This window comes from Streptomyces sp. NPDC050560 (genome assembly GCF_044457285.1).
In the GTDB taxonomy this organism is placed as follows: domain Bacteria; phylum Actinomycetota; class Actinomycetes; order Streptomycetales; family Streptomycetaceae; genus Streptomyces.
The window spans coordinates 1-226,704 of record NZ_JBITGT010000001.1 but is presented as its reverse complement, the minus strand read 5'-3'; the positions used below and the strand labels follow the sequence as shown (position 1 = coordinate 226,704).

The following is a 226,704-nucleotide window of genomic DNA, read 5'->3' as shown; positions in this document are numbered from 1 at the left end:
GCGGCGCGGACGGCCCGGACGGCGGGGACGGCCCGGACGGCTCGGACGGCGGGGACGGCGCCGCCTCCTGCCACCCCACGTGGGGCGGCGAGGACGGCCTCACCACCAACGCCGTGGCCCGCGCGGTCCGCGGCTTCCGGGACGCGGGCGGCGACGTACGGGTCTCCTTCGGCGGCCAGAGCGGCACCGAACTCGCCATCCCCTGCCGCACCACCGCCGCCCTCACCGACGCCTACACCCGGGTACTCGACGCGCTCCACACCCGGCGCGCCGACTTCGACGTCGAGCAGGGCGCCCTCACCGACACCGCCTCCGTCACCCGCAGGAACGAGGCGCTCGCCGCCCTCCAGAAGCAGCGGCCGGGACTTGAGGTGTCCTACACCCTGCCGGTGATGCCCGAGGGGCTGACCGCCCCCGGCGCCGCCCTGCTGCGGGACGCCGCGCGGCACGGCGTCAAGGTCGCCCGGGTCAACATCATGGCGATGGACTACGGGCCCGACTACCGCGGCGACATGGGCCGTTACGCCGAGCGTGCCGCCACCGCCGCGCACGGCCAGATCGCCGCCGCGCTCGGCCTCGACGCCACCGCCGCCTGGCACACCCTCGCCGTCACCCCCATGATCGGCGCCAACGACGTCAGCGGCGAGGTCTTCACCCCCGCCGACGCCACCCACCTCGCCGGCTTCGCGGCGGACCGTGGCATCGGCGAACTCTCCCTGTGGTCGGCGGCCAGGGACCGCCCCTGCCCCGACGGCACGAGCGGCCACGCCCACCCGGACTGCTCCTCCGTGGACCAGCGGCCGGGAGACTTCCAACGGGCCCTCGGCGCGGCCCACTGAGCCACGCCGAGGACGTCCCACACGACGCCCCGCCCCCTGGGGTCTTTCGTTTGGATCATGGCGGGCTCGCGGGCCCCGGCACCGCACTCCCCCAGCCTTCGGCCGGGAGGTACCCCCACGCCGCGTTGTCGTCACTCGCCGACTCCCCCACGCTCGGCTTCGCTCCCGCGGGGGCACCCCCATCGCGTCGACTCCCTCCTCCGCCTTGCGATGTACGGCACCGGACCCCGCTCCCTGATCCACCCTGACCCAAACGAAAGACCCTGGGCGCCCCGGGAGAGGAGGTCAGCCCGCCCGGCCGAGCACGGGCGGCTCGGCGGGGAGCTGCCCGGTGCGGGCGATGCCCGCGTACCAGTGGGCGCTCGCCTTCGGGGTGCGCGCCTGGGTCGCGTAGTCCACGTAGACCGCGCCGAAACGCTTCGAATAGCCCCACGCCCACTCGAAGTTGTCCATCAGCGACCACAGGAAGTAGCCACCGACGTCCGCCCCGTCGCTGACGGCGCGGTGCACCGCCGCGAGATGCGCGTGCAGGTAGGCGATCCGCTCCGGGTCGAGCACCTGCCCGTCGGTCTCCGGCTTGTCGTCGTACGCCGCGCCGTTCTCGGTGACGAAGAGCTGGAGGTCGGGCCGGAGCCTGCTGTACGTGGTGATCAGGTCGTACAGGCCCGTGGGGTCGATCGTCCAGCCCATCACGGTGCGCTCGCCCGGCGGCTGGTGGAACGCGATGTCGTCCGCCGCGGGCCACGGCGAGTGCTCGCCGCCGCCGTGCGCGTCGGCCCGGGGGCCCTTCGGGCCCCCGCCCGCCGCCGACACCACCACGGGCGTGTAGTAGTTGAGGCCCAGCCAGTCGATCGGCTGGTTGATGGCCTTCAGGTCGCCGTCCCTGACGAAGGACCAGTCGGTGAGCGCGGCCGTGTCGCTCAGCAGCGTCTCGGGGTAGGCGCCCTGGAGCAGCGGCCCATGGAAGACGCCGTTGGCCAGGTGGTCGATCCTGCGGCGCGCGTCCAGGTCGGCGGGCGAGTCCGTCAGGGCCCTGATCACCTGGGAGTTGAGGCTCACCGCGAGCTGCGCGCGGGACGGCAGCACCTGCCGCAGCGCCGAAGTGCCCAGCCCGTGCGCCAGGTTGAGGTGGTGCGCGGCCCGCAGCGCCGCCGCGGGGTCGGTACGGCCCGGCGCGTGCACCCCGGAGGAGTAGCCGAGGAACGCCGCGCACCAGGGCTCGTTGACGGTGGCCCAGCGCACCACGCGGTCCCCGAGTGCGCGGCCCACCATGTCCGCGTACTCGGCGAACCGGTACGCGGTCTCCCGCTCGGGCCAGCCGCCCGCGTCCTCCAGCTCCTGGGGCAGGTCCCAGTGGTAGAGGGTGACCACGGGCTCGATGCCGTGGGTGAGCAGCTCGTCGACGAGGCGCCGGTAGAAGTCGAGGCCGCGCTGCACCGCGGGCCCGCGCCCGGTGGGCTGCACCCGGGACCAGGACACCGAGAAGCGGTACGCCGCGAGGTCGAGCCCGGCCATCATCGCCACGTCGTCCCGGTAGCGGTGGTAGTGGTCCACGGCGACGTCGCCGTTCTCGTCGAACGCGACCTTGCCCGGGGTGTGGCTGAAGGTGTCCCAGATGGAGGGAGTGCGGCCGTCTTCCCGCACCGCTCCCTCGATCTGGTACGAGGAGGTGGCCGCGCCCCAGAGGAAGCCGGGCGGGAAGGTTACGGATTCTGGCATGGAAGCGCTCCCATGATGTGGAGGTAGAGGCGAGGACGGATGGGTGGGGTGCCGAGGGCGCCGGGCTGCCCCGGCGCACGTGCCCGGGGCAGCCCGCCGCGGGCCGCCGCCGGGGATCGGCCGGGGCGGCCGACGGGGGGACAGCGGCCCGCGGACACGGCAGGTGCCGCACGGGAGGGTGCGGACCTCCTCGTCCGCGGGCCTGGACGCGACGGCCGGGTCAGCCCTTCACGGCGCCCTGCATGATGCCGCCGACGATCTGCTTGCCGAAGAGGGCGAAAGCGACCAGCAACGGAAGTGTGCCCAGGAGGGCGCCCGCCATAATCACCGACTGGTCGGGGATGTAACCGGTGCCGAGCTGGTTCAGGGCCACCTGGACCGTCGGGTTCTCCTGGTTCAGCGCGATGATCGGCCACAGGAAGTCGTTCCACGCCATCACGAACGTCAGCAGCCCGAGCACGGCCATCGCGGGGCGCGCGGCGGGGAACACCACGTGCCAGACGGTCCTGATGCTGCTCGCGCCGTCCACCCTGGCGGCCTCGATCAGCTCCGTCGGCAGCGCCTGCACCAGGTACTGCCGCATGAAGAACACGCCGAACGCGGTGACGAACGTCGGCAGGATGACCGCCTGGAGCTGGTTGGACCAGTGCAGGTCGGCCATCCACAGGTACAGCGGCACGATGCCGAGCTGTGGCGGCACCATCATCGTGCCGACCGTGACCAGCATCAGCAGCCTGCTGCCCCGGAAGCGCAGCTTGGCGAACGCGTACCCGGCGATCGTGGAGAAGAGCACCGTGCCGACGGTGATGCTGCCCGCGACGATGATCGAGTTGAGCATCGCCTTGCCGAGACCGCCCTGGTTCCACGCGGTCTCCATGTTCTTGAAGAGGTTGCCGCCGAACCACAGTGGTGGCGGCGTCTGGGACAGCCGCTGGTTGGTGCGCGAGGACGCGACGAACGTCCACACCAGCGGCAGCAGCGACACCACCGTGAAGACCGTGAGCACCGTGTAGGTGAGCGGGCCCGCGTGCAACTGCTTGCCGGCCTTCGGCGCGAAGCTGCGCCCCTTCGCGGGCGGTACGGGCGCCGGGGGCCGCCCGACGGTGGTGACGGCCGCCGAACCCTCGGGCGGGGCCGTGGCCCCGGATGTGTGCGGCATCAGCTCTTCCTCAGACGTCGGACGACCAGCATGTTGACGGCGCCAATCAGCAGGAGGATCAGGAACATCGACCAGGCGATGGCGGACGCCTTGCCCAGGTTGCCGACGATCCACCCCTGGTCGTACATGTACAGGCCCAGCGTCTGGAACTGGTGGGAGGCGCCGCCCTTGGAGCCCGAGGCGCCGCCGAACAGCAGCGGCTCACCGAAGAGCTGGGTCGCGCCGATGGTGGAGACCACCACCGTGAACAGGATCGTCGGCCGCAGCATCGGGATCGTCACATGCCGGAACTGCTCCCAGCGCGAGGCCCCGTCGAGCGCGGCGGACTCGTACAGGTCGGCGGGGACTGCCTGCATCGCCGCCAGGTAGATCAGCGCGTTGTACCCCGTCCAGCGCCAGATGACGATCGAGGACACGGCGAACTTCGAACCCCAGCCCGACTCGCGCCAGTTGACGGGATCGACGCCGATGAAGTGCAGCAGCCAGTTGATCATGCCGCCGTCCCACTGGTACAGCAGCGTGAAGACCAGGGTCGCCGCCGCCACCGAGGTGGCGTAGGGCGCCAGCATGGTCACCCGCCAGAACAGCGAGGCCCGCAGCTTGTAGTTGAGCAGGTGCGCCACGCCGAGCGCCATCAGCAGTTGCGGCACGGTGGAGATGACGCCGATGAGGAGCGTGTTCTTCAGCGCGGTATAGAAGAAGTCGCTCTGGAAGAGGTTGGTGTAGTTGTCGAGCCCGGTCCACTGCTGGTGGTCGAGGTCGGACAACTGCACCGTGTGCAGCGACGACCAGGCCGTGTAGATCAGCGGAAAGAGCCCGAAGGCCCCGAAGAACAGGAAGAACGGGGCGATGAACGTGTACGGGCTCGACTTCTGGTCCCAGCGGGAGAGCCGGGTGCGCCAGCCGCCCGGCTTCCGGCGCCCGGACGCGGCCGGGGCCGCGCCCCCCTCGGGAGAGGGCGGCGCGGCGGCGGTGTGCTCGGTGGTGTCGGATGACATCGTCACTCGCCCAACACGTCCTTGATCTCCTTGGTGGCGGCCTCCCAGCCCTGTGCCGGGGACTTGCCCTGCTGCTCCACCTGGAGAACGCCGATGTCCGTGATGGCCGACCCGATCTGCTGGTCCTTGAGACCGAAGTCGGCGACCGGGGTGTTCTTCGCCGCGTCACTGAAGATCTGTGCGAGCGGCGCGTCGCTGAAGTACGTGGCCGTGTCCGGGCTCACCTTGAGGTTCGTGTACGCCGCGGGCGTCGACGGGAAGCTGGCCTGCTTGGCGAAGACCTTCGCCTGCTGCTCGGGCGCGGTCAGCCAGACGGCGAGCTTGGTCGCCTCGTCCTTGTTCTTGCCCTGGGTGGGGACGCCGAGGAACGAGCCGCCCCAGTTGGCCGCGGTGGGGGCCGCCGCGACGTCCCACTGGCCCTTGCCGGAGCCGCCGCCGTTCTCCAGGATCTGGCCGAGCATCCAGGGCGGGCAGGAGACCGTGGCGAACTTGCTGTTCGCGATGGCCTGGTTCCACGGGGTGTCGAACTGCTTCAGCTTCGCCGACATGTTGCTGGTGGCGACGTCCATCGCCGCGTTCCAGGCGGCCTTGCGGCCCTTGCTCTCCTCGTAGACGGGCTTGTCGCCGTCGTAGTAGCGCTCCTTGGAGCCCGACATCACGGCGTTGTACACACCCTGGGCGCTGTCCACGAACTTGGTGCCGCTCGGCGCCTTCTTCATGTACTGCTTGCCGAGGTCGACGTACTTGCCCCAGTCGCCCTTCCAGAGCTTCGCCAACTCGTCGCGGTCCGTGGGCAGTCCGGCCTTCTTGAAGAGGTCCTTGCGGTAACACAGGCCCATCGGGCCGATGTCGGTGCCCAGCCCGATCGTCTTGCCGTCGTCGGTCGTGGCCTGCTTCCACTTCCAGTCAAGCCAGCCGGACTCGTCCACGCCCTTGGCCTTGCCCAGGTCCTCGAACTTGTCGGCCTGGGTCCTCACGACCTCGCTGACATTGGCGATCTCGATGGCCTGGATGTCGTCGGCGCCGCTTCCCGCCTGCAGCCTGGTGAGCATCTTGGGGTAGTACACGTCGCTGCGCTCCGTCACATTCTCCTTGATGGAGATGTCGGGGTGCAGTTTCATGTACTCGTCGTAGAGTCCGGCCTGCTTGTAGCCGAAAACGCCGTAGGTGCCGACCGTGAGGGTGATCTTGCCATGGGCGTTGCCACCGCCCGAAGCGTCCGTCGAACCGCTGTCCGAGTCCTCGGAGCATCCGGCGAGCAGTCCCGTCGCGAGCGCGGCGACGGCCGCGAAAGCCACCAGACGGCGGGACCCGCGGGTTCTCGTGCGCATTGCGTCCTCCTGTTGCCCCTGACGTGCCGCCCCCGGCCAACTGCGCTGTTGAGCCTGTCGGTGACACCGTGCGGCGGCTCGGGCGGTGAACGTGCGGGATGTGTAAGTGCCAGGTAGTGTGGGAGCGCTCCCACATGTGATGAGTTGAAGACTCGCGGGTCTGGTCGGGGGTGTCAAGGGACCGGACATTCAGATATGTCTTCAGTTATCGGGCCGTTAGATACGGGGCGGGCGCGGGATGGCCGAATAGGGGCTTGTGGGAGTGTGGGGCGGAGGCGGGCGCGCCACCGCGCGCCGTGTCCCGGCCGGTACGCGGGCGTACGGGCGGTGCGGCACCGCGCGCCCCGGGCGCCGGCGGCGGGACGTGCGGGCGGCCGAACGGGGTGCGCCGGGGGAGTGGGCGGTGACCCGCGGGGGCGGGGCACGGGGCGCCGGGCAGGAACGTGGCGTGAACCAGGCTGTTAGATTCCTGGCCGGTAGTGGTGTGACGGGAGGCAGGCGATGGCGGGCCACGGAACGCGGGGCCGGAGCGGCGGACGGCCGACTCTGGAGGAGGTCGCCGCGCGCGCGGGCGTGGGCCGCGGCACGGTGTCGCGGGTGATCAACGGCTCGCCGCGGGTCAGCGAGGCCACCAGGGCGGCGGTCGAGGCGGCCGTCGCGGAACTGGGCTACGTCCCCAACACGGCGGCCCGCGCGCTGGCCGCCAACCGCACGGACGCCATCGCGCTCGTGGTGCCGGAGCCCGAGACCAGGTTCTTCGCCGAGCCGTACTTCTCCGGCATGCTGCGCGGCGTCGGCGCGGAGATCACCGACACCGAGATGCAGCTCCTGCTGACCTTCGCGGGCAGTGCGAGGGAGCGGCAGCGGCTCGCCCAGTACCTCGCCGCGCACCGCGTCGACGGGGTGCTGCTGGTCTCCGTCCACGCCGGTGACCCGCTGCCCGACCTCCTCGCCCAGCTTGAGATACCCACGGTGATCAGCGGGCCCAGGTCGGCGGACGAGACGCTGCCGTCCGTGGACTCCGACAACTTCGCCGGGGCGCGCAGTGCCGTCACCCATCTGCTGGAGCGCGGCCGCCGCACCATCGCGCACATCGCGGGCAGGTCCGACGTGTACGGCGCCCAGCAGCGCGTCGGCGGCTACCGCGCGGCGCTGGAGGAACACGGCATCGAGGAGGACGGCCGTCTCGTCCTGTCCGGCGACTTCACCGAGGAGGGCGGACGGCGCGCGATGGCGGACCTGCTGGCGGCCGAGCCCGGCATCGACGCGGTGTTCGCGGCGTCGGACGTGATGGCCGCGGGCGCCCGGCAGACGCTGCGCGCGCAGGGCCGCGGGATTCCCGACGACGTGGCCCTGATCGGCTTCGACGACTCGGCCATCGCCCACCACATGGACCCGCCGCTCACCAGCGTGCGGCAGCCCATCGAGGAGATGGGCCGCGCCATGATCGACGTACTGCTCGCGGAGATCGAGGACCGCAGGCCCGCGGGCGCCCCGGGCCACGCCCGCCCGCGCCGACGCACCGGGGCGCCCCGGCGCGTCGTCCTCGACACGGAGCTGGTGGTGCGGGCGTCGGCGTAGCCATGGGAGGGGCCGGTCGGCCCGTCGCCCTTCCCGGTTGTCCGACCTCCCGGCTCCCGGGCCCTCGCCCGGGGCGCCGGACCGCCCCGACCGGACGGGCCTTCGAGGACACGGCCTAACGCTTCACCGGCCCGCCGACGCCTTTCGCGGTCTCCTCGGCCAGCCGCTGGAACTGCCCGAGGTCGTAGTTGGCGAGTGTCGAGTCGAGGTTGGTCAGGGCCCCCAAGTGCTCGACAAAGCCGTGGGGTTCGTACTCGATCTGGAGCGCCACCCGGCTCGTGGTGTCGCTGAGCCGGTGGAAGGTGACCACTCCCGCGTGCTGCACGCCCTGCGTCGTGTGCCACGCGATCCTGTCCTCGGGGACGACCTCGGTGAGTTCGGAGACGAACATCTTCTCGGCGCCCACCACCGACAGCTTCCACGCGAAGAGGCTCTCGTCGATCGGGTCGACGCGCTCGACGTGGTGGAGGAAGTACGGCCAGCGCGTCACGTCGCTCCACAGGCTCCAGCTCACCGAGACGGGTGCCTCGACATCCACGGCTTCCATCAAAGACGACGACACGGCTGCAACCTTCCGTCGGGGCCGCGGCTCCGGGCCGCGGCCAACCAGCATCGGCCGTCGGCTACCCTCGCCGCCGCGCTCCACGCCGGACCGCCGCCACCGGCGCCCCTGGCTCCGCCCGCTTCCTGCGCCGCCCGGGCCGCCGGGCGGATCGCGTGGTCCCGCGCTGAACCGTGCCGCGCCGCCACCCGTTGTGGTGACGTACCGGTCGCGAGGGGGAGCGACACCGAGAGCGGCGTGGAACGCCGGAGCGTGACGGAGCTGGGTCACCCGCGTCGGCACCCGCGAGGAAGCGGGCGCGCCGCCTGCGGGCGAACCGGAAGAAGGACGCGGGATGACCAGTGCAGTAGCCGACACGGGCCCTTTGTCCTGGCAGCAGGAGACGCTGGTGCGCAGTGTGCCGACATGCGGCAGGGAGAGCATGTGGACCGCGTTCCGGCTCCCGGCGGAGGTGTCCGACGACGAGATGCTCCGCAGGCTCGAACGGCTCGTGCTCCGGGAGGCGAGCCTCCGTATCGTCTCGGCGGACCTGACCGGGGTCGGCTACGCCGGGATATCCCCGCTCCCGGTCCGCCGTGTCCGGTGCGCCGCCGCGGACGAGGTCCCCGCCTATGTGGCCGCGCACAAGAGCGTCCCGTTCGACTCCGGTGAGCCGCAGTGGCAGTTGACGGTCATCGAGCACCCCGACGGGACGGGGCGGCCCGCCCGCACCGTGCTCGCCGTGTTCGACTTCCTCCTCGTCGACATGTTCAGCCTGGCGCTGCTGCGCAAGGAGCTGTGCACCGGCGTGGCGCCCTCGCGGGACCGCGGGGCCGGCATGTACCGGGAGTGGGTGGTGCGACAGCGCGCCGAGTTCGACGTCGACGCCCGGGACGCGCTCGCGGCGGCCCGCACCTTCTGGGACGGCCATCTGGGCGGGGCCTCCCCGAGCAGGCGCACACCGTTGCCGGGGGTCGCCGACGCCCCGCCGGGCCAGGCCGGTGGCACGGTCTGGCTCAGCCTGCCGGTACCGGTCTCCGCTGCGGAGCTGCGGGCGGCCGCCCGGCGGGCCAGGGCCACCCCGTACGCCCTGACCGTCGCCTCGGTCGTCAGCACCGTCGCCGCCGGCTCCGTCGACGACATCACGCTCCGCCTGATCAGCAGCGGCCGCACACCGCGCTCGGCGGCGACCTTCGGCCGGCTGGCGACCTCCACCCCGATACGGCTGCGCAGCCCGGGGATGGGCGAGTTCGGGGTCGCCATGGGAGCGGTGCGAACCGCCTGGCAGCGGGTGCTGCCGTACCAGCACACCCCGTGGGAGTACCTGCGCACCGCCTGTGCCGCACGCGGTGTCACGGAGTGGGAGGCGGCGGGGCAGCGGCAACTTGTCGTCAACTTCTTCCCCGACCCGGTGGGCGGCATCGACGCCGCCGACTTCGCCGACAAGAGGGCCGATCTGCGCATGACGCACGTGGAACTGCTCGTCGTACCGCTGGAGTCGGGCGGGTTCATGTTCCGGATGCTGTGTGACGCGGGGGACCTGGACGTGGAGAGCGTACGGCGCTTTCTGCGCGCGTTGTCCGATGGATTCATGGCCCACGTCCGGGCCGTCTGAGCGGGCCTTCGGGCATCGGAAGACCAGTGGGGGTAGCGATGCGGGCACCCGCCGTCCTCGGCACGGTGGTCGTCGGCGCCGGTCTGGCCGGCCTCGCGGTGGCGGCCGAGATGGACCGGGCCGGATGCGGCGACGGCACCGTCGTGCTGGAGGCAGGCCCGGACGACGGCGCCGCCCACAACCGGTGGGCGTACGACGAGACGGCCGCCGTACGGCGCTGGCTCCATCCGGAAGAGGACGCGTACGCGTGGCGGCCGTGGACCGCGCGCGGCAGCGGCTTCTCCGACGCGGCCGCGCTGCGCAGCCGTGTCGGTGGGCGCTCGCTGTACTGGCACGGCGTCCTCCTGCCCATCGAGCCCTGGGCGCTCGCCGATCCGAGCTGGCCCAGGGAGGTCGTCCACGATCTGGTGGACTCGTGGGACGGCGGGGCGTGCCTGTACGACCGGGTCACCGCGGAGCTGGCGGACTGGGCGGGGACCGAGAGCACGGGCGTCAGCGCGGCGCCGGTGCTGCGCATCGGGAGCCTGTCGTTCCGTGAGGTGCTGAAGGCGGTCCGCCGGCACCCCGGCGATCCGGGACGGTGGCGCGCCTACACCCCGCTTGAGCGCTGGGTGGGCGACACGTGCGCGCCACCGGCCGCCCGCATCCGTCCCGGCTCCCGGGTCGTCGGTGTCCTGCTCGACGGGGACGAGGTGGCCGGGGTGCGCGTGCGGTGTGACGGGGTGGACAGCGACGTGCGGTGCCGGCAGGTCGTGCTCGCGGCCGGTGCCGTGGAGAACGCGCGGCTGGCCATCCAGACACTGTCGGAGGCCGGCCGACGGACCGCTGCGGAGCTGCCCGGCCCGGTGGACAAGATCGACCAGGGGTTCACCGTTGCCTGCGCGGCGGACCAACTGCCCGGCGAGGTGGCGGAGATGGCGAAGCGGGGGGCGCTGCTCGTCTCCCCCTGCGCCGAGGGGCTGCGCTCGAACCTCTTCCTGGATCTGCGGCGGAACATGGCGGGCGGCGTCGTCATCATGGCCTCCACGATGGGGGAGCAGCGGCTCGCGGAAGCCGGGCGGGTGCGGTGTCGTCCGGGGCGCTCGTGGCCGTGGCCCGTGGAGGTGAGCGCCCGCCCGGGCCGTGCGGACCGTGCGCTGGCGCGGGAGCAGCGGGCGGTGCTCGAACGGACCTGGCGGGAACTCCGCGGGTACCTGAGACTGCCGGGGCCCGCCCGGGTCTTCGAATCCCGGCGCGTGGGGCCGCGAACCGGGGACGGTCTGACGGCGCTCGACCATGCCACGGGCGCGGCGGGGCCGGCCCCGTTCGCGCTGCCTCACGGGTCGCAGCACCACGACGCCGGTACCACCCCGTTCGGCACCCTGCTCGACGCCGATCAGCAGTTTCACGGGGTCCGCGGTCTCTACGCCGCCGGGCCGTCCACCTTCCCGCGCACCGGAGCCGCGAATCCGTCGCTGACGACACTCGCCCTCGCCAGGAGACTGGCCGCGCGCCTCGCCCCCGGCACCGCGCGCAACGCGCCGGCCGGGCCCTGAACCCTCCCTCTTCCCCAAGGAGTTCGCATGTCCGGCGTTGCCGAGTCCAGACCACGCAGGCCGTGGACTCGTGCCAGGACCGCACCCCGGGAGCCGGCGGACGACTCGTCGCCCGCGCTCGACATCGTCGACCTGGTCCGCGAGTTCACGCACCGCAGGGCGGCACCGGTACGCGCGCTCGACGGGCTGTCGCTGCGGGTGCCGCGGGGAGAAGTGCACGGGCTCCTCGGTCCGAACGGCGCGGGCAAGACGACGCTGGTGAAGATCCTGTCCACGGTGCTGCTGCCGACCGCAGGACACGCGCGGGTCTGTGGGCACGACGTCGTCACCGGCGCCCGCGCCGTCCGCACCGTGATCGGTGTGGTCTTCGGCGGTGACCGTGGCCTCTATACGCGGCTGACGGGGCGTCAGAACCTGGAGTTCTGGGCGGCGGTGCAGCATGTGCCGGCGAAGGGGCTGCGGGAGCGGTGCGCGAGCCTGCTGGACCGGCTCGGCCTGTCGGGCGCCGCCGACCGGCGGGTGGAGACCTACTCCCGGGGGATGCGGCAACGCCTGCACCTGGCGCGCGGACTGGTCGCCGACGCGCCCGTGCTGTTCCTCGACGAGCCGACGATGGGCATGGACCCCGTCGCGGCCCGCGAGTTCCGCACGCTCGTCGGTGAGATCCGCAGCGGGGGACGCACCATCGTGCTCGCCACGCACAACATGGCGGAGGCGGCGACACTGTGCGACCGGGTCAGCTTCGTCCGGGACGGAAGGGTGCTCGACACCGGACCGCCGCACGCGCTGGCGGACCTCGCGTCGAGTGCGCAGGGAGTGGAGGTCGAGAACCCGGACCCCGCCGCGCTCCGCACGGTCGAGTCCCTGCCCGGCGTGGTCTCCGTGCGGCATGAGGCCGACGTCGCGCGCATCCGGGTGCGCGGCCCTGAGTACCTGCCGGACGTCCTGCGGGCTCTCGCGGACCACGGCCTGACGTCGATACGGACCATGCAGCCCACACTTGAGGACGTCTACCTGGGCCTCATCGGCGACCGCGGCCTTGAGGTGTGAGCCCATGCGAACCGTCGTCACCGGGTTCCGTCTGCAACTCGTCTTCTACCGGCACCACCCCGACCTCCTCGTGCCGCTCCTCACATCGCCGCTCTACAGCGTCGTGTTCACCATGATCATGCGGCACAACGACCGCGCGGACCTGGTGGGACCTGCCGCGCTGGCCCCCTTCTATATGACGCTGTGGTGGTTCGCGCTGTTCAGCGGCGGCTGGATCATCCAGACCGACCGCTGGGAGGACACCCTCCAGTACCTGGTGTCCGCACCGGCCGACTTCAGCGCCGTGGTGTTCGGGAGGGCCGCGGGAACCGTGGTGCCCGGTGTCGTGGCGTTCGCCGAGACCTGGTTGTTCGCCCGCTACGCGCTGCACGCGCCGGTGACCGTCCGGCACTGGCCGCTGCTGGTCGCCTCGTTCGCCGTCACCCTGTTCGCCATGGCGGCCACCGCCGCCCTGCTGGCCGCCCTGTTCGTACTGGCCCGCAACGCCGTCACCTTCTCCAACTCGGCGAGTTTCCCGTTCTACTTGCTCGGCGGCATCCTCGTCCCCGTCGTCTACCTGCCGACATGGCTGCGTCCCGTGTCGAACGGGGTCTTCCTCTTCTGGTCGGCCGACCTCCTGCGGGGTGTCGTCGGCGTCGGACGGCTGACACACCCGCTCCTCGGCCTGGGCATGACCGCGGGACTCGGGGTGCTCGCGCTGGTCGCCGCGCGGCTGTCCCTCCGCCTCGTCCTGCGCCGCCTGCGCCACACGGGGGAGTTGAGCCTGCGATGACCACCGTGCATGTGATCCGCCGCGCGCTGCGCATCGGCGCCGCCGAGTACCGCACCATCTACACATGGCGCACCTGGCTGTCCGCCTGGTTCGTCCGCGTGCTCACCCAGGTGGCGTTCTTCGCCCTCGTCGGCCGGATGCTCCACTCCCCGGAGCAGACGCGTTTCCTGCTGGTGGGCAACGCGGTCATGCTCGCCGCGATGGGCGGCATCTTCGCGGTCAACATGGTGAGTTCGGAGCGGAGCATCGGCACACTGCCGCTGTTCGCCGCCAGCCCCACCCACCCCGCGGTCGTGCTCTCGGCCCGCGGCGCCTACATGATCGCGGACGGCACCGTGTCCTCCGTCGGCGCGCTGCTGGTGAGCGCCTGGCTGTTCCGGGTTCCGCTGGCGTGGACGCAGCTTCCCACGGTCACCGTGCTCGTCGTGCTCGTGGCCTGGTCCGCGTACTGCTTCGGGACGTTCGTGGGGGGACTGCTTCTCGGCTTCCGCTCCGTGCAGACCATCGCCACGAACGTCTGCCTGGTCGGGCTGATGACGCTGTGCGGTGCGAACGTTCCGCTCTCCGCCTACCCGGGGCCGCTGCGATGGGTCTCGGCGGTGCTCCCGACGACGCACGGGATACTCGGCGTCCGCCTGGCGCTCTCCGGTGACCTGGCGGCGGCGTCCGCGCAGGGGGCGTGGGAACTGCTGGTCGGAGCCGGCTGGCTGGCGGTGTGCCTGCTCTCCTTCACCAGGCTCGTCCGGCGCGGGCGTCGTCTCGGCACCCTGGACTTCGCGACATGAGGACTCACATGAACCGAACGGCCGAGCCGTCCACCCTCCTGCTGAGCGGTGTCTCCTCGGACTCGCACACCTGGAACCTCGTCTACCTCGAACTCCTGCTGCGCGAGCACGGACACCGGGTGCGGAACCTGGGGGCGTGCGTGCCCGTCGGCCTCGTCGTGGACACCGCCCGCCGCGAACGCCCCGGCACGCTGGTGGTCAGCTCCGTCAACGGCCACGGTGCCGACGACGGGGAGCGGCTGATCCGCGCGCTGCGGGCGGTGCCGCTCCTCGCGGCACTGCCGGCGGTCATCGGCGGGAAACTCGGCACCACGGGCCATGTCGGAGCCGCCGAGCGCCGCCGCAGGCTGCGCCGAGCCGGCTTCGACGACGTCTTCGAGGGGCCCGACGCCCTGCCGCGCCTGCTCGACCACCTGCGCCCCGCCGACCCGGCACCCCCGCGGCGGGCGACGGCGGGCGGAGGGACAGCGCGCCGTGACTGAGGCACGGTCCGTCCCGCACCACGACTTCGGCGGCATGGTCGGACGGGCCCGCGCCCGCGGCCGGATCGTCGTACAGCCCAGGATGGGTTTCGCGCGCCCCGCCGAGATGCGCGCGGGCCTGCTCGCCACCGCCTCGGCCCCCGTGCCCGCCGCGGGGACGATCACGCTGGACAGCTACACCCGCCTCGGGGACTACCGGGCGGTACGCGAGGTGACGGGGCGCGGCGGGGCGCTGAACGGGTTCCCCCTCGTCACCCAGGACCCGGCCGTGACCCGCGCCATGGTCGCCGACCTGGTCAGGGAGGACTTCCAGATCCAGGTGCGCCACGGCTCACCGGCGCCCGCGGACATCGTCCGCTCGATGACACGCGCCGGCCTCTACGCGACCGAGGGCGGCCCGGTGTCGTACTGCCTTCCGTACGGCCGGATGCCGCTGGCGGAGTCCGTCGAGCACTGGCGACGCGGCTGCGAACTGCTCGCCGGCCACCGCGGCAGCGACGTCGAACCCCATCTGGAGACCTTCGGCGGCTGTCTGATGGGCCAGTTGTGCCCACCGGCCCTGCTCGTCGCCGTCAGCGTGCTGGAGGCCATGTTCTTCCGTGACCACGGAATCCGCAGCGTCTCGCTGAGCTACGCCCAGCAGATCAGCCACGCGCAGGACGTCGAGGCCCTCACCGCCCTGCGGGTGCTCGCCCGGGACCATCTGCCGGGCGTCGACTGGCACACCGTCCTCTACACGTACATGGGCGTCTTCCCCACCACCGCCGCGGGCGCGCTGCTGCTCAGCAGGGACGCGGCCCGGCTCGCCGCGCGCGCCGGGGCCGACCGGCTGATCGTGAAGACAAGCGTCGAGGCGCACCGCATTCCGACCGTCGAGGAGAACATCGAAGCGCTGCGGCACGCCGCCGACGAGACGGCCGCGCACGCCGACGGCGGCACGCCGCCCGGCCCCCCGGACGACAACCCGACACTGGCGGAGGCCAGGGACCTGATAGCGGCGACGCTCGAACTCGCCGACGACACGGGACTCGCGCTGCTGCGCGCGGTACGCCGCGGCTATATCGACGTGCCGTACTGCCTGCACCCGGACAACGCGGGCAGGACCGGGTCCGCCATCGACAGCACCGGCCGACTGGTCTGGGGGGCGACCGGGGCGATGCCGCTGAAGGCGAAGCCGGGCCCGTACCAGGACATGACCTCCGCGCGGCTGCTCTCCGCACTGCACCACATGGCCGGCCGCTATGACGCCGGCGCCGCGAGCGAGGGGATTTCTGCCGTTCCTACCGCCGGAGACAGAGCATGAGCGTGCACACCGCCGCATCGGCCAGGACCGCACCGCGGCCGCTCGGGGACAGCGACTGGTGGATATGGTCCGCCGCGATGGTCCGCAGCGCCGGTTTCCCGGCACGCGCGGTCGACCGCCTGGCGGACACCGGTCTTGCGGACCTGGCCGACGACGCCGGGAGCGCCGCGTTCCCCGCGGCGTTCAAAACCGCGACCGGGCGCTTCTCCGGCGAACTCGCCGCCGTGGCCCGCTCGGCTGGCTTCCGGCTGGCCGTCGGCTGGCAGAACCACCGGTTCCTCGACACGGCCGTCGAACCCTACCTGCGGCAGGTGGCGAGCGGCCGGCCCCCCAACTCGCGGCTGCGCAAGCGCGAACGGGCGATCGCCACGTACTGGCAGCGCTACTGCCTCAAGAACGAGTCCATCGGCTTCTTCGGCCCGACGGCCTGGGCCACGCTCGATCCCGGCGCCCACGGCATCGCCGTACACCCCGGCCGCGGACTCACCGACCGGGCGAACGTCTACCTGGAGCGCTGGCCGGTCGACGCGATGGCGCGCAAGCTGAGCACCGACTTCGACCTCGGCCCCTGGCTGCGCCCCCGGCGCAGCCCCCTGCTGCGGATTCTCGACGGCGCGGTCCGCGTCCCGGGGAAGGACCCGGTCGCCGTCGACGACACGACCCTCGCCCTGCTGCGCGCCGCCGACGGCACCCTGACCGCCCATGACCTCGCCGATCGCGTACGGGGCGGGACGGGCGCGCGGACCCGGGAGAGCGTGTTCGCCCGCATGGCGGACCTGCGGGAGCGCAGGTGGCTGATCTGGAGGCTGGAGCTGCCCGCCTCGCTCGCCGCGGAGGAGGAACTGCTCGACCTGCTGGAGGGCATCGGCGACGACGGCATCAGGGAGGCGGCGACCGCCCGCGCCCGCGCACTGGTCGAGGGGCGCGAGCGGCTGCGGCGGGTCTGGGACGACGCGCCACGGCTGCGCGCCGAACTGACCGACCTGGCCGGGACCTTCACCGAGCTGACCGGTGCGCGCCCCACCCGGCACGACGGCCAGGCGTACGGCGGCCGCACCCTGGCCTACCTGGAGTGCCGACGCGACGTGTCGGTCCGTCTTGGAGCCGCCTTCACCGAGCGGCTGGCCGCGATCGTTCCGGTCCTTGACAGCGTCCGCTGGCTGACCTGGCGCGTTCAGGAGGACATCAGGCCCCGTATCGAGGCGGCCCACCGGACGGTGCGCGAGCGCACGCCGCCCGGCGACCCGGTGGACGTGGCGGCGCTCTGGCTGGCGGCGATGCGGACCGTGGGCCCCCGGCTGAGCGACGTCGTCACCCACGCCCTCGCCGAGTTCCATACGCGGTGGTCGCACATCCTTCCCCACCACAGCGACGAAACCCGCCTGACGGCGACCACGTCCGAACTGGAGATCGGCGTCAAACGATTCTTCGACGCACCGCGCAGCGGCTGGGAACAGGCGCGGACGGTCTGCCCCGACGTGATGCTCGCCGCGGACGGCCCCGACGCCCTGGAGACCGGGCGCTACCGCCTCGTCCTGGGGGAGATCCACGCGGCGATGAACTCACTCGACTACATCTCGATGGCCCCCATGCAGGAGGACCCGGAGACACTGCTCTCCAACCTCGACGCGGTCTTCCCGGGCGGGCGGCTGCTGCCGCTGCTGCCGACCGAGAGCCGCCCCCACTTCACGGTGCGCTCACACCCCGCGCTGCTGCGCCCACAGGACCAGCGGATCGCGCTCGCCCCGCACACACCGCCGCCCCGTACGGGCACCGTCGAGTGCGCCGCGGACGCCGTGGTGCGGGAGCGGGACGGCCGCCTGGCCGTCGTCATGCCGGACGGCTCCGAGTTCGACGTCGTCGACCTGTTCGCCGAGGCGCTCAAGTCGCTGCTGCTCGGCCACTTCGACCTGTTCCCCATCGCGGGGCACCGCCCGCGGATCACCGTGGAGGACGTCGTGCTGGCCCGCGAGGGCTGGCAAGTCCCGCTGTCCGAACTGGACTTCGCCGACGACCCCGACGCGGCGGCCCAGTTCGCCGCCGCCCGCCGTTGGGCGCGTGCGCGCCGACTGCCCCGCCGCGTCTTCGTGAAGTCGCCGGCCGAGACCAAACCGTTCTACGTCGACTTCGCCAGTCCGCTCTTCGTCGACGTGCTCTGCGCGGCCGCACGGCGAGCGGCACGCCACCCGGCAGAGAAGCCGACCGCGTATTTCAAGATCACGGAGATGCTGCCCACCCCGGACCACCTGTGGCTCACCGACTCCTCCGGCGAGTTCTACACCTCCGAGATCCGGCTCGCCCTGAGCGACACCAGGGGCGCGTCGGCACCAGGAACGACGCCCACCCGCTGACGGGCACCGGCCCGCACGCCGACAGCCCGGCCACCACGCCTCCCACCCCTTCCCGAACGGAGCGAACACCATGTCTCCCCGTGTCTCCGCCGACGACACCATGCGGCTCGTGGCCGAGGTCATCGGCACCGACGACGTCACGCCCGACGCCAACTTCTTCGACCTGGGCGGCGATTCGCTGACCGCCGCACACCTGTCACTGCTCCTCGAAGAACGCTTCGGCGGCGAGGTCGACGTCTTCACGGTCTACGCCGCCGAGGACCTGGCCGAGATCCACGAGGCGCTGCTGCGGTCGCTCTCCAACGACCAGGACGGGGCCACGGCGTGACCGGGCGCCCCGTGCCGCCCGCCGCGGGCGGCCCGTCGAAACTCGTCGAGCGGGTCCGCGATGTCATGGCCCTCCACCCGCACGCGCGGGCCGTGACGGACGAACAGAGGACGTTGCACTACCGCGAGTTGGACGAGCTGCGGACAGCCTGGTCGAAGCGGCTCGGCGAACGGGGTGCACCGCCGGGCTCGATCGTCGCGCTCGCCGTCCACGACCCGCTCTACCTGGCCCCCGCGTTCCTCGCGGCGCGCACGGCCGGTCTTGTGCCGCTGCTCCTCGATCCCCACCAGCCCGCGGCACGGCGCGCGGCCGTCCTCGCCGCCGCCCGCCCCGCGCTGACCATGCGAGTGGGCGAGACCCCCTCGTACGAGACCTCCGACGAGGCGCCCCTCGTCGTAGGGCCGGGCGCCGGATACCTCGGTTTCACGTCGGGCACGCAGGGCACGCCGAAGGGCATCGTCGGCAACGAACTCGGCGCGCTGCACTTCGCGGACTGGGAGATCGGCACCCTCGGCCTGCGCTCCGGTACACGGGTGGCGCTGCTCAGCCCCCCCACCTTCGAGGTCATCATCCGCGAACTCTTCGTGACGCTCTGCGCGGGTGGCGAACTGCTCGTCGCCCAGCCGGGCGTGCGCGCCGACCCCTCCCGCGTGGTGGACTGGATCGCCACGCGGGAGGCCGAGTTGGTCCATGCCGTCCCCAGCCTGTCCATACGCTGGGTGGCCGCCGCGGCCGGGCGACGCCTGCCGGGGCTGCGCTGGACCCTCTTCGCCGGTGAGCCCCTGTACGCGGAGCACGTGCTGCGCTGGCGCGGAATCGCGCCGTCCACCGACGTCATCAATCTTTACGGCCCCTCCGAGACGACGCTCGCGAAGTTCTGGTACCGCGTGCCCGACCCGCCGAAGACCGGTCTGCAACCGGTGGGCCGGCCGCTGCCCGGCGCGGGGCTGCGCGGGGCGGTGCCGGGCGGCGCGTCGTTCCCGGTCGTCGTGGAGACGCCGCACGGCTCGCTCGGATACCTGCCAGGCACGGCCGCACCCGCCGACGAGGCCGCGCTGACCCGGTCCGCCGGGATGACGGCCTTCGTCAGCAAGGACCTCGGTCTGCTCACGGACGACGGCGACCTCGTGGTCACGGGACGCTCCGACTCACAGGTGAAGCGACGCGGCGTGTTCGTGGACCTCGGCAGGATCGAGGAGGCCGCCGCGGACAGCCCCGGGGTCCGGCTGGCGTGCTGTGTGCAGGCCGACCCCGGGAACGGCGGCGCGCTCGTGCTCTTCGTGGAGTCGGCGCCGGAGCTGCCCGTGGCGCGGCTGAGCCGTCATCTGCGGCGCGAACTCGGGCCTGCCGCACCGGACGACGTGGTGGCGGTGCCCAGGATGCCGCTGTCACCGAACGGCAAGATCGACCGCCGTATCGTGGGGCGGCTGGTCAATGGACCACTCGGCGAGCCGGAGCCGGAGCCGGAGACCAGGACAGGGACGACGCGGATCAAGACGGAGACGAGCCCATGACCGGGACCGCGGCGGACCGCACCGTCGTCATAGTCGACCCCTACTCCTCGGGTGCGCTGTACGCACGGGCGTTGCGGCGGGACGGCTTCCACCCCGTGGCGGTTCTCACCTGGCCGCCGCCCGCCGACGTGTTCACCGACACGTTCCGTCCCGGCGACTTCGCGACGGTCATGACCTCCGGCGGCGACCGCGCACCGCTCGAAGAGCGGCTCGGCGGCATGGCGCCGGTCGCGGTGCTCCCCGGCTCCGAGAGCGGGGTGGGGCTCGCCGACCGGCTGGCGCGTCGGCTGACTCCCGACCTGGCGCACGTCGCCGCACTCGCCCCCGGCCGCGTCCACAAGGGACACATGGCACGGGCAGTCGCCTCGGCCGGTCTGCGAACGGCCCCCACCCTGTGCGTCCGTGACGTCCGGGAGGCGGAGGCGCCCCTGGCCGCACCCGAGTTCGCGGGTCACGATCTGGTCGTCAAACCGGCGACGAGCGTGTCCACCGACGGCGTCACCCTCGTACCCGCGGGACGGGACTGGCGACCGGCGGTGAACGCGCTGCTCGGCCGCAGGAACGCCACCGGCGTGGTGAACGAGGACGTGGTGGTGCAGCGGCGGCTGTACGGCACCGAGTACGTGGTCGACACCTTCAGCCACGGCGGCCGTCACACCGTCACCGACCTGTGCCGGTACACCAAGACGGCCGTGGGCGACAGCTTCGCCGTGTACCAGGACGTGGAGTTCCTTCCGGCCGGGGACCCGGCCTACGCGGAGACCGTGGCCTACGTCCGCGGCGCGCTGGACGCGCTCGGTTTCCGTTTCGGCCCGGCGCACAGCGAGGTGATGCTGACCGACGAAGGACCACGGCTCGTGGAGGTCAACTCCCGGGTGGCAGGAAGCGGACTGGCCGCCGCCGCGGAGCTGGCGACGGGCGACAGCGGTGTACGGCGTACCGTCCGCTACCTGCTCGGGACGCGTGATTTCCCGGACTCGACGACACTGAGCCGATCCGTCACCGTGGCGATGTTCATCGCCCGGCGGAGCGGGGTCGTCTCCAACGTCGAGACGCTGCACAGGATTCGGGAGTTGCCGACGTGCCGGAACCTGGTGGTGAAGGTGCGCAACGGCGACACGATCGCCAGCACCTCGGACCTGCTGTCGTCGCTGAGCCTGGGCTGGGCGCTTTTCGCCCACGCTGATCCCGAGCGGGTCCGACACGACCATGCGCGCGCACGCGCCTTCGCGTCGGAACTCGTGACGAAGTGACGGCCGGGAGCCCCGGCCGCACTCCGCCCGCCTGAACCTTTCTTCGGGCATGTCCCGGGCGTGGTCGCTGCCGGTGCCGTGACGGAACACGCCGGGGGCACGGCCGACGGCGATCAGCGTCCTCTTGCCGCTTTCTTGCTGGGCGGGTTGTACTGGGCGCCGCTGGATTTCCCAAGGGACCACTGCTGCTGGTGACGGGTGTCGTCGCCCCTCCCCGGTGACTGACTCGCGGCGGCCGTGGCTCGCCTCCCACCCCCGGAGGCGAACGGCCCAGACCGGGTCGCGATATCCGAGACCAGCCCATGACTCTCGACGTAGCCGGTAAGAGCTTCCTTGTATGTATCTTCTGCTTCTTCTTTTTGCGCCCGACTCTCCTCCACCTCGTGTTTCAGAATATCTCTTGCAGCGCTGACGTCACTGCCGAGTCCGCGCTCGCTGTGCTTTTTCAGGAAGCGCCGAGGGTTCGAATTGAATTCAGAAAGATCATTACCGGCCCTTATGAAGGGCTGCTCGGCCATACGCTTTTCGAGGGCGATGGGCGAGCTTTCGAAAGCTCGGCGGTGCTCTTTCGGCATGGCTTTCAGGACGCCCTCGACGCCCAGGGCGGCCACCAGCGTGTCGCCCCGAGCGGGAGCCTTCGGACGCCGGGTGTCCGGATACCGATCTTCCATTGAACCCTCCAGAGTCGGAAACACACCTCACAACGTGCCGCAGGCCCGGACGGTTCACTCGCGGCCGCAGGGCCCCGCGGGCCGCCCCGACCGGTCCCGTGGGGAAGGCCCGGCGTGCCGGGAGTCAGCCCTTTGCTTGTATGCCCACCGAGGCGGCGCCCGAGCCTGGCATGACCCCACCCATGGGCGACGATGCTCCGCGGGGGCGGATTGAACCGGCCGGGGGGACGACACGTTGTGACATGTGCTGCCGACCGCATGCAGGAGGGATTTCAAATGCCTGGGGCTCCACGTAATGGGACTGAATTTGTGAGCGAATTGGAACAAAGTCGGCGAGCGAGTGGGCGAAATTTGGCCATGACGCAAAGGAACCTTATGCAAAACATGGGGGGGTTCATCGACCGGAATGGTCTGCTGACGACAGTCGCGCGCAATTCGGGGCGTTACGACGACAGAGCGCTGCGGCGAATGGAGGAGCGGGAGCGTGCTCGGGCCGCCGGGTTTCAGTCCCCGGGCGGCCAGGGCAGCAGGCGACGGCCCATGGAGCCCGCCAGCGGAAACCAACAAGCCCCCGGCTGGCGGCACTCAAGTCAGCGCGGCTCGGGAGGCAGGTCGGCGGGACGCTGATCGCCGCACTGCCTCCGGTACCTTGCGCGGCGCGTCTTTGTGAGCCCTTTTTCCGTGATGAATGGACTTCGATGAGTTATCCCGATCAGGGTGGGGAACCCTTCGAAATTTACACCGATGAGCCTGCTCCTTCCGCCAGGACGCTGGTTAAACGGTACGGAACAGAGGCCGTCAGGGACGCCCTGCCCGGCGCGGAGAAATGGGAATTCGACCGACGTAATCCTGCATACAAAATCATTGAGGCCGGGACGGACGTGGCCGAACGCGAGCTGCGGCTGCTGACTTTTGAACACGACCTCAGGGAGTTCATGCGAAGTCCGGAACACACTTCTCATGTGAAGACAGAAACGGAGCGCGCTTACCAGCCCCGACGAGAGCGGCTGGAGACTGAGTTGGCCGAATCCAGGGCGAACAAACGTAACCTGGAGAGTGCATACCGTAAGAATCTCATCAAGCACATTGACGACCGTGGGCTGAACATGGACGTCGCCGAGCGGCTCGGAAAGTATTACAGCGGTCGCCAGGCAGATACCGCGAACGCGGCCGCGCTTGAGTCGCCAGGCAGAGGCGACGGCAACGCTCACCAGCGGTACAACGGCGGCCGTGCCCCCCTTGGCCCGTCCCAAGGCGACCGACGACAGGGGCCCCGCAGATGACCGACCGCCGCCTGCGGTGAACGCTCCCGGGTGCGTGCCCGGAGACCGATGGCGCCGTGGCCGCCAAGAGCGCGACTTGAACCGGCCGGGTGTGCGACACGTTGTGACCTATGCTCCTGACAACGGAAGGACTTCAACGAGCGGTTAGAATCAGTACCAAATTTACGAAGATCTATCGCTGGAGACCGGCCCGCAGTTGGTTGCTCGCCTGGGCGGCGCCGACAGGGGCGAGGAAAGTTTGCGCAGAGTGGGTACGGCTGACCCACGTTGTCGCGGATCGGGCGAGCCTGGCCAGAAGCACGCCGCGTGGGCGTACTGCGGCGGCTGCCTCACTGGGGCAAAAGGTATCCGGCCGGCTGGGGAAGTGTCATGGGGCGTGTCCGCGAAGCGACGCCACCGGCCAGGCGTGACTCTGCGGGCACACCCTCGGCGTGGGTGCCGCCGCCGCACCCCGATCCACGAAGAGCACGCCCCCGGCGGCTCCGCACAACGCCTCACCACTCCCTGCGAAACACCGTGGAGCTGTGGCGGACCGTCATGCCCGCGCCCGTGTAGAGGCCGAGGGCCCCGGTGGCCGAGTGGGTCCAGAGGGTGCATACGGGGCGGTCGGCGCGGTGGAAGGCGCGGAAGGTGTGGCGCAGCAGCAGTCCGGCGATGCCGCGGCGCCTGTGGTCGGCGCGCACCGCGACCTGTTCCACGTAGCCCTCGGCGGTGTCGGGCAGCGCCAACGCGACGACGGCGCCGACGAGCTCGTCCCCCGCGAAGGCGAGCGCGGACATCCCGGGCGCGAACGCCGTGCGGTCGACGGTGTGCGCGGCCCACTCCCCGAAGTCCTTGCGCCGCCCCTGCCACTCCTCGAAGGCGCCCTCGACCACCGCGTGCACGGCGCGCGCGTCCCCCGGCTCGAACATCCTGACCGTCACGCCGTCCGGCGCCCCCGGCACGTCGGGCTCGCCGTCCGGCACGAACTCCAGCCGCCAGGAGGTCTCCAGCGGCTCGTACCCCCGTGACCGCAGCAGCGCCCCCGCCGCCGTGTCGCCGTCCGGCACGCTCTGCACGATCGCCCGCGCCCCGGCCTGCCGCCCCCGCTCCGTGACCCAGTCGAGCAGCGCGGCCCCGAGGCCCCGCCCCCGGTGCTGCGGGTGCACGTCCACCTCGGAGCGCCGCTCCACCCACGCCCACCCGGCGGCGGCCCCCGCGCGGTCCCGCACGAGCACCGTGTCCCGCTCCCTGACGAGCCCGGGCCGCGCCAGGTCGGCGGCGATGTCCTCGGGGCCCGTGTACGTCAGCCCGTACGGCGCCTGGGCGGCGGCCACCAAGGCGTGGATCTCGCCGAGGTCGCCGTCGGTGACGGGCCGTGCCAGGTAGCCGGGCGGCAGGGTGGGGGCGAGGCGGCCGGTGGGCGCCGTGGGATCAGTCACCCGAGTATCCGAACATACCGACGTGGCTCACCGTGTCCCCGGTGTACAGCAGGACGTACCTGCCGGTCCAGCGCATGCCGGACTCGTCGGTCAGCGCCTCTTCGAGGTCCCCGCCGGGCAGCAGCCGCCGCGGGCGGGCGACCAGTTCCGCGTACTGGTCGGGCGTCGGCAGCTCGGTGCCGAAGTGGTGGCGTATGCGCTCCGGCCGCAGCGGGCGCAGCGTCCCGAAGTCGTCGATCTCGTACGGGTCGGGCTCCTCGGTGGTGTCGACCACCGCCTCGATGTCGAGGATCGAGTGGGTGCCCTCCTCCCAGAAGTCCTCGCTGTCCTTGGCCGCCTTCAGCTCGTCGAGCGTCGCGGGGCGCGGCAGGCTGTCGCCGGGGACGCCGTACTCGGCCCGGGTCTCCCACGGCCAGATGTACTCGCCGCTCGCCAGCACCCGCCGCTGCGCCGTGGCCAACGCCGCCTCGACACTGCCGTCGTACGGCGCCATGTACTGCCAGCCGCTCGCACCCATCGCCCGCCTCCCGTGGTGTGTGCACCGGTGCACCGCTGATCTCGTGAACCGGTGCACCGCCACCGTAGCCGCGGGCACTGACAACGGGGCCCGCGCCCCGACCCCGTTGGCCCCGCCACCGCACCGCCCCCCTTCGACGGCACCCCGTCCCGAGCGCGGCCCTCCGCTCAGGAGCCCGGCTTCGTGAACTCCGTCGTATATGTCTTCGACAGGTCGACGTCCGCGTTCTTCAGGTTGGGGTTGAACGCCTTCAGGACCCGCTCCACCGTCTTCGGGCCGTCCTCCGGCATGACCCCGTCGTCGTTGAACATCGGGAGGGTCGCCTTGATGGACTCCGCGTACAGGGCCTTGCCGCCCTGGGCGTAGTCGGCGGGCATCTTCGCGGCGATCTCCTCGGGGGAGTGGGTCGCCATCCACTTCAGGGTCTTCACGAGGGCGTGCGCCAGCTTCCGTACCGTCGGCTTGTGGCCGTTCACCCAGTCGGTGTTCATGTAGAGGCTGGACGACGGGTACGCGCCGCCGAGCGCCTTGCGGGAGCCCTCGGGGGTGCGCATGTCGACGAGGATCTTGCCGGCCTTCTGGTCGAGGAGCTGGGCGACCGTCGGGTCGGTGGTCATGCCGCCCTGGATGGAGCCCTGCTTCAGCGCCGAGATGAACGTCTGCCCGGCCCCGACCGCGACCGGTGTGAACTGGCTGACCTGCACCCCGTTCTGCACCGCCAGGTACTTGGTGAGGAAGTCGGTGGAGGAGCCGAGCCCGGTCACACCGAGCTTCTTGCCCTTGAAGTCCTTCGGCGAGTCGATGCCCGAGTCCTTCGTGGCGACCATCTCCACCTCGCCCGGCGCGTCGGCGAACTGCACCACCGACTCCACCTGCTTGCCCTTCACCTGGAGGTCGAGCGTGTGGTCGTAGAAGCCGACCGCGCCCTGCACCTCCCCGGCGACGAGCGCGGTGGTGCCCTGGACACCGGCGGGCTCGGTGAGCAGTTCGACGTCAAGGCCCTCGTCGGCGAAGTAGCCGAGGCGCTGGGTGAGCATCGCGGGCAGGTAGATGACCTTGTCGAGGCCGCCCACCATGATCTTGAGCTTGCCGGAGCCCGAGCCCCCGTGGGAGCCGGACCCGGCGTCGGAGGAGGAGCCCGACGACGAGGCGTTGTCGGCGCAGGCGGTGAGCGCGGTCAGACAGAGGGCGCCGGTGACCAGCAGTGCGGGGACGCGTGAACTGCGCATGATGTGTCCTTCTGGGAGGCCCTGAGGGGAGGAGAAGAGAGGGGCGGGTGTCTCTGGGCACCCGGGTCAGCGGGCGGTGTCGGAGTCGGCCGGCTTCCAGCGGAACAGCCGTTTCTCCAGGAAGGTGAGCAGCCCCTCGGCCAGCAGCGCGACGACCGCGAGGATCACCATGGCCGCGTACACACCGGCCGCGTTGAACGTGCCCTGGGAGGCCGACACCAGCAGCCCGAGGCCCTTGGTGGCGCCGATGTACTCGCCGACGATGGCGCCGATCAGCGCGAAGCCGAAGCTCACATGGAGGCTCGTGAAGATCCAGGAGGTGGCGGAGGGCACCACCACCTGGAACGTCACCTGCCGGTTGCCGGCGCCCAGCACCCGGGAGTTGGCCACCAGGTTGCGGTCGACCTCACGGGCGCCCTGGAACGCGTTGAAGAACACCGGGAAGAACACCAGCACCACGGCCGACGCCACCTTCGACGCGGGGCCGAGCCCGAACCAGATGAGGAAGATCGGCGCGAGCACGATCCTCGGCAGCGCGTTCAGGATCTTGATGTACGGGCCGAACACCTCCGCGAGCGCCCGCACCCGGCCGAGCGCGATCCCCAGCACCACGCCCGCCACGACCCCGATCACCCAGCCGAGCAGCGCCTCGTACAGCGTGTACCAGACCTGTTCGCCGAGGCTGCCCTGCGCGGTGCCCTCGGTGATCCAGGTGCTGATCTGGTGCCAGATCTTCGACGGCATCGAGAAGTTGAAGGGATCGATGATCTCGGCGCGGGCGAACCACTCCCACAGCCCGAGCACCGCCACCAGCACCAGCGCCCTGGCCGCGTACACGGCGATACGGTGGTTGCGGGCGGCGATCGCCCGCCGCCGCTGGCGGTCGCCCACGGGGGCGGGGGACTTGACGGTCAGCGTCTCAGGCGGCATCGGCGGCACCCCGCTCCCTGGTGATACGGACCTCCTCGCCGAGGGACGCCCAGATCTCCCGGTAGATCTCGACGAACCTCGGCTCCATCCGGACCGACTCCACCTTCCGCGGGCGCGGCAGGTCGATCTCGAAGATCTCCTTGACCGTCGCGGGCCCCGCGGTCATCACCACCACCTTGTCGGCGAGCGCGATGGACTCCTCCAGGTCGTGGGTGACGAAGACGACCGACGCCCCGGTGCCCGCCCACAGTTCGAGGAGTTCGTCCGACATCAGCGCCCTCGTCTGCACGTCGAGCGCGGAGAACGGCTCGTCCATCAGCAGCAGTTCGGGATCGTTGACGAAGGTCGCGGCCAGGGCGACCCGCTTGCGCTGGCCGCCGGAGAGCTGGTGCGGATAGCGGTCCTCGAAGGCGGTGAGGCCCACCCGGGCGATCCAGTCCCGCGCTTTCGCCCGCGCCCGCGCCTTCGGCACACCGCGGAAGCGCGGCCCCGCCATCACGTTCGACAGCACCGTCCGCCAGGGGAACACCGCGTCCTGCTGGAACACGAAACCCACCTTGTCGCTGATGCCGCGCACCGGCTCCCCGGCCACGAACACCTCGCCCGTGGTGGGCTCTTCCAGGCCGCTGACGAGCGTCAGCGTCGTCGACTTGCCGCATCCGGTGGGCCCCACCACGGCCACGAACTCGCCGCGTGCCACGATCAGGTCGAGATCGCGCACCGCGGTGTGCAGCGCCCCCGACGGCGTCCCGAAGGTCTTGCCCGCTTCCCGCAGCTCGATGGCGGGAGCCAGTTTCCCGGCTGAATTCGTCTGCTGGCTCATGGACCGGGAGGCTAGGAGCGCCCACCGCACCGCGGCAGTCTTCTGGGCGCAACCGGCGCTTGTGCGCACAAGCCGGGGTTCTGCTCGTTGTGCTCACCCGGGGCGGGGAAAATTCCACCCCGGGTCTGGGCAGCCGTTCCGCCAGCCCTTACGTTGCCCTCATCAGGCAGCAAAACGGACGTGTCTCTTCGGAGGGGGGACGGCCCCGAGGGCGAAGGGGGAGGTGGCGGGCGTGCGGATCGGGTGGCCGCGCCGGGTGTCGGCCCAGGTGCTCGCGGTGCAGCTCGCGCTGACCGCGGGGGTCACCGTACTCGCCACCGGGCTCTTCCTCGCCCCCCTCGCCTCGGAACTCGACGACCAGGCCATGCACCGCGCCCTCGTCATCGCCCAGACCGCCGCCACCGACCGGGACCTGGCCCGCGACCTCACCGGCACCCCGCCCACCGTCGGCGGCCCCGTGCAGGCACGGGCGGAGACCATCCGCAGGGCCACAGGGGCGCTGTACGTCGTCGTCATGGACACCCGCGGCATCCGCTGGTCGCACACCAACCCCAGGGAGGTCGGCAGGCACGTCTCCACCGACCCGGCCACCCCGCTCTCCGGGCGCGAGATCATGCAGATCGACACCGGCACCCTCGGCCGCTCCGCCCGCGCCAAGGTGCCCCTCTACGGCCCGGGGCACCGCCTCGTCGGCGCCGTCTCTGTCGGCATCGGATACGACAGCGTCCACGCCCGTCTGCTGGCCTCCGTACCGGGGCTGCTGCGGTACGCGGGCGCGGCGCTCGCGGCGGGCGCGCTGGCCGCGGTGCTGGTGGCGCGTGGCCTGCGGCGGCGCACCCACGGGGTGGCGTTCACCGACATCTCCGCGCTCCTCGACGAGCGCGAGGCCATGCTGCACGGCATCCGCGAGGGCGTCGTCGCCTGCGACCGGCACGGCCGCATACGGCTCGTCAACGACGAGGCGGCCCGGCTCCTCGACCTGCCCGCGGACGCGGTGGGCCGCCTCGTCACCGAGGTGCTGCCGCGTGGCCGCACCGTGGAGGTGCTGGCGGGGCGGGTGGACGGCGCCGACCTGCTCGCGGTCAGCGCCGGCCGGGTACTGGTCGTCAACCGGATGCCGACCGCGGACGAGGGCGCCGTGATCACCCTCAGGGACCGTACGGAACTCGACCGCCTCGGCCGCGAACTGGACGGCACCCAGGGCCTGTTGGACGCCCTCAGGGCCCAGGCGCACGAGCACGCCAACCGGTTGCACACCGTGCTCGGGCTCATCGAGATCGGCCGCCCGGGCGAGGCCGCCGCCCTCATCACCGAAGTCGCCCACACCGGGCATGAGTTGGCCGAGCGGCTCGCCGAGCACATCCATGAGCCGCTGCTGTCCGCGCTGCTCGCGGGCAAGGCCGCCATCGCCGCGGAGCGCGGCGCGGAACTCCGCCTCGCGCCGGGCACCAGCTTCCCCGCGGGCGCGGTCGACCCGCGCGACCTGGTGACCGTCCTCGGCAACCTCGTCGACAACGCCCTCGACGCGGTGACCGGCCATCCGCGCCGTGACCCGTTCGTGGAGGTGGAGTTGCACACCGAGGGCACCACGGCGGTCCTCAGGGTCGCCGACACCGGGCCCGGGGTGCCGCCGGGGGACCGGGAGGCGATCTTCACGGAGGGGTGGTCCACGAAGCCCGGGCGCGGTGGCGCGCAGGTGGTGGCGGTCGCCGCCGTGGGGGCGCCGGGGGGCCCGGGGGCCGCGGCCGGTCCGCCCGGCGGTGGACGCCCCGCGCACGGCCGCGGCATCGGGCTCGCCCTGGTGCGCCGGCTCGCCGAGCGCTACGGCGGCACCGCCCGGGTCGCGGCGCGCCCCGGCGGCGGCGCCCTGTTCACGGTCGTCCTGCCCGAGGCCCTGGCCCCCGGCGCCGGGGACACCCCCGCACCGCCCCCGACCACAGGCCCGCTCCCCGCCCCGGTCTCCGAGGCCACCGCTCCAGGAGGTGCCCACCCATGGTCCAGGTCCTGATCGTGGACGACGACTTCAGGGTCGCCGAGATCAACGCCGCCTATGTGTCACGGGTCGCGGGCTTCCGCGTCGCCGACCGCGCCCACACCGCGGCGCAGGCGCTCTCGGTCCTCGAACGCACCCCCGTCGACCTGGTGCTCCTCGACCACTACCTGCCCGACGAGACCGGCCTCGCACTGGTCCGCAGGATGCGCCAGCGGGGCCACCAGGCCGACGTGATCATGGTGACGGCGGCCCGGGACATCGCCACGGTGCAGGCCGCGATGCGCTACGGGGCGCTCCAGTACCTGGTCAAGCCGTTCGACTTCGCGGGCCTGCGCGCCAAGTTGGACAGCTATGCCGCGCTGCGCAGGACCCTCGACGGCGTACGGGACCTCGACGAGGCGGCGCAGGACCAGGTGGACCGCATCTACGCGGCGCTGCGCCCCGCCGCCCGCGACGCCTCGGGGCTCCCGAAGGGCTACTCGGCCCCCACCGCCGAACTGATCAGAACCACCCTGGCCGCCGCGGCCCATCCCCTCTCCGCCCACGAGGTGGCCGCCTTCACCGGCATCAGCCGCTCGACGGCCCAGCGCTACCTGAAACTCCTGGAACGCGCGGGCCACATCGCCCTGACCCTCCGCTACGGCGAGACGGGCCGCCCGGAACACCGGTACGTGCCGCGGCGGGGGAGAGGAGGCGGGGGCAGCGCGTGAGAGGCGCCCGCGGCGCCCGCGGGGAACGGGACACGACAAAGGGCCGACCCGTCTTTGCAGGTCGGCCCTTGATCATTGAGGGTGAGTGACGGGACTCGAACCCGCGGCATCCTGGACCACAACCAGGTGCTCTACCATCTGAGCTACACCCACCATGCCCGGTGGCGAATCCCCTGGAGAGATCCCTACCGGCCGAGAAAGAGTGTACAGGGTCCCGGAGGGTGCTCGCGCGGGAGTTAACCGGCGGTACCGCCGGGGGGTGCGGCGGGTGTGACGTGCCGGGCGGCGATGGCGCGCGCGGTGTCCGAGTCGGGGCCGGGCTGCGGCACGAACACGGCCTCGCGGTAGTAGCGCAGCTCCGCGATGGACTCCCTGATGTCGGCGAGCGCCCGGTGGTTGCCGTTCTTCTCCGGGCTGTTGAAGTACGCGCGCGGGTACCAGCGGCGGGCCAGCTCCTTGACGGAGGAGACGTCCACGATGCGGTAGTGGAGGTAGCCCTCAAGGTCCGGCATGTCGCGGGCGAGGAAGCCGCGGTCGGTGCCGACGGAGTTGCCGCAGAGCGGGGCCTTGCCGGGCTCCTTGACGTGCTCGCGGACATGGGCGAGCACCTGCTCCTCGGCGTCCGCGAGCGTCGTGCCCGACGGCAGCTCCGCAAGCAGCCCCGAGGCGGTGTGCATCTCGCGCACCACGTCCGGCATCGTCGTCAGGGCCTCGTCCGGCGGGCGGATCACGATGTCCACACCGTCGCCGAGTACGTTCAGCTCCGAGTCGGTGACCAGTACGGCCACCTCGATGAGCGCGTCGTTCGCCAGCGAGAGGCCGGTCATCTCGCAGTCGATCCACACCATGCGATCGTTCATGTGCCTCACCCTACGGCGCGTCGTGCCCCCTCATCCGTTCCGGGCGCTTCCGGGCCCGATCGGGCCCGACCCGGGCATGGTGTGCCGCGGCGCCGGGGCCGCCCGCGCGGGCGGCCCCGTGCCGACGGGTCAGCCGACCCTGCCGGGGGCGGGCCTGTCGGCGTCCGTGCGCTGGCCGGGCAGCCCGGCCCTCGCGAACGGCGCGTACGCCTCGCCCCTGGCGGCGTCGGCGGCCACCGAGGACAGGCCGAGCGCGGCCGAGCGCCGCGCCTGGCTCGGCACCCCGCCCTCCGGGTGCGGTGCCGCCGCCTCCTGCGGCTTCTCCGGCTGCGGCCTGCGGGCCCGGTACGCGGCCCGGTAGGCCGCGGGCGACGAGCCGAGCTGGCGCCTGAAGTGGCCGCGCAGCGCCACGGGCGAGCGGAAGCCGCAGCGGCCCGCGACCTCGTCGACCGAGTAGTCCGAGGTCTCCAGCAGCCGCTGGGCCTGGAGCACCCGCTGTGTGATGAGCCACTGGAGGGGAGCGCTCCCGGTCAGCGACCTGAACCGGCGGTCGAAGGTGCGCCTGCTCATGTACGCGCGCGCGGCCAGCGTCTCCACGTCGAACTGCTCGTGGAGGTGTTCCAGCGCCCAGGCGACGACCTCGGCCAGCGGGTCGGCGCCGATCTCCTCTGGTAAAGACCTGTCGAGGTAGCGCTCCTGGCCGCCGGTGCGGCGCGGCGGCACGACGAGCCTGCGGGCGAGCGCGCCCGCCGCCTCGTTGCCGTGGTCGCTGCGCACGATGTGCAGGCACAGGTCGATCCCGGCCGCGGTCCCCGCCGAGGTCAGTACGTCGCCGTCGTCGACGAACAGCTCGCGCGGGTCGACGTGGACCGACGGGTAGCGCTTGGCGAGCGTGGGCGCGTACATCCAGTGCGTGGTGGCCGGCCTGCCGTCCAGCAGCCCGGCCGCGGCCAGCACGAACGCGCCCGTGCACAGGCCCACGATGCGCGCGCCCTCCTCATGGGCGCGGCGCAGCGCGGTGACGGCCTCCTCGGGCGGCGGCGCGGTGATCGACCGCCAGGCGGGCACCACCACCGTCCCGGCCCGCCCGATGGCGTCCAGGCTGTGCGGGGCGGTCAGCTCCAGGCCGCCCGTGGTGCGCAGCGGGCCCTCCTCACCGGAACACACCAGCAGCCGGTACCGCGGCACCCCGGCGTCCTGCCGGTCGATGCCGAAGACGGAGAGCGGTATGGAACTCTCGAAGATGGGGCCGCCGCTGAACAGCACCACGGCGACGATTTCCCGGCGCCGTCGCCCGGAGAGCTTCCGGGCGACGGCCTCGGGAGCGGCAGTGGAGTCGTGGCTCATGTCCCTAAGCCCCCCTCGGTGGTCGCGGCGCCCCTTACCCTGTGGGTCTGTCGCTCCTGCACGTTTCCCCTCGGTCCAGCACGAGTCCCCCGCCGTAAGACAGTCATGATCGAATCTACTGTGTTCCGCGTTGCCGGCGTGACCAGATCGGCACTCGCCACTATGTCGACATGGCAACTTGGCGTAAAGCATTCGATCACGAAGCGTGGCACTCCGAGGGCCCCGTGTGAAGGGCGCCTCGGGTACCTGGCCGGACCCCGTTGGGTGCCTCGGCGGCCCCAGAACCCGCCAGCCCAGGTGGGCAGGGGGGTGGGGCGGGTTACGGCCAGGGGAAGCCTACCCACCAGAACTTGGCTGAAAAGCTACGTCAAGGGTGCGCGGAAATCGGTCAGTCCACCGGCGCACTTCCCCATGTGGCACGCGCGCCCCCGCACGCCCCCCGCTCCGTGCCCCGGCGGCGGCCCGGCTCCCCCGTGTCCGACCCTCCGGGCCGGCGCCGTACCGGAGCCCCGCGCACCGCACTCCGAGTGCTTCCGCTTGCCCCCGGAGGCTCGACTGATGTTGCTTCAACTCGCCTGAGCGAAAACGCTTTTCGACGCCGCCGCAGGTTTTTCCCTGCCGTGGAAGTCGGGTTCCGTTCCGGCCCCCGCCCCGCTTCGGCCCGGCGTCCGTCGGCGCCCTGTCCCGCTGCCGTCCCGGCACCGGGAGGGGGAGCGGCGCCGCGGCTCCCGGCACGCCCGAATGCGTCCCCGTGGTGTTCCGGATCGCGCCGTTTCGGTGGCTTCCGCGTCCGACTTGTGGAATCCGTGCGGAGGGCGACCGCCGCGTTCCGGCTTGTTCCCGCGTACCGGTGTCGGCCACGGCCCCCGCCGACCGCTCCGTTTCGGCGCCGGGGTGCCCGTACGGGCACGGAAGGCCGGAACGGACCGTCCCGCGGCCCCTCGCACCGCCCGCGGCCCGCGGGGCACCCCGGCCCCCTGTGGCGGGTTTCCCCGCGTTCACCACCGCGTCCCGGCGCCGCGCCCCCTCGCTCCCGGCCGCGCCACGGCCGCGGCGCGCGGGTCGTGCGCGCGGGCGCGCGCGAAGAAGGACGAGCGCGCTCCCGGCGCCCCGCTCCCGCCCGTGTCAACAGGCCGCACCGTGTCCTCACCGCCTCACCATTGCGTCGGGAGCGCCGCTCATGCATGCTCCGGTGAACGCGGCGCCACTCGCGCAGGTGAACGTCGCACGACGTCGGAGTGCCCCGGCCGGGACCTGGGCAGGAGAGGAGTGGCGCCGTACTCTTGGGGTACGGAATGGGTTAGCTGAATCCCGGACGACGCCCCGGCGCACGACCCTTCCGCTCCGGCGCGCTTCCCCGGGAACCGGGCTCCCCGGAGCCCTTGTTGTATCTTGCCGTTCCCAGTTCCCGACAAGTCCCCGATATCCGTGTCCCCCGCAGCGACCCCGCTGCCCGCAGACCTTGACAGCCGCACCTGACAGCCGCTCCTCCCCCAGAGGACCTCCCCTCGCCCGAGACACCGATGGCCGGTCACGAACACTTCGAACCAGCGGACCGCAAGCGGCAGGTAGCCGATCCCACGGCAGACCCCCTGGCGGCGGAAGAAACACGTCATTCCTGCGATCCAGCCTTCAAGCACGGGGTCGTCGTCGGCTTCGACGGCTCCACGTCGAGCGAGCGGGCCCTCGCGTACGCGATCGGTATGGCCGCCCGCTCCTCCTCAGGACTGATCATCGTCCATGTCGCCAACCGGCTGCCCACCACCGTCTGGGCGGGCTGCGAGCCCCCGGTTTTCGTCGACGTCCCCGACCACCGCACCGAGGTGCTCGGCCTCGAACTGGCCTGTGCGGACTATCTGAGCGACGTCCCCTGGATTCTCGTCGAGCGCGGCGGCGACATCTGTCACGAACTCGAAGAGGTCGGGCACGAGTACGAGGCCGACGCCATCGTGGTCGGCTCCACCCACGGCATCGTCGGCCGGATCTTCGGCTCGGTCGCGGGACGCCTCGCCCGCCGTGCGCAACGCCCCGTGATCGTCATCCCCTGACCCGGACACGTCCCGTACTGGTGCCCGCACCGGAACCATCTAATCTACTCACCGGTAGATGTGGATTGCGCCCTTGTGAAGGGTAGAAAACCGCTACCGGCAGTCACCGTCACGGCAGCGCCGGAGAGCGAGCCGCCGACCGGGGCGTGACGGTCACCGGCCGCGCGGCCAAGAGCCGGGGTAAGGGCGACCCCGGCGAACGAGGACGACCCCTGTGCGCGGGTGGCACGCACAGGGGTCGTTCGTGTTCCTGGCCTGGGGGGCCAGTCCCTCTCTTGTGGGTGGGCCGGGGTTCAAGATTCCTCGGGCTTTGCCCTCACTCCACTGTGACCGACTTTGCCAGGTTGCGGGGCTTGTCGATGTCGCGGCCCATGGCCAACGCCGTGTGGTAGGCGAGCAGTTGCAGCGGGATGCCCATCAGGATGGGGTCGAGTTCCGGCTCGTTGCGCGGCACCACGAGGGTGCGGTCCGCGACCGGCTGGTCGCGGTGGGCCACCGCCAGGATGCGGCCGTCGCGCGCCTTGATCTCCTGGAGCGCGGCCCTGTTCTTCTCCAGCAGGTCGTCGTCGGGCACGATCGCCACCGTCGGCAGCGTCGGGTCGATCAGCGCGAGCGGCCCGTGCTTCAGCTCCGACGCCGGGTACGCCTCGGCGTGGATGTACGAGACCTCCTTCAGCTTCAGCGACGCCTCCCGCGCCACCGGATAGCCCCGCACCCGCCCGATGAACATCATCGAACGCGCCCCGGTGTACTCCGCGGCCAGCCGCTCGATCTCCGCCTCCTGGCCCAGCACCTCCCCGATCTGCCCCGGCAGCCGCCGCAGCCCCTCGATGATCCGCCGCCCGTCCGCCACCGACAGGTCCCTGGTGCGGCCCAGGTGCAGCGCGAGCAGCGCGAACGCCACCGTGGTGTTGGTGAAGCACTTCGTCGACACCACGCACACCTCGGGCCCCGCGTGCACGTACACACCGCCGTCCGCCTCCCGCGCGATCGCCGAGCCCACGACGTTCACCACGCCGAGCACCCGGGCGCCCTTGCGCTTCAGCTCCTGCACCGCCGCCAGCACGTCGTACGTCTCACCCGACTGGGAGACCGCGACATAGAGGGTGTCCGGGTCGACGACGGGGTTGCGGTAGCGGAACTCGGACGCGGGCTCCGCGTCCGCGGGGATGCGCGCCAGCTCCTCGATCATCTGCGCCCCGATGAGGCCCGCGTGGTACGAGGTGCCGCAGCCGAGGATCTTCACCCGGCGCACCGCGCGCGCCTCCCGCGCGTCCAGGTTGAGCCCGCCCAGGTGCACGGTGGAGAACCGGTCGTCGATACGGCCGCGCAGCACCCGGTCCACCGCGTCGGGCTGCTCGTGGATCTCCTTGTGCATGAACGTGTCGTGATCGCCCATGCCGTACGACTCGGCCTCCCACTCCACGGTGGTCGGGGAGGCGGTGGTGCGGGTGCCCTCGGTGGTGTAGGTGCGGAAGTCGTCGGCCTTCAGGGTCGCCATCTCGCCGTCGTCGAGCGTGACGATCTGCCGGGTGTGCGCCACCAGCGCGGCCACGTCGGAGGCGACGAACATCTCCTTCTCGCCGATGCCGAGCACCACGGGCGAGCCGTTGCGCGCCGCCACGATCCGGTCCGGGAAGTCGGCGTGCAGCACCGCCACCCCGTACGTGCCCTCGACGAGGCGCAGCGCCTCCCTGACCCGCTCCTCCAGCGTCGGCGCCCCGGAGCGCGCGATGAGGTGGGTCAGCACCTCGGTGTCGGTCTCGGACAGGAACTCCACCCCGTCCGCGGTGAGTTTGGCGCGCAGCTCCTCGGCGTTGTCGATGATGCCGTTGTGCACCACCGCCACCTTGCCCTCCGCGTCCAGGTGCGGATGGGCGTTGACGTCGGAGGGGGCGCCGTGGGTGGCCCAGCGGGTGTGCGCGATGCCGATGGTGCCCGCGAACCGCTTGGGCACGCGCGCCTCCAGGTCCCGAACCCGCCCCTTGGCCTTGATCATCTTCAGCCCCGCCGCCCGCGGCCCGGTGACGACCACGCCCGCCGAGTCGTAGCCCCGGTACTCCAGCCGCTGGAGCCCTTCGAGCAGCAGCGGCGCCACGTCCCGGCGGCCGACGTAACCCACGATCCCGCACATACGCGTCCCTCCCACGGTGCCGCGGCGCGCGGGCCTGCCCCGCCGCGCCGCCGTACGGGCCCGTCAGCCGTAGACGATCCGCCTGAGCTGCCGCAGGGACAGCTCGGGCGGTGCCACGGCCCGGTGCCCCAGCTCCTCGGCGATACGTTCGAAGATCGCCGTGTTCACCAGGCCCCGCCCTCTCAGCTCGCGGTGCCTGCGGCGCACGAACTCCTCGGCGGACTCGTCGAAGTAGGCGAGTACGTCCTGGACCACCCGGGCCGCCTCGCCGCGGTTCAGCGGCGTGCTGCGGGTCAGATGGTCGACCAGTTCGTCGTGCACCGGATGATCCTGGCCTTGCGGTCGCCCCATACGCAACAATCCTGCCCGATTTCGGGCAGGGGCGTGTCGTTACGGGGCGCGTCCCGCCGGGCGACTCGCTCCCGCCGCCGCCCCGCTCCCGCCGCTCGGTCGGCCCGGGGGAGGGCCGCCTCACATCTTCCGCAGCACCGCCTGCTTGGCCACGCTGAACTCCTCGTCCGTCAGCACGCCCCCGCGGTGCAGCTCGCCCAGCTCCTGGAGCCTGCGCAGCAGCACGTCGTGGTCGTCGGAGGCCGGGCCGCCGAGCGTCTTGGGCGCCTTGTCCACGGCGTGCGGATGGGGCAGCCTGGCCTGCACCGCGGCGGCGGCGAGCGCCATCAGCGGGTCCTTCTTGAAGCCCCACAGCTCCACCGCGTGCGGATCGTGCTTGGGCGCCGACTTGCCGGTCTGGCCGCGCACCGTGAAGCGCAGATAGCCGTTCTCCATGGCCATCGACGGCTGCCACTCGACCGCGGTGATCTCGCCGAGCGGCAGCGTCCTCGGACCGGCCGCGGACTTGGCGTCGTTGGTCTTCCAGTTCCACTCCAGCCGTACCGTCTCCCCGTCGAAGGAGACCGAGCCGTCGCCCGCCGCCACGGTCAGCGGCACCGCGGGCCCCGGCAGCAGATACCCGTCCACGGGCCCCGACTCCGTGCCCGCGAGCCGCAGCGCGGCGCGGATCTCGTCGACCAGGTACTCGGCGACCCCGTAGCGCCCCGGCTCGACGGTGAGCTGATACGGGTCGGAGGCGTCGTGGAGCCTGCCGCCCGCGACCTGGACCAGCGGGTCGGCGCCGTCGCGCAGCCGCAGCCTGAGCCGCCCCGCCTTGCGCCCCCGCTCGATCGAGACACCGCGGATCGCTTCGAGCGGCACCGCAAGCTCGCCGAGTTCGCGGCGCAGCGGCGCCAGCGAGCGGTCGCCGCCCGGTACGAGGCGCAGCACGTCGTCGTCGAACGTCCAGGTTCCGTCGCGCTGGATGATGTCGGCCATGACGGAATTCTGTCATCGCCGCGCCCGCCGGGGCACGGGCCCCGGGCCGCCGCCGGGCTCCGGCGGGCGCGGCCCTCAGGCGATCGGGTTCTTCAGGGCGCCCACGAGCTGGAGCCCGCCCGAGGGGTCGCTGAGGTCCAGCATCTGGCGGTTGTCGCGCAGTTGCAGCCGGTTGAGGCAGGACAGCGCGAACGTCGGCGCGAACAGGTCGTAGCGCAGGAACTTCTCCTTGAACTCCGGGTGCGCCCGCTGGTAGTCGCGCGCGCAGTCGCCGACCGTGCGCCAGAACGCGTCCGCGTCCATGACGCCCTCCGTCACGAGGATCGCCGACAGGAAGCGCAGGAAGCAGTCGAAGACGTCCGTGAACAGGGAGAGCAGCCGCAGCTCCTCGGGGGTGTCGGTGACCACCCGGTCCACCCCCGGCGGCAGCTTCGCCTCGGGGTCGAGCACCGCTATCTCCTCCGCGATGTCCTTGAAGATCGCCCGCAGCACCGCGCCGCGCTCGTCGAGCACCAGGATGGTGTTCTCGCCGTGCGGCATGAACACCAGGTCGTACGCGTAGAAGCAGTGCAGCAGCGGGGTGAGGTAGGCGTCCAGGTAGCCGCGCAGCCACTCCTCGGGGGAGAGCCCGGAGCGGGCGACGAACGCTCCTGCCAGGGACGCGCCGAGCCGGTCGGTGTGCAGCAGCGCCGCCATCGTCACCACCCGCTCGCCCGGCCCGAGCCGCGGCACCGGGCTCTCCCGCCAGAGCGCGGCGAGCATCTTGCGGTACGGCGAGTAGCGGTCGGTGGCGCCCTCGAACTCCAGGTGCCTGTAGCCCACCGCGGCGCGCTCGCGCAGGATGGTCAGGCCGCTGGCGCGCAGCACGGGATCGCCTTCGACGAGCCCCGCCACCCAGTCGTTGATCTGCGGTGTCGCCGCCATGTACGCGGCCGAGAGGCCCCGCAGAAAGCCCATGTTGAGGATGGAGAGCGCGGTCTTCACATAGTGCCGCTCGGGGTGCGAGGCGTTGAAGAAGGTGCGTATGGACTGCTGGGGCCGGTAGTCGTCGTCGCCCTCGCCGAGCGGTACGAGGTAGCGCCTGGCCACCTCGGAGGCGAAGGTCACGGAGAGCCGGTGCCACCACTGCCAGGGGTGTACGGGTATCAGCAGGTAGTCGGCGGGGTCGAGGCCCTGGGCGCGCAGGGTGCCGCGGAAGCGTTCGAGCGTGGCCCCGCCCAGCTCCCCGGCGAGCAGTGACGCCTCGTCCAGGCCCTCGCCGACGCTGAGGGCCGCACGGTCGCGGTGCGCCGCGATCCAGATGAGACGGGTGGCGCGGGCCGTCTCCGGGGCGTACGCGAGGTACTCGGGGGAGGCGAAGCCGAGCCTGCCGCTGTTGGCGACGAAGCAGGGGTGGCCCTCCGTCATGGCCGACTCGACGGTCTGGAAGTCGGCCCCGGCCAGCTCGGCGGCGGTCGGCGCGGGCCCCGTCAGCTTGTAACAGAGCGCGGAGAGGGTGGAGGTGATCTCCTCCAGGTACACCGGGAGCACGGCGTCCCCGAGCCCCAGGGCGCCGCGCAGCTCGCTGAAGAAGTCCAGCGCGGACAGCGGGAGTTCGCGGCCGTCGGCGGCGCGGGCCCGGGTGAGGGAGTCCGCGTCGACGTGCCAGTGGTCGAGTTCGAGGAGCCGGGCCGCGAAGTGGTAGACGACGGTGCCGTCGTCGCTTGCCACGGTGAACCGCCCCGGGCTCTCCGGCTCGGGGCTCAGCAGCCGCTCGTGGGCGAACTCGGCGAGCGCCTTGCGCAGCAGCAGCCGGTTCGCCCGCTCCCAGTGCCCGGGGGTGAGGTGGGCGACGGACGCGTCGGGGTGGGCGGCGGCGGTGGTGACGGGGGGTGTGGGCAGCGGGGTCATACGGCGGCTCCTCGGGGGTGGCCGGGTGGGGGAGTGCGAGGGCCCGGCGGTGGGGGTGCCGGACCGGCCGAGGGGGACGGGGTGGTGCGGTCCCCGGCCGAGGGGCCGGGTGGTGCGCCCCGGCCGGGGTCAGGGGCTCTCGGGAGCGGGGCGGGTGGCGGCCGTGAACTGCTCGCGGGTGCAGAAGCTGAGCAGCGCCGTCTTCTCCGGCTTCTCGATCGGCCCCGCGGGGACGAAGCCCACGGTCTCATTCAGCCGGTGCACCGCGCCATTGCGTACATCGGGCTCGACGACGACCCGGCGCACCGCGGGGTCGGAGAACAGGAACTCCATCACGGTCCTGATGACGGCCCGGGTGAACCCGGTGAGCGGGGTGTCGGCGGGGGCCGTCAGGAAGTGCATGCCGATGTCGCCCGCTGCGGCCTCGTACAGGCCCTCAAGCTCGACGTGCGCCGGGTCGTAACGCTCCGTCAGAAACGCGGGCGCGCCGCGGTGCAGGCCGAGGAAGGCGTCGTGGTGGGGGTGGGCGGCGACGGCCGTGTACGCGCGCTCCACGTCCTGCCGTGAGGCGTTTCCCATGAGCCAGAAGGCGGACTTGGGGTGGGTCACCCAGGAGTGCACGACCTCGGCGTCCGCCGGCGGGTCGAGCGGTCTGAGCGCGAACTGCCCGAGCGCGGGGTCGGTGTGGGTGAACAGCGGCTGTGTCATTGCGGGTCGTCCTTCGGGGCCGAGAATTCCTGGAAGGCGATGGACCTCTCCACCGGGTACACCTCGCGTCCGGCGATCTCCCTGAGGATGTACGCGTTGCGGTAGGCGCCCATGCCGAGGTCGGGGCTGGTGACACTGTGGGTGTGGGTGCCCGCGTTCTGGAGGAATATCTCCCCGCCCGCGGTGTCGACGGAGTAGTCGCGGGCCACGTCGAAACGGCCGTGGCCGTCGAAGCGCAGGCGCTCGCGCACCGGGGCGAGGAAGTCGGGCACCCGGTAGCGGTACCCCGTCGCCAGGACGAGCCCCTCGGTGCGCAGTGTGACGTCCCGCCCCTGCTCCTCCTGGCGCAGCCCCAGCGTGTACGTGCCGTCCTGCGGGTCGTACGAGGCGCTGTGCAGCGCGGTGTTGGTGAGCAGCCTGGTGGGCACGGGGCCCGCGGCGCTCTTCTCGTAGAGCAGGTCGAAGATGGCGTTGATCAGTTCGCCGTCGATGCCCTTGAAGAGGCCCTTCTGCGAGGCTTCGAGGCGGTAGCGGGTGTCCTCGGGCAGCGCGTGGAAGTAGTCCGCGTACTCCGGCGAGGTCATCTCCAGCGTGAGCTTGGTGTATTCGAGCGGGAAGAAGCGCGGCGACCTGGTGACCCAGTCGAGCCGGTAGCCGCCCGCCCCGCCGTCGGGGATGCCGCCGAGAAGGTCGTAGTAGATCTCCGCGGCGGACTGGCCGCTGCCGACGAGGGTGATGGAACGCTTCTCCCGCAGCGCGTCGCGGCGCTCCAGATAGCGGGAGTTGTGCACCGCGTCCCCGCCGATGCCCTCGCAGGCAGGCGGCACATACGGCGGGGTGCCGGTGCCGAGCACCAGCCGGGGCGCGCGGTGGACCTCGCCGCCCGCGGTGCGCACGGCGTAGCGGCCGTCCTCGTACGTCACCTCGGTCACGGTGGTGCCGAAGCGCACCGAGGAGAGCCGGGCGGCGGCCCAGCGGCAGTAGTCGTTGTACTCGGTGCGCAGCGGATAGAAGTTCTCGCGTATGTAGAACGAGTACAACCGCCCTGAGTGCTTGAGGTAGTTGAGGAACGAGTACGGCGACGTGGGGTCGGCCAGCGTGACGAGGTCGGAGAGGAAGGGGGTCTGGAGGTGGGCGCCGGGCAGGAGCATCCCGGAGTGCCAGTCGAAGTCCTCCTTCGCCTCAAGGAACAGGCCCCGTATGCCGTCGAGGGGTTCCGTCAGGCAGGCGAGGCCGAGGTTGAAGGGGCCGAGTCCGATGCCGATGAAGTCCGCGGCGCCGTCCCGCCCCCCGGTGCTGCGCGGGGGCTCAGGCGGCGTGGTCACGGTGCTCCCCCAGATACCGGCCGGCGTGCTCCGCGATCAGTTCGAGCACCGCGGCGATGTCTTCGAGGGTCGTGGTGGGGTTGAGGAGGGTGAACTTGAGGTAGTCGTGCCCGTCCACGGTGGTCGCGGCGACCACCGCGTCGCCGGTGGCGGAGAGCATCCTGCGGGCGTGCCTGTTGGCCATGTCGATGGCCGCGGAGCCGGTGTCCGCGGTGGCGTTGTCGGGGATGCAGCGGAACACCAGGGTGGAGAGGCGGGGTTCGACCACCACGTCGAAGCGCGGGTCGGCCACCAGCATCCGCCATGCCCGGGAGGCCAGTTCGCAGACCTCGTCGAAGAGGTCCCCGATGGCGTCCGCGCCCATGATCCGCAGCGTCATCCAGAGCTTCAGCGCGTCGAAGCGGCGGGTGGTCTGTAGCGACTTGTCGACCTGGTTGGGGATGCGCTCCTCGGCCGCGTGCCGGGGGTTGAGGTAGTCCGCGTGGTAGGTGGCGTGCCGCAGCGTCGCCGCGTCCCGTACCAGCACCGCGCTCGAACTCACCGGCTGGAAGAACGACTTGTGGTAGTCCACGGTCACCGAGTCGGCCCGCTCGATGCCCGCGAGCAGGTGCCGGTTGGTGCGCGACACCAGCAGGCCGCAGCCGTACGCCGCGTCCACATGGAGCCAGATGCCGTAGCGCGCGCAGATGTCGGCGATCGGCTCCAGCGGGTCGATGGAGCCGAAGTCCGTGGTGCCGGCGGTCGCCACCACCGCCATCGGCAGGGTGCCCTCAAGCGCGCACTTCTTCAACTCCGCCTCCAGCGCCACCGGGTTCATCCGCCTGGCCGAGTCGCACGCCACCGTGACCACCGCGTCCCGGTCGAGCCCCAGCAGCCCGGCGGACTTGTTGACACTGAAGTGGGCGACCTCCGAGGCCAGCACCCGAAGCCGCCGCTGCGCGGGCGCGAAGGACTTGCACTCCTCGCGCGCCAGCAGCAGCGCCTGTAGATTGGACTGGGTGCCACCGCTGGTGAACACCCCGTCGGCGGCGGGTCCGTAGCCGATGCGGCCCGCGGTCCACTCGACGAGCCTGCGCTCGATGAGGGTGCCCCCCGCGGACTGGTCCCAGGTGTCGAGCGAGGAGTTCACCGCGCACAGCACGGCCTCGCCCACCACCGCCGGGATCACCACCGGGCAGTTGAGATGGGCGAGGTAGCGCGGATGGTGGAAGTAGACCGCGTCGCTGAGATAGACGTCCTCCAACTCGTCGAGCGCCGCGCTGGTGTCGCCGAGCGGGCGGTCGAGGTCGATGTGCGCGAACCGGGGCGCGAGTTCGTCGGGGGTGATGCCGGTGAAAGGCCGTTCGGTGGCGGCGAGTCTCGCGGCCACCCGCTCGATTCCCTCGGTGACGGCGCGCCGGTAACCGTCCGCCGTCGTGCCGTTGAGCAGGTGCGAGCGCATGAAGATCCTCCGGTTCTGGGGGCATGGGGAGGCGATCTTGATTAGGAGAGGCTAACCTTAATTGTTTGTACGAAAACATGGTTGTGCCACAGGCAGATTCCGGTCTCCCACCAGGGCTGCCGTTGCCGTGCGAACGCGGCGGTACACGGCGGCGACCGCCGAACGTCGCCCCGGCGATACCTGTCCGCGGCGCTCCCGCGCGGTGGCTTTCGGGCTATCTGCGGGCGGCGCGCAGTTGCTCCTCCGTCAGACCGCGGCGCCAGTAGCCGACGAAGGTGACCTGGGAGCGCTCGAAGCCCCGCTCGCCCACGAGGTGGCGGCGCAGCTCCCTGACGTTTCCCGACTCCCCGGCGAGCCAGGCGTACGGGGCCGCGGTGGGCGGCAGTTCGAGGCGGCGCAGCGCGCTCAGCGCGCAGGGCGCACCCTCCTCCCGTACCAGCCAGGTGAGATGGGCGTCGGCGGCGGTGCGCAGCGGCTGGCGGTCGCCCGCGCGGGGCACTTCGAGCAGCACGCGCGCGTGCAGCCCGGCCGGCAGCGACTCCAGGATGGCCCCGGCGGCGGGCAGCGCGGTCTCGTCGGCCCACATCACCAGCAGGTCCGAGCCCGCGGGTGGCCGAAATCGTACGGCTGTGTTGTTTGTCACCGCGGGTCCGAGGATCACCACTTTGTCGCCCGGCGCGGCGGTCGCGGCCCAGCGCGCCGCGGGGCCCGCGTCGCCGCCGCGGCCGACGCCGTGCAGCACGAAGTCGATATCGATCTCGGTGCCGCCGCCGGGCGCCGGGCGCTGCGCGCGCACCGTGTACGAGCGCATCACCGCCCGGATGTCGTCGGGCAGCTCACGCCACGCGTGCCACCAGCCGTCGCCCGCGTCCACCGGCACGACCGGCTCCCGCAGCCCCGGGGCAGGCAGGAAGAGCGACACGCTCTGGTCGCAGCCGCCGGAGGCGAACGCGTCGAGCCCCTCGCCCCCGAGTGTGACCCGGGTGTGGGAGGGCCCGAGGCGTTGGGCGCGCACCACCCCCGCGGCGAAGAACCGGAACGGGGCTGCCACGACGGCGGTGGACATACGTGCTCCTGGAGCGCTTGAACGGAGCCGCGCGCGGGCGCGCGGGAGGTGCGGAGTGGTGGGGGAGCGGTCGTCAGGGCGCGGGCGTGGGCGCGCGCCGGGGCCCGGGGTGGTGGGCGGTGACTCACCGGGGGGCGGGCGGGCGCACGACACCGTGCCGTGCCCCGGCCGCGCCGGGTGTGTGAGGGGGCGCACGGCGGTACGGGTGTGCCGTGCGGGACCTGGCGGGGCTCGTGGCCCCCCGGGTCAACTGACCTTCTTGGCCTTCTCGATGGCGTCCGCCAGATCCTCAAGGATCGGCGCGCATTTGTCGTACGAGTAGATGGGTTCGGCGACGCGCGGGATCACCTGGCCCGCGGCCACCGCGGGGAGCTTGCGCCACGTCGGCTTCGAGCCGTCGAGGACGCTCGGCTGGATGGCCGAGGAGCGGTTGTCCATCATGATCACGTCGGCCTTGTACTTGTTGACGTTCTCCCAGCTCAGGTTCTCGAACCAGCCGCCGCTGCCCTTCTTCGCGGACTCGGGCGGCTCGACGAAGTCGACCCCGAGCGCCTTGAAGTACTCCAGGTCGGCCGAGAGGTTGGTGCCGGACACATAGAAGATGTCCTGGCTGGCGGAGCCCGCCATGACCTTGATGCCGGGGTGTGCCTTGGCGACCGAGCGCAGCCGCGCCGCGGCGTCCTCGAAGCGCTTCTTGGCCTTGACGATCGGGTCGGACCCCGGGTCGGCGCCGAGGGTCTTGGCGAGGGCCAGCAAACGTTCGAGCGGCTTCGTCATCTGGCGGTCGTAGACGCTGATGCCGACGCTCGGGGCGAGCCCCAGGATCTTGTCCTTGGACTCGTCCGGCACGTACCAGAGGGTGCCCGCGTCGTCGAACATGGTGGAGATCAGCAGGTCGGGCGCGAGGCCCGCGTACTTCTCGATGTTGAACTGGCCCCACTCGTTGCCGAGCAGGGTCAGCTTGGAGATGTCGAGGCCGCCGGCCTGGACGTCGGGCTTGCCGTCCTTGGTCTTCGTGGGTCCGAAGACGCCCTTCACCTCGACGCCGTAGTCGTGCAGCGCGGCGGCCACCCCCGTGAAGGCGACGACGCTGGTCGGCGTCTTGTCGGCCTTCGCCGTCTTCCCCCGGTCGTCCTTGAAGCTCCAGGGGCCCGATTTCGCCGCCTTGGAGCCGCCGCCCTTGTCGGAGTCGCCGTCGTCGCCGCAGGCGGCGAGGGTGGCCGCGAGGCCGACGGCACCGGCGCCCGCGAGCAGGCCACGGCGGGAAAGGGGGGTGCTGGGCATGAGGGTTCGCTTCCGACGACTGACTGGGCCGCTGTTTAGCTTAGGCTACCCTAATTGCCCTCTCGCCTCCCGCACGCCCCACCCCTCCCGGGCCTCCCGGCCTCCGGCGCCCTCCCGGCCCGCCCACGCGGCCTCCCGCACGCCCCCGCTCAGGCGCCGGGCAGCCGCAGTTCCCTGGCGATCAGCATCCGCTGCACCTCGCTCGTGCCCTCGCCGATCTCCAGGATCTTCGCGTCCCGCCACATCCGGGCGACCGGGTACTCGTTCATGAAGCCGTAGCCGCCGTGCACCTGGGTGGCGTCGCGGGCGTTGTCCACGGCCACCGTCGAGGCGTACAGCTTCGCCAGCGCCGCCTCCTTCTTGAACCGCTCCCCGTGCACAAGGCGCGACGCGGCGTCCCGCCAGGCGAGCCTCGCGGTGTGCGCCTTCATCTCCATGTCCGCGATCTTGAACTGCATCGCCTGGTACGAGCCGATCTGCCGGCCGAACGCCCGCCGCTCGCGCGCGTACTTCACCGACTCGTCCACACAGCCCTGCGCGAGCCCGGTGGCGAGGGCGGCGATCGCGATCCTGCCCTCGTCGAGGATGCGCAGGAACTGCGCGTAGCCGCGCCCCTCCTCGCCGAGCAGGTTCTCCCGGGGCACCCGTACGCCGGAGAAGGACAGCTCGCGCGTGTCGGACGCGCTCCAGCCGACCTTCGAGTACGGCGGCGCCACCGTGAACCCGGGCGTGCCCGAGGGCACGATGACCGTCGAGATGCGCGGCGCGCCGTCCTCGCCCCTGCCGGTGACCGCGGCGACCGTGACCAGGCCCGTGATGTCCGTGCCCGAGTTGGTGATGAAGCACTTGGTGCCGTCCACCACCCACTCCCCGGCAGCCTCGTCGAGCCGCGCCGTGGTGCGGGCGGCGCCCGCGTCGGAGCCGCCGTCGGGCTCCGTCAGGCCGAAGGCGCCCAGGATCTCGCCCGAGCACAGCCGCGGCAGCCAGGTGCGCTTCTGCTCCTCGGTGCCGAAGAGGTGGACCGGCATCGCGCCGAGCGAGACGCCCGCCTCCAGGGTGATCGCCACCGAGGAGTCCACCCTGGCCAGCTCCTCAAGCGCGATCCCGAGCGCCAGGTAGTCGCCGCCCATGCCGCCGTACTCCTCGGGGAACGGCAGCCCGAACAGGCCCATGCGGCCCATCTCCCGCACGATCTCGTACGGGAACTCGTGCCGCTCGTAGAAGTCGCCGATCTTGGGTGCGACGACGTCGCGGGCGAACTCCGCCACGGTGCGGCGCAGTTCCTCGTGGTCGTCGGAGAGCCGGTGGTCGAGGGTCATGAGGGTGTCTCCTCCTGGGACGGGTCCGCCGCGGTCCCGGTCAGGGCGCGCACGGTGCGGGAGGGGCTCGGCCTGCCGAGGTGCGCGGCGAGCCAGGTGCTGGTGGCGACGAGCCGGGCGAGGTCGACGCCCGTCTCGATACCGAGTCCGTGCAGCATCCACACGAGGTCCTCGGTGGCGAGGTTGCCGGTGGCGCTCTTCGCGAACGGGCAGCCGCCGAGGCCGCCCGCGGAGGCGTCGACCGTGGTGACGCCGTGTTCGAGCGCGGCCAGGGTGTTCGCGAGCGCCTGGCCGTAGGTGTCGTGGAAGTGGACGGCGAGGGCGCCGGTGGCGACGCCCGCGTCGTTCAGCGCGGTCAGCAGCGCGCGCACCTGTCCCGGGGTGGCGACCCCGATGGTGTCGCCGAGGCTCAGCTCCGTGCACCCGAGGCCGATCAGCTCCCGGCACACCCGCACCACCTGCTCCCGGGGGACCGGGCCCTCCCAGGGGTCGCCGAAGCACATCGACAGATAGCCGCGCACCGGGGCCCCCTCGGCACGCGCGCGTGCCACGACGGGCGCGAACATGGCCAGGGACTCGTCGACCGTGCGGTTGAGGTTGGCGCGCGCGAAGGACTCGGTGGCGCTGGCGAACACCGCGATCCTGCGGGCGCCGAGGGCCAGCGCCCGGTCGAGCCCGCGCTCGTTCGGCACCAGTACCGGAAGCTCCACCGGCAGCTCGCGCACCAGCGGGAACAGCTCCCCCGCGTCGGCGAGCTGGGGCACCCACGTGGGGTGGACGAAGCTCGTGGCCTCGACGGTGCTCAGGCCCGCGGCCGCGAGCCGGTGGATGAACTCGGCCTTCACCGCGGTGGGCACGGTCTCCGCCTCGTTCTGGAGGCCGTCGCGCGCGCCGACCTCGTGGATGCGCACCCGCGCGGGAAGCCCCGGCGCGGGCACGGCCATCGGCAGCCCCTCGGTCATGACGCCGCCCCCTCCCGCGCCGCCTCGGCGGCCGGCTCGTCGCGGGGCGCGACGACCGCGAGCACCTCGTCCATGGCCACCGTGGTGCCGGGGGCGGCGTCCAGCTCGGTCACGGTGCCCGCGTGCGGCGCGGAGATCACGTGCTCCATCTTCATGGCCTCCACCACCAGCAGGCTCTGCCCCGCCGCCACCTCGTCGCCGACGGCGGCCTTGACCACCGTCACCGTGCCGGGCATCGGCGCCGTGAGGGTGTCCGCGCCCGGGTGGGCGGCGGTGTCGAGGGCGGCCGCCACCGGGTCGTGGTCGCGCACCTCCCACGCGTCGCCATCCCTGCCGAGCCAGTTGCCCGCGCGGTGGAAGGTGTGCCGTACGCCGTCGACGGTGACGCTCACCCGGTCCTCGGTGACGTCCGCGCCCCGGTCGGCCAGCTCGTGGGTGACGGGCGCGAGTCCCGGGACGCGCAGCGGGAAGCGCAGCGGGGCGCTGTCACCGCCGAGCCGCCAGCCGGTGGGCGCCGCGAACGGGTCGCGCCAGCCGCCGGGTCCGGGCCCTGGCTCCAGCGCGGCGGCGCGCGCCGCGGCCGCCGCCTCGTACACCTCCGCGGGCACCGGAGGGTCCGCGAGCGCGTCGAGTTCGCGCTCGACGAGGCCGGTGTCGAGGTCGCCCGCGCGCACCGCGGGCAGGTCGAGCAGGCGGCGCAGCAGCCCCGCGTTGGTGGGCACGCCCAGCGTGACGGTCCCCGCGAGCGCGGCGCGCAGCCTGCGCAGCGCGGTGGCCCGGTCGGGCCCGTGCGCGATGACCTTCGCCAGCATGGGGTCGTAGCGGCTGCCGACCTCGGTGCCCTCGTCGAGCCCCGAGTCGACCCGCACGCCCTCGCCCACGGGCTCGCGCAGCGCCAGCACCCTGCCGCCGGTGGGCAGGAAGCCGCGTGCGTCACCGCGTACCGACAGCGTCTCCGCGCACAGCCGCGCCTCGATCGCGTGCCCGTGGAAGGCGATCTCGTCCTGGGTGAACGCCAGCGGCTCCCCGGCCGCGACCCGCAGTTGCCACGCCACCAGGTCGAGCCCGGTGACCAGCTCCGTGACCGGGTGCTCCACCTGGAGGCGGGTGTTCATCTCCATGAAGCAGTACGCGCCCGGGTCGGCGCCCGGCACGATGAACTCCACGGTGCCCGCGCCGCGGTAGCCGCAGGAGCGCGCCGCGCGCACCGCGGCCTCGCCCATCGCGGCGCGGGTGGCCCCGTCGAGCAGCACGCTGGGCGCCTCCTCGACCAGCTTCTGGTGGCGGCGCTGGAGCGAGCACTCGCGCTCGCCCAGGTGCACCACGCCCCCGTGCCCGTCCGCGAGGACCTGGATCTCGATGTGCCGGGGATTCTCGATCCACCGCTCCACCAGCAGCGTGTCGTCGCCGAACGACGCGCGCGCCTCGCGTCGCGCGGCGGCGATCTCCTCGGGCAGCCGCTCCGGGGCGCGCACCAGGCGCATGCCCTTGCCGCCGCCGCCCGCCGACGGCTTCAGCAGCACCGGGAACCCGATCTCGCGCGCCGCGGCGGCCAGTTCCGCGTCGCCCGGGGTCCCGGTGGAGCCGGGCACCACGGGCACGCCCGCGGCCCGCACCGTCTCCTTGGCGCGGATCTTGTCGCCCATCAGCGCGATGGCGCTCGCCGGGGGGCCGACGAACGCGAGGCCCGCGGCCTCGCAGGCGGCGGCGAACGCCGCGTTCTCCGACAGGAAGCCGTAGCCGGGGTGGACCGCGCCCGCGCCGGTGCGGGCCGCCGCGTCCAGCAGCCGGTCGGAGCGCAGATAGCTCTCCACCGCAGGCGCGGGCCCGATGCGCACCGCGGTGTCGGCCTCGCGCACATGGCGCGCGTCGGCGTCCGCGTCGCTGAAGACGGCGGCGGAGCGGATACCGAGCGCGCGCAGCGTACGGATGATCCGTACCGCGATCTCGCCCCTGTTGGCCACGAGGACCGTGTCGAAGGGCGCCGCGGGGCTCGCCGGGCTCGTCGGGGTGTTCACCGAGGTGGCCATCGCCTGTCCCTCACATCCGGAAGACGCCGAAGCCGCCCTCGCGCGCGGGCAGCGGTGCATGGGCGCAGGCGGTCAGGGCGAGCCCGAGCACCTGCCTGGTCTCCAGGGGGTCGATCACACCGTCGTCCCACAGCCTGGCGGTGGCGTAGTACGCGTTCCCCTGGGTGTCGTACTGCGCGCGCACGGGCGCCTTGAACTCCTCCTCGGCGTCCTCCGACCACTCCTCGCCGCGCGCCTCCAACTGGTCCCGCTTGACGGTGGCCAGCACCGAGGCGGCCTGCTCGCCGCCCATCACGGAGATCTTCGCGTTCGGCCACATCCACAGGAAGCGGGGCGAGTACGCGCGCCCGCACATCGAGTAGTTGCCCGCCCCGTACGAACCGCCTATCACCACCGTCAGCTTCGGCACGCGGGTGGAGGCCACCGCCGTGACCATCTTCGCGCCGTGCTTGGCGATGCCGCCCGCCTCGTAGCTGCGGCCCACCATGAAGCCCGAGACGTTCTGGAGGAACACCAGCGGGATGCCGCGCTGGTCGCACAGCTCGATGAAGTGGGCGCCCTTCTGCGCGGACTCGGAGAACAGGATGCCGTTGTTGGCGACGATGCCCACCGGGTGGCCGTGGACCGACGCGAACCCGGTCACCAGCGTCGTACCGAACTCCGCCTTGAACTCGGCGAACCGCGAGCCGTCCACCACCCGCGCGATGACCTCGCGCACGTCGTAGGGCGTGCGGGAGTCCACCGGCACCACGTCGTACAGGCCCGCCTCGTCCGCCGCGGGCGGCTCGGCGGCCTCCAGGGGCCAGGGCGCGGGCGGCGCCGGGGGCAGGGTGGCGACGATGGTGCGCATCACGCGCAGCGCGTGCGCGTCGTCCTCCGCGAGGTGGTCGGTGACGCCCGACACACGCGCGTGCACCTCGCCGCCGCCCAGCTCCTCGGCCGTCACCACCTCGCCCGTGGCCGCCTTCACCAGCGGCGGGCCGCCGAGGAAGATCGTGCCCTGGCCGCGGACGATGACGGCCTCGTCGCTCATCGCGGGCACGTACGCGCCGCCCGCCGTGCAGGACCCGAGGACCGCGGCGATCTGCGGGATGCCGGCGGCGGACATCGTGGCTTGGTTGTAGAAGATCCGGCCGAAGTGGTCGCGGTCGGGGAAGACCTCGTCCTGCAGGGGCAGGAAGGCGCCGCCGGAGTCCACCAGGTACAGGCACGGCAGCCTGTTCTCCAGCGCGACCTCCTGGGCGCGCAGGTGCTTCTTCACCGTCATCGGGTAGTACGTGCCGCCCTTGACGGTGGCGTCGTTGGCGACGATCACGCACAGCCGGCCAGAGACCCGGCCGAGGCCGGTGATGAGGCCCGCCGCGGGGGCGTCGCCCCCGTACATGCCCTCGGCGGCCAGCGGGGCCAGCTCAAGGAAGGGGGAGCCGCGGTCGAGGAGGGTGTCCACCCGCTCCCTCGGCAGCAGCTTGCCGCGCGCCGTGTGCCGCGCGCGTGCCCGCTCGCCGCCGCCGCGCCTGGCCGCCGCGAGGCGCCCGCGCAGCTCGTCCACGAGGGCGCGGTGCGCCGCCGCGTGGTCGCCCGCCGTCTGTCCCGCGGCCCGCAGGGCCGCGGAGCCCGCGCCCGCCAGCACCGGTGCCTGCCGCATGTGCCGCTCCCCTCCTGCTCGCCCTGCCCGCTCCCGTCGCGCGCCGCCGCCCACGGGCCCGCCCGTGCGCACGCCGCGGCCGGTCCGCTCCCGGGGGAGTTAGTGGCCGTTAACGCGCTTCTCCAGGTTAACGAGCGCTAACGCCTCTGTCTACAATTGCCGGATGGCCTTGAACACCGCCGCGTCCGGCAGACGTGAGCAGATCCTCAGGGAGGCCGCGCGGCTCTTCGCCGAGCGCGGTTTCCACGGTGTCGGCGTGGACGAGATAGGGGCCGCCGTCGGTATCAGCGGCCCCGGTCTCTACCGCCACTTCGCGGGCAAGGACGCGATGCTGGCGGAGCTGCTCGTGGGTATCAGCGACGAGCTGCTGCGCGGCGGCACCCGCCGGGTCGAGGAGGCGGGCGGCGACCCGCGGGCCACCCTCGACTCGCTCATCGAGGGCCATATCGACTTCGCGCTCGACGACCGCCCCCTGATCGTGCTGCACGACCGCGAGCTGGGGCAGTTGCGCGACGCCGACCGCAAGAAGGTGCGCCGCCTCCAGCGCCAGTACGCGGAGCTGTGGGTCACGGCGGTCGTGGGCGCCTATCCGAGCCTCGGCGAGGCGGACGCGCGCGCGTGCGTGCACGCCGTCTTCGGCCTGCTGAACTCCACCCCCCACCTCGCCCGCCCGCACGCGGCCCCCGGCAGGACCCGCGCGGAGGCCCTGCTGACGAGCCTGGCCCGCGGCGCCTTCGAGGCGGCGGGCGCGGACGGCTGACGGCCTCGCGCGGGAGCCGCGGGAGCCGCGGGAGGCCGTGGCGGCGTGGGGGCGTGCGGCGGTCGCGGGGTGGCGGGTGTGCCCGCCGGGGCGCGAGGCGTGTACGCGCGCGCGTGCGGCCGAAGGGGGCGTCGTATGCCGGGCCCCCGCGTGACGGAGGTCTCTGGACGCTGGGCCTGACCCGTGGGTAACATCGGGTGAGCAAGCGCTTAGCCTGTCGCCTGGCGGTGGCCGAGACCGAGGGAGAACTTCCGTGCGCCGAACCGTTTTCAACGAGGACCACGAGGCGTTCCGGGAGATCGTCCGCGCCTTCATCGAGGCCGAGGTCGTCCCCGTCTACGACGAGTGGGCCGCCAAGGGCGAGGTCCCCCGCGACTTCTACTACCAGCTCGGCGAACTCGGCGTCTTCGGCATCGAGGTCGACGAGGAGTACGGCGGCGCCGGACAGGCGTCCTTCAAGTGGCAGGCCATCCTCTCCGAGGAGACCGCGCGCGCGGGCGTCTCCTTCGGCGGGTCGAGCGTCCACGTCGCGCTCTGCCTGCCCTACCTCAAGGCGTACGCCACCGAGGAGCAGAAGAAGCGCTGGCTGCCCGACTTCGTCACCGGCAGGACGATGTTCGCCATCGCCATGACCGAGCCCGGCACCGGCTCCGACCTCGCGGGCATGCGCACCACCGCCAAGCTCTCCGAGGACGGCACCCACTACGTGCTCAACGGCGCCAAGACCTTCATCACCGGCGGCGTCCACGCCGACCGCGTCATAGTCTGCGCCCGCACCGCCCCGCCCGCCGCGGACGACCGCCGCTTCGGCATCTCCCTGTTCGTCGTCGACACCACGTCCCCCGGCTACGCGGTGGGCCGCAAGCTCGACAAGCTCGGCCTGAAGACCTCCGACACCGCGGAGCTGTCCTTCACCGACGTCAAGGTCCCCGCCGACGACCTGCTCGGCGAGGAGAACAAGGGCTTCTCCTACCTCGGCACCAACCTCCCCCAGGAGCGCCTGGGCATCGCCGTCGGCGCCACCGCCCAGGCCAAGGCCGCCATCAGGTTCGCCCAGCAGTACGTGGCCGACCGCACCGTCTTCGGCAAGCCCGTCGCCGCCTTCCAGAACACCAAGTTCGAACTGGCCGCCTGCAAGGCCGAGGCCGACGCCGCCGAGGCCGTCTGCGACCGTGCGCTCGAAGCCCACGACGCGGGCGAGCTGAGCGCCGCCGAGGCCGCGAGCGCCAAGCTCTTCTGCACCGAGGTCGCCCACCGCGTCATCGACCGCTGCCTCCAGCTCCACGGCGGCTACGGCTACATGAACGAGTACCCCATCGCCCGCCTGTACGCCGACAACCGCGTCAACCGCATCTACGGCGGCACCAGCGAGGTCATGAAGATGATCATCGCCAAGGACATGGGCCTCTGAGGCGCCCGGCACGGGAAGACCACGCATGACAGGCACCGCGGACACCCCGTCCGCCCTCGACACCCTGCTCGGGCTCCTCGACCTGGAGCGTGTCGAGCAGGACATGTTCCGCGGCGTCTCACGGTCCGTCGCGGTGCCCCGCGTCTTCGGCGGGCAGGTCGCGGCCCAGGCCCTCGTGGCCGCGGGCCGCACCGTGCCCGGCGACCGCGGCGCGCACTCCCTGCACGCCTACTTCCTGCGCCCGGGCGACCCCGGCGCCCCCATCGTGTACACCGTCGACCGCATCCGCGACGGCCGCTCCTTCACCACCCGCCGCGTCGAGGCCGTCCAGCACGGGCAGCCGATCTTCCACCTCTCGGCGTCTTTCCAGAGCGCCGAGGACGGCCTCGACCACCAGGCGGCCATGCCGTCCGTGCCCGACCCCGACACGCTCCCCAGCACGGAGGAGATGCTGCCCCGCTACGGCAACCCCCTCCCGCCCGAGTCGGTGCTGCGCATGCGGGAGATCAGGGCCGCGATCGACATCCGCTACGTCGACCCGCCGCCGTACGCCACCGCGGGCACCCCGCGCGAGCCGCGCTCCCAGGTGTGGTTCCGCACCGACGGCAAGCTCGCCGACGACCCGCTGCTGCACGTCTGCCTCGCCACCTACGCGTCCGACATGACCCTGCTCGACTCCGTGCTGCTCGCGCACGGCCGCGGCGGCTGGAGCGTCGGGGACGTCGTCGGCGCCTCCCTGGACCACGCCATGTGGTTCCACAGGCCCTTCCGCGCCGACGAGTGGCTGCTCTACGACCAGGAGTCGCCCTCGTCCTCGTCGGGCCGCGGGCTGGCCCAGGCCCGCATCTTCACCCGGGAGGGGCGGCTCGCCGCGTCCGTGGTGCAGGAGGGCGTGGTCCGGGTGCCGCGCGAGGGCTGAGCGGCCGAACGGCGGGGCCCGCCGCCGCGCAGGACCGATTCTTCGCGACGGTTCATGAGCCGGGCATATGCCCCGACAGGGTCAGCCCGAGGCGCCCTGACCGCTCTGGTCGCCCGCCTCCGCCAGGCCCGTACGGCCGGAGGCCGCCGCTCCGTCGGAGGCCGTCGCCTCGTCAGGGTCCGTCGCCTCGTCCGCTGCCCGTGTCCCGGACTCCTCGCGGGCATGCCGTGCGGCCGCCTCGCGCGCGTTCTTGTCCGCGTCCGCCGAGATGTCGGAGGCGGCGTCGGCGTCCGCGTCGGCCGCGGAGCCCGCGCCCGCGTCGCCCTCGTCGCCCTTCGGCGGCGTCGCCACCGGGTCCCCGGGGCCCACCGGCTCCGGCCTGGGCGCCCCCGCCACGTCGAGCCCCGCCGCCGCCAGCAGGTACGCCGTCATCGGGTCGTAGAAGCGCGGGCTCGTCACATGGTCGTCGAGCGGCACCGTCACCTGCATCGTGCCCTCGGCCTCGCCCAGGAACAGCGCCGGGTCGTTGCAGTCCGCGTAGCCGATCGAGTCGAGCCCGCGCTGGCCCGCACAGCCCGCCCAGCCGTGGTCGGCGACCACCAGGTCGGGCAGCGGGCGCCCGGCGCGCTCCAGTCCTTCGAGGATCGCCGTCATGGGGTCGGGGGAGTGGGTGTGCCACAGCGTCGCGCCGCGCTCCAGCATCGCCACGTCGGCGAACTGGAACACCATGCCCTCGTCCGTGTACAGCCCCTCCGGGATCACCATCACCTCGCAGCCGGCCGCCCGCATCGCGGCCGCCGTCGCCCGGTGCACGTCCAGCAGCCCGCCCGGGTGCCCGGTCGCGAACAGCACGCGCTCGCCGCCCGCCACGGCCTTGCGCAGCCGCTCCGCCATCCGTTCGAGCGCGTCCACGGTCAGCTCGGGGTCGATGGTGTCCTGCCCGTACCGGAACTCGAAGTCGTCGTTGACGCCGCACCGCTCCGCCATCACCGCGAGCACGTCCTGCTCGTCCGACCACCGGTCGCCCAGTTCGAGGCCGAGCCAGAAATTGCGGTCGCCGTTCGCGAGCTTGCGGTAGTGGGAGAGGTTGTTCTCGCGCGGCGTGGCGACGTCGCCCGCGATGCGGGTGCGCACAAGGTGCTCGACGAGCGCGGCGCGGCTGGGTGTCCCGGGTATCGGCATGTCTCCATTGTGCAGTCGCCCGCCGCCGCCCGGCGCCGCCGTACCGAACGGTGGGACGACCGCGGGGCCGCCCCGGGGCACGGACCGGGGCGGCGAAGCCGCCGTACACGCGCGTGTGTCAGATAGTGCTGTTGCGCAGTGCGAACCACAGCTCCATACGGACGTCGGGGTCGTCGAGGTCCGCGTCGAGCAGCGCCGCGCAGCGGGCGATGCGCTGGCGGACCGTGTTGCGGTGCACCCCGAGCGCCGCGGCGGTGCGGTCCCAACTGCCGTGCCAGGCGAGCCAGCCGTGCAGGGTGCGGGTCAGCGCGGGCGCCCCCGCGAGCGGCGCCAGCAGGGCACGCGCGTGTGCCGCCGCCTCCTCGGGACCCACCAGCGCGGCAAGGCCCTCGTCCGCGCCCCGCCCCACCACCAGCGGCGCCCGCCCGGCCACCGCGCGCGCGAGCGCCCGCGCCGCCTGCCGGTCCGCCGCCGCCAGCTCCCCGGCGGCCACGGGCCCGCTCACCCCGAGCGTCCACCCCGGCACCACGGTTGGCCCCACGGCCCCGCGCCCCGGCTCCGACGGATCGGTGTCCGCGGGCACCAGCAGGCGTACGGCACCGCCCCGCGCGCCGTGCGGCCCCGCACCGCCCGCATCGACCAGCGCCGCCCCCAGCGCCGCCGCCAGGCGCTCCGTACCGCCCCCGTCTTCGCCGGGCCGCGCGTGCACGAGGCGCCAGCGCTCCGCGCCCAGCAGCGGCGCCACCTCGTCCGCCCCAGCCCCGAGCAGCATCCGCAGCAGCGCCGCGGGGACGGCGGGCGTCGGTCCGTGGCCCGCCCCGGCGCCGCCGAGCAGCGACAGCAGCACCGCGGCCGTACCGAGCACCGCGTGGTCCCCCGGCCCCCTGCGCCCGCCCGCGACGGCCAGCACGGGCCCGTCCGCGCCGCCGAGCGCGTACACCGTCACCGGCAGCTCCCCGACGGCCCCCGCCGCCGTCGAGGGCGCCGCGCCCGCGCCCCCGCGTTCGCCGCGCACCACCTCCGCCAGCGCCGCCACCGCCCGCCGCACCGGGGCCGCGGGCGCGGCGCCCGCCGACACCGCCGCGTCCCGGCCGCCGCCCGGCAGCAGCGCCGCCCAGCAGCCGAGCCGCCCCGCCAGCTCCCGCACCACCGCGGCCACCGGCTCCGCGCCTGCCGCCGCGCCCGCGAGGCCGCGCTGCGCGCCCGCGACCCGGCGCAGCTCGGCGTCCCCCGCCCGCGCCATCAGCTCGGCCACCGCGCGCGCCACCGCGCTGAACGTGGTGCGCCGCGGCACCTCCACCAGCGGCAGGCCCCGCCGCTCACAGGCCGCCACCAGCGCGGGCGGCGGCGCCTCGTGCACGGGCGCGATCCCGAAGCCGAGCGCGGCGGCGCCCGCCTCCACCACGCGCGCGACGTACTCCTCCCAGCCGGCCCCCGCCGCGGCCTGCGGCGGGGCGTGGGCGCCTGCGGTCAGCAGCAGCTCGCCGCCCAGCAGATACGGGTACGGGTCCGCCATCTCCGAGGCGTGCACCCCGAGCAGCGCCCGCCCGGCCGCCGTGGGCCCCGCCACCTGCCGCAGCCCCAGCTCCGCGCGCGCGAGCAGCGCGGTCAGCGGCACCGGCGGCACGGGAGGCACCACGGGGGCCGAGGCGTCATGCATGGTGGATATTTCCTCCATCGAAGGCCCCAGGAACAGAGGAAACGTACACTTCACCGCCGAGCACGGGCCACCTACCGTCGAGCTGCCCTGCCCGGGCGCCACGCGCCTCCCGCGCGTGTGCGAGCCCGCGCCTGACCCCCGCCCGGGCGGCTCCCCGCCCGGCGCCGCCCACGCGGAAGGAACACGCCACCGTGACCAGCAGCGACACTCCCCGCGGCCCCGTCGACTCCTCCCGGGTGCCCCGCTACGCGGGCCCCGCCACCTTCGCCAGGCTGCCCAGGCTCGACGAGGTGGCAAGCGCCGACGTCGCCGTCGTCGGCGTCCCCTTCGACTCCGGCGTCTCCTACCGCCCCGGCGCCCGCTTCGGCGGCAACGCCGTCCGCGAGGCGTCCCGCCTGCTGCGGCCCTACAACCCCGCCCAGGACGCCGCCCCGTTCGCGCTCGCCCAGGTCGCGGACGCGGGCGACATCGCGGTCAACCCGTTCGACATCCAGGAGGCCGTCGACACCGTCGAGAACGCCGCGGACGAACTCCTCGGCACCGGGGCCAGGCTGCTGACCCTCGGCGGCGACCACACCGTCGCGCTGCCGCTGCTGCGCGCCGCCGCCCGCAGGCACGGCCCGCTCGCGCTGCTGCACTTCGACGCCCACCTCGACACCTGGGACACCTACTTCGGCGCCGCGTACACCCACGGCACCCCCTTCCGCAGGGCGTTCGAGGAGGGCCTGCTCGACACCTCCGCGCTCGGCCACGTCGGCACCAGGGGCCCCCTCTACGGCAAGGCCGACCTCGACGAGGACGCCAGGATGGGCTTCGGCATCGTCACCGCGGCCGACGTGTACCGGCAGGGCGTCGACGAGGTCGTCGACCGGCTGCGGCAGCGCATCGGCGAGCGCCCCCTCTACGTCTCCGTCGACATCGACGTCCTCGACCCCGCGCACGCCCCCGGCACCGGCACCCCCGAGGCGGGCGGCCTCACCTCACGGGAACTCCTGGAGATCCTACGCGGCCTCGCGGGGCACCACGTCGTCTCGGCCGACGTGGTCGAGGTCGCGCCCGCCTACGACCACGCGGAGATCACCGCCGTGGCCGCATCCCACGTCGCGTACGACCTGGTCACCCTGATGACCAGAGACGTGGCCGCACGCACCGCCTCCGACTGAGCCGGGGCGGCCGGGCGCCCGCAGCGTGTCGCACCTCACCAAGACGCGCGTCACCACCACAGGCAAGCCCAAAACCCCCGGGCTACCGGGGGCACGGCTCGGCGGCGACCCGGGACTAGGCCCATTGTCAGACCCCCCTCGTACCTTGGGACCAGGCAATGTAACGGCGGGATGAAATCCCACGGAGACCGCGTTGGGGCCTGGCGGAAGGACCGAGGCGGGCCCCCTGGGACCCGGGGACGGAGGCGGCGAGTGACGGCGGAGACACAGGGCGGCTGGGCGCGGCGGCTCGCGGGGTACGCATGGCGTTATCCGAGGGACGTCGTGCTGGCGCTCGGCGCCTCGCTCGCGGGCATGGGCGTGATGGCCGTCGTCCCCCTCATCACCAAGGTCATCATCGACGACGTCATCGGCGGCCACAGCCGCTCCATGGCGGCCTGGGCGGGCCTGTTCATCGGCGCCGCGCTCGTCGTCTACGTGCTCGCGTTCATCCGCCGCTACTTCGGCGGCCGGCTCGCCCTCGACGTCCAGCACGACCTGCGTACGGGCATGTACGACAGCCTGACCCGCCTCGACGGCCGCCGTCAGGACGAGCTGTCGACCGGCCAGGTCGTCGGCCGCGCCACCAGCGACCTCCAGCTCATCCAGGGCCTGCTGTTCATGCTCCCGATGACGATCGGGAACGTCCTGCTGTTCCTCATCTCCCTGGTGATCATGGCGTGGCTTTCGCTGCCGCTGACCCTCGTCGCGCTCGCGGTCGCCCCCGCCGTCTGGTTCATCGCCAAGCGCAGCCGCACCCGGCTGCACCCGGCCACCTGGTACGCGCAGGCGCAGGCCGCCGCCGTCGCCGGAGTCGTCGACGGCGCCGTCACCGGGGTGCGCGTCGTCAAGGGCTTCGGCCAGGAGGAGCAGGAGACCGGCAAGCTCGCCGAGGTCGGCCGCCGCCTCTTCGCGGGCCGGCTGCGCACCGTGCGGCTGAACGCGACCTATACCCCCGCCCTCCAGGCCGTCCCCTCGCTCGGCCAGGTCGCGATGCTCGCCCTCGGCGGCTGGCTCGCGGTGCGCGGCGAGATCACCCTCGGCACCTTCGTCGCCTTCTCGACCTACCTGGCCCAGCTCGTCGGCCCGGTCCGCATGCTCGCCGTCGTCCTCACCGTCGGCCAGCAGGCCAGGGCGGGCGTCGAGCGCGTGCTCGAACTCATCGACACCGAGCCCACCCTCGCCGACGGCACCAAGGAGCTGCCCGCGGACGCGCCCGCCACCGTCGAGTTCGACGACGTCCGCTTCGGCTACGACACGGCCCCCCGCGCCCGCCCCGTGCTCGACGGGCTCTCCTTCACGATCAGCCCCGGCGAGACCCTCGCCGTCGTCGGCAGCTCGGGCTCCGGCAAGTCCACGGTCTCCCTGCTGCTGCCGCGGTTCTACGACGTCTCCCACGGCGCCGTCCTCGTCGGCGGGCACGACGTGCGGGAGCTGACGCTCGACTCCCTCAGGGCCGCCATCGGGCTCGTGCCCGAGGACAGCTTCCTGTTCTCCGAGTCCATCCGCGCCAACATCGCCTACGGCCGCCCCGACGCCACCCAGGAGGAGGTCGAGGCCGCCGCCCGCGCCGCCCAGGCCCACGGCTTCGTCACGGCCCTCCCCGACGGCTACGACACGCGCGTGGGCGAGGAGGGCCTCACGCTCTCCGGCGGCCAGCGCCAGCGCATCGCGCTCGCCCGCGCCATCCTCACCGACCCCCGCCTCCTCGTCCTCGATGACGCCACCTCCGCCGTCGACGCGCGCGTGGAGCACGAGATCCACGACGCGCTGCGCGGCGTCATGGCGGGCCGCACCACCCTGCTCATCGCGCACCGCCGCTCCACCCTCGGCCTCGCCGACCGCATCGCCGTCCTCGACGGCGGCCGCCTCGCCGACATCGGCACCCACGAGGAGCTGACCGAGCGCTCCGCCCTCTACCGCAGGCTGCTCACCGACCCCGACGAGCTGGGCGGCGTCTCGCCGGGCCACCCCCTCCCCGCCGGGCCCACCGAGGAGACGGGCCTGCGCGACGAGCTGGACGCCGAGTTCGACGCGGAGCGCGGCATCACCCCCCGCCTGTGGACCGGCGACCGCAAGCCGGAGAGCGCCGACGGCACGACGCTCTCCGCCATGCCCGCCACCCCCGAACTCGTCGCCCAGGTCGAGGCGCTGCCCCCGGCCACCGACACCCCCGCCGTCGACGAGGCGCGCGCCGTGCTGCCCGAGACGTCCTACGGGCTGCGCAGACTCCTGCGCGGCTTCGGGCGGCCGCTCGGCCTCAGCCTCCTCATGGTCGCCGCCGACGCCGGGCTCGGACTGCTGCTGCCCGTCCTCATCCGGCACGGCATCGACCAGGGCGTCAACCGCCTCGCCCTCGGCGCCGTCTGGACCTCGGCCGTGCTCGCCCTGGTCGCCGTTGTCGTGCAGTGGTCCGCGCAGATCGGCGAGACCCGGCTCACGGGGCGCACCGGCGAGCGCGTGCTCTACACGCTCAGGCTCAAGATCTTCGCCCAGCTCCAGCGCCTCGGCCTCGACTACTACGAGCGCGAGCTGTCGGGACGCATCATGACCCGGATGACCACGGACGTGGACGCGCTGTCCACGTTCCTCCAGACCGGTCTGGTCACCGCGTTCGTCTCCGTGGTCACCTTCTTCGGCATCCTGGTCGTGCTGCTGGTGATCGACGTCCAGCTCGCCCTCGTGGTCTTCGCGACCCTGCCCGTCCTCATCGTCGGCACGTACTTCTTCCGCAAGCAGAGCGTGAAGGCGTACGAGCTGGCACGCGAGCGGGTCTCGGTCGTCAACGCCGACCTCCAGGAGTCCGTTGCGGGGCTGCGCATCGTGCAGGCGTTCCGCCGCGAGCGCGCGGGCGCCGAGCGGTTCTCCGCCCGCAGCAGGGACTACCGCGCCGCGCGCATCCGCGGTCAACTGCTCATCTCGGTCTACTTCCCGTTCGTGCAGCTCCTGTCGTCCGTCGCCGCCGCCAGTGTGCTCGTCGTCGGCTCCGGGCGGATCGAGGCCGCGACGCTCACCACCGGCGCGCTCGTCGCCTATCTGCTGTACATCGACCTGTTCTTCGCGCCCGTGCAGCAGTTGTCCCAGGTCTTCGACGGGTACCAGCAGGCGTCCGTCTCCCTCGGGCGCATCCAGGAGCTGCTGCGCGAGCCCACGTCCACCAGGGCCGCCGACCGCCCGAGGAGCGTCGGGAGCCTGCGCGGGGAGCTGGCCTTCGAGGACGTCGACTTCGTCTACGCCGCCGACAGCACCGACCCCGAGGGCGCCGCCGCCGGACTGCCCGGCGCCGGGGCCGAGCGGGCGCCCGTGCCCGACGAGGCGGCGCTGCGCGAGGTGCGGCTGCGCATCCCCGCCGGGCAGACCGTCGCGTTCGTCGGCGAGACCGGCGCCGGGAAGTCGACCCTGGTGAAGCTGGTCGCCCGCTTCTACGACCCCACGGGCGGCCGGGTCACCGTCGACGGCACCGACCTGCGCGACCTCGACCTGACCGGCTACCGCCGCCGCCTCGGCGTCGTACCCCAGGAGGCGTACCTGTTCCCCGGCACCGTCCGGGACGCCATCGCCTACGGCCGCCCCGGCGCCACCGACGCCGAGGTGGAGTCCGCCGCCCGCGCGGTCGGCGCCCACGACATGATCGCCACGCTCGACGACGGCTATCTGCACCGGGTCACCGAGCGCGGGCGCAACCTCTCGGCGGGGCAGCGCCAGCTCATCGCGCTGGCCCGCGCCGAACTCGTCGACCCCGACATCCTGCTCCTCGACGAGGCCACCGCCGCCCTCGACCTCGCCACCGAGGCCCAGGTGACACAGGCGACGGAGCGCCTCGCGACGCGCCGCACCACCCTGGTGGTCGCCCACCGGCTGACCACCGCGGCCCGCGCGGACCGCATCGTCGTCATGGACCACGGCAGGGTCGCCGAGGACGGCACCCACGACCGGCTCCTCGCCGCCGGCGGGCGCTACGCCCGGTTGTGGAACACCTTCCTCGGCAACGCCGACCCCGAGGAGCCGGAGGTCGCCCCGGTGGCGGGCGCCTGAGAGCGGGCGTGCCGGTGCCCCGGGAGCGGCACGGCTCCCGGGGCCCCCGGCTCAGTACGACAGGCCGTGCCCGACGGCGTACAGCTCCTTCGCCGGGTCGTCAGCCGACGGCACCGCCACCGGCAGCCTGCCCCGGGGCCGCGCCCGGCCCGCCAGCACCCGTACCGCCGCCCGCAGCTCCACATCGGTCCAGCAGTACGAGGCCAGGCACGCGGCGCCCTGCGGCACCCACGCGGCGTCGTACGGATTGCGCAGGGCGAGCACCACCACCGGCACCCCGGTGGCCGCCAGCGCCTGAAGCAGTTCGCGCTGGCCGTCGCCCTCGGCGACGTCGTACGTGCCCACCAGCACCGCGTCGGCGCGGGCCGCCGCGTCCAGCGCCCGCGCGGACACCTCGGGCGTCACCGTCCCCGAGGGGCCCGTCGACAGCGACGTCGCCGAGAATCCGAGGCCGCCCAGCTCCTTCGCGAGCACCCCGCTCGGCGGGCCGCCGGTGCCGGAGGGCGCCGCCGGGTCGGCGCTGACCACCAGGACCCTGCGGTGCGCGCGGCGCGACAGCGGCAGCAGCCGCCTGTCGTCCGCGAGCAGCGTGGTGGTCCGCTCCGCGATCAGGTCGGCCGCCGCGCGGTGCGCGCGGGTGCCCACGACCGCGTCCACGCCCCGCCGGGTCACATACGGCTCGTCGAAGAGGCCGCGGCGGGCCTTGAGCCGCAGGATGCGCAGCAGCGAGGCGTCGAGCCGCTGCTCGGTCAGCTCGCCGCCCCGCACGGCGTCGAGGACCGCGTTCCAGGCGAGGTCCAGGTCCGGCGGGTTCAGCAACTGGTCGACGCCCGCCTTGAGCGCCAGCACCGGCACCCGGTCGTCCCCGTACTTCTCCCGTACGCCCGCCATGCCGAGGGAGTCGGTGACGACCACCCCGTCGTAGCCGAGTTCGCCCCGGAGGATGCCGGTGAGGATGGGGTGGGAGAGCGTCGCGGGGTCTCCGGAGTCGTCGAGCGCGGGGACCATGATGTGCGCCGTCATCACGGAGTCGATGCCCGCGGCGATCGCCGCGCGGAACGGCGGCGCGTCGAGGGTGTCCCACTGCTCGCGGGTGTGCTCGATCACGGGGAAGCCGTAGTGGCTGTCGGTGGCGGTGTCGCCGTGCCCGGGGAAGTGCTTGGACGCGGTGGCGATGCCCGCGCCCTGGTAGCCCTTGACCTGGGCGGCGGCCATCCGCGCGACCGCCTCGGGGTCGGCGCCGAAGGAGCGGACGCCGATCACCGGGTTGGCCGGGTTGACGTTGACGTCGGCGTCCGGCGCGTAGTCCTGCCTGATGCCCATGGCCCGCAGCTCGGCGCCGCCGATCGCGGCCGCCGTGCGCGCGTCGGCGGGGGAGCCCCCGGCGCCCAGCGCCATGGCCCCCGGCAGCAGGGTCGCGGGCGCGCCGACCCGGGCGACGGTGCCGTACTCCTGGTCGGTGGAGATCAGCAGCGGCAGCCCGCGCGGCTGGGCGAGGCCCGCGCGCTGGATGCCGTTGGAGAGGTCGGCGATCTGGTGCGGGTCGCGGGTGTTGTGGGCCCAGGAGAAGTAGATGATGCCGCCGACCCGGTACTCGGCGATCAGCTCGGCGGCGGTGCGCACACCGATCTCGGAGAGGTTGGCGTCGACGTCGGCCTGGTCGGGCTCGGTCGCGGAGTGCCCGTAGACCCGCATGACGAAGAGCTGTCCGACCTTCTCCTGAAGCGTCATACGGGAGATGAGGCGGCGCAGCCGCCGGTCGTCGGGGACCGGGCGGCCCTTCGCGGGGGAGCCGTCGGCGCGTGCGGCCGAGGCGGCGGTCACCGTCAGCGCGGCGGCGCCCGCGCCGACGGCGAGGACGCGGCGTCTGGAGGCGCCGGGGGTTCTGTACTGCACGTGCGCTCCTTCCGGAGGAACCCGGCGGTGGCGGACCGGCCGCCGGATCGGCAGGTGGGGGTGGAGAGGCGCTGGATGTGCACTGAAGAAAACTTCCAGGCGATCTCGATAACCCGAAAATTACTGCCGGTCAAGGGGCTGGACGCGCCCGGCGCGCACGGGCCCGCCACGGCGGGGCGGCCGACGGGGGCCGCCCGCCGCGCGGGCGAGGCGGTGTGTACAGGTGGGGCGGGGCGGTGTGCGCGGGGGTGGGGCGGGGCCTGTGCCGCGGTGCGCGGGATGGGGTCAGCGGGCGACCAGGGTGGCGGGGTGCCCGGCGCGGCGCAGCGACTCGGCGACGAAGTCGCCGGTGCGCAGTTCGTCGATGACGCCGCGCAGGAAGCTCAAGGACTCGGGCCGCCTGCCCTTGGCGGTGCCCACCGCCTGGCGTATCTCCATGAACCGCTCCTCGACGAGGCGCACCTCGGGGTGGTCGGCGGCGAACGCGGCGAGCGGCTGCCTGATCCCGGCGCCCGCCTCAAGGCCCTGCGCCCGGAACACGTCGACCCCCTCGTCCCCGCGCACCAGCGTGGCGTGCCGCAGGGTGCGGGAGAGGTAGAGGTCGTAGGCGGAGCCGTGCTTCACGCCGATGCGGATGCCGGGGCTGTCGACATCGGCGACGGTCCGCAGGGACGAGTCGCGCGGCACGGCGAAGACGCCCTCGATGACGACGTATGGCGCCGTGAAGGCGACCTCCTTCTCGCGGGCCGGCTCGACCGCGAGGAAGCAGATGTCGGCCGCGCCCGTGGTCAGCGCCTCGTACGACTTGCGTGCGGCGTCGAAGCAGACGAACTCGACGGGGACGCCGAGCCGGGCCGCGACCTCCCTCGCTATGTCCACGGTCACCCCGGCGGGTGCGGCGGGGGTGCCCTGTGCCATGACCGGGTTGCCCAGGTTGATGGAGGCGCGCAGCGCGCCGTGGGGGGCGAGGTCTTCGGCCACGGTGGCGGGGGCGATCGTCATGGATCGAGTTAAGCACACCACTTCACAAGTGTCGACACTTGTGCCTTGATGGACGGGGCCGGTGGGCCCCTGGCCCGTCGCCGCCCTCTCCGTGCCCCTTCTACTGGGGGCGTACGGGGGCGAGTTCCCCTGTTGCCAGGGGCGGCTCCGGGGCCGGACGGAACCGTGGGGGACCAGCGGAATCCCGCGACTCTGAAGGCCGGAGCCGGGGGCGGGCCAGGTTCGCATGAGACCGGAGCCGGGCGATCTGAAATATCCCGGAAGCACTGCCGCAACCCTCTGGACGCGAGCCCGTGGGTCATGTTTGATTCGGAGTGTCGACACTTTGCATGTGGCGGGTGTCCGGCAATTCCTCTCTGAGGAGGTAACTGTGAACCTTCCACGGCGCAAACTCGTCGTCGAGGACCTGACCCTCGGGCACTGGTCGCGTCGGTCCGAGTCCTTCTCCGTCGCCTGCGACGGCCTGGGCTTCGACGTGGCGGAGAACGAGTTCGTGGCGATCGTCGGGCCGAGCGGCTGCGGCAAGACCACGTTCCTCACCGCGCTCGCCGGCCTGGTCCCCGTCAGCTCGGGACGCCTTGAGCTGAACGGAAAGCAGATCGAGGGCCCCGCCCCCGACCGCTCCCTGGTGTTCCAGCAGGCGTCCCTCTTCCCCTGGCGCAATGTCGTCGCCAACATCGAGTTCGGCCTCAAGGCGCAGAAGCGGCTCGACGCCCACGGCAGGGCCCGCGTCGCCGAGCTGGTCGAACTGGTCGGGCTCGCGGGCAAGGAGGACACCTACCCCCGGGAGCTGTCCGGCGGCATGAGCCAGCGGGTCAACCTGGCCCGCGCCCTCGCCACCGACCCCGACCTGCTGCTGCTCGACGAGCCGTTCTCCGCGCTCGACGCGCAGACCCGCGAGCTGATGCAGGAGGAGCTGACCCGCATCTGGCAGGCCGACAGCGCCGGTTCCGGCAAGACGGCCGTCTTCGTGACACACGACGTCCCCGAGGCGGTGTTCCTCGCCGACCGGGTCGCCGTCTTCTCCAGCGGGCCCGCGCACCTCGTCGAGATGGTCGACATAGACCTGCCGCGCCCCCGGAGCCGGGAGACCAAGAAGTCCCCGGAGTTCCAGTCATTGCACGACTACATCCTCGGTCTGGTCATGAACCAGATCCAACCGGGTCGAAGGGCAATCGACCATGACAGCAACGCACCTGCCGTCGGATAGCGTCCGCACCCAGGCCCCGCGGGTCCGCGCGCCCAAGCGCGCGTTCGGGGGCCGCTACCTCCACCTCACCCTCGGCGTCGTGGGCATGGCCATCGTCCTCGGCGTCTGGCAGATCTGCGCGTCGACGGGCTTCGTCGACCCCAACTTCGCCAGCTCCCCGGCCGGCGCCTTCATGGCCCTGGTCGACTCGATCGGCAGCGGCAGCGTCTGGGGCCCGCTGGGCTCCACCCTCGCCGCCGTCGCCTGGGGCATGCTGATCTCCATCGTCGTCGGCATCCCCGGCGGCCTGCTCATCGGGCGCAACCGCGTCCTGCACGGGCTGACGGACCCGGTGATCAGCATCCTCTACTCCGTCCCCTACGTCGTCTTCCTCCCGATGCTGATCTTCTGGTTCGGCATCGACATGAAGGCCCGCATCGTCATCGTGGTCTGGAGCGCGCTCTTCCCGCTGCTGATCAACGTCATCGCCGGCGCGCGCAACCTGGAAGCCAGCCATATCCAGGTCACCCAGGTGTTCTGCGCCTCCCGGATGATGGCGCTGCGCGCGGTCGCCTTCCCCGCCACGCTGCCCTACATCCTCGCCGGGCTGCGCCAGGCCGTCGGCCGCGCCCTGATCGGCGCGATCGTCGCCGAGCTCTTCATGGGCTCGGCGGGCCTCGGCTACCAGGTCCAGCTCCAGACGTCCAACTTCGAGATGGACGACGCGATGGCGTCCATAGCCGTGATCGCCGTGGTGGCCATCGTGCTCACCCGCGGCGTGGGCTACCTGGAGCGCCGCTTCACGTTCTGGTCCGCCACGGACTGAGGGAGGAGGCCCATGCGTATCGCCAAACCCACCGTGGTCACCGCCCTCGGCGCGGCGCTCGTGCTGACCGTGTCCGGCTGCACCGCGATGGCCACCCGGTCGGCACAGCCCACCAGCATGAAGATGAGGATCGGCTACACGGCGATCGGCGCCGCCTACTCCGACCTCTACATCTGCGAGGACCAGGGCGTCTTCAAGAAGAACGGCCTCGACGTCGAGATCACGCTCCTCAACAGCTCGTCCCAGCTCGTCGCCGCCCTCGTCAGCAACAGCATCCAGGTCGGCGTCGGCGCCACCACGACGACGGCGTCAGGGGCGATGAACCTGAAGAACGTCGACCTGCGCTACATCGCCCTGCCCATCAGGAGCTACTACCTGGAGATGTGGGGCAAGAAGTCGGTCCGCGCGGGCGACGGCATCAAGGGCAAGAAGATCGGCCTCAGCTCCCCCGGCTCCCTCGGCGACGCGGCCGTCGACGCCCTCGTCAAACACAACGGCTGGAAGGACGGCGACGTCCAGAAGATCTTCCTCAAGTCCACCCCCGCCGAGGTCTCCGCGCTGGAGAACGGCGCGGTCGACGCCATCGTCACCCAGCCCCCGACCGGCACGAAGACCCGCCAGAAGGGCTTCAAGAAGGTCATGGACTTCACGGACCTGCCCGCCGCGGCCAACGCGTACACGGTCAAGTCCGACTACCTCTCCGGCAACAAGAAGGCCGTCGCCGCGTTCGAGAAGTCCGAGGTCGAGTGCCTGGCCAAGCTCCACAACGACAAGGAGGCCGCGCTGAAGAGCATCATGAAGCACAGCGGCGTCAACGACCGCGCACTCGCCGAGTACTCGTACGACTTCTTCGACAAGCTGTGGGCGAAGGACCCCACCGTCGAACCCGGCCTGGTCCACGACGCGTTCGCCGCCACCGTCGCCAAGGGCGTCGGCGAGATGCCGGAGGACACCGGGAAGTTCATCGACAACTCCTACCTGGACAAGCTGCGGCGCTCCGGCTTCATCGCCTCCCTGTACCGATGAACCACCCCCACCGCGGACCGTCCTGCGCCCACGCCGCACCACGGGCGCACACCCCCGGGACGCCGCACGAGACCACAAGGAGGCGCGTGACGTGACGTCACTCGACGACATCGACGACCTGCGCGGCTGGCTGGCCCTCGCCGACAAGCTCGGCGAGGTCAGGACCCTCACCGGGGCGCACTGGGACAAGGAGATCGGCGCCGCGTCCGAGGTCAACTACAAGCGGCAGGCCCCGCCCGCCCTGCTCTTCGACGACATCGTCGGCTACCGCACGGGCCAGCGCGTCCTCACCGCCTCCATGGGCAACGCACGCCGCCTCGGCATGACCCTGCGCCTCGGCACGGACCTCGACGACCGCGCCCTCGTCGAGGCCCTGCGCAGCAAGCCGGGGGAGTGGGCCGCGAACGCCCACCGCTTCCCGGTCCGCGAGGTCACGGAAGGCCCCGTGCGGCAGAACGTCCTGCGCGACGACGACGCGAACCTCCTCGCCTTCCCCGTCCCGAAGTGGCATGAGGGCGACGGCGGCCGCTACATCGGCACCGGCTGCGCCGTCTTCACCACCGACCCCGACACCGGCGTCCTCAACGCAGGCGCCTACCGCATGCAGGTACAGGGCGACGGCCGCGCCGCCAGCATCAACATCGAGGCGGGCAAGCACGGCGCCGCCCACGTGCGCAAGTGGTTCGCCCGCGAGGGCCGCGCCCCCGTCACCGCCTCCCTCGGCCACGACCCGCTGCTGCTCGTCGTCGCGGGCACCGAAGTCCCCTCAGGCGTCTCGGAGCTGGAGTACGCGGGCGCCGTACTCGGCCGCCCCGTCGACGTCATCCCCGGCGAACTCACCGGCCTGCCCGTCCCCGCCACCGCCGAACTCGCCGTCGAGGGCTGGCTCTACCCCGACCGCCGCGAGGACGAGGGCCCCTTCGGCGAGTGGACCGGCTACTACAGCGGCGGCACCGAGCCCGTCCTCACCCTCGACATCCAGCGGATCTACCACCGCGACGACCCCATCCAGCTCGGGGCGCCCCCCGGAAAGCCCCCGCACGACTACTCGTACATGCGCAGCGTCATGAAGTCCGCCATGATCCAGGACGCCCTCATCGCCACCGGGCTGCCCGGCGTCGAGGCCGTGTGGGCGCACGAGGCGGGCGGCGGCCGGCAGCTCCTCACCGTCGCCATCCACCAGCAGTACCCGGGCCACGCCCGGCAGGCCGGATACCTCACCTCCCAACTGCCTGCCGCCGCCTACATGAACAAGTTCGTGATCGTCGTCGACGCCGACGTCGACCCCCGCAGCCTCGACGAGGTCGTCTGGGCGATGTGCACCCGCACCGACCCCGCCGACGACATCGAGACCCTGCGCCAGACCTGGGGCAGCCGCGTCGACCCGCTCAAGGAGGCCGGGGCGCCGCCGTTCAACACCCGCGCCGTCATCGACGCCTGCCGCCCCTGGAGCCGCCTTGAGCAGTTCCCGAAGGTCGCCGAGGCCAGCAGGGAACTCCTCGACCACGTCACCCGCCGCTGGCCCGACGTGCTCGGAGGCAGCAGGTGACCTCCCGTACCGCACCCCCCACGGCCGAAGGGCACCGCTTCACGACCGGGCACGCCTCCATCGGCGAGACCGTGCGCCAGCTCGAACTGAGCCGCACCTTCGGCCGCGGCGGCGCCACCCCCAGCATCGCCGACGACATCGCCCTCGCCGTCGCCACCGAGATAATCGAGGGCCGCCTCTCGCCGGGCGACGACCTCAACTCGGTCGAACTCGCCCGCTCCTTCGACAGCAGCAGGACCCCCGTGCGCGAGGCGCTCCTGGTCCTGGAGCGCGAGGGCTTCGTCGAGATCACCGCCCGCCGCAGGCCCCGCGTGGCACGCCTGCTGCTGCGCGAGGTCAGGGAGCTGTACAACCTGCGCGCCGAGCTGTACGCGCTGGTCAGCAGGGCCGTCGTCCGCGAGGCGAGCCAGGCCGACCTGGAGACCCTGCGCGGCCACCAGCGCGGCCTCGACGCCGCCGTCGCCGACGACGACGTCGACCGCTACTTCTGGATCAACGTGCAGTTCCGCAACACCGAGGCCGCCATAGCGCGCGACGCCACCCTGCGCCGGGTCCTCGACTCCCTCGGCGCGCGCGCCCTGCAACTGCGCCACCTCAGCCTCTCCCAGCCCGGCAGGCTCGACCCGTCGGCGCAGGACCACGCCAGACTCCTGCGCGCCTACGAGGACCGCGACGCCGAACTCGCCGCCGCCCTCACCCAGTCCCTCGTACGGGCCGGGCTCGCCGCCATAGAGCGCTCCGGATGGACGGGAGAAGCCCCATGACAGGACCCGCGACCGACCGCACCACCCGCGCACCCCAGGCAAGGACAGCCATGGCCACGCCCCAGACCCCCACCGCCCCCGCGACCGCGGGCCCCCGGGCCCCCGCGACGCGCCTGAGCTTCCGGCTCAACGGCGAGGACGTCGACCTGTACGTCGCCGACCCGACCGCCCCGCTGCTCCAGGTCCTGCGCCACGACCTCGACCTCACCGGCACCAAGGCGGGCTGCGAGATCGGCTACTGCGGCGCCTGCACCGTCATCGTCGACGGCGAGGCCGTCCCCGCCTGCCTCCAGATGGCGGGCCTCGTCGACGGCCGCGACGTACGCACCGTCGAGGGGCTCGAAGGCCCCGGCGGACTCGACCCCGTCCAGGACGCCTTCGTCTCCTGCTCCGGGTTCCAGTGCGGCTTCTGCACCCCGGGGCACGTCATGGCCGTACGCGCGCTCCTCGACCACGACCCGGAGCCGGACGAGGACCGCATACGGCACACCGTCGACGGCAACTACTGCCGCTGCACCGGCTATGTGAAGATCCTCGACTCCGCGCGCGAGGCGGTCGCCAGGCAGCGTGCCGCGAACGACACCGAGGAGGACTGATGTCCACCAGCGAACTCCCCCTCACCGGCGTCGACCTCGGACACGCCGCGCTGCCCCCGCTCATCGGCAGCGCCGTCGAGCGCATCGACGCCGTCGAGAAGGTCACGGGCCGCGCCAGGTACGCCGCCGACACCCGTGTCCCGCGCATGCTGCACGGCGCCGTCGTCCGCTCCCCGCACGCCGCCGCGCGGGTGCTGAGCGTCGACACCGCGCGCGCGAAGCGGCTGCCGGGCGTCCACGCCGTCATCACCGGCGCCGACACCGCGGGCGTCAAGTGGGGCGCCTTCCGCCCCGACCTCTACCCCCTCGCCATCGACCGGGTCCGCTACGTCGGCGACGAGGTCGCCGCGGTCGCCGCCCGCGACCCCGAGACCGCGCGCCGCGCCGCCGAACTCATCCACGTCGAGTACGAGCCGCTGCCCGCCGTCCTCAGCCTCGACGAGGCCCTGGCGGACGGCGCGCCCCTCGTCCACGACGACGCCCCGGGCAACGTCGCCCACGAGTTCGGCTTCGACCGCGGCGGCGTCGACGCCTGGTTCGAGCGCAGCGACGTCGTCGTCGAGGGCACCTGGGAGAGCGCCCGCCAGTGGCACGCCGCCATCGAGACCATCGGCTGCACCGCCGAGTGGTCCCAGGACCGCGTCAGCCTCTGGGTCAACACCCAGACCCCCTTCCTCGCCCGTCAGCGCTACGCCACCGCCCTCGGGCTGCCGCTGCGCGCCGTGCGCGTCGTACAGACCGAGGTCGGCGGCGGCTTCGGCGGGAAGTCGGGCGACGACAACGCCTCCGTCATCTGCGCCCTCCTCGCCCGCAAGGCAGGACGCCCCGTCCAGCTCGTCCACACCCGCGAGGAGGAGTTCCTCGCCAGCCACCCCCGTATCCCCATGCGGTACGCCGTGCGGCTCGGCTTCACCGCCGACGGCCTCGTCACCGCCAAGGACATCCAGGTCACCGCCGACAACGGCGCGTACACCGGCAAGGCGCAGGCCGTGCTCGGCGCCGCCACCGTCCGCCATGACGCCCTCTTCCGCTACCGCGCCGTGCGCGCCCACTCCCGCCTCGTCTACACCAACCTCGAACCCACGGGCGCCTTCCGCGGCTTCGGCAACCCCTCCGCCGACTGGGCCGTCGGCCAGGCGTGGGATCTCGCGGCCGACCGCCTCGGCATCGAGGTGCCTGAGCTGTTCCTGCGCAACGCCGTCGAGGCGGGCAGCGTCTCCCCGCACAACCACAAGATCACCAGTTGTGAGCTGAAGCAGTGCATCAGCAAGGCCGCCAAGGCCATCGACTGGGACGCCAAGCGCGCCGCGCGCCTCCCGAACCGCGGCCTCGCCATGGGCGTCAGCGTCCATGTCTCGGGACGCCGCAGCTTCGGCGACTACGACGGCAGCTCCGCCATCGTCCGCCTCACCGAGGACGGCCGCGCCAGCGTCATCGTCGGCGAGGGCGAGATCGGCACCGGCGCCCGCACCACCCTCGCCCAGATCGCCGCGGCCGAACTCGGCATCCCCGTCGCCGACGTGTCCGTGCCGCGCCCCGACACCGACCTCACCACCCACGCCCTCGGCGCCCTCGCCAGCCGCGTCACCTACGTCGCGGGCAACGCCGTCAAACGCGCCGCCGAGGAGGCGTGCCGGCAACTGCTGCACGCCGCGGAGCGCCAGCTCCACCGCCCCGCCGCCCACCTGTGGGTCGAGGACGGCATCGTGCAGGGCCCGCCGGGGCCCGACGGCGGCGACCCCGTGAGCGCCCCCGTCGGCACCGTCGTACGCGCCGAGCTGTACCGGCCCGACGGGCAGCCCATCGTCGGCGTCGGCTCCTTCGACAACCCCTCCGAGTTCCCCGACCAGCAGCGCTACGGCAACGAGTCCGGCGCCTACAACTTCGTCGCCGAGGCCGCCGAGGTCGAGGTGGACCCGGCCACCGGCACCGTACGCGTCCTCGAACTGGCCGCCGCCGTCGACTGCGGCACCGTCCTCAACCCCCCGCTCGCCGAGGGCCAGGTCGAGGGCGCCATCGCCCAGGGCCTCGGCATGGCCCTCACCGAGCGCTTCGACTGGCGGGCCGGCGCCCCCACCCGGCCCAACTTCGACGCCTACAAGCTGCCCACCGCCGAGGCCATGCCGAAGCTGCACATCGAGTTCGCCGACTCCTACGAGCCCACGGGGCCCTTCGGCGCCAAGGGCGTCGGCGAGATCGCCCTCGACCCGGTGCCCTCGATCGTCGCGAGCGCCGTCGCCGACGCCGTGGGCGTACGCGTCCACGACCTCCCCATCACCGCCGAGAAGATCTTCTGGGGCATGCGCGAGAACCGGCAGCAGCAGGCCGGGCCGCACGACACCGCCCCTGCCACTCAGGAGGGCGACACCCGATGACCACGCTCGACACCGCGCCCCCGCCCACCGACCCGGCGCCCGCCCCCGTCGCCCTCCTCACCCCCGCCACCCTCGACGAGGCGCTGCGCCTGCTCGCCGCCGACGGCACCAGGCCCCTCGGCGGCGGTGTGGGACTCACCCTGCGCCGCCACGACCGCCGCCCGCCCGACGCCACCGCGTTCGTCTCGCTCGCCGCACTCCCCGGCATCAGCGGCGTCACGAGCCGCGAAGGACACCTCACCATCGGCGCGGGCACCACCCTCGACGCCCTCGCCGCCCACCCCGGGGCCGCCCGGCTCTGGCCCGTCGTCACCGAGGCCGCGGGCTCCGTCGCCACCGACCGCATCCGCCGCCTCGTCACCCTCGGCGGCAACGTCGCCGCCCGCGACGAGACCCACGACCCGCCCGTCGCCCTCACCGCCGCCGGGGCCACCGCCACCGTCCGCAGCGCGGGCGGCACCAGGAGCCTCACCATCCCCGAACTCGACCGGCTGCGCCCCGACGAACTCATCCAGGACTTCCGGCTGCCGCCGCCCCCGCCGGGCACCGGCTCCGCCTACGAGAAGTTCCTCGTCCGCGGCGTGTGGGAGTACGCCTGCGTGCACGTCGCCGCCGCCGTCACCCTCGACCCCGCGGGCCGCACCCGGTGGCTGTCCGTCGCCGTCGGTTCCGTCGAGGGCGGGCCCGCCGCGATCGACCCCGACGGCCTCCTCGGCACCCCCGCCAACGCCGCGCTCGTCGAGGCCGTCGCGGACCGCGCGGCCGCCACCACCCGCCCCTTCGACGACGTCAAGGGCTCGGCCGCCTACAAGACCCACATGATCGCCGAGTTCACCCGGCGCGCCCTGACCACCGCCGTCCAACGCGCCGGGAACCGGCCCCCGCACCGCCCAGGAGACCCCCGATGACTGGCACGCCCGCCACGCCCACCCAGGCAGAAGCGGTGACACGCGACGGCGTCACCCTCTCCTACACCCACCACCCCGCGCCCGCGGGCTCCCCCCGTATCGCCTTCGTGCACAGCCTCGCCCTCGACCGCTCCCTGTGGTCCCGGGTCACCGCGCTCCTCGAAGGCCGCGCCGAGATGGTCACCTACGACTGCCGGGGCCACGGCCGCTCCCAGAGGCCCCCCGGCCCCTACACCACAGGACAGTTCGCCGACGACCTCGCCGACCTCCTCACCCACGTCGGCTGGCCCGACGCCACCATCGTGGGCTGCTCCATGGGCGGCTGCGTCGCCCAGGCGTTCGCCGCCGCCCACGCGGGGCGCACCACCGGCGCCCTCTTCGTCGACACCACCGCCTGGTACGGGCCCACCGCCCCCGCCGACTGGGAACAGCGCGCCGCGGCCGCGCGCGCCAAGGGCCTCGACTCCCTCATCCCCTTCCAGCTCACCCGCTGGTTCGGCGACGCCTTCCGGGAGCGGGAGCCCGACCTGATGCGCCACCTCACCGAGGTCTTCACCGCGGGCGACCTCGACTCCTACGAGGCCACCTGCCGCATGCTCGGCACCGCCGACCTCCGCGCCTCCGCGCCCGCCATCCCGCACCCGGTGTCCATCCTCGTCGGCGAGGACGACAAGGCCACCCCGCCCGCCATGGCGAGGGCCCTCGCCGACCTCGTCGCCGACGGCCCCGCCACCGTCGTCCCCGGCACCCGCCACCTCACGCCCCTGGAGCGGCCCACCGCCGTCACCGACGCCCTCGCGGTGCTCCTCGACCGCGTCAGCGCCCACGCCGGAGGAGCCACCGCGTGAACACCCCCGCCACCGAACGCGTCCTCGACACCCACGCCCACCACGTCGGCGCCCACGCCATCCAGCGCATCCGCGAGGACGGCGAACGGCACGGCGTCCGCCTCGTCGCCCAGGACACCGGCGGCAAGGTCCTCACCCGTGTCGACGTCGGGGGCCGGCTGAGCGGCCTCCCCCTGCTGCCCCAGCTCAGTGACGTGCCCGCCCGGCTCGCGTGGATGGCCGCGGCGGGCGTCGACGCGCAGCTCGTCGCCCCCTGGATGGACCTCGCGGGATACGACCTCGACCCCGACGACGGCCTGTGGCTCTCCCGCGTCCAGAACGACTCGGCGGCCGAACTCCGCGCCACCGACGACCGCTTCCTGGTGGCCGCCGCCGTGCCGTTGCAGCATCCCGGGCACGCCGCGGCGGAGCTGCGCCGCGCCGTCACCGAACTCGGGCACAGCGCCGTGCAGATCGGCGCGCGCGTCGGCGAACTCGGCCTCGACGACCCCTCCCTCGCACCCTTCTGGGAGGCCGCGGAGGAACTCGGCACCCCCGTCATCGTGCACCCCGCAGAACTCGACGTGCCCGAGCGGATGCGCCGCCTCTTCCTGCACATCCTCGTCGGCAACCCCTCGGAGACCACCTTCGCCGCCGCCGCCCTCACCCTCGGCGGCGTCCTCGAACGCCACCCGGGTCTGAGGGTGCTCCTCGTCCACGGCGGCGGCTTCTTCCCGTACCAGATCGGCCGCCTCGACCGCGGCTTCACCGCCGCCCCGCCCGCCGCGCGCGCCAAGGGCGAGCTGAGCCCGCGCGAACTGGCCGGGCGGTTCTGGTTCGACACCGTCCTGCACGACGAGGCCGCCCTGCGGCACCTGCTCGACTTCGCCGGGCCCGACCGCGTCGTGCTGGGCAGCGACTACCCGTTCCCGATGCGCCTCGACCGGCCCGTCGACGCGTACGACGCGCTCGGCCCCGAGCCCGGGGCCCGCAGCGCGGTCCTCTCCGGCACCCACCTCATCGACCCCGCACCCACCGCCGACGTCAGTCCGAGAACCCCGACCAGCCCGACCGCTCCACCGCCGCGAGACCCCGCCGCACGATCGACCGGGTGAGCGCCGACGCCAACTCCGCGTCCCGGTCGGCATAGGCCCGCGTCAACCGCCGGTGGTCCTCCACCGACGTCGCGAGCCGGCCGGGCAGCGACAGGCTCAGGTGCCGCAGTTGGAGCGTCCTGACGCCCACCGAGTCCAGCACGTCCCGCACCGTCCCGTTGCCCGCGAGGCTCGCCTCCGTGTTGCGGAACTCCACATTGGCCCAGAAGTACCCGTCCAGCTCAGAAGCCGCCGCGAAATGCTCCAACCGCTCCTGCACCTCGGCCAGCTCACCGATCTCCCGGTCGGTGCAGTGCGCGACGACCCGGCGGCTCACCAGCCCGTACAGCTCCGCCCGCAGCTCGTAGATCTCCCGCACCTCCGCGAGCCCGAGCCGCCGCACCCGCGGCCGCCTGCGCGCCGCGATCTCGACCAGGCCCTCCCGCTCCAGCGTCGCCAGCGCCTCCCGCACCGGGGTGCGGCTGCTGCGGAAGCGCCGCGCGAGATCCACCGAGTTCAGGTCGTCGCCCGGCCGCAGCCGCCCCTCGATGATCGCCGCCCCCACCGACACCAGGATCGCGTCGCCCACGCTCTCGCCGCCGGGGGAGCGGCCGAGCACCCGAAGGATCTCCCGCTCGCCCGCAGTCGGCTCCCCGGTCCGCCCCGGCGACCAGGCGGCCTCCGCCGCCGCTTCCTCCACCGACACTCCCAGCGCACCGCCTCGATCGCCTCGCCCGCGCCTCGCGAAAGGCCCCTCATGGACCACCAGCCAACCACACCCAGGACACCCTGGGTGCTCGGCATCACCGGCGCCAGCGGCACCCCCTACGCCGCCGCCGTGCTGAGGGCGCTGCTCGACGCGGGGGAGTCCGTCGACCTCGTCGTCAGCAGGGCGGCCAGGCTCACCATGCTCGACGAGACCGGCCTCAGCTTCCACGAGTCGCGCTGGCGCACCGACGTCAAGGCGTTCATCGGCCGCGACCCGGGCGACACCGTGGTGTGGAAGGAGAACGACTTCTCCGCGGGCCCCGCGAGCGGCAGCTATCCCACCCGCGGGATGGCCGTCGTCCCCGCCACCACCGCCTCCGTCGCCGGAATCGCCTGCGGCATGAGCAAGGACCTCATCCAGCGCGCCGCCGACGTCACCCTCAAGGAACGCAGAAGGCTCGTCCTCGTACCGCGCGAGGCACCGCTGCGCCGCGTCACCCTCCAGCAGCTCGCCGACCTCTCCGGCGAGGGCGCCGTGGTCGTCCCCGCCTCGCCCGGCTTCTACGCGGGCGCCCGCGACGTCCAGCAGCTCGTCGACTTCGTGGCGGGCAAGGTCCTCGACATCCTCGGCGTCCCCCACACCCTCTACACCCGCTGGAGCGGCACCCTCGGAGCCGCCCGCGCCACCGGTCACGAACAGGGACACGCCACCGGTCCCGACCCGGAGGAGGCCACCCCCGATGCGTGAACTCCTGCCCAGGCTGCGGGCGCTGACCGCCGCCGCCGAGCCCTTCGCCCTCGCCACCGTCGTCACCGTGCGCGGCAGCGCGCCCCGGCTGCCCGGCGCGACGATGGCGGTGACCCGGGAGGGGCGCGTCATCGGCAGCCTCTCCGGCGGCTGTGTCGAGTCCGCCGTCTACGAGGCAGCCCAGGAGGTCCTGGACACCGGCCTGGCCCAGCTCGTCACCTACGGTGTCAGCGACGACGACGCCTTCGCCGTCGGCCTCACCTGCGGCGGCACCCTGGAGATCCTGATCAGGCCCGTCGACCCCCGCGCCCCCGCCTGGACGGCCCTCATGACCGCCCTCGACCACCACCAACCCGCCGCCCTCGCCACCTCCCTCGCGGGCCCCGCGCCCCTGGGCGCCACCCTCCTGGTCCACGGCGCCGCCACCCACGGCACCCTGGGCGCCGACGCCGCGCTCGATCGGACCGCCGCCCAGGAGACCCGGCGGGCGCTGCGCAGCGGCATCACCACCGTGCGCCGGCTCCATCACTGCGAACCGGCCGCCGACCGGCGGGAGGACACCACCCGGCTCTTCGTCCAGGTGCTGCGCCCGCCCGCGCGCATGCTCGTCTTCGGCGCCGTCGACCACGCCGCCGCCACCGCCCGCATCGGCGCCTTCCTCGGCTACCGGGTGACGGTCTGCGACGCCCGCCCCGTCTTCGCCGACGCCGCCCGCTTCCCCGACGCCGACGAGGTGGTGTGCGCCTGGCCGCACGCCTATCTGGAGAAGAACGAACCCGACATCGACGAGCGCACCGCCATCTGCGTCCTCACCCACGACCCGAAGTTCGACATCCCCCTCCTGCTGGCCGCCGTCCGCACCGGCGCCGGCTACATAGGCGTCATGGGCAGCCGCAGGACCCATCGCGACCGTGAGGCCAGGCTGCGCGAGGCCGGGGCCACCGCGGCCGACCTGGCTCGCCTCGCCTCCCCGATCGGCCTGGACCTCGGCGCGAGCACCCCCGAGGAGACGGCGGTCTCCATCGCCGCGGAGATCGTCGCCCTGCGCCACGGCGGCACCGGGCGGCGGCTGACCGAACTGACGGGCGCCATCCACCGCGACCGGCAGGAGGCGGGGGCGGCGTAGCGGGGTGTGTCGCCTGGATCACCGGTTCGTCGGACCGGATGCGGCTGTCGGACCGGCGCTGACGGACAGCCAGATGCGCTCGGGGAGGATGCGTGTCGCCTCGGCGAGGTCCATGTCATGGATGCCGGCAAGCCAGCGGCGCGCGGTCGCCACGATCGGGGCGAGCAGGAGGGACTCGATCAGGGGGAGAGGCAGGTCGGCGAGTTCGCCCGAGGCGATACGGGGCCGAACCCACTGCTCCAGGGGGGAGAGACGGGCCTCCTGAAGGTCGCGCAGCTCTCTGCCGCGGGTCATCGTGTCCCGGTCGGTGTCGGCCATGTGCAGGAACAGCGCGGCGTCCCGGTTGTCGAGGACGAAGCGCATGTACGCCCCGACGAGGGCGTGCACGGCGTCCCGGGTGTTCTCGTGCTGCTGGAGGGCCGTGGTCATCTCCGTGATCAGCACGCCCGTCCAGCGTTCCGCGAGCGCGGTCCGCAAGCCCCGGAGGCTGCCGAAGTGGTGGTAGAGGCTGCCCATGCTGACACCGCTGAGGTCCCGGACTGCCGTGACGGTGAAGCCCTTCTCGCCCTGCGCGAGGTAGACCCGCAAAGCAGCGTCCAGGAGTCGTTCGACGGTGGCTTCCCCGCGGTGCTGCTTGCCGCTCATGCCGCAAGCGTATGCGACACCCCGGATTCTAGAATATTTTTCTAGAAAACGGTTCCATGCGGGTGGTCTGATGTCCCAGACTGGGCATGCCGCCGGGGCGCATCGGGGGTTACGTCCCGGCGGCCCTGTCCGCCAGGCGTGCCCGCTGGTGCGGATGTCCTCCGGCGGAACAGAAGGAGGGGGCGGGGAGGGGCGCGGACATGTCGTCCGAAGCGGGACTGGTCGCCGCGGCAGTCGTCGCGAGCGGGACGGCCGGACTCGCCGACCGCCGCCGCGCCGGTGCTGTTGCCGGACGGGCCATTGGGCGACCCTGACGAAACCGGAAGAGAGAAAGGAACGCCATGGCCAGTAAACGCGCGGACGCGCAGGGCGACTTGATCTTCAAGATCAGTCGGCGCACGGCGAAACAGGCAGACGTGGAGCGTCTCTTTGCGAATTATGAGAACTGGAAAAAAGAATGGCATGGCGAGGTCAGGGCCTACGGCGCACTCACGGACGAACTGGCCCGTGCCTGCGGAGGCAACCGTGGCGAGTGGGGGACTCTGACGGAAGGTGAGCGGGCCGCCCTGACGTATTACTTCGGGCTCTTATGCCTGCCCACCGAGGACAGCATCGAGCGGGACGCCCATGAATTTCGGGGCCTGATCCGGGCCGACGGAACACCCTTGCGTGATTTCGCGCAGTGGTGCCGTCGATTCCTCGGATGGTCATAGGTTCAGACATGCCCGGTCCAACGGGCCAGTGATCGAGACGAAACGTCCTGAAGCGTGTTGCAGAAGGCAGTGAAGGAAGCCATTTCCCTTTTGTGCGCGGGGTGTTGAGGGCTGGGCGGCGGCGCGTACATCAGCACCGGCATCGTCGTCCCGCACCGCAAACGCCCCGGAAAGCGCCCCGGACATGCCCTGCTGCCCGGCGAGGAGGCGGAAAACGCCGAGCACCGCAGGGTACGTCCCCGTGTCGAGCACGCCTTCGCCCGCATGAAGCACTACAAGCCCCTCCGCGACTGCCGCGAGCGCGGAAACGGGCTCCACCACGCGGTCCGAGCCGTCGCCCACATGCACACCTCGCCCTCACCGCATGACCGGGCAGGCCCTGACGGTGACCCTGGCCTGCCCGGACACCACCCTCCGCGACACGCTTCAGCAGGGCGGTCTCACACGCAGGCAAAACGCAACGCGGCCCCACTCCCGTAGGCGGCGACAGGCCGCGTCCGCAGCGGGTCAGGCGGACTCGTTCAGCAGGCGTGACAGGTGTTCCCGGCCCGGGGTGAGGAGGGGAGGGAGCGGGGGTGCCGCGTCGTACCAGCGCTTTTCGTACTCCCAGCAGAGCCAGCCGTCCCAGCCCTCGCGGCTCAGGTGCTCCACCACGTCGGCGAGCGGCAGGATTCCCTCGCCCAGCGGCAGCGGTGTGGTGTCCTCGGCCGAGGCGATGTCCTTGACCTGGAGGTAGCCCAGGTGCGGGGAGAGGGCGGCGAAGCTCTCCTGGGGCTGCTCGCCGCCGAGCCAGGTGTGCATCACGTCCCACAGCGCGCCGACCTGCCGGTGCCCCACCGTGCCCAGTATGCGGATGGCGTCCGCTCCCGTGCGGTGCGAGTCATGGGTCTCCAGCAGGATGCGCACCCCGAGGTCGCCCGCCGTCTCGGCGGCCGTGCCGAGGCGCCGTGCGGCCGCCGCCTCCGCCTCCTCGGCGCTCTGCGAGGGGTCCGCGCCGGGGAAGACCCTGATGTACGGGGCGCCCAGGTCGTGGGCGAGCGCCAGCAGGGACCGGATCTCCTCCACCACCGCCTCGTCGTCGCCGGGGGCCGCGGCGCGGGCGTATCCGGCGAGGCCGAGCAGTTCGATGCCGCTGCTCTCGAAGCGCGCCCGCGCCGCCGCGCGTTCGGTGCCGTCGAGGCCCGGGTGGACGGGTTCCTCCGGGTGGGCGCGGAGTTCGACGCCGTGGTACTCGTGCTCGCTCGCGAGGCGGAGCACGTCGTCGAGGGGGAGCCCTGGTACGCCAAGGGTGGAAAAGGCCAGCTTCATGGGCCGGACCCTATCCGCCCGCTCCCGCCCGAAACACAGTGGCGCGGGGGAGCGGGGCGTCAGGAGGTCAGCGAGAGGTGCCAGTCCTGTCCTGTGAGGTCGGCCCCGAAGGAGTGGTGGGGGGCCTCGGCGGTCAGGGTGAAGCCGTGGCGCTCGTAGATGACGCGGGCCGCGGCGAGGGTGTCGTTCGTCCACAGCACCAGGTCGGTGTAGCCGACGTCGCGGGCGAAGTCGATACAGGCGGTCACCAGCCGGTCGCCGATGCTGAGCCCCCGGGCGGCCGGTTCCACGAGGAGCAGCCGCAGCCGCGCGGTGGCACGGGTCTCGCCGCCGCCGCTTTCGGCGCCCTCCCGGCCCGTGTCCTCGGCGCCCTCGTCCGCGCTCTCCCCGTGCGCCTGCGGCCGGTCCCGTACGCACATCACCGAGCCCACGGGGCGGCCGTCCAGCTCGGCTATCCAGGTGCGCTCCCGACGGGGGTCGTGGTCCCGGGCGTAGTCGGCCACGATCGTGGCCACCAGGGCCTCGTACTCGGCGTTCCAGCCGTGCTCCGACGCGTACAGCGCGCCGTTGCGCGAGATGATCCAGCCGAGGTCGCCGGGGGCCGGGGGGCGCAGGACCACGTCGGCGGGGCCGGGGGCCGCGGGCCGGGACAGGATGCCCGTGATGGTCCGCATGGCCTCGGTGAGCTGGGGCCGGTCGGGCGGTGGCACCTTGTCGACGAGGGCGCCCACCGACTCCCTCGACCGCTCGTCGAGCAGCGCCGCGGTGTCCCTGCCGCTCGGTGTGAGCGCGATGTGCTGGCGGCGCGGGTCACGGCGGGACGGGCCGCGCTCGACCAGGCCGTTCTTCTCGAACTTCGCCAGCAGCCTGCTCAGGTATCCGGCGTCGAGGGACAGCTCCGAGCGGAGGTCGGCGGCGTCGGTGCCCGCGGTGTGGGCGAGTTCGTAGAGGACACGGGCTTCCGTGAGCGTGTAGGGGACGTAGAGGTGGCGGCTGTAGTCCAGGGCGCCGATCAGATTGGTGTAGAAGCGGTTGAACGCCCGGATCTCCGGGACGGGCGGTGGCTGTGCGCCGCCGCTGTCCGCGGGCGGGGCGGTGTCGTACTGCGTGCGGTCCTGCATGAGGTCCCCCGAGCGATGGCCGTGGTGTGTCGGTGCACCAATTTTCTTTGACTGAGTCAAAGGTAAGGCATTCGGGCCCGGTGGAGACAGCCCCGAAAGGGTGAGTTTCGGGGAGGGGCGGGTGGGGGTGCTCCGATCCTGCTGCCGGGGCGCGTACCAACAGGTGCGGTTCCTGGGGCTCTCGGGGTTCACGGGGCCGGTGTGGCGACGGTGGCCGTCGCCGGACGCGGACACACGGCGACCGGCCTCGGCGGGCGGCCCCGGTGGTGGTTCCGCGGTGGTCCCGGTGGGTGGTTGACGCGGGTGGTCCGGCGGGCCGTCGACGCGGGCGGCCCCGGTGGGCGGGTGTGTGGCGGCCGTACTCCGGTGTGCGGGCGGGCGGTTCGGGTCGCCGACCGGGCGTGTCCGCGCTGCCGGGCCCGCGCTGCCGGGCGGTGCCGGGGCGTCGGGCGGCGGTGGCGCTCGTGGGACAACGGCGGGACACGTCCGGTCAACGCGCAGGTGAGGCGGGTCAAGGCTTGGCCAACTCGGCGCCGCCTGTTGTTGGCATGTTCATCCCCGTCTGGCGTCGGTCCTCATCTGCCGCCTGAAGAGTGACGCGCGGCCCCGGCCTCGTGCGACCCCGGAGCCTCCCCCACTCGGAAGACCTCAGGAAGGACACCCATGGCCGAGTTGACTCGACGCAGGCTCCTCGGATCGGCCGCCGGAGCGCTGGGCGGCGCGGCGGCGCTCTCGCTGCTGCCGCCGAGCGTGCAGAAGGCGGTGGCGGCCGGGCCCGCGGCCGACGGCTCGCTGCGGGACGTCGAGCACGTCGTTCTGCTGATGCAGGAGAACCGTTCGTTCGACCACTACTTCGGCACGCTCTCCGGTGTGCGCGGCTTCGGCGACCCCGACGCGCTGAAGCTCCCGAACGGCCGCTCCGTCTTCTACCAGCCCGACGCGGAGAACCCGGAGGGCTACACCCTCCCCTTCCGCCTCAACACCCACACCAGCAGCGCCCAGGCCATCCCCTCGACCAGCCACGCCTGGGCCGTGCAGCACGAGGCGTGGAACGACGGCGCGATGGACAGTTGGCTGCCCGCGCACCGCAAGGCCGACGGCGCCAACGGCCCGTATGTCATGGGCTACCACACCAGGGACGACATCCCGTTCCAGTTCGCCCTCGCCGAGAACTTCACCCTCTGCGACAATTACTTCTGCTCGGTCATGGGCCCCACCTGGCCCAACCGGCTCTACTGGATGACCGGTTCCATCGATCCGGGCGGCCGCCAGGGCGGCCCCGTCATCAGCAACACCGCCCCCTCGCCCTACCGCTGGACCACCTACGCCGAGCGCCTCCAGGCCGCGGGCATCAGTTGGAAGGTGTACCAGCAGGAGGACGACTACGGCTGCAACATGCTGGAGAACTTCCAGACCTTCAAGGACTCCGAGCCCGGCGACGAACTGTACGAGCGCGGGGTGCGCCCGCAGCCCGAGGGCACCTTCGAGGACGACGCGCGCAACGACCGGCTGCCCGCGGTCTCCTGGATCATCCCGACCGGGCCCCAGTCGGAGCACCCCGACTACCTGCCCGCGGCCGGAGCCGACTTCGTCGCGCAGAAGCTGGAGGCCATCGCCTCCAACCCCGAGGTGTGGGCCAAGACCGCGTTCATCCTCAATTACGACGAGAATGACGGGCTGTTCGACCATGTCGTGCCGCCGACGGCGCCCGCGGGCACCGCGGACGAGTACGTCAGCGGGCTGCCGATCGGCGGCGGTTTCCGGGTGCCCGCGATCATCGTGTCGCCCTGGACCGTCGGCGGCTGGGTGGCGAGCGAGTCGTTCGACCACACCTCGGTCTTGCAGTTCCTTGAGCAGTTCACGGGCGTGGCGGAGCCGAACGTGTCTGCCTGGCGCCGTGACACCTTCGGCGACCTGACGTCCGCGTTCCGGTTCTCCACCGCCGCGCCGCAGTCGCCCGAGCTGCCCGACGACACCGCCGAGCAGCTCGAACAGGCCCAGCACGACGTGGAGACGCTGCCGAAGCCCCCGCTCCCTTCCACCGGCCAGAAGCCCCCGGTCCAGGAGCCGGGCGACCGCCCGCACACCTGACCGGCGCCGGGCCCACGGCCCGCGCCGCACCCCCACCCCCGCCGGGCCCCGGAGCCACCCTCCGGGGCCCGTCCGGCGTCCAGCCCCTGCGGTGCGCGTGGACCCCCTCCCTCCCGCCGCGCGAGCGCGCCCTTAGGGGTGACTGACGTGGGGTAGACGAGGCTCTTGTGCCCTCCCATCGGCCGACTTCCGTCGGCCGTTCGGTTGATGCGGACGTGCACGGGGGACGGTTCAGTGTTCTGAGCTGAGCAGGAAGGAAGCTGTGATGAAGACACCACGACGCCCGGGATGGCGTCTGTCCTTGGCGGCCGTGACCGCGCTTGTCCTGTCGGCTGCCGGGTGCTCGGGCGGGAAGGACTCCCCGGACGCCGCGGACTCCGGCTCCATGGCCCCGGACACGGTCACCACGTCCACCGGGACCTACCGGGGGAGCACCACGGACCACGCGCGTGTCTTCCGCGGCATCCGGTACGCGCAGGCGCCGACCGGTGACCGCCGCTGGACCCTGCCACGCGCCGCCACGGCGCCCAAGGGGGTGCGCCAGGCCACGAAGGCGGGCCCGGGCTGCGCCCAGGCGGCAGGGTCGAAGACGTCCGGCTCCGAGGACTGCCTGTTCCTCGACGTCACCACGCCGCGCGACACCAAGAAGGGCGAGAAGCTGCCCGTCATGGTGTGGTGGCACGGCGGCGGCTACACCAGCGGGGCGGGCTCCGAGTACGACGCCCAGCGGCTGGCGGACCAGGGCCGGGTCATGGTGGTCACCGCCAACTACCGTCTTGGCGCCTTCGGCTACTACGGCCTCGACGGCCTCAAGGGCGCGGGCACCTTCGGCCTCGCCGACCAGATCGAGAGCCTGCGGTGGGCGAAGCGCAACGCGGGCGGCTTCGGCGGCGACGCGGACAACATCACCGTGTTCGGCCAGTCCGCGGGCGGGATGTCCACCTGTGCGCTGCTGACCGCGCCCGAGGCCCGCGGCCTCGTCGACAAGGCCGCCGTCATGTCCGGCTCCTGCGCGCTCGACTGGCCCACCGGCGCGCTGTTCCCCGGCACGCCGCCCCAGACCCCCTACATCGCCTTGGCCAAGAACAGGGCCGAGAGCGCGGCCGCCGCCAAGAAGCTCGGCTGCACCGGCGACGACAGGCTCGCCTGCCTGCGCAAGCTGCCCACGGAGAAGATCGTCGCTCTCGGCCAGGCGTTCTCCGACCACCTCTCCTACGCGACGCCGCTGCTGCCGGTCGACCCCGCGACCGCGCTCGCCAAGGGGGACGTCGCGAAGGTGCCGGTCATCTCGGGCGGCACCGCGAACGAGGCCCGTTCGTTCGTCGCCGGAGCCGTGGCGGCCGACCCGCACGCGGTGACCGCGAGGACGTATCCGCGCCTGCTGGCGGCGGCTTTCGGGAAGCAGGACGCCAAGCGGGTCGCGGAGACCTATCCGCTGTCCCGCTTCGACTCGGCCGCGCTCGCCTGGGCCGCCGTCGTGACGGACTCCTCATGGTCCTGCCCGACCGAGCGGGCCAACCGGGAACTGGCGCGGCACACCACCGTGTACGCCTACGAGTTCGCGGACCCCGACGCCCCCGACGTCAACCAGCTCGCGTCCGCGGGCGTCCCGCTGGGGGCCACCCACGCCACCGACATGCCCTACCTGTTCGACCTCCTGGGCAAGGACCTGCTGCGCGGTGACGCCCAGCACACCCTCTCGAAGGACATGATCGCGTACTGGAGCTCCTTCGCCCACACCGGCAAGCCGAAGTCCACGGCGGGGGAGTGGAGCCCGAAGCTGGCCGCCGGGGGACAGGCGCTCTCCCTCGCGCCCGCGAAGGTGCGGCCGGTGGACGTGGCCGCCGAGCACCACTGCGACTTCTGGCAGGACGTCAAGGGCTGACGGGCACACGCCAGGCCGCACCGCTCCCCTGAGGGCGGGGCGGTGGCGCCGCGGGGCACCACCGCCCCCGTCGGCTCAGCCCTCCTTGACGCCCACGTGCACCGTCTGCGCGGCCAGTACGTACACGTCCTCGCGCCTCGCCAGCCCGTCCGGGGACTCCGGGTCGAGGAGCCGGTCGAGCGCGGCGGCGTCCTCGGGGGCCAGGGCGGGGGCGAGGCCGTCGCGGCGGCGCTGGAACTCGTCGGTCACATACGCGCGCGTCTCGTCGTCGAGCGGCGCAGGGAGGTCGAGCAGGAACGTACGGGTCGCCGTCCGCGAGAACCCCGCCTCGCGCAGCAGCGCGGGCCAGTCCTCGCGCACCGCCAGGGCGCCGGGCAGCTCCGCGCGCATCGCGCTGAACAGCTCCTGCTCCGCCGCGTCGAGGCGGCTTTCGAGGCCGGGACGGCCCACCCCGGTGTCGCGCGGCAGACAGCGCGACGGCAGCCCGCCCTCCAGCAGCGCGAGTACGCCGCCAGGCGCCGTCCGGGCCGCGAGCGCCCTGATCGCCGCGAGCTGGTCGCCGACGTGGTGCAGGGAGCGCCCGGCCCATGTCAGGTCCACCGGGCCCAGCGTCTCCAGGCCGCCGGGCAACTGCGCCGTGAGGGTGTCCACCCGCTCCGAGAGGCCGAGCCGCGCCGCACGCTCACGCGCGCGTGTGAGCAGTTCGCCCTCCCCGTCCACCGCCACCGCGCGCGCCCCGGGGAAGTGCTCGGCCAGCAGACAGGTCACCACGCCTGGACCGCTGCCCACGTCCGCGACCAGACGCGGAGCGGGCACCGTCTCGCCGAGCCACGCCGCGATCCGCCGGTAGACGGGGGCGTATACTGCGGCGCTCCGCTCAAGCACCGGGCCCATCGCCGCCCAGTCGAGGTCCGCGTGCGCATGACCGTGCGCGTGTCCCGCGTGTGTCGCGTGCCCCGCGTGCTCGCCATCCTCCCCGTGCCGCTGCTCCGGGTGTCCCTGCCCCGGTGCCGTGCTGTCGTGCCCCGCGCGCCGCGCGCGCGGCTCGGTTCCGTGAACGTGCTGATCAGCCATGCCGCTGCCCTTCCGCTGCCCCCGTCTGCGGGGGGTGGTGACGAACGGCTCCCACCGTGCGTTCCCGGCCCCCGGGGCGCCAAGAGAGCTTGCCGTATCGGCAAGACATGCCCCCGCCACACGGCTCCTGAGGCACGACGCGCGGTGCGACCCGGCAGGCACGGCTCGGCAGGTACGGCCCCGGCGGGTCCGGTGCGGCAGGTGCGACGAGGCAGGCACGGGCCCCCGGCACCCTGGCCCGTACCGCGCGCGTTATGACCGCCGCCGTACGCCCCCGCCGTGCCCCCTCGGCCGCCCGCCGCTCAGGCCGCCGCCCCCGTGGACCCCCGTACCATCAGCTCCCCCTGGATGGTGGCGATCCCGCCCGGCGGCTCCGGGTCGCGGCCCACGGCGATACGGCCCGCGCGGGCGCCCGCCGACTGGAGCGGGAGGCGGACGGTGGTCAGCGCGGGCACCGCGTCGACGCTGAAGGGCAGGTCGTCGAAGCCGGCCACCGAGACCGCGCCGGGGATCGTGACCCCCCGGTCCCGCAGCGCCGCGCAGGCGCCGAGCGCCACGGTGTCGTTCGCGGCGACCACCGCCGTGATGCCCGGGTCCCTGCGCAGCAGTTCCAGGGTCGCGTCATAGCCGGAGCGGCGGTCGTAGGGGCCGTGCAGGACCAGCGCGGGGTCGTCGGGCACCCCGAGCGCCGCCAGCGCCGCGCGGTGGCCTTCGAGCCGGTGCCGGGTGGTCGTGCGGTCCTCGGGACCCGCGATGTAGGCCACTCTGCGGTGCCCGAGGCCGAGGAGGTGTTCCGTGAGGCGCTGTCCGCCGCCGCGGTTGTCGAAGGTCAGCGCGACCGCGCCGGTGTCGGGCATCGGGGGCCTGCCGCACAGCACCACGCGCGTGCCCGCGTCGCGCAGCCGCCGCAGCTTGCCCCCGAGGGCCGCCAAATGCTCCGGGTTCTCCAGGGCGCCGCCCGTGATGACCACGGCCGCGGCGCGCTGGCGTTGCAGCAGCGTCAGATACGTCAGCTCGCGCTCGGGCGAGCCGCCGGTGTTGCACACCACCGCCATCCGCTCGCCGCCCGCGCGCGCCCCGGGTCCGCCCAGCTCCGACTGCACCGCGCCCGCCATGATCCCGAAGAACGGGTCCGCGATGTCGTTGACGAGGATGCCGACCAGGTCGGAGGTGGCGGCGGCGAGCGCGCTCGCGGGGCCGTTCAGCACATAGTCGAGTTCGTCCACCGCGCGCAGCACGCGCTCCCTGGTCGCGGCCGCCACCGGGTAGTTGCCGTTCAGCACGCGCGAGACGGTCGCGGGCGACACCTGGGCGCGCTCCGCCACGTCCGCCAGGGTCACGGTCATCTGGTCGTCCTCCACGTCGTCGCACACACGTCGTCCCGCACACACGTCGTCCCGCACCCACGCCAGTCCCGCAGACGGCGTCTCCCACACACGCGTCGTCCCATCCGCCCCGTCCGCCGGGCGTCGTCCCCCAGGCGTCGCCGCACCACCCACCCCATCTGCCGCGCCCGGCCCCGGCGCCGTAGGACCGCGTCTCCCACCACACACAGGCCGCCATCCCACGTCCCACCACGTCCCACGCCCGGCCGCCCCGTCCGCCGCCCGTCGGGCACACGCGCGTATGCCACTCGCCGCACCGGAGAGACACGCGGGCACCGCCGCTCACCCCTCGGACCCGCCCTTGCCCCACAACCCGTGCAGAGGCTAGCTTCTCCGGGGATAGAAAGCGCTTGCTACGATACCGGCGGCGCGGCTCGGGCGCCAAGAACCCGGGCCCGGGCGGCCGTATGGAGGGAAAGCCGTGACACGCAAGACGGTGCGAATCGCCATGAACGGCGTGACCGGGCGGATGGGCTACCGCCAGCATCTGGTCCGCTCGCTGCTCGCGCTGCGCGAGCAGGGCGGCCTCGACCTCGGCGACGGCACGGTGCTGTGGCCCGAGCCCGTGCTCGTCGGCCGCAGGGAGCACGCGCTCAGGGCGCTCGCCGAGAAGCACGGTCTTGAGCACTGGAGCACGGACCTGGACGCGGTGCTCGCCGACCCCGGCCTCGACATCTACTTCGACGCCCAGGTCACGGCCGCCCGCGAGGAGGCCATCAAGAAGGCCATCGCGGCGGGCAAGCACATCTACACGGAGAAGCCCGTCGCCACCGGCCTCGCGGGCGCCCTCGACCTGGCGCGGCTCGCCAGGGAGGCCGGGATCAGGCACGGCGTCGTACAGGACAAGCTGTTCCTGCCGGGACTGCTGAAGCTCAAGCGGCTGATCGACGGCGGCTTCTTCGGCCGCATCCTGTCGGTGCGCGGCGAGTTCGGCTACTGGGTTTTCGAGGGCGACTGGCAGGAGGCACAGCGCCCGTCCTGGAACTACCGCAAGGAGGACGGCGGCGGCATCGTCGTGGACATGTTCCCGCACTGGGAGTACGTCATGCACGAGCTGTTCGGCCGGGTCAAGACCGTGCAGGCACTCGCGGCGACCCATATCCCGCGCCGCTGGGACGAGCACGGCGAGGGCTACGAGGCCACCGCCGACGACTCCGCGTACGGCATCTTCGAGCTGGAGGGCGGCGCGATCGCCCAGATCAACTCCTCCTGGGCGGTCAGGGTCAACCGGGACGAGCTGGTGGAGTTCCAGGTCGACGGCACCGAGGGCTCCGCCGTGGCCGGTCTTCGCCGCTGCCGTGTGCAGCACCGCAGCGCCACCCCCAAGCCGGTGTGGAACCCGGACCTGCCCGCCACGCACGCGTTCCGCGAGCAGTGGCAGGAGGTGCCCGACAACACCGAGTTCGACAACGGCTTCAAGGCGCAGTGGGAGCTGTTCCTGCGGCATGTGTACGCGGACGCCCCCTACCGCTGGGACCTGGTGGCGGGGGCGCGCGGCGTGCAGCTCGCCGAGCTTGGCCTGAAGTCCGCCGCCGAGGGGCGCCGTCTCGACGTCCCCGAGCTGGACGTGCAGTGATCCCCCCGCCCACCGCCGCCGCGGCCCGTGGCGGCCGCCCAGGGCCCGCGCCCTCGACCCAGGGAGCCACCCCGTGACCCTCCGACTTCCCGACGCGTCGGGCGCCCTGCGCGCGCACACCCCCCGCGAGGCGCCGCCCGCCGCCGCGTCCTGCGGCGGCCCGCTCGTCTCGCGCACCGTCTTCGCCGCCGCCCATGTCGTCGCCGACCCGTACGCCGACACCAGCCCCGAAGGCCCGGCCGCCGTCGACTGGGACGCCACGCTCGCCTTCCGCCGCCACCTGTGGGCGCAGGGCCTCGGCGTGGCGGAGGCCATGGACACCGCGCAGCGCGGCATGGGCCTCGACTGGCCGGGCGCCGCCGAGCTGATCCGCCGCTCGGCCGCCGAGGCCAGGGCCGAGGGCGCGCCGATCGCCTGCGGTGTCGGCACCGACCAACTGCCCGCGCACGGCGCCGGTCTCGACGCGGTCCGCGCGGCCTACGAGGAGCAGCTCGCCCTCGTCCAGGACAGCGGCGCACAGGCCATCCTGATGGCCTCACGGGCGCTCGCCGCCGCCGCGCGCGGCCCCGAGGACTACCAGGAGCTGTACGGCCACCTGCTGCGCCAGGCCGACCGCCCGGTGATCCTGCACTGGCTCGGCCCGATGTTCGACCCCGCGCTCGACGGCTACTGGGGCAGCGCCGACCTGGACGCCGCCACCGAGACGTTCCTGCGGGTCATCGCCGAGCACCCGGACAAGGTCGACGGGATCAAGATGTCCCTGCTCGACGCGGACCGGGAGATCGGAGTGCGGCGGCGGCTGCCCGACGGGGTGCGCTGCTACACGGGCGACGACTTCAACTACCCCAGCCTCATCGCGGGCGACGAGCAGGGCTTCAGCCATGCGCTGCTCGGCATCTTCGACCCGCTGGGGCCGCTCGCGGCGCGCGCGGTGCGGGTGTTGGACGCGGGGGGCCAGGAAGCCCCCGAAGACCGCGACGGCTTCAGGAAGGTGCTCGACCCCACCGTCGAGCTGTCCCGCCACCTGTTCGAGGCGCCCACCCGCTTCTACAAGACGGGCGTGGTGTTCCTTGCCTGGCTCGCCGGGCACCAGGACCACTTCGCGATGGTCGGGGGCCTCCAGTCGGCACGCTCGCTGCCGCACCTCGCGCGCGCGTACGAACTCGCCGACGGCCTCGGCCTGTTCCCCGACCCCCAGCTCGCGGAGGCGCGCATGGCGTCCCTGCTGTCCCTGTACGGAGTCCCCGCATGAGCGCCGCCGACCCCCGCTTCAGCATCAACCAGATGACCGTGAAGCAGTTGTCGCTCCCCGAACTCGTCGACGCGTGCACGGCGCTCGGGGTGCGCGGCGTCGGCCTGTGGCGCGAGCCCGTGCGCGCGTACGGGCTCAAGGCCGCGGCCGGCCTGGTGCGCGGTGCGGGGCTCGCGGTGACGACGCTGTGCCGCGGCGGGTTCCTCACCGCCGCGGAACCGGCGGGCCGCGCCACCGCCCTGGACGACAACCGCGCCGCCATCGACGAGGCGGCGGCGCTCGGCACCGGTGTGCTCGTGCTGGTCTCCGGTGGCCTGCCGGAGGGCAGCGGTGACCTGGTGGGCGCGCGCCTCAGGATCGTGGACGCGCTCGGCGAACTCGCCCCGTACGCGGCCGAGCGCGGTGTGCGGCTCGCGGTCGAGCCGCTGCACCCGATGTTCGCGTCCGACCGCTGTGTGGTCTCCACGCTCGCCCAGGCGCTCGACATCGCCGAGCACTTCCCCGCCGAGCAGGTCGGGGTGTGCGTGGACACGTACCACATCTGGTGGGACGACGCGGCTCCCGCACAGGTCGAGCGGGCCGGTGCGGGCGGGCGCATCTGCACCTTCCAGCTCGCGGACTGGATCACCCCGCTGCCCGCGGGCGTCCTCAACGGCCGGGGCCAGATCGGGGACGGCTGTATCGACATGCGCGCGTGGGACGCGCGCGTGGCGGCCGCCGGGTACCGGGGCCCCGTCGAGGTCGAGCTGTTCAACGACGGCCTGTGGGCGGGCGACGGGCGTGAGCTGCTGACCGAGACGGCGAGGCGGTTCACCGCACACGTGGGGTGAACCGCACGTGGGATGAACCGCCTCGCCGCCCGGCCGGGCGTACGTGCCCCCGGGACGCCGGAGCCTGGCGTCCCGGGGGCACCCGGGGGCGGACGTCCACCGTCCCCGGGTCCTGGACCGGTCAGCAGATGATGTCGATGCTGCGCCAGCCGAAGCCGGTGAGCTGCTCGGCGTTGCGGTTGCTCGCCAGCGTGAACACGGCGGAGCCCTGTGCGTTGGGGGTGTTGAACATCCGGCCGCTCTGGCCGTCCGAGTACCACTTGTAGGAGCCGTGGTAGGTGATGTTCGACACCCCGCAGGCCCTGACGACCTGCTGGCGGCCCGTGAAGTGGTCCCCCTCGTAGGCGACGAAGGTCGAGGCGAGCGCGGTGCCCGCGCCGATGCCCAGCAGGGCGGTGAGGGCGGCGGCGACGGTGGCGATCCTCTTGAGCATGCGGTGCCTCCAGAAGTGGCGTCGGGACGGGGCGCTTCCGGTCGGCGGGGCGCCAGGAGGGGGACTTCGAGCCGGGATTCGAGCCGGGACGGGACAGGGCGGCGGGGTGGCGGCCGGACGGTCGGCCGATCCGTGGAACGGGCACGGACCTGGCCTTTCGTGACGGTGTGTCCGTCGCGCCGCCGAGCGGGCCGGGTGTCATCCTGCCCACTGCCCGGGGCCCGTTGAAGCGGCCTTCTGGTCATGGTTCGCCGCGGCCCGTACGACCGGGTGCGACCGCCGGACGATCAGGAACCGTCAGGAAGCGGCCAACCCCGGTACGGGAGCGGGGAAAGCGAAGAGACGCGACGGGCGGCGCGGGCGTGCCGGGCATCTCATCGGCGCGCGGGCCCCGTCCGCGACCGCGCGTGCCCCCGATTGTCGGATCGTCCTTCGACGGCCGGATGTCGCCGGCCGGGGCCGTGCGACCGGCGGCGCGACGCCCCCGAACGGGGCGCGCGGAGGGCTGTTACCGCGGGTATCCACAGATTCGGGTGCGCCGCCCCGGATGTCGTACGGCGGCGGTAGCGTCGGGCCCATGACCAGTCTGGCGGTGGTGGAGGGGGTCCTTGAGCGGATCACCTACGCCAATGAGGAGAACGGGTACACGGTCGCCCGCGTCGACACCGGCCGCGGCGCCGGCGACCTGCTCACGGTCGTCGGCGCGCTGCTCGGCGCCCAGGTCGGCGAGTCGCTGCGGATGGAGGGCCGCTGGGGCTCCCACCCGCAGTACGGCCGCCAGTTCACGGTGGAGAACTACACGACGGTGCTGCCCGCCACCGTCCAGGGCATGCGCCGCTACCTCGGCTCCGGGCTCGTCAAGGGCATCGGCCCGGTCTTCGCCGACCGCATCACCCGCCACTTCGGCACCGACACCCTGCGCATCATCGAGGAGGAGCCGGCCCGGCTGATCGAGGTGCCGGGGCTCGGCCCGAAGCGCACCAAGAAGATCGCGGCCGCCTGGGAGGAGCAGAAGGCGATCAAGGAGGTCATGCTCTTCCTCCAGACCGTGGAGGTGTCCACCTCCATCGCCGTGCGCATCTACAAGAAGTACGGCGACGAGTCCATCGGCGTGGTCAAGGCGGAGCCGTACCGCCTCGCCGCCGACGTCTGGGGCATCGGGTTCCTGACCGCCGACCGCATCGCCCAGTCCGTGGGCATCCCGCACGACAGCCCCGAGCGCGTCAAGGCGGGCCTTCAGTACGCGCTCTCCCAGTCCACCGACCAGGGCCACTGCTTCCTGCCGGAGGAGCAACTGATCGCGGACGCGGTGAAGCTGCTCCAGGTCGACACCGGCCTCGTCATCGAGTGCCTCGACGCGCTGGCCGCCGAGGAGGAGGGGGTCGTGCGCGAGCGGGTGCCGGGACCCGAGGGCGAGCCCGTCAGCGCCGTCTACCTGGTGCCCTTCCACCGCGCCGAGCTGTCGCTCTCCGGCGCCCTGCTGCGGCTGCTGCGCACGGCGGACGAGCGCCTTCCCGCCTTCCAGGACGTCGCCTGGGACAAGGCACTCGCCTGGCTCGCCGACCGCACGGGCGCCGACCTGGCCCCGGAGCAGGAGCAGGCGGTACGGCTCGCGCTCACCAGCAGGGTGGCCGTGCTGACCGGCGGCCCCGGCTGCGGCAAGTCCTTCACGGTCCGCTCCGTCGTCGAGCTGGCCAGGGCCAAGCGCGCCAAGGTCGTCCTCGCGGCGCCGACCGGGCGCGCGGCGAAGCGGCTGGCCGAGCTGACCGGCGCGGAGGCGTCCACGGTGCACCGGCTGCTCGAACTCAAACCGGGCGGGGACGCCGCCTACGACCGCGACCGGCCCCTCGACGCCGACCTCGTGGTGGTCGACGAGTCCTCGATGCTCGACCTCCTCCTCGCCAACAAGCTGGTGAAGGCGGTGCCCGAGGGCGCCCACCTGCTCCTCGTCGGGGACGTCGACCAACTGCCGAGCGTCGGCGCGGGCGAGGTGCTGCGGGACCTGCTGAGCGAGGGCAGCCCGGTGCCCGCGGTGCGGCTCACCCGGATCTTCCGCCAGGCGCAGCAGTCGGGCGTCGTCACCAACGCCCACCGGATCAACTCGGGCGCCCCGCCGCTCACCCAGGGCCTCGCCGACTTCTTCCTGTTCGCCGAGGACGACACGGAGGCGGCCGGGCGGCTGACCGTGGATGTCGCCGCCCATCGGATTCCGGCCAAGTTCGGCCTCGACCCGCGCCGGGACGTGCAGGTCCTGGCGCCGATGCACCGGGGGCCCGCGGGCGCGGGCGCGCTCAACGGACTGCTCCAGCAGGCCATCACCCCCGGCCGCCCCGACCTTCCGGAGAAGCGCTTCGGCGGCCGGGTCTTCCGGGTCGGCGACAAGGTCACCCAGATCCGCAACAACTACGAGAAGGGCGCCAACGGCGTCTTCAACGGCACCGTCGGCGTCGTCACCGCCCTCGACCAGGACGAGCAGTGCCTGACCGTGCGCACCGACGAGGACGAGGAGATCCCCTACGACTTCGACGAGCTGGACGAGCTGTCCCACGCCTACGCCGTCACCATCCACCGCTCCCAGGGCAGCGAGTACCCGGCGGTGGTGATCCCGGTGACCACGAGCGCCTGGATGATGCTCCAGCGCAACCTCCTGTACACGGCGGTCACCAGGGCCAAGCGGCTCGTGGTGCTGGTGGGCTCACGACGGGCGCTGGGGCAGGCGGTGCGCACGGTGTCGGCGGGCCGCCGCTGCACGGCGCTCGACCACCGGATCTCGGGGACCTCCGGGATATCCGGGGGCTCCTCCGGGATATCCGGGGGCGCGATCCGGCTCTGAGGGGCCATGCGCGGCGGGTGCGGGCGGGCGGTGGTGGGCGCCGCCCGTTCCGGTTGGCCGTCCGCGCCGGGGGCAAGGACACTGGGCGTTGGCTGCGCATTTGGCTCATTGTGAGCCCTTTGCGCATGATCATGATCTTATATTTGATCGATCAAACGAGTCTCAAAGCTCACAAGGCCCTTCCGGAACCCGGGCGAAGGGGGCAGGATGAACAGGATGGCGGCACTGAGTGCCGCCAAAATGCCCAACGGCCGACCCCGAGTGCACTCTCTTGCGCCAAATGGGGGATGGTAGAAGCAGTCAGGGCAGTCAGGGCACCTCGAAGATGAGGCACTACGTCGGTGAGGAAAGACGTGAGCGACAAACGCGACAGCGCAGTAGTACTGCGGTACGGCGACGGCGAGTACACCTACCCGGTGGTCGACAGCACCGTCGGCGACTCGGGCTTCGACATCGGCAAGCTCCGTGCTCAGACCGGTCTGGTGACCCTGGACAGCGGCTATGGCAACACCGCCGCGTACCAGTCGGGCATCACCTACCTCGACGGTGAGCAGGGCATCCTGCGCTACCGCGGCTATCCCATCGAGCAGCTCGCCGAGGGCTCCACGTTCGTGGAGGTGGCGTACCTGCTGATCAACGGGGAACTGCCCACGGTGGACCAGCTCGCCGAGTTCCGCGACGAGATCACCCAGCACACCCTGCTGCACGAGGACGTCAAGCGCTTCTATGACGGCTTCCCGCGCGACGCCCACCCGATGGCGATGCTGTCGTCGGTGGTCAGCGCCCTGTCCACGTTCTACCAGGACAGCCACAACCCCTTCGACGAGCGGCAGCGCAACCTCTCCACGATCAGGCTGCTCGCCAAGCTTCCGACGATCGCCGCGTACGCCTACAAGAAGTCCGTGGGCCAGCCGGTGGTCTACCCGCGCAACGACCTCGGCTACGTCGAGAACTTCCTGCGCATGACGTTCTCGGTGCCCGCTGCCGACTACGAGCTCGACCCGGTCGTGGTCTCGGCGCTCGACAAGCTGCTGATCCTGCACGCGGACCACGAGCAGAACTGTTCGACCTCGACGGTGCGCCTGGTGGGCTCCTCGCAGGCGAACATGTTCGCGTCGATCTCGGCGGGCATCTCCGCGCTGTGGGGCCCGCTGCACGGCGGCGCCAACCAGTCGGTGCTGGAGATGCTGGAGGGCATCCAGGCCGCGGGCGGCGACGTCGACTCCTTCATCCGCAAGGTGAAGAACAAGGAAGACGGCGTGAAGCTCATGGGCTTCGGGCACCGCGTCTACAAGAACTTCGACCCCCGGGCGAAGATCATCAAGGCGGCGGCGCACGACGTCCTCTCGGCGCTCGGCAAGTCCGACGAGCTGCTGGACATCGCGCTCAAGCTGGAGGAGCACGCCCTCGCGGACAGCTACTTCGTCGAGCGCAAGCTCTACCCGAACGTGGACTTCTACACGGGTCTGATCTACCGCGCGATGGGCTTCCCCACGGAGATGTTCACCGTGCTGTTCGCGCTGGGCAGGCTCCCGGGCTGGATCGCCCAGTGGCACGAGATGATCAAGGAGCCGGGTTCGCGCATCGGGCGTCCGCGGCAGATCTACACGGGCGTCGTCGAGCGGGACTTCGTGCCCGTGGAGCAGCGCTGACCGGGGCGGCCCCGGCCGCCTTCCGATATTTCGCAGCAGAGCGCGCCGCCGGTGCAGGCCGGCGGCGCGGAGTGAGTCAAGCGGCCTTCGGCCGGGGGCGAGAGCATCGACCTTCGGCCGGGGCCGTTGTGCGTTGGCCGGGCGGCGGGTGGCGCGCAGGTCGGAGAAAGCGGAAAGCGCCCCGCTGCCGGTCCCCCCACGGGCCGACCTGCGGGGCGCTTTCCTTTGTCCCGGTGCGGATTCCCCCCACGGGATCCGGCCGGGCGTTCATGGGTGACGCCACTGGTCTCTGGGGCTGCCGGGACGCGTACGGACGGGAGGGCCGCTCAAGCTCCCCGACGCACGTGCCCCGGCCTCACAACCTCGGGAATGTCCCCCAAGACACCCCCGCCAATGCCCGAAACGCCCCCCAAGACGCTCGTGCATCGTCTACTTAGACTCGCGAGTCCCCTCCATGGTTACGCTCAGACCAGTGTGATCTGCGTCTCCTGCACGCGTCTCTCCGCGGTGCAAGACCCCCGATCTCGGGACCGGGGGTCAAGCGTAAGGATGTTGCAGTCACTCTGTGAAGAGCTGTGAAGAAGTTGCCCCCTCGTAGTGACACAACTTACGTGAAGCGACGTAGCCGCAGACTGTTGCTTACGACAAAAACCGAGGAAAAAGCCATTGCGGCCCCGGCGATCATCGGATTGAGCAGTCCGGCGGCGGCCAGCGGCAGCGCGGCCACGTTGTAGCCGAAGGCCCAGCCCAGGTTCCCCTTGATGGTGGTCAGCGTCCTGCGCGAGAGCCGGATCGCGTCCGCCGCCACCCGCAGGTCACCGCGTACCAGCGTCAGGTCGCCCGCCTCGATGGCGGCGTCGGTGCCCGTGCCCATGGCGAGCCCGAGGTCGGCGGTGGCCAGCGCGGCGGCGTCGTTGACCCCGTCGCCCACCATCGCCACCGTCCTGCCCTCCTTCCGCAGCCGCTCGACGACGGCCACCTTGTCCTCGGGGAGCACCTCCGCGATCACCTCGTCGATGCCGACGGCCCGGGCGACGGACTCGGCGACCGCCCTGTGGTCCCCGGTCAGCAGCACCGGGGTGAGCCCCAGGGCGCGCAGCTCGGCCACGGCCCGCGCGCTGGTCTCCCTGACGGTGTCGGAGACCGTGAGCACGCCCCGTGCGGCCCCGTCCCAGGCGACCAGGACCGCGGTGTGCCCCTCGGCCCGCGCCGCGTCCCGCGCGGCCTCCAGGGCGGCGGGCGGCTCGATGCCCGCCGCCGTCAGCAGCCCCTCCCTGCCGACGAGTACGGAGTGCCCCTCGACGGTGCCGCGCACCCCGAGCCCCGGCACGTTCTCGAAGTGCGAGGGGACCGGCAGCGCGCCCGCGCGCGCCTCGGCGCCCGCCGCCACCGCGCGCGCCACCGGGTGCTCCGACGCGTTCTCCAGCGCCCCGGCGAGCCGCAGCAGCAGCTTCTCGTCCACGGCGCCCCCGGCCTCTCCCGCGGCCCCTGCCGGGTACACGTCCCGCAGCGCCATCCGGCCCGTGGTCACCGTGCCGGTCTTGTCCAGGACCACCGTGTCGACACGGCGGGTGGACTCCAGCACCTCGGGGCCCTTGATGAGGATGCCGAGCTGGGCGCCGCGCCCCGTACCGACCAGCAGCGCGGTCGGGGTGGCGAGGCCGAGCGCGCACGGGCAGGCGATGATCAGCACGGCCACCGCGGCCGTGAACGCCGCCGCCGCGTCCCCGGTGGCGAGCAGCCAGCCGACGAGCGTGCCGACCGCGATGACCAGCACCACCGGCACGAACACCGCGGACACCCGGTCCGCGAGCCGCTGTACGCGCGCCTTGCCGTTCTGGGCGTCCTCGACGAGCCGGGCCATCCTGGCGAGCTGGGTGTCGGAGCCTACCCGGGTGGCCTCCACCACGAGACGCCCCCCGGCGTTGACGCTCGCGCCCGCCACCGCGTCCCCCGCGCCGACGTCCACGGGCACCGACTCGCCGGTGAGCATGGACGCGTCGACCGCGGAGGTGCCCTCCATGACGGTGCCGTCGGTGGCGATCTTCTCCCCGGGCCGTACAAGGAACCGGTCGCCGACCGCGAGCCGCCCCACCGGAATCCGTACCTCCGTGGGTCCTTCGGGGCCAGGGCGCAGCACCGTGACGTCCTTGGCGCCGAGTTCCAGCAGGGCCCGCAGGGCGGCGCCCGCGCGACGCTTGGCGCGCGCCTCCAGATAGCGGCCGAGCAGGATGAGCGTCACGACGCCCGCGGAGACCTCCAGATAGAGAGCGGAGGCGCTGTCCTCGCGGGACGCGATGAACTCGAAGGGATGCCGCATGCCCGGCATGCCCGCGTCGCCGAAGAAGAGCGCCCACAGCGACCACAGGAAGGCCGCGAGAGTGCCCACGGAGATCAGGGTGTCCATGGTGGCGGCGCCGTGGCGGGCGTTCGTGAACGCGGCGCGGTGAAACGGCAGCCCGCCCCAGACGACGACGGGGGCCGCGAGGGTGAGCGAGAGCCACTGCCAGTTGTCGAACTGGAGCGTCGGGGCCATCGACAGCAGGACGACGGGGACCGACAGCACCGCCGACCACAGCAGCCGCTCGCGCAGCGAGGCGGTCTCGGCGTCCTGCGCCTCCCGGGCGCCGGCGGACGCGCCGTCCGCGCGCCGCCCCCCGGCCTCGCGTCCCGCGTCGGCCGCCGTGTCGGCGGGGGCGGGCTCGGGCGGGGGCGGCTCGGCCGCGGTGTAGCCGGTTTTCACCACGGTGGCGATGAGATCGGCGACCGCTACCCCCTCGGGGTAGCTGACCTTCGCCTTCTCGGTGGCGAAGTTGACCGTGGCGGTGACGCCCGCCATGCGGTTCAGCTTCTTCTCGACGCGGGCCGCGCAGGAGGCGCAGGTCATGCCGCCGATGCTGAGCTGGACCTCGGACGTGCGCCCGGCGGGGACCGCCGGGGGTGCGCTGCTGGTCATCTCTGGCTCCAGTCGCGGATCGTCAACTGCCTGCGGCGGGCGGGCCGTGCGCACCCGCGCGTGCGGCCCGCCGACGGGGCCCCGGGTCAGGCCCGGCCCGCGAGCGTGAAGCCCGCCTCGTCCACGGCGGCACGTACCGCGTCGTCGTCGAGGGGGGCTGCGGAGACCACGGTGACCCGGCCGCTGGCCGCCTCCGCCTTGACGGAGGCCACCCCGGGCAGCTCCGCGATCTCGCCGGAGACCGCGCCCTCGCAGTGGCCGCAGGACATGCCGGTGACCTGGTAGACCGCGGTGACGGCGGCTGAGGTGTCGCTGTTGGTCGTCATGTCGTTCTCCTCGGAAGAACTCGGGGATGGAGACTGGGGGCTTCGACGGTGGTGACGGTGGTACACGGGCTCATGGGGGAGCCGAGACTGCGCGCCCCTGCTCCGCTCTCTCCGAGTTTATACCCCTAGGGGGTATCAATCCAAGCAGGGTGGCGGTCCGTGGGGTACCGGCGGGGAGCGAGGCGGAGATGCGGGCAGTGGTGTTCGAGCGGTTCGGGGGTCCCGCGCGGGTGCGTGAGGTGACGGACCCGGAGCCCTCGCCCGGGGGTGTCGTGGTGCGGGTGGAGGCCACCGGGCTCTGCCGCAGCGACTGGCACGGCTGGCAGGGCCACGACGACGGGATCACGCTGCCGCACGTGCCGGGGCACGAACTCGCGGGCGTGGTCGAGTCCGTCGGCGCCGGGGTGGCGCTGCACAGGGCGGGGGACCGGGTCACGGTGCCGTTCGTCTGCGCCTGCGGCGGCTGCTCGGCCTGCGCCGCGGGCGAGCAGCAGGTCTGCGAGCGCCAGACCCAGCCGGGCTTCACCCACTGGGGCTCCTTCGCGCAGTACGTCGCGCTTGAGCACGCCGACGTCAACCTGGTGCCGCTGCCCGACGACATGGCCCATGCGACGGCCGCCGGGCTCGGCTGCCGCTTCGCCACGGCGTTCCGCGCGGTGGTCGACCGGGGGCGGGCGGCGCCGGGGGAGTGGGTCGCGGTGCACGGCTGCGGCGGTGTCGGCCTGTCGGCCGTGATGGTCGCGGCTGCGGCCGGTGCCCGGGTGGTCGCCGTGGACGTGGCGCCCGGGGCGCTGCGGCTGGCGCGCGAGTGCGGCGCCGAGGCGGTCGTGGACGCGCGCGGGACGGCCGATCCCGCTGCGGCGGTACGGGAGGCGACCGGCGGCGGCGCCCATGTCTCCCTGGACGCGCTGGGCTCGGGCGCCACCGCCGCCGCCTCGCTGCGGAGCCTGCGCCGCCGCGGCCGCCATGTCCAGGTGGGGCTGCTGCCGGAGGACCCCGCGCTGCCGATGGGCCGCGCCGTCGCCCTCGAACTTGAGCTGTACGGCAGCCACGGCATGCCCGCCCACGCCTATCCCGCGATGCTCGCCATGATCGCGGCCGGCACCCTGCGCCCCGACCGCCTCGTCACCGGCACCCTGCGGCTCGACGAGGCACCGGCGGCACTGGCGGCCATGGGCACCGCGCCCACGCCGGGGGTGACGGTCATCGAGCCTTGGGCGTGAGGGCGTGAGGGCGTGAGGGTGTGAGGGCGTGAGGGTGTGAGGGCGTGGAGGCGTGAAGGCGGCGTGCGGCTCGGTGCGGGGCGCGCGCTACCGGCGCGGGCGCCGGGGCTGCCGGGGTTGGGGTTGGGGCTGGGGGGCGAATCCGGGGTCGCCCGAGGTGGGGCGCGGCCGGTTCAGAGCGTGGCAGTCCCGTCGGGGCGTCTCCCGGGATGTCCGCCGTGCGCTCGCCACTCCTCGGCGAGGACGGCCATCATGATCTCGTCCACCGCGCCGCCGTCCTTGAGCACCGCCTGCCGTGCCACGCCCTCGCGGACGAAGCCGACCCGCTCGTAGACCCGTATCGCGCGCGGATTGTCGGCGTGCACGCCGAGGGCGACGCGGTTCAGGCCCAGCGGTCCGAAGGCGTGCGCCAGGGTCAGCCTGAGGGTCTCCGTGCCCAGGCCGCGGTCCCGGCCGCCGGGGCCGAGCAGGATGCGCAGCAGACAGCTCCTGTCGGGCTCGCTCCACTCGAACAGCACGCTCTCGCCGACCACTTCGCCGCTCACCCGGTCGGTCACCGCCAGGTCGAGACGGTCGTCACGCGCGCCGCGCGAGCCGTACCAGGCGCGCAGCCTGTCGAGGGTGAAGCGGACACCGGCGGGACCCGTGAAGCGGGTCACCTCCGGGTCCTCGATGATCGCGGCCATCGCCTCGGCGTCGGCCTCCGTGAACGGCCGCAGTACGGCCTTCGCGCCGGTCAGCACCGGCTTGACGGCGAATCCGGACAGGGGCGCGGCGGGCTCGGCTGGCATGCCGGGATTCTCGGCACACCGTACGGCCCGCGGCAACCCGGTTTCGGCCGCCCCAGGACACCCCGCACCTCCACACGCACGCCCCCCCACGCGCCCGCCCACCCCGCGCACCCCGCGCCCCCGCGGGCCCGCACACGCCGGAGTTCGCGCCCCGCCGCCGCGGGGGCTCACGCCCGGCGCGTTCGCGCGTACGCGCGGGAGTTCACGCCCCGCAGGAGCGCAGGAACGCGCGTGTGCGCTCCGCGATGGGGCGTGGCCTGTCGGGCTCGCAGGGGTACATGTCCTGCTCCACGATCGCGAACAGGTCGACGTCGAGGCGCTGGGCCGCCGTGAGGACCGGCGCCAGCTCCGGCACGCCGGTGGGCGGTTCGACCATCACCCCGCGCGCCACCGCCTCCCCGAACGGCGTGCCCTGCGCGCGCACCCCGGCCAGGATGTCCGGGTCCACCTGCTTGAGGTGCAGATAGCCGAGGCGTTCGCCATAGGTCTCGATCAGCTTCAGGCTGTCCCCGCCGCAGTACGCGTAGTGCCCCGTGTCCAGGCAGAGCGAGACCAGTTCGGGGTCGGTGGCGTCGAGGAAACGGGTCACGTTCTCCTCGGTGTCGATATGGGTGTCCGCGTGCGGGTGCACCACGACGCGCAGCCCGAAGCGGTCGCGCACCTCGCGCCCGAGCCGTTCCGTCCCGGCCGCCAGGTGGCGCCACTGCTCGGCGGTGAGGGTGCGGTCCTCGACGATGCGGCCGGTCTTGTCGTCGCGCCAGAACGACGGGATGACCACCAGGTGCCGCGCGCCCATGGCCTGCGTCAGCCGGGCCACCGACGCGACGTGCTCCCAGGTGGCGTCCCACACGGCGGGCCCGCGGTGCAGCCCGGTGAACACGGTGCCCGCCGACACGCTCAGACCGCGCCGCCCGGTCTCGCCGCGCAGGACGGCCGGGTCGGTCGGCAGATAGCCGTACGGGCCGAGTTCGATCCAGTCGTAGCCCGATCCTGAGACCTCGTCGAGAAAGCGTTCCCAGGGGACCTGCCGCGGGTCCTCGGGAAACCACACACCCCAGGAGTCGGGGGCGGAGCCGATCCTGATGCGGGACAGCGTCGTCATGTCCGAAAGCTTTCTCGCGGCCGCCGAGCAGTGTCAAGAGCTGGTCCGAATGTCAGGACAAAGCATTGACAGCCGTGGCGGACGCGGATAGACCTGGGACACGGCGGCGACGGGCCGCCCGCCCTCCGGCGGTACCGGGCGGCGTGGCCGCGCCGCCCCGTCGCCACGGGCCGGGTTCGAGAGGGGACGCACAGGTGCCAGACGCCAGTACGACCGGCCGGGTGGACGCGCCGCCCCCCGGCCCCCAGGACCCGTACGACGTCCTCACGATGGGCAGGATCGGGGTCGACCTGTACCCGCTGCGGGCGGGCGTGCCGCTCGCGGACGTGGAGAGCTTCGGGAAGTTCCTCGGCGGCTCCGCGACCAACGTGGCGGTGGCCGCCGCCCGGCTCGGCCGCCGCACCGCGGTGATCAGCAGGACGGGCGAGGACGCCTTCGGCACCTATGTGCACCGCGAGTTGCGCGGCTTCGGCGTCGACGACCGCATGGTGACGGGCGTGCCGGGCCTCCCCACCCCCGTCACCTTCTGCGAGATCTTCCCGCCCGACGACTTCCCGCTCTACTTCTACCGCCGCCCCAAGGCCCCCGACCTGGAGATCCACTCGGGCGAACTCGACCTGGACGCGGTACGCGCGGCCCGCATCTTCTGGATGACGGGCACCGGGCTCAGCGAGGAGCCGAGCAGGAGCGCCACCCTCGCCGCACTCGCACACCGCGCGCGCCGCGGCACCACCGTCTTCGACCTGGACTGGCGCCCGATGTTCTGGCACGACGAGTCCGCGCTCCGCCCCGGCGAACCCGCCTGGAAGGCGCCGGAACTCGGCCCCGAGGGCGCCCGCCCCTACTACGAGCAGGCGCTGCGGCACGCCACCGTCGCCGTCGGCAACCTCGCCGAGGTCGAGGTCGCCACCGGGGCGCGCGAACCCGCGGCGGCCGCCGAGGCGCTGCTCGCCGCCGGGGTCGAACTCGCCGTCGTGAAGCAGGGCCCCAGGGGCGTCCTGGCGGTGAACGCCGCGGGCGAGCGCGCCGAGGTGCCGCCGCTCCCCGTGGACGTGCTCAACGGCCTGGGCGCCGGTGACGCGTTCGGCGGCGCGCTCTGCCACGGGCTGCTCGCCGGCTGGAGCCTGGCGGACACCATGCGGTACGCGAACGCGGCGGGCGCCATCGTGGCGGGCCGCCTGGAGTGCTCGTCCGCGATGCCGTACGCCGCCGAGGTGGCGGCCGCCGTGGCGGCGGGTGAGGTCAGGTGACGGCGCCCGCGGGCATGCCAGGGACCCGGGTCGACGCGGGCGCACTCGCGCGGACCAGGGCCACCGACCCGGGCGCCGTCGCGCGCGCCGCCGAGCGCCGCAGGCGGCGGCCGCTCGTCGGGGACAGCGGACGGCTGATGATCATCGCCGCCGACCACCCCGCGCGCGGGGCGCTCTCCGTCGGCGGCACCCCGCTCGCCATGGCCGACCGCACCGTCCTCCTCGAACGCCTCTGCACCGCGCTCGCCCGCCCCGGCGTCGACGGGGTGCTCGCCACCGCCGACATACTCGACGACCTGCTGCTGCTCGGCGCCCTCGACGACAAGGTCGTGCTCGGCTCCATGAACCGCGGCGGGCTCGCGGGCGCCTCCTTCGAACTCGACGACCGCTTCACCGGGCTTCGCCCCCGCGACATCAGCCGTCTCGGCTTCGACGCCGGGAAGCTGCTGCTGCGCATCGACTACGACGACCCGGGATCGCTGCGCACCATGGAGGCCGCGGCGCGCACCGTGGACGCCATGGCGGAACTGGGCCTCCCGGTCTTCGTGGAGCCCTTCATCTCCCGCCGCGGCCCGGACGGCAGGCTCCGCAACGACCTGAGCGCCGCGGCCGTCACCACCGCCATCGCGATCGCCTCGGGGCTCGCCGGGACGTCCGCGTACACCTGGCTGAAGGTGCCCGTGACCGACGACGCCGACGACATGGCGCGCGTCCTGGCCGCGTCCACGCTGCCCGCCGTGCTGCTCGGCGGCGACACCGGCAGGGACCCGGCCGACCAGCGGCGCGTCTACGAGCGCTGGCGCGGCGCGCTCGCGCTGCCCACCGTGCAGGGCCTCGTGGTGGGCCGCTCGCTGCTGTACCCGGCCGACGACGACGTCGCCGGGGCCGTCGACACGGCCGTCGGACTGCTGTGAACATGACTCCGTCGGACCGCCGCGAACGTGACCTGGGGCGAGACGCCCACGAGCGGGGTAGGGATGCGCGCATGAGCGACACGACCGATCGGACCGCGGCGCACGGCGCGCGGGGCGGGGCGCGGCTGCACGTGCCGCACGGCACGGCGGCCGCCGGGCCCTACGCCCTCGACATCGGCCCCGAGCAGGCCGGATGGACCCACGCGCGGCTGCGCGTCCTCGATCTGGAGCCGGGCGGGCTGCACTCGTTCGCGACCGGCGACAGCGAGTGGATCGTGCTCCCGCTGCGCGGTGGCTGTACGGTGCACACCGAAGGCCGGATCATCGAACTGACGGGCCGGGACAGCGTGTTCGACGAAGCCACCGACTTCGCGTACGTGCCGCGGGACGCCCACGCCCAGATCGCCTCCGGCGTGGGAGGCCGGTTCGCTTTGGCAGGAGCGAAATGCGAGCGCCGACTCCCCGCCCGCTACGGCCCCGCGCCGGAGGTCCCCGTCGAACACCGGGGCAGCGGCGGCTGCGCCCGCCAGGTGCGCAACTTCGCCGCCGCGGACACCTTCGAATGCGACACGCTCATCGCCGTAGAAGTCATCACCCCCGGCGGCAACTGGTCCTCGTACCCGCCGCACAAGCACGACGAGCACAGGCCCGGCGAGGAGACGGAGCTGGAGGAGATCTACTGGTTCGACATGCGCGGCGAGCACGGCTTCGGCTACCAGCGCGTGTTCCCCTCCCGCCCCGGCGGCAGCGACCTGCTCGCCGAGGTGCGCCCGGGCGACACCGTCCTGGTCCCCGACGGCTGGCACGGCCCGTCCATCGCGGCCCCCGGACACGACATGTACTACCTGAACGTGATGGCGGGCCCCGGCACCGACCGTGCCTGGCGCATCAGCTTCCACCCCGACCACCTCGCGAACACCGAGGGCTACCGGTGAGGCGCGCCGCGCCCCGGCCGCCCGCCGACGTGTCCGCCGCGCCCCGGGAGGGACGAACATGAGCAGCCGCCGCCTCACCACAGCCCAGGCCCTCGTCGCCTTCCTGACCAGGCAGTTCACCGAGCGCGACGGAGAGCGGCAGCGGCTCGTCGCGGCCACCTGGGGCATCTTCGGACACGGCAACGTCGCGGGACTCGGCCAGGCCCTAGTCCAGAGCGCCGCCGCGCACGCCGGGAGCACGGACCCCGCCACCGGTATGCCGTACCACCAGGGCCGCAACGAGCAGGCCATGGTGCACGCCGCCGTCGGCTACGCGCGCCAGCGAAAGCGCCTGTCCGCGCACGCGGTCACCACCTCCATCGGACCGGGTGCCACCAACCTGGTCACGGGCGCCGCGCTCGCCACCATCAGCCATCTGCCCGTCCTGCTGCTGCCGGGCGACGTGTTCGCCACCAGGCCCGCCGACCCGGTGCTCCAGCAGTTGGAGACCCCGCAGGCCGGCGACGTGTCCGTCAACGACTGCCTGCGCCCGGTCTCCCGCTACTTCGACCGCATCACCCGCCCCGAGGCGCTGATCCCGGCCGCGCTCGCCGCGATGCGGGTGCTCGCCGACCCCGTCGACACCGGCGCCGTCACCCTCGCGCTGCCGCAGGACGTCCAGGCCGAGGCGTACGACTGGCCTGAGGAGTTCTTCCGGGAGCGCGTCTGGACCGTCCGCAGGCCCGCGCCGGACCCCGCCGAGCTGACCGCGGCCGCGGACGCCGTACGGGCCGCCCGCAGGCCGCTCATCGTCGCGGGCGGCGGCGTCCACCACAGCGCCGCCGAGGACGCGCTCGCCCGGCTCGCCGACGCCACCGGCATCCCCGTCGCCAGCACCCAGGCGGGCAAGGGCTCGCTGCGCCACGACCACCCGGCCGACGTCGGCGGCATCGGCCACACCGGCACCGCCACCGCCGACGAACTCGCCCGCGCCGCCGACCTGGTCATCGGCGTCGGCACCCGCTGGAGCGACTTCACCACCGCGTCGAGCACCCTCTTCGCCGCGCCCGGCGTCCGCTTCGTCAACCTCAACATCGCCGCGTACGACGGCCACAAGATGGCCGGGCTCCCGCTCGTCGCCGACGCGCGCGCGGGCCTCGACGCGCTCGCGGGCGCCCTCGCGGGTTATCGCGTCGACGACGCCCTGCGCGCCGCGCGCGACGAGGGCAAGGCGCGCTGGGAGCGCCGCGTCGACGCCGTCTACGAGGCCGCGGACCCCGGCGCGGCGCCCACCCAGCCGCAGGTGCTCGGCGCGCTCGACTCCGTCGTCGGCGACGACGACATCCTCATCAACGCCGCCGGCTCCCTCCCCGGCGACCTGCACAAGCTCTGGCGCGCACGCTCGCGCGACCAGTACCACGTCGAGTACGCGTACTCCTGCATGGGCTACGAGATCCCCGCCGCGATCGGCGTGTCGCTCGCCGCGCCGGGACGGCCCGTGTGGGCGCTCGTCGGCGACGGCACGTATCTGATGATGCCCACCGAGATCGTGACGGCCGTCCAGGAGGGCATCGGCATCAAGGTCGTCATCCTCCAGAACCACGGCTACGCCTCCATCGGCGGTCTCTCCGAGTCCGTCGGCGCCGAGCGCTTCGCCACCGCCTACCGCTACCCGGACGGGGACGGCGGCTACACCGGCGCGCCGCTGCCCGTCGACCTCGCCGCCAACGCGGCGAGCCTCGGCATGCGGGTGCTGCGCGCCGCGTCCGTGCGCGAGCTGCGGGAGGCGCTGGCGTCCGCGCGCGCGTACGAAGGGCCCGTCTGCGTGTACGTCGAGACGGTCACCGGCACCGGGCCCGACGCGCCGCCCGCGCAGGCGTGGTGGGACGTGCCGGTCGCCGAGGCCGCGACCCGCCCGGCCGCCGTCAAGGCACGCGAGGAGTACGACCGGCAGGCCGCGGCGCGCCGCCGCCACCTCTGACCCGCGCGCGACACGCCGACCGCCCACCAGGAGCCCACCGCACACCGAGGAGAGTCCCATGACGCACACGCTCGCCCACTGGATCGGCGGCAAGCACGTGGCCGGCGCCTCGGGGCGCCAGGGCCCCGTCACCGACCCGGCCACCGGGGAGGTCACCACCCAGGTGCCGTTCGCGGACGCCGGGGAGGTGGACACCGCCGTCGCCGCCGCCCGCGAGGCGTTCACGGAGTGGGGCGGCTCGTCCCTGGCGCGCCGCTCCGCCGTGCTGTTCGCGTTCCGCGGGCTGCTCGACCGGCACCGCGACGAGCTGGCCCGGCTGATCACCGCCGAGCACGGCAAGGTCCACTCCGACGCGCTGGGCGAGGTCGCCCGCGGCCTTGAGGTCGTCGACCTCGCCTGCGCCCTCACCCTCCAGCTCAAGGGCGAGCTGTCCACGCAGGTCGCGACGCGTGTCGATGTCTCCGCGATCCGCCAGCCGCTCGGCGTGGTCGCGGGCATCACCCCGTTCAACTTCCCCGCCATGGTGCCGATGTGGATGTTCCCGCCGGCCCTCGCGAGCGGCAACACCTTCGTGCTCAAGCCCAGCGAGAAGGACCCGTCCGCGGCCGTCAGGGTCGCCGAACTCCTCGCGGAGGCCGGGCTCCCCGACGGCGTGTTCAACGTCGTCCACGGCGACCGGGTGGCCGTGGACCGGCTCCTCGAACACCCCGACGTCGCCGCCGTCTCCTTCGTCGGCTCCACCCCGATCGCCCGCCACATCCACACCACCGCCGCCGCGCACGGCAAGCGCGTGCAGGCGCTCGGCGGCGCCAAGAACCACATGCTGGTGCTGCCCGACGCGGACCTCGACGCCGCGGCCGACGCCGCGGTCTCTGCGGCCTACGGCTCGGCGGGGGAGCGCTGCATGGCCGTGTCCGCGGTGGTCGCCGTCGGCGGCATCGGCGACGACCTCGTCGCCCGCATCGCCGAGCGCGCCCGTAAGGTCAGGATCGGCCCCGGCACCGACCCGGCCTCCGAGATGGGCCCCCTGATCACCGCCGCCCACCGCGACAAGGTCGCCTCCTATGTGCACGGCGCCGCCGCCCAGGGCTGCGAGGTCGTCCTCGACGGCACGGGCCACACCGTGGCGGGCCACGAGAACGGCCACTGGATCGGCGTGTCCCTCCTCGACCGGGTGCCCGTGACCGCCGACGCCTACCGCGACGAGGTCTTCGGACCCGTCCTGTGCGTGCTGCGCGCCGAGACCTACGAGGAGGGCGTCGCCCTCGTCAACGCCTCCCCCTACGGCAACGGCGCCGCGATCTTCACCCGCGACGGCGGCGCGGCCCGCCGCTTCCAACTGGAGGTCCAGGCGGGCATGGTGGGCGTCAACGTCCCCATCCCGGTCCCGGTCGGCTACCACTCCTTCGGCGGCTGGAAGGACTCCCTCTTCGGCGACCACCACGTCTACGGCAACGACGCCTGGCACTTCTACACCCGAGGCAAGGTCATCACCACCCGCTGGCCCGACCCCGCGGACACGGACGGGGGCGTGAATCTGGGGTTTCCGCATCATGGGTGAGGGGGGCGCCGGGCGCGGCGGCCCGGTGCCCGGAATGAGCCACCTTCCGGTGCGGACGCCCTGCCGACGTGACCGAGTGGTTACGCTGGGACACGGTACGGCGCCGTGTGGCGTCATCATCCGAGCCGGGCGGCGTCCGCTCGCAGCACCCGCCGGAGGAACATGTCGTTCGAGACGGAATGGGCAGAACTGAAGTCGCGGGCGGAGGAACGCACCAGGGCCCGCGCCGACGCCGCGACGCGGCTGAACTCCCTGGACCCGGCGTCGTCGTCCTCCGGTGACCTGGTCGCCTGCCAGGACGACCTCGGGGCCGTCGGACACGAGGCTTACGTCCTGCACGGAGAGGTGAAGAAGGCGGCCGACGTCTCGCGGGGCCGGGACGGCGGGGCGACCGAGCGGGCGGCTTCGGAACTGGCCGGTCACCACCTGCCGCTCGGCCACGAGATGGGCACGACGCTGGCCGTCTGGGAGACACAGGTGAAGACCGTGCTCCAGATGTGCGCGCATATCTCCAACCACCTTGACTACTCGAAGAGGCAGCACCAGCACGACGACGCGGCCATCGGAGCGTCACTCCGCCACCGCGACGGCTCCGCGGTCTCGGTCTCTGAACTGTCGACATACGTGCACTGAACGCGATGTCCCGCGCGAAGGCCCCCCGTACGGGCCCCGCGCGGGCAGGCACATGAGGGGGGAGGCCAGTGGGCACCGCACTGAGATGCCAGGACCTTCTCTCCGTGGACCTGGGGCGGCTCGGCGACGCCGTCGACGACTGGAAGAGGGCCGTCCGCGACCTGGGGAAGCAGGAGAAGAACGCGCACGACGGTCTCATCCGCGCGTCGGAGTCGGCACGCTGGGCCGGTGTCAACGCCACCGTCACTCGTGAGTTCGTCGGCAAGACCGCCAAGGAGATCGGAGACCTGCACCGCGAGGCCCGCAGCATCTGGGCCGTACTGGACGACGCGCACACCGAACTCGTCAGCATCCAGCGGCAGTTCAGGTCCCTGGTCGACGCGGCAGGGAAGCATGACCCGCAACTGGTCGTGACGGACGGCTCGGCGGGCGCGGTGAAGGTGATGGCCATGTGCGACACCGCGGGGAAGGAGTCGACCCAGCCCGTCAGGGACCTGGTGAAATGGTATGCCGACACCCTGACCGGCCTGCTCTCGCACGCCTCGGAGGTCAGCTCCTTCGCGGTCACCGCGTTACGCAGGAGCCACGGCGGGGACCCCATGGACCCCGGGCACGCCGACTACCGTTCGCTCGACGACGTGATGCTCCCCCGCGCCGTCGAACTGGCGAAACTCGGCAAGAAGGCGACCTGGGCCCAGCGGATGGAGATCCGCAACCTCTGGCAGTCGCTCGGACCGACCGCCCGGGCCGAGCTGTGGCAGCGGCACAGGGACGACCTGCTCGCCGCCGGACTGCTGTCGCCCACCGTCAAGCAGGTCTCCGCCGACGAGGGCGCGGGACCGTGGGGCGTGCGGGACCCTGGCCTGGCGGACTACAGGACGAAGGCCATGCTCGAAATGCTCGCCAACGGCGCGGACATGAAGGGCATGACGGACGCGGCCCGCCACATGGCGCACTACCTGGACGATTCGGGGACCGTCATGGACCTGCCGGTGGACAAGATGATGCACGACGATCCCGGCTTCCAGCACGCGATGGATGAGCAGGTGCGCACGCACGCCGACAGTTGGCGGAGCAAGGCGCTGGAGGCGTACCGGCAGGGCGGCGGCCGACCGGTGACGATCCCGGTCGAGACGGCCAACCGCGGGTACTCGTTCCCCGCCGAGGGACAGCCCAACTGGTTCTACGCCGTCGGTTCCACGAACAGCAACCTCACCGGCGCCGTCACCGTCGCCCCGGGCGCCGACGGAAAGCCGAAGGTGTCGCTCGACTACCAGGTCAACGCCTGGGACCGGTACAACTGGGACGTCCACCAGAACAAGAGCGTCAGCATCGCCGGCCACACCGTCATGGACGGCAACCAGGCCAAGCTGCACGAGGCCGGGCTCGCCAAGGAGTTCGACATGCGGGGGAGCAGTTCGGTGAAGCACATGGACCTCAGCTCGGGCGTGGGCACCGCACCGCAGCCCGACGAACCCGGCTGGCGCGACAGCCGGGCGGACCCCGGACGAAAGAGCGCAGGCCGGTGACGTCTCCCAGCGCCCCTCCGGTCTCCTCGGGGCAGCCCGCGCGCAAGTGCCGTAGGCACTGGCTGCTGCCCCTGACCGTGGCGGTCGTCCTCGTGGTCGGCGGAGTGCTCGTCCTGGAGGAGTTCGTGGGGCGTTCCGTGGACGGGCAGGCGGCGCACGACAGCGTCTGCTGCTGGGAGAAGGACGCGGGGCCCGACTCCGTGAGCCACCGGATCGGGGTCCGTATACCGGCCTCCGCCGTCGACAGACGGGCCGGGGTGAAGACCAACGCGCGGTACACCACGGCCATCCTCGCCTTCACGCTGCCCACCCGTGACGCCGAGTCCTACCTCGCGCGGCTGGTGCCCGGGGACGTAACCATGGTGGCGCCGCTGCGGCCGGGCGATCCCGTTCCCGCCGAGCCGGATTCCAGCTTCCGGCATCTGCGGCTGCCGGAACCGTCCAGGGCGGGCCCCTCCTCCGGCACCCGTACCATCAGCCTCTGCTCCGATGCCGCCAGCGAGGAGGCGGCCCGCCTCAGGCACTGTGTCGACGTTTACCGGGGACCGGCCGCCGGGGCGCACGACACGCGGCTGTACTTCCGGTCGGCCGTGGCCGGGCAGTGAGACCCGGTAGGTTCGGCGCGCCTACCACCCCCGCAGTACCCCCCACCCCGCCCTACTACGACGGGATGCAGTGGGGGTCCGTCCCCCGTGTGCTTTCTGTGGGGGTGGGCGCCCTTACCGTGGGGGCATGGAACTGGGACTGCCCGGGCGTCTTCGGGCCAGGCCGCGGCGGGTCGTCGCGCTGCTCGCCGTGCTTCTCGTGCTGGTGGGCGGGGGGAGTTGGGCCGCCGTGGCGGCGGGGGGCGAGCCCGCGGTGCACCGTGCGGACCGGGTGCTCGACACCGGGGGCGCCAGGATCGACACCTCGTACTTCACCGCGGGCGCGGCGGGCAGGCGGCCCGCGGTGCTGCTCGCGCACGGCTTCGGCGGCAGCAAGGACTCCGTGCGCGGCGAGGCGGAGGAGCTGGCCAGGGACGGCTACGCGGTGCTCACCTGGTCGGCGCGCGGCTTCGGCAGGTCCACCGGCAGGATCGGGCTCAACGCCCCGGACGCCGAGGTCGCCGACGTGTCCGCGCTCGTCGACTGGCTCGCCCGCCGTCCCGAGGTCAGGCTCGACGCGGCGGGCGACCCGCGCGTGGGCGTGACGGGCGCCTCCTACGGCGGCGCCGTGGCCCTGCTCGCCGCCGCGCACGACCACCGGGTGGACGCCATCGCCCCGGAGATGACGTACTGGAACCTCGCCGACGCGCTGTTCCCCGACGGCGTGTTCAAGAAGCTGTGGGCCGGGATCTTCTTCACCACCGGCTCCACGGGGCCCGTAGGGACCCCCGGCACGGGCACGCCCGAGACCGGTACGGGACAGCGGCCCGACGCGCCCGGCGGCGGCGCGGGAGACGGCGCGGGGGGCTCCGACGGCACCAGTGACACCGGCGGCGGCGACGGCGCCGGGGGCAAGGATGTCGCGGGGGAGGCGGGCGGCGGTCTCGCCTGCGGCCGCTTCCAGGCCGAGCTGTGCGCCATGTACGAGCGCGTCGCGGTCAGCGGCACGCCCGACGCCGCCGCCCGCCGCACCCTGGAGGAGCGCAGCCCCTCCGCCGTCGGCGACCGGATCAAGGTGCCCACGCTCATCGCACAGGGCCAGACCGACTCCCTCTTCCCGCTCGGCCAGGCCGACGCGATGGCCCGCCGTATCAAGGCGAACGGCGCGCCCGTCGCCGTGGACTGGCTCTCCGGCGGACACGACGGCGGCGACCTGGAGACCGGCCGTATGACAGGGCGGATCGCCGACTGGTTCGGGCGCTACCTCAAGGGCGACACCTCGGCAGGCACCGGGCCCGCCTTCCGTGTCTCCCGCAGCGGCGGCCTCGACAGCACCAACGGCACCGCCCGGCTGCGCGGCGCCACCGCCGACCGCTACCCGGGGCTCGACGACGCCCCGCACGCGGTGAAACTCGGCGGCGCCGCCCAGACCTTCGCCAACCCGCCCGGCGGGGGCCCGCCCGCGATCTCCGCGGTCCCCGGGCTCGGCGCCAACGCGCAACTGTCCGGCAGCCTCGGCCTCGGGCTCTCCCTCGACTACCCGGGCCAGTTCGCCGCCTTCGACTCGGCGCCCCTCACCCGCGGCATGCGCGTCACCGGCTCGCCCGCCGTCACGGTGCGGCTGCGCTCCACCGCCGACGACGCCGTCGTCTTCGCCAAGGTGTACGACGTCGCGCCGGACGGTTCCCAGACGCTCCCCGCCCAACTCGTCACCCCGCTCAGGGTGGACGGCGCGCGCGGCGGCAGGGACGTCCGCGTCACCCTGCCCGCCGTCGACCACGAGTACGCCAGGGGCCACCGGCTGCGCGTGGTGCTGTCCACCACCGACCTCGGCTACGCCACCCCGGCGGCCCCCGCCACCTACACCGCCTCGCCGAAGGGCGCGCTGACCGTGCCGACGGCGCCCGGGGTGACGACGGGCGCCACCCCGGTGCCGTCCTGGGTGTGGTGGGTCCCGCTCGCCGCCGTCGTCCTCGCCCTCGTCCTGGTCCTCACCGGCCGCCGCCGCGCCGCGACCCCCGCGCCCGACTCCGAGGGCGCCGACGTGCCGCTGGCCATCGAGGGACTCAGCAAGCGGTACGCGGGCTCCGCCGACCGCTACGCCGTGCGGGACCTGTCGTTCCGTGTCGAACAGGGCCAGGTGCTCGGCCTGCTCGGGCCCAACGGCGCGGGCAAGACGACCACCCTGCGCATGCTGATGGGCCTGATCACCCCCGACGAGGGCGAGATCAGGATCTTCGGACACGCCGTCAGGCCCGGCGCCCCCGTGCTCTCCAGAGTCGGCGCGTTCGTCGAGGGCGCCGGGTTCCTGCCGCACCTGTCGGGCCGGGCCAACCTCGACCTCTACTGGGCCGCCACCGGCCGCCCCGCGGGCGACGCGCACGTCGACGAGGCGCTGCGCATCGCGGGCCTCGGCGACGCCCTGGAGCGCGCCGTGCGCACCTACTCGCAGGGCATGCGCCAGCGCCTCGCCATCGCCCAGGCCATGCTGGGCCTGCCCGACCTGCTGATCCTCGACGAGCCCACGAACGGCCTCGACCCGCCGCAGATCCGCGAGATGCGCGAGGTGATGATCCGTTACGCCGCGGCCGGCCGCACCGTGATCGTCTCCAGTCATCTGCTGGCCGAGGTCGAGCAGACCTGTACGCATCTGGTGGTGATGGACCGGGGCCGGCTGGTGCGCACCGGGCCGGTCGGCGACATCGTGGGCTCCGGCGGCACCCTCCTCGTGGGCCTCACGGAGCCGGTGGACGACCCGCTCCTCGACGACATCGCACGGCTGCCGGGCGTGGCCGCGGCGCTGCGGGTGCCCGAGGGGCTGCTGGTGCGCCTCGAACCGGACGACGACCCGGGGCCCGCGGCGGCCCGGCTCCTTGCCGCGCTGGTGAAACTGGGCGTGCCGGTGGAGTCCCTGGGCCCGCAGCAGCGCCTTGAGGACGCGTTCCTGACCCTGATCGGAGGCTCCGCATGACGCCCGAGGCACCCGCGCGCGACGCGGGAGGCGCCCCGCCCACCGCCGTGGGCTACCGCCCTGGGCGCACCCTGCCGGTCCGTGTCGAACTGGTGCGGCAGTTGCGGCGGCGGCGCACCCTGGCGATGGGCGCGGTGCTGTTCCTGCTGCCGTTCGTGCTGGCGGTCGCGTTCGCGGTCGGGGGCAATCCGGCGGCGGACAGCGGCCAGGTCACGCTGATGAACACGGCCACGGAGTCGGGCGCCAACTTCGCCGCCGCCACCCTGTTCGTCTCCGCGGGGTTTCTGCTCGTGGTGCCGGTGGCGCTGTTCTGCGGGGACACGGTGGCGTCCGAGGCGAGCTGGTCGTCGCTGCGCTACCTGCTGGCGGCGCCGGTGCCGAGGGCGCGGCTGCTGTGGTCGAAGCTGACGGTGGGGCTCGGTATGAGCCTCGCGGCGATGGTGCTGCTCCCGCTGGTCGCGCTCGCCGTCGGCACGGCCGCGTACGGGTGGGGGCCGCTGCGGATACCGACGGGCGGCACGCTCGACGGCGGCCTCGCGGCGCAGCGGCTCGCGATCTCGGTGGCGTACATCTTCGTGTCCCAACTGGTCACGGCCGGTCTCGCGTTCTGGCTCTCGACGCGGACGGACGCGCCACTCGGGGCGGTCGGCGGCGCGGTGGGCCTGACCATCGTCGGCAACGTCCTGGACGCGGTCACCGCGCTCGGCCACTGGCGCGACTTCCTCCCGGCGCACTGGCAGTTCGCCTGGGCGGACACGGTGCAGCCGCGCCTTGAGTGGTCGGGGATGCTCCAGGGCGCGGCGATCTCGTTCAGCTACGCGGTGCTGCTTGTGGCGTTCGCGTTCCGCGGGTTCCGGCGCAAGGACATCGTGTCCTGAGGCCGGTCCGGGGCCCGCGCCGTCACAGGAGCGGCAGCAGCCGGTACGTGTCCGCGCGCACCGTGAGCCTGGTCTCCGCGCGGGGCGCGCGCTCCTCGGCGGCGGCGCGCGGAGACGGGCGCAGCCGCCGTGCCTGCGCGCCGGGGAGCGTGGTGTGCGGGGCGCCGCGCACGGTGAGGCCCCTGCCCTCCGCGTCCGTGAGCGCCAGCCACCGTACGTCCGTCATCGCGCCCTGGCAGCCGCGGTGGCGGCCCAGCAGGCCCCGGGCGTCGCGGCCGTACCACTCGGCGTGCTCGTACTGCGGCGGCAGGCTCAGCACCGCGGCGGGCGGCGGGGCGCCGTCGGGCACGGGGTGCCGCAAGACGAGTTCGCCGTCGTCGCGCACCGTGAGGACGGTGGCCGTACGGGGCGCCCCGGCGCGGGCGGGCGGCGCGGACACCTCGACGACCACCTCGCCGGGCAGGGGCTGCGCCGCCGCGACCGAGACGGGCCCCGCGGGGACGCCCGGCGCCCCGGACAGCAGCAGCCGCCCCCGGTACCGGTAGGAGTCCAGGCGGCCGGTGGCGCGGTCGACGACCACGTCCACGTCCCTGCCGCTGACACCGACGGTGCCCGCGGTCTCGGTGAGGGTGAGCGGCGCCAGTGTGCGGGGCGCGGGCGCGGCGGGCGGCGGGGCGTCCCAGCCGAGGGCGAACTGCCCGGTGGTGACGGTGTGTCCCGCGCGCGCCCAGGAGGTGTTCTCGCGCAGCACCGCGGTGACGGTCAACAGGTACTCGGCGCCCGGCACCGGCTCGGCGGGCCGGTGGCAGGGCACCGCGACCGCGGCCCGCCCGCCAGGCGGCGCCGACGGCGCGGGCAGGGCGCCCGACTCGACGGGCTCGCCGTCGAGCGTCACGGCCCAGCGCAGCTCGTAGCCGCCGAGGCCGTCGGAGAGGTGCTTGTTGTGCACCGTGACGGTGGGTTCGCCGGGGCGCGGCGCGGTGACGATGACGGGTTCGTAGACCTTCCTGGTGTCCATGGGGGCGTTCCTGTCGGCGAACCGGACGGGAGCCCGGCCCCGGAGCGCGGGGGCCGCGGCGCCGGTCCCGCGGACCCGGGCGGTGGGGGTGGCCGGGAGGGGGGCAGGGCGGTGCGCGGCCATACGACGACTCCGAGAGGGGAGGCGGCAGGAGACGCCAGCATGGGACGAAAACGCGTGGCGCACAAGGCATCGGGCACCAGGCGGCCTTTACATCCCTGATGGTGACTGTTTACGGCGTTTTCTGGAGGGCGTTCCTGTACGTGGAATGCGAATGCGGCCGCGGTATTTCTCTCTTTGATCGATTATTTACTCCTTCTGAGCGCATAATTGCGGTGAGGTGTGTGTGGTTTTGCGGGGTCGCGGTGTGCGATCCTGTGCGGCCCGGGGTCGCGGCGGGGCGGCGCGCGGCCGGGGTTAGGGTGAGCCGCACCAGGGAGGTGGGGCATGACCGACCCGGTCGGCGAGCTGCGGGGCCTCGACTTCTCGACCGTCACCCCGGAGCGTTTCGCGGCGATGGTGAAGGCGATGTCGGGCGAGCAACTGCGGGCGGTGTTCGCGGACGTGCCCCTCGGTGAGCGCGTACTCGACGAGGTCTTCGGGCGGGTGGGTCGGCAGTTCAGACCGGAGGCCGCGGGGTCGCTGCGGGCGCTCGTGCGCTGGCAGATCACCGGTGCGCCCGGCCGCCGTGCGGTGTACGAGACCCATATCGCGGACGGCGCCTGCACGGTGCGCCGCGGCGGCTCCGACGCGGAGCCCCGGCTCGCCTTCACCCTGCGCGACGCCGACTTCCTCCGCCTGGTCTCCGGCAACGCCACCCCGGTCGCCCTCCTGCTGCGCCGCCGGGTACGGGTGACGGGCGACCTGGCCCTGGCGGCGGCGCTCACCCGCTACTTCGCCATCCCCCGCCCCTGACCCCCGCTCGCCCCGCCGCACGCCCCCGTAACCGATCGAGACCGCTCAGGACCGATCGCAAAGCACCCGGCAACCCCGGCCCGCCGGAAACGACCCGAAACCTCCGGGACCCCCGATATCCTCCCCAGGGTGATCACGCCCCGGCAGCTCGACCCGGAATCCGACGACCCCCAGGTGCCCCGCGCGCCACTGCCGCCGGGCCCGCCCCTGCTGTACCTGGTGGACACCAGGACCTCGGCCCCGCCCGCCGCGGCCCCGCCCCTCCTCGACGCGATCGAGAGCCGAAGGGCGGCGGCGCTGCGGCGGCCCGAGGACCGGCGCGCCTACGTGGGCGCGCACATCGCGCTGCGCCGGGTGCTCGGCGCCCATCTCGAACGCACCCCCGCGGGCCTTGAGTTTGTCAGGGAGACGTGCCCCACCTGCGGCGGACCCCATGGGCGCCCCGCGGTGGCGGAGGGCGGCGTGCACTTCTCGCTGTCGCACGGCGGCGGGCTCGCGCTGATCGCGCTGGCCGCCACGCCCGTCGGCGCGGACGTCGAGCGGCTGCCGGTGTCCGAGGTGGTGACCGAGACCATGGGCGTGCTGCACCCCGACGAGACGGCCCAGCTCACCCGGCTCCCCGGGGCCGGGCGCCCCGCCGCCTTCGCCCGCGCCTGGACCCGCAAGGAGGCGTATCTGAAGGGCCTCGGCACCGGCTTGTCCAGGGACCCGAACCTCGACTACGTGGGCACGGGCCCCGAGCCCGCGGGCGGCCTGCCCGGCTGGACCCTCCACGACGTGGCGGTGCCCGCCGGGTACGCGGGCGCGGTGGCGGTGGCGGCCGGCTGACCGCCGCCGCGCTCACGCCCGCACCCCGCGCAGCACCCGCAGCAGGTACTCCCTGCGGCGCAGCGGGTCGGCGTCCGTACGGGCCCTGCCGGGCGGCGCTCCGTACACCGGCGCGTAGTGGTCGAAGGAGTACTCCAGGGCGCCCTCGCCCCTGGTCAGCGACGGCAGTTGACGCTGGAGCCCGTGCACCCTGGCCGCCGGGATCTCGCCCTCCAGTTGGTACGAGGCGCCGCGCGCCACGGTGCTGTCGGGCAGCGCCCGCAGCCTGGCGAGGACCGGCAGCACCGCGTCGAGGCAGTCCGCGGGGACGTCGAGCGAGAAGCGGTGCAGCGGCTCGTGGACCCGGGTGCCCGCGCGCCGCAGCGCGGCGAAAAGGACCAGGGGCGTCAGGCCCCGGAAGTCGGCGCCGGTGCTCGACATGCTCTTGTCGAAGCGGGCGTGGGCGTGGCTCTGGCGCGGGGAGTAGCCGGAGTGCGTCATGGTGACGGTGCAGTCCACCACCCGCCAGCCGCACAGGCCCTGTTGCAGGCTCTCGCGCACGGTGTCCTCGGTCGCCTTGAAGAACGCGTAGGGCATGGAGCCGAGTTCGACGCCGAGCCGGAAGCGCACCCCGCCGCCCGGCTCGCCGGGCTCCACCCGCAGCCCCACGGTGGCGAGGAACGGATTGCCGCCCGCGCCGTTGAACTCGGCGGCCTCGCCCGTGCCCGTGAGGCGTTCGACGTGCACGACGACGCTCTCCCTGAAGGTGGCGGCGACCCCGTGGTCGGCCGCCAGGGTGGCCTGCACGACCTCCTTCTGCACCTCCCCGTAGAGCGACACGAAGATCTCGCCGTCCGGGGCGCGGCGGACGTTGATCAGCGGGTCCTGCTCCGCCAGCTCGGCGAGCGCCGCGTACAGCCTGCCGCGGTCGGCGGCACGCCCGGGTACCACCACCGTCTCCAGCGTGGGCGGCGAGAAGTGGCCGCGGCGGGCCGCCGCGATCGCGCCGCCGCCCCGCTCCGGTGGCTGCGGCGCGCCGCCTTCGCCCGCGGCCCACAGCAGATCGCCGATGCGGGTGCCGCCGAGGCCCCTGACCCTGGCGATACGGCCCGCCTGGACCGCGTCGGCCCGTGCGCAGCCGCCCCGCTCGAATACCCCGATACCGGTGATCTTCTCCTCCCCGCGGGGCTCGCCAGGCGGCCCGTAGCGGAACAGGGCGCGGATGCGCGCGGTGCCGGAGAACATGCGGACGTACGCGACCTTCTCGCCCGCGGGGCCGCGCTCGATCTTGAAGACGGTGCCGGAGGCGGCGGCGTCGGGAGCGCCGCCCGCGGTGGGCAGCAGCTCCGTGAGCCCCGCGGTCAGCGCGTCCACCCCCGCGCCCGTGACGGCCGAGCCGAAGAACACCGGGTGAGCGGTCAACCGGCGGGTGTGCCGCGCGAGTTCGGAGCGCAGCAGCGGGTACGGGGGTGTCTCGCCGAGCACATAGGCGGTGAGGAAGGCGTCGTCGTGCTCTCCGAGCAGTGCGGTGACGCGCCCGGTGAACTCCGTGTCGTCCCGGCCGTACGGGCGCGCGGTGGCGCGGCGGGTGCCGGTCCGCGCGGTGTCGCCCATCGCGACGACGGCGGGGGTGAGAGCGGTGGCGATCTCGCCGAGGACGCGCCCGGGGTCCGCGCCGCCCCGGTCGATCTTGTTGACGAAGATCAGGGTGGGGATGCCGAGCCTGCGCAGGGTCCGCATCAGCACGCGGGTCTGCGCCTGCACGCCCTCGACGGCGGACACCACGAGGACGGCGCCGTCGAGCACGTCGAGCACCCGCTCGACCTCGGCGATGAAGTCCGAGTGGCCCGGGGTGTCGATCAGGTTGACGGTGACACCGTCGACGGCGAAGGACACGACCGCGGACCTGATGGTGATGCCGCGTTCGCGTTCGAGCGCGAGGGTGTCGGTGGTGGTGCTGCCCTCGTCGACGCTGCCGACGGCCGGGATGACGCCCGCGAGGTGCAGCAGGCGCTCCGTGAGGCTGGTCTTACCGGCGTCGACGTGGGCGAGGATTCCGAGGTTGAGCGAGCGTGACAAGCGTCAGGTCCTTTGGCCGGAGGGGCATTCCTACCTGGGCGGACTCTGACGCTCGGCGCATCGCGCGCTCCTCCTGCTGGGGGACTGGCTGTCGCCGCGGCACCCGTGGGCCTACGGCCCGGGCGGCGGTCGCGGAAAGTAGAGCAGCGCCTCCCCGGGCCCGGCAACCGAATATCGGCGGCACGGGGCGGCGCGCCACTCGCTCCCGGGCCGTACCGTGCTCGTCACCGCACGCTCGTCACCGCGTGCTCGTCACGGCGTGGCGGTCACGGCTCGCTTCCGGCGCGGACGGTCGTCACGGTGAACTCGTTGCCGCACACCACGGGGTGGTCGCCGGTCACGGTGAGGGACTGCTTCGAGCCGGGGGGATAGACCTTGATGCGGTCGGGCTCGTCCCAGCAACTGTCGCCCTTGACGCCCTTGTTGACGGTGTGCAGCGCCACGTACGAGCTGTCGCCCGGGTCCAGGGTCACCGCCGAACCCGTGCCGCCCTCCCGGTCGGCGGGCTTGCCGATGGCGCTCCCGTCGCCCTTCAGCAGCGAGACCCCGGGAAAGCCGCGCAGCTCGCACGGGGCGGAGCCCTTGTTGGTGAAGGTGAGCACGGAGTAGACGTTGCCCGCGCCCGGCTCGGCGCGGCCGAGCTTCAGCCCGAGGTCCCCCGCGGCGCAGCGGGAGCCGCTCGCGGCCTGCTCGCTGGTGGCGGCCGACGGGGCACCACCCCCGCCGCCCGACCGCGACTTGGGCTGGGACCCGGTCGACGTGCCGCCGCCGGTGTCCGATCCCTTGGCCGTGTCGGACGGGGCCGCGTGCGAGTCCGAGGAGCCGCCCGCGGCGTCCGAGTCGGAGCCGCCGCAGGCCGTCAGGGCAAGCGCGGCGGCCGCGACCCCGGCCGCGAGCAGCACATGGCGGCCGGGCCGGCCGGGCAGCCGCCGCATGCGCCGGACGGAGTCGCCCGCGTGGGGCGCGTTCTCTGGGGACGCTATCCGCTGAGTCATACGATCCGGTTTCCCCATGATCGCACGGTAAATCAGGGGGGCCGGGGCGCATCGGGCTCCTGATGGAGCGCAGCGGCGGTCGCATCAGTTTCGCCGTCGGTCGTAGAAGGGTTTGAGGCGGTGGGCTCTGCGGCATGGTGGGCAGGCCCAGCGTCCTCCGGCGTCCAGACTCGACGTCCCGGTGACGGTCACGAGCCGGGTGGCGGGGGCGTAGCCCGCGTGCCAGTGGCACCAGCCTGCGCCGTGTGCCGCCGCCTGCCGCTGACCGTGGCGGGTCAGGTCCTTCACTGCTTCCGGGTCGCACAGCTTGTGTGGCTTCGCGGGGGGCACGGTCCAGTACGGGGTCTGTGCGGTGGGCTGGGTGGCGGTGGGGGCTGGCATGTTGAGGTGCTGCTCGGGTTCCAGGCACCGGATGTACGCGACCGTGTGGCGCCAGGATTTGGCGGTGTCCGTGGGGACGAGAGGGTAGTAGCGGGCGCGCGCCGGATCGTGGATCACCGGCCCGCCCAGACAATCACCGAGCCGGATGCGGAGGGTGTCTGTGTCGTCGGTCCCGGTGGCGGCGTGGACGAGCAGTGCGGGCAGGCGTACGGCGGTGAACAGCACCCCGCAGGGTAGTGGGGCCAGGCCGCCCGGTTGTTTCCATGCCCGGTGTGCTTCGGCGGGGCGGGGGTGCGCGGAGGCGAGCCAGTCGGCCGCGGAGCGGCCGTCGTCCACCGGCATCTCACACACCTCCGCTCAGCGGCGTCAGGCGGTGTGCCGTGCGGCAGTCGGCGCAGGCGTACAGGCCCCCGCCGAAGGTCGAGCCCTGCTCGACGATCCGCACCAGCCCCGTGCCATGGGCCCACGTGTGGCACCAGGTGCACCAGCGCACCGCCCCGGCTGCGGCCCGCTCCCGCCCCAGCCTCGCCACTTCCTCTACCGCCACCGGGTCGCACAGGTGGCCGGGGCCGTCCATCGGCACCGCCCAATAGCCGTTCATGCCCGAGGGGCGGATGGCGGTGGGGTTGGGCGTGCCGAGGTAGTACTGGGGGCCGAGGCATTCCACTCCGGGCACTCGCCAGCCTTTCGAGACACCGGCCGGGACGAGCGCGTAGTAGCGCTGGTGCTGCGGGTCGTGGACGACCGGTCCGTGCAGGATCTCGGCGAGGCGGGCGTGGACGACGGCTGGGGCGTCGCGGTCGACGGCGGCACGCACGACGTTCTCGGGCAGACGCACCGCGGTGAACGGGCCGTTACACGGCAGGGCGGCCACACCGTAGGGGTGTGTCCACGCCTCGTACACCTCCGCCGGGCGCGGATGCGCCTGGGCAAGCCAGGAAGCCGCGGCGCCCGTCCGGTACGCGGGCGCCGACACGGCGGCGCTCGTGCCGGGTTCCGTTCGCTCATCCGGGTGGCAGTGTGCAGTGTCCATCCCCGTCGACTCCTTCGTAGTCGGCCATGCCCGGGGACCGGTCGCGCGGTCGCCGGAGTCTCTCGAGTACCAGAGTCGAGGGAGGGGACCATCACAGCTTCCAGCCCAGGGGTATACCCATCGTGGGTAGGTTCTGTAGGCACGAAGGCCCGAGTCTTGGACGAACAGGAAGAGGCTGGTGTGATCGAGTATGAGCCGCCCACTTCCCTACCGCGGAGTCTCCTCAGTGATCCGGACCTTCAAGCCGCCCTGGCGGCTCACGACTTCGGAGCGGTATTCGGACTGGCTCGCAGTCGAGCAGGCATCAGCTATTCGAAGATCGCGGCCGAGACGGGTATCAAGCCGGAACGCGTGGGGACGCTCGCTCGCGGTAGGGGACGGGTCACAAGCTTCGACAAGATCGTTGCGATTTCGGATGCACTGCGCATTCCGGGACGGATGATCGGGCTCGCTGCCCGCCCATGGGAAGGGAGCGAAACGCCTGCACCCAGCACCAGCGCACAGAATGGATCTGCCGTGCAACGTCGAACCGTCCTCCACGGGTTGGCTGCGTCCCTTCCGACCCTTGCCGCACCACTCGACTCCCACCAGATCACGGACGATGAGGTACGCAGGCTCCGTGCCCGCACCGCACGACTCCGACGCCTTGACGACGTGCTTGGAGGCGGCGACACGTATCGTGTCTATCTCAGCGAGTACCAGTCGACCAAGGCCCTCCTGAAGACCTGTACGCACAAAGATGACACTGGCCGGGCCCTTCTGACCGTCCTCGCCGAACAGGCGCAGCAGGCCGGATGGGCCGCGTCTGACAGCGGGCGAAGCAGCGACGCCGCGGGTCTGTACAAGGAGAGCCACGCCGCAGCGTGCGAAGCGGGCGATGCCGATCTCATCGGAAACGCCCTGGCGCTTCTCGCCTACCAGGCCAGTGCCGGGGATCGGGAGTCGGCTGTAGGGATCGCGACTCGCTCCTGTGACAGCATCACGCCTCATACACCGGCCGGGGTACGCGCGCTGCTCTTCGAACGTAAGGCGTGGGCGTGCGCCGTGGCAGGGCGCGCACGTGAGACGGAGCGGGCTCTCTCAGGGGCGGTGGCAGCACTTGGGGATAAGCCGACAGGTCCCGAGCCAGATTGGGCCTCGTGGGTCGATGCGACGGAACTCGACATCATGGCGGGTCGGTGCTGGGCAGAACTGCGGCGTCCTCTTCGCGCTGTTCCCGTGTTGGAAAGGGCGCTCGCCGACTACGACGACAGTCATGCCCGGGACAAGGCTCTCTATCTGTCGTGGCTCGCGGACAGTTACCTCATGGCCGGTGAGGTGGAGCAGGCGGCGGCCGTAGCGGGCCGTGCCCTCGATCTGGCGGTCGGCGTCGCCTCTGTGCGGCCCCAGCTACGGTTGGCTCCCGTACTGAACCGGCTCGGCGCACACGGCTCGGTGCCCGCTGTCCGGGAATTGCTGGAGCGGGCCGGGGTTACTCGCTCGGCGTGACTGTCTCCGTGACCCATCGCAGGTACCCCTCGGCTCCGGCAAGGAGGGGGACCGCGCAGACCTCCGGGTTCGCCCAAGGGTGCTGCTCCACGAGGTGGGCCTCAAGCGCGGGGTACCGGTCGGCCCGGGTCTTGAGCAGCAGTTGCCACTCCTCGCCCTCCCCGAACTCGCCCTGGTGCCAGAAGACCGAGGTGACAGGCCCGACGATCTGAGCGCCGGCCGCCAGGTGACCGCGGACGGCGGATTGCGCCAGAGCGACGGCCTGGTCGCGGGTCTCGGTCGCCGTCGATACCTGCACGTAGTCAGCCATGGGGGGAGCGTAACGCGCGCGCATCTTGCGGAGGGGGCGAGTCCGGCGGCCTGAGGTGGTGTCATGTCGCTTGTCGTCGCCGTCGATCGGGGTGTCATCGCGGCGAAGGCCGAGCGCGTCGGGGCCTGCGGGGAGCCACCGGAGGGTGCGGGCCTCGCTGTCGGCTGGTGAGGCCCGGCCCTCGTGAAGTGGTGACGCGGCTCCCGCGTCGGTACTCGGCGCCGCCCCCGCGGGCAGCCCCGCCACCCCGAGGAAAAGAGGGGGCGGCGCCCCCCCCGTCGTGGATGCGCCTCCCGGGGGTTGGCGGGCGTATCAAATGACCATCTGTTGCCCGCTGCTGCGCCCCGAATGCTCCATATAGGGCAATTGCCGGAGTCGTGTGGCCGACTGTTCTCGTCGTCGCAAAAGGCGACGTGTGCGCTAGTGCGGGTCACTCCGGGGGTGCTCCACATCATGGGTCACGAGGATTCCTTCGACCCGGGGGTGAGCAGTGCCCACATCGGCTCATCAAGCGGAACGTGCAGGGAATTCCGGTGGTTTCGCCGAGCTTTCCCAGTGGATCACGGGGGATGGTCCTTGTATTTCGGTAGCGGGGGCGGGGCCTGAAAGGCCCTGGGGGCGCGCCGCCGCACACCGCCCGGGACCCGGGCGCGCGATACCCGGTGCGACCCCGTCGCACCCGTAGCGCCGCAGCCGGCGCGACCGCACGGGCCCGCGTGACCCCGCCGTCCGCACGGCAGTTCCTTTCCGGCCCACGGGGCGCAGGCGCCCCCGCCGGAAACACCACCCCCGAAAGGCAGACGTCCCATGCCGAACCCCGCACCCGCTCCCCTTGCCGCCCCGGGGCGGCACCCCACCGCCGAGGGCGCGGCCCCGCCTCCCGGGGCCGAGACCCGTGCCGCGGCCGAGGGGGTCTGAGCCGATGCTCCACACCACCGGCCGCCCGCCGGGACCCCTGACCCGTTACTACGCACTGCGAGGCATCGGCTGGGTCTCGGACCAGGTGCTGCTGTTCCTCGTGCCCGTCTTCACCTACCGCCTCACCGGGAGCCTGGCCTGGTCGAGCCTGGCGCTGACCGCGCAGTGGGCGCCCAGGCTCCTCGCGCTGCCGATCGGGGGACTGCTCTCCGACCGGCTGCACGACCGCACGTTCTACCTGCTCAACGACGCGCTGCGGAGCATGGCAGGATGCGGCGCCGCCGCGCTCGCGCTCGCCTTCCCCGACCTCGCGGGGCTCGCGTTCATCGGCTTCGCCGTGATCGCCGGGATCACCTGCGAACAGGTCCTGATCGCGGGCGACAAGCTGGCCGCGCGTCTTGTGCCGCCCGGCGCCATGAGCCGGGTGCAGAGCGTGCTCGGCGGCATCGAGCAGTCCTCCATGCTGGCCGCCCCCGCACTCGGCGGCGGGCTGCTGCTGTTCGACACCGTCTGGGTGGTGCTCACCGTCTCCGCGCTGTTTGGCGTGAGCATGCTGGTCACCCTGACGCTGCCGAAGGCGCCCGGCGTGCCGCCCGCCTCGCGGCGCGCCGCCGCCGGGCTGCCCGCGCCCCGTGCCGCCGGGCGCGGGCCCGCGGCCCCCGCGCCGTCCGAGGCACCCGCGCGCCCCGGCGCGGAGTCGGCGCCCGAAGGGGCGCCCGAGCCGCCGCTGCGCCGGCTCGCCAGGGACGTCGCGGCGGGGCTGCGGGGGATCGTCGCGATCCCGCTGCTCGCGCACGTCGTCCTCGCCACCATGTGCGTCAACCTGCTCCTCGGCACCGTGCAGGGCGCGGCGCCCGACATCGTGGTGCGCGGGTTCGGCGGCTCGGAGGACAGCCTCGGCACCGTCTACACGGCGGCGGCCCTGGTGGCGATGGCCGCGCTCGTCGTGGTGCCCCGGCTGATCCGCCGCTTCGGGCTCGTCGCGATCGGCTCGGCCGCGACCCTGGTGATGGGCACCGTGTTCGCGGCGCTCAGCACGATGACCTCGTTCCCGGTGTTCGCGGCGCTCGTCGTGGTGTTCCTCGCCGCCAACGGGGTGTTCGCCGTCTTCATCAGGACGGTGCGCATCGCGCTGCTGCCGCCCGAGGACTTCGGCAGGATCGTCTCCGTCGTCTTCATGCTGAACTACGCGCCGGTCCCGCTCGTCGGGCTGCTGCTGGCGAGCCTCGGTCCCCGGGTGCCGCTCGGCCTGTTCATCGGCGTCCTCGGCACCCTCGTCCTGGGCGCGCTCACGGTGCTCGCGGTGCGGATGCGGCGGCTCGCGGCGGACACCCCGGTGTTCGCGCCCGGCGCCGACGCCGCGGGCAGCGAGGACCCCGTGCCGCAGCAGATGACCGTCTGACGGCGGGTCCGGGCGGCGGCCGTCCCGCCGCCGCGCCGGTCCGGCTCAGCGCTCCGGAGGCCGCGGCGGCGCGCTCGCGCCCGCCGCGGCCGGAGGCCCGCCCTGCGGCGGCACGGGACCGCCCTCCCCGGCGGCCGCCGGGTCGCGGCCCCACTGGCCGCCCCGGCCGTGCCGCGCGTGCTCGCGCGCCGCTTCCCCCGGCGGTTCCTGGTACGGCAGCGGGGCGCGCGGCGGCGCGGCAGGCGGCGAGCCGCCGTACGGGGGCGGGCCGCCGGGCAACTGCGGTGCGCCGAGCAGATAACCGGCCTGGACCCGGTTGCGGGCGCCCGCGCGCGCCATCACCTCGTTGATGTGCCGCTGACAGGTGCGCACCGACATCCCCATCCGGCGTGCGATCGCCTTGTCGTCCTCACCGGCGAGCAGTATCCGGACGATGTCCGCCTTCACCGCGTCGGACGCGGCAACCGCCTCCTTGCGGCCGACCGCGGAGGGGAACGGCCTGGCCTGCACCCATGCCCGGTCGAACGCCTCCACCATGAACGCCACCACGCTCGGGTCCCGCACGAGCGCCGCGCCCCTGGGGTCGTCGCGCAGTCCGATGAACGCGGTGTCACGGTCGAAGACGATCAGCCGTGAGAACGCGTCGCCCAGGGTGCGGATCTCGGCGCCCTGGGCGGTGACCCGCTCCACGAACGCCAGCGTGGCCTGGCTGAACTGCGCGGTGTGCTGGTACAGCGTGCGCATCAGCACCCCCCGGGCGAGCGCCCCCTCGGTGCGGCCCATCGCCTCCGCAAGCACCTCCTCGGGGCGCGCGCCGCCCGGCTGGGACGTGCGGATCTCGTGCTTCACCGTGACCGCGTGCTCGTCGAGACGCGCCCGTACGTCGGCGAGGTTGGGGATGATCTCGACGCCCTCGCTGCGCATCCGGTGCACCATGCCCTCCCGGTACACCTCGGCGAGCCCCGAGAACTCGTCCCTGAGGCGGCCCATGGCGCCCTGGAGGTCGGCGACCCTGCGCATCACCGGGCCCACGAGCTGGAGTTCCGCGCTGTCGGGGGAGACCGCGGTGTAGACGCCGGGGGCACTGTCGCGCTCGCGCAGCAGGCCGAGCGCGAGCAGGGTGCGAAACGCCCGCGCCACCGCCTCGGGCCCCGCGTCGCAGCGTTCGTGGACGTCCGACTCGGCGAGGGACACACGGTGCACCGCGAACTGATAAACGGACCGCTCCAGTTCGCCCAGAGGAGCCGTCGACAACAGTTCTGTTATGTCCATGTTTGCGATCCTAAGTCAGAACTCATCCGGTGATCCAGGGCGAAGTGCCCCATAACCTGACGTCTACCCAGGAAAGCCCCCGCTGCTACCGCTCCCCGCCGCCATGATCCAAGCGGGAGCCCTACCGCTCCGCCTCCGCGGTCCCGCCGGTGTGCTCGCAGTCCTCGGCGGGGGCGGCGCCGGTGCGGTGGATGGCGATGCCCGCCTCGCCCGGCGCCAGTTCCGGCCGCAGCAGCAGGTGCTCGTCGTAGTCGCCGCCGTTCTGGCGGCGGTACGGGATCGGCGGGGTGTCGGGCAGCGCGGCCAGCCGCTCGCGCAGCCGCTCCACCGCCGCCCCGTACTCGGCGTCCGAGAGCCGTACGGTGCCGTTGACCACCAGCGGCGGCACCACCCGCATGCCGGTGTACCAGAGGGTGCCGTGCAGCAGCGGGAACAGCACCTCGTCGATGTCGCCGTGGATGCCGCGCGGCCCGGTGGTGGCGGCGTTGGCGCCCACCGTCGTCACCACGAACGCCCGCCGCCCGGCGAGCCCCCCGTCGCCGTAGCGCATCGCGCGCCCGGTCTCCGGGTGCGGTACGCCCTGCGCGTAGCCCTGCACGAACAGCCGGTCGAACCAGCCCTTGAGGATCGCGGGCATGCCGAACCACCACAGCGGGAACTGCACGACCAGGGTGTCGGCCCGGTCCAGCTTCTCCTGCTCCCTGCGGATGTCGGGGCTGAGGGTGCCGGAGCGCAGCGCGCGCTCGGACTCCTCCAGCACGTCGAGGCGTTCCTCGGGGTCATGGGCGAAGTCGGCGTGGTCGACCACCGGGTTCCAGCGCAGGGCGTACAGGTCGGACTCCTCGACCTCGTGGCCCAGGCCGCGCAGGGCGCGCACGCCCTCGTCGCGCAGCGCCCCGTTCAGGGAGCGGGGGTCGGGGTGGGCGGAGACCCAGAGCACGTGCATGAGGACCGGCCTCTCCTCGAAACTGCTGACAGCTTTCGTACTTTCCCCTCACGGTAGTCACAGCGGCCCCTGTGTCCGCCGGGTGCGCCCGTGCCGCATCCGGTCGTACGCATCCCTGACCGTGGCGAGCGGTGATGGTAAAATGGTATGACAGTTAAAAGCGCACGGGAGATCGTCGACCGGAGAGGACACCCGATGCCGTCCGTTCAGCAGCGACACAGCCTCCGCAGGGAGGCGGGTCCGCGGACCCTGCCCGGCATTCGTCCGACCGGCCGCGGGGGCTCCGGTGAGCGGTGACACCCTGATCGTCGGCGCCAGCCAGGCCGGGCTACAGATCGCCGTCACCATGCGGCAGTTGGGCGACACCTCGCGGATCACCCTGGTCGGCGAGGAGGCGCACCCGCCCTACCAGCGGCCGCCGCTGTCCAAGGAGTACCTGTCGGGCACCGCCGACCTCGCCTCGCTCGACTTCCGGGCGCCCGGCTTCTACGAGGAGTCGGGCATCGAGCTGGTCTGCGGCGAGCGCGTCGCCACCCTCACCCCGGACGGCGCACGTCCGGGCGCGGGCGTCGCGGTGACCGACAAGGGGCGCACCCTGCCCTACGAACGGCTCGCGCTCACCGTCGGCTCCCGCCCCCGCAGGCTCGGCCTGCCCGGCTCCGAGCTGGACGGCATCTGCGTGCTGCGCGACCGGGACGACGCCGTCGGACTGCGCGCCCGGCTGCTCGACGCCTCCCAAGTGGCCGTGATCGGCGGCGGGTTCATCGGTCTTGAGGCGGCGGCCGTCGCCCGCGCCCTCGGCAGGGACGTCACCGTCGTGGAGACCGCGCCCCGGCTGATGGGCCGCGCGGTCGCCCCGGTGGTCTCCGACTTCTACCGCGCCGCCCACCAGCGCCGCGGCAGCCGGGTGCTGCTCGACACCGCCGTGACCGCCTTCACCGGCGACCGCGAGGGACGGGTCACGGGGGTGCGGCTCACGGACGGCAGCCATGTCCCGGCCGACCTGGTGCTGGTCGGCATCGGCGCGGAGCCGCGCACCGAACTCGCCCACCAGTTGGGCCTGGTGTGCGAGGGTGGCATCGTTGTCGACGCCGCGGCCCGCACCAGCGAGCCCGCCGTCTTCGCCGCGGGCGACTGCACGGTGCAGCCGCACCCCACCACCGGCGAGGGCCTGGTGCGCCTCGAATCGGTGCAGAACGCGGTGGCGCAGGCGACCGCCGCGGGCGCCGCACTCGCCGGCGCCGCCCAGCCGGCCCGCGCCGTGCCGTGGTTCTGGTCGTACCAGGGGGACCTCAAGCTCCAGATCGCCGGGCTCTCCGCCGGACACGACGAACTCGTGGTGCGCGGCGACCCGGAGGCCGAGCGGTTCTCCGTCCTCTACTACCGTCGCGGCACCCTGCTCGCCGCCGACGCGGTCAACAGCCCCGCCGACTACATGGCGGTGCGCAAGGCGCTCGGCCAGGGCGCCACCATCCCCGCCCACCTCGCCGCCGACTCCGCCGCCTCCCTGAAGGCGGCCATCGTGCCCGCGAACGACGCCGTGCTGCCGACCAGTTGAGCCCGCGGCGCGGCCGGTACGGCGCTGCCCCGCCATCCGTGAGGACGGCGGGGCAGTAAGCGTCTCCGGGACTGAAGGGCCGTCAGATGACCGCCGACTCCAGGGACTCCGGCGCGAACAGCTCGCGCGGCGCCCACTCCTTCGCGGACAGCCCCTGCTCGTGGTGGTAGCGGAGGAACGCCGCGAGGGTGGCCTCGTTGGCGTCGAGGCCGTAGGACCAGTAGTCGCGGCCGAGCAGCTCCCTCGCCTCCTCCAACTGGGGGGTGAGCCACGGCAGCATGAAGCGCAGCGCCGAGGTGTCGTACAGGCTCTCGTACGCCTGGTCCCTGGCGGTGACCAGGGCCTTGTACAGGGACTGCGCGACCCAGGGGTGGCGCTCGTACACGTCGCGCCTGACGACGACCACGTGCATGATGGGGAAGATCCCGGTGGCCGCCCAGTACTCCTTCTCGGCGGCGACGACGTCGCCGAACACCCGGCGCACCCGCGGGTCGCCCGCCGCGAACGGGCTCGGCACCCGGGGCGTGCACAGCGCGTCGATCTCCCCGTCGGCCAGCATCTGCGACAACGTACGGTCGGCGGGGGCCCGTTCGAGCCGCACCGAGCCCGGCAGCGCGACCTTCGCCTTCTCGATCCGGCCCAGCGACTCCTGACCGCCCGTCACATACGAGACGGAGTCGTACGGGACGCCGTGCCGGTCGCCGAGGATGCCCCGCATCCACACACAGGCGGTGAGCTGGTACTCGGGCGTGCCGATCCGCTTGCCCCGCAGGTCCTCGGGGCGCTCGATCCCGGCGTCCGCGTGGCAGTAGAGCGAGCCGTGCCGGAACATCCGCGAGGTGTACACCGGTAGCGCCACGAAGGGCGCGGGGTCGGCGTCGAGCGAGTGCACGTACGTCGAGAGCGACATCTCCGCGACCTCGAACTCGCGGTGCCGCATCATCCGGAAGAAGGTCTCCTCGACCGGCAGCCTGAGGTAGTTGAGGTCGATGCCGTCGGCGCGCACGGTGCCCTCGGCGAGGGCCCTGGTGCGGTCGTAGTCGCCGCAGGCCATGGTGAGTTGAAGCCGGGACACGGGCTACCTGCCTTCCGCGGTCAGACGGGCGTCGAGCCGGGGGTAGACCCGGCGCGCGTTCTCCTCGTACACCTGCCGGAGCTGCTTGTCGTCGAGCAGCCCCGACGCCGCCGCGTTGTCGACGTATCTCTTGGTGTCGTCCCAGGCGATGCCCGTCTCCGGGTCGGCGCCGCGCACCGCGCCCAGCATCTCGGAGGCGAACAGCACGTTCTCCGCGCCCATCACCGACAGCAGCAGGTCGAGGCCCGGCTGGTGGTAGACGCAGGAGTCGAAGAACACATTGGCAAGCAGCTCGGCCGGGTCGGGTCGGCCCGCGCGCATCGCCAGCCCCCGGTAGCGGCCCCAGTGGTACGGCACCGCGCCGCCGCCGTGCGGGACGACGAACCTGAGCCCGGGGAAGCGGGTGAACAGGTCGCCCTCGGCGAGCTGCATGAACACCGAGGTGTCCGCGTTCAGATAGTGCGCGCCGAGGGTGTGGAAGGCGGGGTTGCAGGAGCTGGAGACATGCACCATCGCGGGCACGTCGAGTTCCACCAGCGCCTCGTACAGCGGGAACCAGTACGGGTCCGTCAGCGGCGGCGACGTCCAGTGCCCGCCGGAGGGGTCCGGGTTGACGTTGCAGCCGACGAAGCCCAACTCCTCGACGCAGCGCCGCAGTTCCGCCACCACCGGGGCGAGCGGGCCGCCCGGCGTCTGGGGGAGCTGGCAGACCCCGGCGAAGTGCTCGGGGAACAGCCCTGCCACCCGGTGCACCAGGTCGTTGCTCGCACGGGCCCAGGCGTCGGCGGTGGGCTGGTCGGCCACGTGGTGCGCCATGCCGGATGCCTTCGGCGAGAACAGCATCAGATCGCCGCCGCGCTCCCTGAGCACCCGGAGCTGGTTGTTCTCCACGCTCTCCCTGAGCGCGTCGTCGGAGACGTCGCCGAGGGCGGGGGCGGGCAGCGACGGGTTGCCGAGCCGGGCCAACTGGGCATCCCTGAACTCCTGGAGCGGCGCGGGCGCGGTGGTGTAGTGCCCGTGGATGTCGATGATCACGTCAGCCGGCCTCCCCGGCGGCGTACTCCTCGTACTCCACGTAGGCGAGGCCCTTGGCGGCGAGCCGTTCGCGCATCGCGCTGACGTCCAGGCTCAGTTCGCCGCGCCGGTAGCGGGCCCGGGAGGCGGCCTCCTTCTCCTCGCGCAGCCGCGAAGCCTCGGCGACGTCCGCCGCCCTCGCGCGCGGCACCACCACCACACCGTCGTCGTCGGCCACGACCACGTCGCCGGGGGCGACCCGCTGCCCCGCGCACACCACCGGCACGTTCACGTCGCCCACGGTCTCCTTCACGGTGCCGTACGCGCACACGTGGCGCGACCACACCGGGAAGCCCATCTTCTGCAACTCGGCGACGTCCCGGCAGCCCGCGTCGATGACCAGGCCGCGCACACCGCGCGCGTGCAGCGCGGTGGCGAGGAGTTCGCCGAAGTAGCCCGCCTCGGACGGGGAGGTGGGCGCGACGACCAGGACGTCGCCGTCCCGGCACTGCTCCACCGCCACATGGATCGTCCAGTTGTCGCCGGGCGGCACGCTCACCGTCACCGCGGTGCCCGCGATGTGCGCCCCCGGGTAGACCGGGCGCAACTGCGGCGCGAGCAGCCCGTTGCGGCCCTGCGCCTCGTGCACGGTGGCGACGCCGTACCCGGCGAGCGCGTCCACCGCCTTCGCGTCGGCGCGCGGGGGGTTGCGTACGACGACGCTCATGCGGCCTCCGCCCACGGCAGCAGCGACACGTGCACGGCGCCCGCGCCGCCGCCCCCGTCCAGCTCGCCCGCGACGGTCCTGATGGCGCGGTCGGTGTCGGCGAGGCCGAAGGTGTGGGTGGCCAGCCGCTCCAGCGGGAAGCGGCCCGACGCCAGTTGTTCCAGGGCGAGTTCGCAGGCGCGGTAGCTGTGGCCGCGGGCGCTCTTGAGGGCGATGGACTTCTCGGTGAGCTTCTTCAGCGGGAAGTCGGGGAACTTGGCCACCTCGCCCTGGACCACCATCGTGCCCTCGCGCCGCTTCAGCGCCTCGACGCCGAGCAGCACGGGCGCGGTGCCGGCCCCCGCGGTGCAGTCGAGCACCACGTCGACGCCCTTGCCGCCGGTGAGGTCCATGACGGCGGTGAGCGCGTCGGTCTCGGCGATGTCGATGACATGGTCGGCGCCGAGCTGGCGGGCCAGTTCGAGCCTGGGCAGGTCGCGGGTGGTGCCGGTGACGATGATCTGCGAGGCACCGGCCTGCTTGCACGCCACCACCTGGGACAGGCCCTGCTGGCCCGGGCCCTGGATGAGCACCGTGGAGGCGTAGCCGACACCGGCGGTGGTCAGGGCCCACTCGATGCCGTTGGAGAGCGGGGTGACCAGACCGGCCAGCTCGGCGGAGACACCGTCGGGCACCCGGTGGGTCACCGAGTTCCACGGCAGGTAGAGGTACTGGGAGAAGCCGCCCCAGAGGTGGTACGGGTTCTCGGCCGAGGTGTAGCCGTAGCGGCGGGCGTCGGGGTTGGTGCGCCAGTCGGTGGCCTCGCAGTGGCGGTACTCGCCCGCGTGGCACCAGGCGCAGCGGAAACAGCCCACGTAGTGCTCGACGAAGATGCGGTCGCCCTCGACAAGGCCCTTGCGCTCGCTGAACGTGCGGCCCGCCTTGGCGATCACGCCGACGTTCTCGTGTCCCATGATCACCGGGTCGGGGAACGGCGGCTTGCCGTACATCTTGGCGTCCGTACCGCAGATCCCGGCCACCTCGACCTTCAGCAGCGCCCCGTCGTCGGGGATGTCGGGCATCGGGAACTCTCGCAGTTCGGTGGTGCCGGGCGCCGTTCGCACCGCGGCGAGCACCTGCTCGGCCATGGCCTTCTCCTCACCCTCGGGGCTGTTCCGGCGGCACTTTACTCTATGGCCTTATGGACTGACCATGGTACCTTTCGGGAACCCGTGAGACGAGGGTGCGGAGGTCAGGACGTCCCTCCTTCCCGGGGGACAGGGCCTGGGACCCGCCCCTCCCGCCGTCTTCCAGTGGCCGGCCGCCGCGGGGACCGGCCGCGCCGAGCCGCGCACGCCGCGAGAGAGCCGAGCAGACACCATGGCCGAACCTCAGCTCAGGACCGTGACCCGCATCCAGGGCAACAACAGGGCGCTGAAGACCGGGGAGGTGAGCCCGCACGGCTTCCGCTTCGACTTCGAGGAGGTGCCGGTGCTGGTGCACGGCTTCCGCCGGATGGTGCGCGGCCTTGAGTTCGACATCAGCGAGATGGCCCTCACCACCTATCTGGTGGCGAAGGCGCACGGCGCCCGTTTCACCGCCGTCCCCGCCTTCCTGGTACGCGGCTTCCACCACGGCGCCGTGCTGCACGACCCCGCGTCCGACGTCCACAGCCCCAAGGACCTGGAGGGCCGCAAGGCCGGGGTGAACCGCGGCTACACCGTCACCACCGGTGTCTGGGCGCGCGCGGTCCTCAGCGAGGAGTACGGCGTCGATCTTGACCGGGTGACCTGGGTGCTCTCTGGGGACGAGCACGTGGAGGCGTACCGGCCGCCGGTCAACGTGGAGCCGATGTGGGGCAAGCGGTCGCTGGGCGAGCGCCTCGTCGACGGCGAACTCGCCGCCACCATCGGCGCGAAGGCGGAGGACCCCCGGGTGGCGCCGCTGATTCCGGACGCCGAGGAGGCCGGTTACCGGGCGCTGCGCGAGCGCGGCCACTACCCCATCAACCACCTGGTGGTCATCAAGGACGAACTGCTCGCCGAGCGGCCCGAGCTGGGCGCCGAGGTGTTCGACGTGTTCGCCCGCTCCAAGCGCGCCTACGTGGCGGAGCTGCGCGCGGACCGGATCGCGGAGCCCACCGCGGTGGACCGCATGCACCGGCGGGTCATGGAGATCACCGGCGATGACCCGCTGCCGTACGGGATCGAGCCCAACCGCGCCGTGCTCGAAGCGCTGGTCAGGCACGCCGTGGACCAGCACATCCTGGACCGCGCGCCCGCGCTCGACGAGCTGTTCGCCCCGAGCACCCTCGGCCTCACCGGCTGAACAGACGCCCCCCTCGCCCCCGTACAGGAGGACACATGCGTATCGCCATCGCGGGCGACCACAACGGGCTCGCGCTGAAGGCCCGTCTCGCCGGGTGGCTGACGGCCGCCGGGCACGGCGTCGACGACCGCGGCGCCTACCCCCACGACGCCTCGCAGGACGCCGAGCCCGACGTCGTCGACTACCCGCCGCTCTGCGCCGACGTGTGCGTGCAGGTGCTCAGGGGGCCCGCGGACCGGGGCATCGTGCTCGGCGGCAGCGGCCTCGGGGAGACCGTGGCCTGCAACAAGTTCACCGGCATCAGGGCCGGGCTCTGCCACGACGTGTGGAGCGCCGGGATCTCCCGCGGCAACAACGACTCCAATGTGCTGGTGCTGGCCGCCAAGGTGCTCGCGCCGGAACTGGCCGAGGAGATCGTGGCGACCTGGCTCGACACCCCGTTCAAGGGCGGCGTGCACCGGCGCAGGCTCGACCAGATCGCCGCCATCGAGCGCGGACGCGAGCCCCGCTAGCGCGGACGCGAGCCCTGCGGAAACGCCGCGCGGAGCGGCGCGGGGCCGGGCGCGGCAGGGCGCGCGGCAGTGGGGAAGGGCCCCGGCCGGGGAGTGGCCGGGGCCCTTCGGGGTGGGGGGAGGTACGGGGTCGGCTCCCCCCTGCGGGAGGCGCGGGGTCAGCTCTCCACGCCGCCGAGGAACTCCAGGACGCGCGCGGGGGCGCTGGAGTCCGTCTGCTCGGCCACCGGCACGTTCCACAGCTCCGCGAGCGGCAGGCACTCCTTGAGGTAGCGGGCCGCCGAGGGTGCGTGCGAGCTGTCCTGGCCCGGCACGATCAGCGCGGGCACGTCGAGGGTGAGCAGGTCCTCGGGCTCGGGGCCCGGCACGGTGTCCCGGTCGAAGAGGAGGCGCGCCATGCCGTCGGCCATCGTGAGATAGCGCTCCTGGTCCATGGCCGCGTACCGCTCGGCGAAGGCGTGGTCGGAGCGCAACAGCCGTACCCAGGGCCCGAGTCGGGGCTCCGCGGTGAAGCCGGCGTCGGTGGACCCGGCGAGCTTCACCACCTCGGCGAGCCCGTTCTCCTCCACGAACGCGAGGTGCCTGCGGAACCTGGAGTGCTGCTTCATGCGGTACTTGACGCCGCCCGCGGGGGAGTAGAGCACCATGCTCCGCACCCGCTCGGGGTGTTCGACGGCGAGCACGGCCGCGGTGGAGCAGCCCACGCAGCCGCCCATCAGATGGGCGCGCTCGATGCCGAGGCGGTCGAGGAGGCCGAGGCCCTGGCGGGCGTAGTCGCTCCAGGAGACCCGTTCGAGGCGGCCGCCCGAGCCGCCGGACTCCCGGCGGTCGAAGGTGACACAGGTGTAGTGCCTGGTGAGCTGGTCGAGCAGCCGGAGCCGCCGGTAGACGCCCACCTCGCGCCAGCCTTCGAGCGAGGAGTCGAAGCCGCCGGGCGAGAACATCAGCAGCGGGGGCCCCTCGCCCGCCACCTCGTAGCGGGTGGGGATGCCGTCGGCGTCCGCGATGGGCATGGCGGGTCGGTCCTCTCTTCGCTCTGCCGGTCTGCGCCCGGCCTCGATCCGTTCGGTGAAGACCCCCCGGTGGTATGGGGGTTCACTCCGCGGGCGGCACCGGGATGCCCCCGGCGATCTGCCGCGCCGCGCGCACGTCGTCCGCGTAGGCGGTGATGGCGTCGAGGGCGGTGCGCGCCACGTGGGCGTAGGTGTCCGGGGGGTTGTCGAGGGTGGCGGCCGAGTAGCCGATGGCGGCGCCCGCCATCCGCATACGGCCGTCGAGCCAGGGCCCGCCGCCGAAGCCGCCGAGCACCGGGACCGACACCGAGCGCGCCACCGCGGCGCCCACCACGGGGCCGGAGTTGGTGAAGTTCAGCAGTGCGGCCCCGGCCTCTTCGAGCCGCTTGGCCTCGGCGACGAGCGCGTCCAGCATCTCCACGGGGACCTGGTCGGCCGCCGAGGGCACCGCGTTGTACTCGACGCCGTAGCGCAGTGCGGTCTGCGGGGTGATGCCGAACTGCGCGAACACCGGGATGCCGGCGCGGGTCACGGCCTCGACCGCCTCCGGGAAGTCGGCGGCGCCGTCGAGCTTGACCATGTCGACCCCGGTCTCCTTGACGAACCGGATCGCCGCGCGCACCGCGGCGTCCGTGCCCTCCTGGAGCGGTCCGAACGGGAAGTCGACGCTGACCAGGGCGCGTTCCACACCGCGGCGCACCGCGCCCGCGACGGTCACCATCTCGTCCATGGTGATCTCGAAGGGGTTCGAGTGCCCCCACAGGTTGACCCCGACGGTGTCGCCCACCGAGACGAGGTCGACGCCCGCGCGGTCCACCACCCTGGCCATCTGGTAGTCCCAGGCCACCACCCCGACGATCTTGCGGCCCTCGTCCTTCATCCGCGCGAGCGAGCGGAGCGTGATCCTGTCGGTCATGGTGTCCTTCCTGGGACGGGCCCGGGGCGGGCCCCGGGATGGGCGGGGCGGGCGCCCCAGGACCCGCGGGTCACACCCGCAGGGCCGTGAGCAGTTCGAACGCGTCGCTCTCGTCGGCCGAGAGCAGCAGGACGCGGGCGTAGGGGCGCAGCGCCGCGACGGCGTCGTCGGCCTCGAAGCCGTCGCCGAGCACGACCCCCGCGGTGGTGATGCCGCCGCGGCCGCACAGCCGCCCGATGGCGGCGGCAGCGGCCCTGCCGCCGTCCTCGGTGGCGAGGACGACGACCACGTCGGTGCCGGAGAGCACCCGGTCGAGGGCTGCGGGGGTGCCATCCAGCTCGGTCAGCCGTACCTCGCCCGCCGCGTCGAGGCCCCGGTTCGCGAAGAAGCGGGCGTGCGCCCAGTGGGCGGCGGCGAGCCGTCTCGCGACGCCCTCGGCCCGCTCGTCGAGCGCGATCACCCGCGCCGACCTGGCGGGCCTGATCGGCACCTGGATGCGGTACCGGGACTCGCTCGCCGAGGTGGCGCGGGCACACGAGCTGAGCGGCGCCGGGTGCGAGGGCACGGCCGTGTGCAGATCCGTGTGCACATCAACAGGCATGCTGCCCCCGGTCAGACGGTGGACTGGCGGACGCCGGGCGTGACCTTGACCGCGTCCCGGCAGGAGTCGAGGAACGACTCGGCCTGCGGCAGCACCACGGCGGCGGAGCGCACCCTGTGGTGCGCCGGGTCGACCCCGGGCGGGGTGGTGCCCTCGTCGCGCAGCGCCAGCACGGCCTTGCGGAGCTTCTGCCTGGCCTTGATGATGCCGCTGTCCGCGGGCACCAGGCGCTCCTTGGTGCGGTCCACGACCGGGCCCATGGACTCCTGGAGCGACGCGTCCTGCATGGCGATGCCCGCCACGCCCGAGTACGTCTCGCCGCGGCGCTGGGCCTCGCGGTCCATCAGGTAGTCGTTGTCCATGTTGGCCATGGGGCGGTAGGTGCCGGGGATGTTCTTGCTGTGCACCCCGTGCCCGTCGATCATGGCCTGCCGCTCGGTGTCGGTGAGTGCGCGCACCGGGTGGTAGTCGAACGAGTACGCCCAGCAGTTCTCGTCGTCGATCGGCACCCAGAAGTGGCCGTGCATCGGGTGGTCGCCGCGCGGCGGCACCATGGTGAAGTTCGGCATGACCCAGGGCGTGATGCGCCAGTAGTACTTGCCGTCCTCGGCGTTGCGCCTGGCGCCCACGAACAGGCCGCCCTCGCTGTCCGCCACCTCGAAGAAGGGCTTCGTGTCGTTCAGGTTGTAGTCGTTGCCCTTGGACCCCTTGAACAGCGGGTCCGTCTTCAGGCCGCCGGAGTGCAGGAAGGTGACGTGGCTGGAGTCGATGCCGCCCTCGAACGCCTGGAGCCAGTTGCACTGCTGCCAGCGCTTGGAGATGTAGGTCTGCTCCGGGGGCACCAGCGAGAACTCCCACTCGGGCAGCGGCGGCTGGGTGGCCGCGTCGCCCATGTACGTCCACAGCACGTCGCCGATCTTCACCAGCGGGTACGAGGTGAGCTGCACGTTGTCGCAGAAGCTGCTGTTGTCCGCCTCGGAGGGGACCTCGATGCACTGCCCCGTGATGTCGTACTTCCAGCCGTGGTACGGACAGCGAAGCCCCGAGCCCTCGTTGCGGCCGAACCACAGCGAGGCGCCGCGGTGCGCGCAGAACTCGTCCACGAGGCCGTAGCGGCCCTCGCTGTCGCGGAAGGCGACCATGCGCTCGGAGAGCAGCTTCACCCGCACCGGGGGAGCGTCGTTCTCCGGCAGCTCCTCGGCGAGCAGGGCGGGTATCCAGTACTGCCGGAAGAGTTCTCCCATGGGCGTGCCGGGGCCGGTCTGCGTGAGCAGCTCGTTGATGTCTTTTCTGAGCACAGCCGTTTCCTTTCGGATACTGACCTGCCACCGGGGGTGGCACGGAATGTGCGTGGCCTCCGGCGTCGCGAGCCGATGAGGGGGGCGGGGTGTGGGGTGCGGCGGCGCCGTGGTCAGGGCTGCTCGGGAGGTATGTCCACGGTCAGGCCCGACAGTTCGTCGGTGACGGCGATCTGGCAGGAGAGGCGGCTGGTGTCCCTGCGTTCTGACACCCCCATGTCCAGCAGGTCCTCCTCCATGTCCCCGGGCTCGCCCACGAGTTCGGCGAACTCCTTGCGCACCCAGACATGGCAGGTGGCGCAGGAGGCGTTGCCGCCGCACTCCGCCACGATTCCCGGCACACCGTTTCTGACCGCGGCCGACATGACCGTGTCCCCCGGTGCGGCGTCGACGGTGTGTTCGGAACCGCCGCTGCCGACGTAGATCACCTTGGGCAAGGTCTTCCTCCCTCTCAAGGCGCGGGTTGCTACCGAAGCGACGGATGCGGCATGAGCCGGTCCCGCCCTTGGTCCGACCATTAGACCAGATCACTGTCGAGGGAACAAGCAGGTGGGACAACAGATGGGGCAACGTGCGGGGCAACGCCAGGCCCGGGGGCACACAATCGCCTCATGCGCACCCTGATCCTGCTCCGCCACGGCGAGAGCGAGTGGAACTCGAAGAACCTCTTCACCGGCTGGGTCGACGTGGGCCTGACCGCGCGCGGCGAGGAACAGGCCCGCGCCGCGGGCGTCCTGATCCGCGCCGCGGGCCTCGCGCCCGCCACCGCCCACACCTCCGTGCTGCGCCGCGCCTACCGCACCTGCCACCTGGCACTTCGCGCCGCGGGCACCCCGAAGGCGCCGGTGGCCCGCACCAGGCGGCTCAACGAGCGGCACTACGGGGCGCTTCAGGGGCGCGACAAGGCGGAGGTGCTGCACACGTACGGCGAGGAGCGCTTCCGCGCCTGGCGCCGCTCGTACGACGCCGCGCCGCCGCCGATCGAGCCGGGAGACCCCTGGGACGTGTGCCCCGCGGGCGACACCAGCGGCGAGCCCGTGCCGCGCACCGAGTCGCTCGCCGACGTCACCGCCCGGCTGCTGCCGTACTGGGAGGCCGAGATCGCGCCCGCGCTGCGCGAGGGCGCGGGCCCGGTGCTCGTGGTGGCGCACAGCAACTCGCTGCGGGCGCTCGCCGCGCACCTCGACGGCCTCGGCGGCGAGGAGTTGATGCGGCTGAACATCCCCACCGGCATCCCGCTCGCCTACGAACTCGACCCCGCGCTGCGTCCTGTGCGGCGCGGCGGTTCCTATCTCGACCCGGTGGCCGCCGAGGCCGGGGCCCGTGCGGTGGCCGAGGAGGGGCACCGCGGCAGGGCGCCGGAAACCCGCCCCTGACCTGGGGGAGCGGATGCGGCGGAGTCGTTGACACGTAAAAACGGGTGGACTTATGGTTCTACCAATCTCTACACAGGCCCGACAGACGGTTCCATCGGCCCGGTACCCGCCCCGGGGCAGCCCCCGCCCGTCACACGTCACCCGCCGGACCGGAACCCGCACAGTCTCCGTACTACCCGTCTCAGCGCCAGGGGCGGCCGGCCGAGGGGCCAGGCCGGACACCTCCGTGGCACGAAGCCGATCAGGAAAGGCCGTGGTATGGCCAAGGACGCGATCGTCGACGACAAGTTCGCGGCAAAGTTCGCCACCGAGAAGGACTCCCCTTATACGCGCTGGGTCGGCGCCGAGGGGCTCGACATCATCGCCGCGCACTACGTGCCCGACCTGCGCACCGTCGAGCTGAAGCCGTGGGAGCGGCGCGGCGGCCGTGGCGTGTTCATCAACCACGAGGCCACCCGCACCTCCAATGACTGCTACGTCTGCGAGATACCCGCGGGCGGCCAGCTCGCCCCGCAGCGCCAGCTCTACGAGGAGATGATCCTCGTCCTCGACGGGCAGGGCTCCACCAAGGTGTGGAACGACGCGGGCGCCGAGGTCACCTTCGAGTGGGGGCCCGGCTCGATCTTCGCGATCCCGCTGAACGCCAGCCACCAGCACTTCAACGGCTCGGGCCTGAAGACCGCGCGGTTCGTGTCCTCCACGAACATGCCGCCGATCATCAACCTCTACGACGACGTCGACTTCGTCTTCCACACCGAGCGCGACTTCCCCGAGCGCTTCAACGGCGAGCCCGACTACTTCTCCCCCAAGGGCGAGCAGAAGGGCCTCCTGCTCGACACCAACTTCGTCGCGGACGCCGTCAACCTCCCCCTCATCGAGGCCAAGGAGCGCGGCGCGGGCGGCGGCCACATCCGCTTCGCCATGGCGAAGGGGTCGATGAACAGCCACATCTCGCAGTTCCCCACCGCCACGTACAAGAAGGGCCACCGGCACGGACCCGGCGCCCACGTGATCATCCTCTCCGGCGAGGGCTACAGCCTGATGTGGCCGGAGGGCGAGGAGCCGCGGCGCTACGAGTGGGGCCCCGGCTCCCTCATCGTGCCCCCCAACATGTGGTTCCACCAGCACTTCAACACCGGCACCGAGCCCAGCCGCTACCTCGCCTTCAAGCACGAGGTGGTCTCCATGCGCAACGCCCAGGGCGTGCCCAAGGCGTGGATCAGCATGCGCATCGGCGGCGACCAGATCGACTACGCCGACGAGTCCTCGCTGGTCCGCGACACCTTCAAGGAAGCCCTCGCCAAGCACGGCATGGAGCCGAGGATGGACGAGGCGTACGCCGCCGAACTGCCCACCCTGCCGCCGAAGCCCGAGCTGGGCGGCTGACGCCGGACATCCGACGGTCTCCCTCCTGCGTGCGGCTCGCGCCCTCCCCCTGCGGGCCGCACGCGGTCTTTCACGGGCGCGGACTCGCGCGGGCCGAGCCGCCCCGCCGTCCCGAAGGAAGGCAGCACGTGGGGCACGCGCACACCGACGACCACGAGGACCACCACCACCCTCACCACCACACCCACCAGGGCGGCCAGGACGACGACGAGCCGCGCACCGTCCACTCCTCGTACATCCCGGGACACGACCACGACCACGACGACGAACCGATCGGGGCCCTGGAGGACAACCCCATCTGGCAGCAGGACAACGTCATGCTGCGCAGCGTCGGCATGGACATCGGCTCCTCGGGCACCCAGGTCGTCTTCTCCCGGCTCCATCTGCGGCGCATCGGCGAGGACCTCACCAGCCGCTACCTGGTGATCAACCGTGAGACCGACTACCGCTCGCCCGTCGCCCTCACCCCCTACGCCGACGCCGAGCGCATCGACGCGGCCGGGCTCGGCGCCCTCATCGACGCCGCCTACGGCGAGGCGGGCGTGGCACCCGGCGAGGTCGACACCGGGGTCGTCATCCTCACCGGCGAGGCGCTGCGCCGCCACAACGCCGAGGCGGTGGCCGGGGTGCTCGCGGAACGCGGCGGCGAGTTCGTCACCGCCACCGCGGGACACAACATGGAGGCCATGCTCGCCGCCTACGGCTCGGGCGCCGCACACGCCTCGTACGACCAGGGCCTGCGCATCCTCAACATCGACATCGGCGGCGGCACCACCAAGCTCGCCGTCCTGGAAGCGGGCCGGGTGGTGGCGACCGCCGCCGTGCACATCGGCGGCAGGCTCCAGGTCACCGACGCCGAGGACCGCATCGTACGGCTCGACCCCGCGGGCGCCGCGCATGCCGCACGCGCGGGACACCACTGGAAACTCGGCGACACCGCGCGCCCCGCCGAGATCGAGGAGGTGGCGGAGCGCATGGCCGACGCGCTGGTCGCCGCGCTCGCCGAGGACCCGCCGCGGGACGTCGCCGACCTCTACCTCACCCCGCGCCTCGGACCGCTCGGCCATATCGACGGTGTGATGTTCTCCGGCGGCGTCGCCGAGTACGTCTACGGGCGCGAGGAGACCTCCTTCGGCGACCTCGGCCGCCCCCTGGGCCGCGCCGTGCGCCGCCGTGTCGACTCGGGCGCGCTCGGCCACCCGCTGCTGCCGGCCGGCGAGTGCATCCGCGCCACCGCGCTCGGCGCCTCCGAGTACAGCGTGCAACTCAGCGGCAACACCGGCTTCATCTCCGACCCCGACGCGCTGCTGCCACGCCGCAACCTCCAGGTGGTGCGCCCCGAGCTGAAGCTCGGCGACACCGTCGACGCGGCCGAGGTCGCCGACGCCGTACGGCGCAGGCTCACCGCCCTCGACGCCGACCAGACCGGCGCGGAGACCGCCCTCGCGGTGCCCTGGAGCGGCCTGCCCACCTACGCGAGACTCCACCCCTTCGCCACCGGCCTGCGCGACGCGCTCGCGGAGCGGATCGCCGCGGGCCGCGGTGTGTACGTCATGCTCGACGGCGACGTCGCCATGACCCTGGGGCGCCTGCTGCGGGACGAACTCGGGGTGGAGGGGCCGCTGTTGGTGGTGGACGGCCTGAGCCTGCGGGACTTCGACTACATCGACATCGGAAAGGTACGGCATCCCTCCGGGACGGTCCCCGTCACCATCAAGTCGCTGATTTTTTAGGCTCGTTCGCCTCCGGGCCCACTGAGTCGGTGTCCCGCACCACCCGTGCTCACTCCGCTCCTTCGTCGCTGCGCTCCGCGCGGGCGGCACGGGACACCGACGGGGCCCTTCGGCTCACTCGCCCTGCGAGGCGCCATGCGAACAGCGTTGCTTCGGGATGGCCCTTCGACACAGGCAAGCACGAAACCCTCGGGCTTCCGGTGGCACAGGGAGGCGGCGACCCGGGTGAGCCAACAAAAAAAGGCCGCCCGCGCCCCCCGTCAATTCCGGGTGGAAATCGCTCCATACGCGCACTGGTAACAATAACGTAACGTCGACGTCGCATGGTTAGACCATAAGACCGAAGCTGGTGTTTCATGCAGAGACCGAAGCGACCCGCTCGGACTTCCCAACCGCACGAACAGCCCGACCGCCGTCCGGTCCCCTCCCTTGCTGCCAGCGCCAATCGCCCGCCGACGAGGGCCGCGACCGGCTTCGCCCAGGAGTGTGCGATGCGTCATGGTGTGCTTGCTGCCGGTCTCGTGGTCACCGGCCTGATCCTCACGGCCTGCGGAAACGCCCCCACCACCCAGGCAGGCGGCGGCTCGTCCGCCGCGTCCGACCCGTACGCCGACTACGCCTCGCTGACCGGCAAGGCACGTACCGACAAGCTGCTCGCGGACGCCAAGAAGGACGGCTCCGTCCTCGACCTCTACACGTCGAACACCGACATCCAGGACCTCGTGAGCGGCTTCAAGAAGGCGTACCCGCAGATCAAGGTGAACGCCTTCCGGGCCAACTCCGAGACCGTCCTCCAGCGCGTCACCCAGGAGAACCAGGCCAACAAGCCGCAGAACGACGTCGTCGACACCAACGACCTCGAACTGCGGGAGATGGACAAGGCACACCTGCTCAAGCCCTACGACGGCCCCTCCAAGGACGACCTCAGGGAGGAGGCCACCGGGCTCGGCGGCTGGACCGCGGAGCGGTTCAACGCCTTCGTGGTCGGCTGGAACACCTCCGTCGTCCACAAGGGGCAGGAGCCGAAGAACTTCACCGAGCTGGCCGACCCGAAGTGGAAGGGCAAGCTCTCCATGGAGGTCGGCGACTGGGACTGGTACGCCGCCATGCACACCTACCTCACCGAGAAGAAGGGCATGAGCGACTCCGCGGTGAACGACCTCTTCAAAAAGATCGTCGCGAATGCCAAGGTGACGAAGGGGCACACCGTCCAGGGCGAACTGCTCAGCGCCGGGCAGTTCGGTGTCGCCCTCTCCGTCTACAGCCACACCATCGACCAGGCGGCGAAGAAGGGCGCGCCCGTGGCCTGGCGGCCCGCGGTCGAGCCCGTCATCCTGCGGCCCAACGGGGTCGCGCTCATGACGAGGGCCCGGCACCCCGCGGCGGCCCTGCTCTGGGTCGACTGGGTGCTGGGCGACGGCCAGAAGGCGGTGACCGAGTCCGAGCGGATTCCCGCGGCCAAGCACGTGCCGGGTGAGAAGGACCCGATCCCCGCCGACGCCACCGTCTACAGCCTGCCGAAGACCGCCGAGACCGACGGCACCAAGTGGAGCGACGCCTACGACGCGTTGCTGCGCGGTGTGCCCACCGCGCACTGACCCCGACCACCACCGCACCTCATCTCCAGGAGCACACCCTCATGAGGACCCGTAACCTGACCATCTCGCTGTCCGGCCTGCTGGCCGCGGCGCTCCTCGCGGGGTGCGGCGGTGTGCCGGGCTCGCAGGCGAGCGGCAGCAGCAAGACGAACGCGGTCTACGACCAGATCAACGACCTGCCGAAGGACCAGCAGCGTGCCAAGGCCGAGGAACTGGCGAAGAAGGAGGGCGGGACGCTCTCCCTCTACACCTCGATGACCGCGGACATCGTCACACCGGTGGCCAAGGCGTTCGAGAAGAAGTACGGCATCAAGGTCAGCACGTTCCGCGGCAACTCCGAGACGGTCCTCCAGCGCACCCTCCAGGAGGAGCAGGCGGCCAAGCCGGGCGCGGACGCCGTCGAGACGAACTTCCTGGAGATGAGCGTCCTCGCGGGCAAGGGCAACCTCGCCGACTACCAGGGCCCCTCCCTCGACAAGGTGGAGGCGGCCGGCAAGTTCGACCACTGGACCGCGAGCCGCTTCAACATCTTCCAGCCCGCCTGGAACACCAACCTCATCAAGCCCGGTGACGAGCCCCACAGTTGGGAGGACCTGGCGCTGCCCAAGTACAAGGGCAAGATCACCCTGGAGCTGAGCGACAGCGACTGGTTCGAGAACGTCACCAAGTACTGGCTGGCGCACGGCAAGACCCAGGCCCAGGTCGACGACCTCTGGAAGAAGATCGCCAAGAACGGCCGGGTGGCCAAGGGACACACCACGATGATGCAGTTCCTCACCGCGGGCCAGACCCCGATGGAAGCGATGAACTACACCTACATCACCGAGCGGGCGGCCGAGCAGGGCGCCCCCGTGACCCACCTCCCGAAGAACGGCAAGTCCACCATCCCCGCCTTCGGCCGCCCCAACGGTGTCGGCATGATCAAGAACGCCAAGCACCCCGCCTCCGCCTGGCTCTTCTACGACTGGTTGCTCTCCGACGGCCAGAAGGTACTGGTCGACCTCGGCCTCAGCCCCTCCACCAAGGTCCCGGGCGACCACAGCCTCGACGGGCTGCAACTGGAGAAGTTCGACGTGAAGGGCCTGGCGCAGGACGACGGCGGCTGGGACAAGAAGTACGACGCGCTGCTGCGCGGCGTCGCCCAGGTCGGGAAGTGATCACGTGGCTCTCGCACCCATAACAACTACCGCGCCCGAGGGCGACGGCACCCCGAAGCTGCCGTCCGGCGGCCACGGGCCCGTGACCCCCGGCAGACTGGCGACCCTGGCCCGCAAGCTCTTCACCTTCCAGGGCCTGCTGGTCGGCGGCGCCGTCATCGTCGTCGGCTACCTCGCGCTCGTCCCGCTCGGCTACCTGATCCACGACACCTTCCTGAGCCAGGACGGCACCGGCATCTCCGTCGACGCCTTCTCCCGTGCCTACGGCGGCAACTCGCAGGCCGGCTCGATGATGATGAACTCGCTGGGCTTCGCGTTCGGCGCCGCCGCGCTCGCGCTGATCCTCGGCACCGCGCTCGCCTACATCCAGGTGCGCACCGACACCCCGTTCAAGGGCCTGTTCTTCGCCGCGTCCCTGGTGCCGCTGATCGTGCCCGGCATCCTCTACGCCACCTCGTGGATCTTCCTCGGCGACCCGCAGAGCGGCATCGTCAACCAGCTCATCTTCAAACCGCTCTTCGGCTCCACCCCCATCAACATCTACAGCGTCTGGGGCATGATCTGGGTGCAGGGACTGCACCTCGCGCCCGTCGCGTTCCTGCTGATGGTGGCCGCCTTCCGGGCCATGGACCCCTCCCTTGAGGAGTCCGCCGCGATGTCGGGCGCGGGCCGGATGACGGTGCTGCGCCGGGTCACCGTGCCGCTGCTGCGGCCCGCGATGATCTCCGCGGCGCTGCTGATGTTCGTGCAGTCCCTGGAGAGCTTCGAGGTGCCGGGCCTGCTCGGCCTCCAGAACGGCATCTATGTCTTCACCAGCCGTATCTACTTCGTTTTGCGCGCCTACCCCATCGACTACGGGGCCGCGGGCGCCCTCGCCATCGGCCTGCTCGCCATCGCCGCCGCGGGCGTGCTGCTCTCCGGATGGCTCCAGCGCTCCTCGCGCAACTACCAGACCGTCACCGGCAAGGCGTTCCGCCCCCGGCCGGTGGAGCTGGGCAGGGCCAGGCCCTGGGTGGGCGCGGGCGTCATCGTCTACTTCCTGGTCACCGTGGTGCTGCCGGTCGCGGTGCTGGTGTACGCGTCGCTGCTGAAGTACTACGCGGCGCCCTCCAAGAAGGCGTTCGACTCGATGTCCTTCGCCAACTACAGCGAGGTGCTGCACATGCCCCTCGCCTTCACCGCGCTGAAGAACTCGCTGATCCTGGGCGTCGGCGCGGCCACCATCGTGATGCTGCTGACCGCGGTGGTGTCCTGGGTGGTGCTGCGCACCAAGGCCCCCGGGCGCCGCTTCCTCGACATGCTCGCGTTCACGCCCATCGTGATCCCGGGCCTCGTCCTCGGCCTCGCGCTCGCCTTCGTCTACCTGCGCGTACCGCTGCCGATCTACGGCACCCTGCTGATCCTGCTGCTGTCCTACTGCACCCGCTACCTGCCGTACGGCATGCGCTACTCCTCCGCGGCCATGTCCCAGATGGCCCCGGAACTGGAGGAGTCCGCCGAGGTCTCCGGCGCCTCCTGGTTCCAGACCTTCCGCCGGGTCCTGCTGCCCCTGATGAGCAGCGGCATCCTGGCCGGCTGGGTCTACATCCTGGTCGTCTCCTTCCGCGAGCTGTCCAGCACCATCCTGCTGTACAGCCCCGGCAAGGAGGTGCTGTCGGTGCTCATCTGGGAGCAGTTCGAGAACGGCCAGTTCACGACGCTCGCGGCGCTCGGCGTCTGCATGGTCCTCATCCTCGTCGTGCTCGTGTCCATCGCCTACCGCTTCGGAGCCCGCTTCGGCCTCCAAGGCGACAACTCCAACTAGCCAGGCCCTGAAACAGCCGAAGCCAGCCAGCCCGAAGGGACACCAGGGATGCTCAACGTCGAATCCCTCTCCAAGAGTTACGAGTCGGCAGCGGGCTCGCGCAAGGCCGACAAGGCCCGCAAGGCCGCCGCGAACAACGGTGAGAAAGCCGCGGACATCGCCCAGAAACCCGCCGACAACACCCGTCACTTCGCCGTCGACGGCATCGACTTCGACGTCCAGGACGGCGAACTGTTCACCCTGCTCGGCCCGTCGGGCTGCGGCAAGACCACCACGCTGCGCTCGGTGGCCGGCCTCGAACGCCCCACCGCGGGCCGGGTCAGCCTCGGCGACCGGGTGCTGTTCGACGCCGACAAGGGTGTCAACCTGCGGGCCAACCGCCGCGGCTTCGGCATGGTCTTCCAGTCGTACGCGATCTGGCCGCACATGACGGTGTTCAAGAACGTCTCCTTCCCGCTCGACGTGATGCCGCGCGCCAAGCGGCCCGACCGGTCGGAGATAGAGGAGCGGGTGCACCGTGTCCTCGACGTCATCGAACTGGGCGGCTACGCGTCCCGGCCCGCCACCAAGCTCTCCGGCGGCCAGCAGCAGCGCCTCGCCCTGGCCAGGGCCCTGGTCACCCAGCCCGAGCTGATGCTGCTCGACGAGCCGCTGTCCAACCTCGACGCCAAGCTGCGCGAGTCCATGCGCTTCGAGCTGAAGCGCCTCCAGCGCGAGCTGAACCTCACCGCGATCTACGTCACCCACGACCAGTCGGAGGCGCTGGTCATGTCCAACCGGATCGCGGTGATGAACAAGGGCCGCATCGAGCAGATCGGCAAGCCCAGGGAGATCTACACCAGGCCCGCCACCCGGTTCGTCGCCGAGTTCATCGGCACCTCCAACTTCATCGAGGCCAGCGTGGTCTCGGTGGAGGGCGAGGAGGTCACCGTCGAGACCACCCAGGGGCGTCTCGTCGCCACCAACTGCCCCCGGGTGCCCACCGTCGGGGAGCAGGTGCTGCTGTCCATCCGCCCCGAGTGCGTCGACCTGTTCGAGGCGCCCCGCGGCGGCATCCCCAACGAGTGGTCGGGCAAGGTGCGCAACCGCGCCTTCCTCGGCGACTCCATCGACCACATCACCGGCGTCGGCGACCTGGAGATCCGCAGCCGCTCCAACCCCACCGTCTCCATCCCCCCGGGAACCGAGGTCCACCTCTCCGTGGCCCCCGACAAGGTCACTCTGGTCCCCGTCGACTGACGGGCGGCGCCCCCGCCGGCCCCGCCCACGCTCGGGGCCGGCCGGGAGGCCGGGAACCAGAGCGACCCATGACACCCGCAGGACCGGCCCGCACCGGTCCCGTGGGGCCCGAGGAAAGGGATGAGGCGTGCCCAAGGCCCTGCCCGACGTGCTGCGCAACCGCGACTTCGACCTCTACTGGGGCGGAGTGATCTTCTCCCAGATCGGAACGCGCGGAGCCGTAGCGGCCAACCTCTACCAGGTCTACCAACTCACCGGCTCCACCGCACAGGTGGGCCTCGTCGGCCTCGCCCAGGCCGTCGCCCTGCTGGTGCTCTCCCCGGCGGGCGGCATCTACGCGGACCGGCTCGACAGGCGGCGGCTGCTCCAGGCCACCCAGCTCGTCGCGCTCGTCGTCTCCGCCGGCCTCGCGGCGGTCACCCTCGCCGACGTCGCCACCGTGTGGACGGTGCTGGTGTCCTCGCTGCTCGCCACCGCCGCCGCCACCTTCGACCAGCCCGCCAGGCAGGCGCTCATCCCCGCGATGGTGCCCAGGAGCCAGCTCGTCGAGGCGTTCGCACTGCTCAACCCCTCGCGGGAACTCGCCGTCCTGGTGGGTCCCGCGTTCGCCGGTGTGCTCATCGCGCTCGGCGGCCCCGGCGCCGTCTACGTCTTCGACGCCGCCACCTACGCGGGGCTCGTCGTCGTCCTCGCGATGCTGCGGGTGCCGCCGCTCGCCGTCGACACCGAGCGCAGATCGCTGCTGGAGAGCCTGCGCGAGGGCGTCTCGTACGTCAGCCACCGGCCCGTCGTCTGGCAGCTCATGGGCCTCGACCTCGCCGCCACCGTCTTCGCCTCCTACCGTGTGCTGCTGCCCGCGTTCTCCGACGACATCCTGCACGTCGGCGCCACCGGTTACGGGCTGCTGTCCGCTGCGCCCTCCGCGGGCGCCCTCATCGGCTCGGCCTGGGTGTTCCGGCTCGTACGCACCGCGCGTTCCGGGCACATCGTGCTCTGGGGCACCTCCGCGTACGGCCTCGCGGTGATCGGGCTCGCCCAGTCCAGGATGTTCGTGCTCGCGGTGGTGATGGCCGTCGCGGTGGGCGCGGCCGACGCCGTCGCCACCACCGTGCGGCACGCCGCCGTACAGGTGGAGACGCCCGACACCCTGCGCGGCCGGGTCTCCGCGATCTACCAGATGTGCTCGCGCGGCGGCCCCGCGCTCGGCGACTCCCTCATGGGCACCGTCGCGGGCGCCATGGGGCCGATCGGCGCCCTCACCCTCGGCGGTGTGCTGCCCGCCGCGATCTCGGGCCTGAGCGCGTGGCGCAGCAGGACGATACGCGAGTACACCGTCGAGGGCACCGGCAAGAAGGCAGGCGCCGCCAAGGGCGCCGAGACCGCCGGGGCCGCGGACGGTGCCGCGACGCAGGGCGCCGCAAAGGACAGGCCCGCCACCACCGACCCCGGCACCCCCACGGCCGGGGAAGCCCCGCCCGCAAGCTCGACCGACCGACCCACAAGCACCCCGGAGGGCAGCCCCGTGCCGCCCTCCGCCGGATGACCGCAGGGAGACACCTTTGGCCACCCACACGACCACCGGAACCACCCACTACCACGTACAGAAACGCCGCCGCGCCCAGTTCATCGAGGAGTGGCGCTCCAACCACCGCACCGTCCGCACCCTTGAGGACGCGACGATGCACCCCACCGAGCGCGGCCACCGGATCGGTGTCTACGTGGGCGCCGACGGCGACCTGCCCACCCGCAGCATGGACGCGCTGGCCCACGAGTTCGACCCCGGCACCACGACCACCGTGCACCGGCACTCCTGGGACGCCATGGTGTTCGTGGTGGCGGGCAACGGCTGGACCGAGATCGACGGCAAGCGCATCGACTGGGGCCCCGGCGACTCCCTTCACCTGCCCGCGTGGTCCTGGCACCGCACCGGCAACGAGGGCACCACCACCGCCCGCTACCTCACCTTCTCCAGCGAACCCATGCTGGAGACGATGGGCATGGCGATGGTCGAGGACGCCGGGCACACCCCCGCCTCGGAACTCCCGCCCCGCCCGCCGTTCTCGCCGGGCCACGACGGTGCCGACCCCTACGCGACACGGCTGCGCCGCCTCGCCCGCGACCAGGAGGGGCGCCGCTCCGGCCGCCTCCACACGAGCTGGGACGAGCTGGAGCTGCGCAACACCCCGCGCGGCACCCGCACCACCTTCCTCCTCGACCGGGCCATCGGCTACCAGGCGTCCGGCATCACCATGGCCATGTTCGAGATCGGCCCGGGGCGCGCCCAGTCGATGCACCGCCACCCCGGCGAGGCGTGGCTGTACGTCGTCGAGGGCTCGGGCGAGAGCTATCTGGGCTCCGAGCCCGAGGGCGGTGAGCGCCACCCGTGGAAGAAGGGCGACATCATCGTCGTCGACCACTTCCTGTGGCACCAGCACATCAACACCGACCCGAACAACACCGCCAAGGTCGTCCGCATCCACATGTTCGACAGCCTGCTGGAGACCATGCGGGCGCTGTGCGACCCGCTGGTGCTCTTCGAGGAGCCGCCGGACCACGTCCGCGACGCCCAGGCCGGCGACCCGTCCACCATCGAGTGGCCGGAGCTGACCCGGCCGACGTGGCCGTGAGCCGGCCGACGGCGGCGGGGGGCCGCCGGTGAGCACCGCGCTGCCGCAGGGTGTGTCGGGCCTGCACGCCCTGCCGTCCGACCACCACGACGGCCCCTGGGACGCGGTCATCACCCCGCCGCGCCTGAAGGAACGGCTGCTCGCGACCGCGCTCCTCGTGCTGCGGCACGGGGCGCGGCTCGCGGGCTCCGCGGTGGCCCCGCACGGCCTGATCGTGCTCGCGGGGCCGCCGGGCACCGGGAAGACCACCCTCGCCCAGGGGCTAGCGCAGGCCGCGGCCCGCCAGCTCGCGCCGCACGGCGCGACCACCCTGGTCGAGGTCGATCCGCACGCCTTCCCCAGCGATCTGCTGGGGGAGAGCCAGCGTTCGGTCTCCAAGCTCTTCCACGAGACCCTGCCCGAGCTGGCCGCGAGGCGCCCGCACACCCTCGTGCTGCTCGACGAGGTGGAGGCGCTGGCGGTGCGCAGACAGGCCGCGTCGTTCGACACCAACCCCGTCGACGTGCACCGTGCCACCGACGCCGTGCTCAGCGGCCTCGACGCGCTGCGCGCCGAGCGCCCCGGCACCCTGCTGGTGGTCACCACCAACTTCGCCGAGGCCGTGGACGACGCCTTCCTCTCCCGCGCCGACCTGGTGGTCCGCACCACGCTGCCTGACGAGAGCGTCGTCCCCCGGATCGTGGCCGACTCGCTGCGTGAACTGGCCGCGCAGTGGCCCGAGTTGCGCCCGCTCGCGGCGGACGAGGCGCTGCACGCCCGGCTCGGCAAGCTCCTCGCGGGCCTGGACGGCAGGCGCATCCGCAAGACCGTGCACGGCGCGCTGGCGCTGCGCGTGGAGACCGCCAGGGACCCCGCGCTGCTGAGCGCGCGCGACCTGGTGGAGGCGGCCGAGGAGACGGCGGCCGAGGCGGACGCGGAGCGCTGAACGGGCGGCGCCCGTAGGGGTCCCGACGTACGGGTCCCGACGTACGGGCGCCGGTCGCGCCGCCCGCGCCGACCGGCGCCCGTACCGCGCCGACCGCGCGAAAAGGGCCGTGCCCCTCCGGGGGCACGGCCTCTCACCTTGCCGGTGTCTTCCTGCCGGTGCTACTTCTTCTCGTACTCCGGCGCGTCCTCCAGGTAGTGCACCGTGTCGTACCCCAGGTGCTTGAAGACACGGTTCTGGGCCGAGAGGACCCTGAGGGGGGTGCCGTCGGCCGCGAAGAGCTGGCAGATGTGGTTCTGCGGGACGTACAGGGTGTCGCCCTTGGCGATCTCGTGCCGGGTGGGCTCCTTGGCGACGCGCGCGTAGTACTTCTCCGCGATCTCCGCCTCGACCTCCCACTGGAGGGCGTAGCCGCCGCCGTCGAGGACGTAGAAGACCTCGTCGGCCATCTTCCAGTACTTGCCCGAGCGGCTGCCCGCAGGCACGTCCAGCTCGAAGGCGTCGATGGAGAAGATACGGGCGTCGGTGCGCTCGGGCGACGACATCACCCGCACCCGGCCGAGCGGGGTGTTCTCCCACTTGGTGTCCGCGGGGGAGATGACCTTCTTGCGGTCCTTGACGCCCGGCGTCCAGATGCGGGACCAGTCCTCGCGCTCGCCGAACGCCTCGGGCCGCTCGATCGGGCCGCTGCGGCCCTGCTGCCACAGGCCCATGAACATCCAGGTGCTCTTCGCCTTCACGACGAGCGCGGTGGCCGTCTCGCCGTTGGGGTTGAAGTGCCGGTGCACGGAGTCGGTGTGGACGAAGACGAGGTCGTCCTTGGACCAGTCGTAGCGCTGGTCGTCGTGGATCTCGTAGCCCTTGCCGCGCAGGATGTAGAACGCGGCCTCGTTCTGGTGGCCGTGGCCGTGGTTGCTCGACTCGGGGGGCAGTTCCACGAAGTGGACCTGGATGGTCTGGGTGAGGAAGTCCTCGTCACCGGGGCCGACGCGCCACCAGGTGCGGGACTTCTCGCTGTCTCCGGAGTGGGCCACCTTGGCGTCGTCGACGACCTTGGAGTCGTCGCGCACGCGCTCGGCCTCTAGCTGCATCCGGCGGAAATCTCCGAGACCGTAGGTCTCGGACGTAAGGCCGCGAACGAAGACGCGCCCCTTCTTAGCCATGGATAGCCTCCTGTGCAGGCGTTTTCTGACGTCGCTTCCGCATTGTTTGGATGGACTAACCATAATGCCTTCAGGGTCTCCGCGTAACCCCCTGACGTGGGGGTGGGTCGTGACCGCGGACCGGGTGCCGGAACGACGAAACGCCCCGCGGCGGTGTGTCCGCGGGGCGTCGGTCGGGCCGGTGGGTGGGGGCGCCTACGCGCCCGGGTCGCCGCCCTCCGCCCTGACGCGGGCGGCGGTGCGCTCCAGGTGGGCGCGCATGGTGGCGGTGGCCTTCGGCACGTCGCGGGCCGCGACGGCCGCCACGAACTCCCGGTGCTCGACGGAGCCGCGCTTGCCCATCCTGGGCTCCACCGAGTGCGCCGTGCGCAGGCTCATCAGCAGCGGGCCGTGGAAGGACTCCACCAGCATCCGCACCGCCGAGTTGTGGGTGGCGGCGGCGACCCTGATGTGGAAGTCGGCGGACATCTCCATGGTGTAGTCGCCGTGCTCCATCGCCTCGATGTGCTCGTCGCACATCGCGAGCAGCTCCTCGATGTCCTCGTCGGTGGCGCGCTCGACGATCAGCGGCACGATGCCCAGCTCGAACACCAGCCGCGCCTCGGTGACCTCGGCCGCGGTGAGCGGCGAGAGCGAGAGCAGGGTGGCAAGGCCCTCGCCGACCTGGCGGGAGTCGGGCGTGGTGACGAACGCGCCGCCGCGCGCGCCCACCCTGATCTCGACGAGCCCGCTCGCCTCCAGGATGCGCAGCGCCTCGCGCACGGTGACCCGGCTCACCCCGAAGTGCACACAGAGGTCGCGCTCGCTCGGCAGCCGGTCGCCCGGTTTCAGCCGCTCCTCCTTGAGCAGCAGCCGGATCTGCTCCACGATCACCTGGGAGACGCGGCTGGAGGAGACGGTCTTGAACAGCTCTTCTGGCGCCGCGTTGGGCATGGGGGCCGGCTTGCCCCCGGTCTTGGCGGCCTGAGGCTGGCTCCTGGGACGGGATGGCATGCGTACAGTCTCCCATGGGCGGCAGCTTGGTTGACCTGCAATCAAGCAATGGTTTAAGGTCATACCAAAGTACCAGCTAGGGGCCCGGGGTGAGGATGATCGCGACCACGTGTGCACGGAGTGTGACCCGGGTCACGGCCCCCGATGCCTGAGCTGCACACCGAGGCCCCCGCGGACGGCGGCGCCACATCCCCCGCACCGGGCACGGAGAGCGCGCTCCCGGCCGGCGAGGCACGCGAGGCGCTGCGCGACAGGGTGGCCCTGGCCTGTAGGGTCCTCGCCGTCACCGGACTCGTCGAGCACATCCTCGGCCATGTCAGCGCCCGTACGGGACCCGACACCCTGCTGATCCGCGGCCGCGGCCCCGCCGAGCGCGGGCTCGCCTTCACCGTCGCCTCCGACGTCCGCGAGACCGGCCTCGACGACGGCCGCGGCGCCGCCGACGACGGCTGGGCACCGCCCAACGAACTCCCCATCCACACCGAGGTGCTGCGCGCCCGCCCCGACGTCACCGCCGTGGTGCACGCGCACCCGCCCGCCGTGGTCGCCGCCTCCGCCGCCGACCTGCCCTGGGTGCCGCTCATCGGCTCCTACGACATCCCCGCCGCCCGCCTCGCCCACGACGGCATCCCGGTCTGGCCGCGCTCCGCCCTCGTACGCCGCCGCGACCTCGGCGAGGCCATGGCCGCCGCGCTGGGCGGGCGCCCCGCGGTGGTGCTGCGCGGCCACGGCCTGGTGACCGTCGGCACCGGGGAGCCCGCCCAGGCCGTCGCCACCGCAGTCACCACCGCGCTCGCCGTCGACTCCCTCGCCAGGGCCATGCTCGCGGTCGCCGCCACCGGCGCCCCGCTGCGCCCCGTACCCGACGAGGACCTTGCGGAACTGCCCGACCTGGGCGCCTCGTTCAACGTCGGCGCGATGTGGCGGCACCTCGCCGCCCGCGCCGAGCACGAGGGCCCCGCGGTGCCGCTGCGCCCCTGACCGGGCCGCCGCGCACCCGCCCCCGGAACGTCACGGAAGGCCCAGAACGTCACGGAAAGAAGGACACGCGTGCTCTTCCTCGACAACCGGGTGACCGCGGACGTGCTCACCATGCCCGACGTGGTGGCCGCGCTCGACGCCTCCTACCGCGACCTCGCCGGCGGCGACGGCGTCTGCCGCCCCCGTATCGACCTGCGGATACCGGTGGACGACGAGCGCGTCTACCAGTGGGGCACCATGGAGGGCGGCTCCGCGCGCACCGGGTACGCGGCGATCCGCATGAAGTCGGACATGCTCGTCGAGACCGGCGCGGGCGACACCCGCACCCAGGACAAGTACTGCGTGACGCCCGGACGTTACTGCGGCCTCGTGCTGCTGCTCGACATCCGCACCGGGGAGCCCCTCGCCATGCTCAACGACGGGCTGCTGCAACACCTCAGGGTCGGCGCGGACTCCGCCATCGGCGCCGACCACGGCGCCCGCGCCGACGCCCGGGTGCTGGGACTGCTCGGCTCGGGCGGGATGGCGCGCAGCCATGTGGAGGCGTTCCTCGCGGTGCGCCCGCTCGCACGCGTCCAGGTGTACAGCCCCACCAGGGCCAACAGGCAGAGACTGGCGGGGGAGTTGCGGGAGCGGCACGGTGTGGACGCGGTCGCCGTGGACGAGCCCGCCGCCGCCCACGCGGGCGCCGACATCGTCGCGGGGTGCACGGACTCGGTCGGCGAGGTGGTGTACGGCGACCACCTCGCCCCCGGCACCCATGTCACCTGCATCGGCGGCAGGCCCGACGCACGGGCCGTGGCGCGGGTGGACCGCTGGCTGCGGCTCGGCGACGCGAGCGTCCCGAGCGAGCTGCCGTCCTGGGCCACCCAGGACGAGTACGTGGTCTACCGGGCCCGCGAGGACGCGCCCGTGTGGCGGCGCCACAGGCACAAGCTGCGCGGGCACCGGCCGCCCGACGACGGCCGGGTGGTACGCCTCGCCGACGTGCTGTCGGGCACCGCGAGCGCCCGCGACGACGAGCGCCAGATCACCTTCTCCGAGCGCGGCAACATCCAGGGCGCCCAGTTCCACGCGGTGGCCGCGGTCGTCTACGAGCGGGCCAGGGACCGGGGCCTCGGACACGAGATCCCCCGGGACCTCCTGCTCCAGGACATCCGCGACTGACCCACCGGCGTCCGGCCACCCGCGACCGGCGTCCGCGGCGCCCCGTTCGGCGCGCCGCGGAACCGGCCGCAGGGGTCAGGCGTCGGGCCGCGCGGGGATCAGGCGTTGGGGTCGAACGGGATGCCGTCCGGCATCGAGTCGGCCAGCGCCGAGTTGAACCTGGCGTCGTTGATCTTGATGGTGGCGTCGCCGAAGTCGGCGTTCATGAGCGTGTCCCGCAGCCCGTCGGGGTAGCCCTCCCAGCCGACGAGCGGCGGGTAGAACCAGCCGCCGGTGGCGTTCTCCGGCGGGTCGTCGTTGTCGTTGGCGAAGCGGAAGTCGTGGGTGGAGACACCGTCCTTGTGGTACACGATCTTCGGATGGGTCCCGTCGAAGCGCAGGGACGAGGCGTCGGCGACCTGGTAGCCCGAGTGCTGGGACACCGACACGTACCGCACCTGGTCGCCGCTGGTCCACACCACGACGTGCTCCCAGTCGTGGCGGTGCCCGATGGCCGCCGGGCCCAGGGTGGCCTGGTCCTTCTCGAAGTAGCTCGCGTAGACGACGGCGCACCAGTCGTTGTTGCACTTCTCGCGCGAGTAGGTGTTGGCGGCGTCGAGCTGGGCCTGGTCGTGGCAGTGGCCGTTGACGTCGCCGCCCAGCGAGAGGCCGGGGTTGAGGGTGCCGTCGGGGCTGATGGCGGCGGTGGTGTAGCAGCCGTCGCCGTCGTAGTCGTAGGCGGGGGAGTAGGTCTGCTCCAGGCCGTCGGCGTTCTGCGGCAGGGGCTGGATGACGTCCGCGTGCGCGGCGGTCGGCAGCGCCACGACGAGCGCCGCGGCGCCGAGCACGCTCGCCGCCACCGAGAGGCGGGCCCTCCTGCGCCGCCGCGGTCCTGGTATGTCGTCGGGGGCGGCCTTCGCCGTCTTGAGGCTGAGCACAACGGCTCCTTCTGTGGGGGGATTCGGCCCGGGGCCCGCGTTGCTCCCCGAACCGCCTTCAGCGCGTCGCCGGCTGACGCGGCATCAAGTTAACCGCGGCGGTGCGGTGTCGCAAGCAAAGACCGGAGGACCGGGACATGGCCCCGAGTGACCCTCATGGCAACGCGCGCGCTGTCATCCGCGCCCTCCGCGCCACACCGCCCGCGCCGCACAGGACGCCTCACGGACCCGAGACCCGGCCCGCCCCCCCCGCGGGCGCTCAGGTCGCCTCCGGGCTCACTCGTTCCCGTTGACCCCGTTGACCCCGTTGACCCCCTCGGCGCCGCCGAGCCCGTCCAGACCGTCGAGGTCGTCGAGGTCGTCGAGGTCGTCGTCCATCAGGCCCAGGTCCGGCGGCACCAGGGTGGTCGACTCCACCAGGCCGCGCAGCAGGTTGTGCAGCAGGCTGTTGTCGGACGGCCGCCCCGCGCTCTTGTCGTGCATCAGCGGATACGGGAAGCCGCCGTGCAGCCTGCGCCGCACCGCCTCCACCCGGTACTCGATGCGCCGCTCGCCCCACTTCTCGCCGGGACGCAGATACGAGAGCTGCTCCGCCGCCCTGCTGTACGACAGCGGCCTCGGGTCCTGCTCGTACAGCAGATAGCGCTGGCCGAGCACCACGAGCAGCAGCCGCTCGTCCTCGTCGAGCGACCACTTGCGCGGCGGCACCGTGTCCGCGCTGCGCCGCGAGACGGGACCCGAGTCGTCGTGCCCGGTGACGTACAGCTCCACCAGGTGCTCACGGAAGCCGGAGCCGCGCACGAACAGCGGGGTGTAGCCGGACGCCAGCGGCACCGGCTCGGTGCTCTTGTGCATGAGCTGGCCCTCGGGCAGCCGCACCAACTGCTGCCCGGTGTTGCGCAGCCACCACTGCCGCCTGCGGTACGTCAGCTCCCCGTGCTGCCTGCTGACCATCAGATCGTGCTCGCCCACCCCGAGGTCGACGTCGGGCTGGTCGCCGCGGCCGAAGCGGATGGTGACGCCGGGCTGCGGGGGCACCTTGATGCCGCCGGTGACGGTGCGGGCGTGCAGGGTGCCAGGACGGGCGGGTGCGACCCCGCGGGCAAGGCTTGCTGGAATGTTCATCTTCGGCCTCCTCGCCGGGTCCCCATGGGGGCGCACCGTCTCGCACGACGTACGCCCCTTCTGGCGCAGTGTGCTTCCCGCGGTACGGGACCCCTCCCGCCCCCGCGTCGTTACAACAGAGTGGCCGTCGATCGGCGGTCCGTGTCAACTCCGAGACGCCGGGAGTGTCCTCATGCGTATACGCGGTCGTGCCCCCGCCGTCGCGGTGCTCGCGCTCGGCCTGCTGGCGCTCGCGGGCTGCGGCTCCGACGACGCGGACGACGGTTCCGCCGCGGGACACGGACCCACACCGGAGGCATCCACCACGCCCTCCGCCACGCCTGCCACGTCGGCGCCTGCCACCCCGGCACAGCCCCCGTCGCACACCCCGGGGAAGCGGAAGCAGGACGGCGCCGCCGACGGCACCAACTACTCCGCATGCTCCGACGGCATCTGCGAGATCGAGGTGTCGGAGCCGGTGAAGTTCGACGTCGACGAGAAGTTCGGGATCACCGAGCTGACCATCACCCCGGACAGCGGGGACGACTCGGTGTCCGTGCAGGGCAGGGGGCGCGGCATCCTCCTCCAGAACACCCTCGGCCGGGGCGGCACCGGCAACCTCAACAGCCTCCGCTTCACGGTCGAGTCGCTGCACGACGGCACGGCGGTGCTGTCCTTCTCGCCCAAGGGGTAGCACCCCGCCCCTGAGTGAACCCTCCGGAGCAGGCTCGGGGGGCCGGGGCCCACAGGGGTGCGGGCCCCGACCCCCGGACGCCGTGGTTTTGGGCCCCGTCCGGCGGCGGGGCCCAAAACCACGGCCCACCAGGCCGCCCGCGCGGGGCGCCCGCCTCAGCCGCCGTCGGCCGACCTCACCGCCGCCCTCGCGAGGCCCGTCGCGGTGTGCCGCAGCGCGTCGCCCGAACTCCCGCCGCCCACCGTCACGTTCACCGTCTCCACGACGGAGTCACCGCCCTGGTCGCGGTACGAGCGGTGCACCACCCGCACCACACAGGTGCCGTCGCCCTCCTCGTCGGGCTCCACGGCCGCCTGGTGGCCCGCGACCCGGGTCAGCGGCCCGTCGTCGGCCGACAGCGGCTGCCCGCGGTCGAAACGCAGGTCCACCCACATGTCGTTGGTGGTGCTCTCCCACTCGCAGTCCCAGTGGCCGAAACCGATCTCCGGGTGCCGCGCGTCGATCCCCGGAACCGCCTCCAGGTCCTTCGCGGTCAGCAGCGTGCACGCGTCCTGGCGCACGAGCGACGCGGCCGGCGGCTCGGGGGAGCGGCGCCGCAGCGTGCCCCCGGCGAGCACCTTGGCCGCACTGTCCACAGCGGTGGCCGTCATCCGGCACAGCGGCGCGGGCGCGCCCCCCGCGCCCCCTTTATCGTCCTGCTTGGCGAGCACCGTGATCCCGGTGCCCCGGTCGCCGCCCGGCAGCAGGGTGCGCCCGCACTCCCCGCTCTCCGGCGGCAGGTCCACCTGCGTCACCCCGGCGATCAGCGGTCGCGGCTTCCCCGCCGACTCCCCGGTGGCCTCGAAGACCACTTCCACGTCGACCGGATCGCCCTTGCCGGTGTCCACGATCACGTCACACCGGTCGAAGTTGCCGTACGCGGGATCGAGCGCCGCGTCGCCGTAACCGCCGAGCGCGCGCGGGTCCACCAGCGCACAGGGGTCCGCGGTGCGGTGGTCGCCGATGAGGGACACCGCGGCCCCGCCCGCCGCGGGCCGCCGGGGCGGCGCGCCGCCGCCGTCCCCGTCGAGCGCCAGCGTCGCGGCGACCGCGGCGGCGGCCACCACCGCGGCCGCCCCCACCGCCAGCACCGGCCGCGACCGCGCCGCCGCCCACGCCCCCACCCGGCGCCCCGGCACCGCTGCCGAGTCTGTGCCGTCCCTGCCGCCGTCACCCTCAAGCGGCGGCGGCAGCGGCTCCTGCGGCCCCGCGACCTCGTCGAGCCGCCGCCGGGCCGCCGCGGCGTCCGGCCTGCGGGCCGGATCGCGCGCCAGCAGCTCGGGCAGGATGCCGGCCAGCGCCCCGGTGTCCTGGCTGAGGTCGACGAGACCGCGCGCGGCGCGCCGCTCCGCGAGGAACGGGTCGTCCTCGCCGCCGCCGGGGCGCGGCGGGCGCCCGGTGACCAGGGCGTGCAGCATCGCGCCGAGCGAGAACACGTCGGAGGCCGGCTCCGGGCGGCCGAGCACCGCCTCGGGCGCGGCGAAGTCGGGGGTGTAACTGACCGCGCCCTGGGGGGTGATGGTCTCCTTGCCGCCGACCCGGTAGGCCGCGCCGAAGTCCCCGAGCTTGGCGAGCCCCGCGTCGGTCACCACGACATTGCCCGGCTTCACGTCACCGTGCACCAGGCCGTCCGCGTGCAGCGCCGCGAGCGCGTCCGCGATCTGCGCCCCGACGCGCGCCGCGCGCTCCGGCGCGAGCGGCGCCCTGCCGTCCAGACTGCCGCCCGCCACATACTCCATGACCAGCCAGGACGTCGCCCGTCGGCCACGGCCCGCCTGCACCGCGTCGTGCAGCGTCACCACATGCGGATGGCTGAACCTGGCCAGCGCCCTCGCCTCCGCGCGCACCCGGTCGAAGCCCTCGTTGCTCTCCCGCCCCGCGAGCACCCGCTTGAGCACCACCTGGCGCCCCAGATGCCCGTCCCGCGCCAGCCACACCTCGCCCGAGCCGCCCTTCAGCGGCCCGCGCACCAGCCGGTAGCGCCCCCCGACTGTCGTGCCCAGGTGCACCGTGTCTCCCCTCGCCCGCGGTCCGGGGCACATGGCCGCCCGGCAGCGCGGCACACGGCTTTCCGGTACGTGGAACCGAACCTAGCGGGGAGCGTGAGACCACGGGGGGTTCCTTCACCGAATGTTCGCGGAGCGGTGCTCCCGGGGGAAGGTACGGCGAGCGCTCTCCCGGGCACCTGGGGAAGCCGGGCGAGCGCTCTCCCCGGCACCTGGGGAAGCCGGGCGAGCGCTCTCCGGGGTGCCTGGGGAAAACTCCGGCGAGCGCTCTCCCGGGTGGCTGTGGAAAGCTTGGCGAACGCTCTCCCGTACGCCTGTGGAGAACCACTCGGGCGATCCCGGGGCGGCGCCCCGGAGCACTCTTGACTTCGAGTGCACTCCACTTCGTAGCGTCACCCACATGACCACAGCACAGCAGAAGATCGGCTCGGGTTTCGGAGCCGAGACCACCGCGCGCGAGGTGCTGGAGGGTATCGACCTCACCGGCAGGCTCGCCCTCGTCACCGGCGGCTACTCCGGCATCGGGGTGGAGACCACCCGGGCCCTCACCGAGGCAGGCGCGACGGTGCTGGTCCCGGCCCGCCGCCCCGACACCGCCCGCGAGGCCCTGGCCGAGATCGCCAACACCGAGGTCGACGCCCTCGACCTGGCCGACCTCGACAGCGTGCGCGGCTTCGCGGAACGCTTCCTCGCCTCCGGGCGCACCCTCGACATCGTCATCAACAGCGCCGCCGTCATGGCCTGCCCCGAGACCCGCGTGGGCCCCGGCTGGGAGGCCCAGTTCGCCACCAACCACCTCGGCCACTACGCCCTGGTCAACCGGCTGTGGCCGAGCCTGGCCCCCGGCGCCAGGGTGGTCGCGGTCTCCTCCTCGGGGCACCGCCGCTCCGACATCCGCTGGGACGACCCGCAGTTCGAGCACGGCTACGACAAGTGGGAGGCGTACGGCCAGGCGAAGACCGCCAACTCCCTCTTCGCGGTGCAGTTCGACAGCTATGCGAGGCACCGCGGCGTACGCGCCTTCGCGCTGAACCCCGGCGGCATCCTGACCCCGCTCCAGCGCCATCTGCCGCGCGCGGAGATGGTCGCCCTCGGCTGGGTCGACGAGGCGGGCAACGCCCGTGAGGGCATCGCCTTCAAGACCCCGGAGCAGGGCGCCGCCACCCAGGTGTGGGCCGCCACCTCGCCCACCCTCGACGGCAGGGGCGGCCTCTACCTGGAGGACTGCGACGTCGCCGAGGAGGTCGACCCGACGTCGACCGCCCCGTCGACGGGCGTGCGCCCCTACGCCGTCGACCCCGACTCCGCCGCCCGGCTGTGGACCCTCTCCGCGGAGCTGACCGGCGTCAACGCCTTCGGCTGAAACGCCACTTGGAGGGACCGGGCGCTGCCCGGCGCGTCGGCGGCGGCGCCCGGTGTGCCGCCGGAGCCCCGGCGGGCGAGTGCCCGCCGGGGCTCCGGTGTGTGCGGCTCGGGGCGCGCGGCTCAGTTCCAGCCGCTCAACCCGGCCCCGTACGGATACAGCGGATCGCCGTAGTCGGTCGGCACCGGCTCGCCCGCGTCGATGTGCGCGCGGATCTCCTCGCGCTCCGTGTCGGTGGCACCGAGGTCGTACGGGAGGTCCCAGCTCTCGTTGGCGTCCTCCCGGGTGTCACCGCCGCCCGGCTTGAGGACCTGGTCGAGGCTGCGTGGCAGTTGCCACGGCAGTCTGCCCGAGGGCGTGTAGTCGCCGAAGAGCAGGCTCGCCGTCGCGGGGCCCACCTCCTCGCCGCCGCGGTAGGTCACCACGACCGCGTCCGCCAGGTCGTTCCAGTCGCTCATCACGATCGGTCTCGGCAGCGTGAGGACCACCACCACCGGGATGCCCCGGTCCTTGAACTTCTTGATCAGGTCCACCTGGTCGGCCGGCAGATAGGGCTCCGTGTCCGGCCAGTTGGTGGCGTGCGTGTAGGACGGCTCGCCCACGTTCACCACCGCGAGCTTCGGATCGGGCGCGTCGTCCTGGTAGACGTCGACACCGTCCTGCGCCGCCCTCGCCTTGACCGCTTCCAGCATCGTGAGCGAGCCGTAGTCCGGGTGGAAGTAGCTCGACCAGATGCAGCACGCGGCGCCGTCCGTGGCCCGGTCGCCCGCGACCACGATGCTGTCGCCCTCGTTCAGCTTCACCGGCAGCGCCCCGTCGTTCTTCAGGAGCGTGTCGGACTCCCGCGCCGCCTGGTTGGCGAGCTGCGCGTACGCGGGCTGGTGGAAGCGGTAGGGGCCGTTCACCGGGTCGCCGTACGGGTGCTCGAAGACGCCCAGTTCGAACTTGAGCGTCAGCACCCGCTTCACGGCCTCGTCGATCCTGGCCTGCGGCACCTGCGCCTGGAAGTCCGTCATGGAGAAGTCGGCCGCGCCGGGGTCGGCGCCGCCCATCACGTCGGAGCCCGCGTTGGCCGCGTTGATCCACGCCGACGACGGCAGCCAGTCCGTGGTGATCAGACCGGTGTAACCCAGCTCCGTGCGCAGGTAGTCGAGGATCTTCGCGCTGTCGCCCGCGCCCGGCCCTCCCGGGTCGAGGTAGTCGCTGCCCGCGTACCCCGGCATGATGTTGACCGCCCCGGCCTCCATCGCCGCCCGGAACGGGATCATGTGGTACTTGATCGTCACCTCGTCGTAGACGATCCCGGCCTCGCCGCCCGCGCCCTCGCCCGGCCAGTGCTTGACCGTCGCGAGCACCGAGTGCGGGTTCAGCTCGGGACCGCCCTGGAGCCCCGCGACCAGCGCCCGCAACTGCGCCGCCGCGACGTCCGCGTTCTCGCCGCCGCCCTCCTGGATACGGGGGTAGAGCACCTTGGTGCCGACCTCGGCGAGCGGCGACAGCGTGCCGCGCGCCCCCACCTCCAGCTCCTCCTTGCGCTGCATGTCGCCGAGCTTGTAGTCGAGCGGGTAGTCCCTGCCCGCCGACAGGGTGCTCTGGAGCGGATACGTGGTCTGGTAGCCCGCGGTGGTGTCACCCGCCGACACCGGCGGGATGCCGAGCCTGGTGGCCGCCGTGGAGAGCAGCACGTCGTGCAGGTCGGCCGGCCCCGCGGGCCCGAAGTGCCAGCCCGACATCGGGTACGACTGGACGTTGTAGAACATCTGGTACGCCTTCTCCTCGGGCGTCATCCTGCCCAGGAGGTCGTCGACCCGCTGCGCCACCGGCAGCTTCCAGTCCTCGTACGGCTCGACGGTCCCGTTCTTGTTCAGGTCCCGCGCCCCGTCCACGACGGCGACACCGTCGTCGACCTGCTCGACGTCCGGCAGATAGACGCCGAACGAGCGGATGTCCGAGGTGGTTTTCGCCCCCGAGCCGTCCACCGCGACCACGTACCACTTGTACGTCCAGCGGTCGGTGATGTCCCAACTCGGCGTGTACGAGGCCCCGTCGGGCTCGGCGACCTTGGTGTACAGGTCGAGCAGGCTGCCGGAGGCGGAGAAGTCGTAGTCGTCGCGGCTGACGTTCAGCCAGACCTCGTAGTGGTCGGCGCCCGGCACCTGCTCCCAGGAGAGCGCGGGCCTGCGGGTGTCGGTCACCAGGGCCTTGTCGGCGGGCGCCGTGAGCCCGAACTGCCCCGTTTCCCCCGGGGCCTTGGCCGGGTCGGAGAGCAGCGGCGGGGTGCTCCGGGAGTCGTCCACGGTGCCGTACACCTGGAACTCCCACAGCGAGTAGCCGTAGCCGGTGGCGCGCGCGGTGCCGGTCAGCCGCACATAGCGCCCGGTGCCCGACACGTCCAGTTCCTCGACGCCGCCCTTGCCCGCGTCGGTGGTGTGGAGGGGTCTCCACTCCTTGCCGTCGTCGGAGACGTCGACGTGGTAGCCGGTGGCGTAGGCGGACTCCCAGTTGAGGACGAGGCCGTCGATGTCGGCGTCGCCGCCGAGGTCGACCTGTAGCCACTGGTCGTCGGACGCCTCGCTCGACCAGCGGGTGGTGGTGCGGCCGTCGAGGGCGGCGGCCGGGGCGTTGCCCCCCTCCCAGGAGGAGGCGCTGACCTGCTTGTAGGCGGAGATGACCGAGCCGGGGAAGGCGGCCTGCTGGCCGCCGTGCGAGGCGGCGGGGGCCGCCGGCGCGGCCCCGGTCCCGGCGGCGGCCGTACCGCCGAGGGTGAGTGCCATCGCTGCCGCCACCGCGAGCACGGGTCTCGCCCGCGCGGCGGCTCGCAGGGCGGTGGACAGGAGGGACATGCGAAGCTCCATCGGAAGGGCGCCCGGCACCACCGCCCGCCGCCGACGACGCACGTCGGACCGCCGGAACGGCACACCGGAACGCGACGGACGCTCCGGTCGACATGACACGCCGGATGACACGGCGCCGGAGATTCGGGAGAGCGCTCTCCCGGAGTTTCTTGCACCGTGGGGAGGCTGTCAATGGGGCCGGTCCGCGGGCGGGTTGGGCCGCTCGACCCCGCGCTGGTCGTCGCCGGTCCGCTCCTCGTCCGCCCGGTCGTCCACGGGCCGCTCGGCCCGGGCCCGCTCACCGGCACCCGCCGCCGCGCGGCCGACCGGGGCGAGTCCGGCGAGAAGCAGCAGGGCGCCCGCGGCGAGGAGGTCGGGGTCGCCCGCGGGCAGCAGCAGGGCGGCCAGTACCAGCGGCGGGCTCCAGTCGGGGAGCCGACGGGCGCCCGCCGATATCAGCAGCAGCACGAGCAGCCCCACGGGCAGAGGTACGGCGCCCAGGACCCCGACGGCACCCGGCGGCCGCAGCCCCGTGGCGAGGCCGCCGAGCACGTCCCACAGCAGGCACAGCGCACCGAGCACCCCCGCCGCGGCGCCCGCGTCGGCCCCGAACCCCCGCCGCCCTGCCCCCAGGCCCTTACGCAGCCCCACCACCAGGGCGCCGAGCAGCGCCAGGGCGAGGAGCGCCGAGGCCCGCCCGAGGCCGGACCCGACGCCGCGGGCCCAGCCGAACCGGTCGACGAGCCGCAGCACGCCCGTCAGCAGCAGCAGCGCGGGGGCGCCCACGGCGGGGAGCCGCAGCGCCCGAGGGAAGGAGGCCATGCCGCCACGGTCGCACGCAAGCCCCCCGAAACGGCCCGAACGGGACCCCCATCGGACCCGGGAATCGTCCCCTAGGTGTTGTCGGCCGGGAGGTTACTGACGCAGGGCGAGGCGGTGGGGCGCTGTTGGTGCGACACCCCGCGGCAGGTTCCGTCATCGAGGTCGGTGCGGGTGTCGCGACCCGTTCCGCCCGGACGCCGCCCGGCCTGTTCGGCGGTGGTGTGGATCACGATCTCGGCCTGGTGGGCCGGTGTCGTCCGGGGTGTTCGTGCGGGCAGCCCCTGGATGAGCCTGGCGAGCGACTCGTGCCGCGGCGTCGGCGTCGGTTCTCCAGGGGTGGCTCGCGGCGAGTCGGCGTTTGCAGCAGCGAGAGCGGCGACAGCGGGCGTTGCGAAGCAGCCGGCATGCTCAGCCCGGATGTATGGGACGGAATCCGGCCTATACGCGGCCTAGGCTCCTGCTGTCCCTCCGCACGAGCCGAAGCCAGGAGGAGTCTTCCCATGAGCAATCCAGTTGGATACACCACGGTGGCACCGTGGATCATCACCGATGACACGCGTGCGCTCTTCGAGTTCATCGGCAGAGCGTTCGGGGGGGTCGCACCCGCACTTGTGCCGCTGGAGGACGGCAGCATCGGCCACGCGGAGATCCGCGTAGGCGACACCGTTCTGCTCGCCTTCGACCGGAGGAAGGACTGGCCGCGAACCCCCTCGCTGCTGCGGGTGTTCGTCGCCGACGCCGACGCGACGACGGAGGCAGCGGTCGTGGCGGGCGCTGTCGTCGTCACCCCGCCCCTGACACAGGCGTCCGGTCAGCGGGGAAGCAGGGTTCGCGACCCCTTCGGCAACATCTGGTGGATCACCGCCACAGTGGAGGACGTCGCACCCGACGAGGTGTTCCGGCGGCTCTCGGACCCCGGGTACGCGGAAGCGATGCAAGAGGCCCAGAAAAGCCTCGATCGCGAACTCGGCGGCCCCGGGCACGTCAGCCCGATCGCGCTCTGACTCGGCGGCCCCCTACCGTGCCCGACGATGTGTATCGCGGCCGCTCGACCGGTGATCGCCGGTCGAGACGATCGACACAACGTCTCGGCCATCTACGCCTATTGGGCGCAGCCGCGGCACTGGGCGCCGCCCGGATCACCCCGGGGCATCTTCATCGCCCTCGGAGCACCGCCCGACACCCCCGGGCGCGAGGCGCCGGACCCGTATCGCATTTCCGGGCCCGGCGCCCCGCGCACCCGGACTCAGGCGCCGCCCCCCGCCCCCAGCGCCGGGATCACCTGCTCGGTGTTCCGTACGTGGCACATCCGTGGGAACACCTTCTCCATGAAGAACTGGCGCTGTTCCGGGAAGCCGTGGCAGCAGTCGGAGACGACCGTGACCTGGAAGTCCAGGTCGCGCGCGGCGTACGCGGTGGAGGCCACGCCGACGTGGGTGGAGCCGCCGACCAGCAGGATGTGGTCAATGCCCCTGCTGCGCAGGGAGAGTTCGAGGTGGGTGCCGTGGAGAGCGCTCCAGCGGTGCTTGGGGACGTCGTAGTCGCCCTCCTGGGGAGCGATCTCCTTCAGCACCTGGAGCCCGGGGCTGCCCGCGGCGTGCGGGGGCGTGGTGCGCAGCGGGTTGTCAGGGCCCCAGGGGCGGAAGTGGCTGTCGGTGTCGGCGATGCTGAGGGCGAAGTCGGCGCCGTCGGCGCGGTGGTCGGCGCGGGCGTAGCAGACCGGTACGCCCGCCGTGCGGCAGGCCGCGATGAGGCGCTCGGTCGGGGCGAGGGAACCGGCGGCCTCGATGGGCTCCCGGTACGCCTCCAGCATGTCGAAGATGACGAGCCCGGTGCGGGCGGGGTCGTAGGTGTCGCTGGCTTCCACGGGGTGTGCCACGGGATGTGCTCTCCTCGGGTGGGTGTGTGCTGCCACGCGCGTGGGTGTGCGTGGGTGTGTCTGGTGCGTACGTGGATGGGGGTATCGGGGTTACTCCTGGCGGCGGTTGGCGGCGAAGTCGTAGGTGTCCGAGAAGGTGGAGCGGTAGCTCCAGGAGACCTGGCGGGCGGGGCCCCGGCCCTCGAAGCGCGCGTGCAGCCAGTCCACGATGGCGGCGAAGGTCTCGTTCGCCTCGCGCTCCCGGAAGCGGCCCGGCATGGTGTCGTTGAGCCAGCCGTGCGGCAGGTCGGGGTAGAGCACGAACTCGTAGCTGCGGCGGGCGTCTTCGAGCATGTCGCGCACCCGGCGCACATGGTCGACGGACATGGTGTGGTCCTTCTCGCCCCACAGCCCGAGCACCGGCGAGCGCCCCGCGGCCACCAGCTTCTGGTACGGGGTGCTCCGCAGTTCCCCGACCTCGTACTCGCGGGGCTGTGCGCCGCCGTACAGCATCACGACGGCCGTCAGGTCGTCACGCTCCGCGTCGGCGAGGATGCCGTAACTGCCGCTGCGGCAGATGCCGATGACCGCGACGGGCGAGTCGGGGCCGCAGCCTTCGAGACCCCTGGCGTGTCCGATCGCCGCGTCGAGGTGGCGCAGCACGGCGGCGTCCGGGACCTCGGGCAGCCGCTCCTCCTCGCCGGTCAGCGGCATGTCGGTGTAGAAGTCCGGTGCCACCACGAGGAATCCGGCGGCGGCGAACCTGTCCGCGAGTTCCACGGTGTGCCGTACCACCCCGTACCGCTCGTGGCAGACGATGACGATCGGGGTGTCGCCGTCGGGCGAGGTCCGCGGCGGGTGGCTGACGTGGCCGGCCGTCACCGGGCCGAGCGAGGGCAGTTCCCCGGGGTCGATACGGTCGTTGGGGCCCCGGTGTTCGGCCGCGACCATCGGCGGCACCCCGGGGGTCTCGACACACATGGCGCACTCCTTGCTGTAGGCGCGTGGAACGGCGCGACGGGCGCGTCGCAGCCGCTGGCTTCCGGCTGCCGTCGTGCCCCGCCAAGTCCCCTCGTCTGCGGGCCGGTTGGCGGCCGGTGGCCGCGGCGGGTGCGGCGTGACAGGGGTGTTGGGGCGAGGCGGACGCGGCGCGGGCGGCGGACCGCGCGGGCGGGGCTCGGGATGCTCCCGGCGGCGGCCCGGGGGTGTGCCCCGGCGTGGACGCCGGGGTGTCACTTGGCGGTGCCGCCCGACCTGATGAGCGCGTCGTAGTCCTTGGCGGCCTCCTCGCGCTCCTTCACATACGTCGGCACATCCTGGGCGATCACCTGCGCCTTGGCGAGCGGGTCGTCGGGCTGGGGGACCGGCGGGAGGCCCTGGAGCTTCTCGTCCTGCGCGAACCCGTCCTTGCCGAGCTGGAAGTCGAGGTAGAGGGTGGCGGTGGCGGGCCTGGGGGTTCCGCTCATCAGGCCGATCGCGTCGTAGCGCACCACGACCGGGCTGACCAGGTGGTTCTCTTCGGCGCCGTAGGAGACGGGGGCGCCCTTCACCTTGAGGCGCTCCACGGTCTGGGTGTAGGCGGACAGCGCGACCTGGAACTGCCCCGCGGCCATCAGGTCGCCCTGCACGGTGTGGCCCTTGACGGTCTTCTCGTTGTGCGCGATGCGCTGGAACATCGTGGTGACGTCGGCCTTGGACATCCCCTTGGACAGGTAGTAGTCCCGCAGAGTGGCGTACCAGTCGGAGTCGCTGTACTCCAGGCTGATCTTCCCCTTCCAGCGGGGGTCGGCGAAGTCCTCGAAGCTCTTGGGGACGTCGGCCGTCTTGATCAGGTCGGTGTTCCAGCCCGCGACGAACGCGAGCCGCCGCACCCCGGTCCACAGCTTGCCCCTGCCGACCTCGGGCACCGCGTCCCGGTACTTCGACGCGTACGGACCGAGGATGCCGCGGTCGCTGATCGTCTCCATGTCGGTGCCGGGGCTGACCAGCACGTCGTTGCGGGGCTTGCCCGCGGTGGTCTCCTGCTGGACGCGCTGGAGCACGGACTCGGAGTTGGCCTGGTAGACGTCCACCTTGATGCCGTACTTGGCGGTGAACGCCTGCGCCATCTTGGGCTCGTCGTTGTAACTGGAGTAGACGGAGAGCCTGCCGCCCTCCTTCTTCGCCGCCTTCAGCAGCGCCTTCTCCCTGGCGCTCCCGGTCAACTTGTCCCAGGGCTGCGGGGAGTCGGCCTGCTCGGCGCTGTTCGCGGGGCCGCTCTGCCCGGGGGGCGCGCCGCACGCGCAGGTGAGGGCGAGCGTGCACACGGCGAGCCCGGCGGCGAGGCGCGGCAGCCGGCGGCCGCGGGGGCGCTGTGCCGGGTGCGGGCGGCGGTGGTGGTTCAGGGGGGTGGACTTCGGGCGCGATGGAGCCATTGGTCCTCCTTGAGGTGGCGCCCGGGGAGGAGCGGAGAGGGAGACGAGGAGAGAGGGCGAGAGGAGAGGGAACCGGCCATCCCGGGCACGCGTGGTCTGAATATAAATACGGTTAGACCATTGGGCAATGGGTGTGAAGAGATGGAAACCTGCCCTCCACATGGGACGGGTGGGTCGCACGGGACGCGCGTGTCGGCCCCGCACCCGGATCGCGTGTTCGCCTCGCGCCCGGACCGTGTGTCAGGCCCGCACCTGGATCAGCGCGTGCGTCCCCCCGGTGCGCCACCTTCCCCCGTGCCGCTCGTCGAGCGCCGTGACGGTGGCGGTGTCGAGGCCGGTCACCACGTCCGACTTCAGGGTGCGCAGGGCGGCCACGGGGCCGGGGAAGTACGCGGTGCACGCGGCGAAGGGCGTGGTCGGTGACCAGGAGCGATCGCCCACCAGGCGGCGGTAGTTGAGGTCGCCCTTCATGACCGTGAGGGTGCCGCGCCCGAACTCCTCGCGCAGGTCGTCCGGCATGTCCTCGTACGGGAACGGCGCGCAGAAGAACGGGTGCGTGCGCACCTCGACGCGGCCCCGCCCCACCAGCTCCCACAGCCGCCGGCCCGCCGCCCCCGCCGCGCCGTCGGCCCCGGCGAGGTGGCGCAGGCAGTCCACGAAGTCGGCGGTGGTGGCGTCGGAGACGTAGTACGGGTACGGCTTCACGAGCAGCACCACGTGCTCCGCGTGCCCGTGCCGCACCAGTTGGTCGACGAGCAGCAGGTCGGGCACGAGTTCGCGCCCCGCGTTGTCCGCGACCAGGCACACGCGGTGGGCGCCGCCCGGCGGCAGCAGCGACCAGAGGGCGTCGGAGTCGTCCGCCACCAGCGGGCCCCCGGCGCCGGTGCCCGGCTCCCCGCTCCCGGAGAGCCGGAAGCCGAGGTCGGCGCGGTTGCCCCAGAGCGAGCCCTGGAGCAGCGCGCGGTTCTGGTCCCGCACGCTGTGCGACGCCAGCCGGTCGGGCGCGGCCAACTCCTCTTGGGCCTCCGGGGTGTTGAGTTCCGCGCGTTTGAAGGGCGCGAACGGGTCGACGCCGTGCCATGGCCCGTCGTCGAAGTAGCCGACGGCGCCGAGGAGCCTGCGGTAGAAGTAGCTCTCCGCCCACAGGAACGGCACGTCGTACCAGGAGCGGCCGAACATGCCGCGCCCCCACCCGGCCCACAGGTCGCGGTCCGCCGCGCCCGCGCCGAGGGGTTCGACGACCCCGTCCTCGCACTCCCGCACCAGCATGTCGAGCGCCCGCCGCTGCCCGGGGCCGTAGGGGAAGGCGTCGTACACCTGCCTGACGAGCTTCGGGTGCCGCTCGGCGAGCACACTCATCGGGAACGAGCCCGGTGCGTCACTTGTGATGACGGGCGCGGGCGCCTCGGCTGCGGGGGAGTCCGGCATGGCTGCGGTGGTCCTTCACGCTCGGGGGTGACGTGTCGTCCACCACCAGTGTCACCGGGGGAGCGAGCGTGGAGTGGCGGCGACTCGGGGGACCTGCCTCGCGTGTCCCCCGGGCCCGGGCGGCTGTGGGGGGCCCCGGCCATTCCCCCCCATGTCGGGTGTGTGACCAGTCGGGGAGGTTCAGGAGAGGGGGATGCCGGGGGTGGGGAGGGCGCCGTGGAGGGCGCAGTGCGGGGTGGTGGCGCGGGCGGGCAGCGTCGCCGTCTCCCAGCGGAAGATGTCGCGGTAGGAGGCGGGCGCGGTGACATGGAGGTTGATGTCATGGCCCGACCGCACCAGCATCGCGCTGAAGCAGTCCGTGCCCGTGAAGTTCGGCGCCTCGTGGTCGTAGAACTGCGTCGTCGAGGCGCAGCCCAGGTCGCGGTCGGTGGCACCGTCCACGTCCGGCGTGCAGTAGTGGTTGTCCATGTTGCCGTCGACCAGCAGCACGGGCACGTCGATCTGCCGCATCAGGCTGATGAGACTGGCCGGCCGGGTGGACTGCTGGGTCGTGCTGATGACGTCCTCGGTGGCGGCGTCGTAGGCCACCACGCGCGGGTCCGCGAGCGGCGGGTAGTAGAGGATCACGTCACGCTTGCCCGGGGCGCTGGCCTGGTAGCCGTCGTCAAGGGAGCTGAACCGCGGTATCCGGTTCGCCGGCATGTACACCTCCTTGTCGTGTGTCTTCACGAACGAACTGGTGGTGTGCCCCGAGCCGGTGAGCACCAGCGCGTCCGCGTCGTGGTGCTCGGCCGTCTCCTGGATCAGCTCCGCGGAGCCGAAGCTGTGCCCGACGGCCATGACCTGGGCGTAGTGGCGGTGGAGCGCCCCCTGCTTGACCTGCGCGATCACCTGGTGCACGGTCTCGACGATGGCGCCGAAGGTGACCTCGGTGGAGTCGGGGTGCGAACTGGCGCCGGTACCGAGGACGTCGAGCGACACCGTCGCATAGCCGAGGCGGTTGGCCCGCTCGACATACGAGTACTTCCCCCGCTGGTAAGGGAAGTCCCAGTAGGCGTGGTTGTACGTGCCGCCGTGGACCAGGACCTGCACGGTGTTGGTGGCACGCGCGGGGCCCCGGGGGACGCAGTACTGCGTGGAGATGGACTCCTTCGCCCCGGACGGCAGGGCCACGGGGAAGACCTGAGTGCGGCAGATCCCGCTCCGCGCGGTGTCCCCGTGGGGGGTGGCGGAGGCGGAGGCCGGGACGACGGCGAGTGCGGCGCCGGTCAGCGCGGCGGCGACGACGGCGACGAGACGTTTGACGAGCGAAGCTGCCATGGGCGAATCCCTGTCCGTTTCGGGCTCAACTGCGCGAGTGCTGCGTGCTGTTCCTCGAAATGACGGCGCTCCCGCGTGGGGGGCGGTAAGCGGGGCTGGTGTCGGGCCGCCGACCCAGCTACCCGTATCGGAATGACCAACAAATAGTTATACCAATAGTTGAAATGACCTTGTCAAGACCTCGGTCTGCACGGGCATGCCGGACGGGGCCTCGCCGGGGGGTGGTTCATCCGCGGGGTGTGAACGGTGTATTGACTAACGGTAAGACCAATGAGGACACTCTTCACGCCGATCGCCGCACCCGCAGGAAGGGCACGTATGGCTCCCTCCACGGAAGATCCCGGAAGAACCGACCGCACCGACGCACACGGCAACCGGCGCGCGACGCGCCCCGGGCGGCCGGGACGCAGGAGATGGGGTGCGGTCGTCGGGCTCTGTCTCGCCCTGCTCGCGCCGCTGCTCATCTCCTCCGCACAGGCCGACTCCCCGCACACCGGCAGTACGGCGAAGAAGCCCCCGGCGGCGATCGCGTACCGCACGACGACCGTGCTGCTCGGCGACGACGACGTCATCGGCGCGCTCTACCGCCCGAAGTCGCCGACGCCCCACCAGTCCACGGGCCTCGTCCTCACCCACGAGAACGACAACTTCATCGGCAGCGTGCCCTGCCTCGAACTGGCGAAGCGCGGCTTCACCGTGCTCTGTGTGAAGTCGCAGTACGCGGAGCAGGCCGCCGTCGAGTGGGACAAGCTGGCGCTGGACGTCGGGGCGAGCGTGCGCTACCTGCGCGGGCTGTCGACCGTGCACAAGGTGACCCTGGTGGGCTGGAGCGGCGGCGGCGCCATCATGGCGTACTACCAGAACGTCGCCCAGAACGGCGTCGGCGCCTGCCGGGCCCCCGCCCGCCTCGACCCCTGCGACGACGACCTCAAGGGCATGCCCCCGGCCGACGGCGTGGTCCTCCTCGACGCCATTCCCGGCATCGCCTTCTCCGACCTCACCGCGCTCGACGCCTCGGTGACCGACGAGAGCGACCTGCGCCACCGCGACGCGTCGCTCGACATGTACGACCCCGCCAACGGCTACGACCCCCACGGCTCCTCGTACGGCACCGGCTTCACCCACCGCTACCTCGACGGGCAGGCCGCGCGCGAGGCCGGGCTCATCGCCGAGGCGCAGCGGCTGCGCGGCGAAGTCGCCGACGGCAAGGGGCAGTTCAGCGACGACACCCCGATGCCCGTCGGCCGCTACAGCGCCCGCATCTGGCAGGCGGACAGCTCCCTGATGGCCCACACCAAGGGCAGTTACCCGGTGCTCTCGCCCCGCCATCCGCACGGCGGGAAGCCGCAGGTCGTGCACTCGGTGCGGGTGCCCTCCGCCGACCCCGCGCCCAACGAGGCATGGGACGGCAGCAAGGGCGGCTTCACCGCCGACTCGTTCCTGTCCGTCGGCGCCATCCGCGCCGACCACCTGCGGATCACCGCCGACTCCATCAGCGGCGTCGACTGGTCCTCCACCAACACCGCGACCCTCGGCAATGTGCGCGGCATCAGCTCCCCGCTGCTCATCATGTCGATGACCGGGCACTACTGGCTGGTGCCCTCGGAGATGTACTACCGGGGCGCCACCCACGCCAAGGACAAGCAGCTCGTCTTCGTCGAGGGCGCCGAGCACGGCTTCACCCCCTGTGACGCCTGCGCCTCCCACCCGGGCCAGTTCGGCGACACCGTGAAGGAGACCTTCGACTACGTGGCCGACTGGGTCGGCCGGCACAAGTAGCCGACGCCGGTCGCCGGACACAAGTCGGCCGCCGGGCACCGTGGTTCGAGCCCCCCCCGTCTCGGGAGGGCTCGGACCACCGCGCCGCCCGCGTCCGTTCACTCCTCGGGGCGCAGCAGCCCCCGCCGGTACGCCCGCACCAGGTGCCGCGGGACGAGGACGCGTGTGCCGTCCAGTGTCAGCGGCACAAGCGGGGGCGGTGTCGCCTTCCAACGGGCTCGGCGGTGGCGGGTGTTGCTGCGTGACGTCTTCCGCTTGGGGACGGCCATGGGGTCAACTCCGGTTCTTCAGAGGGCGGTTCTGCCATCGGGCGGCAGGGGGCAGCGGGTCAGAGGGCGGGGTCGAGCAGGTACTCGAAGGCGTCGGGGAAGCCGCGCCAGGACTCCGGGCCGCCCGCCAGCTCCTCGTCCGTGAGCAGGCAGGCGTCCAGCACATGCACCAGCGCGTCGCGGTCGAGCCCGGGGGAGGTGAAGACCAGGTGCTGGCGGCGGTCGCCGTGCCGGGGGTGCCAGTCGAGGGCGGCGGCGACGCGCCGCGCGGGCGGCACGAGATCCCACGCCGCGTCCGGCAGCGCGGCGAGCCAGGGCCCCACTGCCTCCACCCCCAGCGCCCCGCCCGCCGCGTCCCAGGCCAGCAGGGTGTCGGGGCGGTCCGCGAGCCAGAAACGGCCCCTGCTGCGCACCGCCGCACAGCACACCTCCTCCAGCGCCCGGTGGAGCCGCACCGGGTGGAACGGGCGGCGCCGCCGCCACACCACCGTGGCCACCCCCGCCTCGTCCGCGTCCTGCGGCAGCAGCGCGCACGCCGGATGCTGGGCGATCGCCGCGCTCTGCACGTCGAAGCCCGCGAACGCCAGGTGCGCCAACTCCCCCGAGTCGTACGCCACCCGCCGGGCGGTGGGGTGCAGTTGGCGCAGCAGCGCGCCGCCCTCACCGGCCACGTGGTCCTCCGCCGCGCCCGGGTCCTCGGGGGTGTCGGCGGTGTCGTGGACGAGCGCGTGGACCGACGCGTACTCCAACTGCCTCGCCCAGGTGTCGGCCACGGTGCGCTGGTCGTGCCTCGTGGCGGCGAGCCCCGCCGCGGTCAGGTCGTCGCCCGTGGCGAGGCAGGGCAGCAGCAGGGCGGGGCTGACCGCGGTCATCACGGACACCAGCCGCAGCAGGCCCGTCCCGGCCGCCGCCACCGACTCCGCGACCGCGCGAGGCTCGACCGAGTCCCACAGCTCCACCACCGCGAGCGTGACGGTGCCGTAGTCCGCAAGCCGCTCCAACTCCGGTACGAGATCGGCCCGCAGGGCGCAGCAGCCGCAGTCGTTCACCAGCGGTACCGCGGCGCGGGACCACTCCCGCACGGCGTCGCGCACCGTGCGCCGCACCGAGCCGTACGGCACGGGGGACAGGTCGTGGTGCACCGCGACGCTCCCCGGCACGTCCCGCAGCAGCCTGTCGACGACCCTGCCGCGCGCCTCGGGCTGCAACCCCGCGACGACGGCCACCGGCAGCGGCCTGGCCGGGCTCGCCGCGCCACGCCCGCCGGTCACCGGCCGCGCCTGCCGTAACGGCGCTCGAAGCGCTCCACCCGGCCCGCGGTGTCGAGCACCCGGGCGGCGCCCGTGTAGAAGGGGTGGCTCGCCGAGGACACCTCGACGTCGACCACCGGGTAGGTGTGGCCGTCCTCCCACTCCACGGTGTGCTCACTGGTCATGGTCGACCTGGTCAGGAAGGCGAACCCGGCCGCCCTGTCGCGGAAGACGACCGGGCGGTACGGGGGATGGATTCCGGGCTTCATGGTGGCTCCTCGCGTGTGGTGGCCCGGCCGTGCCGGCTGCCCGCGGTGCGCCGCGCGGCATGGGCGCTAGTATACGACAACGGTTTTCATTATCGATTGGGCGCCGAGCGGCGGCCAAGCATGAGAGAGGGGTGTGGACGTGTCCGCGCACTGCCAGCTCACCGGGGCCCGGCCGGCCTTCGGCAACAACGTCTCCCACTCGAACCGGCGCACCAGGCGCAGGTTCGACCCGAACATCCAGCGCAAGCGGTACTGGCTGCCCAGCGAGGGCCGCCATGTCCGTCTCACCCTCAGCGCCCGGGGGATCAAAACGGTGGACGCCATCGGCATCGAGGCCGCGGTGGCGCGCGTCAGGGCGCGGGGGGAGCGGGTCTGATGGCGAAGAGGGCGAAGGTCGTCAAGAACGAGAAGCGCAAGGAGATCGTCGCGCGGTACGCCGCCCGCCGGGCCGAGTTGAAGGAGATCCTGCGCAGCCCCGCCAGCGGCGAGGCCGAACGGGACGCGGCCCGGCGGGAGTTGCGCCGCCAGCCGCGCGACGCCAGTGCCACCAGGGTGCGCAACCGGGACGCGGTGGACGGGCGGCCACGCGGGCATCTGCGCAAGTTCGGGCTCTCCCGGGTCCGGGTGCGCCAGCAGGCCCACGCGGGCTTCCTCCCCGGGGTGACCAAGTCCTCCTGGTGAGCGCAGAACAGGGGTGCGCACCGCTTCCGGCCGTACCACGGGGGGCGGCCGGAGGCGGTGCGGCGGGGGAGTGGGCGCCGCCGCGGGCGACACGGCGCCGCGGCGGGCGTCGGCACCCGGGCTCCCACGGCTCTCAGCTGTGGGAACCCCGTCGCCCCAGGGTCTCCACCGGGCCCGCGCACGGGCGGGACCACTGCGGCACCGGGCGGCTCGTCGGGCCCCAGGTGGCGTTCCCCTCGGCGTCGGAGCGCCACGACCAGCACGAGGCGTGCCCCTCGGGCCAGCCCTCGGGGGTGTCCTGCCACGCCTCGCGGCGGCCGTACGGCGTCATGTCGAGCAGCGCGAGGGAGCCGTTGACCGACTCGTTGCCGCGGCCCGTCCTGGAGTAGGTGAGGAATGTGCGGTCGCCCTCCCGCAGGTAGCAGGTGAGGTGGCCCATGTCGTCGCCGACCGGGGCCGGGGCGTCGCGCACCGAGTACCAGGGCTGCGTGTAGCCCATGAACTCCGTGTACGCCGCCACCTCGTCCCAGCGGCCCGTGGTGAGGACGGCGAACGAGACACCGCTCGCGTTCAGGTACACCGCGTCCCTCAGATGCCAGGCGGTGGTGGTGCAGCCCTCGCACTGCCCCTGGTGCGGCGCGCCGTCGTACCACATGTGCTTGTAGACGACGAGTTCCCCGCGGCCCTCGAACAGGTCGAGGAACGGGACCGGGCCCCGCGCGCCGACGACCTCGCACCGCCCGTCGAACTCCACCATCGGCAGCCTGCGGCGGGCCGCGGCGAGCGCGTCGCCCTCGCGGGTGTGGGCCTTCTCGCGGACCAGCAGTTCGTCACGGGCCGCCTGCCAGGCGGCCATGCCGACCACCGGCGGGCGCCCGGGCGGCGCGGCGGTCCTGCCGTCCGTGCCACCGGGGCCCTCGGGGGTTCTCGTCATGGTGTCCTCCCACGTCTCTCGCGCCGTGGCGGCGCCGTACGCCGCCGAGTGGCGGCCGTAGGGGGACCGCGGAAACCGCCGGAACTCATCGCCGCGCGCCCGCCCGCGACCGGCACGGGTGATTCAGCTCACAGCCCATTGACGGTCCCGTAAACCGGACAGCAATATGGCCGAAACCTTCTCTTTCCCGCGGTGGTTGAGCGGGCATGAACTGTAAACGTTTACAGTTCGCCCGGTGACCGAGCCACCGGGTGGCCGGCCGACCGGCCCACGCCCCGAAAGGCAGGACGAACATGACGACTTCGGCCGGACCGCCGACCGTCGAGACCATCGCCGAGCGTGCGGGCGTCTCGATCGCGTCGGTCTCGCGGGTGCTCAACGGCCATGGCGCCCGCCCCAGTACGGTCCGCCGGGTCGAGCGGGCCGCCGCCGAGCTGGGGTACGTGCCGAACGGGGTGGCCAGGTCGCTCAAGGGCGGCAGGACCCGCCAGCTCACCTTCGCCATGCCCGACGTCGGCAACCCCGTCTATGTGTCGATGGTCCGCCAGATACAGGCCGTCGCGAAGCCCCACGGCTACCGGCTGCTGCTGCACTCCACCGACGCCGTCGCCGAGGACGAACTCGACGTCGTCCGCAGCCTCGCCGACCGCACGAGCGACGGCCTCATCCTCTGCCCGATCCGGGTCACCGACGAGCATCTGAGCGTCCTCACCAAGACCGCGCGCCCCGTGGTGGTCATCGGCTCGCTGCCCGACGAGACCGCGGTCGACAGCGTCCGCGCCGACTCCGTCCCCGGCACCGTGCTCGCCGTACGGCACCTGCTGGCGGGCGGCGGGCGCAGGATCGCCTTCATCAACGGCCCCGCCGACACCGTGCCGGGCCGCAACCGCAGCCTCGGCTACCGCACCGCGCTGCGCGACGCCGGTCTCGACCACGAACCGGCGCTCACCGTCACCACCGAGTTCTCCATCGAGGCCGGGTCGGCCGCGATGCACCGGCTGCTGGACGGCGACCCCGCCATAGACAGCGTGTTCTGCGCCAACGACCAGCTCGCGCTCGGCGCCATACACGCCGCCCAGGACCGCGGCCTGAGCATCCCCGGCGACCTCGCCGTGGCCGGCATGGACAACAGCGAGCTTGCCAGGGCCTCTCACCCCGCGCTGACCAGCGTCGACCTCGGCTCCGCCGAGCGCGGCGGCATCGCGGCCGAGATGCTGCTCGCCCGGCTCGACGGCGGCACCCACCCGGTGCGCCGCGAGACCGTCGCCGCCCGCCTCGTCACCCGCGCCTCCACCCGCGCACCCGGCGCCCCCGCGGCCCCCGCCCGGGAACCGGCGCCCCGCGCCGCCGACGGCAGCACGGTGGGCGCCGCGTGAGCGCCGGGACCGCCCTGCGGCGCCGCACCGGTACGGGCGCGGGCACCCCACCGCCGACCCCCGCGGCCCGCCGCCGGATGCTCGGCCTCGACAAGGACGCCTGGTTCCTGCTGCTGCCCGCCCTCATACCGGTGCTGATCCTCAGCGTCGGACCGCTGGTGTACGGGATCTCGCTGGCGTTCACCGACGCACAGACCGGCGCCGACTCCGCCACCTCCTTCACCGGCGTCGACAACTTCAAGGACCTCGGATTCGACACCCTCTTCTGGGAGTCCTTCCGGATCGGCCTGGTGTGGGCGCTCGCGGTGACCGCGCTGCAACTGCTGCTCTCGCTCGGCCTCGCCCAACTCCTCAACCAGAACCTGCGGCTGCGCTGGCTCGCCCGCACCCTGGCGCTGGTGCCCTGGGCGATGCCCGAGGTGGTCGTCGGCATCATGTGGCGCCTCGTCTACAACCCCGACGCGGGCATCCTCAACAACACCCTGCACCACCTCCACCTCACCGACGGCACCACCGACTGGCTCTCCAGCCTCTCCCTCGCGCTGCCCGCGGTCATCGTCGTCGGGGTGTGGGCCGGGATGCCGCAGACCACGGTGGTCCTCCTCGCCGGGCTCCAGAACGTGCCCGCGGAGCTGCACGAGGCCGCCGGGATCGACGGCGCCGGGCTCTGGCGCCGCTTCACCACGGTGACCTGGCCCGCGATGCGCCCCGTGGTGGTGTCCATCACCGCGCTCAACTTCATCTGGAACTTCAACTCCTTCGGCCTTGTCTACGTGCTCACCAGCGGCGGGCCCGGCGGCAAGACCGAGCTGCCGATGCTCTTCGCCTACGACGAGGCGTTCCGCTACGGCCAGTTCGGCTACGCCGCCGCCATGGGGCTCGTCATGGTCGCCGTGATCGCCGTGCTGCTGACCGTGTTCCTGCGCAACCGTCTCCAGGAGGCCGACCAGTGAGCACCGCCGCCGACCGGCAGCCGCCCGCCGCCGCCCCCGTGAAGAACCGCAGGCCGCGCTCCGCGCGCCGGGCCGCGGGCCGCACGGGCCAGTACGCGGCGCTGCTGTGTTACCTGGTCTTCCTCGCCTTCCCGCTGCTGTGGCTGGTCTCGACCGCCTTCAAGTCGCCGCAGGAGCTGGGCTCCGTGCACCCCACCTGGCTGCCCGAGCACCCCACGCTCGGCAACTTCCGCTCCGCCTTCGACCAACAGCCCCTGCTGCACGCCGCGTTGAACAGCCTGCTGGTGGCGGGCTGCGCCGCGGTGGTGTCGGTCGCGGTCGCCGTGCCCGCCGCGTACGTGATGGTGCGGATCAGGTCGGCGGTCAGCAGGGCGGGCACCGCCTGGATTCTGGTCAGCCAGATGTTCCCGCTCGTGCTGATCATCATCCCGCTGTTCATGGTGCTGCTGAACCTGCACCTGGTCGACTCGCAGTTCGGCCTCGGCCTCGTCTACGTCGTGTGGACGCTGCCGTTCGCGCTGTGGATGCTCCAGGGCTACGTCCGCGCGGTCCCCGTCTCCCTGGAGGAGGCCGCCGCCATCGACGGCTGCGGGCGGGTGCGCGCGCTGCGCAGCGTCGTACTGCCGCTGCTCGCGCCCGGCCTCGTGGCGACCCTGATGTTCTCCTTCGTCACCGCCTGGAACGAGTTCTTCTTCGCCCTGGTCCTCCTCAAGTCCCCGGAGAAGCAGACGATGTCCGTCATCCTCACCCACTTCCTGGGCGCCGAGGGCGCCGCGGACCTCGGCCCGCTCGCCGCCGCCTCCGTGCTCGCCACCCTGCCGAGCCTGGTGTTCTTCGCGCTGCTCCAGAAGCGGCTCGTCGGCGGCATGCTCACCGGGGCGGTGAAGGGCTGATGCGCCGCAGAGCGTTCCTCGGCGCCGCGGCCGCCACCGCCGCGGCGGGCGCCGCGCCCCTGCTGTCGGGCTGCGGCTCCTCGGAGGGCTCGGGCCCGCCCACCCTCGACTTCCTCTCACTGGCCTGGCAGGCCGAGTCCGTCAAGGCCAACAAGGCCCTCGTGGACGAGTTCAACAGGTCGCACCCCCGGGCCAGGGTCCGCTATATCCAGGGCAGTTGGGACAACGTCCACGACCAGCTCCTGACGTCCTTCGAGGGTGGCGCCGCGCCCGACATCATCCACGACGAGGCGAACGACCTCACCGACTTCGGCTCCGGCGGCTACCTCGCCGACCTCACCCACGACCTGCCCGCGCCGCTGCGCTCCCGGATACCCGAGAGCGCCTGGGACACCGCCCGCTTCAACGGCGGCCTGTACGGCGTGCCCTTCCTCCAGGAGCCCCGGGTGCTGATCGCCAACGGGACCCTGCTGCGGAAGGCCGGAGTTCCGCTGCCCACCGACGAACACCCGTGGACCTGGGACGAGTTCGAGGACATCTGCCGACAGCTCAGCCACCACGGCAAGGGCGCGGAGCGCTACGGCACGGCCTGGCCGATGAGTTCGCCCGTCAGCCTCACCGTCAACCTGGCCCTCACCACCGGCGGCAGCATCCTCCACAGGACAGGCGAGGGCGACGACGCCAGGACCGAGGTGCGCTTCGACGCGGCCGACTCCGCCTTCGCCGAACTGGTCAGGCGCCAGGTCGGCAAGGACCGCTCCGCGCCCACGAGCGCCCTCGCCCTCGGCGGCGGCGACGTACTGCCCGGCTTCTTCGCGGGACGCTACGCCATGCTCCCGCTCAACTTCTCGTACCGGCAGCAGATCCAGCAGCAGGCCCCCGACCACTTCGACTGGGTGACGCTGCCGCTGCCGGTCGGCAGGGGCGCCCCCGACGGCGGGCGCGCCCAGGGCGTCAGCCCCCAGACCCTGTCCGTGTCCGAGTCCTGCGCCCACCGCGAGGAGGCCGTCGCGTTCATCGAGTTCATGACCAGGACCAAGGACCTCGTACGGCTCGCGCGCGGCGACTGGATGCCCCCGACCGGCACCGCCGCCCTGCGCGACCCCGCCCTGACCACGACCAGGCTCGGCTGGCGCACCGGCATGTCCCTCGCCCGGCACCTGACCGCGTCCCCCGCGCTCGGCGTGCGCGGCTACGCCGAGTGGTCCGACAAGATCGCCACCCCCGCCCTCCAGCAGTACTACAGCGGGGCCATCGGCCTCGGCTCGCTGCGCGACAAGCTCGTACGCGACGGCAACCGGGTCCTCGACCGCTACCGCAACTGACCCCCGCCCGCCGACCCCCAGCACGGCACCACTCAGGAAACGGCACCACATGAGCACAACCCCCGCACCGCCCAGCGCCCCCGGCACCCCGGGGCCGCACCCCCTGCCGCCGCCTGGCGGCCCCGACCCGAACCGCCGAAGGCCCGCACCCGGCAGCGGACGGGACCGCGCCCAGGGCGCGCTGGTCGGGCTCGCCGTCGGGGACGCCCTCGGCGCGCCCGCGGAGAACATGAAGCCGTCACAGATCCGCGGGCGCTGGGGCCGTATCGAGGACTTCGTCAGCGAGACGCCCGCGGGCACCGACGACACCGAGTACGCGATCCTCTCCGGGCTGCTGCTCGCCCGGCACGGCTCCGCCCTCACCGCCTCCGACGTCGAGGCGGCCTGGCACCGGTGGATCGCGGACCGCGACGAGGGGCCCTTCCGCGGCGCCGGGTTCAGCGAGCGCGGCACCCTGGAGAACCTGCGCCGCGGCCTCGCCTCCCCGATCACCGCACAGCACCGGCACGCCTGGAGCGACGGTCTCGCCATGCGCGCGGCCCCGTTCGGGGTGTACGCGGCCGGGCGCCCGGCCGAGGCGGCCAGGCTCGTCGCCATCGACGGCACCGTCAGCCACGAGAGCGAGGGCATCTACGGCGGCCAGGCCGTCGCCGCAGGGGTGGCCGCCGCCATGACCGGCGGCGACTGCGCCGCCATGATCACCGCCGCGCTCTCCGTGCTGCCCGAGGACTCCTGGACCGCCCGCTCCCTCAGGCGCGCGGTCACCGTCGCGCGCGGGGTGAGGCTCGACCCGGTGCTCACCCCGCTCGACCGGGAGCGGGCGCTGCGCTCCGCCGTCGTCATCGGCGGCTACCCCTGGACTGACTTGGCGCCCGAGGCCGTCGGGCTCGCCTTCGGCGCGTTCGCGCTGGCCGACGGCGACTTCACCGGCGCGGTGCTCGGCGCCGTCAACATGGGCAGGGACGCCGACACCACCGCCGCGGTCGCCGGGGCGCTCGCCGGGACCCTCCGCGGCTTCTGCGGCATCCCCGAGCGCTGGTCGTCCGCGATCGGCCCGGTCGCGGGCAGTTGCCTGCCCGCCATGGCCGGCTACCACGTCCGCGACATCGCCGACCTGCTCTCGCCCGCCGACCCGGCCACCCGCAGGGCGGCGTCATGACCCCCACCGCCGTCCCAGGCCCCCGCGACGGCCGCCGGCCCGCCCCGCAGGGCGGGCCCACCGCCCGCACCACCGCCGCACCCACCGACACCACCCCACCCGAACCCGCCCCGCCCGCCGGGGCCGCCGCGGACGCCATCGAGGGCATGCTCCTCGGGCTCGCCGCCGGTGACGCCGCGGGCTGGCCCGCCGCCCGGCACAGGGCGGCCAGGATGCCGGAGTGGACCCGCAGGCTGACCAGGGAACTCGACACCTTCGCCGAGCAGAACGCCACCACCACCCTGCCGGTGCCCATCGCGCTCAACCAGGCCCCTGAACCGCTGCTGCTCGGGCCCTCGGACGACACCGAGTGGGCCGCGTTCACCGCCGAGGCGGTGCTGTCCGCGCGCGGCGGGCCGCACAGCGACCTCAGCAGGGACCGCAGGGTGCGCGCCGCCGTCGACCTCGCCTGGATGTCGCTCGCCGCCGAGATCTCCTCGGCCGCCGCGCGCGCCCTCGAAGTCGAGTCCGCCGTGATACCGCTGCGCGCCCGTATCTCCGTGCGCGCCGGGCTCGGCAACCTCGCCACCGGCCTTCGGCCCCCCGCCACCGGCCACGACAACCCGCACTTCTTCGACGACGCGGCCTGCGTACGCGCCTGTGTGCTGGCCGTGGTGCACCCGGGGGACCCGGCCGCCGCCGCGTCACTCGCCGAGTACGACGCCCGCTACACCCAGGACGAGGACGGGGTGCACGGCGCCCGCGCCATGGCCGCCGCCGTGTCCCTCGCCCTCACCGGCGCCCCCGTCGGCGACTGCGTGGCCGCCGCGCTGCGCGAACTGCCCCCAGGCTCCGAGATCTACCGCAACGCGGGCCAGGCCCTCACGCTCGCCCGCGCCGCGGGGCGGCCCGCGCCGGGACGCGCCTTCGGGCTCGTACCGCTGCTTGAACACCAGATCGTCGACCACGTCTACAGCTACGGCGTCGCCGCCGCCGAGACCGTGCCGGTGGCGCTCGCCCTGGTGCTCGCCTCCGACGGCGCCGTCGGCGAGGCCGTGCCCGCCGCGGCCTGCCTCTCCCGGGTCGCCGACTCGGCGCCCGCGCTCGCCGGTGCGCTCGCCGGGGCCGTACGGGGCGCGGGCGCCCTCGACACCGCCTGGCGGGACGCCTGCCGCACCCTCGCGGGATGCGCCCTGCCCCGCCTCGCGGGCACCGACCTGGTGGACCTCGCCGCGCGGCTCGCCGCGGGCGACGCGCCCGCCGCACCGGGCCCCGGGGACCACGGCACGGCCCCCGCCATCACCGTCACGGAAGGATCGGGAAGCAATGACACCCACGCTTGAGGACCGGGCCACCGGATGCCTGGTCGGCGCCGCCGTCGGCGACGCGCTCGGCGGCCCGGTCGAGGGCTGGACCCCGGAGCAGATCACCGAGCGGCACGGCGGCCGGGTCCGCGGCATCGTCGGCCCCTTCCACGAGGACTGGCGCACCGCGCGCCCCATCGCCCCGTACCACAAGGGCGACGGGCACGTCACCGACGACACCCTCATGACGCACGCGCTGGTACGGGTCTACGCGAAGGTCCGCGACCACCTCGACGCCTACAGCGTCGCCGACCACCTGGTGCCCGACCTGATCGGCACCCCCCGCTGGATTCCCGAACTTGAGGCGGAGGCGCTGCCGTTGCAGCGGATCTTCCTCGCCGAGAAGTGGATCGTCGCCCGCCTCCACTACGGGCACGCCGACCCCAGGGAGGCCGGCTCGGGCAACATCGTCAATTGCGGGGCCGCGATGTACATGGCGCCGGTCGGCGTCGTCAACGCGGGAAACCCCGCCGCCGCCTACGCGGAGGCGCTCGACGTGGCCGCGCCCCACCAGTCCTCCTACGGGCGGGAGGCCGCGGGGGTGTTCGCCGCCGCGGTCGCCGCCGCTTTCGCCCCGGGCGCCACCGCCGAGTCCGTGGTGGAGACGGTGCTCGGCCTCGCCAAGGACGGCACCCGCGCCGCCGTCGCCGCCGTGTGCGAGCGGGCCCGCGGCCTCGACGACTGGGAGGCGGCGCTCGCGCCGCTGCGGGAGGCCGTCGAGCCCTTCGACACCGTCGGCCCCCGCTACCGCGAGCCGTCGCTCGGCGCCCGCAGGCCCTCGCGGCTGCACGCCATCGAGGAACTGCCCGTCGCGCTCGGGATGCTGCTCGTCGCGGGCGGCGGGTACGAGGGCGCCGTCCTCGGCTCCGTCAACTACGGCCGCGACTGCGACTCCATCGCCACCATGAGCGGCGCCATCGCGGGGGCGCTCGGCGGCAGCGCGGCGGTGCCCGCCGAGTGGAGCAAGAGGGTGGCAGCCGCGAGCCGCCTCGACCTCGGCGCCCCCGCCGCCGAACTCGCCGCCGTGGCACGGGAGGTGTTCGCCCTCGACACCGGCCGCCGCCGCGCCCACGAGGCCGCGTTCGCCGCCCTGGGGGAGCCCAGGTGACCGCGTCCCCCGCGCCGCTTCGCCTGACCTGGGTGCAGCCGGAGGACCTGGTGGGCCACGAGCTGGCGCAGGCCGCGCTCGACGGCCGCGACGTCCGGGCGATCGAGGAGCGCTGGCGGGCCGCGGGCGGCCACCCCGCGCCCGAGCGCGCCGGTGCCTCCCCCGGGCCCACCCCGCCGGGGCTCCGCGCGCTCGCCGTCCGCCTCCTCGACGAACTCGCCGCCCTCGCGGACCCCTGGGCCGCGCGCGAACCCACCGCACTCGCCGACCTGCGCGCCGCCACCCCGCAGCCGCCCGCCGCCACCACACCACCGCCGGACGGCGCCGCGTTCACCGCGCGCCTCGAAGCGGGCTGGCTCGGCAGGGCCGTGGGGTGCCTGCTCGGCAAACCGGTCGAGAAGCTGCCGCTCGACGGCATCAGGCAGCTCGCCGCCGCCACCGGCAACTGGCCGCTCAGCGGCTACTTCACCGAGCGCGGCCTCGCCCCCGCACTCGCCGCCCGGTACCCCTGGAACCGGCGCAGCCGCCCCACCTCGCTCGCCGAGAACATCGACGGCATGCCCGAGGACGACGACCTCAACTACCCGCTCCTCGGGCTGCTGCTGCTCGAAGCGCACGGGCACTCCTTCACCACCGCCGACGTGGCCGGGCTCTGGCTCGCAGAGCTGCCCGCGGGCCGCACCTTCACCGCGGAACGGGTCGCGTACCGCAACCTCCTCGACGGTGTCGAGCCGCCCGCCACCGCCACCCACCACAACCCCTTCAGACACTGGATCGGCGCCCTCATCCGCGCCGACATCCACGGCTGGACCCACCCGGGCGACCCGGCCGCCGCCGCCGGGGCGGCCTGGCGCGACGCGGTCCTCACCCACACCGGGTGCGGGGTGCACGGCGCCCTGTTCGCCGCCGCGCTCACCGCGCGCGCCGCGGGCGGCGGCGCCGACGTGCACACCTGCCTCGCGGACGCGCTGCGCGTGGTGCCGCCCGAGTCGCGGCTCGCCGCCGCCGTACGCCACGGCATCGCCCTCGCCGAGGCGGAACCCACCGGCACCGCGGCCGGGTTCGCCACCGTCGTCGACCGGCTCCACGCGGCCCACGGCCACCACCACTGGGTGCACGTGCTGCCGAACGTGGCGCTGCTCGCCGCCGCACTCACCCACGCCGACGGCGACTTCGAGGGCGCCGTCTGCCGTGTGGTGTCCGGCGGCTGGGACACCGACTCCAACGGGGCCACCGCCGGGTCCGTCACCGGGCTGCTCGCGGGCGCCCCGGACGCGCTGCCCGCCGCCTGGACGGCGCCGCTGAAGAACCGCCTCGCCACCACCGTCGGCGGTCTCGACGGCATCGGCTTCGACGCCCTCGCCCGCCGCACCGCCGCCGTCGCCGTGACCGCAAGCAAGGAGAGCACGCCATGAGCGCACGCCCGACGCCCCGTCAGGACCCGTCAGGGCGCCCCCGGATCGTGGTCCTCGGCAGCGCCAACATGGACCTGGTGGCGTACGCGAAGGTGGCGCCCGCGCTCGGCGAGACCGTCACAGGGGAGTCGTTTCGCACCGTCGCCGGGGGCAAGGGCGCCAACCAGGCCGTCGCGGCGGCCCGCGCGGGCGGCGCCGTCACCATGGCGGGCGCCGTCGGCGACGACGCCTTCGGCGCCCGGCTGCGCGCCGTGCTCGCCGAAGCGGGCGTCGACACGGGCCGGTTGCGCACCACCGGTACCCCCACGGGCACCGCGCACATCGTCGTCGACGGCGAGGGCCGTAACGCCATCGTGGTGGTGCCGGGCGCCAACGGCACCGTGACCGGGCTCGCCGAGGGCGACGAGGCCGCCATCGCGGCGGCCGGGACGCTGCTGCTCCAGCTCGAAGTGCCGCTCGCCGGGGTGCTCGCGGGCGCGCGCGCCGCCCGCGAGCACGGGGTGCGCACCGTGCTCACCCCGGCGCCCGCCCAGCCGCTGCCCGACGAACTCCTCGCCCGCGTCGACCTGTTGGTGCCCAACGAGCACGAGGCCGCGGCGCTCGCCGGTGTCGAAGACCCGCGGGCCGCCGCCCGCGCCCTGCTCGACCTCGTACCCGAGGTGGTGGTGACCATGGGCGCCCGGGGCTCGCTGTACCTGGGGCGCGGTCTCGAACCGCTCGTGGTTCCGGCGCGCCCGGCGCGCGCCAAGGACACCACCGCCGCGGGCGACACCTTCGTCGGCGCCCTCGCGGTCGCCCTCGGCGAGGGCCGCCCGATGCCGGACGCGCTGGCCTGGGCCACGGCCGCCGCCGCGCTCTCGGTGGAGCGCGAGGGCGCCTCGTCGTCGATGCCGGGACGCGCCGCCATCGACGAGCGCGCCGGAGCGCCCCTGCACACCGCCGCCCCGCCGCCCACGCCCTGACCCCGCAGCCCGTACCCACCCGCACCCCGCCCCACCGCGACGAGCCGACGCCCGACGAAGCCGAGGTAGCACCATGCACCGACCGCCTCCCACCGGGGCCACACCGCCCCCCGCCGCACCCGCGGTGCCCCGCCCGCGCACCGCACCCGACCTGGGCGCAGGCCCCCTCACCGGGCTGCGCGTCCTCGACCTGGCCACCCTGTTCGCGGGCCCGAGCGCCGCCACCCTGCTCGGCGACTTCGGCGCCGACGTCATCAAGGTCGAGCACCCGCGCAAGCCCGACCCGTCCCGCGGCCACGGCCCCAGCAAGGACGGCGTCGGCCTCTGGTGGAAGCACCTCGGCCGCAACAAGCGCACCATCACCCTCGACCTGTCCACGCCGGGCGGCGCCGACGTGCTGCTCAGGCTCGCCGCCACCGCCGACGTCGTCGTGGAGAACTTCAGGCCGGGCACCCTGGAGCGGTGGGGTCTCGGCTGGCCCGAGCTGTCCGCCGCCAACCCCCGCCTCGTCCTCGCCAGGGTCACCGCCTTCGGCCAGTTCGGCCCCTACGCCGCGCGCCCCGGCTTCGGCACCCTCGCCGAGGCCATGAGCGGCTTCGCCGCGGCCACCGGGGAGCCCGGCGGGCCCCCGACGCTGCCGCCGTTCGGGCTCGCCGACTCCATCGCCGCGCTCGCCACCGCCTACGCCGTGATGGCCGCCCTCACCGGGCGCGACCGCACCGGCGCGGGCCAGGTGGTGGACATGGCGATCATCGAGCCCATGCTCGCCGTCCTCGGCCCCCAGCTCATCTGGTACGACCAACTCGGCTACGTCCAGCCCCGTATGGGCAACCGCTCCACCAACAACGCCCCGCGCAACACCTACCGCACCGCCGACGGCGCCTGGCTCGCGGTGTCCTCCTCGGCGCAGTCGGTCGCGGAGCGGGTGATGCGCCTGGTGGGGCGGCCGGAGCTGGTCGGGGAGCCGTGGTTCGCCACCGGCACCGGGCGCGCCGCGCACGCCGACGAGATCGACGCGGCGGTCGGCGCCTGGATCGCCGCCCACGACCGCGCCGAGGTCGTCGCCGCCTTCGAGGAGGCCGAGGCCGCCGTCGCGCCCGTCTACGACGTGCGCGACATCCTCGACGACCCGCAGTACGCGGCGCTCGGCACCGTCGCCGAGGTCGACGACGGCGAACTCGGCCCGATGCGGATGCAGAACGTGCTCTTCAGGCTCTCCGGCACCCCGGGGCAGATCCGCTGGCCGGGACGCCCGCACGGCGCCGACACCACCGCCGTCCTCACCGAACTCGGCCTCGACGAGACGGAGATCGCCGAGCTGCGCGCGAAGGGGGCGCTGTGACCACCCCCGCCGCCACCCCGCGCCCCCGCCGCGCCCCGCACGACGGGCCCCCGCGCGCCGACACCGTCCTCACCTGGCTCTACGCCCCGGGCGACCGGCCCGACGTGGTCGCCAAGGCGCTGCGCTCCGGCGCCGACGTGGTGCTGGTCGACCTGGAGGACGCGGTGGCGCCCGAGCGCAAGGAGTACGCGCGCGCCGCCACCGCAGAACTGCTCGCCGACGGACCGCCGGGACCCTCGGGGGTCGCGGTGCACGTGCGGGTCAACGTGCTGCACGGGCGGCTGTGCTCGGCCGACCTCGCGGCCCTCGCCGCCCTCCCCGGGCTCGACGGGCTGCGGCTGCCGAAGGTCGGCTCCGCCGCCGACGTGGCGGCGGTCGCCGCGGTCGTACGGGCGCTGCGGGAGCCCGCGGCCCCGGCCCCCGGGCTCTATCCGCTGCTGGAGTCGGCCCTCGGCCTTGAGCACGCGTTCGCCATCGCCACCGCCGACCGCGGTGTGCGCGGTCTCGCGCTCGGCGAGGCCGACCTCAGGGCCGACCTCGGGGTGGGGCCCGACGACGGTGCCATGGCCTGGCCGAGGTCGCGGGCGGTGGTCGCGGCCAGGGCGGCCGGGCTCGCACCGCCCGCGCAGTCCGTCTACCCGGACGTACGCGACCTCGACGGGCTCGCCGCCTCCTGTCTGCACGGCCGCGGCCTCGGCTTCCTCGGCAGGACCGCGATCCACCCCCGGCAGCTCCCGGTCATCGCCCGCGCCTATCTCCCCACCCCCCGCGAGATCGACGCCGCCCGCGAGACCGTCGCCGCCGCGCGTGCCGCCCCCGGCGCGCTCGCCCTGCCCGACGGCCGCTTCGTCGATCCCGCGGTGGTGGCGGGCGCGGAACGGGTGCTGGCGCTGGCGGCGCGCGGGGAGGCGTACCGGTAGCCGCGGGCGCCTCCGGTACTTTTAACAAGTAACTTCAACAGTTTCCTTGTGTAGTGCGCTACGGTGGACGCATGTCCGAATCCCCCTCCGCGGACCCGGCTGCGCCACCGTCCCCCGGCGGCCGCGACTCGGCCGCCGCGGCCCGCAGGCTCAGCCTGGCGATCACCCGGCTCCGCTCCCGGCTCCGCGAGGAGACCGGGCAGTACGAGACCGGTCTGACGCTCTCCCAGCTCGGCGTGATCCAGAGCGTGGTGCACGAGGGCCCGGTCACCGCCGCCCGGCTCGCCAGGCTCCAGCACGTCACCCAGCAGTCCATCGCCCAGCACGTCGCCCCCCTCGTCGCCGCCGGCTACCTGCGCAAGGAGTCCGACCCCGAGGACGGCAGGAAGTCGCTGATCACGGTGACGGACGAGGGCCGCACCCTGTTCACGTCGCTGGTCTCCTCCCGGGAGTCCTTCCTGGCCCGCGCCATCGACAGGCTTGTACCGCCCGAGGACACCGCGGCGCTCGACCGGGCCATCGCCCTGCTTGAGGAGTTCGCCCGGGTGGACCTCAGGGGTGCGGGCGGCGGCGACACGTGAGGGACACCGCGCGCCCCGACGGCCGCGGCGCCTTCGGCCCCCGCTTCACCACCCCGCTCTACGTGGGTACCGCGCTCAACCCCGTCAACAGCTCCCTCATCGCCACCGCCCTCGTGCCCATCGCCCACGACCTGCACGTCTCCGTCGGCGCCACCAGCGTCCTGGTGTCCGGCCTCTATCTGGCGAGCGCCGTCGCCCAGCCCACCGCGGGCAAGCTCGCCGAGGTGTTCGGACCCCGCAGGGTCTTCGTCACCGGCATCCTGCTGGTGCTGCTCGGCGGGCTCGTCGGCGGCTTCGGGCGCTCGCTCGCGATGCTCACCGCGGCCCGGGTGCTGATAGGCGTCGGCACCTCCGCCGGGTTCCCCTCCGCGATGGTGCTGATCCGCCGCCGCGCCGCCGACGCCGGGATGGGCGCACCGCCGGGCGGGGTGCTCGGCGGACTCGCCGTCGCCGGGATGGCCGTGGCCGCCGTGGGGCCCCCGGTCGGCGGCCTGCTCGTCGGGGCGCTCGGCTGGCACTGGGCCTTCCTCGTCAACATCCCCGTCACCCTGCCCGCGCTCGCCATGGCGCTGCGCTGGGTGCCGCCCGACCCGCCCGCGGACCGGCTCGCCCCCCGCGCCCTCGCCGCCCGAGTCGACATCGGCGGGATCGCCGCCTTCGGGGGCGCCATGGCCGCCCTGCTGGTTTTCGTCATGGCGCTGCCCCGCCTCGACTGGGCCGCGCTCGCCGTCACCGCCGCCGCGGGCTGCGCCCTGGTCCGGTGGGAGCTGCGCGCCGCCACCCCCTTCCTCGACCTGCGCGGACTGCGCGCCAACGGGCCGCTCGCCCGCACCTACGCCCGCTCGGGGCTCACCCTGCTCGGCAGCTACTCCGTGCTGTACGGCGTGACCCAGTGGATGGAGGGCGGCCGGGGCATGTCCTCCCAGGAGGCGGGGCTCCTGCTGCTGCCGATGGGGGTGCTCTCCGCGGTGCTCTCCCGCCCGCTGTCGCGCCGCAACCTGGTACGGGGACCGCTCATCGGCTGCGGGCTCGCGATGCTGGCCGGCTCGCTCGGCATCCTGACCCTCACCTCGCACGGCCCGCTGCTGCCGGTCGTGCTGGTGACGCTGGTCTTCGGCGTCGCCCTCGCGACCACCGCCGTCGGCAACCAGACCGCCCTCTACACCCAGGCGCCCCCCGAGCAGATCGGCACCGCCTCGGGCCTCTTCCGCACCTTCGGCTATGTCGGGTCCATCGCGTCCGCCAGCGTCACCGGCATCGTCTTCCGGCACGGCGCCACCGACGGCGGACTCCACGTCCTCGGCACCGTACTGACCGCGGCCGCGGTCCTCGTCCTCGCGATGACCGTGTTCGACCGCCGGCTCAAGACCCCCGGACGGCAGCAGCGCCGCCCGGCCACCCACGGCAAGGAGCAGCACCTCGTGACCACCACCCCCGCCCTCGACCCCGCGCACACCGCCCTGCTCGTCATGGACTTCCAGCCCGCCATCCTCGGGATGATGAGCGAGGCGGTGGACACCGACGCCCTGCTCGGGCGCGTCGAGGGCGCCATCGCCGACGTGCGCGCGCACGGCGGCACCGTCGCCTACGTGCGCGTCGCCTTCACCGAGGACGACTGGGCCGCCGTGCCCGCCGCCAACAGCAACTTCGCCGCGGTCGCCGCGAACCGCATGATGCACCACGAGGAGCCCGCCACCGCCGTCCACGAGCGGATCGCCCCGCACGAAGGCGACATCGTGGTCCGCAAGGTCCGCTTCGGCGGCATGTCCACCACCGACCTCGACGCCAGGCTCCGCGAGCGCGGCATCACCACACTCGTCGTCTCCGGCGTCTCCACCAGCGGCGTCGTGCTCTCCACCGTGATCGACGCCGCCGACCGCGACTACGAGGTGTACGTGCTCGCCGACGGTGTCGCCGACCCGGACGCCGAGGCCCACACCACCCTGGTGGAACGGGTGCTGCCGTCCCGCGCCCGGGTCATCGACACCGCCGGGCTGCACGGCATGCTCGAAGCGGTCTGACCCGCCCGGCGGGCCGGGACACGGGGCACAAAGTGGACCGAACGGTTCACCCGGCGGTAGCCTCGGCCCCGTGCCCCGGCCGCCGTACGCCCGCCCGGGAGCGGGAAGGGCCCGGCGAACGGCCCGCGCGATACGGGAACGGCGCGGCGGGGGCACCGTAGGGCACTGAGGGCGCCGGGAGGCGCCGACGGGCGCGGAGGGACGGCATGCGGAAGCTCACGCCGAAGGGCGAAGCCACCCGGCAGCGCATCGTGGCAGGCGCGGCGCTGCTGATGCGCGAGCGCGGCCCGGCGAACGTCTGCCTCGACGACATCAGGGCCACCACCGCCACCAGCAAGAGCCAGCTCTTCCACTACTTCCCCGGCGGCAAGTCCGACCTGCTGCTCGCCGTGGCACGCTACGAGGCCGAGCGGGTGCTCGCGGAGCAGCAGCCCGAGCTGGGCGACCTCACGGACTGGCGGAAGTGGGAGGCGTGGCGCGAGCGGGTGGTCGAGGGGTACGCGGCCCACCCCGGCGAGTGCCCGCTGACCGCCCTCACCGCCCAACTCGGCCTGGCCGACCCCGCGTTGCGCGAGATCGTCGACGACCTCTACTGCCGCTGGCAGGGGTACCTGGCCGCCGGGATCGAGGCGCTGAAGGCGGACGGTGCCGCGGACCCCGCCGCCGACCCCCGCGCCGCCGCCGTCGACATCCTCACCGTCATCGCGGGCGGCGCCACCCTGCTGCACGCCACGGGCCGCATCGACTTCCTTGAGGTCGGCCTGCGCCGCTCCCTCGACACCCTCCGCCACGGCGCCGACCGCGCCGGGGCGGAGGCCGCGTAGCCGACCGTCCCCCCCCCGCACCCTCCGTCCGCGCGGCGCCCCCACCACGCCCTCATCCGGCCGCCGCGGGCGCGAACCGCTGCCGGTACGCCGTCGGGGTGATGCCCGTCTCGCGGCGCATCAGCCGGCGCAGGTTCGCGGCGGTGCCGAGACCGCTGTGCCGCGCCACCACTTCGAGCCGTGACTCGCCGCGCTCCAGCAACCGGCAGGCCAGAGCGAGCCGTTCGGCCGTCAGCCAGGCCCAGGGCGTGGTGCCGAGCTGGGCGCGGAAGCGGCGGTGCAGCGTCGCCTGGCTGACCGAGGCGCGCACCGCGAGGTCGGCCACCGCGAGCGGGGTGCCGAGCCGTTCGCGCGCCCAGCCGAGCACCGGCGCCAGCGACTCGTCGAGCGGTTCCGGCAGCGGGCGCTCCACGAACTGCCGCTGCCCGCCGTCCCGGTGCGCGGCGAAGACCAGCCGCCTGCCCACCGCGCCCGCCACCTCGGCGCCGTGGTCGCGGCGCACCACGTAGAGCCCGAGGTCGAGCGCGGCGGCGCTGCCCGCGGCCGTCAGGATGTCCCCGTCGTCCACGAACAGCACGTCGGGTTCCAGCCGCACGGCGGGGAAGCGGGCCCGGAAGGAGTCGGCCCACTGCCAGTGCGCGGTGGCCCTGCGCCCGTCGAGCACGCCCGCCTCGGCGAGCGTGAAGGCGCCGCTACAGAAGCCGATCAGCCGCGCCCCGCGCGCGTGCGCGGCGCGCACGGCGTCGAGCACCGCGGGGCGTCTTGGCACCTCGACATCGGGGCGGTTGGGCACGATCAGGGTGTCCGCCGTCCCGGCGGCGTCGAGGTCCCTGACCCCGGTGAGCGTGAAGAAGCCGTCCCGCATCAGGGTGCGGGGCTCGGGCGAGCAGAGGACGAAGTCATACAGCTCGCGGCCCAGTTCCGGCCTGCGCAGGCCGAAGATCTCGGTGGCGCAGCCGAGTTCGAAGGGGTTCGAGTTCTCGTCCACGACGACCACCACACGGTGTGGCCCCCGGCCGCCCGGCCCTTGCGAGGATTCTTTCACCATGTGCGATTTCTAGCACTCGCGGGGCCCGGCGCCCCGCGCGACGATGGCCCCATGAGCGAAGAACCCCTCTCCCTCGACAGTGCCCTGGCCTCCTTCGACGCCCTGTGGAGCCCCCGTATCGTCACCCGCGTCAACGACTACGACGTACGCGTCGCCAAGGTCGAGGGCGACCACGTCTGGCACGTCCACGACGACACCGACGAGTTCTTCCTCGTCCTCGAAGGGGAACTCCACATCTCCCTGCGGGAGCCCGCGGGGGAGCGCACGGTGCTGCTCCCCCGGGGCTCGGTCTTCACCGTCCCGCGCGGCACCGAGCACAAGCCGTACGCGCCGTCCCGCACCGCGATCCTCGTCCTGGAGCCCACCGGCACCTCGTCGGTGGGCGACCGCCACGACGCCCTCCCGGACCACGTCGACGCCACGACCGGCCACACCCTGGGCGACACCTGAGCGGGACGGGCGTGCCGTCTCCCGTCACACCTCCGCCTCGTCGCGGGACGCCGACGGTCACTTCCCGGTCCTGATGCTCCGCCCCGTCGCCGAAGGCGGCGCGGAAGGGGCCGCCTCGTCATGCCCTGGGGTCGGGCGGCGGCAGTGGCCCGCCGTCGTGGCGGGGCCTCGGGTCCGCGATGCGGAGTACCGTTCTGAGTGTCGAGTTCGCAACGGAGGGCCCCGGTATGCCTGACAGCACCGACATCGGCGTACGTGTGCGTGAGGTACGGAAGCGTCGCGGCCTGACCCAGCGGGAGTTGGCCACCGCCGCCGGGGTGTCCCTGTCCACGATCCGCGTCCTTGAGCAGGGGGCCGCCGGGGAGACGCGGATGGAGACAGCGCGTGCGCTCGCGTCGGCGCTCCGCATACCCACCTCCGCGCTGCTGCACCGGGACCCGCCCGGGGACCAACCGCCGACAGACCGGTGGGCCGAGGTGCGGGCCGCGGTGATGGCGCCGCCCGCACCGGTGTACGTGGGTGATGACGCCCCCACCGTGGCGGGCGTGCGGGCCGCCGTGCGGGACGCCGAACCGCTGTTCTCCGGCGACAGGTTCGCCGAGCTGGCCCGGGTGCTGCCGCCACTGCTCCGTGACATTGACGTCATCGACCCCGCGGACCGAGGCGCCCGGGCGGTTCGCGGGCGGCTGCTCCAACTGACCGGCTGGCTGCTCACGCAGACCCGGCAGTTCGAGGCCGCAGAGCACGCCCTGACGCAGGCCCTCGGGGTGGCGACCGATCGTCTTGACGGGGCCGCGACGGTGACGACGCTGTGCTGGCTCCTGCTCCGTACGGGCCGCCTCGCCGAGGCGCGCGCCCTTGCGGCGGAGTGGGCCGACGAGGTCGAGCCCCGCATGTCCCGGGCGACCGCCGACGAACTGGCTTCCTGGGGCTGGCTGTTGCTCAGGCTGTCGGCAGCGGACATGCGGGACGCCCGCCCCGAAGAGGCGCAGGACGCGCTACGACTCGCAAACTCCGCGGCCGTCGCGCTCGGGCGCGAGCACACGCCGAGCGGCGACTTCTTGCGTACCTTCGGGCCGACCACGGTACGCCTCAAGCGGATCGAGGGAGCGGCGGTTGCCGGGCGCCCCGACCGGGTGCTTCAACTCGCCAAGGACGTGCCGGTCGCAGGGATGCGCCGCACGTCCAACAACCGCAACCGGCACCTGCTCGACGTGGCGGACGCCCGCGTGCGACTGCGCCAGTACGGGGAGGCGGTGGACGTGCTGGAGGATGTCCGGATGTCGTCGCCTGAGTGGCTGCCTCAACAGCGGTATGCGCGGGACATCGTGGGCCGGGTGGTGACCAAGCGCCGGACGCTGACGCCAGAGATGCGACGGCTCGCCGACGCGACGGGCGTACCGCTCTGACCTTCGACGCGCCCGCTGCGCTGGTACTTCTGACGGGGCGCCCGCCAGATCACCATTGAGGGGGTACCGGCCCCTCCCTACGGTCCTTCTATGGCCGACATCACACAGAGCGACAACTCCGATACCAAGCCCGGGAAACCTGCGGCCCGGGGCGCCGCAACGGCTGTCTGGCTGGCGTCCGCGCATCCGCGGCCCGCCGAGGTGTACGAGGCGTGGTCGCATCCGTACGGTGTGGCCGCCCTGCCGTGTAACGGGCCGTTCACCGCGGTGCGTCTGCCCGAGAATGTCGTGCGTGGCGCCGTCGACTGTGACGACCTGTCCACGGTTCACGCTCGCCTCGCCGACGCGCTGCACGGGCCGGTTGTCCATGACCCGCAGCATCAGCGTTACTACGCCCTCGTTCCGGCCGGTGCGGTGAGGGGGTGGCGGGTGCCCGGGGTGGAGTGCCTCGGGTCCGAGTACTACCTCGGTACGCCCAACCCCGCCGCCATCCGCCCGTCAGGCGTGAACGGCTATTGGGCGGTGCCGATGGACGGCCCCGGGCATCTGTGTGACCCGGTGGCGGTGGAGGAGTTGGCGAGGTTGGGGCGGGAGCGGGTGGCTGCCGGGGCGGTGCGCTGGTGCGACTGGCACCACGGCTACGCCCATGGCACGGAACTGGTCAGCATCATCGAGCAGATGAGCGGACCCGGCGCCGGTCTCTACGCCTGCGCCGACTGCCGCCACAAGCACGGCCTGACAGCGCCGTCCGAAGGGGGTGTGTGAGGTGCCGGGGGATGACGGCCGCTCAGCGGCGGCCGACTGGCTTGCCTCCGCGCACCCCCGCCCCGCCGAAGCACACCGGGCATGGAAGCAGCCGGGCGGCCTGGCCCCACTGCCCTGCGGGGTGCTGTTCACCGCCGTACGCCTGCCCGCACTGCTCGTCCACGCCGCCACCAGAACCAACGACCCCGATACCCTCCGCACATGGCTCAGCGAACGTCTGGGCGGTCCGGTGATCCACGACCCGTCGCGTGCCCGCTACTACCCCCTCGTGCCCACGGACACCGTCAAGTCCTGGCGCCACACGGTCGCGTACATCCGGTGCCTGGAACCCGAGCAGCACCTCAACATGCCAGCCCCCACCGCCATCCAGCCCTCCGCACAGACCCCGTACTGGACCGTGCCCCCGACGGAGCCACACAAGCTGTGCGACCCGGAAGCGGTGAAGGACCTGACCCGGCACGGTCAGCGGCAGGCGGCAGTAAACGGCGCGGGATGGTGTCACTGGCATGCGGGCTACGCCCCCGGCACCCGGCTCGTGACGGTCACCGGGACGTCGAGTCTGGACGCCGGTGGACGCTGGGCCTGCCCACCATGCCGCAGAACCCACCGCCTCCAACCCTTCTACGAACAACGGCGGAACTAATCCGCCCCCGGCGCCTGCGCGCCAGGAGTGCCACCTGACGCGGTCGCGGGCCAGGAGTGGCGCGGCCCGGTGACGCTGCGCGACGTGGCCGCGCTCGCCTGGGTCTCACCGCGCACCGTCTCCAGAGTGGTCAACGCCCCCTCGAACTCGTGGACCGCTGGGACGACCCTGCGGCGGCGGGGGAGCGGGTGCGGCTGCTGCAACTGCTCGCGGTGTGGCAGATGCGCGCCGAGGACCCGCTGCCCGTGGTCCCCGGCGGCTACCGGCAGAAGACCGACCCCAGGAACCACCTGGCCCCGTACGCCCGCGGCAGGGCCCCGCGGGGGTGACGAACGGGCCCCGGGCGCCGGGGACTTGGCGCCCGGGGGCGGGTCGGGGGCCGCGGCTCAGCCGGCCGGGGCGAGCACCGTGCGGCGCGCGCCGAGCGCGGCCGAGAAGCGGTCGGTGAGGTCCGCGAGGGCCTTCGCCGGGGCTTGAGCCACCTCCAGGGTGCCGTCGGCGGCGGTGGAGAGGTCGCTGTCCAGCGTGAACCAGCCGGGCAGGATGTGCGCGGCGCCCATCGAGCTGAGCACCGGCCTGGGGAGTGTCTTCAAAAGAGCGTCGTCCGCCTGGAGGGCGGGGTCGGGGTGGTCCGGTGCGTGCGGTCGCAAGGCGGAGGAGGGAGTCGACGTGGCGCGTCGGCGACTGACGACAACGCCGCGAGCGTGCGTGCCGGGCCGCCCCGATCAGACGGGCTTTTGAAGACACGACCTAGGCGCGTAGTCGATGGCGAGGATGTGCGCGGTGCTGCCGCCGGTGGCGAGCGGCAGCACCGTCTTGTCGGCCAGCGCGTACTGCGGCAGCAGGTCGAGCAGCGACTTGAGCAGCCCCGAGTAGGCGGCCTTGTACACCGGTGTGCCGACCACCACCCCGTCGGCCGCGGCGAACCGCCGCGCCGCCGAGACGATCGCCGGATGGTCGAAGTCGGCGCCGAGCAGCGCCTGCGCGGGCAGCGCGCGCACGTCGAGCACGCTCACCTCATGGCCCAGGCCGCGCAGCCGGTCGTCGAGGTGGCGCAGCAGCCGCGCGGTGCGGGAGGTGGCGGAGGGGCTTCCGGAGACGGACAGGATGGCGGCCATGTCAGGACCTTCCGAAGACGGGTGCGGCGGAGTGCGTACGGGGGCGCCGGGGGGTCACCAGGCGCTCGACTCCACCCTGACCGCGGGCACCAGGCCGCCGCGGAGGGCTTCGAGGAAGCCGACGACCTCGGCGGCCACCGACCGGTGCTGAAGGTCGTTCAGCACATCGTGGTGGGCCTCGGGCACCACCGAGAGCCGGGCCCTGGCAAGGGACTTGGCGGTGTCGGCGAGCGCGTCGCGGTCGGCCAGCGGGTCGGCGCCGCCGACCAGCAGCAGCGTCGGTACCACGAGCCGCGCCCCGTACGCGGCCGCGAGCAGCGCCCCGTCCACCGGCTCCGCCAGCGCGCCGCGCCGTACCCGCGCGTCGTCGCTGAGGGCGCCGCGGTGGGTCGGGCAGGAGGTGCGCACGTCCAACTCCTCCTCCCAGGTGCCACCGGGCGCGGCGCGCCGCCCGGGGAGCCCGGCGAGGACGGCGGCATCGGCGCGCGGCCCCGGCGCGGCGCCGTCGAGGAGGGCGGCGAGCGCCGCGGCCCCGGTGTCGGCGCCCACCAGCACCACGGGGCGCGCCACGCCGTCCTGGCCCGCGGTGCCCGCGACGGCGGCGTCGACGTCGGCGCCGAGCCGCGCGGCCCACGCCGCGCCCGGGCCCGCCGTGCCCGTGGCGGGGGCGTCGAGCACCCGCACCCGGTAGGCGTCGGCGGCCAGCCTGCGGCCGAAGCGGGCGTACGTCGCCCGGGTCTCGCCGCGGCCCGGCACCACCACGACGGTGCCGCGGGTGCGCAGCCCGGTGGGGGCGTGGTGGTCGGTGTACTCGCTCATGTCAGGCTCCTGCGGGTTCGTCGTCGGCCGGGCGCACCGGGGCGGCGTCCCGCGCGGCGGCCGCCCCGGCGCTCACGCGGCGCGGGTGTGGCGGTTGGCGGGGACGGGCAGGCCGAGGTTGCCGCGCAGGGTGTCGGAGGCGTACTCGGTGCGGAACAGGCCGCGCTTCTGGAGCAGCGGCACCACCCCGTCCACGAACAGGTCCAGCTCCTCGGTGGTGCGGAAGGCGAGGTTGATGCCGTCGAAGGCGCCCGCAGCGAACCACTCCTCGATCGCATCCGCGACCGTCTCAGGCGCCCCGACAAACGGCGACCTGCGGAACGTGCCCATGGAGTCCACGACCTGACGCAGCGTCAAGTCCTGTTCCCTGGCCCGGTCGATGATCTTCGCGGCGCCGGTCCTGCCGCCCCGCTCGGCGAGGTGCGCCACGTCGGGGAAGGGCGCGTCGAGGTCGTGGACGGAGAAGTCGTGGGCGCCGAAGGAGCGTCCGAGAAGCGCCAGGTTGCGGTCGAAGTCGTTGTCCTCGTCGAAGATCTCCCGCTCCCTGCGGCGCGCCGCCACGTCGGTCGCCGCGACCACCGGGGCGCCGTGGACGAACACCTTGATGTGGTCGGGGTCGCGGCCGTACGCCGCGGTGCGCCGCTTGATGTCCGCGTAGTACTCGCGCGCCTGATCGAGCGGGCCGCCCGGCGCGTAGATGCCCTCCGCGACCCGGGCCGCGAGGTCGCGCCCCTCCTCCGACACCCCCGCCTGGAAGATCACCGGCTGGCCCTGCGGGGAGCGGGAGATGTTCAGCGGCCCCGCCACCCTGAAGTGCTCGCCGACATGGTCGAGCGCGTGCAGTTTCGCCGGGTCGAGGAAGACCCCGCGGGCCACGTCCGCGGGGAACGCGTCGTCCTCGTACGAGTCCCACAGCCCCCGCGCCACCTCCACGAACTCCAGGGCGCGCCCGTAGCGGGTGCCGTAGTCGAGGTGGTCGTCGAGGCCGAAGTTGCGTGCCACGCCGCTGTCGAAGCTGGTGACCACGTTCCACCCGGCGCGCCCGCCGCTGATGTGGTCGAGCGAGGCGAGCCTGCGGGCCAGGTTGAACGGCGAGTTGTAGGTGCTGCTCGCCGTGCCCACGAGGCCGACGTGCCGGGTGTGGGTGGCGACCGCCGACAGCAGGGTCAGCGGTTCGAGGCGGTTGAGGTAGTGCGCCGGGTAGGTGGCGTTGATGAACTGGCTGTCCACGATGAACAGCGCGTCGAACAGGGCGTGTTCTGCGGCCTTCGCCTGGTGGATGTAGTAGTCGATGTCGATGCTGGCGTCCTTCGCGACGCGCGGGTCCTTCCACAGCCCGTGCTGGCCGGGGCCGCCGACACCGTACGGGTGCAGTGCGAGGTGGATTCTGCGGGACATGGGCGGTGCCTCCTGGGGTGCTTCGCGGTGGGTCGCGGCCGGGGTCAGGTGTGCAGCAGGGCGCGCAGGGCCTCGCGTTCCGCGCGGTCGGCGGGGCCCGAGCGCAGGGTGGGCGCGGAGCTGACGAGCAGCCGGGTATAGGGGTGTCGCGGGCGGTTCACGATGTCGCGGGCGGCGGCGTCCTCGACGAGCGCGCCACGGTAGAGCACCGCGACCCGGTCGGCGGTGCCCGCGACCGAGCCGAGGTCGTGCGAGATGAACACGAGCGCGGTGCCCGCGGCGCGCAACTCCCGCAGCAGCTCCAGGATGTGGACGCGGTTGGCCGAGTCGAGGGCGCTGACCGGCTCGTCCAGGATGACGAGCGCGGGGTCGGCGATCAGCGCCCTGGCCACCGCGACGCGCTGGCGCTGGCCCCCGGAGACCGCGCCGGGCGGCCGGTCGAGCAGCCGCGCGGGCAGCCCGACCCGGTCGAGCAGCGCCGTCGCACGCTCCCTGGCCGCCTCCCGCGCCACGCCCCGTACCAGCAGCGGTTCTGCCAGCGAGTCGGCGAGGGTGTGGTCGGGGTCGAGGCTGCGCAGCGGGTCCTGGAAGACGTACTGGACGGTGCCGCGGCGGCGCAGCGCGCGCCACTGCCGGGCGCCGTACCCGGTGACGTCCTCGCCCGCGATCCGCACCGCGCCCCCGCAGGGTTTGACGAGGCCGAGCACGGTGCGTGCGAGCGTGGACTTGCCGGAGCCCGTCTCGCCGACGAGGCCCACGGTCTCGCCAGGCGCGACGTCGAGCGACACCCCGGCGAGCACGGTGCGCCGCCTGCGGCCGCGCCCGTAGCGCACCCGCAGCTCCTCGACGGACAGCACGGGCCGCCCGGCCGCGTCGGCCTGTGCGGCGCCGGTACGGGCGCCGGGGGCGGTGGTCGGGTCGCCGGTCACGGGGTCTCCTCTGCGGTGCGGAACCTCTCCAGGCCGTAGCGCTCGTGCTCGGCGATCAGGAGGCGGGTGTACGCGTGGCGCGGGTGGCGCAGCACGGTGCGGGTGGGGCCCTGCTCGACCACCTCGCCGTGCCTGAGGACCACGACCTCGTCGCAGAGCTGGGCGACGACGGCGAGGTCGTGGGAGACGACGACGAGCGCGAGCCCGGTGCGTTCGCGCAGCTCCGTCAGCAGGTCGAGGATCTCTGCCTGCACGGTGACGTCGAGGGCGGTGGTGGCCTCGTCGGCGATGACCACGCGCGGCTCCGCGGAGATCGCGGCGGCGATCAGCACCCGTTGCAGCATCCCGCCGGACAGCTCGAACGGGTACTGCCCGTAGACCAGTTCGGGGTCGGCGAGCCGCACCGAGTCCAGCAGCTCCACCGCCCTCCTGCGCGCCGCGCGCCTGCCGAGGCCCTGCTTGACCCTGACCACCTCGGCGATCTGCGTGCCCACCCGCAGCGCGGGGTTGAGGTAGGACGCCGGGTCCTGGAAGACGGCGCTGATGGTGGCGCCGCGCAGCGCGGTCCACTGGCGCGCGGTCAGTGTCGCGATGTCGGTGCCCGCGAGGGTCACGGAGCCCGCCGACACCTCGATGCCGGGCGGCAGGATGCCGAGCGCGGCACGGCAGGTGAGGGTCTTGCCGCTGCCCGACTCGCCGACGATGCCGACGGCGCGCCCCGGGCGCAGTGCGAAGCCGACCCCGCGCACGATCTCCCGCCCCGTGCCCCGGTCGGTGAGGTGGACGCCGCGCAGTGCGAGCACCGGCTCGGGGGCCGCGTCGGCGGCGGGTGCCGTCGCGGGCACGGTGTGGTGGGACGGCGCGCTCATCGGGCACCTCCGGCGGCGGCCCGCTTGCCCGCGGGGGCGCGGCCGGTGTGACCCGAGACGTCGCGTACGGCGTCGGCGAGCAGGTTGCCCGCCCACACGGTGACCATGATCAGCAGTGCGGGGGCGAGCGGTGCCCACGGCTGGTGGCTGAGGTAGCCGAGGTCGGAGGCGAGCAGCCCGCCCCAGGTGGGCGCGGGCGGCTGCACCCCGATACCGAGGAACGTCAGGCTCGCCACGATGACGAAGCCGGTGCCGATGGTCTGCGCGAACGCCACCGCGACCGGTGGCAGCACCTTCGCCCACACATGCCGGCGTACCACCCAGCCGACCGAGGCACCGGCCACGAGGGCGGCCTCCACGTAGGGCGAGCGGGCCACCGCGAGCGTCGCGGCCCGCGACACCCGGTAGAAGAGCGGGGACACCAGCACCCCCGTGACCAGCATGGCCTGGGTGATGCCGTTGCCGAGCAGCGCGATCACGGCCACCGCGAACAGCAGGAAGGGCAGCGCCACCAGGGTGTCGGCGAGCCGCAGGGTGACCCACTCGAAGGCCCGCCCCAGATACACCGACAGAATGCCGGGCACCGCGCCCACCACCAGTGCGGTGACGGCGACTTCGAGGGCGCCGAGCACGCTGACCCGGGAGCCGTCGAGGAGCCGGCTGAACACGTCGCGGCCCAGGTAGTCGGTGCCGAGCCAGTGCTCGCCCGAGGCGGCGGCGAGGGTGTCGCGGCTGTTCGCGAGCGGGTCCTGCGGGGCCAGCCAGGGCCCAAGAAGCGCCAGCAGCGCGACCACGACGAGAATACCCACGGCGACACGTCCCGAGGTCAGCCCGAGCAGACGGCGGACCATGTTCACACCCCCCGCTGAGAGGCCGGTGCCAGCCGCGCCAGCACCAGGTTGACGACCAGGTTGAAGGCGACGACCAGCGCGATCGACACCACGAGCACCCCCTGCACCGCGGGCACGTCCCCGGCCTGCGCCGAGTCGTTGGCGAACCGCCCGAAGCCCTGCAACCCGAAGATCCACTCGGTGACGACGGAGGCGCCCACCAGCGCGGGGAACTTCAGCCCGAGCGTGGCGAGCGCGGTGCCCAGCCCGCCGGGCAGCACATGGCGGAAGAAGATCCGCCGGGGGCCGAGGCCCCGCACCACCGCGCCGGTCACATAGTTCTCGCGGTACGCCGCGACGAGGCTGCCGCGCAGTTGCCGCGCCACGTCGGCCACGACGTCGAGGCTCAGCGCGAGCGCGGGCAGGGTGATGTGCGCGAGCCACGGGCCCGGGCCGCCCTGCGCCAGGGGTGTGTAGCCCGCCGAGGGGAAGAGACCGAGTCCGACCGCGAACACCGACACCAGCACGATGCCGACGACGAACGCGGGCATCACCGAGATCACGGTGACGAAGGCGGTCACGGCCCGGTCGAGCGGGGAGGCCGGGCGCAGCGCCGCGACGGTCCCGAGGCCGAATCCGGCGACGACCCCGATGAGCAGCGCGAACGTGGCGACCGAGAGGCTGACTCCGAGACCGAGGCCGATGAGCTGGGAGATGTCGGCGCCGTTGACCCAGCTCGCGCCCAACTGCCCGTGCAGCACGCCGGTGAACCAGTCCCAGTACTGCGCCAGGAAGGGTTTGTCGAGCCCCCACTGCGCCTCGACCCGGTGGATGGCCGCGGGGGTGGCGTCCTCGCCCAACTGGATGCGCGCCGGGCTCAGTCCGCTCAGCGACCGCAGCGCGAACGTCACGAAGGTCGCGACCAGGAAGACCGGGACGAAGATGGCCACCGATCGGGCGAGGGTGGCCAGGACACGCCCCAGCGTGTGCCGGGCCCTGGCCGCGGCACCGCCCCGGCGCCGCGCGGGCGCGACGGGAAGCGCGGTCGTCGTCATGGGTTCCCCTCTCTGTGTGCGTGGTCTCTGGTGGTGGGTGTGGGGTGGGTGTGTGAGGCGGTGTGTGAGGCGGTGTGTGGGGGCGCGGCGGTGTGTCACGAGTGGGCTGTGTGGCCGAACCGCCGCTGTCTCAGCCGCCGTTGACGGTCACGCCCGTCCAGTCGATGTGGGCGGGGTTCTTCGGCAGGCTGGAGACCGACGTGCTCTTCGCCGTCAGGTTCGGCGAGGAGAAGGTGAACACCAGCGCCCTGCTCTTCAGCCCCGCGCGGGTGGCGGCGCGCAGCACCGTGGGGTAGTCGGGCGCGTCGAGCGGGGTCCTGCGCACCTTGGCGACGGCGGCCTCGAAGCCGTCCGGCTCGTAGGGGGAGCTGAGGTTGAGCGGGCCGTCGGGACCGAAGTGCGCGGTGAGGGTCTGGAGCGCGGAGTCGCGCCCCGTGGTGGAGTACAGCGAGAAGGCGAGGTCCTTCGCGAAGAACGGGGTGGCCCAGTTCTTGTCGATCTTGATGGTGACCTTGATGCCGACCTTCGCCAGTTGGGACCTGACGATCTCGGCCGCGGGGTCCTCGGCGGGGATGACCAGGTCGAGCTTGAGCGCCCCAGGACGGTAGCCGGCCCTGGCGAGCAGCTTCCTGGACTCCGCGGGGTCGTACGGGTAGGCGTCCTCGGACTCCGGGTCGTACGCCACGTAGCCCTTGGGGAAGGGCTGGTCGGTGGCGCTGCCGTAGCCGAAGGTGAGCTTGTCCACGAACTCCTTCCGGTCGACGGCGTGGCGGACCGCGTCGACGACCCGGTCGTCCTTGAACGGGGCCTTGTTGACGTTGAGGCTGATGTTGGAGGCGTTGAACCCGGGCTGCACGAAGACGTCGAGCCCGGCCTTCTTCGCGGCGTCGGCCTGGCTCGGCTCGATGTCGGCGAAGTTGTAGACCCCGGTCTGAAGTCCGGAGACGACGGTGGAGGCGTCGGGGGCGGAGGTCAGCTCCACGTCGTCGATGTGGATGTTCTTCGCGTCCCAGTAGGCGGGGTTCTTCTTCAGCACGGCCTTGGTGCCGGGCACGAGCTGCCGGACGACGAACGGGCCCGCGCCGACGGGCGCACGGTCCAGCTTCGCGGGGTCCTTCGCGGCCTTGGGCGAGGCGATCTGGAGGACCCGCTCGCCGAGCAACTGCGGTATCTGGTAGTCGACCTGGGTGAGGTGGACGACGGCGTCGAGGCCCCTGGCGTCCACCGACCTGATGGAGGTGAGGTCGCCGAAGAGTGCGGAGTTCTTCTGCTTCTTGGCCCGTTCCACGGCGGCCCGCACGGCGCGCGCGTCGACGGGCTCGCCGTCGCTGAACTTCAGCCCGGGGCGCAGGTGGAAGGTGATGGTGTCGCCCTTCGCGTTGTACTCCCAGCTCCTCGCGAGGTCGGGCACCGCGTCGCCCTTCTCGTCGGTGCGGGTCAACGACGCGTAGACCATGGAGAGTTCGCGGAACTGGGCGCCGCTGCCGCCGACCACGGGGTCCCAGTGGGCGGGGAAGTAGGAGGAGGCCCACTTCAGGGTCGCGCCTCCTGCCGACGCGGTGCCGTCGCCGCCGCACGCGCTCAGGGCGGGGGCGAGCAGGGCGACGAAGGCGGTGGCGAGGACGGCGGCCCTGCGGGTCCGGGGGACGTCCGGCCTGGCGCGGCGGAGCGTGACTCGTGCGGACATCTCATCTCTCTCTGTGACGGGGCACACCGGGGTGGGGGCGCGTACCGGGCGCGGGGGAGTGCGGCGGGAGGCGGGCGGACGCCCTCGGGACAGGGCGGGGCGCGTGCCGGGAGAGCCGGGCGGCGGCGGCCGGCTGAGGGCGGAGGAGTGGCCAACGGTCCCTGGAAAAGGGCGTGTTGGAGGGGAGGTGGCTCGGTGGTATCCGGACGTGGCGTCGAGCGGAGGGCGTCGGCGGGGGTGCGCCGGGGCGTGCGGGGGCACGGCCGGGCGGGGTGGCGAGGAGCGCGCGGGGGAACGCGGGGCGCGTTCAGGGAAGCGGCGTACGGCCGGGCGGCGTCAGCGCGGCGCCCGTGGGCCGGGGGCGGCGATCAGCGACAGAGGGCGCTACAGGTGCGCCGCAGGTCCACATAGCGGCACACCACACCGGGGTGTGTCGTGAGCATGGAGCACATCTTTGCCGCGGCCCTCCGCGACTGTCAATGGACACCACTTGGTGTCTCATTGGGCGGGACGGGACGTCGCAGCTCAGGGGAGGGGCGCGGTCGCCGGATGCACTGCGGCCTCCGCGGGGTGCAGCCACAGCGGCCCGCCCGCGGTGTCCACCCGCACCGCCCCCGGCGGCGGCCAGGGCCCCTCGGTGAGCACCGCGCGCTCCGGGTCCGTCAGGGTGCGGTGGCGGGCGAGCGCGGCGGCGGGGGAGAGCGGCGCGGGCTCCCTGAGCAGTCCGGGGGCCAGGCGCTCGGCGGCGTCCGCGTACGCGCCGTAGGGCCGCCGGCCGGGCACCGCGCGGTGGCGGCCGTCGGGGGCGCGGAACAGCAACGTCGGGAGCGCATAGCGGAGTTCGCCGTCCGGTGTCTCCTTCGCCGCCCCGGGGTGCGGGGAGCCGCCCGGCACCGACAGCACCTCGGGCACAGGGCGCCGCGCCTCCGCGTGGTCCGCCCGCACCCGCTCCCGTACGGCGGCCGAGGCCGCGTCGGCGGCGAGCCGCGCGGCGTCGAGTCCGGGCACACCCCGTGCGGCGGCGAGGGCGAGCGCGGGTGTGTCGGCGGGCACACCGCGCACGAAGACGCCCTCGCGCAGCCTGCGCAGCACCCCCTCGGCGACCGGGGCGCCCTGGAGTTCCGCGGCGGCGGCGACCAGCGACGCCGACCAGGACTGTGCGGCCACCCGGTCGAGCCGGTACGGCCGTGGCGCGTGGGTGTGACCGCTGATCTCCGCCAAGTGCCCCGCGTACCAGGCGGTTTCCGCGGCGGGGTCGGGCGCGGGGTCGTCGCCGACGTCAAACAGGATGGAGAACACCCGCCGCCACCGCACCCGTTCGCCGAGCGCGGCGCGCAGCCGCCGGAAGACCGGCTCCGAGCCCCACGCCCACGGGCACAGCGGGTCCGTGTACTCGACCACCTCCAGGCCCGGTGCGGGCTCGGCACCGGCGGCCGCGGGCCCGGCGCTCACACCGCGCCGATCCTGGTACGGGGCTGCGCGCCCGCGGGGCCGGTGGCCGCGGCGGGCAGCAGCGCGGCCAGGGTGAGCGCGCCGAGTACGTCCTTCGCGTCCGCCTCGATACGCCGCCACACCCCGGGCAGCCCCCCGGCGGGCCCCGGATAGCCGAGGCCGGCCAGCGGCTCGCCGCGCAGCGACAGCACCTCGCCGTCGACCGCGAGCACCACGTCGAGCAGGGTGATCTCGGCTGCGGGCCTGCCGAGCCAGTAGCCGCCCTCGCAGCCGCGCTGGCTGCGCACGAGCCCCGCCCTGCGCAACTCGCCGACCACGGACTTCAGGAACCGGAACGGAATCTCCTGCGAGGAGGCGATCGCCTCGCAGGTGAGCGGACGGGCGGGCGCACGCGCCAGTTCGAGCAGGGCCCGGACGGCGTAGTCCGCCTTGGCGGAGATCTGCATGCCCGCCATCATGCACGAACACCGCGGCGCCGGGCGGGGCTTCGGCCCCGCGGTGGATTCATTGCGGGAACGTTGCCGCAGGTGAACGCCAATGGATACCTCTTGACATCCTTTCTGCCGCAGCCGTAGCTTCCGGGCATGAGCGAGCCGCCAACGGCCCCCGGCGCGGGGCGCGCCACGGCCCACACCCCGTACACACCCTCCGAAGCGAACACGCCCGCGGGGCCCCGGGACACGGTCGCGGGCGAGGGCTTCCACCCCCACCTCCATGAGTCCCCTGGACACGCCACGACACCGCTGCGCGCCCGGCTGCACCATGTGCGCGCCGACGGCCTCGACGGCGACACCGCGCAGACCGGCGGCATGCGCAGGTTCGCTGCGGTGAGCGGGCGGACGGTCGGCTCGGAGAAGCTCTGGATGGGCCAGACCCACGTCGCCCCCGCCACCTCCTCGTCCGACCACCACCACGGTGCGTCCGAGACCGCGATCCATGTGGTCAGCGGCCACCCGGAGTTCGTCTTCGTGGACGAGTCCGGCGGCGAGCCCGAGGAGGTGCGGCTGCGCACCGCCCCGGGCGACTACGTCTTCGTACCGCCCTACGTGCCCCACCGCGAGGAGAATCCCGACCCCGCGGAGGAGGCGGTGGTGGTGATCGCCCGCAGCACCCAGGAGGCGATCGTGGTCAACCTGCCGGGCCTCTACGCGCTGCGCGTGGAGGGGGCGGGCGACGGGTGACGGCGGCCGCGCGGGCGTGGTGCGGACGGCCGGTGCGGGGCCCGGCCCGGGTACGGCCCGTTCACGGCGCGGGGGCGAGGAGCCCCAGGTCGCGCAGGCTCTCCGCCGACTCGACGACGGTGGTCTCCGCGGGGCGCGGGCGCCAGCCGAGCAGGTCGCGGGCGCGGTCGTTGTGGATGACAGGGCGCGGCGGCCCGTCGCCCGGCGCCTCCTCGGACGGCACCCGCGCGGCGAGCGCGCCGAGCCGCCGCCGCAGGATGCCGGCCAGCTCCACGAAGCTCATCGCCGGGTCGTCGGAGACGGCGAGGAACCGCTTCCCCGCCGCCTCGGGCGCGGCCATCGCGTGCAGATGCAGCTCTGCCACGTCCCGTACGTCGGCGACACCGAAGCGGGCCCGCGGCGCGACCCCCATCCGGCCGTCCAGCATCGCCGCGACCAACTGCATCGAGGACCCGGCACGGGTCGTCAGCGTCGGCCCGAAGATCCCGGTCGGATTGACCACGACCAGCTCGGTGCCGCCGCCCCCGCGCCCCATGAGGTCCCACGCGGCGCGCTCCGCGATCGCCTTGGAGCGCGGATACGGGGCGAGGCCCGGGGTGTCGGGGTCGGTCCAGTCGTCCTCGGTGAACTCCGAGCCCGGCTTCGGCGAGTAACCCACCGCGGCGAACGACGAGGTCAGCACCACCCTGCGGGCACCCGCGCCGCGCGCCGCGCGCAGCACCCGCAGGGTGCCCTCGCGGGCGGGCACGATCAGCTCGTCGGGGTCGTCCGGCTGGACGGCGGGGATCGGCGAGGCGACATGGTGCACCTCCGCGCAGCCCGCGACGGCCGCGTCCCAGCCCCCGTCGGCCAGCAGGTCCGCGGTGACGACGGCGAGCCCGGCGTCGTCGGCGCCGCCGCGCCGCACCGCCGCACGCACCTCGCCCTCCTGCGCCGGCGAGCGGACGGTGGTGCGCACCGGGCGGCCGGACCGCAGCAGCGCGGCGACCACATGGGTGCCCAGATATCCGGAGCCCCCGGTGACCAGGACGGGTCCCATCACGCCACCTCAGGACGCAGCTCGTCGACGATGCCGACGAGCCGCCGCACCGCCTCGTCCTCCGCCGCGCTGTCCCCGCGCTCGCGCGCGTCCCACAGCGCCGCCTTCTCCCGCAGGTAGCCGAGGCGTGCCCGGCGCGCCGCGATCTCCGCCTCGACCCGCTCGGCGTGCCGCAGCAGCAGGTCCCGCTGCTCGCCCGCCGCCGCCCGCCCCCTGGCCCTGTTGGCCTGGTACGTCCGCATGTCCTCGATGCCCACCCCGGCGGCCCGGAGGCAGGCCAGCGCCTCCAGCACGTCGAGGTCCCCGGAGCCGTAGCGCCGGTGCCCGCTGCTCTCGTCCCGGTGGATCGGCCCGACGAGGCCGACGTCCTCGTAGTAGCGCAGCGTGGGCTCGCTCAGCCCGGTACGCCGCGACGCATCCTGGATGGTGAACGCTGTCATGGGCGCAGCGTCACACACCTCAAGCGCTTGAGGGCAAACCCGCAGGGCGGTGTCCCCACGCGCCGGCCGCCCCACGCCCGCCTCCGCCGCGCCGCTCCCGCCGCTGCCCCCGCCCGCGCCCGTACCGTCTGCCTCCGCGACGATGGGCCCCACGCTTCCCCAGGAGGAGAGGACACCGCGATTTCGCGCGGGTCGCCGCACCCCCCGTACTCGTCGGCGGGGCACGGCAGTTGCTCGTCGAACTCGTCGGCCACTCGCTCGGCGGCGCGGTCGCGATCAGCCTCGCGGCCGGGCGGCCCGATCTCGTGGGGCGCCTGGTGGTGGCCGAGCCGAACCTCGACCCCGGGGTCGGCTCCCTCTCCTCGCGGATCACGGGCTGGAGCGAGGCGGAGTCCGCCGCCACCGGACACCAGGCCCTCGTCGGGTCGCTGCTGTCGGCGGGCGCCGTGTCGGACGGCAACGCGGCGCAGTTCGCCCGCACCGTACGCCGCCGGTCCGCCCGCGGCCTGCACCGCACCGCGGTCTCGCTGCTGGCCGACCGCCCGGCGACGTTCCGCCACCAACTGACCGCGTTCGAGGGCGACAAGACCTACATCAGCGGCGAGCGCTCCCGCGAGAACCTCACCGAACTCCACGCCACGGGCAGCGACGTCCGCGTGGTGCCCGCCGCGGGACACGTACTCCAGGGGGACAACCTGGACGGCTTCGCCACGGCGGATCGCACGGTGACACCGGCCGCGGGGCGCACGGGGCGCACGGGGCGCCGGGGCCAGGCGCACGCGGCCGTTCCGGCTCCCCGCCTTCCGGCCCCCGGCCTCTGGCCTCTGGCTCCCGGCCCCGGTGCCGCCGACGGCGCGCCATGGCCGGGGTGCCCGCGGGGGATGCCCGCGGTGGGGCGTTCAGCGGTTGAGGAGGCGGCCCGTCACCAGGGAGCGCGCCTCGTGTCTCGTGGTGCCGAGCGCGATGGCGATCCGCTCCCAGGAGGACTCGGCGTCGTCGTCGGGGACCGCGTTCAGCGCGGCCAGCCTGGTGGCGTCGCGGATACGGCGGTCCAGCAGGGCCGCGGCCCTGACCGCGGCCAGCGGGGCGTCCTCGGCCAGGCGCTCAAGCACCGCGGCCATCTCCGCGATCTGGCCGTGCAGGGCGGCGGGCAGCGGCACCGTGCGTGCCTCCACGTCCGCGAGATGGCGGTCCCACTCGCCGCGTAACGCGCCGAGGTCGACGTCGTCGCGCGGGTCGTCGACCCGGTCCCAGTCCAGGACCAGGCGCCCCGTCCCCGCCCAGCCGCAGGCGCAGGCGGCACGCAGCGCGTGCGCCCGCGGCGCCCCCGCGCCGCCGTCGTAGATCCACCAGTCGTCACGGCTCGGCATGTAGGCGCCGCTGCCGAGGTCGTAGTACACCGGCTTCGGCTCGGCCCCGTCGGGGAGCAGCGGCCGCGGTCTGCCGCGGTGCGCCTCGCCCAGGTCCTCGCTGTACCACCACTCGCCGCCGAACGGCTCCATCGGTCCCCGCCCTCCCTCGGTCCGGCCGCGGACGTCCGTGTGCCGCAACGCCCGCCGCTGCCAGGGGCGTTCGCCGCGTGCCCGCACGTCCGAGGATCGCGCACCGGGCCCCTCCGCGGGGCCGGATCGGCCCTTTCGCCGGGTACGGATCGCTTTCGTCCGCACACGCACCGCGGTGGGAGCGCCCGGGTGCCGGAGGCGGAGTGCCGTACCTGACTACCGCAGTGACGCGGGCCGGGCGGCGGCCGGTGCGGCGCTCGCGAGGCCGGGGGCCTGGGGGGCGCCCACGGCGGGGGTGGCCTGCAACTGCTCGATGACGTTGTTGATATGGGCGCGGACCGCGGACTCGGCGGCGGCCGGGTCGCCGCCGACGACCGCGTCGATGATGGCGAGGTGCTGGGGGAGCGACTGCGCGGGCCGCCCCGGCCGCAGGGCCAGGCGGAACTGGTACCTGACCATCTGGCCGTTCAGACGCTCAAGCAGCTTCTGCGCCACCGTCTGGCCGCTCGCCTCCGCCACGAGGTCGTGCAGCCTGCGGTTCAGCGCCGAGTACTGGTCGAGGTCGTGGGTGGCCACCGCGTCCCGCATCTCGGCGCCGATCGCCAGCAGGCTCTCCCGCTGCCGCTGCGTGGCGCACTCGGCGGCCCGGCGGGCGCACAGCGCCTCCAGGGAGGCACGGCACTCGGTGATCAGGATGGCCTCCTCGACGGAGACGACCCGCACCCGGGCGCCCCGGCGCGGCACCAGATCGACCAGGCCCTCGGCCGCGAGGTCCTGTAGCGCCTCGCGGACCGCGCTGCGGGTGGCGAGGTAGGTGTCGGCGAGCTCCTGCTCGACGAGGCGCTGTCCCGGGACCAGGTCCCCCGACGTCAGCGACCGCCGGATGCCCTCCCCCACCAGCCGCTTTCCCTCCTGCCCTGTCACTCGCCTGTCCTGCACCTGTACCGCCTCTGCCATCCCGACTCCGCTGGGTCCGGGGAAGTCTATAACCCCCCGCATCCACCGTCGACCAGCACGAAAACTATTTCCTCGATTACATTGTCAACAAGCGCGTTGACGGTTAGGTTGCGGCTTGTGCCGAGACCGGCACGCGCACCGCCGCGGAGGCCGTGACCCGTACCGGGGCCACGGGCCGAGGGCCACGGCGGCGGGGACGGCGCCGACCGGGCGCCCCGACGACGGCTCCCGCCCCGGCCGGGCGGAGGGCGGGGACGCGGCGCCCCCACGTCACACGGCGACGGGACCGCCGGGCGGCACGCGAATCTGGCAAGGAGAGACATGATCATCGACTGTCACGGTCACTTCACCACCGCGCCGGACGCCCTCGGCGCCTGGCGGGACCGTCAGGTCGCCGCGCTCGCCGACCCCTCCGCCGCGGCCCCCACGGCCGCGGAACTGCACATCGGCGACGACGAACTGCGCGAGAGCGTCGAGACGAACCAACTGCGCATGATGGACGACCGCGGCATCGACCTCACGGTCTTCTCCCCCCGCGCGTCCTTCATGGCGCACCACATCGGCGGCTTCGAGACCTCCGCGCGCTGGGCCGAGGTCTGCAACGACCTCTGCCACCGGGTGAGCACCCTCTACCCCGGGCGCTTCGCGACCGCCGCGATGCTGCCCCAGTCGCCCGGCGTCGACCCCGCCACCTGCGTGCCCGAGCTGACCAGATGCGTCGAGGAGCTGGGCGCCGTCGCCGTCAACCTGAACCCGGACCCCTCCGGCGGCCACTGGACGGCCCCGCCCCTGACCGACCGCTCCTGGTACCCCCTCTACGAGAAGCTCGTCGAGTACGACGTCCCGGCCATGGTGCACGTGAGCACCAGCGTCAACGCCGCCTTCCACACCACGGGCGCGCACTACCTCGGCGCCGACACCACCGCGTTCATGCAGCTCGTCCAGGGCGACCTCTTCACCGACTTCCCCACCCTCCGCCTGGTCATCCCGCACGGCGGCGGAGCCGTCCCGTACCACTGGGGCCGCTTCCGGGGCCTCGCCATGGCCCTCGGGAAGCCGGACCTGGAAGAGCACGTCCTGCGCAATGTGTTCTTTGACACATGTGTCTACCATCAGCCCGGTATCAACCTCTTGCTGGATGTTCTTCCGATACGTAACGTCCTCTTCGCCTCCGAGGCGATCGGCGCCGTCCGCTCCGTCGACCCGGGCACCGGGCACCACTTCGACGACACCCGCCGCTACGTGGAGAAGGCGGGCCTGTCCGCCGCCGACCTGGCCGCCGTCGAGGAACTCAACGCCCGCGCCGTCTACCCCCGCCTGAACGCCGTGCTGCACGGCCAGGGCCGCTGACCCGAAGGGACACCCCCGTGTACGAGCTAGGAGTCGTCCACCGCTCCGTCGCCAGGCCGCCGCGCGCCGACGTCGAGGCGCTGTCCGCCTTCGGTGTCGCCACCCTCCACGAGGCCCAGGGCCGCACCGGGCTGCTGCGCCCCTACATCAGGCCCGTCTACCAGGGCGCCGCGCTCTGCGGCACCGCCGTGACCGTGCTGCTCCAGCCGGGCGACAACTGGATGCTGCACGTCGCCGCCGAGCAGCTCGAACCGGGCGACGTACTGGTCGCCGCCTGCACCACCGAGTCCGAGGACGGCTTCTTCGGGGAACTCCTCGCCACCTCGGTACGGGCACGCGGCGGCACGGGACTCGTCATCGACGGCGGCTGCCGCGACGTCGACGCGCTCAGGGAGATGGACTTCCCCGTCTTCAGCCGCGCGGTCAACGCCAAGGGGACCGTCAAGGCCACCGTCGGCTCCGTCAACGTCCCGGTCGTCTGCGCCAACGCCCTCGTCCACCCCGGCGACGTCGTCGTCGCGGACAGCGACGGCGTGGTCGTCGTACCGGCAGCGCACACCGCCGAGGTCGCCGCGCAGGCGCGCAGCCGCGAGGACGCCGAGGAGGAGAAGCGCGGCCGGTTCGCCGCCGGTGAACTCGGCCTTGACCTGTACGGAATGCGCGAGAAGCTCGCCGCGGCCGGCCTCAGATACGAGGACTGAGGCCCCACCGCGGCCCGCGGAGGCGCCCCGCGGAGGGCGCACAGAACACGACGTACCACGGCGGCGCACGCCGTGGCCCCGCGTTTCCCAAGGAGGTTCAGGTGCGCATCGTAGATACGCATACACATGTCATCGCGACCGACACCGAGCGATATCCCGTCGACCCCATCGGCGGCAAGCAGTCCACCTGGTCGCAGCTCCACCCCGTCGACATCGACGGCCTCGTACGGGCGCTCGACGACGCCGGGATCGACCGGGCGGTGGTGGTGCAGGCGTCCACCGTCTACGGCCACGACAGCCGCTACGTCGTCGAGGCCGTACGCGCCCACCCGGACCGGCTGACCGGCGTGTACTCCCTCGACGCCATGGCCCCCGACGCCGTCGACCGCATCCGGCACTGGCAGGACCAGGGCCTGTCCGGCTTCCGGCTCTTCACCACCGGCACCACCATGCCGGGGCAGGCCGACTGGCTCGGCCACGAGGACTCCTTCCCCGCCTGGGCCTACGCCGAGGAGCACGACATACCCGTCTGCCTCCAGATGACGATCCAGGGGCTGCCCGCCCTGCGCGAACTGCTGCGGCGCTTCCCCGGCGTCCGGGTGCTGCTCGACCACTGCGCGCGCCCCGACCTCTCCGACGGCCGCCCCTACCGGCTCGCCCACGACCTCTTCGACCTCGCGTCCTTCCCCGGCGTCCATCTCAAGCTCACCCACCGCGCCCTCGCGGCCTCCGAGAAGGGCGCCTCGACCACCCCCCAGTTCCTCGCCGACCTCGTCGCCGCGTACGGCGCGGGACGCATCGCCTGGGGCTCCAACTTCCCCGCCGCCGAGGGCACCCCCGCCGGCATCCTCGCGGAGGCGCGGGAGAAGACCGCGAGCCTGTCCGAGGCCGACCAGGACATGGTCTTCGGGGGCACGGCCGCCGCCTTCTACCCCTCGCTTGCGGCCGACGGGAGCGCGTCATGACCACCCCCGTCACCCTGCGCACCGCGCTGGCCGACTACCCGCACACCGCGCCCCTGAAGAGCGGCGCCGTCAGCGGCACCAAGGCGCGCTTCGACTTCCACGAGGTCGCGCCCATCCACCGCGCGTTCGCCCCCATGGTCCGCGAGAGCGCCTACGACATCAGCGAGCTGGCCATCGTCACCGCGCTCCAGGCCATCGCCTACGGCCGCCCCGTGGTGCTGCTGCCCGCCGTGGTGGCCTCGCGCTTCCAGCGCGGCTGCCTCATCGCACCCACCGCGCGCCCCGTCGCACCGGAGGAACTGGCCGGGAAGCGGATCGCGGTACGCGCGTTCACCCAGACCACCGGCATGTGGGTACGCGCCCACCTTGCGGAGGACTACGGACTCGCCGCCGAGAGCATCCACTGGAACACCCGCGACGGCGCCCACGTCGCCGAGTACCGCGACCCCGGCTTCGTCGAGCACACCGTCGGCACGTCAAGCCTGCCCGACCTGCTGCGCGAGGGACGCGCCGACGCCGCCATCCTCGGCAACGACCTGCCGGGCGGCGACGAGTTCACCCGCGTCATCCCCGACGCGGAGGCCAGGGACCGGCAGTGGTGGCGGCGCCACGGGTTCATGCCCATCAACCACATGGTGGCGGCGAGCCACAGGACGTGCCGCGACAAGCCGGACGCGGTCCGCGAGGCGTACGCGCTGCTGCGGCGCGCCGACGCCACCGTGGCACGCCCCGCCGAAGACCCGAGCCCCACCCTCTTCGGCTTCGAAAAACTTCGCGGGCCCGTCGAGTTCGTCATCGACGCCTGCGTCGCCCAGGGGCTGCTGCCCCGACGCCTCGACCTGACGGAGGTCTTCGGCCCCGCGGAGGACCTGCTCGGCCACGACGGGGACTGAGCCGGCCCGGGAGACCGTGTCGGCACCGGCCATTCAACGGAGAAACCGGAAACGATGAGCGAAACCACTTCCACGGGCGTCCCCGCACAGTCGGGCGCGCCCCCGCAGAACAGCAAGCCAAGAAAGCCGTTCTACCTCGACCTCGCCTTCCAGGTGCTGGTCGGAGTCGCCCTCGGGGTGCTCGTGGGCTCCCTGGTGCCCTCGGTCGCACAGCACACCCAGTTCCTCGGGGACATCTTCATCCATCTGATCCAGATGGTCGTCGGCCTCATCATCTTCTGCACGGTCACGCACGGCATCGCCAGCGTGCGCGACCTCGGCAAGGTGGGCCGCATCGCCATCAGGTCGCTGGTGTACTTCGAGGTCATCACCACGATCGCGCTGGTCATCGCCCTGATCGTGGTCAACGTGCTCAAGCCGGGCTCCGGCATGCACATCGACCCCTCGTCGCTGCACGCCGACTCCTCGGCCACCGCGCCGGCCAAGTCGGAGGGCTTCGACGACTTCCTGGTCGGACTCGTGCCGACCTCCGCGGTGCAGGCGTTCGCGGAGAGCAGCATCCTCCAGATCCTGGTCTTCTCCGTGCTGTTCGCCTGCGGCCTCGCCTCGGTCGGGGAGAAGGCCAAGCCGGTGCTCGACATCGTCGGCACGGTGCAGCAGTCACTGTTCTGGATCATCCGCAAGGTGATGCGGATCGCCCCGCTGGCCGCGTTCGGCGCGATCGGCTTCACGGTCTCCGAGTACGGCCTGCACACCCTGGTCTCGCTGGGGCGGCTGATCGGCGTCTTCTACCTCATCGTCGTCCTCTTCTTCGTCCTGGTGCTGTGGCCGGTGTCGCGGTACGCGGGCGTCAGCCTGCTGAAGGTGATGCGCTACTTCCGAGCCGAACTGGTCCTGGTCCTGGGCACCAGTTCGTCGGAGAGCGTGTTCCCCCAGCTCACGGCGAAGCTGAAGCGACTCGGGGTGGACGAGCCTGTGGTGGGCCTCGTGCTGCCCACCGCCTACAGCTTCAACCACGACGGCACCTGTCTGTACTTCGCCGCGGTGAGCGTGTTCCTCGGCCAGGCCACCGGCGCCGACCTGAGCTGGACGGCCCAGCTCTCCCTCCTGGTCGTGCTGCTGCTCACCTCGAAGGGCGGCGCCGGAGTCTCCGGATCGGCGATCGCGGTGCTGGCGCTCACCCTCAGCTCCACCCACTCGATCCCGGTCAGCAGCATCGCCCTGGTCCTCGGCGTCCACAGCATCCTCTCGGCGGCGTTCGTCTTCACGAACATCGCGGGCAACTGCGTGGCCACCCTGGTCGTGGGCAAGTGGGAGAAGGCCATCGACCGCGACCGCCTGAAGGCGGAACTCGACAGCGGGTACCAGCAGGCGGCGTGAGGGGAGGCGGCGGCCACGAACCGCCGCCACCGCAAGCGGCCGGGGTCCACGAGGGGAGGACCCCGGCCGCCCCATGCCCCCCGGAGGCCGCCCCGTTCACCCCCTCCCCAGCACCCCCTTCGCCTCCCCCGCCGTGGCGATCGAGCCCGTTATCAGGCAGCCGGCCGTGTGTTCCTCTGCGAGGCGCAGGGCGGTGGTCAGGGCCTCGGGGAGGTGGGGGTGTACGCGTAGGCGGTGGGGGCCGAAGACGGCCATTGCGATACTGGCCAACTCGGCCGCGGGCAGGGCGCGTTCGGTGGTGTTCTCGGTGACGACCAGCAGGCTCAGGGCGGGTTCGAGCGCTTCCAGCATGGCCCGTGCGTCCTTGCCCGCGCTGACGGCCACCACCCCGATCACGTCTCCCCGCGGGAACACCTCCGCGACCGCCTCCGCCGTGGCCAGGGCGCCCGCGGGGTTGTGGGCGGCGTCCACGACGACGGTGGGGTTCTCGCGCACCGTCTCAAGACGCCCGGGGGAGGCGGCCGACGCGAACGCCGTACGCACCAGCCGCGGGTCCAGTGGCCCCGCGCCCCCGGTTCCGACGCCGAGGAACGCCTCAGCGGAGGCGAGTGCGACGGCCGCGTTCTGCGCCTGGTGGCGGCCGTGGAGCGGCAGGAACACCCCGGGGTAGGCGCCGCCGATGCCGCGCAGCTCCAGCGACTGCCCGCCCGGCACCGGCCTGCGCGAGACGAGCGCGAACTCTCTGTCCTGGCACGCGAGTTCGGCGGAGTGTGCCCTCGCGGCGCGCACCAGGACGCGTTCGGCGTCGGCGGGCTGCCGTGCCAGGACGGTGGTGCCGCCCGGCTTGATGATCCCCTTCTTCTCCTCGGCGATCTCGCCGGGCGTCGAGCCCAGCCGGTCGGTGTGGTCGAGGGAGACGGGGGTGACGACGGAGACGGTGCCGTCGAGGACGTTGGTGGCGTCCCAGGTCCCGCCCATGCCGACCTCCACCACGGCGGCGTCCACCCGCGCCCGCGCGAACGCGGCGTACGCCATGCCGGTCAGGACCTCGAAGAACGACAGCCGGTGCCGCTGCGCCGCGTCCACCGCCAGGACATGGGGGCGCAGCCGCTCGTAGGTGCGGGCGAACAGCTCGGGGGAGACGGGCGCGCCGTCCAGGCCGATGCGCTCGGTGACCGAGCGCAGATGCGGGGAGGTGTAGCGGCCGGTGCGCAGCCCGTGCGCCAGGAGCAGCGCCTCCACCATCCGTGCGGTGGACGTCTTGCCGTTGGTGCCCGTGAGGTGGATCGATGGGTACGCGCGCTGCGGCTCGCCCAACTCCCGTACCAGGGCGGCCATTCTGACCAGCGAAGGGTCGAGGCGTGTCTCGCCCCAGCGGGTCGCGAGTTCGGCTTCCACGGCCGCGAGGGCGGCCTCGGCGTGGGTGGGCGGTTGGTCCCGGTCGGTGGACATGGTCGGGGCCTCTCGTGCGGCTGGGGGTGTCGTCCGGCGGACGGGATGTGCCCGCCCCCCGATGGCCGCCCCGGTGGCGGGCGTCCCGCTCAGGTGGGGACGGGCTCCCGGCGGGCCTGGCGGATGGCGGCCTTGAGGGTGTTGGTGAGGAGCATGGCGATGGTCATGGGTCCTACGCCGCCGGGGACGGGGGTGATGCGGGCGGCGATGCCGTGGAGTTCGGTGGCGCGTACGTCTCCGGTGAGGCCGTGGGGTGTGCGGTGGATGCCGACGTCGATGACGGTGGTGCCGGGGCTGATGTGTTCGGGGCCGATGAGTGCGGGGACGCCGGTGGCGACGACGACGATGTCGGCGGGGCGTGTCACGGCGGCGAGGTCGGTGGTGTGTGCGTGGGCGACGGTGACGGTGGCCCCGCGGTGTAGCAGGAGGGAGGTGAGGGGGCGGCCGACGAGCTGTCCCCAGCCGACCACGGCCACCCGCGCACCCCGTAGCTCGACGCCCTCCGCGTCCAGCAGTTCCACGATGCCGCCCGGGGTGCACGGCACTAGCCCGTCCTCGCCCTGGGACAGGAGGCCCGTACTGCCCGTGGTGAGGCCGTCGACGTCCTTGTCGAGCGGGATGCGCTCGATGAGCGGGGCGGCGTCGAGCGGTGCGGGGAGGGGGAGTTGGAGCAGGATGCCGGAGGCGGCCGGGTCGGCGGCCAGTGTGTCGATGACGGCGGCCACCTGGTCGTGGGTGGTGTCCTGGGGGAGGTGGGTGTGCAGGTCGCGCATGCCGGCCTGGCGCACCGCGCGCCGTTTGGCGGCCACGTAGACGGCGCTCGCCGGGTCGCTGCCCACCAGGATCGTGGCGAGACCCGGCGGCTCACCGACCGCGCGGAGCGCGGCGACCTGCTCGGCGACCCCGGCCTTTACGCGGTCGGCGGTCTTCCTGCCGTTGATGAGGGTGGTCATGGGCGATCCGCTTTCTGCCGGTGCGCGTTCCTGGTGTGCCGGTGTGGCCGTCGTCAGGTGAAGACGATGGTGTGGTTGCCGTTGCGGATGACGCGGTCTTCGGCGTGCCAGAGGACGGCGCGGGAGAGGACGGCGCGTTCGACGTCG

At 73.1% G+C, this 226,704-nt stretch carries 193 protein-coding genes, 1 tRNA gene and 3 pseudogenes (1 of these 197 only partly in view); 104 read left to right on the top strand and 93 right to left on the bottom strand.

Annotation, left to right across the window (positions count from 1 at the left end; translation table 11 throughout):
• On the top strand, positions 1 to 839 hold the 3' portion of the coding sequence (locus ACIBIW_RS00985; RefSeq protein ID WP_399330500.1) for a chitinase. It extends 277 nt beyond the left edge of the window; the window shows 839 of its 1,116 coding nt (coding positions 278-1,116); its start codon lies off the left edge, out of view; it ends in the stop codon at positions 837 to 839.
• A 285-nt stretch (positions 840 to 1,124) separates the two neighbouring features.
• Here the strand turns inward: ACIBIW_RS00985 and ACIBIW_RS00980 are convergent, their stop codons facing one another.
• From ACIBIW_RS00980 to ACIBIW_RS00965, 4 genes are all read right to left on the bottom strand, one after another.
• Entirely contained in the window at positions 1,125 to 2,558 is a 1,434-nt protein-coding gene (locus ACIBIW_RS00980; protein WP_399330498.1) for a GH1 family beta-glucosidase, read from the bottom strand.
• A gap of 220 nt (positions 2,559 to 2,778) precedes the next feature.
• Positions 2,779 to 3,717 (bottom strand): carbohydrate ABC transporter permease, encoded by a 939-nt coding sequence (locus tag ACIBIW_RS00975; protein WP_399330496.1) that lies wholly within the window; start codon positions 3,715 to 3,717, stop codon positions 2,779 to 2,781.
• Positions 3,717 to 4,715, bottom strand: coding sequence for a carbohydrate ABC transporter permease (locus ACIBIW_RS00970; RefSeq protein ID WP_399331857.1), 999 nt, complete (start codon positions 4,713 to 4,715; stop codon positions 3,717 to 3,719). Before ACIBIW_RS00970 ends, ACIBIW_RS00975 begins: the two co-directional genes overlap by 1 nt.
• Before the next feature lie 2 nt (positions 4,716 to 4,717).
• Positions 4,718 to 6,046 (bottom strand): ABC transporter substrate-binding protein, encoded by a 1,329-nt coding sequence (locus ACIBIW_RS00965; protein WP_399330494.1) that lies wholly within the window; start codon positions 6,044 to 6,046, stop codon positions 4,718 to 4,720.
• Between the two features lie 501 nt (positions 6,047 to 6,547).
• Here ACIBIW_RS00965 and ACIBIW_RS00960 point away from each other — a divergent pair.
• Positions 6,548 to 7,627: a LacI family DNA-binding transcriptional regulator gene (locus tag ACIBIW_RS00960; protein WP_399330492.1), complete on the top strand. Its 1,080-nt coding sequence runs from the start codon at positions 6,548 to 6,550 to the stop codon at positions 7,625 to 7,627.
• Positions 7,628 to 7,742: 115 nt separating this feature from the next.
• Here the strand turns inward: ACIBIW_RS00960 and ACIBIW_RS00955 are convergent, their stop codons facing one another.
• Positions 7,743 to 8,189: an SRPBCC family protein gene (locus ACIBIW_RS00955; RefSeq protein ID WP_399330490.1), complete on the bottom strand. Its 447-nt coding sequence runs from the start codon at positions 8,187 to 8,189 to the stop codon at positions 7,743 to 7,745.
• 334 nt (positions 8,190 to 8,523) lie between these two features.
• Between ACIBIW_RS00955 and ACIBIW_RS00950 the strand changes: the two genes are divergently transcribed.
• The 11 genes from ACIBIW_RS00950 (at position 8,524) to ACIBIW_RS00900 (ending at position 21,156) form a co-directional block, all read left to right on the top strand.
• Positions 8,524 to 9,783, top strand: a complete 1,260-nt coding sequence (locus ACIBIW_RS00950) for a hypothetical protein (protein ID WP_399330488.1) — start codon at positions 8,524 to 8,526, stop codon at positions 9,781 to 9,783.
• 38 nt (positions 9,784 to 9,821) lie between these two features.
• Positions 9,822 to 11,318, top strand: coding sequence for a GMC oxidoreductase (locus ACIBIW_RS00945; protein WP_399330486.1), 1,497 nt, complete (start codon positions 9,822 to 9,824; stop codon positions 11,316 to 11,318).
• 27 nt (positions 11,319 to 11,345) lie between these two features.
• A complete protein-coding gene (locus ACIBIW_RS00940; protein WP_399330485.1) occupies positions 11,346 to 12,368 on the top strand; it encodes an ATP-binding cassette domain-containing protein in 1,023 nt (340 codons plus the stop codon).
• A gap of 4 nt (positions 12,369 to 12,372) precedes the next feature.
• A complete protein-coding gene (locus tag ACIBIW_RS00935; RefSeq protein ID WP_399330484.1) occupies positions 12,373 to 13,140 on the top strand; it encodes an ABC transporter permease in 768 nt (255 codons plus the stop codon).
• Entirely contained in the window at positions 13,137 to 13,925 is a 789-nt protein-coding gene (locus ACIBIW_RS00930) for an ABC transporter permease (RefSeq protein WP_399330482.1), read from the top strand. Before ACIBIW_RS00935 ends, ACIBIW_RS00930 begins: the two co-directional genes overlap by 4 nt.
• Positions 13,926 to 13,933: 8 nt before the next feature.
• Positions 13,934 to 14,407 (top strand): cobalamin B12-binding domain-containing protein, encoded by a 474-nt coding sequence (locus tag ACIBIW_RS00925; RefSeq protein ID WP_399330480.1) that lies wholly within the window; start codon positions 13,934 to 13,936, stop codon positions 14,405 to 14,407.
• Positions 14,400 to 15,710 (top strand): methylaspartate mutase, encoded by a 1,311-nt coding sequence (locus tag ACIBIW_RS00920; protein WP_399330478.1) that lies wholly within the window; start codon positions 14,400 to 14,402, stop codon positions 15,708 to 15,710. Before ACIBIW_RS00925 ends, ACIBIW_RS00920 begins: the two co-directional genes overlap by 8 nt.
• Positions 15,707 to 18,061 (top strand): lantibiotic dehydratase, encoded by a 2,355-nt coding sequence (locus ACIBIW_RS00915; protein ID WP_399330477.1) that lies wholly within the window; start codon positions 15,707 to 15,709, stop codon positions 18,059 to 18,061. Before ACIBIW_RS00920 ends, ACIBIW_RS00915 begins: the two co-directional genes overlap by 4 nt.
• A gap of 70 nt (positions 18,062 to 18,131) precedes the next feature.
• Entirely contained in the window at positions 18,132 to 18,389 is a 258-nt protein-coding gene (locus ACIBIW_RS00910) for an acyl carrier protein (RefSeq protein ID WP_399330475.1), read from the top strand.
• A complete protein-coding gene (locus ACIBIW_RS00905; RefSeq protein ID WP_399330473.1) occupies positions 18,386 to 19,903 on the top strand; it encodes an AMP-binding protein in 1,518 nt (505 codons plus the stop codon). Before ACIBIW_RS00910 ends, ACIBIW_RS00905 begins: the two co-directional genes overlap by 4 nt.
• On the top strand, positions 19,900 to 21,156 hold the full coding sequence (locus ACIBIW_RS00900; RefSeq protein WP_399330471.1) for an ATP-grasp domain-containing protein: 1,257 nt from the start codon (positions 19,900 to 19,902) through the stop codon (positions 21,154 to 21,156). The genes ACIBIW_RS00905 and ACIBIW_RS00900 overlap by 4 nt, the downstream gene beginning before the upstream one ends.
• 113 nt (positions 21,157 to 21,269) lie before the next feature.
• Here the strand turns inward: ACIBIW_RS00900 and ACIBIW_RS00895 are convergent, their stop codons facing one another.
• On the bottom strand, positions 21,270 to 21,827 hold the full coding sequence (locus tag ACIBIW_RS00895) for a hypothetical protein (RefSeq protein ID WP_399330469.1): 558 nt from the start codon (positions 21,825 to 21,827) through the stop codon (positions 21,270 to 21,272).
• 698 nt (positions 21,828 to 22,525) lie between these two features.
• Between ACIBIW_RS00895 and ACIBIW_RS00890 the strand changes: the two genes are divergently transcribed.
• Entirely contained in the window at positions 22,526 to 23,110 is a 585-nt protein-coding gene (locus ACIBIW_RS00890; RefSeq protein WP_399330467.1) for a hypothetical protein, read from the top strand.
• Between the two features lie 494 nt (positions 23,111 to 23,604).
• Here the strand turns inward: ACIBIW_RS00890 and ACIBIW_RS00885 are convergent, their stop codons facing one another.
• From ACIBIW_RS00885 to ACIBIW_RS00865, 5 genes are all read right to left on the bottom strand, one after another.
• The gene (locus ACIBIW_RS00885; RefSeq protein ID WP_399330465.1) at positions 23,605 to 24,531 is read right to left on the bottom strand and encodes a GNAT family N-acetyltransferase; all 927 of its coding nucleotides are present in this window, start codon (positions 24,529 to 24,531) and stop codon (positions 23,605 to 23,607) included.
• Positions 24,524 to 25,048: a hypothetical protein gene (locus tag ACIBIW_RS00880; RefSeq protein WP_399330463.1), complete on the bottom strand. Its 525-nt coding sequence runs from the start codon at positions 25,046 to 25,048 to the stop codon at positions 24,524 to 24,526. Before ACIBIW_RS00880 ends, ACIBIW_RS00885 begins: the two co-directional genes overlap by 8 nt.
• Before the next feature lie 167 nt (positions 25,049 to 25,215).
• Positions 25,216 to 26,277 carry an ABC transporter substrate-binding protein gene (locus ACIBIW_RS00875; protein WP_399330461.1) on the bottom strand — a complete coding sequence of 354 codons (1,062 nt, stop codon included), beginning with the start codon at positions 26,275 to 26,277 and terminating at the stop codon, positions 25,216 to 25,218.
• Positions 26,278 to 26,343: 66 nt separating this feature from the next.
• Positions 26,344 to 27,207: an ABC transporter permease gene (locus ACIBIW_RS00870; protein WP_399330459.1), complete on the bottom strand. Its 864-nt coding sequence runs from the start codon at positions 27,205 to 27,207 to the stop codon at positions 26,344 to 26,346.
• Positions 27,197 to 28,030, bottom strand: a complete 834-nt coding sequence (locus ACIBIW_RS00865; protein ID WP_399330457.1) for an ABC transporter ATP-binding protein — start codon at positions 28,028 to 28,030, stop codon at positions 27,197 to 27,199. Before ACIBIW_RS00865 ends, ACIBIW_RS00870 begins: the two co-directional genes overlap by 11 nt.
• A gap of 232 nt (positions 28,031 to 28,262) precedes the next feature.
• Between ACIBIW_RS00865 and ACIBIW_RS00860 the strand changes: the two genes are divergently transcribed.
• Both ACIBIW_RS00860 and ACIBIW_RS00855 read left to right on the top strand, forming a co-directional pair.
• Entirely contained in the window at positions 28,263 to 30,038 is a 1,776-nt protein-coding gene (locus ACIBIW_RS00860) for an ATP-binding protein (RefSeq protein WP_399330455.1), read from the top strand.
• Entirely contained in the window at positions 30,023 to 30,733 is a 711-nt protein-coding gene (locus ACIBIW_RS00855) for a response regulator (protein ID WP_399330453.1), read from the top strand. Before ACIBIW_RS00860 ends, ACIBIW_RS00855 begins: the two co-directional genes overlap by 16 nt.
• 80 nt (positions 30,734 to 30,813) lie before the next feature.
• Here the strand turns inward: ACIBIW_RS00855 and ACIBIW_RS00850 are convergent.
• From ACIBIW_RS00850 to ACIBIW_RS00840, 3 genes are all read right to left on the bottom strand, one after another.
• A tRNA-His gene (locus tag ACIBIW_RS00850) sits at positions 30,814 to 30,886 on the bottom strand.
• Positions 30,887 to 30,969: 83 nt separating this feature from the next.
• Positions 30,970 to 31,593, bottom strand: a complete 624-nt coding sequence (gene orn, locus ACIBIW_RS00845; protein WP_399330451.1) for an oligoribonuclease — start codon at positions 31,591 to 31,593, stop codon at positions 30,970 to 30,972.
• A gap of 129 nt (positions 31,594 to 31,722) precedes the next feature.
• A complete protein-coding gene (locus ACIBIW_RS00840) occupies positions 31,723 to 32,940 on the bottom strand; it encodes a GlxA family transcriptional regulator (RefSeq protein ID WP_399330449.1) in 1,218 nt (405 codons plus the stop codon).
• 1,523 nt (positions 32,941 to 34,463) lie between these two features.
• Between ACIBIW_RS00840 and ACIBIW_RS00835 the strand changes: the two genes are divergently transcribed.
• Complete coding sequence (locus tag ACIBIW_RS00835; protein WP_399330447.1) at positions 34,464 to 34,988, top strand: universal stress protein; 525 nt, start codon at positions 34,464 to 34,466, stop codon at positions 34,986 to 34,988.
• Between the two features lie 316 nt (positions 34,989 to 35,304).
• On the opposite strand, the gene glmS is transcribed toward ACIBIW_RS00835, so the two are convergent.
• From glmS to ACIBIW_RS00770, 13 genes are all read right to left on the bottom strand, one after another.
• A complete protein-coding gene (gene glmS, locus ACIBIW_RS00830; protein WP_399330445.1) occupies positions 35,305 to 37,122 on the bottom strand; it encodes a glutamine--fructose-6-phosphate transaminase (isomerizing) in 1,818 nt (605 codons plus the stop codon).
• A gap of 63 nt (positions 37,123 to 37,185) precedes the next feature.
• Positions 37,186 to 37,473, bottom strand: a complete 288-nt coding sequence (locus ACIBIW_RS00825; RefSeq protein WP_399330443.1) for a hypothetical protein — start codon at positions 37,471 to 37,473, stop codon at positions 37,186 to 37,188.
• Between the two features lie 120 nt (positions 37,474 to 37,593).
• On the bottom strand, positions 37,594 to 38,451 hold the full coding sequence (locus ACIBIW_RS00820) for a DUF4429 domain-containing protein (RefSeq protein WP_399330441.1): 858 nt from the start codon (positions 38,449 to 38,451) through the stop codon (positions 37,594 to 37,596).
• 75 nt (positions 38,452 to 38,526) lie between these two features.
• Positions 38,527 to 40,341: an IucA/IucC family protein gene (locus tag ACIBIW_RS00815; RefSeq protein ID WP_399330439.1), complete on the bottom strand. Its 1,815-nt coding sequence runs from the start codon at positions 40,339 to 40,341 to the stop codon at positions 38,527 to 38,529.
• Positions 40,342 to 40,470: 129 nt separating this feature from the next.
• Positions 40,471 to 41,049, bottom strand: a complete 579-nt coding sequence (locus tag ACIBIW_RS00810; RefSeq protein WP_399330437.1) for a GNAT family N-acetyltransferase — start codon at positions 41,047 to 41,049, stop codon at positions 40,471 to 40,473.
• Positions 41,046 to 42,374 (bottom strand): lysine N(6)-hydroxylase/L-ornithine N(5)-oxygenase family protein, encoded by a 1,329-nt coding sequence (locus ACIBIW_RS00805; RefSeq protein ID WP_399330435.1) that lies wholly within the window; start codon positions 42,372 to 42,374, stop codon positions 41,046 to 41,048. The genes ACIBIW_RS00810 and ACIBIW_RS00805 overlap by 4 nt, the downstream gene beginning before the upstream one ends.
• Complete coding sequence (locus ACIBIW_RS00800; protein ID WP_399330433.1) at positions 42,358 to 43,815, bottom strand: pyridoxal phosphate-dependent decarboxylase family protein; 1,458 nt, start codon at positions 43,813 to 43,815, stop codon at positions 42,358 to 42,360. The genes ACIBIW_RS00805 and ACIBIW_RS00800 overlap by 17 nt, the downstream gene beginning before the upstream one ends.
• A gap of 214 nt (positions 43,816 to 44,029) precedes the next feature.
• The gene (locus tag ACIBIW_RS00795; RefSeq protein ID WP_399330431.1) at positions 44,030 to 44,881 is read right to left on the bottom strand and encodes a siderophore-interacting protein; all 852 of its coding nucleotides are present in this window, start codon (positions 44,879 to 44,881) and stop codon (positions 44,030 to 44,032) included.
• A 246-nt stretch (positions 44,882 to 45,127) separates the two neighbouring features.
• Positions 45,128 to 46,165, bottom strand: coding sequence for an ABC transporter substrate-binding protein (locus ACIBIW_RS00790; RefSeq protein WP_399330429.1), 1,038 nt, complete (start codon positions 46,163 to 46,165; stop codon positions 45,128 to 45,130).
• Positions 46,166 to 46,314: 149 nt separating this feature from the next.
• Positions 46,315 to 47,484 (bottom strand): acyl-CoA dehydrogenase family protein, encoded by a 1,170-nt coding sequence (locus ACIBIW_RS00785; RefSeq protein WP_399330427.1) that lies wholly within the window; start codon positions 47,482 to 47,484, stop codon positions 46,315 to 46,317.
• Positions 47,481 to 48,446: a hydroxymethylglutaryl-CoA lyase gene (locus tag ACIBIW_RS00780; protein ID WP_399330426.1), complete on the bottom strand. Its 966-nt coding sequence runs from the start codon at positions 48,444 to 48,446 to the stop codon at positions 47,481 to 47,483. The genes ACIBIW_RS00785 and ACIBIW_RS00780 overlap by 4 nt, the downstream gene beginning before the upstream one ends.
• Positions 48,443 to 50,476, bottom strand: a complete 2,034-nt coding sequence (locus ACIBIW_RS00775; RefSeq protein ID WP_399330424.1) for an acetyl/propionyl/methylcrotonyl-CoA carboxylase subunit alpha — start codon at positions 50,474 to 50,476, stop codon at positions 48,443 to 48,445. Before ACIBIW_RS00775 ends, ACIBIW_RS00780 begins: the two co-directional genes overlap by 4 nt.
• A gap of 10 nt (positions 50,477 to 50,486) precedes the next feature.
• Positions 50,487 to 52,121, bottom strand: coding sequence for a carboxyl transferase domain-containing protein (locus ACIBIW_RS00770; protein ID WP_399330422.1), 1,635 nt, complete (start codon positions 52,119 to 52,121; stop codon positions 50,487 to 50,489).
• A gap of 163 nt (positions 52,122 to 52,284) precedes the next feature.
• Between ACIBIW_RS00770 and ACIBIW_RS00765 the strand changes: the two genes are divergently transcribed.
• The 3 genes from ACIBIW_RS00765 (at position 52,285) to tesB (ending at position 55,211) form a co-directional block, all read left to right on the top strand.
• Positions 52,285 to 52,881, top strand: coding sequence for a TetR/AcrR family transcriptional regulator (locus ACIBIW_RS00765; protein WP_399330420.1), 597 nt, complete (start codon positions 52,285 to 52,287; stop codon positions 52,879 to 52,881).
• A 253-nt stretch (positions 52,882 to 53,134) separates the two neighbouring features.
• Positions 53,135 to 54,292 (top strand): acyl-CoA dehydrogenase family protein, encoded by a 1,158-nt coding sequence (locus ACIBIW_RS00760; RefSeq protein ID WP_399330418.1) that lies wholly within the window; start codon positions 53,135 to 53,137, stop codon positions 54,290 to 54,292.
• A gap of 25 nt (positions 54,293 to 54,317) precedes the next feature.
• Positions 54,318 to 55,211, top strand: coding sequence for an acyl-CoA thioesterase II (tesB, locus tag ACIBIW_RS00755; RefSeq protein ID WP_399330416.1), 894 nt, complete (start codon positions 54,318 to 54,320; stop codon positions 55,209 to 55,211).
• A gap of 399 nt (positions 55,212 to 55,610) precedes the next feature.
• Here the strand turns inward: tesB and ACIBIW_RS00750 are convergent.
• Together ACIBIW_RS00750 and ACIBIW_RS00745 are read right to left on the bottom strand one after the other, a co-directional pair.
• A pseudogene (locus ACIBIW_RS00750) lies at positions 55,611 to 56,393 on the bottom strand (phosphatase); the annotation flags it as partial.
• A gap of 118 nt (positions 56,394 to 56,511) precedes the next feature.
• Entirely contained in the window at positions 56,512 to 58,053 is a 1,542-nt protein-coding gene (locus ACIBIW_RS00745) for a PucR family transcriptional regulator (RefSeq protein WP_399330414.1), read from the bottom strand.
• A 191-nt stretch (positions 58,054 to 58,244) separates the two neighbouring features.
• Here ACIBIW_RS00745 and speB point away from each other — a divergent pair, with 191 nt between their 5' ends.
• Complete coding sequence (speB, locus tag ACIBIW_RS00740; protein ID WP_399330412.1) at positions 58,245 to 59,216, top strand: agmatinase; 972 nt, start codon at positions 58,245 to 58,247, stop codon at positions 59,214 to 59,216.
• A 171-nt stretch (positions 59,217 to 59,387) separates the two neighbouring features.
• On the top strand, positions 59,388 to 63,290 hold the full coding sequence (locus ACIBIW_RS00735; RefSeq protein WP_399330410.1) for an ABC transporter ATP-binding protein: 3,903 nt from the start codon (positions 59,388 to 59,390) through the stop codon (positions 63,288 to 63,290).
• A gap of 51 nt (positions 63,291 to 63,341) precedes the next feature.
• Here the strand turns inward: ACIBIW_RS00735 and ACIBIW_RS00730 are convergent, their stop codons facing one another.
• Positions 63,342 to 65,186, bottom strand: coding sequence for a glycoside hydrolase family 3 protein (locus ACIBIW_RS00730; protein WP_399330408.1), 1,845 nt, complete (start codon positions 65,184 to 65,186; stop codon positions 63,342 to 63,344).
• 285 nt (positions 65,187 to 65,471) lie between these two features.
• On the bottom strand, positions 65,472 to 66,188 hold the full coding sequence (locus ACIBIW_RS00725) for a transporter substrate-binding domain-containing protein (protein WP_399330406.1): 717 nt from the start codon (positions 66,186 to 66,188) through the stop codon (positions 65,472 to 65,474).
• A 370-nt stretch (positions 66,189 to 66,558) separates the two neighbouring features.
• Here ACIBIW_RS00725 and ACIBIW_RS00720 point away from each other — a divergent pair, with 370 nt between their 5' ends.
• The 10 genes from ACIBIW_RS00720 to ACIBIW_RS00675 all read left to right on the top strand — a co-directional run bounded on the left by ACIBIW_RS00720 (position 66,559) and on the right by ACIBIW_RS00675 (position 77,363).
• The gene (locus ACIBIW_RS00720; protein WP_399330404.1) at positions 66,559 to 67,398 is read left to right on the top strand and encodes an ABC transporter ATP-binding protein; all 840 of its coding nucleotides are present in this window, start codon (positions 66,559 to 66,561) and stop codon (positions 67,396 to 67,398) included.
• Positions 67,370 to 68,203, top strand: coding sequence for an ABC transporter permease (locus ACIBIW_RS00715; RefSeq protein ID WP_399330402.1), 834 nt, complete (start codon positions 67,370 to 67,372; stop codon positions 68,201 to 68,203). Before ACIBIW_RS00720 ends, ACIBIW_RS00715 begins: the two co-directional genes overlap by 29 nt.
• Before the next feature lie 12 nt (positions 68,204 to 68,215).
• Positions 68,216 to 69,229, top strand: coding sequence for an ABC transporter substrate-binding protein (locus ACIBIW_RS00710; protein ID WP_399330400.1), 1,014 nt, complete (start codon positions 68,216 to 68,218; stop codon positions 69,227 to 69,229).
• A gap of 91 nt (positions 69,230 to 69,320) precedes the next feature.
• Complete coding sequence (locus ACIBIW_RS00705; protein WP_399330398.1) at positions 69,321 to 70,778, top strand: UbiD family decarboxylase; 1,458 nt, start codon at positions 69,321 to 69,323, stop codon at positions 70,776 to 70,778.
• Positions 70,775 to 71,542, top strand: a complete 768-nt coding sequence (locus ACIBIW_RS00700) for a GntR family transcriptional regulator (protein ID WP_399330397.1) — start codon at positions 70,775 to 70,777, stop codon at positions 71,540 to 71,542. The genes ACIBIW_RS00705 and ACIBIW_RS00700 overlap by 4 nt, the downstream gene beginning before the upstream one ends.
• Before the next feature lie 50 nt (positions 71,543 to 71,592).
• A complete protein-coding gene (locus ACIBIW_RS00695) occupies positions 71,593 to 72,138 on the top strand; it encodes a (2Fe-2S)-binding protein (protein ID WP_399330396.1) in 546 nt (181 codons plus the stop codon).
• Positions 72,138 to 74,513, top strand: coding sequence for a xanthine dehydrogenase family protein molybdopterin-binding subunit (locus tag ACIBIW_RS00690; RefSeq protein ID WP_399330394.1), 2,376 nt, complete (start codon positions 72,138 to 72,140; stop codon positions 74,511 to 74,513). The genes ACIBIW_RS00695 and ACIBIW_RS00690 overlap by 1 nt, the downstream gene beginning before the upstream one ends.
• Complete coding sequence (locus tag ACIBIW_RS00685) at positions 74,510 to 75,421, top strand: FAD binding domain-containing protein (RefSeq protein ID WP_399330393.1); 912 nt, start codon at positions 74,510 to 74,512, stop codon at positions 75,419 to 75,421. Before ACIBIW_RS00690 ends, ACIBIW_RS00685 begins: the two co-directional genes overlap by 4 nt.
• On the top strand, positions 75,418 to 76,269 hold the full coding sequence (locus tag ACIBIW_RS00680) for an alpha/beta fold hydrolase (protein ID WP_399330391.1): 852 nt from the start codon (positions 75,418 to 75,420) through the stop codon (positions 76,267 to 76,269). The genes ACIBIW_RS00685 and ACIBIW_RS00680 overlap by 4 nt, the downstream gene beginning before the upstream one ends.
• On the top strand, positions 76,266 to 77,363 hold the full coding sequence (locus tag ACIBIW_RS00675; protein ID WP_399330389.1) for an amidohydrolase family protein: 1,098 nt from the start codon (positions 76,266 to 76,268) through the stop codon (positions 77,361 to 77,363). Before ACIBIW_RS00680 ends, ACIBIW_RS00675 begins: the two co-directional genes overlap by 4 nt.
• Here the strand turns inward: ACIBIW_RS00675 and ACIBIW_RS00670 are convergent.
• Positions 77,293 to 78,042, bottom strand: coding sequence for a GntR family transcriptional regulator (locus tag ACIBIW_RS00670; protein ID WP_399330387.1), 750 nt, complete (start codon positions 78,040 to 78,042; stop codon positions 77,293 to 77,295). The two genes, ACIBIW_RS00675 and ACIBIW_RS00670, sit on opposite strands and share 71 nt — an antisense overlap.
• 57 nt (positions 78,043 to 78,099) lie before the next feature.
• Here ACIBIW_RS00670 and ACIBIW_RS00665 point away from each other — a divergent pair, with 57 nt between their 5' ends.
• Together ACIBIW_RS00665 and ACIBIW_RS00660 are read left to right on the top strand one after the other, a co-directional pair.
• A complete protein-coding gene (locus ACIBIW_RS00665; protein WP_399330385.1) occupies positions 78,100 to 78,798 on the top strand; it encodes a UbiX family flavin prenyltransferase in 699 nt (232 codons plus the stop codon).
• On the top strand, positions 78,791 to 79,924 hold the full coding sequence (locus ACIBIW_RS00660) for an XdhC family protein (protein ID WP_399330383.1): 1,134 nt from the start codon (positions 78,791 to 78,793) through the stop codon (positions 79,922 to 79,924). The genes ACIBIW_RS00665 and ACIBIW_RS00660 overlap by 8 nt, the downstream gene beginning before the upstream one ends.
• A gap of 18 nt (positions 79,925 to 79,942) precedes the next feature.
• On the opposite strand, the gene ACIBIW_RS00655 is transcribed toward ACIBIW_RS00660, so the two are convergent.
• Entirely contained in the window at positions 79,943 to 80,569 is a 627-nt protein-coding gene (locus ACIBIW_RS00655) for a TetR/AcrR family transcriptional regulator (RefSeq protein WP_399330381.1), read from the bottom strand.
• A gap of 341 nt (positions 80,570 to 80,910) precedes the next feature.
• Here ACIBIW_RS00655 and ACIBIW_RS00650 point away from each other — a divergent pair, with 341 nt between their 5' ends.
• Positions 80,911 to 81,282, top strand: a complete 372-nt coding sequence (locus tag ACIBIW_RS00650) for a hypothetical protein (protein ID WP_399330380.1) — start codon at positions 80,911 to 80,913, stop codon at positions 81,280 to 81,282.
• A gap of 111 nt (positions 81,283 to 81,393) precedes the next feature.
• Positions 81,394 to 81,630: pseudogene (locus ACIBIW_RS00645) on the top strand (IS5/IS1182 family transposase); the annotation flags it as partial.
• Between the two features lie 159 nt (positions 81,631 to 81,789).
• Here the strand turns inward: ACIBIW_RS00645 and ACIBIW_RS00640 are convergent.
• Positions 81,790 to 82,590 (bottom strand): sugar phosphate isomerase/epimerase family protein, encoded by an 801-nt coding sequence (locus tag ACIBIW_RS00640; protein WP_399330378.1) that lies wholly within the window; start codon positions 82,588 to 82,590, stop codon positions 81,790 to 81,792.
• A 59-nt stretch (positions 82,591 to 82,649) separates the two neighbouring features.
• Complete coding sequence (locus tag ACIBIW_RS00635) at positions 82,650 to 83,711, bottom strand: GNAT family N-acetyltransferase (RefSeq protein WP_399330376.1); 1,062 nt, start codon at positions 83,709 to 83,711, stop codon at positions 82,650 to 82,652.
• Positions 83,712 to 84,374: 663 nt separating this feature from the next.
• Between ACIBIW_RS00635 and ACIBIW_RS00630 the strand changes: the two genes are divergently transcribed.
• Together ACIBIW_RS00630 and ACIBIW_RS00625 are read left to right on the top strand one after the other, a co-directional pair.
• Positions 84,375 to 85,802, top strand: a complete 1,428-nt coding sequence (locus ACIBIW_RS00630) for an alkaline phosphatase family protein (RefSeq protein ID WP_399330374.1) — start codon at positions 84,375 to 84,377, stop codon at positions 85,800 to 85,802.
• A gap of 310 nt (positions 85,803 to 86,112) precedes the next feature.
• The gene (locus ACIBIW_RS00625; RefSeq protein WP_399330372.1) at positions 86,113 to 87,687 is read left to right on the top strand and encodes a carboxylesterase/lipase family protein; all 1,575 of its coding nucleotides are present in this window, start codon (positions 86,113 to 86,115) and stop codon (positions 87,685 to 87,687) included.
• 75 nt (positions 87,688 to 87,762) lie between these two features.
• Here the strand turns inward: ACIBIW_RS00625 and ACIBIW_RS00620 are convergent, their stop codons facing one another.
• Together ACIBIW_RS00620 and ACIBIW_RS00615 are read right to left on the bottom strand one after the other, a co-directional pair.
• Positions 87,763 to 88,761 carry a class I SAM-dependent methyltransferase gene (locus ACIBIW_RS00620; protein ID WP_399330370.1) on the bottom strand — a complete coding sequence of 333 codons (999 nt, stop codon included), beginning with the start codon at positions 88,759 to 88,761 and terminating at the stop codon, positions 87,763 to 87,765.
• 302 nt (positions 88,762 to 89,063) lie between these two features.
• Positions 89,064 to 90,107, bottom strand: coding sequence for a LacI family DNA-binding transcriptional regulator (locus ACIBIW_RS00615; RefSeq protein WP_399330368.1), 1,044 nt, complete (start codon positions 90,105 to 90,107; stop codon positions 89,064 to 89,066).
• A 460-nt stretch (positions 90,108 to 90,567) separates the two neighbouring features.
• Here ACIBIW_RS00615 and ACIBIW_RS00610 point away from each other — a divergent pair, with 460 nt between their 5' ends.
• From ACIBIW_RS00610 to ACIBIW_RS00600, 3 genes are all read left to right on the top strand, one after another.
• The gene (locus ACIBIW_RS00610; RefSeq protein ID WP_399330366.1) at positions 90,568 to 91,722 is read left to right on the top strand and encodes a Gfo/Idh/MocA family protein; all 1,155 of its coding nucleotides are present in this window, start codon (positions 90,568 to 90,570) and stop codon (positions 91,720 to 91,722) included.
• Between the two features lie 73 nt (positions 91,723 to 91,795).
• Positions 91,796 to 92,974, top strand: coding sequence for a dihydrodipicolinate synthase family protein (locus ACIBIW_RS00605; RefSeq protein WP_399330364.1), 1,179 nt, complete (start codon positions 91,796 to 91,798; stop codon positions 92,972 to 92,974).
• Positions 92,971 to 93,804 carry a sugar phosphate isomerase/epimerase family protein gene (locus ACIBIW_RS00600; RefSeq protein WP_399330362.1) on the top strand — a complete coding sequence of 278 codons (834 nt, stop codon included), beginning with the start codon at positions 92,971 to 92,973 and terminating at the stop codon, positions 93,802 to 93,804. The genes ACIBIW_RS00605 and ACIBIW_RS00600 overlap by 4 nt, the downstream gene beginning before the upstream one ends.
• Before the next feature lie 121 nt (positions 93,805 to 93,925).
• Here the strand turns inward: ACIBIW_RS00600 and ACIBIW_RS00595 are convergent, their stop codons facing one another.
• Positions 93,926 to 94,237 (bottom strand): MiAMP1 family antimicrobial peptide, encoded by a 312-nt coding sequence (locus ACIBIW_RS00595; RefSeq protein WP_399330360.1) that lies wholly within the window; start codon positions 94,235 to 94,237, stop codon positions 93,926 to 93,928.
• Between the two features lie 577 nt (positions 94,238 to 94,814).
• Here ACIBIW_RS00595 and ACIBIW_RS00590 point away from each other — a divergent pair.
• Together ACIBIW_RS00590 and ACIBIW_RS00585 are read left to right on the top strand one after the other, a co-directional pair.
• Complete coding sequence (locus ACIBIW_RS00590; RefSeq protein ID WP_399330358.1) at positions 94,815 to 97,070, top strand: ATP-dependent RecD-like DNA helicase; 2,256 nt, start codon at positions 94,815 to 94,817, stop codon at positions 97,068 to 97,070.
• Between the two features lie 341 nt (positions 97,071 to 97,411).
• Entirely contained in the window at positions 97,412 to 98,722 is a 1,311-nt protein-coding gene (locus ACIBIW_RS00585; protein WP_399330356.1) for a citrate synthase, read from the top strand.
• A 607-nt stretch (positions 98,723 to 99,329) separates the two neighbouring features.
• Here the strand turns inward: ACIBIW_RS00585 and ACIBIW_RS00580 are convergent.
• On the bottom strand, positions 99,330 to 101,678 hold the full coding sequence (locus tag ACIBIW_RS00580) for a heavy metal translocating P-type ATPase (protein WP_399330354.1): 2,349 nt from the start codon (positions 101,676 to 101,678) through the stop codon (positions 99,330 to 99,332).
• 86 nt (positions 101,679 to 101,764) lie between these two features.
• Complete coding sequence (locus tag ACIBIW_RS00575; RefSeq protein WP_399330352.1) at positions 101,765 to 102,004, bottom strand: heavy-metal-associated domain-containing protein; 240 nt, start codon at positions 102,002 to 102,004, stop codon at positions 101,765 to 101,767.
• A 188-nt stretch (positions 102,005 to 102,192) separates the two neighbouring features.
• Here ACIBIW_RS00575 and ACIBIW_RS00570 point away from each other — a divergent pair, with 188 nt between their 5' ends.
• Positions 102,193 to 103,227 (top strand): zinc-binding dehydrogenase, encoded by a 1,035-nt coding sequence (locus ACIBIW_RS00570; RefSeq protein WP_399330350.1) that lies wholly within the window; start codon positions 102,193 to 102,195, stop codon positions 103,225 to 103,227.
• Positions 103,228 to 103,400: 173 nt separating this feature from the next.
• Here the strand turns inward: ACIBIW_RS00570 and ACIBIW_RS00565 are convergent, their stop codons facing one another.
• Positions 103,401 to 104,018, bottom strand: a complete 618-nt coding sequence (locus ACIBIW_RS00565; protein ID WP_399330348.1) for a GNAT family N-acetyltransferase — start codon at positions 104,016 to 104,018, stop codon at positions 103,401 to 103,403.
• Positions 104,019 to 104,220: 202 nt separating this feature from the next.
• Positions 104,221 to 105,120, bottom strand: a complete 900-nt coding sequence (locus ACIBIW_RS00560; protein ID WP_399330346.1) for a sugar phosphate isomerase/epimerase family protein — start codon at positions 105,118 to 105,120, stop codon at positions 104,221 to 104,223.
• A gap of 269 nt (positions 105,121 to 105,389) precedes the next feature.
• Between ACIBIW_RS00560 and iolC the strand changes: the two genes are divergently transcribed.
• The 10 genes from iolC to ACIBIW_RS00510 all read left to right on the top strand — a co-directional run bounded on the left by iolC (position 105,390) and on the right by ACIBIW_RS00510 (position 118,335).
• Positions 105,390 to 106,370, top strand: coding sequence for a 5-dehydro-2-deoxygluconokinase (iolC, locus tag ACIBIW_RS00555; RefSeq protein ID WP_399331855.1), 981 nt, complete (start codon positions 105,390 to 105,392; stop codon positions 106,368 to 106,370).
• A 14-nt stretch (positions 106,371 to 106,384) separates the two neighbouring features.
• Positions 106,385 to 107,284 carry a deoxyribose-phosphate aldolase gene (locus ACIBIW_RS00550; RefSeq protein ID WP_399330344.1) on the top strand — a complete coding sequence of 300 codons (900 nt, stop codon included), beginning with the start codon at positions 106,385 to 106,387 and terminating at the stop codon, positions 107,282 to 107,284.
• A 71-nt stretch (positions 107,285 to 107,355) separates the two neighbouring features.
• Positions 107,356 to 108,219, top strand: coding sequence for a 5-deoxy-glucuronate isomerase (gene iolB, locus ACIBIW_RS00545; RefSeq protein WP_399330342.1), 864 nt, complete (start codon positions 107,356 to 107,358; stop codon positions 108,217 to 108,219).
• Between the two features lie 58 nt (positions 108,220 to 108,277).
• The gene (gene iolD, locus ACIBIW_RS00540; RefSeq protein ID WP_399330340.1) at positions 108,278 to 110,179 is read left to right on the top strand and encodes a 3D-(3,5/4)-trihydroxycyclohexane-1,2-dione acylhydrolase (decyclizing); all 1,902 of its coding nucleotides are present in this window, start codon (positions 108,278 to 108,280) and stop codon (positions 110,177 to 110,179) included.
• 58 nt (positions 110,180 to 110,237) lie between these two features.
• Positions 110,238 to 111,740 (top strand): CoA-acylating methylmalonate-semialdehyde dehydrogenase, encoded by a 1,503-nt coding sequence (locus ACIBIW_RS00535; RefSeq protein ID WP_399330338.1) that lies wholly within the window; start codon positions 110,238 to 110,240, stop codon positions 111,738 to 111,740.
• Positions 111,741 to 111,902: 162 nt separating this feature from the next.
• A complete protein-coding gene (locus tag ACIBIW_RS00530; RefSeq protein ID WP_399330336.1) occupies positions 111,903 to 112,373 on the top strand; it encodes a hypothetical protein in 471 nt (156 codons plus the stop codon).
• A 68-nt stretch (positions 112,374 to 112,441) separates the two neighbouring features.
• Positions 112,442 to 113,902 carry a hypothetical protein gene (locus ACIBIW_RS00525; protein ID WP_399330334.1) on the top strand — a complete coding sequence of 487 codons (1,461 nt, stop codon included), beginning with the start codon at positions 112,442 to 112,444 and terminating at the stop codon, positions 113,900 to 113,902.
• Positions 113,899 to 114,507, top strand: coding sequence for a hypothetical protein (locus ACIBIW_RS00520; RefSeq protein WP_399330332.1), 609 nt, complete (start codon positions 113,899 to 113,901; stop codon positions 114,505 to 114,507). Before ACIBIW_RS00525 ends, ACIBIW_RS00520 begins: the two co-directional genes overlap by 4 nt.
• 127 nt (positions 114,508 to 114,634) lie before the next feature.
• Positions 114,635 to 117,457, top strand: a complete 2,823-nt coding sequence (locus ACIBIW_RS00515; RefSeq protein ID WP_399330331.1) for an alpha/beta fold hydrolase — start codon at positions 114,635 to 114,637, stop codon at positions 117,455 to 117,457.
• Complete coding sequence (locus tag ACIBIW_RS00510) at positions 117,454 to 118,335, top strand: ABC transporter permease (RefSeq protein ID WP_399330329.1); 882 nt, start codon at positions 117,454 to 117,456, stop codon at positions 118,333 to 118,335. The genes ACIBIW_RS00515 and ACIBIW_RS00510 overlap by 4 nt, the downstream gene beginning before the upstream one ends.
• A 22-nt stretch (positions 118,336 to 118,357) precedes the next feature.
• Here the strand turns inward: ACIBIW_RS00510 and ACIBIW_RS00505 are convergent, their stop codons facing one another.
• Positions 118,358 to 119,353, bottom strand: coding sequence for a beta-galactosidase domain 4-containing protein (locus tag ACIBIW_RS00505; RefSeq protein WP_399330327.1), 996 nt, complete (start codon positions 119,351 to 119,353; stop codon positions 118,358 to 118,360).
• Between the two features lie 447 nt (positions 119,354 to 119,800).
• On the opposite strand from ACIBIW_RS00505, the gene ACIBIW_RS00500 reads away from it, so the two are divergent.
• Entirely contained in the window at positions 119,801 to 120,268 is a 468-nt protein-coding gene (locus ACIBIW_RS00500) for an SCP2 sterol-binding domain-containing protein (RefSeq protein ID WP_399330325.1), read from the top strand.
• A gap of 129 nt (positions 120,269 to 120,397) precedes the next feature.
• The gene (locus ACIBIW_RS00495; RefSeq protein ID WP_399330323.1) at positions 120,398 to 121,096 is read left to right on the top strand and encodes a 4'-phosphopantetheinyl transferase family protein; all 699 of its coding nucleotides are present in this window, start codon (positions 120,398 to 120,400) and stop codon (positions 121,094 to 121,096) included.
• Positions 121,097 to 121,108: 12 nt separating this feature from the next.
• Here the strand turns inward: ACIBIW_RS00495 and ACIBIW_RS00490 are convergent, their stop codons facing one another.
• The 4 genes from ACIBIW_RS00490 to ACIBIW_RS00475 all read right to left on the bottom strand — a co-directional run bounded on the left by ACIBIW_RS00490 (position 121,109) and on the right by ACIBIW_RS00475 (position 125,563).
• On the bottom strand, positions 121,109 to 123,154 hold the full coding sequence (locus ACIBIW_RS00490) for a GTP-binding protein (protein WP_399330321.1): 2,046 nt from the start codon (positions 123,152 to 123,154) through the stop codon (positions 121,109 to 121,111).
• Positions 123,155 to 123,420: 266 nt separating this feature from the next.
• The gene (locus ACIBIW_RS00485) at positions 123,421 to 124,149 is read right to left on the bottom strand and encodes a DUF4232 domain-containing protein (RefSeq protein WP_399330319.1); all 729 of its coding nucleotides are present in this window, start codon (positions 124,147 to 124,149) and stop codon (positions 123,421 to 123,423) included.
• 84 nt (positions 124,150 to 124,233) lie between these two features.
• Entirely contained in the window at positions 124,234 to 124,872 is a 639-nt protein-coding gene (locus ACIBIW_RS00480; protein WP_399330317.1) for a hypothetical protein, read from the bottom strand.
• 1 nt (position 124,873) lies between these two features.
• Positions 124,874 to 125,563, bottom strand: a complete 690-nt coding sequence (locus ACIBIW_RS00475; RefSeq protein ID WP_399330315.1) for a hypothetical protein — start codon at positions 125,561 to 125,563, stop codon at positions 124,874 to 124,876.
• Positions 125,564 to 125,719: 156 nt separating this feature from the next.
• Here ACIBIW_RS00475 and ACIBIW_RS00470 point away from each other — a divergent pair, with 156 nt between their 5' ends.
• The gene (locus ACIBIW_RS00470) at positions 125,720 to 127,051 is read left to right on the top strand and encodes an XRE family transcriptional regulator (protein WP_399330313.1); all 1,332 of its coding nucleotides are present in this window, start codon (positions 125,720 to 125,722) and stop codon (positions 127,049 to 127,051) included.
• Here ACIBIW_RS00470 and cutA read toward each other — a convergent pair.
• On the bottom strand, positions 127,035 to 127,361 hold the full coding sequence (gene cutA, locus ACIBIW_RS00465; RefSeq protein ID WP_399330312.1) for a divalent-cation tolerance protein CutA: 327 nt from the start codon (positions 127,359 to 127,361) through the stop codon (positions 127,035 to 127,037). The genes ACIBIW_RS00470 and cutA overlap by 17 nt on opposite strands.
• Positions 127,362 to 128,283: 922 nt before the next feature.
• Here cutA and ACIBIW_RS00460 point away from each other — a divergent pair.
• Positions 128,284 to 129,681, top strand: a complete 1,398-nt coding sequence (locus tag ACIBIW_RS00460) for an MFS transporter (protein WP_399330310.1) — start codon at positions 128,284 to 128,286, stop codon at positions 129,679 to 129,681.
• Positions 129,682 to 129,726: 45 nt separating this feature from the next.
• On the opposite strand, the gene ACIBIW_RS00455 is transcribed toward ACIBIW_RS00460, so the two are convergent.
• Both ACIBIW_RS00455 and ACIBIW_RS00450 read right to left on the bottom strand, forming a co-directional pair.
• Positions 129,727 to 130,953: a LuxR C-terminal-related transcriptional regulator gene (locus tag ACIBIW_RS00455; protein WP_399330308.1), complete on the bottom strand. Its 1,227-nt coding sequence runs from the start codon at positions 130,951 to 130,953 to the stop codon at positions 129,727 to 129,729.
• 121 nt (positions 130,954 to 131,074) lie between these two features.
• On the bottom strand, positions 131,075 to 131,899 hold the full coding sequence (locus ACIBIW_RS00450) for an NAD(P)H-dependent oxidoreductase (RefSeq protein WP_399330306.1): 825 nt from the start codon (positions 131,897 to 131,899) through the stop codon (positions 131,075 to 131,077).
• A gap of 286 nt (positions 131,900 to 132,185) precedes the next feature.
• Between ACIBIW_RS00450 and ACIBIW_RS00445 the strand changes: the two genes are divergently transcribed.
• The gene (locus tag ACIBIW_RS00445) at positions 132,186 to 133,457 is read left to right on the top strand and encodes an NAD(P)/FAD-dependent oxidoreductase (RefSeq protein ID WP_399330304.1); all 1,272 of its coding nucleotides are present in this window, start codon (positions 132,186 to 132,188) and stop codon (positions 133,455 to 133,457) included.
• 82 nt (positions 133,458 to 133,539) lie between these two features.
• On the opposite strand, the gene ACIBIW_RS00440 is transcribed toward ACIBIW_RS00445, so the two are convergent.
• The 4 genes from ACIBIW_RS00440 to ACIBIW_RS00425 are packed head-to-tail and all read right to left on the bottom strand — an operon-like array spanning position 133,540 to position 137,400.
• Positions 133,540 to 134,532: an ABC transporter substrate-binding protein gene (locus ACIBIW_RS00440; protein ID WP_399330303.1), complete on the bottom strand. Its 993-nt coding sequence runs from the start codon at positions 134,530 to 134,532 to the stop codon at positions 133,540 to 133,542.
• A 3-nt stretch (positions 134,533 to 134,535) separates the two neighbouring features.
• Complete coding sequence (locus tag ACIBIW_RS00435) at positions 134,536 to 135,567, bottom strand: amidohydrolase family protein (RefSeq protein ID WP_399330302.1); 1,032 nt, start codon at positions 135,565 to 135,567, stop codon at positions 134,536 to 134,538.
• A gap of 1 nt (position 135,568) precedes the next feature.
• Positions 135,569 to 136,273 (bottom strand): 4-carboxy-4-hydroxy-2-oxoadipate aldolase/oxaloacetate decarboxylase, encoded by a 705-nt coding sequence (locus ACIBIW_RS00430; protein ID WP_399330300.1) that lies wholly within the window; start codon positions 136,271 to 136,273, stop codon positions 135,569 to 135,571.
• Entirely contained in the window at positions 136,270 to 137,400 is a 1,131-nt protein-coding gene (locus ACIBIW_RS00425; RefSeq protein WP_399330298.1) for a zinc-binding dehydrogenase, read from the bottom strand. Before ACIBIW_RS00425 ends, ACIBIW_RS00430 begins: the two co-directional genes overlap by 4 nt.
• Before the next feature lie 232 nt (positions 137,401 to 137,632).
• Between ACIBIW_RS00425 and ACIBIW_RS00420 the strand changes: the two genes are divergently transcribed.
• Positions 137,633 to 138,580: an ABC transporter substrate-binding protein gene (locus tag ACIBIW_RS00420; RefSeq protein WP_399330296.1), complete on the top strand. Its 948-nt coding sequence runs from the start codon at positions 137,633 to 137,635 to the stop codon at positions 138,578 to 138,580.
• A 35-nt stretch (positions 138,581 to 138,615) separates the two neighbouring features.
• Positions 138,616 to 139,092: an RpiB/LacA/LacB family sugar-phosphate isomerase gene (locus ACIBIW_RS00415; protein ID WP_399330294.1), complete on the top strand. Its 477-nt coding sequence runs from the start codon at positions 138,616 to 138,618 to the stop codon at positions 139,090 to 139,092.
• A gap of 158 nt (positions 139,093 to 139,250) precedes the next feature.
• On the opposite strand, the gene ACIBIW_RS00410 is transcribed toward ACIBIW_RS00415, so the two are convergent.
• The 5 genes from ACIBIW_RS00410 to ACIBIW_RS00390 form a co-directional block, all read right to left on the bottom strand.
• A complete protein-coding gene (locus ACIBIW_RS00410) occupies positions 139,251 to 140,105 on the bottom strand; it encodes an alpha/beta fold hydrolase (RefSeq protein WP_399330292.1) in 855 nt (284 codons plus the stop codon).
• Positions 140,106 to 140,187: 82 nt separating this feature from the next.
• Positions 140,188 to 141,021: a 3-methyl-2-oxobutanoate hydroxymethyltransferase gene (locus tag ACIBIW_RS00405; RefSeq protein WP_399330290.1), complete on the bottom strand. Its 834-nt coding sequence runs from the start codon at positions 141,019 to 141,021 to the stop codon at positions 140,188 to 140,190.
• A 70-nt stretch (positions 141,022 to 141,091) separates the two neighbouring features.
• Positions 141,092 to 141,622 (bottom strand): 3-methyl-2-oxobutanoate hydroxymethyltransferase, encoded by a 531-nt coding sequence (locus ACIBIW_RS00400; protein ID WP_399330288.1) that lies wholly within the window; start codon positions 141,620 to 141,622, stop codon positions 141,092 to 141,094.
• An 11-nt stretch (positions 141,623 to 141,633) separates the two neighbouring features.
• Positions 141,634 to 142,920 (bottom strand): Rieske 2Fe-2S domain-containing protein, encoded by a 1,287-nt coding sequence (locus tag ACIBIW_RS00395; protein WP_399330286.1) that lies wholly within the window; start codon positions 142,918 to 142,920, stop codon positions 141,634 to 141,636.
• Positions 142,921 to 143,033: 113 nt separating this feature from the next.
• Positions 143,034 to 143,357, bottom strand: a complete 324-nt coding sequence (locus tag ACIBIW_RS00390) for a 2Fe-2S iron-sulfur cluster-binding protein (RefSeq protein ID WP_399330284.1) — start codon at positions 143,355 to 143,357, stop codon at positions 143,034 to 143,036.
• 174 nt (positions 143,358 to 143,531) lie between these two features.
• Between ACIBIW_RS00390 and ACIBIW_RS00385 the strand changes: the two genes are divergently transcribed.
• The 10 genes from ACIBIW_RS00385 to ACIBIW_RS00340 all read left to right on the top strand — a co-directional run bounded on the left by ACIBIW_RS00385 (position 143,532) and on the right by ACIBIW_RS00340 (position 156,765).
• On the top strand, positions 143,532 to 144,296 hold the full coding sequence (locus ACIBIW_RS00385) for a 2,3-diphosphoglycerate-dependent phosphoglycerate mutase (protein ID WP_399330282.1): 765 nt from the start codon (positions 143,532 to 143,534) through the stop codon (positions 144,294 to 144,296).
• 258 nt (positions 144,297 to 144,554) lie between these two features.
• Positions 144,555 to 145,682 (top strand): ethanolamine ammonia lyase-activating protein, encoded by a 1,128-nt coding sequence (locus ACIBIW_RS00380; protein ID WP_399330280.1) that lies wholly within the window; start codon positions 144,555 to 144,557, stop codon positions 145,680 to 145,682.
• A 128-nt stretch (positions 145,683 to 145,810) separates the two neighbouring features.
• The gene (locus tag ACIBIW_RS00375; RefSeq protein WP_399330278.1) at positions 145,811 to 147,415 is read left to right on the top strand and encodes an ethanolamine ammonia-lyase reactivating factor EutA; all 1,605 of its coding nucleotides are present in this window, start codon (positions 145,811 to 145,813) and stop codon (positions 147,413 to 147,415) included.
• A 491-nt stretch (positions 147,416 to 147,906) separates the two neighbouring features.
• A complete protein-coding gene (locus ACIBIW_RS00370) occupies positions 147,907 to 149,013 on the top strand; it encodes an ABC transporter substrate-binding protein (protein WP_399330276.1) in 1,107 nt (368 codons plus the stop codon).
• 41 nt (positions 149,014 to 149,054) lie between these two features.
• Entirely contained in the window at positions 149,055 to 150,170 is a 1,116-nt protein-coding gene (locus ACIBIW_RS00365; RefSeq protein ID WP_399330274.1) for an ABC transporter substrate-binding protein, read from the top strand.
• An 82-nt stretch (positions 150,171 to 150,252) separates the two neighbouring features.
• On the top strand, positions 150,253 to 151,974 hold the full coding sequence (locus ACIBIW_RS00360) for an ABC transporter permease (RefSeq protein WP_399330272.1): 1,722 nt from the start codon (positions 150,253 to 150,255) through the stop codon (positions 151,972 to 151,974).
• Positions 151,975 to 152,022: 48 nt separating this feature from the next.
• Positions 152,023 to 153,213 carry an ABC transporter ATP-binding protein gene (locus tag ACIBIW_RS00355; RefSeq protein WP_399330270.1) on the top strand — a complete coding sequence of 397 codons (1,191 nt, stop codon included), beginning with the start codon at positions 152,023 to 152,025 and terminating at the stop codon, positions 153,211 to 153,213.
• 127 nt (positions 153,214 to 153,340) lie between these two features.
• The gene (locus tag ACIBIW_RS00350) at positions 153,341 to 154,756 is read left to right on the top strand and encodes an MFS transporter (protein WP_399330267.1); all 1,416 of its coding nucleotides are present in this window, start codon (positions 153,341 to 153,343) and stop codon (positions 154,754 to 154,756) included.
• A 16-nt stretch (positions 154,757 to 154,772) separates the two neighbouring features.
• Positions 154,773 to 155,840, top strand: a complete 1,068-nt coding sequence (locus ACIBIW_RS00345; RefSeq protein WP_399330265.1) for a cupin domain-containing protein — start codon at positions 154,773 to 154,775, stop codon at positions 155,838 to 155,840.
• 28 nt (positions 155,841 to 155,868) lie between these two features.
• Entirely contained in the window at positions 155,869 to 156,765 is an 897-nt protein-coding gene (locus ACIBIW_RS00340; RefSeq protein ID WP_399330263.1) for an AAA family ATPase, read from the top strand.
• 161 nt (positions 156,766 to 156,926) lie between these two features.
• On the opposite strand, the gene ACIBIW_RS00335 is transcribed toward ACIBIW_RS00340, so the two are convergent.
• Together ACIBIW_RS00335 and ACIBIW_RS00330 are read right to left on the bottom strand one after the other, a co-directional pair.
• Positions 156,927 to 157,928, bottom strand: coding sequence for a cupin domain-containing protein (locus ACIBIW_RS00335; RefSeq protein ID WP_399330261.1), 1,002 nt, complete (start codon positions 157,926 to 157,928; stop codon positions 156,927 to 156,929).
• 195 nt (positions 157,929 to 158,123) lie between these two features.
• The gene (locus tag ACIBIW_RS00330) at positions 158,124 to 158,921 is read right to left on the bottom strand and encodes a FadR/GntR family transcriptional regulator (RefSeq protein ID WP_399330259.1); all 798 of its coding nucleotides are present in this window, start codon (positions 158,919 to 158,921) and stop codon (positions 158,124 to 158,126) included.
• A gap of 144 nt (positions 158,922 to 159,065) precedes the next feature.
• Between ACIBIW_RS00330 and ACIBIW_RS00325 the strand changes: the two genes are divergently transcribed.
• Together ACIBIW_RS00325 and ACIBIW_RS00320 are read left to right on the top strand one after the other, a co-directional pair.
• The gene (locus ACIBIW_RS00325) at positions 159,066 to 159,902 is read left to right on the top strand and encodes a class II aldolase/adducin family protein (protein ID WP_399330257.1); all 837 of its coding nucleotides are present in this window, start codon (positions 159,066 to 159,068) and stop codon (positions 159,900 to 159,902) included.
• 69 nt (positions 159,903 to 159,971) lie between these two features.
• Complete coding sequence (locus tag ACIBIW_RS00320) at positions 159,972 to 161,069, top strand: ornithine cyclodeaminase family protein (RefSeq protein WP_399330255.1); 1,098 nt, start codon at positions 159,972 to 159,974, stop codon at positions 161,067 to 161,069.
• Between the two features lie 98 nt (positions 161,070 to 161,167).
• Here ACIBIW_RS00320 and ACIBIW_RS00315 read toward each other — a convergent pair whose 3' ends face one another.
• Together ACIBIW_RS00315 and ACIBIW_RS00310 are read right to left on the bottom strand one after the other, a co-directional pair.
• Complete coding sequence (locus ACIBIW_RS00315) at positions 161,168 to 161,908, bottom strand: NPP1 family protein (protein ID WP_399331853.1); 741 nt, start codon at positions 161,906 to 161,908, stop codon at positions 161,168 to 161,170.
• 354 nt (positions 161,909 to 162,262) lie between these two features.
• The gene (locus tag ACIBIW_RS00310) at positions 162,263 to 163,111 is read right to left on the bottom strand and encodes an FHA domain-containing protein (RefSeq protein ID WP_399330253.1); all 849 of its coding nucleotides are present in this window, start codon (positions 163,109 to 163,111) and stop codon (positions 162,263 to 162,265) included.
• Between the two features lie 172 nt (positions 163,112 to 163,283).
• Between ACIBIW_RS00310 and ACIBIW_RS00305 the strand changes: the two genes are divergently transcribed.
• Positions 163,284 to 163,784, top strand: a complete 501-nt coding sequence (locus tag ACIBIW_RS00305; RefSeq protein WP_399330251.1) for a hypothetical protein — start codon at positions 163,284 to 163,286, stop codon at positions 163,782 to 163,784.
• 155 nt (positions 163,785 to 163,939) lie between these two features.
• Here the strand turns inward: ACIBIW_RS00305 and ACIBIW_RS00300 are convergent, their stop codons facing one another.
• Positions 163,940 to 165,832 carry a protein kinase gene (locus tag ACIBIW_RS00300; protein WP_399330249.1) on the bottom strand — a complete coding sequence of 631 codons (1,893 nt, stop codon included), beginning with the start codon at positions 165,830 to 165,832 and terminating at the stop codon, positions 163,940 to 163,942.
• Between the two features lie 397 nt (positions 165,833 to 166,229).
• On the opposite strand from ACIBIW_RS00300, the gene ACIBIW_RS00295 reads away from it, so the two are divergent.
• Positions 166,230 to 167,192 carry an SDR family NAD(P)-dependent oxidoreductase gene (locus ACIBIW_RS00295; protein ID WP_399330247.1) on the top strand — a complete coding sequence of 321 codons (963 nt, stop codon included), beginning with the start codon at positions 166,230 to 166,232 and terminating at the stop codon, positions 167,190 to 167,192.
• Between the two features lie 122 nt (positions 167,193 to 167,314).
• Here ACIBIW_RS00295 and ACIBIW_RS00290 read toward each other — a convergent pair whose 3' ends face one another.
• Both ACIBIW_RS00290 and ACIBIW_RS00285 read right to left on the bottom strand, forming a co-directional pair.
• Positions 167,315 to 170,035: a glycoside hydrolase family 3 C-terminal domain-containing protein gene (locus tag ACIBIW_RS00290; RefSeq protein WP_399330245.1), complete on the bottom strand. Its 2,721-nt coding sequence runs from the start codon at positions 170,033 to 170,035 to the stop codon at positions 167,315 to 167,317.
• 180 nt (positions 170,036 to 170,215) lie between these two features.
• Positions 170,216 to 170,848, bottom strand: a complete 633-nt coding sequence (locus ACIBIW_RS00285) for a hypothetical protein (protein WP_399330243.1) — start codon at positions 170,846 to 170,848, stop codon at positions 170,216 to 170,218.
• 500 nt (positions 170,849 to 171,348) lie between these two features.
• On the opposite strand from ACIBIW_RS00285, the gene ACIBIW_RS00280 reads away from it, so the two are divergent.
• Positions 171,349 to 171,852: a VOC family protein gene (locus tag ACIBIW_RS00280; RefSeq protein ID WP_399330241.1), complete on the top strand. Its 504-nt coding sequence runs from the start codon at positions 171,349 to 171,351 to the stop codon at positions 171,850 to 171,852.
• A gap of 242 nt (positions 171,853 to 172,094) precedes the next feature.
• Here the strand turns inward: ACIBIW_RS00280 and ACIBIW_RS00275 are convergent, their stop codons facing one another.
• From ACIBIW_RS00275 to ACIBIW_RS00255, 5 genes are all read right to left on the bottom strand, one after another.
• Positions 172,095 to 172,727, bottom strand: coding sequence for a cysteine hydrolase family protein (locus ACIBIW_RS00275; RefSeq protein WP_399330239.1), 633 nt, complete (start codon positions 172,725 to 172,727; stop codon positions 172,095 to 172,097).
• A gap of 90 nt (positions 172,728 to 172,817) precedes the next feature.
• Positions 172,818 to 173,687 carry a dienelactone hydrolase family protein gene (locus ACIBIW_RS00270; protein WP_399330237.1) on the bottom strand — a complete coding sequence of 290 codons (870 nt, stop codon included), beginning with the start codon at positions 173,685 to 173,687 and terminating at the stop codon, positions 172,818 to 172,820.
• Positions 173,688 to 173,938: 251 nt separating this feature from the next.
• A complete protein-coding gene (locus ACIBIW_RS00265) occupies positions 173,939 to 175,120 on the bottom strand; it encodes an ABC transporter substrate-binding protein (protein ID WP_399330236.1) in 1,182 nt (393 codons plus the stop codon).
• A gap of 240 nt (positions 175,121 to 175,360) precedes the next feature.
• Positions 175,361 to 176,548 carry a damage-control phosphatase ARMT1 family protein gene (locus ACIBIW_RS00260; RefSeq protein ID WP_399330234.1) on the bottom strand — a complete coding sequence of 396 codons (1,188 nt, stop codon included), beginning with the start codon at positions 176,546 to 176,548 and terminating at the stop codon, positions 175,361 to 175,363.
• Between the two features lie 180 nt (positions 176,549 to 176,728).
• Positions 176,729 to 177,868: an alpha/beta hydrolase gene (locus tag ACIBIW_RS00255; protein WP_399330232.1), complete on the bottom strand. Its 1,140-nt coding sequence runs from the start codon at positions 177,866 to 177,868 to the stop codon at positions 176,729 to 176,731.
• A gap of 318 nt (positions 177,869 to 178,186) precedes the next feature.
• Here ACIBIW_RS00255 and ACIBIW_RS00250 point away from each other — a divergent pair, with 318 nt between their 5' ends.
• On the top strand, positions 178,187 to 179,647 hold the full coding sequence (locus tag ACIBIW_RS00250) for a hypothetical protein (protein ID WP_399330230.1): 1,461 nt from the start codon (positions 178,187 to 178,189) through the stop codon (positions 179,645 to 179,647).
• 98 nt (positions 179,648 to 179,745) lie between these two features.
• Here ACIBIW_RS00250 and rpmF read toward each other — a convergent pair whose 3' ends face one another.
• From rpmF to ACIBIW_RS00235, 3 genes are read right to left on the bottom strand one after another with little or no spacing between them, the layout of a single operon-like run.
• Positions 179,746 to 179,916, bottom strand: coding sequence for a 50S ribosomal protein L32 (gene rpmF / locus ACIBIW_RS00245; protein WP_399330228.1), 171 nt, complete (start codon positions 179,914 to 179,916; stop codon positions 179,746 to 179,748).
• A gap of 59 nt (positions 179,917 to 179,975) precedes the next feature.
• Complete coding sequence (locus ACIBIW_RS00240; protein ID WP_399330226.1) at positions 179,976 to 181,187, bottom strand: CobW family GTP-binding protein; 1,212 nt, start codon at positions 181,185 to 181,187, stop codon at positions 179,976 to 179,978.
• Complete coding sequence (locus ACIBIW_RS00235; protein WP_399330224.1) at positions 181,184 to 181,435, bottom strand: type B 50S ribosomal protein L31; 252 nt, start codon at positions 181,433 to 181,435, stop codon at positions 181,184 to 181,186. The genes ACIBIW_RS00240 and ACIBIW_RS00235 overlap by 4 nt, the downstream gene beginning before the upstream one ends.
• 139 nt (positions 181,436 to 181,574) lie before the next feature.
• On the opposite strand from ACIBIW_RS00235, the gene rpmB reads away from it, so the two are divergent.
• Positions 181,575 to 181,811 (top strand): 50S ribosomal protein L28, encoded by a 237-nt coding sequence (gene rpmB, locus ACIBIW_RS00230; protein WP_399331851.1) that lies wholly within the window; start codon positions 181,575 to 181,577, stop codon positions 181,809 to 181,811.
• Positions 181,811 to 182,116 carry a 30S ribosomal protein S14 gene (rpsN, locus tag ACIBIW_RS00225; RefSeq protein WP_399330222.1) on the top strand — a complete coding sequence of 102 codons (306 nt, stop codon included), beginning with the start codon at positions 181,811 to 181,813 and terminating at the stop codon, positions 182,114 to 182,116. Before rpmB ends, rpsN begins: the two co-directional genes overlap by 1 nt.
• A 133-nt stretch (positions 182,117 to 182,249) precedes the next feature.
• Here rpsN and ACIBIW_RS00220 read toward each other — a convergent pair whose 3' ends face one another.
• Positions 182,250 to 183,050, bottom strand: coding sequence for a DUF899 family protein (locus ACIBIW_RS00220; protein ID WP_399330220.1), 801 nt, complete (start codon positions 183,048 to 183,050; stop codon positions 182,250 to 182,252).
• Between the two features lie 293 nt (positions 183,051 to 183,343).
• Here ACIBIW_RS00220 and ACIBIW_RS00215 point away from each other — a divergent pair, with 293 nt between their 5' ends.
• The 14 genes from ACIBIW_RS00215 to ACIBIW_RS00150 all read left to right on the top strand — a co-directional run bounded on the left by ACIBIW_RS00215 (position 183,344) and on the right by ACIBIW_RS00150 (position 199,272).
• On the top strand, positions 183,344 to 184,426 hold the full coding sequence (locus tag ACIBIW_RS00215; protein WP_399330218.1) for a LacI family DNA-binding transcriptional regulator: 1,083 nt from the start codon (positions 183,344 to 183,346) through the stop codon (positions 184,424 to 184,426).
• Between the two features lie 77 nt (positions 184,427 to 184,503).
• Positions 184,504 to 185,379, top strand: a complete 876-nt coding sequence (locus tag ACIBIW_RS00210) for a carbohydrate ABC transporter permease (RefSeq protein WP_399331849.1) — start codon at positions 184,504 to 184,506, stop codon at positions 185,377 to 185,379.
• Positions 185,380 to 185,417: 38 nt separating this feature from the next.
• Positions 185,418 to 186,272 (top strand): carbohydrate ABC transporter permease, encoded by an 855-nt coding sequence (locus ACIBIW_RS00205; protein WP_399331847.1) that lies wholly within the window; start codon positions 185,418 to 185,420, stop codon positions 186,270 to 186,272.
• Complete coding sequence (locus tag ACIBIW_RS00200) at positions 186,272 to 187,597, top strand: ABC transporter substrate-binding protein (protein ID WP_399330216.1); 1,326 nt, start codon at positions 186,272 to 186,274, stop codon at positions 187,595 to 187,597. The genes ACIBIW_RS00205 and ACIBIW_RS00200 overlap by 1 nt, the downstream gene beginning before the upstream one ends.
• A gap of 49 nt (positions 187,598 to 187,646) precedes the next feature.
• Entirely contained in the window at positions 187,647 to 188,756 is a 1,110-nt protein-coding gene (locus ACIBIW_RS00195) for an ADP-ribosylglycohydrolase family protein (RefSeq protein WP_399330214.1), read from the top strand.
• Complete coding sequence (locus tag ACIBIW_RS00190) at positions 188,753 to 190,078, top strand: ADP-ribosylglycohydrolase family protein (RefSeq protein WP_399330212.1); 1,326 nt, start codon at positions 188,753 to 188,755, stop codon at positions 190,076 to 190,078. Before ACIBIW_RS00195 ends, ACIBIW_RS00190 begins: the two co-directional genes overlap by 4 nt.
• A complete protein-coding gene (locus ACIBIW_RS00185) occupies positions 190,062 to 191,207 on the top strand; it encodes an ADP-ribosylglycohydrolase family protein (RefSeq protein WP_399330210.1) in 1,146 nt (381 codons plus the stop codon). The genes ACIBIW_RS00190 and ACIBIW_RS00185 overlap by 17 nt, the downstream gene beginning before the upstream one ends.
• Complete coding sequence (locus ACIBIW_RS00180) at positions 191,204 to 192,622, top strand: ADP-ribosylglycohydrolase family protein (protein ID WP_399330208.1); 1,419 nt, start codon at positions 191,204 to 191,206, stop codon at positions 192,620 to 192,622. The genes ACIBIW_RS00185 and ACIBIW_RS00180 overlap by 4 nt, the downstream gene beginning before the upstream one ends.
• Complete coding sequence (locus ACIBIW_RS00175; RefSeq protein WP_399330206.1) at positions 192,619 to 193,584, top strand: ribokinase; 966 nt, start codon at positions 192,619 to 192,621, stop codon at positions 193,582 to 193,584. The genes ACIBIW_RS00180 and ACIBIW_RS00175 overlap by 4 nt, the downstream gene beginning before the upstream one ends.
• Positions 193,585 to 193,657: 73 nt before the next feature.
• Positions 193,658 to 194,926: a CaiB/BaiF CoA transferase family protein gene (locus ACIBIW_RS00170; protein ID WP_399330204.1), complete on the top strand. Its 1,269-nt coding sequence runs from the start codon at positions 193,658 to 193,660 to the stop codon at positions 194,924 to 194,926.
• Positions 194,923 to 195,846 carry an HpcH/HpaI aldolase/citrate lyase family protein gene (locus tag ACIBIW_RS00165; RefSeq protein WP_399330202.1) on the top strand — a complete coding sequence of 308 codons (924 nt, stop codon included), beginning with the start codon at positions 194,923 to 194,925 and terminating at the stop codon, positions 195,844 to 195,846. The genes ACIBIW_RS00170 and ACIBIW_RS00165 overlap by 4 nt, the downstream gene beginning before the upstream one ends.
• A gap of 71 nt (positions 195,847 to 195,917) precedes the next feature.
• Positions 195,918 to 196,427 carry a MarR family winged helix-turn-helix transcriptional regulator gene (locus ACIBIW_RS00160; protein WP_399330200.1) on the top strand — a complete coding sequence of 170 codons (510 nt, stop codon included), beginning with the start codon at positions 195,918 to 195,920 and terminating at the stop codon, positions 196,425 to 196,427.
• Complete coding sequence (locus ACIBIW_RS00155) at positions 196,424 to 198,448, top strand: MFS transporter (RefSeq protein WP_399330198.1); 2,025 nt, start codon at positions 196,424 to 196,426, stop codon at positions 198,446 to 198,448. Before ACIBIW_RS00160 ends, ACIBIW_RS00155 begins: the two co-directional genes overlap by 4 nt.
• A 206-nt stretch (positions 198,449 to 198,654) precedes the next feature.
• Complete coding sequence (locus tag ACIBIW_RS00150) at positions 198,655 to 199,272, top strand: TetR/AcrR family transcriptional regulator (RefSeq protein WP_399330196.1); 618 nt, start codon at positions 198,655 to 198,657, stop codon at positions 199,270 to 199,272.
• A 52-nt stretch (positions 199,273 to 199,324) separates the two neighbouring features.
• On the opposite strand, the gene ACIBIW_RS00145 is transcribed toward ACIBIW_RS00150, so the two are convergent.
• Complete coding sequence (locus ACIBIW_RS00145) at positions 199,325 to 200,320, bottom strand: GlxA family transcriptional regulator (protein ID WP_399330194.1); 996 nt, start codon at positions 200,318 to 200,320, stop codon at positions 199,325 to 199,327.
• Between the two features lie 51 nt (positions 200,321 to 200,371).
• Between ACIBIW_RS00145 and ACIBIW_RS00140 the strand changes: the two genes are divergently transcribed.
• From ACIBIW_RS00140 to ACIBIW_RS00120, 5 genes are all read left to right on the top strand, one after another.
• Positions 200,372 to 200,770: a cupin domain-containing protein gene (locus ACIBIW_RS00140; RefSeq protein ID WP_399330192.1), complete on the top strand. Its 399-nt coding sequence runs from the start codon at positions 200,372 to 200,374 to the stop codon at positions 200,768 to 200,770.
• A 227-nt stretch (positions 200,771 to 200,997) separates the two neighbouring features.
• Positions 200,998 to 202,179 carry a helix-turn-helix domain-containing protein gene (locus ACIBIW_RS00135; protein WP_399330190.1) on the top strand — a complete coding sequence of 394 codons (1,182 nt, stop codon included), beginning with the start codon at positions 200,998 to 201,000 and terminating at the stop codon, positions 202,177 to 202,179.
• Between the two features lie 90 nt (positions 202,180 to 202,269).
• The gene (locus tag ACIBIW_RS00130; RefSeq protein WP_399330188.1) at positions 202,270 to 202,944 is read left to right on the top strand and encodes a hypothetical protein; all 675 of its coding nucleotides are present in this window, start codon (positions 202,270 to 202,272) and stop codon (positions 202,942 to 202,944) included.
• A 1-nt stretch (position 202,945) separates the two neighbouring features.
• On the top strand, positions 202,946 to 203,587 hold the full coding sequence (locus tag ACIBIW_RS00125) for a hypothetical protein (RefSeq protein WP_399330186.1): 642 nt from the start codon (positions 202,946 to 202,948) through the stop codon (positions 203,585 to 203,587).
• Between the two features lie 149 nt (positions 203,588 to 203,736).
• Positions 203,737 to 203,916: a hypothetical protein gene (locus ACIBIW_RS00120; protein ID WP_399330184.1), complete on the top strand. Its 180-nt coding sequence runs from the start codon at positions 203,737 to 203,739 to the stop codon at positions 203,914 to 203,916.
• A gap of 57 nt (positions 203,917 to 203,973) precedes the next feature.
• Here ACIBIW_RS00120 and ACIBIW_RS00115 read toward each other — a convergent pair.
• The 11 genes and pseudogenes from ACIBIW_RS00115 to ACIBIW_RS00065 form a co-directional block, all read right to left on the bottom strand.
• Positions 203,974 to 204,168 (bottom strand): annotated as a pseudogene (locus ACIBIW_RS00115) (FMN reductase (NADPH)); the annotation flags it as partial.
• A gap of 144 nt (positions 204,169 to 204,312) precedes the next feature.
• Complete coding sequence (gene ssuE, locus ACIBIW_RS00110; RefSeq protein ID WP_399330182.1) at positions 204,313 to 204,705, bottom strand: NADPH-dependent FMN reductase; 393 nt, start codon at positions 204,703 to 204,705, stop codon at positions 204,313 to 204,315.
• A 54-nt stretch (positions 204,706 to 204,759) separates the two neighbouring features.
• The gene (locus tag ACIBIW_RS00105) at positions 204,760 to 205,524 is read right to left on the bottom strand and encodes an alpha/beta hydrolase (RefSeq protein WP_399330180.1); all 765 of its coding nucleotides are present in this window, start codon (positions 205,522 to 205,524) and stop codon (positions 204,760 to 204,762) included.
• A gap of 72 nt (positions 205,525 to 205,596) precedes the next feature.
• Positions 205,597 to 206,922, bottom strand: coding sequence for an LLM class flavin-dependent oxidoreductase (locus ACIBIW_RS00100; protein WP_399330178.1), 1,326 nt, complete (start codon positions 206,920 to 206,922; stop codon positions 205,597 to 205,599).
• Positions 206,923 to 206,966: 44 nt separating this feature from the next.
• Positions 206,967 to 207,851, bottom strand: coding sequence for an ABC transporter ATP-binding protein (locus tag ACIBIW_RS00095; protein ID WP_399330176.1), 885 nt, complete (start codon positions 207,849 to 207,851; stop codon positions 206,967 to 206,969).
• The gene (locus tag ACIBIW_RS00090) at positions 207,848 to 208,720 is read right to left on the bottom strand and encodes an ABC transporter ATP-binding protein (protein WP_399330174.1); all 873 of its coding nucleotides are present in this window, start codon (positions 208,718 to 208,720) and stop codon (positions 207,848 to 207,850) included. Before ACIBIW_RS00090 ends, ACIBIW_RS00095 begins: the two co-directional genes overlap by 4 nt.
• Positions 208,717 to 209,571: an ABC transporter permease gene (locus ACIBIW_RS00085; RefSeq protein WP_399330172.1), complete on the bottom strand. Its 855-nt coding sequence runs from the start codon at positions 209,569 to 209,571 to the stop codon at positions 208,717 to 208,719. The genes ACIBIW_RS00090 and ACIBIW_RS00085 overlap by 4 nt, the downstream gene beginning before the upstream one ends.
• A gap of 2 nt (positions 209,572 to 209,573) precedes the next feature.
• Complete coding sequence (locus ACIBIW_RS00080; protein ID WP_399330170.1) at positions 209,574 to 210,605, bottom strand: ABC transporter permease; 1,032 nt, start codon at positions 210,603 to 210,605, stop codon at positions 209,574 to 209,576.
• 130 nt (positions 210,606 to 210,735) lie between these two features.
• Entirely contained in the window at positions 210,736 to 212,292 is a 1,557-nt protein-coding gene (locus ACIBIW_RS00075) for an ABC transporter substrate-binding protein (protein ID WP_399330168.1), read from the bottom strand.
• A gap of 525 nt (positions 212,293 to 212,817) precedes the next feature.
• Complete coding sequence (locus ACIBIW_RS00070; protein WP_399330166.1) at positions 212,818 to 213,744, bottom strand: DsbA family protein; 927 nt, start codon at positions 213,742 to 213,744, stop codon at positions 212,818 to 212,820.
• A complete protein-coding gene (locus ACIBIW_RS00065; protein WP_399330164.1) occupies positions 213,741 to 214,190 on the bottom strand; it encodes an RrF2 family transcriptional regulator in 450 nt (149 codons plus the stop codon). Before ACIBIW_RS00065 ends, ACIBIW_RS00070 begins: the two co-directional genes overlap by 4 nt.
• Positions 214,191 to 214,328: 138 nt before the next feature.
• Here ACIBIW_RS00065 and ACIBIW_RS00060 point away from each other — a divergent pair, with 138 nt between their 5' ends.
• Positions 214,329 to 214,925, top strand: a complete 597-nt coding sequence (locus tag ACIBIW_RS00060; RefSeq protein WP_399330162.1) for a cupin domain-containing protein — start codon at positions 214,329 to 214,331, stop codon at positions 214,923 to 214,925.
• Between the two features lie 61 nt (positions 214,926 to 214,986).
• Here the strand turns inward: ACIBIW_RS00060 and ACIBIW_RS00055 are convergent, their stop codons facing one another.
• The 4 genes from ACIBIW_RS00055 to ACIBIW_RS00040 all read right to left on the bottom strand — a co-directional run bounded on the left by ACIBIW_RS00055 (position 214,987) and on the right by ACIBIW_RS00040 (position 218,863).
• Positions 214,987 to 215,964, bottom strand: coding sequence for an NAD-dependent epimerase/dehydratase family protein (locus ACIBIW_RS00055; RefSeq protein ID WP_399330160.1), 978 nt, complete (start codon positions 215,962 to 215,964; stop codon positions 214,987 to 214,989).
• Positions 215,964 to 216,404: a MerR family transcriptional regulator gene (locus ACIBIW_RS00050; RefSeq protein WP_399330158.1), complete on the bottom strand. Its 441-nt coding sequence runs from the start codon at positions 216,402 to 216,404 to the stop codon at positions 215,964 to 215,966. Before ACIBIW_RS00050 ends, ACIBIW_RS00055 begins: the two co-directional genes overlap by 1 nt.
• A gap of 899 nt (positions 216,405 to 217,303) precedes the next feature.
• On the bottom strand, positions 217,304 to 217,906 hold the full coding sequence (locus ACIBIW_RS00045; RefSeq protein WP_399330156.1) for a hypothetical protein: 603 nt from the start codon (positions 217,904 to 217,906) through the stop codon (positions 217,304 to 217,306).
• A gap of 216 nt (positions 217,907 to 218,122) precedes the next feature.
• Complete coding sequence (locus ACIBIW_RS00040; RefSeq protein ID WP_399330154.1) at positions 218,123 to 218,863, bottom strand: GntR family transcriptional regulator; 741 nt, start codon at positions 218,861 to 218,863, stop codon at positions 218,123 to 218,125.
• A gap of 321 nt (positions 218,864 to 219,184) precedes the next feature.
• On the opposite strand from ACIBIW_RS00040, the gene ACIBIW_RS00035 reads away from it, so the two are divergent.
• The 5 genes from ACIBIW_RS00035 to ACIBIW_RS00015 all read left to right on the top strand — a co-directional run bounded on the left by ACIBIW_RS00035 (position 219,185) and on the right by ACIBIW_RS00015 (position 224,152).
• Positions 219,185 to 220,213, top strand: a complete 1,029-nt coding sequence (locus ACIBIW_RS00035) for an amidohydrolase family protein (protein WP_399330152.1) — start codon at positions 219,185 to 219,187, stop codon at positions 220,211 to 220,213.
• A gap of 17 nt (positions 220,214 to 220,230) precedes the next feature.
• Positions 220,231 to 220,914, top strand: a complete 684-nt coding sequence (ligK, locus tag ACIBIW_RS00030) for a 4-carboxy-4-hydroxy-2-oxoadipate aldolase/oxaloacetate decarboxylase (RefSeq protein ID WP_399330150.1) — start codon at positions 220,231 to 220,233, stop codon at positions 220,912 to 220,914.
• A gap of 101 nt (positions 220,915 to 221,015) precedes the next feature.
• Complete coding sequence (locus tag ACIBIW_RS00025; RefSeq protein WP_399330148.1) at positions 221,016 to 221,879, top strand: amidohydrolase family protein; 864 nt, start codon at positions 221,016 to 221,018, stop codon at positions 221,877 to 221,879.
• Positions 221,876 to 222,772 (top strand): hypothetical protein, encoded by an 897-nt coding sequence (locus ACIBIW_RS00020; protein WP_399330146.1) that lies wholly within the window; start codon positions 221,876 to 221,878, stop codon positions 222,770 to 222,772. The genes ACIBIW_RS00025 and ACIBIW_RS00020 overlap by 4 nt, the downstream gene beginning before the upstream one ends.
• Positions 222,773 to 222,826: 54 nt before the next feature.
• The gene (locus ACIBIW_RS00015; RefSeq protein WP_399330144.1) at positions 222,827 to 224,152 is read left to right on the top strand and encodes a cation:dicarboxylate symporter family transporter; all 1,326 of its coding nucleotides are present in this window, start codon (positions 222,827 to 222,829) and stop codon (positions 224,150 to 224,152) included.
• A 96-nt stretch (positions 224,153 to 224,248) separates the two neighbouring features.
• Here ACIBIW_RS00015 and ACIBIW_RS00010 read toward each other — a convergent pair whose 3' ends face one another.
• Positions 224,249 to 225,604, bottom strand: coding sequence for a bifunctional folylpolyglutamate synthase/dihydrofolate synthase (locus ACIBIW_RS00010; protein WP_399330142.1), 1,356 nt, complete (start codon positions 225,602 to 225,604; stop codon positions 224,249 to 224,251).
• 89 nt (positions 225,605 to 225,693) lie between these two features.
• Complete coding sequence (locus ACIBIW_RS00005) at positions 225,694 to 226,557, bottom strand: bifunctional 5,10-methylenetetrahydrofolate dehydrogenase/5,10-methenyltetrahydrofolate cyclohydrolase (RefSeq protein ID WP_399330140.1); 864 nt, start codon at positions 226,555 to 226,557, stop codon at positions 225,694 to 225,696.
• Positions 226,558 to 226,704 lie beyond the last annotated feature (147 nt).

Bases quoted from the DNA above. Each gene is read 5' to 3' on its own strand.
- ACIBIW_RS00615 (WP_399330368.1), bottom strand. From the start codon at position 90,107: ATGACCGTGACCCTGGCGGACGTGGCGGAGCGCGCCCAGGTGTCGCCC.
- ACIBIW_RS00105 (WP_399330180.1), bottom strand. From the start codon at position 205,524: ATGAGCGAGTACACCGACCACCACGCCCCCACCGGGCTGCGCACCCGC.
- ACIBIW_RS00655 (WP_399330381.1), bottom strand. From the start codon at position 80,569: ATGAGCGGCAAGCAGCACCGCGGGGAAGCCACCGTCGAACGACTCCTG.
- ACIBIW_RS00260 (WP_399330234.1), bottom strand. From the start codon at position 176,548: ATGCCGGACTCCCCCGCAGCCGAGGCGCCCGCGCCCGTCATCACAAGT.
- ACIBIW_RS00265 (WP_399330236.1), bottom strand. From the start codon at position 175,120: ATGGCTCCATCGCGCCCGAAGTCCACCCCCCTGAACCACCACCGCCGC.
- ACIBIW_RS00295 (WP_399330247.1), top strand. From the start codon at position 166,230: ATGACCACAGCACAGCAGAAGATCGGCTCGGGTTTCGGAGCCGAGACC.
- ACIBIW_RS00100 (WP_399330178.1), bottom strand. From the start codon at position 206,922: ATGTCCCGCAGAATCCACCTCGCACTGCACCCGTACGGTGTCGGCGGC.
- ACIBIW_RS00450 (WP_399330306.1), bottom strand. From the start codon at position 131,899: ATGCACGTGCTCTGGGTCTCCGCCCACCCCGACCCCCGCTCCCTGAAC.
- ACIBIW_RS00560 (WP_399330346.1), bottom strand. From the start codon at position 105,120: ATGACGACGCTGTCCCGCATCAGGATCGGCTCCGCCCCCGACTCCTGG.
- ACIBIW_RS00335 (WP_399330261.1), bottom strand. From the start codon at position 157,928: ATGGCTAAGAAGGGGCGCGTCTTCGTTCGCGGCCTTACGTCCGAGACC.
- ACIBIW_RS00255 (WP_399330232.1), bottom strand. From the start codon at position 177,868: ATGGCAGCTTCGCTCGTCAAACGTCTCGTCGCCGTCGTCGCCGCCGCG.
- ACIBIW_RS00880 (WP_399330463.1), bottom strand. From the start codon at position 25,048: ATGGGTGCGAGCGGCTGGCAGTACATGGCGCCGTACGACGGCAGTGTC.
- ACIBIW_RS00410 (WP_399330292.1), bottom strand. From the start codon at position 140,105: ATGCCCATCGCGGACGCCGACGGCATCCCCACCCGCTACGAGGTGGCG.
- ACIBIW_RS00175 (WP_399330206.1), top strand. From the start codon at position 192,619: ATGAGCGCACGCCCGACGCCCCGTCAGGACCCGTCAGGGCGCCCCCGG.
- ACIBIW_RS00010 (WP_399330142.1), bottom strand. From the start codon at position 225,604: ATGTCCACCGACCGGGACCAACCGCCCACCCACGCCGAGGCCGCCCTC.
- ACIBIW_RS00080 (WP_399330170.1), bottom strand. From the start codon at position 210,605: ATGACGACGACCGCGCTTCCCGTCGCGCCCGCGCGGCGCCGGGGCGGT.
- ACIBIW_RS00570 (WP_399330350.1), top strand. From the start codon at position 102,193: ATGCGGGCAGTGGTGTTCGAGCGGTTCGGGGGTCCCGCGCGGGTGCGT.
- ssuE (WP_399330182.1), bottom strand. From the start codon at position 204,705: ATGGCCGCCATCCTGTCCGTCTCCGGAAGCCCCTCCGCCACCTCCCGC.
- ACIBIW_RS00600 (WP_399330362.1), top strand. From the start codon at position 92,971: ATGAGCGCCGCCGACCCCCGCTTCAGCATCAACCAGATGACCGTGAAG.
- ACIBIW_RS00630 (WP_399330374.1), top strand. From the start codon at position 84,375: ATGGCCGAGTTGACTCGACGCAGGCTCCTCGGATCGGCCGCCGGAGCG.
- ACIBIW_RS00505 (WP_399330327.1), bottom strand. From the start codon at position 119,353: ATGGACACCAGGAAGGTCTACGAACCCGTCATCGTCACCGCGCCGCGC.
- ACIBIW_RS00515 (WP_399330331.1), top strand. From the start codon at position 114,635: ATGGAACTGGGACTGCCCGGGCGTCTTCGGGCCAGGCCGCGGCGGGTC.
- ACIBIW_RS00650 (WP_399330380.1), top strand. From the start codon at position 80,911: ATGGCCAGTAAACGCGCGGACGCGCAGGGCGACTTGATCTTCAAGATC.
- ACIBIW_RS00220 (WP_399330220.1), bottom strand. From the start codon at position 183,050: ATGACGAGAACCCCCGAGGGCCCCGGTGGCACGGACGGCAGGACCGCC.
- ACIBIW_RS00575 (WP_399330352.1), bottom strand. From the start codon at position 102,004: ATGACGACCAACAGCGACACCTCAGCCGCCGTCACCGCGGTCTACCAG.
- ACIBIW_RS00580 (WP_399330354.1), bottom strand. From the start codon at position 101,678: ATGACCAGCAGCGCACCCCCGGCGGTCCCCGCCGGGCGCACGTCCGAG.
- ACIBIW_RS00510 (WP_399330329.1), top strand. From the start codon at position 117,454: ATGACGCCCGAGGCACCCGCGCGCGACGCGGGAGGCGCCCCGCCCACC.
- ACIBIW_RS00790 (WP_399330429.1), bottom strand. From the start codon at position 46,165: ATGCCCAGCACCCCCCTTTCCCGCCGTGGCCTGCTCGCGGGCGCCGGT.
- ACIBIW_RS00980 (WP_399330498.1), bottom strand. From the start codon at position 2,558: ATGCCAGAATCCGTAACCTTCCCGCCCGGCTTCCTCTGGGGCGCGGCC.
- ACIBIW_RS00665 (WP_399330385.1), top strand. From the start codon at position 78,100: ATGGACCACCAGCCAACCACACCCAGGACACCCTGGGTGCTCGGCATC.
- ACIBIW_RS00900 (WP_399330471.1), top strand. From the start codon at position 19,900: ATGACCGGGACCGCGGCGGACCGCACCGTCGTCATAGTCGACCCCTAC.
- ACIBIW_RS00835 (WP_399330447.1), top strand. From the start codon at position 34,464: ATGGCCGGTCACGAACACTTCGAACCAGCGGACCGCAAGCGGCAGGTA.
- ACIBIW_RS00075 (WP_399330168.1), bottom strand. From the start codon at position 212,292: ATGTCCGCACGAGTCACGCTCCGCCGCGCCAGGCCGGACGTCCCCCGG.
- ACIBIW_RS00620 (WP_399330370.1), bottom strand. From the start codon at position 88,761: ATGGCTGATCAGCACGTTCACGGAACCGAGCCGCGCGCGCGGCGCGCG.
- ACIBIW_RS00325 (WP_399330257.1), top strand. From the start codon at position 159,066: ATGCCTGAGCTGCACACCGAGGCCCCCGCGGACGGCGGCGCCACATCC.
- ACIBIW_RS00035 (WP_399330152.1), top strand. From the start codon at position 219,185: ATGATCATCGACTGTCACGGTCACTTCACCACCGCGCCGGACGCCCTC.
- ACIBIW_RS00950 (WP_399330488.1), top strand. From the start codon at position 8,524: ATGACCAGTGCAGTAGCCGACACGGGCCCTTTGTCCTGGCAGCAGGAG.
- ACIBIW_RS00725 (WP_399330406.1), bottom strand. From the start codon at position 66,188: ATGACGATCGCCCCCGCCACCGTGGCCGAAGACCTCGCCCCCCACGGC.
- ACIBIW_RS00055 (WP_399330160.1), bottom strand. From the start codon at position 215,964: ATGGGACCCGTCCTGGTCACCGGGGGCTCCGGATATCTGGGCACCCAT.
- ACIBIW_RS00765 (WP_399330420.1), top strand. From the start codon at position 52,285: ATGGCCTTGAACACCGCCGCGTCCGGCAGACGTGAGCAGATCCTCAGG.
- ACIBIW_RS00235 (WP_399330224.1), bottom strand. From the start codon at position 181,435: ATGAAGCCCGGAATCCATCCCCCGTACCGCCCGGTCGTCTTCCGCGAC.
- ACIBIW_RS00455 (WP_399330308.1), bottom strand. From the start codon at position 130,953: ATGGACATAACAGAACTGTTGTCGACGGCTCCTCTGGGCGAACTGGAG.
- ACIBIW_RS00150 (WP_399330196.1), top strand. From the start codon at position 198,655: ATGCGGAAGCTCACGCCGAAGGGCGAAGCCACCCGGCAGCGCATCGTG.
- ACIBIW_RS00770 (WP_399330422.1), bottom strand. From the start codon at position 52,121: ATGCGGCAGGCACCGGTGCTGGCGGGCGCGGGCTCCGCGGCCCTGCGG.
- ACIBIW_RS00200 (WP_399330216.1), top strand. From the start codon at position 186,272: ATGCGCCGCAGAGCGTTCCTCGGCGCCGCGGCCGCCACCGCCGCGGCG.
- ACIBIW_RS00215 (WP_399330218.1), top strand. From the start codon at position 183,344: ATGACGACTTCGGCCGGACCGCCGACCGTCGAGACCATCGCCGAGCGT.
- ACIBIW_RS00500 (WP_399330325.1), top strand. From the start codon at position 119,801: ATGACCGACCCGGTCGGCGAGCTGCGGGGCCTCGACTTCTCGACCGTC.
- ACIBIW_RS00085 (WP_399330172.1), bottom strand. From the start codon at position 209,571: ATGGTCCGCCGTCTGCTCGGGCTGACCTCGGGACGTGTCGCCGTGGGT.
- ACIBIW_RS00355 (WP_399330270.1), top strand. From the start codon at position 152,023: ATGCTCAACGTCGAATCCCTCTCCAAGAGTTACGAGTCGGCAGCGGGC.
- ACIBIW_RS00425 (WP_399330298.1), bottom strand. From the start codon at position 137,400: ATGGCCGAGCAGGTGCTCGCCGCGGTGCGAACGGCGCCCGGCACCACC.
- ACIBIW_RS00330 (WP_399330259.1), bottom strand. From the start codon at position 158,921: ATGCCATCCCGTCCCAGGAGCCAGCCTCAGGCCGCCAAGACCGGGGGC.
- ACIBIW_RS00210 (WP_399331849.1), top strand. From the start codon at position 184,504: ATGCTCGGCCTCGACAAGGACGCCTGGTTCCTGCTGCTGCCCGCCCTC.
- ACIBIW_RS00565 (WP_399330348.1), bottom strand. From the start codon at position 104,018: ATGCCAGCCGAGCCCGCCGCGCCCCTGTCCGGATTCGCCGTCAAGCCG.
- ACIBIW_RS00810 (WP_399330437.1), bottom strand. From the start codon at position 41,049: ATGACACAGCCGCTGTTCACCCACACCGACCCCGCGCTCGGGCAGTTC.
- ACIBIW_RS00185 (WP_399330210.1), top strand. From the start codon at position 190,062: ATGACACCCACGCTTGAGGACCGGGCCACCGGATGCCTGGTCGGCGCC.
- ACIBIW_RS00780 (WP_399330426.1), bottom strand. From the start codon at position 48,446: ATGACCGAGGGGCTGCCGATGGCCGTGCCCGCGCCGGGGCTTCCCGCG.
- ACIBIW_RS00745 (WP_399330414.1), bottom strand. From the start codon at position 58,053: ATGCATGACGCCTCGGCCCCCGTGGTGCCTCCCGTGCCGCCGGTGCCG.
- ACIBIW_RS00680 (WP_399330391.1), top strand. From the start codon at position 75,418: ATGACTGGCACGCCCGCCACGCCCACCCAGGCAGAAGCGGTGACACGC.
- ACIBIW_RS00800 (WP_399330433.1), bottom strand. From the start codon at position 43,815: ATGCGCTCGCACCTGCTCAACGGCACGACGGCGGACGGTTACCGGCGC.
- ACIBIW_RS00915 (WP_399330477.1), top strand. From the start codon at position 15,707: ATGAGCGTGCACACCGCCGCATCGGCCAGGACCGCACCGCGGCCGCTC.
- ACIBIW_RS00475 (WP_399330315.1), bottom strand. From the start codon at position 125,563: ATGGACACTGCACACTGCCACCCGGATGAGCGAACGGAACCCGGCACG.
- ACIBIW_RS00020 (WP_399330146.1), top strand. From the start codon at position 221,876: ATGACCACCCCCGTCACCCTGCGCACCGCGCTGGCCGACTACCCGCAC.
- cutA (WP_399330312.1), bottom strand. From the start codon at position 127,361: ATGGCTGACTACGTGCAGGTATCGACGGCGACCGAGACCCGCGACCAG.
- ACIBIW_RS00685 (WP_399330393.1), top strand. From the start codon at position 74,510: ATGACCACGCTCGACACCGCGCCCCCGCCCACCGACCCGGCGCCCGCC.
- ACIBIW_RS00060 (WP_399330162.1), top strand. From the start codon at position 214,329: ATGAGCGAGCCGCCAACGGCCCCCGGCGCGGGGCGCGCCACGGCCCAC.
- ACIBIW_RS00710 (WP_399330400.1), top strand. From the start codon at position 68,216: ATGCGTATCGCCAAACCCACCGTGGTCACCGCCCTCGGCGCGGCGCTC.
- ACIBIW_RS00775 (WP_399330424.1), bottom strand. From the start codon at position 50,476: ATGGCCACCTCGGTGAACACCCCGACGAGCCCGGCGAGCCCCGCGGCG.
- ACIBIW_RS00050 (WP_399330158.1), bottom strand. From the start codon at position 216,404: ATGACAGCGTTCACCATCCAGGATGCGTCGCGGCGTACCGGGCTGAGC.
- ACIBIW_RS00005 (WP_399330140.1), bottom strand. From the start codon at position 226,557: ATGACCACCCTCATCAACGGCAGGAAGACCGCCGACCGCGTAAAGGCC.
- ACIBIW_RS00695 (WP_399330396.1), top strand. From the start codon at position 71,593: ATGGCCACGCCCCAGACCCCCACCGCCCCCGCGACCGCGGGCCCCCGG.
- ACIBIW_RS00270 (WP_399330237.1), bottom strand. From the start codon at position 173,687: ATGTGTGTCGAGACCCCCGGGGTGCCGCCGATGGTCGCGGCCGAACAC.
- ACIBIW_RS00910 (WP_399330475.1), top strand. From the start codon at position 18,132: ATGTCTCCCCGTGTCTCCGCCGACGACACCATGCGGCTCGTGGCCGAG.
- ACIBIW_RS00250 (WP_399330230.1), top strand. From the start codon at position 178,187: ATGGCTCCCTCCACGGAAGATCCCGGAAGAACCGACCGCACCGACGCA.
- ACIBIW_RS00015 (WP_399330144.1), top strand. From the start codon at position 222,827: ATGAGCGAAACCACTTCCACGGGCGTCCCCGCACAGTCGGGCGCGCCC.
- orn (WP_399330451.1), bottom strand. From the start codon at position 31,593: ATGAACGATCGCATGGTGTGGATCGACTGCGAGATGACCGGCCTCTCG.
- ACIBIW_RS00280 (WP_399330241.1), top strand. From the start codon at position 171,349: ATGAGCAATCCAGTTGGATACACCACGGTGGCACCGTGGATCATCACC.
- ACIBIW_RS00145 (WP_399330194.1), bottom strand. From the start codon at position 200,320: ATGGTGAAAGAATCCTCGCAAGGGCCGGGCGGCCGGGGGCCACACCGT.
- ACIBIW_RS00170 (WP_399330204.1), top strand. From the start codon at position 193,658: ATGCACCGACCGCCTCCCACCGGGGCCACACCGCCCCCCGCCGCACCC.
- iolB (WP_399330342.1), top strand. From the start codon at position 107,356: ATGAGCGACACGACCGATCGGACCGCGGCGCACGGCGCGCGGGGCGGG.
- ACIBIW_RS00190 (WP_399330212.1), top strand. From the start codon at position 188,753: ATGACCCCCACCGCCGTCCCAGGCCCCCGCGACGGCCGCCGGCCCGCC.
- ACIBIW_RS00715 (WP_399330402.1), top strand. From the start codon at position 67,370: ATGACAGCAACGCACCTGCCGTCGGATAGCGTCCGCACCCAGGCCCCG.
- ACIBIW_RS00930 (WP_399330482.1), top strand. From the start codon at position 13,137: ATGACCACCGTGCATGTGATCCGCCGCGCGCTGCGCATCGGCGCCGCC.
- ACIBIW_RS00975 (WP_399330496.1), bottom strand. From the start codon at position 3,717: ATGCCGCACACATCCGGGGCCACGGCCCCGCCCGAGGGTTCGGCGGCC.
- ACIBIW_RS00380 (WP_399330280.1), top strand. From the start codon at position 144,555: ATGGCCAAGGACGCGATCGTCGACGACAAGTTCGCGGCAAAGTTCGCC.
- ACIBIW_RS00925 (WP_399330480.1), top strand. From the start codon at position 13,934: ATGAACCGAACGGCCGAGCCGTCCACCCTCCTGCTGAGCGGTGTCTCC.
- ACIBIW_RS00640 (WP_399330378.1), bottom strand. From the start codon at position 82,590: ATGAAGCTGGCCTTTTCCACCCTTGGCGTACCAGGGCTCCCCCTCGAC.
- ACIBIW_RS00875 (WP_399330461.1), bottom strand. From the start codon at position 26,277: ATGCGCAGTTCACGCGTCCCCGCACTGCTGGTCACCGGCGCCCTCTGT.
- iolC (WP_399331855.1), top strand. From the start codon at position 105,390: ATGGGCAGGATCGGGGTCGACCTGTACCCGCTGCGGGCGGGCGTGCCG.
- ACIBIW_RS00135 (WP_399330190.1), top strand. From the start codon at position 200,998: ATGCCTGACAGCACCGACATCGGCGTACGTGTGCGTGAGGTACGGAAG.
- iolD (WP_399330340.1), top strand. From the start codon at position 108,278: ATGAGCAGCCGCCGCCTCACCACAGCCCAGGCCCTCGTCGCCTTCCTG.
- ACIBIW_RS00535 (WP_399330338.1), top strand. From the start codon at position 110,238: ATGACGCACACGCTCGCCCACTGGATCGGCGGCAAGCACGTGGCCGGC.
- ACIBIW_RS00785 (WP_399330427.1), bottom strand. From the start codon at position 47,484: ATGACCCTCGACCACCGGCTCTCCGACGACCACGAGGAACTGCGCCGC.
- ACIBIW_RS00960 (WP_399330492.1), top strand. From the start codon at position 6,548: ATGGCGGGCCACGGAACGCGGGGCCGGAGCGGCGGACGGCCGACTCTG.
- ACIBIW_RS00870 (WP_399330459.1), bottom strand. From the start codon at position 27,207: ATGCCGCCTGAGACGCTGACCGTCAAGTCCCCCGCCCCCGTGGGCGAC.
- ACIBIW_RS00595 (WP_399330360.1), bottom strand. From the start codon at position 94,237: ATGCTCAAGAGGATCGCCACCGTCGCCGCCGCCCTCACCGCCCTGCTG.
- ACIBIW_RS00550 (WP_399330344.1), top strand. From the start codon at position 106,385: ATGCCAGGGACCCGGGTCGACGCGGGCGCACTCGCGCGGACCAGGGCC.
- ACIBIW_RS00970 (WP_399331857.1), bottom strand. From the start codon at position 4,715: ATGTCATCCGACACCACCGAGCACACCGCCGCCGCGCCGCCCTCTCCC.
- ACIBIW_RS00400 (WP_399330288.1), bottom strand. From the start codon at position 141,622: ATGCCTGTTGATGTGCACACGGATCTGCACACGGCCGTGCCCTCGCAC.
- rpsN (WP_399330222.1), top strand. From the start codon at position 181,811: ATGGCGAAGAGGGCGAAGGTCGTCAAGAACGAGAAGCGCAAGGAGATC.
- ACIBIW_RS00160 (WP_399330200.1), top strand. From the start codon at position 195,918: ATGTCCGAATCCCCCTCCGCGGACCCGGCTGCGCCACCGTCCCCCGGC.
- ACIBIW_RS00285 (WP_399330243.1), bottom strand. From the start codon at position 170,848: ATGGCCTCCTTCCCTCGGGCGCTGCGGCTCCCCGCCGTGGGCGCCCCC.
- ACIBIW_RS00825 (WP_399330443.1), bottom strand. From the start codon at position 37,473: ATGGGGCGACCGCAAGGCCAGGATCATCCGGTGCACGACGAACTGGTC.
- ACIBIW_RS00855 (WP_399330453.1), top strand. From the start codon at position 30,023: ATGGTCCAGGTCCTGATCGTGGACGACGACTTCAGGGTCGCCGAGATC.
- ACIBIW_RS00140 (WP_399330192.1), top strand. From the start codon at position 200,372: ATGAGCGAAGAACCCCTCTCCCTCGACAGTGCCCTGGCCTCCTTCGAC.
- ACIBIW_RS00795 (WP_399330431.1), bottom strand. From the start codon at position 44,881: ATGTCCACCGCCGTCGTGGCAGCCCCGTTCCGGTTCTTCGCCGCGGGG.
- ACIBIW_RS00940 (WP_399330485.1), top strand. From the start codon at position 11,346: ATGTCCGGCGTTGCCGAGTCCAGACCACGCAGGCCGTGGACTCGTGCC.
- ACIBIW_RS00965 (WP_399330494.1), bottom strand. From the start codon at position 6,046: ATGCGCACGAGAACCCGCGGGTCCCGCCGTCTGGTGGCTTTCGCGGCC.
- ACIBIW_RS00815 (WP_399330439.1), bottom strand. From the start codon at position 40,341: ATGACCCCGCTGCCCACACCCCCCGTCACCACCGCCGCCGCCCACCCC.
- ACIBIW_RS00735 (WP_399330410.1), top strand. From the start codon at position 59,388: ATGAAATCCCACGGAGACCGCGTTGGGGCCTGGCGGAAGGACCGAGGC.
- ACIBIW_RS00660 (WP_399330383.1), top strand. From the start codon at position 78,791: ATGCGTGAACTCCTGCCCAGGCTGCGGGCGCTGACCGCCGCCGCCGAG.
- ACIBIW_RS00945 (WP_399330486.1), top strand. From the start codon at position 9,822: ATGCGGGCACCCGCCGTCCTCGGCACGGTGGTCGTCGGCGCCGGTCTG.
- ACIBIW_RS00385 (WP_399330282.1), top strand. From the start codon at position 143,532: ATGCGCACCCTGATCCTGCTCCGCCACGGCGAGAGCGAGTGGAACTCG.
- ACIBIW_RS00895 (WP_399330469.1), bottom strand. From the start codon at position 21,827: ATGGAAGATCGGTATCCGGACACCCGGCGTCCGAAGGCTCCCGCTCGG.
- ACIBIW_RS00090 (WP_399330174.1), bottom strand. From the start codon at position 208,720: ATGAGCGCGCCGTCCCACCACACCGTGCCCGCGACGGCACCCGCCGCC.
- ACIBIW_RS00415 (WP_399330294.1), top strand. From the start codon at position 138,616: ATGCGTATCGCCATCGCGGGCGACCACAACGGGCTCGCGCTGAAGGCC.
- ACIBIW_RS00820 (WP_399330441.1), bottom strand. From the start codon at position 38,451: ATGGCCGACATCATCCAGCGCGACGGAACCTGGACGTTCGACGACGAC.
- ACIBIW_RS00290 (WP_399330245.1), bottom strand. From the start codon at position 170,035: ATGTCCCTCCTGTCCACCGCCCTGCGAGCCGCCGCGCGGGCGAGACCC.
- ACIBIW_RS00405 (WP_399330290.1), bottom strand. From the start codon at position 141,021: ATGACCGACAGGATCACGCTCCGCTCGCTCGCGCGGATGAAGGACGAG.
- ACIBIW_RS00365 (WP_399330274.1), top strand. From the start codon at position 149,055: ATGAGGACCCGTAACCTGACCATCTCGCTGTCCGGCCTGCTGGCCGCG.
- ACIBIW_RS00305 (WP_399330251.1), top strand. From the start codon at position 163,284: ATGCGTATACGCGGTCGTGCCCCCGCCGTCGCGGTGCTCGCGCTCGGC.
- tesB (WP_399330416.1), top strand. From the start codon at position 54,318: ATGACAGGCACCGCGGACACCCCGTCCGCCCTCGACACCCTGCTCGGG.
- ACIBIW_RS00485 (WP_399330319.1), bottom strand. From the start codon at position 124,149: ATGACTCAGCGGATAGCGTCCCCAGAGAACGCGCCCCACGCGGGCGAC.
- ACIBIW_RS00310 (WP_399330253.1), bottom strand. From the start codon at position 163,111: ATGAACATTCCAGCAAGCCTTGCCCGCGGGGTCGCACCCGCCCGTCCT.
- ACIBIW_RS00065 (WP_399330164.1), bottom strand. From the start codon at position 214,190: ATGCAGATCTCCGCCAAGGCGGACTACGCCGTCCGGGCCCTGCTCGAA.
- ACIBIW_RS00460 (WP_399330310.1), top strand. From the start codon at position 128,284: ATGCTCCACACCACCGGCCGCCCGCCGGGACCCCTGACCCGTTACTAC.
- ACIBIW_RS00430 (WP_399330300.1), bottom strand. From the start codon at position 136,273: ATGAGCGTCGTCGTACGCAACCCCCCGCGCGCCGACGCGAAGGCGGTG.
- ACIBIW_RS00690 (WP_399330394.1), top strand. From the start codon at position 72,138: ATGTCCACCAGCGAACTCCCCCTCACCGGCGTCGACCTCGGACACGCC.
- ACIBIW_RS00420 (WP_399330296.1), top strand. From the start codon at position 137,633: ATGGCCGAACCTCAGCTCAGGACCGTGACCCGCATCCAGGGCAACAAC.
- glmS (WP_399330445.1), bottom strand. From the start codon at position 37,122: ATGTGCGGGATCGTGGGTTACGTCGGCCGCCGGGACGTGGCGCCGCTG.
- ACIBIW_RS00635 (WP_399330376.1), bottom strand. From the start codon at position 83,711: ATGCAGGACCGCACGCAGTACGACACCGCCCCGCCCGCGGACAGCGGC.
- ACIBIW_RS00130 (WP_399330188.1), top strand. From the start codon at position 202,270: ATGGCCGACATCACACAGAGCGACAACTCCGATACCAAGCCCGGGAAA.
- ACIBIW_RS00480 (WP_399330317.1), bottom strand. From the start codon at position 124,872: ATGCCGGTGGACGACGGCCGCTCCGCGGCCGACTGGCTCGCCTCCGCG.
- ACIBIW_RS00530 (WP_399330336.1), top strand. From the start codon at position 111,903: ATGTCGTTCGAGACGGAATGGGCAGAACTGAAGTCGCGGGCGGAGGAA.
- ACIBIW_RS00195 (WP_399330214.1), top strand. From the start codon at position 187,647: ATGAGCACAACCCCCGCACCGCCCAGCGCCCCCGGCACCCCGGGGCCG.
- ACIBIW_RS00040 (WP_399330154.1), bottom strand. From the start codon at position 218,863: ATGGCAGAGGCGGTACAGGTGCAGGACAGGCGAGTGACAGGGCAGGAG.
- ACIBIW_RS00935 (WP_399330484.1), top strand. From the start codon at position 12,373: ATGCGAACCGTCGTCACCGGGTTCCGTCTGCAACTCGTCTTCTACCGG.
- ACIBIW_RS00890 (WP_399330467.1), top strand. From the start codon at position 22,526: ATGAGTTATCCCGATCAGGGTGGGGAACCCTTCGAAATTTACACCGAT.
- ACIBIW_RS00370 (WP_399330276.1), top strand. From the start codon at position 147,907: ATGCGTCATGGTGTGCTTGCTGCCGGTCTCGTGGTCACCGGCCTGATC.
- ACIBIW_RS00840 (WP_399330449.1), bottom strand. From the start codon at position 32,940: ATGAGCCACGACTCCACTGCCGCTCCCGAGGCCGTCGCCCGGAAGCTC.
- rpmF (WP_399330228.1), bottom strand. From the start codon at position 179,916: ATGGCCGTCCCCAAGCGGAAGACGTCACGCAGCAACACCCGCCACCGC.
- ACIBIW_RS00865 (WP_399330457.1), bottom strand. From the start codon at position 28,030: ATGAGCCAGCAGACGAATTCAGCCGGGAAACTGGCTCCCGCCATCGAG.
- ACIBIW_RS00045 (WP_399330156.1), bottom strand. From the start codon at position 217,906: ATGGAGCCGTTCGGCGGCGAGTGGTGGTACAGCGAGGACCTGGGCGAG.
- ACIBIW_RS00590 (WP_399330358.1), top strand. From the start codon at position 94,815: ATGACCAGTCTGGCGGTGGTGGAGGGGGTCCTTGAGCGGATCACCTAC.